A 201,234-nucleotide genomic window follows, 5' to 3' on the forward strand; every position below is an offset into this window, starting at 1 on the left:
GCGGTACGAAATCCAGATCGCAACCTTCATCCGGATTATCCAGGTTGATGGTTGGCGGAACAGCCTGATCGCGCAGTGCCAGGATGGAGTAGATAGACTCTACTGCACCCGCCGCACCTAACAGGTGACCGGTCATAGATTTCGTGGAGCTCACCAACACACGGCTGGCAGCTTCACCGAAGATGCTTTTAACAGCCTGCGCTTCAGCTTTATCGCCAGCCGGTGTAGAAGTACCGTGCGCGTTAACGTAGCCAATCTGACTCGCTTCAATGCCTGCATCACGCAGAGCATTTGCCATTGCCAGAGCTGCGCCTGCGCCGTTTTCTGGCGGTGACGTCATATGGTAAGCATCGCTGCTCATACCAAAGCCAACGAGTTCAGCGTAAATTTTCGCCCCGCGTTTTTTCGCGTGTTCGTACTCTTCCAGTACCAGCATACCGGCACCATCGCCCAGTACGAAACCATCGCGCTCTTTATCCCACGGGCGGCTCGCCGCTTGCGGGTTATCATTGCGGGTAGATAATGCACGTGCCGCGCCAAAACCACCAACGCCCAGCGGCGTACTGGCTTTCTCTGCGCCACCTGCAACCATCACGTCAGCATCGCCATACGCGATAATACGCGCAGCATGACCGATGTTGTGCACGCCAGAAGTACAGGCAGTCGCGATAGAGATGCTTGGGCCACGCAGGCCATACATGATAGTCAGATGACCTGCCACCATGTTCACAATCGTTGACGGAACGAAGAATGGGCTGATCTTACGTGGGCCACCATTCATCAGAGATGTGTGGTTTTCTTCGATCAGTCCGAGGCCGCCAATCCCGGAGCCAATTGCGGCACCAATACGGGTTGCGTTCTCTTCCGTTATTTCAAGGCCAGAATCCTGCATGGCCTGAACGCCAGCGACAATTCCATATTGAATGAAGGCATCCATCTTGCGCTGTTCTTTGCGCGAGATAATGTCCTCACAGTTAAAATCCTTTACTAAGCCAGCAAATTTCGTTGCATAGGCGCTAGTATCGAAATGGTCGATTAGGCTGATGCCACTCTGACCGGCAAGCAGAGCTTTCCAGGTAGACTCTACGGTATTGCCGACAGGAGACAACATGCCCAGTCCGGTCACAACTACACGACGCTTAGACACGTTTGTCCTCCAGGGAGGGAAAAAATGATTCTAGTGGGACAAAAAGATAAAACTCAGGCGGTCGAACGACCGCCTGGAGATGTTCACTTACGCCTGGTGGCCGTTGATGTAATCAATGGCAGCCTGAACGGTGGTGATTTTCTCAGCTTCTTCGTCCGGAATCTCAGTATCAAACTCTTCTTCCAGAGCCATTACCAGCTCAACGGTGTCAAGAGAATCCGCGCCCAGGTCTTCAACGAAAGAAGCATTGTTGGTAACTTCTTCCTGCTTAACGCCCAGCTGTTCGCCGATAATTTTCTTAACGCGTTCTTCGATAGTGCTCATACTCTTAAATTTCCTATCAAAACTCGCTTTCGCGATGGTTTTCGTAGTGTATAAAATGTTGAAAAATTTGCAACTAAATCCCGGCAGGTCTTACCACGATTTTACGTTATTTTGAGGCCTTACCCCCCAATAACGCAAATCATTTTGCACTAATTATTACTCATAACCACGCAGACTGCGCGCAACATGAGCATTTTGTGCAAATCGCGGTCAGACCATGTACATCCCGCCGTTCACATGCAAAGTTTCACCCGTGATGTAAGCTGCTTCGTCGGATGCCAGGAATGCAACCGCGTTGGCGATTTCCTGTGCACCGCCGAGGCGACCCGCAGGAACCTGCGCCAGGATACCCGCACGCTGGTCATCGCTCAGCGCACGTGTCATGTCCGTTTCAATAAAGCCCGGAGCAACAACGTTTACAGTAATACCGCGTGACGCAACTTCGCGCGCCAGTGATTTACTGAAGCCGATCAAGCCCGCTTTCGCCGCAGCGTAGTTGGCCTGACCGCCATTTCCCATGGTACCAACCACAGAACCGATAGTGATAATGCGACCATGACGCTTTTTCATCATAGCGCGCATTACCGCTTTTGACAGACGGAAAACAGATGAAAGGTTGGTTTCGATAATATCGTTCCACTCTTCATCTTTCATTCGCATTAACAGGTTATCACGAGTGATACCGGCATTATTGACCAGGATATCCACTTCACCAAATTCTGCGCGAATTTTTTCCAGAACAGATTCGATAGATGCTGGATCGGTCACATTCAACATCAGACCTTTGCCGTTGGCACCTAAATAATCACTGATCGCCTGAGCGCCATTTTCACTGGTCGCAGTGCCGATAACTTTCGCGCCACGGGCTGCGAGCGTTTCAGCAATTGCGCGGCCAATTCCGCGGCTTGCACCGGTTACCAGTGCGATTTTTCCTTCAAAATTCATGATTTTCCTCTTTTAAAGCTCGAGCGCCGCTGCCATCGCTGAAGGTTCGTTCAGCGCCGAGGCGGTCAGGGTGTCGACAATGCGTTTCGTCAGGCCAGTAAGCACTTTGCCCGGGCCGACTTCATAGAGATGTTCTACGCCTTGCGCTGCCATGTATTCAACAGACTTCGTCCACTGAACCGGGTTATACAACTGACGTACCAGTGCGTCACGGATGGCATCACCATTGGTTTCGCATTTCACATCAACGTTATTCACAACAGGAACTGTTGGTGCGTTAAAGGTGATTTTCGCTAATTCTACTGCCAGTTTGTCGGCTGCCGGTTTCATCAGCGCACAGTGAGACGGTACGCTCACTGGCAACGGCAGCGCGCGTTTTGCGCCTGCAGCTTTACAGGCAGCTCCAGCACGCTCAACGGCTTCTTTATGTCCCGCAATTACCACCTGGCCTGGAGAGTTGAAGTTTACCGGAGAAACCACCTGACCTTCTGCAGCTTCTTCACACGCTTTCGCAATAGACGCATCATCCAGACCGATGATTGCCGCCATAGCGCCCGTTCCTTCCGGTACGGCTTCTTGCATGAACTTGCCGCGCATCTCAACCAGACGCACCGCATCAGCGAAATCAATCACACCAGCGCAAACCAGCGCAGAGTATTCCCCGAGGCTGTGACCGGCCATCATCGCTGGTGCTTTACCGCCCTGCTGCTGCCATACGCGGTACAGCGCAACTGATGCAGTCAACAGCGCTGGCTGAGTTTGCCAGGTTTTATTAAGTTCTTCGGCTGGCCCCTGCTGAGTCAGCGCCCACAGGTCATAACCCAGCGCCGCAGAAGCTTCAGCAAACGTTTCTTCGACAATGGGATAGCTCGCCGCCATATCAGCCAGCATTCCAACGGTTTGAGAACCCTGTCCAGGGAACACAAATGCAAATTGCGTCATGTTTTAATCCTTATCCTAGAAACGAACCAGCGCGGAGCCCCAGGTGAATCCACCGCCAAAGGCTTCAAGCAGAACCAACTGCCCCGGCTTAATGCGCCCGTCACGTACAGCTTCATCCAGCGCGCACGGGACAGAGGCCGCAGAGGTATTACCGTGGCGATCCAGCGTCACCACGACATTGTCCATCGACATGCCGAGTTTTTTCGCCGTTGCACTGATAATACGCAGGTTAGCCTGATGCGGAACCAGCCAGTCCAGTTGAGAACGGTCAAGATTATTTGCCGCCAGCGTCTCATCAACGATGTGAGCCAGTTCCGTTACCGCAACCTTGAAGACTTCGTTGCCCGCCATCGTCAGATGAATTGAATTCTCTGGATTCACACGGTCAGCATTAGGCAGCGTCAGCAATTCACCATAGCTACCATCGGCGTGCAGATGGGTAGAGATGATTCCCGGCTCTTCAGAGGCAGCCAACACCGCAGCGCCCGCGCCATCGCCAAAAATAATAATAGTCCCGCGATCTGTTGGATCACAGGTGCGCGCCAGTACATCGGAACCGACGACCAGAGCATACTTCACCGCCCCAGATTTCACGTATTGATCGGCTACGCTTAACGCGTAGGTGAAACCTGCGCAAGCTGCTGCAACGTCAAATGCCGGGCAACCTTTAATACCCAACATGCTTTGAATCTGACATGCTGCGCTCGGGAAAGCGTGCGTAGCAGAAGTCGTTGCCACAACGATCAGGCCAATCTGGTCTTTATCAATGCCCGCCATCTCAATTGCGCGTGTCGCCGCTTCAAAGCCCATGGTTGAAACGGTTTCGTTTGGTGCAGCAATGTGGCGTTCGCGGATGCCGGTACGAGTGACAATCCACTCGTCAGAGGTATCCACCATTTTTTCCAAATCGGCGTTTGTCCGCACTTGTTCGGGCAGATAGCTGCCAGTACCAATAATCTTCGTATACATGTACGCTCAGTCACTTTTCGGTTATATACCGTCACTTGCAAACTGCGAGTTCGCTGGCAGCGTCCTGCTACCGCAGAGTTCCGCTTTTGCCACCGTCCAGCAGCTCAAAACCAGCTGGGTATACAGATTCCAGGCGAGCGGCAATTCGCTGAGGAACTTGTCGCTGCACCGCCTGCACTGCCTGTTCAATCGCGACCGCAAAAGCTCGCTGATTGGCCGCACCATGACTTTTTATCACCGTGCCGCGCAATCCTAACAGACAGGCGCCGTTATACTGGTCGGGGTTGAGGTGACTGAATCGCCTCGTCAGGCTCTTTTGTAGCCAACGCTTTAATAACAGTAGCCACCACGACCGTTTTTTCCCTTCACCCTGAGATTTCAGCAGAGAAAGGAACATCCTGACAACACCTTCCATCGTCTTTAATGTGACATTTCCTGTAAAGCCGTCACAAACCAGCACATCTGTCTTGCCAGTTAACAACTCATTGGCTTCAAGATAGCCGATATAATTGATAGAAGGGATTGTTTTAAGCACCGCTGAGGCATCCCGAATACTGTCGAGACCCTTTACTTCTTCTTCACCAATATTGAGCAACGCCACGCGAGGATTGGGAATTTCCACCACCTCTTCAGCCAGAACTGAGCCCATAATGGCAAATTGCACCAACATTGTACTGTCACTATCGACGTTGGCCCCTAAATCGAGGACCACCGTTTTGCCCTTTTGCTGATGCGGTAATACCGTCACCAGCGCCGGACGCTCAATCCCCTCCAGGGGCTTGAGTAATAATTTTGCCAGCCCCATCAGCGCCCCGGTATTACCGGCACTGACACAGGCTTGCGCTCGACCTTCTTTCACCAGCTCCAGGGCCACGCGCATTGAACTCCCACGACTGGCGCGGATAGCTTGCGAAGGCCGGGCATCACTGGCGATAACTGACTGCGCAGGAATAATCTGCAGACGCGAACGTTGTTCAAAGTCAGCTTTAGCAAGTAATGGCGTGATGGCGTCGGGATTGCCGACTAAAAGAAGAGTGAGTTGCGAATTAGAATTCAGTGCCTGCAATGCTGCAGGCACTGTCACGGAAGGGCCAAAATCCCCTCCCATGACATCTAACGCCAGGGTTAGACGTGTCAAGGTATCGTCGCCGCCCGGTTTGGTCTTTCCCCAGTTGCCTGGGGAAAATCCTCACTAAGCTTCATCACGCAGACGCGTGATTACTTAGCGATGACCTTGCGGCCGCGGTAGTAACCGTCGGCAGTGATGTGGTGACGCAGGTGTTTTTCACCAGAAGTTTTGTCTACAGACAGGCTGGTGACTGCGGTCAGCGCGTCATGGGAACGACGCATGCCACGTTTGGAACGGGTTGGTTTATTCTGTTGTACGGCCATGGACCTTACTCCTCAATTACGGTTTATCCCCGATCCAACGGGGAGCACCAATTACTTACGCTTTAAGCTGGCTAATACGGCAAATGGGTTTGGCTTTTGCGCTTCTTCAGGCAGTTCACCAAAGACCATGTCCGCTTCGGACACTTCACAGTGTTCAGAATCATGCACCGGAACTACCGGCAAGGCGAGGATGATTTCATCTTCAACCATTGCAAGCAGATCGATTTCACCGAATTCGTTAACCTCAATCGGTTCATACGCTTCCGGCAGTGCTTCAGCCTGTTCGTCTGAACGCACAGGACTAAAACAATACGTTGTGTAGACCTGATGAGTAAACGGCTTCCCGCAACGCTGACACTCGAGCGTTACCGTCACCTTCGCATCGCCGTTTAACACTGCGAGACGTTGGTTATCGATAGCGAACGACATGGAGCATTCCACATCACTGTCCACACTGACTACGGATTCGGCGACGCGCTCAACCTGATCAGGGGTATAGATACCCTGGTAATCAAGGCGTTTTTGAGCCGTACGAACCGGATCGAGAGTCAGGGGTAATTTTACCTTTTGCATAGGGCGCGCATATTAACTTTGTAACGTCATAGAGTCAAAGAAAAAGGCAGCCTGTGGTTGCCTTTTGCCAATAATTCGCACACATTGCGGGTTACTGCTTTATTTTCGTTCAGTGCTGATAACGAACATCAACCTGCAAAACGAAGCGCATAGTTTAAAATGGCTATCATCAATACGCTATATCTGATGGAAAAAAATATGCCTAAACTTATTTTAGCCTCCACCTCGCCCTGGCGTCGCGCTCTTCTGGAAAAACTGCAAATCTCTTTTGAATGTGCAGCACCCGAGGTCGACGAAACCCCACGCAGCGACGAATCACCGCGACAGTTGGTGCTTCGACTGGCACAAGAAAAAGCGCAATCTCTGGCGTCACGTTATCCGGATCATTTAATTATTGGTTCAGACCAGGTATGTGTTCTTGATGGCGAAATCACCGGTAAACCGTTAACGGAAGAAAATGCCCGTCTGCAATTACGCAAAGCCAGCGGCAATATCGTCACCTTCTATACTGGACTGGCGTTGTTTAATTCGGCGAATGGGCATCTGCAAACAGAAGTGGAGCCTTTTGACGTCCATTTCCGTCACCTGAGCGAGGCGGAGATTGATAATTACGTGCGTAAGGAGCATCCCCTGCACTGCGCGGGTAGCTTTAAGAGTGAAGGATTTGGCATTACGCTGTTTGAGCGTTTAGAAGGGCGTGACCCTAACACGCTGGTTGGTTTACCGCTAATCGCGCTGTGTCAGATGTTACGTCGGGAAGGGAAAAACCCGCTAATGGGATAGTTTTTTACGCCGGATGCAGGTATGTCGCATCCGGCAATCGGTGCTGGCGGCCTGATGCGGCGTAAACGCCTTATCAGGCCAACCGCCCATTATCAGGTTTATATGCTTGTATTAGCGCGCGTTACGCAGCTTTTGCAAACAACGCTTCAAACCTTCATCCATCGGCGCTTCGATACGCATCACCTCACCGGTTCCCGGATGGGTAAACTTCAACGCTGCGGCGTGCAGGAACAGACGATTTAATCCCGTGCCTGCTTCAGTGAGCTGTCTATCAAATTCACGGTCACCGTAGCGATCGTCAAAGGCAATCGGATGACCCGCATACTGTGTATGCACACGGATCTGATGAGTACGCCCAGTTACCGGGCTACAACGCACCAGGGTGGCAAATGCATAGCGTTCTTCCACTTTAAAGCGTGTTTCCGACGGTTTACCTTCCTGACTCACACGCACGATACGTTCGCCGCTTTGCAGAATATTTTTCAGCAACGGCGCTTGTACGCTCTTCACATGCGACTGCCACTGACCGCGCACCAGCGCCAGGTAATCTTTTTGCATCCCTTTTTCACGTAATTGCTCATGCAGAGAACGCAACGCCGAGCGTTTTTTCGCTACCAGCAACACACCGGAAGTGTCCCGGTCGAGACGATGAACCAGTTCAAGGAACCGCGCTTCCGGGCGCAACGCCCGCAAACCTTCGATAACGCCGAAGCTTAAACCACTGCCGCCATGTACCGCCGTACCGGAAGGTTTATTCAGCACCAGGATATGCTCATCTTCATATAAGATGACGTCCGCCAGCGCTGCCACCTTTTGCAGATGTGGCGAAACCGCCTCTTCTTCCCGCTCAGCAACGCGAACCGGTGGGATACGCACCTCATCACCCGCTTCGAGTTTATATTCAGGCTTAATACGTTTTTTGTTCACCCGCACTTCGCCTTTACGCAAAATACGGTAAATCATACTTTTTGGTACGCCTTTCAATTGGGTACGCAAAAAGTTATCGATACGTTGCCCCGCTTCGTCAGCGGTGATAGCAACAATTTTTACGGATGGAGTCTCTGTTTTCATGGTGGGCGATTCTAATTAGCCAACAGGATTCGCGCCACTCATTTTTCTATGCTTATATTTAGTTTTGCACCTTATTACTTCACTACGTGATCACTTTATTGATGGTTATTAAACCAATCACCATTAAGAAGTGAAAAAACTGTGAGTAAGCGGGTGATAAATGGTAAAAGTCATCTTGCTATAACAAGGCTTGCAGTGGAATAATGAGAACGTTTCCGTGTCCATCCTTGTTAAAACAAGAAATTTTACGGAATAACCCATTTTGCCCGACCGATCATCCACGCAGCAATGGCGTAAGACGTATTGATCTTTCAGGCAGTTAGCGGGCTGCGGGTTGCAGTCCTTACCGGTAGATGGAAATATTTCTGGAGAGTAATACCCAGTCTGTTTCTTTGATAATTGCGCTGTTTTTCCGCATGAAAAACGGGCAACCGACACTCTGCGCCTCTTTGAGCTGACGATAACCGTGAGGTTGGCGACGCGACTAGACACGAGGCCATCGGTTCACACCCGGAAAGGCGTTACTTTGCCCGCAGCTTAGTCGTCAATGTAAGAATAATGAGTAAGTTACGATGAAAAGAATGTTAATCAACGCAACTCAGCAGGAAGAGTTGCGCGTTGCCCTTGTAGATGGGCAGCGTCTGTATGACCTGGATATCGAAAGTCCAGGGCACGAACAGAAAAAGGCAAACATCTACAAAGGTAAAATCACCCGCATTGAACCGAGTCTGGAAGCTGCTTTTGTTGATTACGGCGCTGAACGTCACGGTTTCCTCCCACTTAAAGAAATTGCCCGCGAATATTTCCCTGCTAACTACAGTGCTCATGGCCGTCCCAACATTAAAGATGTGTTGCGTGAAGGTCAGGAAGTTATTGTTCAGATCGATAAAGAAGAGCGCGGTAACAAAGGCGCAGCACTGACCACCTTTATCAGCCTGGCAGGTAGCTATCTGGTTCTGATGCCGAACAACCCGCGCGCGGGTGGTATTTCTCGCCGTATCGAAGGCGACGACCGTACCGAATTAAAAGAAGCACTGGCAAGCCTTGAACTGCCGGAAGGCATGGGGCTTATCGTGCGCACCGCTGGCGTCGGCAAATCTGCTGAGGCGCTGCAATGGGATTTAAGCTTCCGTCTGAAACACTGGGAAGCTATCAAAAAAGCCGCTGAAAGCCGCCCTGCCCCGTTCCTGATCCATCAGGAGAGCAACGTAATCGTTCGCGCATTCCGCGATTACTTACGTCAGGACATCGGCGAAATCCTTATCGATAACCCGAAAGTGCTCGAACTGGCGCGTCAGCATATCGCTGCATTAGGTCGCCCGGATTTCAGCAGCAAAATCAAGCTGTACACTGGTGAAATTCCGCTGTTCAGCCACTACCAGATCGAGTCGCAGATCGAGTCCGCCTTCCAGCGTGAAGTCCGTCTGCCGTCTGGTGGTTCTATTGTTATCGACAGCACTGAAGCGTTAACTGCCATCGATATCAACTCCGCACGCGCAACCCGCGGCGGCGATATCGAAGAAACCGCGTTTAACACCAACCTCGAAGCTGCCGATGAGATTGCTCGTCAGCTGCGCCTGCGTGACCTCGGCGGCCTGATTGTTATCGACTTCATTGACATGACGCCAGTCCGCCACCAGCGTGCGGTAGAAAACCGTCTGCGTGAAGCGGTGCGTCAGGACCGTGCACGTATTCAAATCAGCCATATTTCTCGCTTTGGTCTGCTGGAAATGTCCCGTCAGCGCCTGAGCCCATCATTGGGTGAATCCAGCCATCACGTCTGCCCGCGCTGCTCCGGTACCGGTACCGTGCGTGACAACGAATCGCTGTCGCTCTCTATTCTGCGTCTGATCGAAGAAGAAGCGCTGAAAGAGAACACCCAGGAAGTTCACGCCATTGTTCCTGTGCCAATAGCTTCTTACCTGCTGAATGAAAAACGTTCTGCAGTGAATGCGATTGAAACTCGTCAGGACGGCGTGCGCTGTGTGATTGTGCCAAACGATCAGATGGAAACCCCGCACTACCATGTGCTGCGCGTGCGCAAAGGGGAAGAAACCCCAACCTTAAGCTACATGCTGCCGAAGCTGCATGAAGAAGCGATGGCGCTGCCGTCTGAAGAAGAGTTCGCTGAACGTAAGCGTCCTGAACAACCTGCGCTGGCTACCTTTGCCATGCCGGATGTGCCGCCAGCGCCAACGCCAGCTGAACCTGCCGCGCCTGTCGTAGCCCCAGCACCTAAAGCTGCAACGGCAACACCAGCATCTCCTGCACAACCAGGGTTGTTGAGCCGCTTCTTCGGCGCACTGAAAGCGCTGTTCAGCGGTGGTGAAGAAACCAAACCGGCCGAGCAACCAGCACCGAAAGCAGAAGCGAAACCGGAACGTCAACAGGATCGTCGCAAGCCTCGTCAGAACAACCGCCGTGACCGTAATGAGCGCCGCGACACCCGTAGTGAACGTACTGAAGGCAGCGATAATCGCGAAGAAAACCGTCGTAATCGTCGCCAGGCACAGCAGCAGACTGCCGAGACGCGTGAGAGCCGTCAGCAGGCTGAGGTAACGGAAAAAGCGCGTACCACCGACGAGCAGCAAGCGCCGCGTCGTGAACGTAGCCGCCGCCGTAATGATGATAAACGTCAGGCGCAACAAGAAGCGAAAGCGCTGAATGTTGAAGAGCAATCTGTTCAGGAAACCGAACAGGAAGAACGTGTACGTCCGGTTCAGCCGCGTCGTAAACAGCGCCAGCTGAATCAGAAAGTGCGTTACGAGCAAAGCGTAGCCGAAGAAACGGTAGCCGCACCAGTGGTTGAAGAAACTGCCGCTGCCGAAACCATCGTTCAGGAAGTGCCTGCTCCGCGTACAGAACTGGCGAAAGTCCCGCTGCCAGTCGTAGCGCAAACTGCGCCGGAACAGCAGGAAGAGAACAATGCTGATAACCGTGATAACGGTGGCATGCCGCGTCGCTCTCGCCGCTCGCCTCGTCACCTGCGCGTGAGTGGTCAGCGTCGTCGTCGCTATCGTGACGAGCGTTATCCGACCCAGTCGCCAATGCCGTTAACCGTAGCGTGCGCGTCTCCGGAACTGGCCTCTGGCAAAGTCTGGATCCGCTATCCGATTGTACGTCCGCAAGATGTACAGGTTGAAGAGCAGCGCGAACAGGAAGAAGTACAAGTGCAACCGATGGTGACTGAGGTCCCTGTCGCCGCCGCTGTCGAACCGGTTGTTAGCGCACCGATTGTTGAAGAAGTGGCTGAAGTCGTAGAAGCCCCCGTTCAGGTTGCCGAACCGCAACCGGAAGTGGTTGAAACGACGCATCCTGAAGTGATTGCCGCCGCGGTAACTGAACAGCCGCAGGTGATTACCGAGTCTGATGTTGCCGTAGCCCAGGAAGTTGCAGAACACGCAGAACCGGTGGTTGAACCGCAGGAAGAGACGGCTGATATTGAAGAAGTTGCCGAAACTGCTGAGGTTGTGGTTGCTGAGCCTGAAGTTGTTGCTCAACCTGCCGCGCCAGTCGTCGCTGAAGTCGCAGCAGAAGTTGAAACGGTAGCTGCGGTTGAACCTGAGGTCACCGTTGAGCATAACCACGCTACCGCGCCAATGACGCGTGCTCCGGCACCGGAATATGTTCCGGAGGCACCGCGTCACAGTGATTGGCAGCGCCCTGCTTTTACCTTCGAAGGTAAAGGTGCCGCAGGTGGTCATACGGCAACGCATCATGCATCTGCCGCTCCTGCGCGTCCGCAACCTGTTGAGTAATAATTAGCTCAAGTAATCAAGCCCTGGTAACTGCCAGGGCTTTTTTATTTCATCTTTAAATCAACATATTAAAATTCATCGAATGGCATCCTTGCTAACCAACAATACAAAATAGGCAAAAAAATGCCCGCCCCGGCGATCCCAGAGCGGGCAGACAAAACATACCCAGTTTCATGATATGTTTTAAAGCGAGCTTATTTGTTGAGCTGGAACAGCGACAATCCCTGCATATCGGTAAATGCTTTATACGATGCCTGCAATGCCGTTTGCTGCATGATGTAAGATGAAATAGTTGCATTCCAGTCCACATCAACCAGATCGCTCATCTGCTGCGTTTGCCCTAAAGCGCGATCGCTACCTAATGAATCCAGCGATTCCAGCTCGTTCAACTGCGTGCCTAATTCCGCGCGAACGGTCAGCACATTATTCAGCGAATTTTTCAGTCCGCGGTTGGTTTTATCCAATGCCGCAGCGGCGGTTTCTTTATCCGCTTCGCTATCCGCGACCGGCATTTTCAGGGCTGCGATGGCGCTATCCAGCATAGCAAACAGATTAGTTTCAGAAGCGCTACCGTCTGGTTCCGCTACCGCGTTGCTGGTAATACTGTCGAAAATTTTGTCACCCGTGTGCCCTATCACCATCGAACGCGAAGCATCGACCTGTTGTTTAATACTTTCTGCTCCGCCAACATATTCGCCGTCTGCCTCACTAAACGGCGCAGTTTCTGTTTTATAACCGGCAAAAATGTAGCGCCCGTTACCATCCGTAGTGTTCGCCAGATTCAGCAACTGGTCACGAATACCCTGGATATCGGTTGCCAACGACGCCCGGTCATCGTCACTCAAGGTGCCATTGCTGGCGTAGACAATTTTTTCCTGAGCATTCTGGATAGCAGTGGTGACCTGGCTAAGCACACTCTCTTCCAGTGACACTTTTTGAGTGGCGAAAGTACGCGCCAGCGTGTACTGGCTGTTTTGCGCCTGTGCCTGGGAGAGAACAACAGCTTGTGATGCAGCAATGGGATCATCTGAAGGGTTAACGACTCGCTTACCCGTCGACATCTGTTCGCCGTACTTCATCCATTCGGCCTGAGAATTGGTGATGCCACGCATGTTTTGCTGGTACATCATCTGGGTACTGAAACGCATTTTATCTCCCCTTAACGAATGTTAATCAGCGCATCAAAAATCGCGTTTGCCGTCTGCAGAACCTGCGCATTCGCCAGGTAATACTGCTGAAAACGTTGCAGATTTCCATACTCCTCATCGAGATTGACACCAGAAATCGACTGCTGCTGATTGGAAAGCTGCGTCACCACATTACCTTGCGTGGTGCTACTGGTTTTCAACGTCGCGGTTTTATTACCGATATCACTCACTAACGAGGCATAAGCGTCGTTAAAGGATTTAGCACCGCCCACCGTTTTACTGTTACTTTGCAGATCCAGCAGGGCCTGACCGTTGCGGTTGTCGCTATCACCCGCATCTTCTGCGCTCGCCATGGCGATTTTCGCTTCGTCGGTGATTAATACATCCATGTTGACGATGGCGTCACTTACCGGTTTCAGTGTGAAGCTGTCGTTAACGGCAGGCGTTCCTGTAAACGTCAACTCCAGACCATCAAATGCCACTTTACCGTTAGCATCCGGCGTCACCGTAAAAGTGGTATTGCTGGCAAGGCGGGTGACCTGCCACTGATTATTATCGAACGAGATTTTGTAATCTGTCGCCAGTACCGCGGAGGCATCGGTTACCGTGGCACCGATCGCAACGCCACTATTGTTGTTAGTATTTTGCAGAACCGCGGGCTTACCGATAGCAAAGAAATCCTCCCCTTCTTTACCATTGGCATCATACCCCTTGTTATGTTGGGCATTGAAAGCCTCGGCAAATGCCAGCGCCAGTTGTCCGAGCGTATTACGCGTCTGGTCGAGATCCTGAGAACGAAATGTCAGAATACCGCCCAGTGACCCGGTATTCAGCAATTTCTCCGGGATCTCAAGATTGCCCGCAGTCCCATCAACATAAGCGACAGTCGTACGAGAAGGGTCGGCGCTGGAAGGAATTGCCGCAAGTTGCCGCGCCGTACTTCCCTGAACCAGTGAGTAGCCATTGGCCATCGTGATGTTATAAGTGCCACCATCCTGAACGCTGACTTCTACGCCAACAATCTGGTTTAATTCGCTCACCAGTTGATCGCGTTGATCCAGCAGATTGTTAGGTGACGCCCCTGCCCCCACGCCTGTCAGGCGGGAGATCTGATCGTTCAGGCTGGCGATTTGTTTAGCGTAATTGTTGATCTGATCAACGCTGGCACCTATCGCGATATTGACCTGTTTGTCCTGGTCGCGCAGATATTGATCGGTGGTTTTAAACTGATTCACCAACCCTTCTGATTTCCCAATCAGCGCCTGGCGCGCTGCCGGATCTTCCGCGTTACTCACCAGCGTTTGCAGGCTGGTGAAGAAATCCTGCATCTGTGTTGCCAGCGAAGAGGTACTGGTGGAGAGCATATTGTCGATTTTCGACATCTGCTCATAGCGGGCAGTCAGGCCGCTACTTTGCGTCTGAGCCGCACGTAACTGGTTGGTAATAAAAGCATCATACTCACGCTGCACACCGGAAACGTAGACACCATTGCCAACCCAGCCACCCGCGCCCAACGTGCTGTTGGCCTGCGCCATAATAGTGGTTTGGCGGGTATATCCGGCAACGTTATAGCTGGAGATATTATTACTTGCCGTATTTAACGCCGCCTGGGCCGCGTTCAGTCCGCTCATGGCGTTATTGATCAAGCTGGACATGGAGGTTCCTTATAAGCCTTCAATTACAGAGTATTATCGGCAGCGACCCGCCGGACTTGAGTTATTCAGAACAGATTATCAATGTTCATGCTGTAGGTTTTGCTCACCTTGTCGCTTATCGATTTCATCTGCTGAATCATGCTGGTGAGTTTGCGGGCATAGTGAGGATCGGTGGCATAGCCCGCGTCCTGTAGGGCCTGCGCCCCCTGCTCCGCACTCGCGGCGGTCGTCACGGCAGCGTAGCGCGGGTTACGTGTTAATAGCCCAACGTAATCCGACAATGCTTCCAGATACGAGCTGTAGACCCGAAACTTCGCTTTTACTTTCTTCGCTTCGCCATTTTCATATTCAGTCGTGGTGATTTCAGTGACTGGCCCTTTCCAGTTGCCAGAGGCTTTGACGCCAAACAGGTTATAGCTCGGCTCGCCGTTTTCACGGCGGATTTGCCGTTGTCCCCAGCCAGATTCCAGCGCCGCCTGAGCGAGGATCAAATGATGTGGCACACCGCTTTGCTGGCTTGCCAGTTGGGCGGGCAACGAGAGTTGCGCGAGGAATGCTTTACTGTCACCCGGCAGCGAATCATCGTAGTTACGTGGTACGGCCTTTTGCACCAGCTGCGAAAGCGTCTGATTTTGATAACGCACCACGGTTTCGAGCGGGAATTTCATCGGTGCTGCTGGCGTGGACTCATCTGGCAATGGTTGTTCTGGCGTCATCTGTTTAACCATCATCTCTGCCAGCCCCAGACCTTTGCCCGCCGTCATCTGTTGGGCAATCTGCTGGTCATACATACTGGTATACAGGCGAGTGTGCTCGCTGCTGAACAGGCCATCTTTTGGTAAAGCGTCGCGCATGCTTTTCAACATCATCTGCACGAACATCCCTTCCACCTGGCGGGCCACCGGACGGATATTTGCCGCCGGATCTTCGCCCGCTTTCGCCTTAAGTTCGTTGAGCGATTGTGCATCCCAGGCCGCACTTGCCAGTAGTTTGCTGTCGCTGATCATCAGATGATTTCCAGTTTTGCCCGCAGACATCCCGCACTTTGCATTGATTGCAGTATGGACATCAGATCCATCGGCGTAGCGCCCAGCGCATTGAGCGCACGCACCACGTTATTGAGGCTGGCGCTGGAACGTACGCTTTGCAGCGAACCGCCGCTCTGGCGTAAATCGATCTGCGTTTGTGGAGTAACCACAGTCTGCCCGCCACCAAACGGTGTATCTGGCTGGCTGACATTGGCCTGCCGATTTACCGTAACCGAGAGATTCCCCTGCGCTACCGCGCAGCTGTCGAGGGTCACTTCGCGATTCATCACCACCGAACCAGTGCGCGAGTTAATCACTACTTTAGCGTCCTGCGGGGTGACATTAACCTGCATATTCTGGATATCGGCAAGGAAACGGACCTGGGAACTGTTGCCACTCGGTACGCGCACCTGAATAGTCCGCGCATCTAACGCGGTGGCGCTGCCATATCCACGCACGCGGTTGATGGTGTCAGCGATTTGCTGCGCCATACTGAAATCTTCGTCGTTAAGTTGCAAATTAAGGGTATTCCCGACGCCAAACTGGCTGGGCAATTCACGTTCAATAACCGCACCATTGGTGATCCGTCCACCGTTCAGTTGGTTCACCTGAACACTGCTACCGCCAGCGGAGGCCCCTGCGCCGCCAACCAGAATATTGCCCTGTGCCAGCGCATACACCTGACTGTCAACGCCCTTAAGCGGTGTCATCAATAACGTACCGCCACGCAGACTTTTGGCATTTCCCATGGAAGAAACCACCACGTCAATGGTTTGCCCCTGACGTCCAAACGGTGGAAGTGACGCCGTCACCATTACCGCAGCGACGTTTTTTAGCTGCATATTAGTGCCCGTCGGAACGGTAATTCCCAGCTGTGAGAGCATGTTATTAAGCGTTTGTGTGGTAAACGGCGTCTGAGTTGTCTGGTCACCGGTGCCATCCAGCCCCACCACCAGGCCATAGCCAATCAGTGAGTTTTGCCTTACCCCCTGAACACTGGTGAGATCGCGAATACGCTCAGCCTGAGCTGCCGTGATAACCAGTAGAAGAATTAATGCAGAGAGAAATTTAATCACCACAGCCTCACTTACATTGGCGACAGGTTAAGGAAGAAACGCTGCAACCAGCCCATATTTTGCGCTTCGTTAATGTAGCCATTGCCTACGTATTCAATGCGCGCATCCGCCACCTGAGTAGACGGTACGGTATTACTGCCGCTGATGGTGCGAGGATTAACTACACCAGAGAAGCGAATAAATTCGGTACCCTGATTAATGGCGATCTGTTTTTCACCCACCACATGCAGGTTGCCGTTGACCAGTACCTGGTCAACCGTCACCGTCAACGTGCCGCTAAAGGTATTGCTGGCATTGGCCCCACCTTTTCCGTTGAACGTGTTGCCACCAGAGGCTTCGACATCGGCACGAGCGTTACCAAACAGCCCCTGCAAATAGCGCGGCACAGTATCAAAGCCAAAATTAGTTTTACCGTCACGGCTGGCATTCGCAGAGGAGCTTTTGCTGGCGCTGACGTTCTCCTGCAACACGATGGTCAGCGTATCGCCAATATTGCGTGGTCGACGATCTTCAAACAGCGGTTGATAGCCATAGTTAATCGGCTGAGCAGACTGGAAAATAGAACCGTTGGCGACGGGCGTCGGACCGGGAACCGGTTGTGCACTGGTCGCCCCCTGTACCAGCGGCGTGGAGGGTATCCAGGCGCAGCCGGTTAGTGAAAGCACCAACAAGCTGGAAATGGCATAAGTATGCGCAGCGTTTTTTTGCATGGCTATCATCTTCAAAAATCAGTAAACCGGTGAATCTGCCACCGGTTATGCCTTAGAGTTGCGTCAGTTTTTGCAGCATCTGATCGGTGGTGGATACCGCTTTACTGTTGATTTCGTAGGCGCGTTGCACCTGAATCATATTGACCAGTTCTTCCGCCACGTTGACGTTAGACGTTTCAACATACCCTTGATAAAGCAGTCCCGCGCCGTTCAGGCCCGGCGTGCTTTCGTTCGGTGCACCGGAGGATTGCGTTTCGGTGTAGAGGTTTTCGCCAATGCTCTCCAGTCCGGTATCATTCATAAAGGTGGTGAGATTGAGCTGCCCAACTTGAACCGGAGCTGCCTGGCCTTGTTGGGTTACGCTGACCACGCCATCACGACCGATGGTGATACTTAACGCATTCGCCGGAATGGTGATCGCTGGCTGCACCTGAAAACCACCAGCCGTCACCAGCTGCCCGTTCTGATCCACCTGGAAAGAGCCGTCACGGGTATAGGCTGATGACCCATCTGGCAACATCACCTGGAAAAAGCCCTGCCCTTTAATCGCGACGTCTTTACTGTTGTTGGTCTGCGACAGGTTGCCCTGGCTGTGTAAGCGTTCAGTGGCGACCGGACGTACCCCCGTGCCGATTTGCAACCCGGATGGCAAGGTGGTTTGTTCGGAAGACTGTGCCCCCGGCTGGCGGATGGTTTGGTAAAGCAGATCTTCAAAAACGGCCCGCTGGCGCTTAAAACCGTTGGTACTGACGTTTGCCAGGTTGTTGGCAATGACGTCCATATTGGTTTGCTGGGCGTCAAGGCCCGTTTTGGCGATCCATAATGAACTGATCATAAAATGTCCTGTGGTGGATTATTGACAAAATGCATATGTCTTCATGCCGGATGCGGCGTAAACGCCTTATCCGGCCTACAAGGTATAGAAAAATCAATAAATTGCGATGTACCCCGTAGACCGATAAGTTTGCACACCGGGCAACTTACGTTTGTCATGTATCCGTTCAATTAACTCATCGACAGCAGTTGGTTGGCACGGCCTGCGTTATCATCGACGCTGCTGATCACCTTCATCTGCATTTCAAAACGCCGCGCGCTGGCAATCATGTCGCTCATTGCCGCAACGGCATTGACGTTACTGCCTTCCAGAACCCCCGACATCACACGTAAGGTTGGATCTGCCTGCAGTACCGGCCCACGCGTAGCCTGGCTTTCTGCGCTTAAACGAAAAATGCCGTCGTCACCGCGCTGCACTTCGCTGCCCGTGGCTTTCACCAGCTTCAGACGCCCCACTGGCGCGACAGTATTTGCCGGATCGCCAGAATTCAGCGCCGAGATTGTGCCATCGGCAGCAACAGTGATTTCCGCCCCTTCCGGCACAGCAATTGGCCCCGCCTCGCCGATCACCGGATGTCCCTGAATTGTCAGTTGCCCGGTGGGATCAACCTGAATGCTGCCATTACGCGTATATCCTTCGCTGCCGTCAGCGGTCTGCACGGCCAGCCAGCCGTCCTGCTGCAACGCGACGTCCAGCGGGCGCGAGGTGTAATCCATCTTACCGGGCGTCATGTCAGCACCCGGTGTTGACGCCGTAACCAGCGTGCGCGTGGGTAGTGAAAGCCCTTCCACCGGAACTGCACGCAAGGCGTTTAACTGTGCGCGAAAACCGGGCGTAGAGGCATTGGCCAGATTACTGGCGGTCACCGCCTGTTGATTCAGCGTCTGGCTGGCTGCCCCCATCGCGGTATAAATTGCGTGATCCATTGAGCTATCCCGTCAGCGATTAGCGTAAGTTAACCAGCGTGTTGAGGATCTGGTCCTGGGTTTTGATGGTCTGGGCGTTAGACTGATAGTTACGCTGGGCAACGATCATATTGACCAGTTCTTTACTGAGATCGACGTTGGACGCTTCCAGCGCACCGTTGGTCAGGGTGCCAAAGTTGCCCGTCCCGGCTGTCCCCAACAGCGCCACGCCAGAAGATTGCGTCGCAGACCAGACGTTGTCGCCTTCGGATGCCAGACCTTCGTTGTTGGCAAAGTTCGCCAGTACAATCTGCCCCAGCAGTTGGGTTTGTTCGTTGGAATAGTTGCCGACAACCGTACCGTCATCATTGATTTGATAACTCACCAGATCGCCCGGTTTATAGCCGTTCTGGGTGGTTGCCACAATGTTGTTAGCACCGGTATTTTGCTGCATGGAGTTGAGGAAGCTCAGGCTAAACGTGGCGGGATCTGCGCCGTTAATTGCGCCGGTTGCGATATTATTCGCCATCGCACCATCCACTAATGTGCCATTAGCATTAAATTCCAGTGTTGTCGCTGTCTTCGCAATGCTGTTTGGATCACTGCTATCCTGGGTGTAAACATCCCAGTTATTATCCCCGGTCTTCACAAAATAAACGCTCATATCATGAGCATTACCCTGACTATCGAAAACAGTCACCGAACCTTTTTTGTTATAGCTATCCGCATTGCTGGCATCGAATCCTTTAACAGAGGGAAGCGGATCACTGGAATTCAGGTTGATCTGCATCGACGCCGTGGTGGTAGTTTTCGCTGCCATCAGGGTATTCGGGATCGAAATATTGGTCGGATTCGCCCCTTGTTGAATAGTCGGCGGCGTACCGGTTGCCGGATACCCCGTCAGCTGTAATCCTTGCATATTCACCAGGTTACGATTTTCATCGAGCTTAAATTGTCCATTACGGCTGTAAAAAACCGAACCATTGCTGTCTACCAGACGGAAAAAACCATTCTGGCTGATAGCAACGTCCAGACCTCGCCCGGTGTTGGTGGTCGTGCCATCGGTAAAGTCCTGAGTGATACCGGCAACTTTTACCCCCAGTCCCACTTTCGAACCGGCAAACATATCGGCAAAAGAGGCCGTGCCTGATTTAAAGCCGTAGGTGGCGGAGTTGGCGATATTGTTGCCAATAACATCGAGGTTGGTGGCGGCAGCGTTTAATCCGCTAACCGCTTGAGAAAAGGCCATGACTGACTCCTGAAATTTGAGGGCTTTAAATTATCTGCCGTACTTCGTCGAGGGTGGTGGTGCCGTAAGTGCCGAGATCCAGCGTATTACCGTTGTTGCCGCGGATCACCCCCTGCACCAGAGCAAACTGCAGCGGCTGGGCAACCAGTTGTGTACCACCGTTACTGGCGCTAATCGCTACATTGTAAGAACCGTTCGGCGCAGTGCTGCCGTCAGTCAACGTACCGTCCCAGGTGAAACTGTGGACTCCGGCAGTCAGTTCACCGATATCAATGGTACGGACAACCGCGCCGTTTTTATCGGTGATGGTGGCCGTAACTTTGTCTGCCGCCTGCTGCAACTCAACACCAAACGGTGTGGTCGTGGTCACAGCCCCTTCTTCACTGCCGGTTCCCGCAAGAACAGTGGTGCCTGGGATCATCACGCCGTGACCGATCAGGTTACTGGCCTGTAACGACTGGCTGTTATCAATCTGTCCGGAAATAGATCCGAGCGTGGTATTGAGTTTTTCAATCCCGCTGACCGTGCTGATTTGAGCCAATTGCGACGTCAGCTCGTTGTTTTCCATTGGATTGGTCGGGTCCTGGTTTTTCAGCTGCGCCACCAACAAAGTCAGAAAACTGCTTTGTAAATCTGCGGCGTTGCTGCCCGTGAGCGAACTACTACTGGTGGTGCTGACGCCGGTATTTGTCGGATCGGTGGTGGTTACCGCAATGGACATAGCTTTCTCCTTTATTGACCGAGCGTAAGGGTTTTCAGCATCATGCTTTTCACCGTGTTGAGCACTTCAACATTGGCCTGATAGCTGCGTGACGCCGACATGGTGTTAACCATCTCCCCGACGACATCAACGTTTGGCATTTTCACGTAGCCCTTTGCATCCGCCAGCGGATTACCCGGTTCATAAACCAGTTTGTCCGGGGCCTGACTTTCTATAACATCAGCCACCTTTACGCCGCCTGTCGCAGCACCTGGAGCAGCGTTAACCTGAAATACCACCTGTTTTGCCCGATATGGCTGTCCATCGGGACCGGTCACGCTATCAGCATTCGCCAGATTACTGGCCGCCACGTTCAGGCGCTGGGACTGAGCAGTTAACGCCGACCCGGCGATATCAAAAATATTCAGCAATGCCATCCGTTAATTTCCGCTCTGTAAAACGTTCATCATGCCTTTGATTTGCCCGCTCAACGCGCTAAGGCTCATCTGGTATTGCAGGCTGTTATCGGCAAACTGGGTGCGTTCGCGATCCATATCGACGGTATTACCATCCAGCGAGGGCTGGTCCGGAATACGGTATTGCAGTTCTGCGGTAGGAGGCGTCAGCGCCTGCGCCGGAATGTGTTGCGTTGAGGTCATCGTCAGTGCAACCACGCTTGTTGCATCCCGTCCACGTTGCATGACTTTTTTAAGTTCACTGGCAAAATCGATATCGCGAGCCTGATAACCAGGGGTATCGGCATTGGCGATGTTTGCTGCCAGCACTTCCTGACGCTGGGCGCGCAGATTGAGCGCCTCTTGTTGAAAACGTAAGGCGGCGTCGAGCTTATCGAGCATATCTCCTCCGCAGGTATCAAAATTCTGCCATCAGCTTAAATGCCTTTACGCGCGCGTTATCGGCGGAATAAACGCAAAATGGGTCGCTATTTATGCCGTTGATGGTCATTGCGGACAGGTACAATTCACGTTGTAGAAATGGCTGGGGGCGAAAATGCTGGCAATAAAACGTAGCGTGGCGATCATCGCGATACTATTCAGTCCGTTAAGTGCGGCGAGCAATCTCACATCGCAATTGCAAACCTTTTTTAGCGCCCAGCTCGCGGGGGTAAGTGATGAGGTTCGTGTTTCTATTCGTACAGCGCCCAATCTACTGCCGCCGTGCGAGCAGCCATTGCTTTCGATGAGCAATAATTCCCGCCTGTGGGGCAATGTGAATGTGCTGGCACGCTGCGGTAACGACAAACGATATTTGCAAGTCAATGTACAGGCCACAGGAAATTATGTGGTTGCCGCGATGCCCATTGTGCGGGGAGGAAAGCTGGAAGCTGGCAATGTAAAACTGAAACGCGGACGACTGGACACCTTGCCGCCGCGTACTGTGTTGGATATCAATCAACTTATTGATGCCGTTAGCCTGCGCGATCTATCACCCGAACAACCTATCCAATTAACCCAGTTGCGCCAGGCCTGGCGTGTAAAAGCGGGACAACGCGTCAACGTGATCGCCAGTGGTGATGGGTTTAGCGCCAACGCTGAAGGTCAGGCGCTGAACAATGCTGCCGTCGCACAGAATGCGCGGGTGCGCATGGTATCGGGACAGGTGGTCAGCGGCGTTGTCGATGCAGATGGGAATATTCTTATAAACCTGTAACCTGTTAAAGATTACCCGACCCATGCCGATAAATAAGCAACACATGATAAAAGCGCCCTCAATGAGGAATAAACCATGAGTATTGACCGCACTTCACCTCTGAAGCCCGTAAGCACCGTTCAACCGCGTGAAACCACTGACGCGCCGGTAACGAATACCCGGGCGGCAAAAACAACCGCCGCCACCAGCACCAGTGTGACGTTAAGCGACGCGCAAGCAAAACTAATGCAACCCGGCAGCAGTGATATCAATCTTGAACGTGTCGAAGCGTTAAAACTGGCGATTCGTAACGGTGAACTAAAAATGGACACCGGCAAAATTGCCGATGCGCTAATCAACGAAGCGCAGCAAGACTTGCAGAGTAACTGATCGTATGACGCGTCTTGCAGAGATCCTCGACCAGATGTCCGCAGTGCTTAACGATCTCAAAACGGTAATGGATCAAGAGCAGCAACATCTCTCAATGGGGCAGATCAACGGCAGCCAGTTGCAATGGATTACAGAACAAAAAAGCTCACTGCTGGCGACGTTGGATTACCTCGAACAGTTACGCAGAAAAGAACCCAATGCAGAAAATAGCGTTGATATTAGTCAACGTTGGCAGGAAATTACGGTGCAAACTCAGCAACTACGTCAAATGAATCAACATAATGGCTGGTTACTGGAAGGACAGATTGAGCGCAATCAACAGGCGCTGGAAATGTTAAAACCGCATCAGGAACCGACGCTGTACGGGGCGAACGGTCAGACATCAATACCCCATCGCGGCAGTAAAAAGATTTCGATCTGAAGATTATCTCCGGCCTGCAGTGCAGGCCGGAATGCATTGTTATACCGTCCGACGGGCAAACTCTTTAACTTTGAAGCCCAACACCGCCAGTGCAGCGAAGTACGCGGCAATTCCCGCCAGCACGACCGCCATTAAACGCAGTAAACGCCAGGGCATAGTACCCAGTGACCACTCAGGCATGATATGTAACATACCTAAAAGCACGCCAGACATCACCAGTACCGCCACCACCAGACGCAACAGAAACGGCATCCAGCCGGGTTGCGGGGTAAAGATTTTCTGCTTACGCAACTGCCAGTAAAGCAGAGAAGCATTCAGACACGCCGCCAGACCAATAGAAAGGGACAGCCCGGCATGTTTCAACGGGCCGATAAACGCCAGGTTCATCAATTGCGTTAAAATCAGCGTAACGATGGCAATTTTCACTGGCGTTTTAATGTCCTGGCGGGAATAAAAGCCAGGAGCCAACACTTTCACGACAATCAGGCCAATCAAACCCACCGAGTAGGCAATTAACGCCCGCTGGGTCATCAGCGCATCAAAGGCGGTAAATTTACCGTACTGGAACAGCGAAACGGTTAACGGACCTGAAAGAATGCCCAACGCAACCGCACTCGGCAGCGCCAACAGGAAACAAAGACGCAGCCCCCAGTCCATCAAACGGTTGTATTCATCATGATTGCCACTGGCAAAACTTTTCGACAGCGACGGCAGCAAAATAGTACCAAGCGCCACGCCCAGAACACCGGAGGGGAACTCCATTAAGCGGTCGGCGTAATACATCCACGACACCGAACCGGAAGCAAGAAATGAGGCAAAAATGGTGTTGATGATTAAGGAGATCTGGCTCACAGAGACGCCAAGGATCGCTGGTCCCATCTGTTTCACCACGCGCATTGCCCCGGCATCGTGGAAGTTAATGCGTGGCAAAACCAGCATGCCGATCTTCTTCAAATGCGGTAGCTGATACACCAGCTGTAGGATGCCGCCGACCGTAACAGCCCATGCCAGCGCCAGCACCGGAGGATTAAAGTACGGTGCGGCAAACAGCGCGAAGCCAATCATGCTGATGTTAAGCAGCGTTGGAGCAAATGCCGGAATCGAGAAGCGGTTCCAGGTATTCAGAATCGCACCCACCAGCGACGCCAGGGAAATCAGCAAGATATAAGGAAAGGTAATCTGTAATAACTGGGTAGTCAGGGCAAATTTGTCGGCCGTGTCAGCAAAACCCGGCGCGGTCACCATGATCACCCACGGCGCGGCGAGCATCCCGGCGACCGTCACAACCGCCAGCGCGAGTGTCAGCAGGCCAGAAACATACGAGACAAAGACCCGCGTGGCGTCTTCACCCTGCTTGCTTTTATATTCCGCCAGAATCGGTACAAATGCCTGGGAAAATGCCCCTTCGGCAAAGATACGGCGCAACAAGTTAGGAAGTTTAAAAGCGACGAAAAAGGCGTCGGTTGCCATCCCTGCGCCAAAGATTCTGGCGACAATTGCGTCACGTGCGAAGCCAAGCACACGCGAAAACATGGTCATCGAGCTGACGGCGGCCAGCGATTTTAATAAATTCATCGGTGTTCTAATCCAGACCCACGGGCAAAACGCCTGCAAAGCAGGCGCTGAAAGAGGCGAATAGTCTACCTGGATTATGGTGAATTGCTACCGCCAGATGTTACAGGGTTTATTCACTCATCGCATCGCGCCAGATCTTGTCAACGATACGTTGCGCCAGTATTGCCTGTTCTCCGGCAGTTTGTGGAACTGTCTGATTTTGCACGCAATCAATGAAGTGACGCGCACAGCCAACAAATCCACGTTGCTCAAGAGTACTCTGCCAACCTGGAATAGGTTTATGCACCACGCCCTGCCCGCGCTCCTCACGCCATTCGCGCATATCCGTAATGTCGATGAGCGCACCGTCAGTCACGGCCTGCACGGTTTCACGCTGACTTCCGGCACGGCGATGCATACAGGTGGTGATCTGCAAAGGACCGGCCGAAAAATGGTGCTCGGCAAACAGCATTTCGCCAGCGTCATTAGTCAGTAGCGTACCGCCATCCAGAGAGGCTTTACCGCCCGACAACCACAGCGCGGTATCCACCACATGCAGATAATCATCCAGCAACGTGAAATAAAGGTCGTGTGGCCCGACGCTATTACTACGATGTTTATCCATTCTTAGCGAGGCGGCGGTGGCGAGTTGTGTTTTTAACTCAACGTAGAGTGGTGCGAAGCGACGGTTAAAACCGACCATCAACGTCAGTTTTTTCCGCGCCGCCAGTTCAACCAGCCGTTCAGCATCGCGCAGATTTTCTGCCAGCGGTTTATCGACACAGACATGTACTCCCGCATTGAGTAACGCACTGACCACGTCAAAGTGGCTGGCGGTGCTGGAATGCACAAAAACAGCGTCACAACAGGCAGCAAGGCTGGATAACGAATCGGCATAAGGAATGCGCCAGCTTTCACAAATTGGCAGGGCTTTCGCGCGCGTTGGCGACCACGCACCTTGTAACGTCCAGTCAGACGCTGCCGCCAGCACCGGTAACCACGCCTTTTGCGCGATGCCGCCTAACCCCACTACGCCGATACGTAATTTTTTCACTTTAATCTCCCAGATGGGCCAGCAACGAATCAAGACGCTGTTTCAGTTCTGCCACTTCGATTTCCAGAGCTTCGACGCGGGCCTGTAAATCACCGTCAACAGCGTTCGACGTATCCGTTACCGCCGGCTGATCTTCAACCTCACCACTGAAAAGATGCATGTAGCGGCTTTCGCGTTTACCCGGTTCGCGGGCCAGACGCACCACAAAAGGACCATCTTCGCGATTCGCCAGTTGTTCCAGCGTCGACTCCACTTCCGCCATATCGCTGAATTCATACATTCGCGCGGCGCGGCTGCGCAGTTCACCCGGCGTCTGGGCACCACGCAATAACAACGTGGTGATTAACGCCACTTCTGCGGCGCTCAGTTTCAGATCGCCAAATTCAGAATTACAAAAACGTTGCTCATATTTGGTGACCCGATTACCAAAACCGCTCACCGTGCGTAGATAATGACGTTTGACCAGATTATCCAGCTGTTCCTGCACTTCAGATTCACTCAGATTCATGACCGGTTCACGGTTCGTTTTCTGATTACAGGCCGTTACTACACCATTTACTGATAGCGGGTATTGCTCCGGCGTAGTCACCTGTTTTTCCAGCAAGCAGCCAATCACGCGGGCTTCCAGAGCAGTAAGTTGATATTTCATCAGATTCTCCTTAGCGGCCAGGCGTCCAGTCTGGGGTGGTTAATGCCGTCAGAACATGATCGCGCCATTGTCCATCAATCAACAGATAGTTTTTCGCATAGCCTTCTTTTTCAAAACCCAATCGCGCCAGTAAATCACCGCTGCGTTTATTGTGCGGCATATAGTTGGCCATAATGCGATGAATATGTTGGGTGCGCTGCATATAACGAATGGCTGCGGTCAGGGCTTCAAACATGAGTCCTTTGCCCTGCCATTTTTGCCCAATCGAATAACCGAGATAGCAGGCATGAAAAGAGCCGCGAACAACATTGGAAAAATTGGCAACGCCAATAATCTCTTTTTCGTCCGGGTCGAATAAGCCAAAGTAGAAAGCTGAACCTTGTTTATGAAATTCGTTAATCATCCCTAGCCTGGCCTGCCAGCCTGATGGATAACAGTGGCTTTCGTCGCGCACTGGCTCCCAGGGCTTGAGGAAATGGCGATTCTCTGCGTAATAATCCGCAAGACGCCAGGCATCACGATCATGCACCAGACGCACGACCAGTCGGTCAGTGGTTAAGCGCACTTTTGGCACGTTACTGCGATAGCCAAACATTCTATACCTACTCCTTCCCGTAACGTCTTTAATACGCTGTAAGTATTACTATACCTGCGCAACCAGACCCTGTGAAAAGTCCAGAATGCCATTTTCTGCATTATTCACATATTTGATAAAAACTCTCTATCAAAGCGACGTTTTGATAAAAAAATATTGTCCCCGAAGTGATGGGAAAAGTCTTAGCGGCAATGCAGAATAGAAAGTGCTCATCTTTTATTTCCCGGGAGGGGAAATGTCCCGCGTGTCGCAGGCGAGGAACCTGGGTAAATATTTCCTGCTCATCGATAATATGCTGGTCGTGCTGGGGTTCTTTGTTGTCTTCCCGCTGATCTCTATCCGCTTCGTTGATCAAATGGGCTGGGCCGCCGTCATGGTCGGTATTGCCCTCGGCCTACGCCAGTTTATTCAGCAAGGTCTGGGGATTTTCGGCGGCGCAATTGCCGACCGCTTTGGTGCCAAACCGATGATTGTCACCGGTATGCTGATGCGTGCCGCCGGATTCGCCACAATGGGTATCGCCCACGAACCGTGGCTACTGTGGTTTTCATGCCTGCTTTCGGGACTCGGCGGCACGTTGTTTGATCCTCCGCGTTCGGCGCTGGTGGTGAAACTAATCCGCCCGCAGCAGCGTGGCCGTTTTTTCTCACTATTAATGATGCAAGACAGCGCTGGTGCTGTTATTGGCGCATTGTTGGGAAGCTGGCTGTTGCAATACGACTTTCGCCTGGTCTGCGCCACAGGAGCCGTTTTGTTTGTGCTGTGTGCTGCGTTTAATGCCTGGTTGTTACCGGCATGGAAACTCTCCACCGTACGCACGCCCGTTCGCGAAGGCATGACCCGCGTGATGCGCGACAAGCGTTTTGTCACCTATGTACTGACGCTGGCGGGTTACTACATGCTGGCTGTACAAGTGATGCTGATGCTGCCGATCATGGTCAACGACGTCGCGGGCGCGCCGTCTGCCGTTAAATGGATGTATGCCATTGAGGCGTGTCTGTCGTTAACATTGCTCTACCCTATCGCCCGCTGGAGTGAAAAACATTTTCGTCTGGAACACCGATTGATGGCTGGACTATTAATAATGTCATTAAGCATGATGCCAGTGGGTATGGTCAGCGGGCTACAACAACTTTTCACTCTGATTTGTCTGTTTTATATCGGGTCGATCATTGCTGAGCCTGCGCGCGAAACCTTAAGTGCTTCGCTGGCAGATGCAAGAGCACGCGGCAGCTATATGGGGTTTAGCCGTCTGGGTCTGGCGATTGGCGGCGCGATTGGTTATATCGGTGGTGGCTGGCTATTTGACTTGGGTAAATCAGCGCACCAACCAGAGCTTCCGTGGATGATGCTGGGCATTATTGGCATCTTCACTTTCCTTGCGCTGGGTTGGCAGTTTAGCCAGAAACGCACCGCCCGTCGTTTGCTGGAACGCGACGCCTGATTTGATACTCCCCCCTGACTCCTCCATACTGAAAGTGAACTGACAGCCAAATGGAGGAGTCACGTGAAGCTATACATTTACGATCACTGCCCTTACTGCCTCAAAGCCCGCATGATTTTCGGCCTGAAAAATATCCCCGTCGAATTACATGTTCTGCTCAATGACGACGCAGAAACACCCACCCGGATGGTCGGTCAAAAACAGGTTCCCATTCTGCAAAAAGATGACAGCCGCTATATGCCAGAAAGCATGGACATCGTTCACTATGTCGATAAACTCGACGGCAAACCGTTACTGACCGGCAAACGTTCACCTGCCATTGAAGAATGGCTGCGCAAGGTCAACGGCTACGCCAACAAACTGCTGTTACCGCGTTTTGCCAAATCGGCATTTGATGAGTTTTCTACTCCCGCCGCGCGCAAATATTTTGTCGACAAGAAAGAAGCCAGCGCGGGTAATTTTGCCGACCTGCTGGCCCACTCTGACGGTCTGATTAAGAATATCAGCGATGATTTACGTGCGCTGGACAAACTTATCGTCAAACCGAACGCCGTGAATGGCGAACTTTCGGAAGACGATATTCAGCTATTTCCGCTCCTGCGTAATCTGACGCTGATAGCCGGAATCAACTGGCCAAGCCGCGTTGCTGATTACCGCGATAATATGGCGAAACAGACACAAATCAATTTGTTATCATCAATGGCGATTTAATCCTGACCCGCCGCGGCAGCCTGTATTCGCGGGTTGCCGCCGTTTTCAGTTTTTTCTGCTGGCGAGTTTATCGCTGGTGACACATGCTGCGTTGTGTCAGGATATTGACGCAGATTTCATGTCGAGGACTACCATGAACAAGTTTTTATTTGCCGCTGTATTGTTCGTCAGTGGCCTGCTCGTTGGCTGTAATCAACTCACCCAATACACCATCACCGAACAAGAAATTAACCAGTCGCTTGCGAAACATAATAATTTCTCAAAAGATATCGGTTTACCCGGCGTGGCTGACGCCCATATTGTTCTGACAAACCTGACCAGCCAAATTGGTCGCGAAGAGCCGAATAAGGTTACCCTAACCGGAGACGCCAATCTGGACATGAACTCCCTGTTCGGTAGCCAGAAAGCGACCATGAAACTGAAGCTGAAAGCGCTGCCTGTGTTTGATAAAGAAAAAGGCGCGATCTTCCTGAAAGAGATGGAAGTAGTCGATGCGACGGTACAACCGGAAAAAATGCAAACGGTGATGCAAACGTTGCTTCCCTATTTGAACCAGGCATTACGCAATTACTTTAACCAGCAACCTGCTTATGTCCTGCGCGAAGATGGCAGTAAGGGCGAAGCAATGGCGAAGAAACTGGCGAAAGGTATTGAAGTGAAGCCTGGTGAAATTGTCATTCCGTTTACTGATTAATCACGAGGGCGCATTTGCGCCCTTTATTTTTCGTGCAAAGGAAAACGTTTCCGCTTATCCTTTGTGTCCGGCAAAAACATCCCTTCAGCCGGAGCATAGAGATTAATGACTGCACCATCCCAGGTATTAAAGATCCGCCGCCCAGACGACTGGCACCTTCACCTCCGCGATGGCGACATGTTAAAAACTGTCGTGCCTTATACCAGCGAAATATATGGACGGGCTATCGTAATGCCCAATCTGGCTCCGCCCGTGACAACCGTTGAGGCTGCCGTGGCATATCGCCAGCGTATTCTCGACGCCGTACCTGCCGGGCACGATTTCACCCCGCTGATGACCTGTTATTTAACAGATTCGCTGGACCCTAATGAGCTGGAACGTGGATTTAACGAAGGCGTGTTCACCGCTGCAAAACTTTACCCCGCAAACGCAACCACTAACTCCAGCCACGGCGTGACGTCGGTTGATGCAATCATGCCGGTACTTGAGCGCATGGAAAAAATCGGTATGCCGCTACTGGTGCATGGCGAAGTGACACATGCAGATATCGACATTTTTGATCGTGAGGCGCGCTTTATAGAAAGCGTAATGGAACCGCTTCGCCAGCGCCTGACCGCGCTGAAAGTCGTTTTTGAGCACATCACCACCAAAGATGCTGCCGACTATGTCCGTAACGGAAATGAACGTCTGGCGGCCACCATCACGCCGCAGCATCTGATGTTTAACCGCAACCATATGCTGGTTGGTGGCGTGCGTCCACACCTGTATTGTCTACCCATCCTCAAACGCAATATTCACCAACAGGCACTGCGTGAACTGGTCGCCAGCGGTTTTAATCGCGTATTCCTCGGTACGGATTCTGCGCCGCATGCACGTCATCGCAAAGAGAGCAGCTGCGGCTGCGCGGGCTGCTTCAACGCCCCAACCGCGCTGGGCAGTTACGCTACCGTCTTTGAAGAGATGAATGCTCTGCAGCACTTTGAAGCATTCTGTTCTGTAAACGGCCCACAGTTCTATGGCTTGCCGGTCAACGACACATTCATCGAACTGGTCCGCGAAGAGCAACAGGTTGCTGAAAGCATCGCATTGACTGATGACACACTGGTGCCATTCCTCGCCGGGGAAACGGTACGCTGGTCCGTTAAACAATAAAAATCGTAGCTTCCTGTTGTCATTAGGTTATTTTAACTGTATAAATAACCAGTATATTCAACAGGGGGCTATTATGCGAATTGAAGTCACCATAGCGAAAACTTCTCCATTGCCAGCTGGGGCTATTGACGCCCTGGCTGGCGAACTTTCCCGCCGTATTCAGTATGCGTTTCCTGATAATGAAGGCCACGTATCGGTACGTTATGCCGCAGCGAATAATTTATCGGTTATTGGCGCAACAAAAGAAGATAAACAGCGCATTAGCGAAATTCTCCAGGAAACGTGGGAAAGCGCCGATGACTGGTTTGTCAGCGAATAATATGCAGTGATTTTTGTTTTTGCCGGGTCGCCCCGGCTTTTTTATTTTACTTACGAATTTCGAGTACAAAATTTCTACACTTCCTCAAAATAATTGCACAATATGCTAAAAAAATATGAATGACATGCTGTTTTATTGTTCATATAAATCTTAAAAGCAAAAATTTATCTGTTCCCCCCTTTAAAAATTCGGTGAATACCCTTACTTATTGGTATACTGAAGTTGCTTCAGATAAAAACGCATTGAACCTCGAATAACGTTGTCTAGTAACACGAATTAGGGGGCCATGATGGAAAAAAATAATGAAGTCATTCAGACTCATCCGCTCGTAGGGTGGGACATCAGCACCGTTGATAGCTATGATGCGCTGATGTTGCGTTTGCATTACCAGACCCCAAATAAGTCCGAGCAGGAAGGGACTGAAGTTGGTCAGACGCTCTGGTTAACCACTGATGTTGCCAGACAATTTATTTCGATATTAGAAGCAGGAATCGCCAAAATTGAATCCGGTGATTTCCCGGTAAACGAGTATCGGCGTCATTAACATGACATGACCATCCACCCAAAAGGCACCTCACCGGTGCCTTTACCATTTCTGGGTTGTATATCTGCATTCAGTTAATTACTCTGCTTAAACCATGAGAGCAGAGAGAAAAAAATGAAATACGATCTCATCATTATTGGCAGCGGCTCCGTAGGTGCTGCCGCCGGGTATTATGCAACCCGTGCCGGTTTAAACGTGCTAATGACCGACGCCCATATGCCACCGCATCAACACGGCAGCCACCACGGCGATACGCGATTAATTCGCCATGCTTATGGTGAAGGCGAAAAGTATGTCCCGCTGGTCCTCCGCGCGCAAACGCTGTGGGATGAACTCTCCCGCCACAACGAAGAAGATCCCATTTTTGTACGCTCGGGTGTCATTAACCTTGGCCCGGCTGATTCCGCATTTCTCGCCAACGTCGCCCACAGCGCTGAACAGTGGCAACTCAACGTTGAAAAGCTCGATGCGCAAGGGATTATGGCACGCTGGCCAGAAATACGCGTCCCGGACAACTACATCGGCTTATTTGAGACTGATTCCGGCTTTTTACGCAGCGAACTGGCGATTAAAACCTGGATCCAACTGGCGAAGGAAGCGGGTTGTGCGCAGTTGTTCAACTGCCCGGTCACCGCAATTCGTCATGACGATGATGGCGTAACTATTGAAACCGCTGACGGTGAGTATCAGGCGAAAAAAGCGATCGTCTGCGCGGGAACATGGGTAAAAGATCTGCTCCCGGAACTGCCTGTCCAGCCCGTACGCAAAGTATTTGCCTGGTATCAGGCCGATGGTCGCTATAGCGTGAAGAATAAATTCCCGGCGTTTACCGGTGAACTGCCCAATGGCGATCAATATTATGGTTTTCCGGCAGAAAACGACGCGTTGAAGATTGGCAAACATAACGGAGGCCAGCTTATCCATTCAGCGGATGAACGTGTTCCGTTTGCGGAAGTCATCAGCGATGGCTCGGAAGCCTTCCCGTTCTTGCGCAATGTGTTGCCGGGTATCGGTTGCTGTCTGTACGGAGCAGCCTGCACTTATGATAATTCGCCTGACGAAGATTTTATTATCGATACTCTACCCGGCCACGATAATACACTGCTCATTACCGGCCTGAGCGGGCACGGTTTTAAATTTGCGTCAGTTTTAGGAGAAATAGCTGCCGATTTTGCGCAAGACAAAAAAAGCGATTTTGATTTGACACCATTCAGGCTTTCCCGCTTCCAATAATCATCATTACGGCCTCCAGAATGAGGCCGTTTTTACAGGAGTATTTAATGCGTCGGCTGTTGCACTATCTCATCAATAATATTCGCGAGCATCTGATGCTTTATCTTTTTCTCTGGGGACTGTTGGCAATTATGGACCTGATCTACGTGTTTTATTTTTAGTTTTTCCGCACTGACATAAACTGACAAATATTTAATCTCCCTTTCATTTAGCGTGAAAAATTGAATGAGATTCTTCCTGCCTCTACAGCACTCACCAGACCTTCCAGATGCTGAACCCACTAAACTTATGAAGATTCTTTCATTATTAATTCAAAATTATTGAAATAAAAATAAATATCATTCAATTTGTTATTTTTGTGTTGCAATTCATTCTCCGACACGCCATTTTCTTTCTCTCGCAAATTCGTTTTGGATGCACTTATGTCATTCACAAATACCCCTGAACGCTATGGTGTTATATCTGCGGCCTTACATTGGCTAAGCGCAATTATTGTCTATGGCATGTTTGCTTTAGGTCTGTGGATGGTCACGCTCAGTTATTACGATGGCTGGTATCACCAGGCACCGGAACTGCATAAAAGCATCGGCATTTTGTTAATGATGGGGCTGGTTATTCGCGTTCTGTGGCGTGTCATATCTCCACCGCCGGGTCCGCTGCCGAGTTATTCGCCCATGACTCGTCTTGCAGCAAAAGCTGGACATCTCGCATTGTACCTATTGCTGTTCGCCATCGGCATCAGCGGCTATCTGATCTCAACTGCCGATGGTAAACCGATCAGCGTTTTTGGCTGGTTTGACGTCCCCGCGACCCTCGCCGACGCTGGCGCACAGGCTGACTTTGCCGGTGCCCTGCATTTTTGGCTCGCGTGGAGCGTCGTAGTACTGTCCGTTATGCACGGATTTATGGCCCTGAAGCATCATTTCATCGATAAAGACGACACTCTGAAGCGCATGCTGGGAAAGTCGTCATCTGACTATGGAGTATAAAAAATGAAAAAAAGCCTGCTTGGTTTAACCTTCGCTTCCTTGATGTTCTCTGCGGGTTCAGCGGTTGCCGCCGATTACAAAATTGACAAAGAAGGTCAGCACGCCTTTGTTAACTTCCGCATCCAGCATCTTGGCTATAGCTGGTTATATGGCACCTTTAAAGATTTCGACGGTACTTTTACCTTTGATGAAAAAAATCCAGCTGCCGATAAAGTGAATGTGACAATTAACACCACCAGCGTCGATACTAATCACGCCGAACGCGATAAACATCTTCGCAGTGCAGATTTCCTCAATACCGCAAAATATCCACAGGCAACATTCACCTCCACTAGCGTAAAGAAAGACGGTGATGAGCTGGATATTACCGGCGATCTGACGCTGAACGGGGTCACCAAACCCGTCACGCTGGAAGCGAAATTAATTGGTCAGGGCGACGACCCGTGGGGCGGTAAACGTGCAGGCTTTGAGGCCGAAGGCAAAATTAAGCTCAAAGACTTCAATATCAAGACAGATTTAGGTCCCGCTTCTCAGGAAGTGGATCTGATTATTTCAGTGGAAGGCGTACAGCAGAAGTAAGCGTGAAATGTTGCCGGATGGCTCGCATCCGGCAATGATATTTATTCTGTTGGATCAGGAATGCCCAGTGTTGTATTCAGACGTCCACGAGACTTATTAAAGATCTTATTGCCATTTTCACGTCCTGCCCGACGGCGTCGCTGTTCTTCTGGCGGTAACGCGCTTTCTTCGCAGCAAATCTCACTGCAACAACCTTTGTATTTTTCTGCACATACTGGACACTGAATAAACAGCAGGTGGCAGCCATCATTTTTACAGTTGGTATGGCTATCGCACGGCGCACCGCACTGGTGGCAATGCGCGATAATCTCATCAGATATACGTTCGCCCATCCGCTCGTCAAACACAAAATTTTTGCCAATAAAACGCACCGGTAAGCCCTGCTCGCGCGCCTTACGGGCGTATTCAATAATTCCGCCTTCGATATGCCAGACTTTATTGAATCCGTTATGTTTCATCCAGGCACTGGCCTTTTCACAACGAATGCCGCCGGTGCAGTACATAACGATTTTTTTATCTTTATGTTCCTGCATCATCTCGACTGCTTTTGGCAGCTGCTCACGGAAGGTATCTGCCGGAATTTCCAGCGCGTTTTCAAAGTGCCCCACTTCATACTCATAGTGGTTACGCATGTCGATAAACAATGCATCGGGATCGTCAAGCATGGCGTTCACTTCTGCCGCTTGCAGATACTCACCAACATTGCTGGCATCAAAGTGAGGATCGTCAATACCGTCGGCTACGATGCGATCGCGCACCTTCATGCGCAGTACCCAGAAGGATTTCCCGTCATCATCCAACGCGATGTTCAGACGTAAGCCATCTAAAGCCGGGTCGAAGCCGTATAGCTGTGCGCGAAATGTTTCAACATTGCTCGCAGGTACACTGATTTGCGCGTTAATCCCCTCATGCGCCAGATACACTCGCCCAAAAATATTCAGCGCAGTAAACAGCTGATATAAAGCGTCACGGGTCGCTTTCGGATCGGCGATGTGGAAATACTTATAAAACGAAATGGTGGTGCGCGGTTCGCGCTCAGCCAACATTTTGGCTTTCAGCGCGTCGTTGGAAATGCGGTTGTGTAACACTGGCATGGTGTACGGTTCCTGCGAGATGGGAAAGTAAAAATCCGCGGCATGATATAGCAATTATCGATAATTAACATCCACACATTTTACGCTACATTTGCACATTAAAAATTATTTATTATTTACAAGCGCGGTAATTTCGCCCAGTCTTCACCCACAAATTTTGGTTGCGGGCGAAAAAATGCGACAATACATACAATTGCCCGAATAGGTTGAAAAACAGGATTGATATGACGAATCTACCCAAGTTCTCCACCGCACTGCTTCATCCGCGTTATTGGTTAACCTGGTTGGGTATTGGCGTACTTTGGTTAGTCGTGCAATTGCCCTACCCGGTTATCTACCGCCTCGGTTGTGGATTAGGAAAACTGGCGTTACGTTTTATGAAACGACGCTCAAAAATTGTGCATCGCAACCTGGAACTGTGCTTCCCGGAAATGAGCGAACAAGAACGCCGTGAAATGGTGGTGAAGAATTTCGAATCTGTTGGTATGGGGCTGATGGAAACCGGCATGGCGTGGTTCTGGCCAGACCGCAGGATCGCCCGCTGGACGGAAGTGATCGGCATGGAACACATTCGTGACGTGCAGGCGCAACAACGCGGCATCCTGTTAGTTGGCATCCATTTTCTGACTCTGGAGCTGGGTGCGCGGCAATTTGGTATGCAGGAACCCGGGATTGGCGTTTACCGCCCGAACGATAACCCACTGATTGACTGGCTACAAACCTGGGGCCGTTTGCGCTCAAATAAATCAATGCTCGATCGCAAAGATTTAAAAGGCATGATTAAAGCCCTGAAAAAAGGCGAAGTGGTCTGGTACGCACCGGATCATGATTACGGCCCGCGCTCAAGCGTTTTCGTCCCGTTGTTTGCCGTTGAGCAGGCTGCGACCACAACCGGAACCTGGATGCTGGCACGGATGTCCGGCGCATGTCTGGTGCCCTTCGTTCCACGCCGTAAGCCAGATGGCAAAGGGTATCAGTTGATTATGCTACCGCCAGAGTGTTCTCCGCCGCTGGATGATGCCGAAACCACCGCCGCATGGATGAACAAAGTGGTCGAAAAATGCATCATGATGGCACCAGAGCAGTATATGTGGTTACACCGTCGCTTTAAAACACGTCCGGAAGGCGTTCCTTCACGCTATTAAATCTCCCAAGCCGGATGCTTCAAAATGGCATCCGGCATTACCACAGCAAATCCCCCTGATTTAGCGATAAAAGCTCTCTGGATTGCGCCCCCTGGAAGTCGGGCGCATAATTAGTGTGCTTATCTTTTCTTCTTATGTTCACCGCGCCTGGCGCACCAACAGCGGATTGCTATGTCACCCTGTGAAAATGACACCCCTATAAACTGGAAACGAAACCTGATCGTCGCCTGGCTAGGCTGTTTTCTTACCGGTGCCGCCTTCAGCCTGGTAATGCCCTTCTTACCCCTCTACGTTGAGCAGCTTGGCGTTACCGGCCACTCCGCCTTGAATATGTGGTCCGGTATTGTCTTCAGCATTACATTTTTATTTTCTGCCATCGCCTCACCGTTTTGGGGTGGACTCGCCGACCGTAAAGGACGAAAACTCATGCTATTACGCTCTGCCCTTGGGATGGGCATCGTGATGGTGTTAATGGGGATGGCACAAAATATCTGGCAGTTTTTGATCCTGCGGGCGCTGCTTGGTTTGCTTGGCGGATTTGTTCCCAACGCTAATGCTCTTATCGCCACACAAGTACCGCGTAATAAAAGCGGCTGGGCGCTGGGTACGCTCTCCACAGGCGGCGTTAGCGGCGCGTTGCTCGGCCCAATGGCTGGTGGTTTGCTTGCCGATAGCTACGGCTTACGTCCGGTATTCTTTATTACCGCCAGTGTGCTGATACTATGCTTTTTCGTCACCCTGTTTTGCATCCGAGAAAAATTCCAGCCAGTCAGCAAAAAAGAGATGCTGCATATGCGGGAAGTGGTGACATCACTTAAAAACCCGAAACTGGTACTCAGCCTGTTTGTCACCACGTTAATCATCCAGGTGGCGACGGGTTCAATTGCCCCTATTCTGACGCTGTATGTCCGCGAACTGGCGGGTAACGTCAGTAATGTCGCCTTTATCAGCGGCATGATCGCCTCGGTGCCAGGCGTGGCTGCTCTGCTGAGTGCACCACGACTCGGCAAACTTGGCGATCGAATCGGCCCCGAAAAGATCCTGATTACGGCGCTGATCTTTTCTGTACTGCTGTTGATCCCAATGTCTTATGTTCAGACGCCATTGCAACTTGGGATTTTACGTTTTTTGCTCGGTGCCGCGGATGGTGCACTACTCCCCGCCGTACAGACACTCTTAGTTTACAACTCGAGCAACCAAATCGCCGGGCGTATCTTCAGCTATAACCAATCGTTTCGTGATATTGGCAACGTTACCGGACCATTGATGGGAGCAGCGATTTCAGCGAACTACGGTTTCAGAGCGGTATTCCTCGTCACCGCTGGCGTAGTGTTATTCAACGCAGTCTATTCATGGAACAGTCTGCGCCGTCGTCGGATACCCCAGGTATCAAACTGATTTTTCGCCTTTCATACTTGCAATAGCGGAGAATCAGCTATCCTTTTCCCTGAAACCTCATCAACTCAAAGGGAGAATCGTGATGACCATGTACGCAACGCTTGAAGAAGCCATTGACGCTGCACGCGAAGAATTTCTTGCAGACAACCCCGGCATCGACGCCGAAAATGCGAATGTGCAACAGTTCAATGCCCAAAAATACGTTTTGCAGGACGGCGACATCATGTGGCAAGTTGAGTTTTTTGCCGACGAAGGGGAAGAAGGTGAATGTTTACCTATGCTTAGCGGTGAAGCCGCGCAAAGTGTTTTTGATGGCGACTATGATGAGATAGAGATCCGCCAGGAGTGGCAGGAAGAGAATACATTACATGAATGGGACGAGGGGGAATTTCAGCTTGAGCCACCGCTGGATACCGAGGAAGGACGGGCAGCGGCTGATGAGTGGGATGAACGTTAATTACTCATACGAGCCATGATGAATGTCGATCGGCAGCAGTAAAGTATCAAAAACCAGGGAGAATGGCAGATCAAGGATCGTGACGTAACGCCAGGCGGAGTCACGCACATCCCATTGCACACCGGGATAATATTGGTTGCCATGCCCCTGCCCCGGTATAGTGCGACTAATGATGCTGCCACAGCCACACAGCAAGGTCACCATGATGCTCACCATAATTAAACGCATTTGATACCCCTTCCGTAAAAAAATACCGGCATAACGCCGGTATTTTTATTGGCTCGTTGTTTTTGCCTAATGCGGCGTGAACGCCTTATCCGACCTACAAAATCTTGTAAAATCAACACATTGCAGGAGCAATGTAGGCCTGATAAGCGTAGCGCATCAGGCAACTACGTTTTTATTGCGAAGCCGTATCCGGTTTACGCAATGCCTGTGGATTGAGCTTTATCCCTTCGTAATAACTCACCCATGAAGAATATCTCTCAGGGGAATTCCAGACGCGGAAATGCAGACGGGCCATCGTCACCGGATCGCTTAGCAGCACCAGGCGACGATCGCGATTCAGCTTCTCTGGCGTCTCGTTCAGCGCCTGTTCAACGTGGCGGTCACGGGCGATTTCCAGCACCTTACTGGCGCGGTGACGCGCCGTCGCCATGGCGGTTGCCAGAGCGTTAAATGACGGGTTAAACACCGCATGCATAAAGCCATCGTCGAGGGAGCGTTGACGATTCATCTCGAGGAAACGATCGGTATCAAGCAGTACCTGCGGCGGTGAATACTCTTCCGGGATCAGGAACAGTTTCCATCGTTTGGTACGCAGACCCACTGTAGTACGGCTGGAGATCACCGAAACAAACGGTGACAGGATCAACGAGAAAACAATCGGTGCCAGCCAGAACAGGAAACGCAGATCCAGCCACGCCATACCAACCGCCCACACTAACCCCAGCAGCAGCTGAGAGCCGTGGCGTTTGAATGCTTCGCCCCAGGAAGTGGAGTCATCATCACGCTGCGGTGAATTCCACACCACTTCCCAGCCAAGGAACGCGCTGACGACGAAGACCGTATGGAACAGCATGCGTACCGGAGCCAACAGCACGGAAAACAGCACTTCCAGCAGCAACGATAATGTAACGCGCCAGAAGCCGCCGTATTCTTTCGTTCCTTTGCACCAGATAAGCAAAATGCTCAATAACTTCGGCAGGAACAACAGCACCATGGTCGAAGCAAAAAGTGCAATCGCCAGCTCAGGACGCCACTGCGGCCACACCGGGAATAACTGCCGTGGTTGCAGGAAGTATTGCGGTTCGGTCAACGCATGCACTACCTGCAATGCAGTAGAGAGCGCGAGGAACATAAACCACAGCGGCGCGGAGAGATAAGACATCACGCCCGTCAGGAATACCGCACGGTGAACCGGGTGCATACCCTTAACCAGGAACAGGCGGAAGTTCATCAGGTTACCGTGGCACCAGCGGCGGTCACGTTTTAGCTCATCAAGCAAGTTAGGCGGCAATTCTTCATAAGAACCCGGGAGATCGTAAGCAATCCACACCCCCCAACCTGCACGGCGCATCAACGCCGCTTCCACGAAGTCATGTGACAGGATTGAACCGGCAAAGGAACCTTCGCCCGGCAGCGGAGCCAGTGCGCAGTGCTCGATAAACGGTTTCACGCGGATAATCGCGTTATGTCCCCAGTAGTGCGACTCGCCAAGTTGCCAGAAGTGCAAACCGGCTGTAAACAGTGGCCCATACACGCGGGTCGCGAACTGCTGACAGCGCGCATACAGCGTATCCATACCGGACGCTTTCGGCGACGACTGAATGATCCCGGCGTTCGGGTTGGCTTCCATCAGGCGCACCAGGCCGCACAAACAATCACCGGTCATTACCGAGTCAGCATCCAGCACCACCATGTAGCTGTACTGGCTGCCCCAGCGACGGCAGAAGTCATCGATATTACCGCTTTTACGCTTCACGCGACGACGGCGGCGGCGATAGAAAATCTGACCTTCGCCACCGACTTCAGCGATCAGCTCCATCCACGCTTTTTGCTCTGCGACGCAGATATCCGGGTTGTAACTATCACTCAAAATGTAGACATCAAAGTGTTTGGCATTCCCGGTGGCTTTTACTGATTCCCACGTTGCACGCAGGCCAGCAAAAACACGGTTCACGTCTTCGTTACAGATAGGCATGATCAACGCCGTGCGATGCTCCGGGTTTAATGGTTCATCGCCAACTGTCGACGCAGATATACTGTATTTATCGCGACCAATAAGCAGTTGCAGGAAGCCCATCAACGCCGTCCAGAATCCGGCGGACACCCAACAGAACAGCACCGCAAAGAGGATCAGGATACCGGTTTGCAGCATATAAGGCAGAAGCTGCATAAAGGAAACCCACAGATCCTGACCAACCATATCCATAGGATTAATCAGCGCCCACCCCTGATATGGAAGAATGGTCTTCATATACCAGGTCGCGACAACAGTTTGCGCGAGCGTCAGGATTAACAGAATGTAACGGCGGATGGTGCCGACGGTACGCCACTTTTGCTCGCTCTCCTGCTCTTCTTTGGTCAAACGAGCCAGATAGCGCGGCGTTACATCGCGTCCACGCAGGCGATCCCAGAAACGGCCTACCGGGTTGGTACGCCACGGGTCGGGAAACATCGAGGAGCGTTTTGCTTCTGGCATCGCCTTAAGCTGATCGCGCCCTTCATCGTCTTTAATTAACTGTCCATCAGCAAGTGAATCTGGCCAGGCTTGTTCCAGACGCGCCTTTACCGAGCCTTGCGGGGAGTCATCCTCCCGCGCCCAGGTGCGGTGTTCGGCATCCAGCGCCTGATGAACGGCGCGGATATCAGTCTTCGGCAATGCCGCTTTCTCGCTTGCGGCGATGGGCATTGCGTCAATGTACTCAGTTGTCTTATTCATTGGCAGGTAACTGGTAGCTCCAGGTTTCACTCAACGTCTGATCGGCATTCACCAGCGCAGCACGCATTTCAGTGGTTTTCTTGGCATCTTTCACTTTCACACGCATCACCAGACGCCAGCCTTTGGTAACCGGGTTATAGCGCACCGTGCTTTCAACTATCTCACCATTATCACCAATGCTGGTTTGCGCTGTGACCGGGGTATCCTCTGGCAGTTTTTTCATCTCTGCGCCGGTAAAATCGACCACAAAGGCGATAGTACCGTCAGGCTGGCGAATCAGGTTCGACTGCTTCACATCCCCCGTTGAACGACGCGTTTGTTGCACCCATGCGTTATCTGGTGCATGCAGTTTGTCTTCATCACGGCTAAAGGTGATGGTGTATTTAAAGTTCATCTCTTTACCCGGCTCCGGCAGCTGATCCGGCGTCCAGTAAGCGACGATGTTATCGTTGGTTTCATCGTTGGTTGGAATTTCCACCAGCTCAACGCTGCCTTTGCCCCAGTCCCCTTTCGGAGTCACCCATGCGCTTGGACGGAGGTCGTAACGATCATCGAGATCTTCGAAGCGGGAGAAATCACGACCGCGCTGCAACAGACCGAAGCCTTGCGGATTTTCCATCGAGAAGCTGCTGACCGCTAAATGTTTCGGGTTATTCAACGGACGCCAGATCCACTCACCATTACCGGCATGGATAGAGAGACCGTTAGAGTCGTGCAATTCCGGGCGATAGTTATTTGCAGGCGACGGTTGGTTCGGCCCAAACAGGAACATACTGGTTAACGGTGCAACCCCCAGTTTGCCGACTTTATCGCGCAGATAGATTTTCGACTGCACATCCACAACCGTGTCACGCCCTGGCATAACCACGAATTTGTAAGCACCTGTCGCACGCGGCGAGTCAAGCAATGCATAAATGGTTAAACGTTTATCAGTCGGTTTTGGACGCTCGATCCAGAACTCTTTGAAACGTGGAAATTCTTCACCCGATGGCAAGGCGGTATCAATTGCCAGGCCGCGGGCAGAAAGGCCATAAACCTGACCTGCGCCAATCACGCGGAAATAGCTGGCCCCGAGCATGCTGACGATTTCATCGTTTTTATCTTTGCTGTTGATCGGGTAAAGCACTTTAAAACCGGCAAAACCAAGGTCTTTTACCGTGTCTTTATCATGCTGAACATCGCCGAAAGTGAAATAATCCGGGCTGTATTTGATTCGTTTGACTGCGGTGGCAGTCACTTCATTTATTTTGACCGGGGTATCGAAGTACATACCCTGATGGTAGAACTCGAGTTTGAATGGGGTCTTCAGATTGTTCCAGTACGCTTTGTCATGATTAAACTGGATCTGCTGATAGTCCGCGTATTTCATGTCGCGGAAAACGGAGGGCAAGTTGCTTTTAGGCGCCTCATAGCCTTTCCCGGCTAAGGATTGAGCTTGCTTTGCGACATCATCAATACTGAAAGCCCAGCTTGAAGATGTATACAGGGTTAACATTACTGCAGCACTCAACCAACGCATTTTCATCATTTGTAGTTTATGTTTCATAATTAGTAAGCACTTCCCCCTTTGTGTGCTTATATCGATCCGATCTATTTTAATGGATAACCAGCCATTCCGACAACAGAATCCCGGTATCGTTCAGCACGCTGGCTCATGGATTAAGCACCTGATTGCAACCGTTTTCACTTTCCGTGCTTCTCCTAAAGACAGAAGCATCGACTTCGTGTAGGGTTTGCCAGCAAATTTATTTATCAACCGTCTTACAGACGCTTCCATTCTGGTTAGTGGTAGCGATGATGCTATGCATAAAAACCTTGAAGCCTGCGTCTGGCGCGGTCAGGTCGGTGTCGCTATGGCAACAAGCCTAAAGGCATAACCCGACAGGGATAAGACGAAAAATCCGAGATTAGTTAACCATATATGAACCCAGTACCCGCGCAACGTGAATATTTCCTCGACTCCATCCGCGCCTGGCTGATGTTGTTAGGGATCCCTTTTCATATTTCTTTAATCTATTCGAGCCATACATGGCATGTGAATAGCGCCGAACCGTCATTATGGCTGACCCTTTTTAATGACTTCATCCACTCGTTCCGCATGCAGGTATTTTTCGTTATATCCGGGTACTTTTCTTACATGCTTTTTTTACGCTATCCCTTGAAAAAATGGTGGAAAGTACGTGTCGAACGTGTAGGGATCCCGATGTTAACAGCCATCCCCCTACTGACATTGCCGCAATTTATTATGCTGCAATACGTCAAAGGGAAAGCGGAAAGTTGGCCTGGGCTGTCATTGTATGACAAATATAATACGTTGGCCTGGGAATTAATATCACACCTGTGGTTTTTACTGGTGTTAGTGGTCATGACGACGCTGTGCGTATGGATATTTAAACGCATCAGAAATAATTTAGAAAATTCTGATAAAACGAATAAAAAATTCTCGATGGTAAAATTATCGGTGATTTTTTTGTGCCTCGGCATCGGTTATGCGGTAATAAGAAGAACGATTTTTATTGTGTATCCACCCATTCTGAGTAACGGCATGTTCAATTTTATTGTCATGCAAACGTTATTTTATTTGCCGTTCTTTATCTTCGGCGCACTGGCTTTCATTTTCCCTCATCTTAAAGCCTTGTTTACCACGCCGTCTCGTGGCTGTACCCTTGCAGCAGCATTGGCATTTGTCGCTTACTTACTCAACCAGCGCTATGGCAGTGGCGATGCCTGGATGTACGAAACCGAGTCGGTGATCACGATGGTCCTCGGTCTGTGGATGGTGAATGTGGTCTTCTCCTTCGGCCACCGTTTGCTTAACTTCCAGTCAGCGCGGGTGACTTACTTTGTTAACGCATCGCTATTTATCTATCTGGTTCACCACCCGTTAACGCTGTTTTTCGGCGCGTACATTACACCGCACATCACCTCCAACTGGCTTGGTTTTCTCTGTGGCCTGATATTCGTAGTAGGGATTGCGATAATTCTGTATGAAATTCATTTACGCATCCCGTTACTGAAGTTTTTGTTCTCTGGTAAACCGGTTGTTAAGCGTGAGAACGATAAAGCACCAGCCCGTTAAGCCGCGTTTACAATAACCATTCCACAGGCAATATCGACGCCAGTCTGACCATAACCCGCTTCCAGAAACTGGTAGCGGGTTCTTTTTTGAGAACAATTTCTTTCTTTGCATGACGATCAACCCAGTTGATCCGCCCCCACCTGTCCAGACGGAGCTGCCAGGCCGCATCATACTGGCTCTGAATAAAGCGTTTATCAATTAACTGTGCCAGCGTTTCGCTCTCTATCACGAACCCCATTTCAGTATTGAGCAATGTCGAACGTGGATCGAAATTGAAAGAGCCAATAAACACCGTTTTACCATCGATGCTAAAGGTTTTAGCATGCAGGCTGGCACCGGAATTACCGGTTATGCCGCGATCGTGTAACGTACTACTTTGTTCACGCGTCGGCTTGAGTTCATATAATTCCACGCCGTAGCGGAGCAATTTTTTGCGCCAGCGCGCGTATCCGGCATGGACGACAGCAACATCGTTAGCGGCAAGAGAATTGGTTAGGATCGCAATCTTTACCCCTTTTCTCACCATCCGTAAGAGTTGCGCCACACCTGCGCGTGTCGGTACAAAATAGGAAGAGATAATATCGATGCGTTCACTGGGTGAGCCCATGATATCGAACAGGCGCTGCGGTAACAGTGAATGCCGTTTTGCCTTGCCTTCCCCTTTCGCCGGATCATCACTTAATAAACGTGTTTTCGCCCAGATAAGCGGCAACGTTCCATCAACCAGATGATTTATAAACGGGCTGGATTCCATTTTGCGTAAATAACGATGCGTCATGGCATCGTCATGCCAGGAGGCGGGTAACTCGATGCGATCCGCCATTTCACCTTCCGGGACATCCAGCACCTGCTGTAAGGGTGAAACCGATTTACAATACCAGTAGCGGGCGAAATCATCGGCAACGTCCTCTACAACTGGTCCTATTGCCATGACATCTAAATCCGAAAAAAGTGGCTCTTCCCCTGCACCAAAATAGGCATCACCAATATTTCGTCCCCCCACCAGAGTCACCACACCATCGACGGTGAAACTTTTATTGTGCATACGGCGATTGAGACGGGAAAAGTCGGTGATATAACCAAGCGGACGTAGCAGTCGAAACGAAAAAGGATTAAAAAGTCGGACTTCAATGCGGGGATGACTGTCAAGCAAGCGTAAAATGTCGTCAAGTCCGGGTGTATTGTTGTCGTCCAGCAACAAACGGACGCGAACGCCACGCTTTGCTGCGGCTAACAGGGCGGAAAACAGTAACCGACCCGACATATCGTCCTGCCAGATGTAATACTGAACATCCAGCGTATGCTCTGCCATTTCGGCCAGACGATACCGGGCGGCAAACGCATCCAGACTTTTCTCCAGAGGAAAAAGGCCACACTGACCGGGATGTTGCGAACACAGTGGCAGCACCGCGCTCGCCAGCCGGGGCAAATCATTCATCTCCTTGTTGGGTAAGGAGTCTTTCGTAGAGGTGGGCGTTTTCTTCATCATAACAGACAAAGTATACCTGTTCGGGTAAAGCGTGACGGGTAATAAATTCTGAAACGGTTTTTACTGCGATTTCAGCCGCTGCCGCGCGAGGGTAACCATAAACCCCAGTACTAATTGCAGGAAAAGCCACTGACGTATAGCTGTTTGCCGCCACCAGTCGTAGGCTATTGAGATAGGCATCCTGCAAAAGCTGGTCTTCGTTTTGTTCACCACCACGCCAGACTGGGCCGACGGTGTGCACTACGGCTTTCGCGGGAAGATCGCCTGCAAGCGTAATAACGGCATGCCCCGTAGGGCAATCGCCCTGCTGTTGCCTGACTTTTAAACAGGCATCCAGAAGGGCCGGACCCGCTGCGCGATGAATGGCTCCATCGACGCCGCCGCCTCCCATTAATGACGGATTAGCCGCATTCACAATCACATCAACGGCCAGTTTGGTAATATCACCCTGCACAACATGAATACGCGTTTTCATAACGCCTCCTTACACCTTCTTGTTTCTTAAGTGTACAGCAGGCTTTTTGGTTAAATCGCATTTTTCTGCTCAGCAAGGTGAGTTGTTCAGAAACTTAGTTATATTCGATGTTCATTACAGCCAGCTTTTTCTGTTTATCAAGATACTGCACTTTTACTGAGGCTATTTGCGCGTTTTTGACATTGCCGCTCATTAACGCTTTGCTGGAATAGGTTCTGCCCGGAACAGAGCCATTCTGTGGGCAGTTCATTTCTACGGGTGATGACTGGGTGCTGACGTCACATGCCGGTTCCACAATTTGGCCATAAAAATGGATCACGCCCCCTTGCGCGGTGCTTCCTGCGATGGCAATAAAAGGAAAAAACAAACTGCCGAGCATAAGAGAGTTTAAAAAAGGTCTGAACATTTATTCTATTTCCTCAATGATTAGTCATCCTTGAGGGTTGTGTTATCCATACTTTCAGGTTGGCTGATCCGCAGCAGACCATTCTCTCCAGATTCATCTTATGCTCGATATTTCAACAAATTAAGACTTTTCTGAAGAGGGCGGCCATTGTTGTGATAAATGAAGTGACTGTCCATCAGAAACAGTAACAACTATTTTCACCCGATCGTCCGGGGAAATATTTAAACTCAACTTCGTCAAAGCAATGGGTTGATTAGCAGGCAATGAGAGGGTCTTTTCTTGCTTCGTCTGACTTTGCCCTGAACTGCCTTCGCGCAGGGACAATATTTGTACTCTGCACAGACAAGATTGAGTAAGAGTGACTTCAGGAATAATGGTGTACATATCCCCTTGCTGGGTCGTATTAAAGGTTATCTGACTGGAAAGTGCCGCAAGGAGTAATAACGCATTCATATTCTTCTCCCGAAAAAAAACAGGGCTTGCGCCCTGTTTCTTTAATACAGTGGATGTATTAGTACTGATGAGCGGTCGCGTTGTTACCAAAGCCAACCTGAGTGACGTTAACGCTGGAGTTAGATGCAGTCTGGTCAACAGCAGCACCGTTACCGCCACCGAACTGTTTAACAGTCATAGTAGAATCTTTACCATTCCACTGATCAAGAGTGGCGCTGTTACCGAAGCCACGCTGAGTCAGATCGATTGAGCTGTCATCTGAGCCCTGACCAACATCTGCACCGTTACCACCACCGTGCTGGGTAATAGTCAAGTCAGAGTTACGGGCATCAGTTTGCAGAGCAAGTGCAGAGTTACCGCCACCGTACTGGTAAATGTTCAGCTCTGAATTTGGGCCGCTATTATTACCGCCACCGCCATGGTGACCGCCGCCGCCGTACTGAGGAACAACACCTGCCAGAGCGCTACCAGAGAATACGATTGCTGCAATTGCTGCTACTTTTAAAAGTTTCATGTAAAACCCCCATCGGATTGATTTAAAAGTCGAATGGAAATTAACGTTGTGTCACGCGAATAGCCATTTGCGACTGTCTCTGCACTACAATTGCCGTTTTTTGAGTACCATACTGTGTAATATTTGCTTTATTACCAGAACCTTTCTGGATAATCATCGCAGTATTACCATAAGCACCTTGCGAAATACTGGCATCGTTGGCATTGCCCGCCTGATCAATATATGCAAGGTTATAATCTCCTGTCTGGTCAATCTTTGCCCGGTTGCTACTACCTTCTTGCGCAACAACCGCCAAAAGTTTTGAGCCTCCCTGCCGTAACTGAGCACTATTATTAGTCCCAGCTTGACCAATTATGGCTGCCTGATTAAATGAAGACTTACTCAATTCATTTACCGCGAAGTTATATTCTGAATTAGCTAAATCATAACCTGCTGCGGCTGCAATCCCAGGCGCACCCAGTATTGTTAACATCATAAATAACAATTTGTTTTTCATGTTGTCACCCTGGACCTGGTCGTACATTTAAGAAATTAAATCATTTCAACTTGGTTGTTAACGCAACCTGTATTTTGTTAACGCTGCGTTACGATGGAAAGTATGTCTGCGGAAATATTTTTAATAACTCACCCGCGCGTTGTATTTTTCTTTTTTTGTTCATACCAAAGTATTAAAACCCACGTAAATACGCTGTTATCTACGCAAAAAAATATTTTGTTTTCTTTTAAATTTCGGTTTTCCGCAATCAAAAATCACCAGACAGTCATTCTTCTTGCCCGTCGCTGATTGCTGCGATATGTCTTGCGCACAAGCCGTGACAAACCTCGTCTTTTTGCAGTAAAAAATTGTCCACGGAGGTGTGGAGAAAAAACAAGAACGTTTTACATGACGAAAGGACTACACCGAAATATTTTTTATATGCATTATTAGCAAGTTAGCACCATTTGTATGATTTTTTAAAATTGTGCAAGAAAAACCAAATGTACAACTTTTCTATCATTTCTAAACTTAATAAAACCTTAAGATTAACATTTTAATATAACGAGTTACATTTAGTTACATGTTTAACACTTGATTTAAGATTTGTAATGGCTAGATTGAAATCAGATGTAATCCATTAGTTTTATATTTTACCCATTTAGGGCTGATTTATTACTACACACAGCAGTGCAACATCTGTCAGTACTTCTGGTGCTTCTATTTTAGAGGCAGCTGTCAGGTGTGCGATCAATAAAAAAAGCGGGGTTTCATCATGTTTAATGAAGTCCATAGTATCCATGGTCATACATTATTGTTGATCACTAAACCTTCTTTGCAGGCGACAGCTCTCTTGCAGCACCTTAAACAATCGCTGGCAATTACAGGAAAATTACATAATATTCAACGTTCTCTGGACGATATATCTTCAGGCTCTATTATTCTTCTGGATATGATGGAAGCGGATAAAAAGCTTATCCATTATTGGCAGGATACTTTGAGCAGGAAAAACAACAATATCAAAATATTGTTGCTAAATACGCCTGAAGATTACCCGTACCGCGACATTGAAAACTGGCCTCATATCAACGGCGTTTTTTATGCCATGGAGGATCAAGAACGTGTTGTCAATGGGTTGCAAGGCGTCCTGCGCGGCGAATGCTACTTTACGCAAAAGCTTGCCAGTTACCTGATTACGCATTCAGGTAACTATCGTTATAACAGCACGGAATCAGCCCTCCTTACTCATCGGGAAAAAGAGATCCTGAATAAGCTGCGTATCGGCGCGTCTAATAACGAGATCGCTCGTTCGTTGTTCATCAGCGAAAATACGGTTAAAACGCATCTTTATAATCTTTTCAAGAAGATAGCCGTAAAAAACCGGACTCAAGCGGTTTCCTGGGCAAACGATAACCTCAGGCGATAAAACCATGAAACGTTATTTACGCTGGATTGTGGCGGCAGAATTCCTGTTCGCCGCAGGGAATCTTCACGCCGTTGAGGTAGAAGTCCCGGGCTTGTTAACTGACCATACTGTTTCATCTATTGGCCATGATTTTTACCGAGCCTTTAGTGATAAATGGGAAAGTGACTATACGGGTAACTTAACGATTAATGAAAGGCCCAGTGCACGATGGGGAAGTTGGATCACAATAACGGTCAATCAGGACGTTATTTTCCAGACTTTTTTATTCCCGTTGAAAAGAGACTTCGAAAAAACTGTCGTCTTTGCACTGATTCAAACTGAAGAAGCACTAAATCGTCGCCAGATAAATCAGGCGTTATTGAGTACGGGCGATTTGGCGCATGATGAATTCTAAATAAAAAATTGTTCGGAGGCTGCAATGCGTGTCAAACATGCAGTAGTTCTACTCATGCTTATTTCGCCTTTAAGTTGGGCTGGAACCATGACTTTCCAGTTCCGTAATCCAAACTTTGGTGGTAACCCAAATAACGGTGCTTTTTTATTAAATAGCGCCCAGGCACAAAACTCTTATAAAGATCCGAGCTATAACGATGACTTTGGTATTGAAACGCCCTCAGCGTTAGATAACTTTACCCAGGCCATCCAGTCACAAATTTTAGGTGGGCTACTGTCGAATATTAATACCGGCAAACCGGGCCGCATGGTGACCAACGATTATATTGTCGATATCGCTAACCGCGATGGTCAATTGCAGTTGAATGTGACGGATCGCAAAACCGGACAAACCTCGACCATCCAGGTTTCGGGTTTACAAAATAACTCAACCGATTTTTAAGCCCCAGCTTCATAAGGAAAATAATCATGCAGCGCTTATTTCTTTTGGTTGCCGTCATGTTACTGAGCGGATGCTTAACCGCCCCGCCTAAAGAAGCCGCCAGACCGACATTAATGCCTCGTGCTCAGAGCTACAAAGATTTGACCCATCTGCCAGCGCCGACGGGTAAGATCTTTGTTTCGGTATACAACATTCAGGACGAAACCGGGCAATTTAAACCCTACCCGGCAAGTAACTTCTCCACTGCTGTTCCGCAAAGCGCCACGGCAATGCTGGTCACGGCATTGAAAGATTCTCGCTGGTTTATACCGCTGGAGCGCCAGGGCTTACAAAACCTGCTTAACGAGCGCAAGATTATTCGTGCAGCACAAGAAAACGGCACGGTTGCCATTAATAACCGAATCCCGCTGCAATCTTTAACGGCGGCAAATATCATGGTTGAAGGTTCGATTATCGGTTATGAAAGCAACGTTAAATCGGGCGGTGTTGGGGCAAGATATTTTGGGATCGGTGCAGACACGCAATACCAGCTCGATCAGATTGCCGTGAACCTGCGTGTCGTCAATGTGAGTACCGGTGAGATCCTCTCCTCGGTGAACACCAGTAAGACGATACTTTCCTATGAAGTTCAGGCGGGGGTCTTCCGCTTTATTGACTACCAGCGCTTGCTGGAAGGGGAAGTAGGTTACACCTCGAACGAACCCGTTATGCTGTGCCTGATGTCGGCTATCGAAACAGGCGTCATTTTCCTGATTAATGATGGTATCGACCGCGGTCTTTGGGATTTGCAGAACAAAGCAGAACGGCAGAATGACATTCTGGTGAAATACCGCCATATGTCGGTTCCACCGGAATCCTGATAGATAAAAATGCCGGAATTATCATCCGGCATTTTACTGTTCAAGCGAAAGCGTGAGTGCCCCTCACGCTTTATTTTTGATTTGCTGCTCACGGTGAGCGGTCTTCGTACTACGCGCCGCCAGCCACAAGCCGCTGTTTTTCATTGCGTAACCAAATACCAGTCCAAGCGCCAGCGAAGGTAACACCAGTTTCCAGTCACCCTGCCCGGCAAACGTCGCGCATGCGCCTATAAACGTCCCCGGAACAAATGAAAGCAGCAGCTGTTTCGCCTGAATACACATCAGAAACGCGACAATACCAGTTATGACATAACCGAGAATTTCCAGATGTGGTGCCAGTGCACTACCGTAAATAATGACCATCGCCCACACCACGCCACTAAGCAGGGTTGCAGCGGAGATCGCCAGCCCTTTCAGCCCACCTTGCGGGCAGGCAAAGTAGGCCGTACAGCCCAGGAAGCCCGCCCAGCTTAGTAAGCCCAGGGAAACAGCCACCCATCCCCAGATACCGGAGAGAATGCCTGTTGTGATTGCAATAGAGAGAAGTATGTTCATGCCGCGCATGATAGCAGAAAACGCGGCCATGAATGAGATCGAGCACACATTTTATGCAACAACAAATTATCTGTTGCAGTTATGAGTGATGGAGATCACATTTACTCTTCAGAATCTTCTTCCAGCTCGTCCCACATTGCACTAATAGCATCGCGGGTTAGCGGTGCCATGGTGCGCCAGAAAGGCGTAGTTGCATGGGCCTCCACTTTGCCAAGGAACGCACCACACCAGGGTAACAGATACTCACTGAACAGTGTTTCCAGTGTTTCGCTCTCATCTTCCGTTGACTGATCTTCCAGCCAGGAAGCCGCGAGCAGCAATGTACCGATGTGATCGGCTGGCGTATCCGCTAATGGCATCCCTCGTTCGGAAAGAAAAGCGCGCACTTCCGCTTCCGTCGCGCCCTCAACCCATGCGCTACGATATGGCGGCACAGCACATTCATCGCCGATAAACAACGCATTGTAATCGGCAGAGACTTGCGCCATATCACAGCTTTTCTGTAAACGCGTCAGTAACTCATCCTGCTCCAGTGGCCAGTTCGCAGCCAGTTTCCCCTCACGAATCAGGGTAAACAGCGGCACCAGTAAAGGATCTTGCGGTTGGCGGTAATAGAGCGAACCCAGCACACGACAGAGGATAGAAAACTCATTCATTAATATATTTCCATGACTAGTAATTAAAGGTCTGCAAATTCCGCAATCGGTGCCATACCGCGAGATTCAAGGAAGTTCAGTAAGCGGCGCGGAGAAACATTCAAAATGCGCTCTGGCGGAAAATCTACCGCGTCGAGGATTTTAAGACACTCTTCAAATTCCCCCATGGTAAACGCAGTGTGAGAATCCGAGCCTAATGCCACCCAACCTCCAGCGTCACGTACCGCTGCGGCTACCGCACGACAGTTGTCTTCACTGCCCTTACGTGAGTGTAAAAATGAGGAATTATTGATTTCCAGCGCCACCTGATGTTTCGCCGCAGCTTCAGAAACAGCTTTAAAATCAATTGGATATCGTGGATTTCCGGGATGACTTATTATATGCACATTGCCGCTGGCGATAGTGGCGATCATCGCTTGCGTATTGGTCGCTTTATCATGTGGTGCAAAAACCGGTTCATGAAAGCCGGCAATAATTAGATCCAGCGAATCAAACATTTTGCCACTGCAGTCAATTTCACCATCAACATTTTTAATGTTAGCTTCGATACCACGCAGGATCCCTACCCCATCAACCATTCGCGGCCAGATACGCATGTTAATGAAGTGCCAGTGATGCGGCGCATCTTCCATGTCCGGGCCATGATCGGTGATCGCAAAAAGTTTAATGCCCTTTTGTTTGGCCTGGGCAATATAATCACTTAATGTGCTATATGCATGCGTGCTGGCAACGGTATGCATATGAAGGTCGACGGGATACATAACTCTCTCCTGTATTCAATTCCCGCCAAGGATAGCAGGAAACCTGATGCTTTATTAGTAGCCGCGTGCGCGGTCGACTTGCCCGCAGACCCTCTCCCCTTTTTCGAGCTGGGCAATGGTGCGAGAAATGTACTCCACAGCTTCAGCGGGACGGGTAATCGCGGCGACATGTGGTGTTATCGCCACGCGTGGATGTTGCCAGAGCGGACTTTCCGGCGGTAAAGGTTCGCGATTAAAAACATCCAGCATTGCACCTTTAACTTTGCCGCTATCCAGCACCGCGAGCAGGTCATCTACCACGACATGAACACCACGCGCCAGGTTGAGGAGATACGCGCCATCCGGTAATTTTTCGAGTAATTGTTGATTAATAATGCCGACGGTTTCAGGGGTATCCGGTAACAAATTAATCAATACCCGGCATTGGCTCAGAAATGCAGAGAGTTCTTCCCGTCCGGCAAAACTTTGCACGCCAGGCCACGATTTACGGGTTCGACTCCAGCAACGCAGCGGGAAGCGCCAGGTTTGCAGACTCTGTGCAACTTTACTGCCCAGTACGCCTGCGCCCAAAATGCCGATGGTAAAATCTTCCCGATGATATTCAGGCAGCGGTTGCCAATGCGAACTATTTTGCTGGATGCGGTAATCGTCAAAACGTCGAAACCAATGCAGCACCTGACTGACAGCATATTCCTGCATTTGCTCGCCCATACCGGTATCTTCCAGGCGAAAAAGTGGAACAGAAGGCTTCAGCATTTCAGGGTGTGCCTGTAGCTTGCTCAAAATAGAATCAACACCGGCCCCGAGTGCGAACACCGCTTTAAGATCGCGCCCTGCCAGCATTTCAACTGGAGGATGCCAGACTAAAGCATAATCAGCAGAGTCATTATCTCCGCTTTTCCATGCTCTGACTCTTGCCTGAGGAATAGCTTTGCGCAGTGCCTCAATCCACCATTGGGTATCGAACGTTGGGTGATAAAAGATGATGTCCATACTGACTCCCGAAAAGCGTTGCGCGAAATTTATTCGCACTTATCGTTATGATCTACAAAGGCCACCAGCATAACAAATCCGTGGTCGGTGGCAAAAAAAGCAGATTTCGCTTATTAAAACTGCATATTGATTGAAGTTTGAATAAACGCGCGATTTTTTAAAAAAGTTTGTTGACCTCAGGTCATGATTTCCCTAAATTAGCGCCCGTTCCAGCACGACAGGAACGACAATTTGGTGAGGTGTCCGAGTGGCTGAAGGAGCACGCCTGGAAAGTGTGTATACGGCAACGTATCGGGGGTTCGAATCCCCCCCTCACCGCCATCTTTAAAGAAGAGCTCGTACGAAAGTACGGGCTTTTTTTTCGTATATTGCACACACCGGGGGGATGAGAAGCCCCGACAGGGGTTCGACAACTGGCGACAGCCAGTTGGACAGACCGTGAACGCAGTGAGCGGGCTGCCCGCAGGGCGAGCGAAGCGAGTCAATCCCCCCTCACCGCCATCTTTAAAGAAGAGCTCGTACGAAGGTACGGGCTTTTTTTTCGTATATTGCACACACCGGGGGATGAAAAGCCCCGACCGGGGTTCGACAACTGGCGACAAACTCAATCATCATCCTTGCAGTTGATAAGAATTTCTGCCTCTTTTACAACTATCTTATTACGTCCGGTTTCTTTCGCTTCATATAGTGCATTATCAGCCATTCGATAGATTTCATTCGGATTTAACGCACTTCCCTGAGTCACCACAGCGCCAATGCTAATCGTCACTTTTTGCGGTATGGCGTATTCAGGATTATCGCCTGTCAAACGCTCTACATTTGCCCTTATCCTTTCGGCTAAAACTTTCGCGCTTTCAGTATCGGTCTCCGTCAGCAAGACGCCAAACTCTTCGCCGCCAACGCGTGCTAAAAGGTCATTTGGTCGTATGCTTTTCCCAATGATGCTCACCACTGTTTTTATCACCTGATCGCCAACCGGATGCCCCCACGTATCGTTAACTTTTTTAAAGTGATCGATATCCATAATCATGACACAATAAGACGTTTTTTGGGCTGATGCTGATTGAGCCTTCAGTTCATTGAAAAAATAATTCCTGTTAAATATATTAGTTAATGGATCGCGATGGGCAATGTTCTTTGTTACTCGTAGCGCACTGAAAATATGGCACATAAATATTACCATAACGGTTAATTTACTGACTACTTCAATAGTGCGGCTAATATACCAAGTGGACACACTATACCTGCTCATAAATAACAGAGAGATATTATACAGCACGGCACAGAAAGCAATCACTGATACTCCATTCCAGATATCACAGCGTAAACCATTAAAGTATAGATTAACCAAAAGCAAGATTAACCACATGAAAATCATTATGGTAACATATGAGGTTTTCCAGACTACCTGACCATTTTCATTTGTTAACTCGGCAATATGTAAACTGTAGTCATCATAATGACTACTTAGCATGTGAGCAACTGCCGCCCCCCCAAAAATAAAAAATAGGCTTATACACAATGTCATTTTTTTGGAAAAAAAACAGCGTTTCTTATTGTTTTCACTAACTTTATTCACCAGCGCTAGCAATATTAACATGCACAAACTCATCTGACGAAACAAATAATAAATTGCAATATCATTTTGTACAACGCTGCTTATCAAATGCCCCTCAATAAATTGCTGAATGATAATGACAGTTTTAACAAAGTAAATCAAACAACTCAGAAACGCTAAACTAAGTATGCAGTTTGAAAATTGCACACGATCATAAATGAAATACAATTGCATGAAAATAAATGCAACGGTATCGATAAAAAATAAAGCAATCATAACCATTAGATAGGTTGATCGTGGAACAACCTCCTCAACGGTTGGCTGATTAAACCAACTATTTACCAAAACGAATGCAAGCCCAAACAATAAGCTCACCAATACAGTACTACTAATTCCCAAATAGTCTTTTTCCATAAAGCTACACCAATCTGTAGGTTGTAGATCCCTTTCTGTCACTAATAGATATAAGAACTGTACTGTTGTCAATATAAAAATCCACCACAAACAATACCAATGATGATAGTTGCAGACCGCAATTATTATTACCTTAGTGCTTTATACATTCTTCGCGACAAGACAGGCTTGCAAATACATATAAATGGTTATAAGGAAATCCTTATAAAACATTAATTCATAGATATATTAGGAATAACAATTGAATCCGTGAGTACAGTAACGCTGCATTTCATCAGGACTTTCGAAAAATCCGATATCATGCATCGGAATTTACTGATTTAATTATTTTAATCCTAATTTATTTTGAAAAAGGCATTGGGATTTATGCCGTATTCCTGAAGTTCCTCATCATTGGAATGGATTTTCGGGCGAGAAAAGGATTTTATATGGATACTCTACTCATCATTTCTTCTTCTCATCATCAACAATTCACGTCTCTCTTCCGCGTTTAATAACGGATTATGATGTGCAAAAAAATATCTTTCGTTTCAGTTACCTGTAATTAGATACAGAGAGAGATTTTGGCAATACATGGAGTAATACAGGATGTATTCAAGTAGCAGAAAAAGGTGCCCGAAAACCAAATGGGCTTTGAAAATTCTTACTGCCGCATTTTTAGCAGCGAGTCCCGCGGCGAAGAGTGCTGTTAATAATGCCTATGATGCATTGATTATCGAAGCTCGCAAGGGAAATACTCAGCCAGCTTTGTTATGGTTTGCACAAAAATCAGCACTCAGTAATAACCAAATTGCTGACTGGTTACAGATTGCCTTATGGGCCGGGCAAGATAAACAGGTTATTACCGTTTACAACCGCTACCGTCATCAGCAATTACCAGCGCGTGGTTATGCAGCTGTCGCCGTCGCTTATCGTAACCTGCAACAATGGCAAAACTCGCTTACACTGTGGCAAAAGGCACTCTCTCTGGAGTCGCAAAATAAGGATTATCAACGGGGACAAATTTTAACCCTGGCAGATGCGGGTCACTATGATTCTGCGCTGGTTAAACTTAAGCAGCTTAACTCTGGAGCACCGGACAAAGCTAATTTACTCGCAGAAGCCTATATCTATAAACTGGCGGGGCGGCATGAGGATGAATTACGGGCGATGACAGGGTCATTACCTGAAAATGCCTTAACGCAACAATATCCCACAGAATACGTGCAGGCATTACGGAATAATCAACTTGCTGCCGCGATTGACGATGCCAATTTAACGCCAGATATTCGCGCTGATATTCATGCCGAACTGGTCAGACTGTCGTTTATGCCTACGCGCAGTGAAAGTGAACGTTATGCCATTGCCGATCGCGCCCTCGCCCAATACGCTGCATTAGAAATTCTGTGGCATGATAACCCTGACCGCACTGCCCAGTACCAGCGTATTCAGGTTGATCATCTTGGCGCGTTATTAACTCGCGATCGTTATAAAGACGTTATTTCTCACTATCAGCGTTTAAAAAAGACGGGGCAAATTATTCCGCCCTGGGCGCAATATTGGGTTGCGTCGGCTTATCTCAAAGAACATCAGCCAAAAAAAGCACAGTCAATAATGACAGAGCTCTTTTATCACAAGGAGACCATTGCCCCGGATTTATCCGATGAAGAACTTGCGGATCTCTTTTACAGCCACCTGGAGAGTGAAAATTATCCCGGCGCGCTAACTGTCACCCAACATACCATTAATACTTCGCCGCCTTTCCTTCGGTTAATGGGCACGCCTACGAGCATCCCGAATGATACCTGGTTACAGGGGCATTCGTTTCTCTCAACCGTAGCAAAATATAGTAATGATCTTCCTCAGGCTGAAATGACAGCCAGAGAGCTTGCTTATAACGCACCAGGAAATCAGGGACTGCGCATTGATTACGCGAGTGTGTTACAAGCCCGCGGTTGGCCTCGTGCGGCAGAAAATGAATTAAAAAAAGCAGAAGTGATCGAGCCACGTAATATTAATCTGGAGGTTGAACAAGCCTGGACAGCATTAACGTTACAAGAATGGCAGCAGGCAGCGGTCTTAACGCACGATGTTGTCGAACGTGAACCGCAAGATCCCGGCGTTGTACGTTTAAAACGTGCGGTTGATGTACATAATCTTGCAGAGCTTCGTATCGCTGGTTCAACAGGAATTGATGCCGAAGGTCCGGATAGTGGCAAACATGATGTCGACTTAACCACCATCGTTTATTCACCACCGCTGAATGATAACTGGCGCGGTTTTGCTGGATTCGGTTATGCCGATGGACAATTTAGCGAAGGAAAAGGGATTATTCGCGACTGGCTTGCGGGTGTTGAGTGGCGGTCACGTAATATCTGGCTTGAGGCGGAGTACACCGAACGCTTTTTCAATCATGAGCATAAACCCGGCGCGCGCCTGTCTGGCTGGTATGATTTTAATGATAACTGGCGTATTGGTTCGCAACTGGAACGCCTCTCTCACCGCGTTCCATTACGGGCAATGAAAAATGGTGTTACAGGCAACAGTGCACAGGCTTATGTTCGCTGGTATCAAAATGAGCGGCGTAAGTACGGTGTCTCTTGGGCTTTCACTGATTTTTCTGACAGTAATCAGCGTCATGAAATCTCACTTGAGGGTCAGGAACGCATCTGGTCTTCACCATATTTGATTGTCGATTTCCTCCCCAATCTGTATTACGAACAAAATACAGAACACGACACCCCATACTACAACCCTATAAAAATGTTCGATATTGTTCCGGCATTTGAGGCAAGTCATTTGTTATGGCGAAGCTATGAAAATAGCTGGGAGCAAATCTTCAGCGCAGGTGTTGGTGCCTCCTGGCAAAAACATTATGGCACGGATGTCGTCACCCAACTCGGCTACGGGCAACGCATTAGCTGGAATGACGTGATTGATGCTGGCGCAACGCTACGCTGGGAAAAACGACCTTATGACGGTGACAGAGAACACAACTTATACGTTGAATTCGATATGACATTCAGATTTTAAGGATAAATATGTTACGTAATGGAAATAAATATCTCCTGATGCTGGTGAGTATAATTATGCTCACTGCGTGCATTAGCCAGTCAAGAACATCATTTATACCGCCACAGGATCGCGAATCTTTACTCGCCGAGCAACCGTGGCCGCATAATGGTTTTGTGGCGATTTCATGGCATAACGTTGAAGACGAAGCTGCCGACCAGCGTTTTATGTCAGTGCGGACATCAGCACTGCGTGAACAATTTGCCTGGCTGCGCGAGAACGGTTATCAACCGGTCAGTATTGCTCAAATTCGTGAAGCACATCGAGGAGGAAAACCGCTACCGGAAAAAGCAGTAGTGCTGACTTTTGATGACGGCTACCAGAGTTTTTATACCCGCGTCTTCCCAATTCTTCAGGCCTTCCAGTGGCCTGCTGTATGGGCCCCCGTCGGCAGTTGGGTCGATACGCCAGCGGATGAACAAGTAAAATTTGGCGATGAGATGGTCGATCGAGAATATTTTGCCACGTGGCAACAAGTGCGAGAAGTTGCGCGTTCCCGGCTCGTTGAGGTCGCTTCTCATACATGGAATTCTCACTACGGTATTCAGGCTAATGCCACCGGCAGCTTATTGCCTGTATATGTAAATCGTGCATATTTTACTGACCACGCACGGTATGAAACCGCAGCAGAATACCGGGAAAGAATTCGTCTGGATGCTGTAAAAATGACGGAATACCTGCGTACAAAGGCTAAGGTAAATCCACACGTTTTTGTTTGGCCTTATGGTGAAGCGAATGGCATAGCGATAGAGGAATTAAAAAAACTCGGTTATGACATGTTCTTCACCCTTGAATCAGGTTTGGCAAATGCGTCACAATTGGATTCCATTCCGCGAGTATTAATCGCCAATAATCCCTCATTAAAAGAGTTTGCCCAGCAAATTATTACCGTACAGGAAAAATCATCACAACGGGTAATGCATATCGATCTTGATTACGTTTATGACGAAAACCGCCAGCAAATGGATCGCAATATTGATGTGCTAATTCAGCGGGTGAAAGATATGCAAATATCAACCGTGTATTTGCAGGCATTTGCTGATCCCGATGGTGATGGGCTGGTCAAAGAGGTCTGGTTTCCAAATCGTTTGCTACCAATGAAATCAGATATTTTTAGTCGGGTTGCCTGGCAATTACGTACCCGCTCAGGTGTAAACATCTATGCGTGGATGCCGGTATTAAGCTGGGATTTAGATCCCACATTAACGCGAGTAAAATATTTACCAACAGGGGAGAAAAAAGCACAAATTCATCCTGAACAATATCGCCGTCTATCTCCTTTTGATGACAGGGTCAGAGCACAAGTTGGCATGTTATATGAAGATCTTGCCGGACATGCTGCTTTTGATGGCATATTGTTCCACGATGATGCTTTGCTTTCAGATTATGAAGATGCCAGTGCACCGGCTATCACGGCTTATCAGCAAGCAGGCTTTAGCGGGAGTCTGAGCGAAATTCGACAAAACCCGGAGCAATTTAAACAGTGGACCCGCTTTAAAAGTCGTGCGTTAACTGACTTCACTTTAGAACTTAGTGCGCGCGTAAAAGCCATTCGCGGTCCACATGTTAAAACTGCACGAAATATTTTTGCACTTCCGGTAATACAACCTGAAAGTGAAGCCTGGTTTGCACAGAATTATGCTGATTTCCTAAAAAGCTATGACTGGACCGCTATTATGGCTATGCCTTATATGGAAGGTGTCGCAGAAAAATCGGCTGACCAATGGTTAATACAATTGACCAATCAAATTAAAAACATCCCTCAGGCTAAAGACAAATCTATTTTAGAATTACAGGCACAAAACTGGCAGAAAAATGGTCAGCATCAGGCTATTTCTTCGCAACAACTCGCTCACTGGATGAGCCTATTACAACTGAATGGAATGAAAAACTATGGTTATTATCCCGACAATTTTCTGCATAACCAACCTGAAATAGACGTTATTCGTCCTGAGTTTTCAACAGCCTGGTATCCGAAAAATGATTAATCGCATCGTATCGTTTTTTATATTATGTCTGGTGTTATGCATACCCCTATGCGTAGCGTACTTTCACTCTGGTGAACTGATGATGAGGTTCGTTTTCTTCTGGCCGTTTTTTATGTCCATTATGTGGATTGTTGGCGGCGTCTATTTCTGGGTCTATCGTGAACGCCACTGGCCGTGGGGAGAAAACGCACCAGCTCCCCAGTTGAAAGATAATCCGTCTATCTCCATTATCATTCCCTGTTTTAATGAGGAGAAAAACGTTGAGGAAACCATACACGCCGCTTTAGCACAGCGTTATGAGAACATTGAAGTTATTGCCGTAAATGACGGTTCAACAGACAAAACCCGTGCCATCCTGGATCGCATGGCTGCACAAATTCCCCACCTGCGGGTCATTCATCTGGCGCAAAACCAGGGGAAAGCCATTGCGCTTAAAACCGGAGCTGCCGCGGCGAAAAGTGAATATCTGGTGTGCATTGATGGCGATGCGTTATTAGACCGCGATGCGGCGGCATATATTGTGGAACCGATGTTGTATAACCCGCGTGTGGGTGCCGTAACCGGTAATCCTCGTATTCGAACACGTTCTACCCTGGTGGGTAAAATTCAGGTTGGCGAGTATTCCTCAATTATTGGTTTGATCAAGCGAACCCAGCGTATCTATGGAAACGTATTTACCGTTTCTGGTGTTATTGCCGCATTTCGTCGCAGCGCCCTGGCAGAAGTGGGTTACTGGAGTGACGATATGATCACCGAAGATATTGATATTAGCTGGAAGCTGCAGTTGAATCAGTGGACGATTTTTTACGAGCCACGGGCGCTGTGCTGGATATTAATGCCTGAAACGTTAAAAGGGCTGTGGAAACAGCGCCTGCGCTGGGCTCAGGGCGGTGCAGAAGTATTCCTCAAAAATATGACAAGGCTATGGCGCAAAGAAAACTTTCGAATGTGGCCACTGTTTTTTGAATACTGTCTGACGACAATATGGGCCTTTACCTGCCTGGTCGGTTTCATTATTTACGCAGTCCAACTTGCAGGTGTACCGTTAAATATTGAATTGACACATATCGCTGCGACACATACTGCCGGAATATTATTGTGTACGTTATGTTTACTGCAATTTATTGTCAGCCTGATGATCGAGAATCGCTATGAGCATAATCTGACTTCATCGCTTTTCTGGATTATTTGGTTCCCGGTTATTTTCTGGATGCTGAGCCTGGCAACGACATTGGTATCATTTACACGAGTCATGTTGATGCCTAAAAAGCAACGCGCCCGTTGGGTAAGTCCCGATCGAGGGATTCTGAGAGGTTAATATGAACAATTTAATTATTACGACCCGACAATCGCCAGTACGTTTAATGGTTGATTATGTTGCCACAACCATCTTATGGACATTATTTGCTTTGTTCATATTCTTATTCACCATGGATCTGCTGACGGGTTATTACTGGCAAAGTGAGGCCAGAAGCCGACTTCAGTTCTATTTTTTGCTGGCAGTGGCGAATGCCGTCGTGTTAATTGTCTGGGCGCTGTACAATAAGCTGCGTTTTCAAAAACAGCAGCATCATGCAGCCTACCAATATACGCCGCAAGAATATGCAGAGAGCTTAGCAATACCTGATGAGCTCTATCAGCAACTACAAAAAAGCCACAGGATGAGCGTACACTTCACCAGCCAGGGGCAAATAAAAATGGTTGTTTCAGAAAAAGCGCTAGTCCGGGCATAAACACCCAAAACAAAGCCCGGTTCGCCCGGGCTCTGCGCCGATAATACACTTAACTGTATGCATGTAGCGTACGTTGGCAAAGTGCCGAACGTACGCAATCCTCTTTACCGAATCGGACGATCCCGACCATTTCATCTTCTTCGAAACGTTCCAGCGCGTCACTTAATCCGGAGCGCACGCCGCGAGGCAAATCGCATTGCGTGATATCACCGTTGACGATAACCGTCACGTTCTCCCCGAGGCGGGTTAAAAACATTTTCATTTGCGCGGCAGTCACATTCTGCGCCTCGTCAAGAATGACGACTGCATTTTCAAAGGTACGTCCACGCATATAGGCGAACGGCGCAATTTCCACCTTCCCTATTTCCGGTCGCAGGCAGTACTGCATAAAGGAAGCCCCTAAGCGACGGACCAGCACGTCGTAGACCGGGCGAAAATAGGGAGCAAACTTTTCTGCGATATCACCAGGTAAGAAACCAAGATCTTCATCGGCTTGCAGAACTGGACGGGTGACGATAATCCTGTCGACATCCTTATGTATCAGGGCCTCTGCCGCTTTTGCTGCACTGATCCAGGTTTTTCCGCACCCGGCTTCGCCGGTGGCGAATATCAGCTGCTTACTCTCAATAGCCTTCAGATAGTGCAATTGCGCTTCATTTCGCGCGAGGATGGGCGAGGTATCGCGACTGTCGCGGGCCATACCAATGGCTTCTACGCCGCTCATCTGCACAAGCGAGGTGACCGATTCTTCTTCACGCTGCTTATGGCTGCGCGAATCCCGTCTCAGCACACGTTTTGCCTCGCGACGAGCTTTGATCACTGCTTTTTGTCTTCCCATGGAGAGCACCTTGAGTTGTTTGTATTCATCACACGCGCCGTTGGCAGCGCGATTATGCGCACGAACATCAGAGGGTTGGCTTCCTTGTAAGCCATAGTTTGCTGTTGGATAAAATGCCGAAAAACGGCTACGCACACCGTTTGCGGCGTCGGTAACACGAGTAAAGAGAGGAAGTGAGAAAAATACAGAGTGACGAAGTTGCTACCGGAGGAGAAATCTCCGCGAGTGGTGGAGCTTTGCTTAACAAAACATTGTCCAGAACAGGACGTTACCATCCGCGATCTCCATAGTGACTGACTATCACTGCCGGGAACTTCCGCTGCTACTTAATAATTACAACAGATCTCGCATTCATTGCAACAATATATTCACCTATATTTAACGATAAACACCCATTTCAGTGACATTAGTTTCTACTGGAAAGATGACAGAGTGATGACAGTGATGAAAAAAGCTGTGTGCTTTCAGCAGGATTCGCGTCAGGCATCAACGCACGAACGCCGGATGCGGCGTGACCGCCTGATCCAGCCTACCGAACCCGCACCGATTGTAGGCATGATAAGACGCGCAAGCGTCGCATCAGGCATCAACGCACGAACGCCGGATGCGGCGTGAACGCCTTATCCTGCCTACCGAACCCGCACCGATTGTAGGCATGATAAGACGCGCAAACGTCGCATCAGGCATCAGCGCACGAACGCACGAACGCACGAACGCCTGGTACGGCGTAAACGCCTTATACGCCTAAAAACATTAAACCCGCAATAATGCGCTTCCGAGATAATCGTTCGCGTCCTTCACACCCGGCAGCGCAAAGAAATAGCCTCCACCGATAGGTTTGACATATTCCTCCAGCGCTTCGCCATTGAGCCTTTTTTGTACTGTCAGGAAGCCCTTTTCCAGATCGTGTTGGTAGCAGACAAACAGCAACCCTATATCCAGTTGCCCGGAGTTGGTAACACCCAACGAATAACTGTAGCCACGACGCAGCATCAGACTAGACTCGCTCTCCGCCGTGCGGGGATTCGCCAGCCGGATATGGCTGTCCAGCGCAATCACCTTCCCTTCCGGGTCGCTGGCGTAATTGGGAACATCATGCTCATGCTGCATTCCCAGCGGCGCACCGGTTTGCTTATCACGGCCAAAAATCGTCTGCTGTTCTTTCAGTGGCGTTCTGTCCCAAAATTCCACCCGAAACTGAATCAAGCGTACTGCCTGATAGCTGCCACCGATTGTCCACGCAGGCTCCTGCTGATCTGCCGTTACCCACACCACTTTTTGCATCAACTTATCATTCTGGCTATCGGGATTGGCAGTGCCGTCTTTGAAACCCAGCAAATTAATCGGCGTCTCTTTGCCTTTACTACGCGCTGCGTGATCGGAAATAAACCCTTCCCGCTTCCAGCGCACACTGAGCAAATCCGGCGTATGTTTGATGATATCGCGCAGCGCATGGATCACCGTGTCCTGGGTGTTGGCGCAAATTTGTAGCAACACATCACCATGACATAACGCCGCATCCAGCGAGTCGTTGGGGAAACGCGTCATCTTCTGCAACTTTTTCGGCATCTGTGGCGCAAGACCAAACCGTTCATCAAACAACGAGTGACCAACTGACAACGTGATGGTGAGATTGTCGGGCGCAATGTAGCCGCCAAGAATGCCGGAATCGAGTGGTGGCAGGCGCGGATTTGGCGTTTCTGGTGCAGCTCCGCCCTGAGTCAGAAAAGCAAAACGCTGAGTCAACAAGCGAAACAATCGCTCAAGATCAGCTTTATCGCTGGCAAGCACATCAAACGCCACCAGCATCATTGCCGCCTGCTGCGGCGTCAGAATACCCGCCTGATGTTCGCCATAAAACGGCTGCGCTTCACTGCGCGCATCCGGTGAAAGCGTCCCCGGCGCACTTTGCGTTTTTTGAGCATGCGCTACCGGACAACTTCCTGCCAGTGCCAGCGCGCCAATCCCTTTCAGTAAACGTCGGCGTGACGGTTCATTCACGCCGTTTTCATCTTCATACTGCATAACGCTTAATCCAGTCCCAGCACACCACGAAGTTGCGCCAGATCTTCCGCCAGCGCAGTAATCGGCCCTTTCAGCGCATTACGATCGGCATCGGTCAATTTGTCGTAGGTTTCAAAACCGTCTTTAGTACGGTATTTCGCCAGAATGGTATCGACCTTTTTGAAGTTAGCATCGACTTTTGCCAGCAGTTCCGGGTTGGCTTTTTGCAGTTGCGGACGCAGCAGATCGACAATTTTCTGCGAGCCTTCAACGTTAGCCTGGAAATCCCACAGATCGGTGTGGCTGTAGCGATCTTCTTCACCGCTGATTTTGCTGGCCGCCACTTCCTCAATCAGTCCGGCTGCGCCGCCGACCACTTTTGAAGGTGGGAAAGCCAGTTCACTGATGCGTTTTTGCAAATCGACCACATCGGTATAAAGCTGGTCAGCGTACTGATCCATCCCTTTGGTGGTGTTATCGCCAAACAATGCTTTTTCCAGACGGTGGAAACCGGTGAATTTCGGATCGGCGGCTTTTTGCTCGTAATCATCTTCACGGGCGTCAATGCTACCATCCAGATCAGAGAACAGCTCAGCAATCGGTTCGATGCGCTCATAGTGCTGGCGCGTCGGCGCATACAGTGCTTTCGCTTTTTCGATATCGCCTGCTTTGATGGCGTCGGTAAAGGCTTTGGTGTCGGTCACCAGCTGTGTGGTTTCCGCCATGACATACGCTTTATATGCAGTAATTGCACCACCAAGACTTAACAGCGCATCGCTCTGCGCCGCATCCGCCGTTGCCTCACCTTTGACGATCAACTTCCCTTTCGGGTTAGTCAGCAGACCGCAGGTCATATCGTATTCGCCAGGCTGTAAATTCGCCGTCATTTTCTGGCTAAAACCAGGGGCGATATTTTCCCGCTCTTCCACCACCATCACGCCTTTGAGGATCTCCCACTCCAGCGCCTTCTGGCTATGGTTCTGAATAATGAACTGTGTTTTCCCGGCGTTAACCGTAATGGTCATCGGTTCGCACTGCTTATCTGTCACAGTGACTTTGACCTGCGGAATATCAGCGGCGTTAGCCATAAAAGCAGAAGAGAACAGCGCAGCCACGCTCAACTGCAATGCGTTACGGCGGAAGTTAATGGTCATGACGAGACTATCCCTTTAAAGTATGTTGTAACTAAGCAAGAGTTTGCGTCATTTTCGTTACGCGGAGCGAGACGCTGTCGCCCCTGCGCGCGGCGGCAGAGCAAATGCCACCAGCGCCGGGATGAGATAAATAAACCAGACGGCGACTTCGCTGACGCTCGGCGCTTCCTGATAACCAAAGATACCTTCCATCAGCGTACCGAACAGCGAGTGAGTTGAGAGCACCGCGCTCATATCGAAGGCGATTTCCTGAAAGTGGTTCCACAGCCCGGCTTCATGAAACGCGCGAATAGCACCTGCCGCCAGCCCTGCGGCGACGAAGAGAATAAACAGGCTGGTCCATTTAAAAAACGCGCCAAGATTGAGGCGAATACCGCCCCAGTAAAGCAGGAAGCCGAGCACCACGGCTGTAGCAAGACCGAGCATTGCACCCAGCGGAGGCCAGATCCCGACATCTTGTTGAAACGCCGCCAGCAGGAAAAAGACCGACTCCAGTCCTTCCCTTGCAACGGCAAAAAAGACCATCATCACCAGCGCCCAGCCATGATGATTCCCACGCTGCAATGCGCTATCGACTGCCTGTTCCAGTTGCACTTTGACGTTGCGCGACACTTTACGCATCCAGAAAACCATCCAGGTGAGGATCACCACGGCAATCACCGCCACGATACCTTCGAACAATTCCTGCTCTTTTTGCGGAAATTCGCCGGTAGTTTCATTAATGAATATACCCAGCCCCAGGCACAACGCAGCGGCTAGCAACACGCCAATCCACATGACACCAATCCATCGACCTCGCTGGGTACGCTTAAGATAGCTGGCAATCAGGCTGACAATCAGCGCGGCTTCAAGTCCTTCGCGCAACATAATGAGAAACGGAACAAACATGCCACCCACCCTTAAACGTTTTTCTGAGTCAATCTATGCAAAGAAAAGTAAATCGCAGTGATAGCGATTATCATTACGGTGAAGAAAAACACAAGCGGAATGTAGTGATAATGATGAGGAAATGTAAATTTTTTTTGAGAGAAAATGCAGAGGGCAATCACTGATTGCCCTCTGCCTGCTTCTGATTATGACGTGGGATTTTCGGTAAAACGCCTTCCCTTACCCTTCCTGCAACCGTGACGGCGGCGCTGAATGATAGTGCGCGTCGGCGTCAGCAAAGCGTTTTTGCATCGCCGCTGACGGTGCTTTACCCAGTAAACTAAACACCACAATCCCAATGCTACCGAAGATAAAGCCCGGAATAATTTCGTACAGACCCAGCCAGCCGAACTGTTTCCAGACAATAACCGTCAGCGCGCCAATGATCATCCCCGCCAGTGCACCGTTACGCGTCATGCGTGACCACATCACCGAGAACAGCACCACCGGACCAAACGCCGCACCGAAGCCTGCCCACGCGTAGCTTACTAAGCCCAGCACGCGGTTTTCCGGATTCGCCGCCAGCGCAATTGCCACCAGCGCCACCACCAACACCATCACACGCCCTACCCACACCAGTTCTTTCTGGCTGGCATGTTTACGCAGAAATGCTTTGTACAGATCTTCGGTAATCGCACTGGAGCACACCAGCAGCTGGCAACTTAACGTCGACATCACCGCCGCCAGAATCGCCGACAACAGAATCCCGGCAATCCACGGGTTAAACAATATTTGTGCCAGTTCGATAAACACGCGCTCAGAGTTCTGGTTTACCGCACCGGCAACCGCTGGATTATTGTTAAAGTATGCAATGCCGAAGAAACCGACCGCCACCGCGCCTGCCAGACAGAGGATCATCCAGGTCATGCTGATACGACGCGCATGGACAATACTATAGTGAGAATCCGCCGCCATAAAACGCGCCAGAATATGCGGCTGACCGAAGTAACCCAGCCCCCAGCCCATCAGCGAGATAATGGCGACAAAATTCAATCCTTTGAGCATATCCACGTTTTCAATGCTCTTTTGTTTGATCACTTCCAGCGAGTCGCCAAACCCACCAACGCTAATGATCACGATAACCGGCGTCAGGATCAGGGCAAAAATCATCAGGCTGGCCTGTACAGTGTCAGTCCAGCTCACCGCAAGGAAGCCGCCAATAAAGGTGTAAAGGATCGTCGCCGCAGCTCCCGCCCACAGAGCCGTTTCGTAGCTCATGCCGAAGGTGCTTTCAAACAGACGCGCGCCAGCCACAATGCCCGAAGCACAATAAATGGTGAAGAACAGCAAAATTACCAGCGCGGAGATAATGCGCAAAATACGGCTTTTATCTTCAAAACGCCCGGTAAAATAATCCGGCAATGTTAAGGCGTTATTATTGTATTCGGTATGCACACGCAAGCGCCCGGCCACCAGCTTCCAGTTAATCCACGCGCCTAATGTCAGGCCAATGGCGATCCAGCTTTCGGAAATCCCGGAAAGAAAAACCGCGCCCGGCAACCCCATTAACAGCCAGCCGCTCATATCCGACGCACCTGCCGATAATGCCGTCACGAATGGCCCAAGGCTGCGACCGCCAAGAATATAGTCGTCGAAGTTTTTGGTTGATCGCCAGGCGATGAACCCAATCAATATCATGCCAAAAATATAGACACAGAATGTCACCAACATCGGTGTGCTAATAGCCATCTAAAGTCTCCAAAAAATTATTATCGGCAATGTCGAAACTTGCCGTTATATCTGCCACCGGAACGGGGTAACAGAGTTTATGTTTTCCCAGGGCGACCGTATCCTGCCGGAAGCGCTGGTTATTCACAATCGATTTAACACACCATTTACATTAAATTTTAGTGCTCAGCGATACTATTTTTCATCAGGTTGCACTCCCTCACATTTTTTGCGGTTGCACCTTTCAAAAATGTTAACTGCCGCAGAGAAAAAGTCTGAGTTATTTTTTTAATCCCTGTCATATCGATTTCTTTTATTAACATTTCATTCATTTTTAAGCTTGCTACGCAGGTCACATTTAACATGGTTGCACAAAGTTGCAACATCATGGATATTTCACGATAACGTTAAGTTGCACCTTTCAGAACAACAGGAGTAATGGCATGGGAACCACCACCATGGGGGTTAAGCTGGACGACGCGACGCGTGAACGCATTAAGTCTGCCGCGACACGTATCGATCGCACACCGCACTGGTTAATTAAGCAGGCGATTTTTTCTTATCTTGAACAACTGGAAAACAGCGATACTCTGCCAGAGCTACCTGCGCTGCTTTCTGGCGCGGCCAATGAGAGCGATGAAGTACCGAATCCGGCAGAGGAACCACACCAGCCATTCCTCGACTTTGCCGAGCAAATTTTGCCACAGTCGGTTTCCCGTGCGGCTATCACCGCCGCCTATCGCCGCCCGGAAACCGAAGCGGTTTCTATGCTGCTGGAACAAGCTCGCCTGCCGCAGCCGGTTGCTGAACAGGCTCATAAACTGGCGTATCAACTGGCCGATAAACTGCGTAATCAAAAAAATGCCAGTGGTCGCGCAGGCATGGTTCAGGGATTATTGCAGGAGTTTTCGCTGTCATCGCAGGAAGGCGTGGCGCTGATGTGTCTGGCGGAAGCGCTATTGCGTATTCCCGACAAAGCCACCCGTGATGCGTTAATACGCGACAAAATCAGCAACGGTAACTGGCAGTCACATATTGGTCGTAGCCCGTCGCTGTTTGTTAATGCCGCCACCTGGGGGCTTCTCTTTACCGGCAAACTGGTTTCTACCCATAACGAAGCCAGCCTCTCCCGTTCGCTGAATCGCATTATCGGTAAGAGTGGCGAACCGCTAATCCGCAAAGGTGTGGATATGGCGATGCGCCTGATGGGTGAGCAGTTCGTCACTGGTGAAACCATCGCGGAAGCGTTAGCCAATGCCCGCAAGCTGGAAGAGAAAGGTTTCCGTTACTCATACGATATGCTGGGCGAAGCCGCACTGACCGCAGCGGACGCGCAGGCATATATGGTTTCCTATCAGCAGGCGATTCACGCCATTGGTAAAGCCTCCAATGGTCGCGGCATTTATGAAGGTCCGGGCATTTCAATCAAGCTGTCGGCGCTGCATCCGCGCTACAGCCGCGCCCAGTATGACCGGGTAATGGAAGAGCTTTACCCACGTCTGAAATCACTAACCTTGCTGGCGCGTCAGTACGATATTGGTATTAACATTGATGCCGAAGAGGCCGATCGTCTGGAGATCTCCCTCGATCTGTTGGAAAAGCTTTGTTTCGAGCCTGAACTGGCAGGCTGGAACGGCATCGGTTTTGTTATTCAGGCTTATCAAAAACGCTGCCCGCTGGTGATCGATTACCTGATTGATCTCGCCACCCGCAGCCGTCGTCGTCTGATGATTCGCCTGGTGAAAGGCGCGTACTGGGATAGTGAAATCAAACGTGCGCAAATGGACGGCCTTGAAGGTTATCCGGTTTATACCCGCAAGGTGTATACCGATGTTTCTTATCTCGCTTGTGCGAAAAAGCTGCTGGCGGTGCCAAATCTCATTTACCCGCAGTTTGCAACGCACAACGCCCACACGCTGGCGGCAATTTATCAACTGGCGGGTCAAAACTACTATCCGGGTCAGTACGAGTTCCAGTGCCTGCATGGTATGGGCGAGCCACTGTATGAGCAGGTCACCGGGAAAGTTGCCGACGGTAAACTTAACCGACCGTGTCGTATTTATGCTCCGGTCGGTACCCATGAAACACTGCTGGCATATCTGGTGCGTCGCCTGCTGGAAAACGGTGCTAACACCTCGTTTGTTAACCGTATTGCTGATACCTCTTTACCACTGGATGAACTGGTTGCAGATCCAGTCACTGCAGTAGAAAAACTGGCGCAGCAGGAAGGGCAAACTGGATTACCCCATCCGAAAATTCCCCTGCCGCGCGATCTTTACGGTCACGGGCGCGACAACTCGGCAGGGCTGGATCTCGCCAATGAACACCGGCTGGCATCACTCTCCTCTGCCCTGCTCAACAGTGCACTGCAAAAATGGCAGGCCTTGCCAATGCTGGAACAACCGGTCGCGGCTGGTGAAATGTCACCCGTTATCAACCCGGCGGAACCGAAAGATATTGTGGGCTATGTGCGTGAAGCCACGCCGCGTGAAGTAGAACAGGCGCTGGAAAGTGCAGTTAATAACGCGCCAATCTGGTTTGCCACGCCTCCGGCCGAACGCGCGGCGATTTTGCATCGCGCTGCCGTACTGATGGAAAGTCAGATGCAACAACTGATTGGTATTCTGGTGCGTGAGGCCGGAAAAACCTTCAGTAACGCCATTGCCGAAGTGCGTGAAGCCGTCGATTTTCTCCACTACTACGCGGGACAGGTGCGGGATGATTTCGCTAACGAAACCCACCGTCCATTAGGGCCAGTGGTATGTATCAGCCCGTGGAACTTCCCGCTGGCGATTTTCACCGGGCAAATCGCTGCCGCACTGGCGGCAGGTAACAGCGTACTGGCAAAACCGGCAGAACAAACGCCGCTGATTGCCGCACAAGGGATTGCCATTTTGCTGGAAGCGGGTGTACCGCCAGGCGTGGTGCAGTTGTTGCCCGGTCAGGGTGAAACCGTAGGCGCGCAACTGACGGGTGATGATCGCGTGCGCGGGGTGATGTTTACCGGTTCAACCGAAGTCGCTACGTTACTGCAACGCAATATCGCCAGCCGCCTGGACGCTCAGGGCCGCCCAATTCCACTCATTGCGGAAACCGGCGGCATGAACGCGATGATTGTCGATTCCTCCGCCCTGACCGAACAGGTCGTCGTGGATGTACTGGCCTCGGCCTTCGACAGTGCAGGTCAGCGTTGTTCGGCGCTGCGCGTGCTGTGTCTGCAAGATGAAATTGCCGACCACACGTTAAAAATGCTGCGCGGTGCAATGGCCGAATGCCGGATGGGTAATCCGGGTCGCCTGACCACCGATATCGGTCCGGTGATTGATGGCGAAGCGAAGACCAATATTGAGCGCCATATTCAGACCATGCGTAGCAAAGGCCGTCCGGTGTTCCAGGCGGTGCGGGAAAACAGTGAAGATGCCCGTGAATGGCAAAGCGGCACCTTTGTCGCTCCGACGCTGATCGAACTGGATGACTTTGCCGAATTACAAAAAGAGGTCTTTGGTCCGGTGCTGCATGTGGTGCGTTACAACCGTAACCAGTTGCCGGAACTGATCGAACAGATTAACGCTTCCGGTTATGGTCTGACGCTCGGCGTCCATACGCGCATTGATGAAACTATTGCCCAGGTCACTGGCTCGGCCCATGTCGGTAATCTGTATGTTAACCGTAATATGGTGGGCGCAGTGGTTGGGGTGCAACCATTCGGCGGCGAAGGGTTGTCCGGCACCGGGCCGAAAGCAGGTGGTCCGCTCTATCTCTACCGTCTGCTGGCGAATCGCCCGGAAAGTGCGCTGGCGGTGACACTCGCGCGTCAGGATGCGGAGTATCCGGTCGATGCGCAGTTGAAAGCCGCATTGACTCAGCCGCTAAATGCACTGCGGGAATGGGCGGCAAACCGTCCAGAATTGCAGGCGTTATGTACGCAATATGGCGAGTTGGCGCAGGCAGGAACACAACGATTGTTGCCAGGGCCGACGGGTGAACGCAACACCTGGACGCTGCTGCCGCGTGAGCGCGTGTTGTGTATTGCGGATGATGAACAGGATGCGCTGACTCAGCTCGCCGCCGTGCTGGCGGTGGGCAGCCAGGTGCTGTGGCCGGATGATGCGCTGCATCGTCAGTTAGTGAAAGCATTACCATCGGCAGTCAGCGAACGTATTCAACTGGCGAAAGCGGAGAATATAACCGCTCAACCATTTGATGCGGTGATCTTCCACGGTGATTCGGATCAGCTTCGCGCATTGTGTGAAGCCGTTGCCGCGCGGGATGGTGCAATTGTTTCAGTGCAGGGTTTTGCCCGTGGCGAAAGCAATATCCTGCTGGAACGGTTGTATATCGAGCGTTCGCTGAGCGTGAATACCGCTGCCGCTGGCGGTAACGCCAGTTTAATGACGATCGGTTAAGCAGGTTGCCGGAGGATGCTATAATCTCCTCCGGCATCATTAACGTGGTCGAATCCCCTCAAGAATAATCCGCTGCACGTTTTCAACCGTTTGATTGAAAAACACTTCATCGCGCAACGTGGCACCTGTCACCGCCTCCACCTGAGGGGCGAAATCGGCGTAATGTTGAGTGGAAGCCCAGATCATAAAAATCAAATGCTGCGGATCAATCGGCGCGAGTTTGCCGCTTTTAACCCAACCGGCAATCAGCGCCGATTTCTCATCAATTAACGTTTTCAAATCGCCCGTTAGCTCATCCATTAATAACGGTGCGCCTGCCAGCATCTCCATACAGAACAGGCGCGAAGCCTGCGGATAATCGCGGGAGACTTCCAGCTTCAGACGGATGTACTCTTTAATCGCTGCCAGTGGGGCGAAATCTTCTCGAAACGCTTTTAACGGTGCCAGCCAGATATCGAGAATCTGCCGCAGTACGGCTATATACAGCGCCTCTTTTGACGGAAAGTAATACAGCAGATTGGTTTTTGAAACGCCCGCCAACTCTGCGATCTGCTCCAGCCTTGTGCCATGAAAACCGAATTGTGAAAAAGTGTCCAGTGCTGCGCTAAGAATCGCTTTTTTCTTCGCGCTCACTGCGCGCGAACGTTTACCCGTTGTTTTCACTGCGCCTTGCGTCATGCGCTCTCCCCTCTTGTAGATTGGCAACAGGATAGCAAAACCCCTGCCCGGCCTCGACCTTCTGCACTCTCATCGCGCACGGATGCATGTTTTATGTGCAACTGTTTTGACCGTTTAGTCCACTTTTTTCCAGACATTTTAGACAACTTAACATTAACACATTAATAACATTCACTTTTTAAAAACTGGCATCCGCTTTGCAAACAAACCATTACGCGGCTGAAAAGGATATGCAGGATGCAGCGCCCCGTCTGACTTTCACTTGACGAGACGAAGAGAGGTTGATGATGAAAATTGGCGTATTCGTACCTATTGGCAACAACGGTTGGCTCATTTCGACCCACGCGCCGCAGTACATGCCGACCTTTGAACTGAATAAAGCCATCGTGCAAAAAGCGGAGCACTACCATTTCGATTTCGCCCTGTCGATGATCAAACTGCGTGGTTTTGGCGGCAAAACTGAGTTCTGGGATCACAACCTGGAGTCGTTCACTTTGATGGCGGGGCTGGCAGCCGTGACCTCACGCATTCAGATTTACGCCACTGCCGCCACCTTAACGTTACCTCCGGCAATCGTCGCCCGTATGGCCGCAACCATTGACTCCATCTCTGGCGGGCGTTTTGGCGTAAACCTGGTGACTGGCTGGCAAAAACCCGAGTATGAGCAGATGGGCATCTGGCCTGGCGATGACTATTTTTCCCGTCGTTATGACTATCTCACCGAATATGTCCAGGTGCTGCGCGACCTGTGGGGAACGGGGAAAAGCGATTTTAAAGGCGATTTTTTCACCATGAACGATTGCCGCGTCAGTCCACAACCGAGCGTACCCATGAAAGTGATCTGTGCCGGGCAAAGCGACGCTGGCATGGCGTTCTCCGCCCAGTATGCCGATTTCAACTTCTGTTTCGGCAAAGGCGTAAATACACCCACGGCTTTCGCCCCGACCGCTGCGCGGATGAAACAGGCCGCAGCGCAAACCGGGCGCGACGTTGGCTCTTATGTGTTGTTTATGGTGATTGCCGACGAAACCGACGATGCCGCTCGTGCCAAATGGGAACACTATAAAGCGGGTGCCGATGAAGAGGCGTTAAGCTGGCTAACCGAACAAAGTCAGAAAGATACCCGCTCCGGTACTGACACCAACGTCCGTCAGATGGCCGATCCCACTTCGGCGGTAAACATCAATATGGGGACGTTAGTCGGTTCTTACGCCAGTGTCGCGCGCATGTTAGATGAAGTCGCAAGCGTACCTGGTGCCGAAGGCGTGCTGTTGACCTTCGATGATTTTCTGTCGGGAATCGAAACCTTCGGCGAGCGTATTCAACCACTGATGCAGTGCCGCGCCCATCTCCCTGCGCTAACTCAGGAGGTGGCATGATGACGACCTTAACCTCTCGACCAGAAGCCATTACCTTCGATCCGCAGCAAAGTGCGCTGATCGTGGTGGATATGCAAAACGCTTATGCCACGCCAGGTGGCTATTTAGATCTCGCCGGGTTTGATGTCTCAACCACTCGCCCGGTCATTGCCAATATTCAAACCGCCGTGACCGCGGCACGAGCGGCAGGGATGTTGATCATCTGGTTTCAAAATGGCTGGGATGAACAGTATGTCGAGGCTGGCGGTCCCGGCTCACCGAATTTTCATAAATCGAACGCCCTGAAGACCATGCGTAAGCAGCCGCAGTTGCAGGGAAAATTACTGGCGAAAGGCTCATGGGACTATCAACTGGTGGATGAGCTGGTGCCGCAGCCTGGCGATATTGTGCTGCCGAAGCCGCGCTATAGCGGTTTCTTCAATACGCCGCTGGACAGCATTTTGCGCAGCCGCGGAATTCGCCACCTGATTTTCACCGGTATCGCTACCAACGTCTGCGTCGAATCGACGCTGCGCGACGGCTTTTTTCTGGAGTATTTCGGCGTGGTGCTGGAAGACGCAACCCACCAGGCGGGGCCGGAGTTTGCGCAGAAAGCCGCGTTGTTCAATATCGAAACCTTTTTTGGCTGGGTGAGCGACGTCGAAACGTTCTGCGACGCGCTTTCTCCCACGTCCTTTGCCCGTATCGCTTAAGGAGTTTAATGATGCCGAAATCCGTAATTATTCCTGCTGGCAGCAGCGCACCGCTGGCCCCCTTCGTTCCCGGCACGCTGGCTGATGGCGTGGTGTATGTCTCCGGCACGCTGGCTTTTGATCAACATAATAACGTGCTGTTTGCCGATGACCCAAAGGCGCAAACCCGCCACGTTCTGGAGACCATCCGCAAGGTTATCGAGACGGCGGGTGGCACGATGGCGGACGTGACCTTCAACAGCATCTTTATTACCGACTGGAAAAATTACGCCGCGATTAACGAAATCTACGCCGAGTTTTTCCCGGGTGACAAACCGGCGCGATTCTGCATTCAGTGCGGACTGGTAAAGCCTGACGCGCTGGTGGAAATCGCCACGATTGCGCATATCGCTAAGTGAGGTGGCGATGAAACTTTCACTCTCACCTCCCCCTTATGCTGATGCGCCCGTAGTGGTATTGATTTCGGGTCTTGGCGGCAGCGGCAATTACTGGTTGCCGCAACTGGCGGTGCTGGAGCAGGAGTATCAGGTAGTCTGTTACGACCAGCGCGGTACCGGAAATAATCCAGATACGCTGGCGGAAGACTACAGTTTGGCGCAGATGGCAGAGGAACTGCATCAGGCGCTGATGAGTGTGGGGATTGAGCGTTATGCGGTGATCGGCCATGCGCTCGGGGCGCTGGTGGGAATGCAGCTGGCGCTAGATTATCCCGCATCGGTCACTGCACTGGTCAGCGTTAACGGCTGGCTACGAATAAACGCCCGTACCCGCCGCTGTTTTCAGGTTCGCGAACGATTACTGCATAGCGGCGGCGCGCAGGCATGGGTGGAAGCGCAGCCGTTGTTCCTCTACCCCGCCGACTGGATGGCGGCCCGCGCCCCTCGCCTTGAAGCGGAGGACGCGCTGGCACTGGCGCATTTTCAGGGCAAAAACAATTTACTGCGTCGACTTAACGCCCTCAAACGTGCTGACTTTAGTCGCCATACGGATCGCATCCGCTGCCCGGTGCAAATCATCTGCGCCAGTGATGATCTGCTCGTGCCATCAGCATGTTCCAGTGAACTTCATGCCGCCCTGCCCGATAGCCAGAAAATGGTGATGCGCTATGGCGGACACGCCTGCAACGTGACTGATCCCGAAACGTTTAATGCTCTGTTACTCAACGGGCTTGCCAGCCTGTTACATCATCGTGAAGCCGCCTGTAAGGAATTGCTATGAACGAAGCCGTTAGCCCTGGTGCGCTTAGCACCCTGTTTACCGACGCCCGAACTCACAACGGCTGGCGGGAGACACCCGTCAGCGATGAGACGTTACGGGAGATTTATGCCCTGATGAAATGGGGGCCAACGTCAGCCAACTGTTCTCCGGCGCGCATCGTATTTATCCGCACTGCAGAAGCAAAAGAACGTCTGCGCCCGGCGCTTTCCAGCGGCAATCTGCAAAAAACCCTGACCGCGCCCGTCACTGCTATCGTCGCCTGGGATAGCGAATTTTATGAACGGTTACCGCAACTGTTTCCCCACGGCGATGCCCGCAGTTGGTTTACCTCCAGCCCAAAACTTGCTGAAGAAACGGCGTTTCGCAACAGTTCCATGCAGGCGGCCTATCTGATCGTCGCCTGCCGGGCGCTGGGGCTGGATACCGGCCCGATGTCCGGCTTTGACCGTCAACACGTGGACGACGCCTTTTTTACGGGCAGCACGCTGAAGAGCAATCTGCTGATTAATATCGGCTATGGCGATAGCAGCAAGCTTCATGCGCGCCTGCCACGTCTGTCCTTTGAAGAAGCCTGCGGGCTGTTGTAAGGAGCAAACTATGAACATTGTCGATCAACAAACTTTTCGCGATGCGATGTCCTGCATGGGCGCGGCGGTCAATATCATCACCACGGACGGTCCAGCCGGGCGCGCCGGGTTCACCGCCAGCGCCGTCTGCAGCGTGACCGATACGCCGCCCACATTACTGGTGTGCCTGAATCGTGGGGCGTCCGTCTGGCCGGTATTCAATGAAAATCGAACGCTGTGTGTAAATACACTTAGCGCCGGGCAGGAGCCGCTTTCAAACCTTTTTGGCGGCAAAACGCCCATGGAACACCGCTTTGCCGCCGCCCGCTGGCAGACTGGTGTGACCGGATGCCCGCAACTGGAAGAAGCACTGGTTTCGTTTGACTGCCGTATCAGCCAGGTGGTGAGCGTCGGCACCCACGACATTCTGTTTTGCGCCATCGAAGCGATTCATCGTCACGCCACCCCCTACGGGCTGGTGTGGTTTGATCGCAGTTATCACGCGCTGATGCGCCCTGCTTGTTAACCTCCTTAAGGAGACAGCTGATGGCAATGTTCGGTTTTCCTCACTGGCAGTTAAAATCGACCTCTACAGAGAGCGGCGTGGTCGCGCCGGATGAACGATTGCCGTTTGCTCAGACGGCAATAATGGGCGTTCAACACGCGGTGGCGATGTTTGGCGCGACGGTGTTAATGCCGATTCTGATGGGGCTGGATCCCAACCTTTCCATTTTAATGTCGGGGATCGGCACGTTACTGTTTTTCTTTATTACCGGCGGGCGCGTCCCCAGTTATCTCGGTTCCAGCGCGGCTTTTGTCGGCGTGGTGATCGCCGCGACGGGCTTTAATGGTCAGGGAATTAATCCGAATATCAGCATCGCGCTGGGCGGGATTATCGCCTGTGGGCTGGTTTATACCGTCATTGGCCTGGTGGTGATGAAAATCGGTACGCGCTGGATTGAACGACTAATGCCGCCGGTTGTGACGGGTGCGGTGGTGATGGCGATTGGCCTGAACTTAGCGCCTATCGCAGTGAAAAATGTATCGGCTTCGGCCTTTGATAGCTGGATGGCGGTAATGACGGTGCTGTGTATTGGGCTGGTGGCGGTGTTTACCCGTGGCATGATCCAGCGGTTATTGATTCTCGTAGGCTTAATTGTCGCTTGTCTGATTTATGGTGTGATGACCAACGTTTTAGGGCTGGGAAAAGCCGTCGATTTTACACTCGTTAGCCATGCTGCCTGGTTCGGTCTGCCACATATCTCCACTCCTGGTTTTAATGGTCAGGCAATGATGCTGATTGCGCCCGTGGCGGTTATTCTGGTGGCGGAAAACTTAGGTCATCTCAAGGCGGTCGCCGGGATGACCGGACGCAATATGGATCCATATATGGGGCGGGCATTCGTAGGCGATGGGCTGGCAACAATGCTTTCGGGTTCTGTCGGCGGTAGCGGCGTAACCACCTATGCTGAAAATATCGGTGTAATGGCCGTGACCAAAGTCTACTCGACGCTGGTGTTTGTTGCTGCTGCCGTCATCGCCTTGCTGTTGGGCTTTTCGCCGAAATTTGGCGCGCTGATCCATACCATTCCTGCACCGGTGATTGGTGGTGCTTCAATTGTTGTGTTCGGGCTGATTGCCGTCGCAGGCGCACGGATCTGGGTACAAAACCGTGTGGATTTAAGCCAGAACGGTAATTTGATTATGGTCGCAGTAACCTTAGTGCTGGGTGCGGGTGATTTTGCTCTCACACTGGGCGGTTTTACGTTGGGAGGGATCGGTACAGCAACCTTTGGCGCGATTTTACTCAATGCTTTGTTAAGCAGAAGGTTGGTTGACGTTCCTCCGCCAGAAGTTGTTCATCAGGAACCATAAACAGAAAACCGCCGGGATTACCGGCGGTGCAGATTGTTGACAACGTGCGCATTGTTCATGCCGGATGCGGCGTAAACGCCTTATCCGGCCTACAAAACAGTGCAAATTCAATATATTGCAATCTTCTGGTAGGCCTGATAAGCATCGCGCATCAGGCAAGCTTACATTTGTCATCAGTATCAACCGCCGGGGTAACCGGCGGTGATGGCTTTTTGACGAGCGACAGACAAAAATGCATTCGTCATTGATTAGCCCGGCTAGTTGTCGCTTTTACCGTGACTGCTCTTGCCACCTTTTTTACCTGCTTCAGATGCGCGCTGCGGGTCATTTTTGAAATTACCCCCGCTGTGCTGTCCACCTTTTTTACCTGCTTCTGATGCTCTTTCGCGGTCTTCTGCAAAATTGCCGGAACCGCCTCGATGGTTTGCCATTACTGACCTCCGTCTGGGTATAGACATCATATTGCATAGAATTAACGCGGCGTATGGCGGCTGCCATATTTTCGCTACGTGGGACTAAGCTTAGTGAACTGACGCGGGCAGACCCGCGTTTGGTAATATCCTGCAACAGCTTCTTAGCGAGAATAGATATCATCTCCAATAATTATCTATAAGCCGCTCTTATGATTAAAAAAACGCGATGAGATAAAAATGTGTCATTTTGCGACAAAATTGCGTGCTTGTGAAAGTTGTTATAAATCAAATAAGTGGTTGTGAAATTTGCACTCTGAAAAGGACGTCTTATCTTTAAATAAGTGGTAGCGAATCGCTACGGAATAGAGATAACACGAGGAGTGGTTAGAAATGGCTAAAGTTCTGGTGCTTTATTATTCCATGTACGGACATATTGAAACGATGGCACGCGCAGTTGCTGAAGGTGCAAGCAAAGTGGATGGCGCAGAAGTTGTCGTTAAGCGTGTACCGGAAACCATGCCGCCGCAATTATTTGAAAAAGCAGGCGGTAAAACGCAAACTGCACCGGTTGCAACCCCGCAAGAACTGGCCGATTACGACGCCATTATTTTTGGTACACCTACCCGCTTTGGTAACATGTCCGGTCAAATGCGTACCTTCCTCGACCAGACGGGCGGCCTGTGGGCTTCCGGCGCACTATACGGAAAACTGGCGAGCGTCTTTAGTTCCACCGGTACTGGCGGCGGTCAGGAACAAACCATCACATCCACCTGGACGACCCTTGCGCATCACGGCATGGTGATTGTCCCCATTGGCTACGCAGCGCAGGAATTATTTGACGTTTCACAGGTTCGCGGCGGTACGCCGTACGGCGCAACCACCATCGCAGGCGGTGACGGTTCACGCCAGCCCAGCCAGGAAGAACTGTCTATTGCTCGTTATCAAGGGGAATATGTCGCAGGTCTGGCAGTTAAACTTAACGGCTAATCTTCAACAGGAGGATACGCATGCCAACTCAAGAAGCGAAAGCTCATCACGTCGGTGAATGGGCATCTCTGCGCAATACGTCGCCGGAAATAGCCGAGGCCATTTTCGAAGTCGCCGGGTACGACGAAAAAATGGCGGAAAAGATTTGGGAAGAAGGTAGCGATGAAGTGTTAGTCAAAGCCTTTGCTAAGACCGATAAAGATTCGCTTTTTTGGGGCGAACAGACCATCGAACGTAAAAACGTTTAACCAGCGACTCCCCCGCTTCACGCGGGGGAGTTTTCTGTTATTTCACCGCTTCATTCAATACGCTATCAAACTTATCCATTGGGCAGAAACCATCAGCGTCTATCGGGCAGCCGGTTAATTCCAGCGTCACGCGCTGAGCCGGAGCCTGCAACGTTAACGCATCAGCATTACGCAACTGTTCCGCACTCTGGTACACATATTCAATTTTCATCAAATCGCGATTAGCTTTGTTGTCATGCCAACGCTGGAAAACGATTTTGCCGCCGATGGGCGTGCGTTCGTTCTGGTCATGCAACTGATACGGTTTGAAATCCAGTGCCGTTAACAGAGAGGCAATGTTTGAGTCGTGCCCAACCAGCACCGTGATTTTCGGTGCACTGGCGCGATCTGTCACCAGCGCTTTGTCGATATAACTGACCAGTGGTTTCGCAACATTGCGCGCCACTTCCGGTGAGGTAAACAGGCTATCCTGGTAACCGTTTTTCAGCTTCGACAACACTTTCCACTGTTGGTCAGATTTGATTTCTCCCCACGCCACCTGATCCATCGGGAAACCTTCGTAGTATTGCAAAGTAAACGCATCTACCAGCGAGTTGCCGACTTTCAGCGGCCCGGAAACGCCCGGTTCTTGTTGATACTTCGCGCTAAAGGTGTTTTTTCCATCTACAAGCGAACACTGTTGCTTCTCTTTACAGGCAGGAGAATCTTTATAGTTAACGATTTTTTCCAGTAGCTTGTAGCTGTCGGTAAGCTGGAGTTTGCCGAGCTCTTTCTCCATTGCCGCCACCGCCTGTTCACTGAATGCGGCGGAATCATCGGTGATCACTGGGTTAAAGGTTGGGTCCATGGTGCCCATTTTTTCCTGGTGGTGGACTGGAATGTCACACCCAGGGAATGCGCCAGTAATAAAGAACTGCGCGGTTGCGACGGTACGTTGCAGGCTGTTGGCATAGGCATAAACGGTGTCCGGCGGCGGGCATTCCCCCGAATTCACCATCCCCTGCTCTGCCAGCCACTCACGCATATAGTGGCCCATATACACTTCCAGCACACCGCCTTTGGTGGTGAGCTGCCCACCGGGGACGTCCCATTCTGGCCATTTATTCGGTGTGGATTGTTCCAGCACACTGCCATTGTTCGCCAGCGGCGCACGTAAGTTATGGCGGCTCATCATGAGCACTTGCTGCAACTGATAGCCTTCCGGTACGGTTTGTGCCTGAGCATTTGAAGCGAGTAAAACTATCCCTGCCACAGCTGCGGCGATTAGCGTTTTGTTCATTCCTGGCACCTCTTTTGTTATCAATCACCAAAGAGTGTGACAGAAATATGACATTTTTCCGGGAACAGGTTCGCAAAATGGCTTGTTGAGTGCCTGTTATCTATATTTGTCATTAAAAAAAGGCAAGATTTGACGCAACCTATGCATGATTGGCCCCTGCCTCGTGTACGCCGTTGATGATTTCACCATGGGCTAGACAGAATATCACCGACGTTATCGATACAGGGGCAATATTTACTAGTAAAAAGAGAATGTGAGACTAATAAAAACTATTTTAGCACATGTCTTTATCATTAGATGGCATAACGATTTAAATAGTCCAGTTGCGCTTTCATTTCCTTATGGTTTAACTGGTATGACTGAGCAAAAAGTTCAGTAGGGAGGTAAACGTCATAATGATTGCCAGTATTCATTAAATAACCATACTCAAGATCTTCATCCGTTGAAAAGGATTCACTTCCCAAGGAGATTGATCCCACATTACAGGCAACAATAAACAATGAACAAATGCTATCTGAAAGCACAGCAAGGAAATTCTTCACCGCTTTAACCTTTTCCGGAGAGTCGGTATTTAAAACAAGCGAACCCTTGTTATCATTAAATATAAACTCGGGTAAATGCAATATGCATCTTTCGTCATTCAAGCAACTACCAATGAATTCTTTTTTAAACTTAATAAAATTCGACGCTAAAGAATTACCCATATCCTGAATTTGGTTGTCAGAATGCAGATCAACGCCAAATAATGTCTTAATATCTTCCCTGAGATTAAAGAATGCTGCATCAACAAAAGACTCAATCACTTGTTTATCAACAATTTTAATAAATTCGTCGTATACTTCTTTTTGCGTCTTTTGACTGCCAAGCGCCCATGAATAATCAACGTGTTTTATAACCAGTATGGCTCTTAACAGACAATATCCATCGCCATCTACAGGCGCGTATTTTAATTTATGTGCTTGATTAATTTCACTCTGAATAAAAGATATACCAGACAAATCAATACCAGTAACTGAATCATATATTCCCGGCGTATTTATCCGTTTTGGCTGGACACTCGTAATTTCATCATCATCAAAGCAATACTCAGAAAAAACATCATTACACTCATTTAAGATATCAACATATGCTATAAATTTATACCAACAGCTACTTTTAAAGCCTGCAATAGCCTGTGAAAACATACCCGGCAAGGATATATTAACAAGCTCTCTTTCTTGAAAATATTGTATAGTATAGGTAATGCCTCCTGAATCCCCTGAATAAGTGTTTGTATCATGAGTACGTAATGTTTTCATAAATGAAGATAAATCATTATCATTTTGCATTTCCTCTAATTCTGTTTCTAGTGATTCACACACCAGGCATGAAATATTTTCTTCTTTCCGCATGATTTCATTGTACAACCGCATAAAACACTCTAGTTTTTGTTCAAAAAGCGTGATTGAACATTTTTGATTTTCTTCGCGCCTGGTTTTTATATCGGCCCAGGCTGTTTTCAAATAATTATTAGCACTGCAACTTACTCCATGTATATTACTACCCATATATAGCGCCTATAAAATTTAATAAATAATGACGTCCTAGTTAAGCTTAAAGTGCCTGATTTAACTATCAAAAATCGCTCACTCTTTTACCTGTTTAAACTATGCTCAGCAATCCATCTTGACGCCACCTCCTCTCCACGATGATTTCAATAACATATTCTGTGTTGGCATATGAAATTTTGAGGATTACCCTACACTTATAGGAGTTACCTTACAGGGGTTCCTTCAATTTGTGTTGATTTACGCGAGATAACGCTATGGAACTAAAGGATTATTACGCCATCATGGGCGTGAAACCGACGGACGATCTCAAGACAATCAAGACCGCCTATCGTCGACTGGCCCGCAAATACCATCCTGATGTCAGCAAAGAACCGGATGCCGAAGCCCGCTTCAAAGAGGTCGCTGAAGCCTGGGAAGTGTTGAGTGATGAACAACGTCGCGCTGAGTATGATCAGATGTGGCAACATCGCAACGATCCGCAATTTAGCCGTCAGTTCCAGCATGGAGACGGTCAGAGTTTTAACGCCGAAGATTTTGACGATATCTTCTCGTCAATTTTCGGTCAGCATGCCCGCCAGAGCCGTCAACGTCCCGCCACCCGCGGCCACGATATTGAAATCGAAGTGGCGGTATTCCTGGAAGAAACGCTTACTGAGCACAAGCGTACCATCAGCTATAACCTGCCGGTTTATAACGCCTTTGGCATGATCGAACAGGAAATCCCGAAAACGCTGAATGTGAAGATCCCGGCGGGCGTCGGCAATGGTCAACGCATCCGCCTGAAAGGCCAGGGAACGCCGGGCGAAAATGGCGGCCCAAATGGCGATTTGTGGCTGGTGATTCATATTGCGCCGCATCCATTGTTTGATATTGTCGGCCAGGATCTGGAAATTGTGGTGCCGGTTAGCCCGTGGGAAGCGGCGCTGGGTGCTAAAGTCACCGTTCCAACACTGAAAGAAAGCATTTTGCTAACTATCCCGCCGGGCAGTCAGGCCGGACAACGATTACGCGTTAAAGGCAAAGGCCTGGTGAGCAAAAAACAGACCGGCGATCTGTATGCGGTACTGAAAATCGTGATGCCGCCGAAACCGGATGAAAATACGGCCGCGCTGTGGCAGCAACTGGCAGACGCCCAGTCGTCTTTTGATCCACGTAAAGATTGGGGGAAAGCATGATGGCTAATGTTACGGTGACTTTTACTATTACCGAATTTTGCCTACATACCGGCATCTCTGAAGAGGAATTGAATGAAATTGTCGGTTTGGGGGTGGTTGAACCGCGGGAGCGCCTGGAAACAACCTGGGTATTTGACGACCATGCCGCCATTGTGGTGCAACGTGCGGTACGCCTGCGTCATGAACTGGCTCTGGACTGGCCGGGGATCGCGGTGGCGCTGACGTTAATGGATGATATTGCGCACCTGAAGCAGGAAAACCGCTTGCTGCGCCAGCGGCTTTCCCGGTTTGTAGCTCATCCGTGAGTTTGTTGCCTGATGCGACGCTTAACGCGTCTTATCAGGCCTACAAAGCGCACTGTCCCCGTAGGCCGGATAAGGTTCATGCCGCATCCGACGGATCTGCCTTAATGTCTAATGCGACGCTCAACGCGTCTTATCTGGCCTACAAACGGCATTATCTGTTTTGGTTGTCGCACTCCACTAACGCCAGCAATAACTGGCTTAGTGCCGCGTAAAAACCAAAGCTATCATACTGATGGCAACGCGCCGCAAACTCCGGTAACCATTGCCGCAGCGCCGTCAGTGTTTTTTGCCGCAAACTGTCGATTCTTCGCGCAGGGATAGTTTCCTCACCCAGCGAAAAATACAGATGACTGAGCAATTCGAGATAGATCGCCAGATGATCTGCCGGTTCGTTGAAATTGCCGCTGGTTTCCATCCCTGCCTCAACTAACAAGCGTTTAATCTCTTGCTCGTCCTGTTTGTAGGCCGATGCATACGGCAACGCCGCTTGTTTGTCGGTCATCAGAAATAGGCCGCAAAAGTCAGCGGCCAGTTCCAGACGGGCGGCGTCACGCACTGTCAGAGCGGCAATTTTAGTTTCCAGCTCGTTTACCGCCGCTGTGAGCGGCGGTTCACTTTTCAGCAAAGAAAACCATTCAGCCATCTGCGCACTGGCGATTTGCGTCAGTTGTTCATCGTCCAGTTCACGGGAGAACAACTGCGCCAGCCAGGCGTAGACACAGGCAATCTGTTGTGCTGTCAGCATGGTCATGATTTCACCTGCGACGCGGGAACATATTCGCACTGCGCCACCATCTCAACGGGGCCATTAAACGCCGTCACTTGTTCCACTGTTCCGTTGTACTTCTCAATTTCCACCAGCGTGGTATGCGCACTGGTCGCCTGCGCCAGCTGCGAAGTACCGATGTCAATGGTCAACACGTTGGGGTTACCGTATTTGCACAGCGCACCAGGCTCACCGCCTTTATCTGGATCGTACCATGCCCCTTCGTGAATTCGTGCCACGCCGGGTGCATAGCGGTCAGAAACCACTGCTCCAGCCAACACCTGACCACGAGCGTTAAAGACGCGCACCACATCACCGTTACGAATACCGCGCGCACTGGCATCCTGCGGGCTAATAAATACTGGCTCTTTGCCCGCTACCGTATATTGCTGACGCAACGTTTCTGATTCACATAACTGCGAGTGAAGTCGGAAATCCGGATGCACAGATTGCAGATGCAACGGATACTTCTGCGAGCCGGGCCCGCCGTGGGAGCGTTCGATTTTCTCAAACCACATCGGATGCCCCTGACAATCGTCGTAGTTCATATCAGCGATGGTTTTCGAGTAGATCTCAATCAGGCCACTCGGCGTGCCCAGCGGTTCGAGATCCGGATCTTCGCGGAATGCCTGGTGGCGAACAAACATCTGCGGATGGTCAAACTCGACGTACTCTTTGTTATTCCAGAAGTCATCAAACGCTGGCAGATGAACGCCGCGTCCTTTGCCCTGTTGTACACCTTCCTGCCAGATGCGTTTCAGCCAGCCCATTTCGTCCAGCCCTTCGGTAAAGGCTTCTTCGCGATTAAAGCGGCGGCACAGCTCGCGGAAAATATCAAAGTCGTTGCGCGCCTCGAACTGCGGCGGCACGACCTGTTTCATGGCGATAATGCCACGGTTGGAGTGGTTGCCATACTGGTCGAGATCGTTACGCTCAAACTGCGTGGTCGCAGGCAGTACGATATCGGCAAAGCGGCAGGTTGAGGTCCACTGATTATCTATAGCGATAACCGTTTCCAGCTTGCGCCAGCCTTCGATAATGCGGTTAATCTGCTGATGACGATGTAACGGGTTAGTTCCGGCAAAAATACACATTTTCAGCGGCGGCAGTTTTACCGATTTACCATTCCAGTTGATCACTTTTCCCGGTTCGAGGATCGCATCGACAAAACGGGCAATCGGAATAGTGCTGCTATAGCCTTGGTAGTCGCTGTTGTCGTGAACAGGAGGAATCGACGTAGAGCCGGAGAAACCACTCAGAATAACGCCTTTACGCCCCGGCGTGCCTGCGCCGTTATAGTGCCAGCCAAAACCAAAGCCACCACCCGGCAGGCCAATTTGCCCCAGCATCGCCGCCAGAACCACAATCATCCACGCCCACTGTTCACCGTGCTGCATACGCTGTACGCACCAGCCAGCAATAATCTGCGTTCTGTTCGCCGCCATCTGCCGTGCCAGAGCACGAATGGTTTCGGCATCAATGCCGGTCAGTTTTTCAGCCCATGCGGCATCTTTCGGCTGACCGTCTTTCTCGCCCAGCAGATAGGGCAGAAACTGCTCAAAGCCCACGCAGTAGTTAGCGAGGAAGTTTTTGTCGTACAGGTTTTCGCTGTACAACGTATGCGCCAGCGCCAGTTGCAGCGGCACGTCAGTTTGCGGGTTAACCGCAATGTGTTTCACATGCTCGCGCCCCAGATACTCATGAGTGGATGTAACAACCGGATCGATGCTGATGACCTGAATTTCACCGGCGGCGACTTTCGCTTTCAACTGCGCGTAATATTCATAAACATCGTGATCCGGGCACCACCAGTTCGCTTGCTGGTTTTTCAGCAAATCGGAGCCCCACAGCACAATGGTTTTGCTGTTCTGCAATACCAGCGGCCAGGAGGTTTGCTGTTCATACACTTCCATTGAGCCAACTACACGCGGCAGGATCACCTGCGCAGCCCCGGTAGAGTAATCTCCGCCCGTACCCACGCTATTACCATGTAAGGCAATCGCTTTCGCCAGCATCCCCGAAGCGTTATGGAACATCCCCGTCGATTGCCAACCACTGGCGGTCAACAAGGCACTCGGCCCGTGAGTTTTCTGTACGCGTTCCAGTTCTTCATAGAACATGTCGAGGGCTTCATCCCAGCTCACGCGCACAAAACGGTTATCACCGCGCTGGGAGGTGTCGCTGAGATGGCGCTTACGTAGCCAGTCCACGCGTACCATCGGATAACGAATACGCGCCGCGTTGTGTACGTGGTCCGGCAATCCGGCGATCATTTTCGACGGATATTTATCCAGTTCGAACGGTTTTGCCGCCACAAAGCGACCATCCTTCACCGTCGCGCGGATAGCCCCCCAGTGCGACCCGGTCAGAATGCCCTCTTTCGAGGTGACAGCCTCAGTCGCCGCTTGCGCCGCTGTCGCACGGCGCGGCGTTAACAGTGACGGTCCCAGCATCCCGGCGACAGTTAAGCCGCCGAGTTGTGCCAGAAAACGTCGACGTGATGCCTGAAAGAGATCGTTATTGTTCATTATTTTTCTTCCTTCTTATCGCCGTGAGCCTTACCTGCGGTATCAGACGCATTCATTTGCAGATATTTCAGCAAGGTGCGTTCTTCACGTTTATCGAGGCTGGTAAAGCCAATCATGCCGTTGAGCGTGCCAATCCAACCATTAGCGTCAAAGTGGGCGATTTCCGGTGCGCCGTGGCATTGATTACAGGTGCCGTTGTACAGCGAATCCGCATAAGCCCAGATCGGTTTGATATCGTTCACCATGTCGCCTTTCTTCATCCACGCGGTGGCCTGCAATTTGCTCCACTCGGTATTGGTGTCGGCAACGGTGGTTTTCTCCAGCGTTTTCACCTGCTGCTGAACATCGCCACGAATCGAGGCAACAAAGATGCGTTTGCCAGGGAACTGGGTGAGTACACGCTGACGTCCTGCGCTTTCCGTCCAGCCAGTGATTTCAATTTGCAGCCAGTCGCCGTCACGTTTAAGGACTTTCACTTCCGAAGCAGGCAGCAGAGAACCAGACGCTTCTTTATCGCCTTTCGCCGCATAAATTGGCTTAATATCAATGGAGTACAGCGTATCACCACTATCATTTGCACTGCCGCGCAGCTCATCGAATTGCTTACGGAAGCCGCTACTCATATCCGGCAACTGGTGGGCAATACCTTTATGACAGTCGATGCAGGATTGATTATCTTTCGCTGCCACCTTCATCTGACGTGCCGCTTCAGGATGCTGCTTCGCATGATCCATCGCGTCGTAGTTATGGCAGGAGCGACAGGTTGCCGAGTTGTTTTCTTTCATTCGCGCCCATTCACGCTCGGCAAGTTCCGCGCGTTTGGCTTCGAATTTCTCAGGTGTATCAATGGAGTGGGCAATAAAGGTCTGGTAGATGTCGTTGCTCGCTTCCAGTTTACGCTTCACCATGCCTGGAATATCCGGCGGGATATGGCAGTCATGGCATTCAGCTCGCACGCCGGAGGCGTTCTGGAAATGCACCGACTGTTTATATTCTTCATACACCGGTTGCATACTGTGGCAACTGACACAAAATTCGGTTGTGCTGGTGACTTTGATCCCCACGTGAGGTAACACAATCAGCGCAATGCCAATCACAATCCCAATAGCGACCAGCGCCAGTACCGACCAACGAGCACTGGGTCGGCGTAACGCGTTCCAGAGTTTCCGCATAATAGCCCCTGTAAAATTATGGTTTAGTGAAGCGATCTTAATGAGCAAATATGAACAGCGGCACTGGTCAGGATGAACGGCTTACGGCAGAATATGAACAGATATGAACAGAATGAGTAAAACTCTCTGATGCCACATCACATTGTTATTGTTGAAGATGAGCCGGTTACCCAAGCGCGATTACAAACCTACTTCACTCAGGAGGGGTATACGGTTTCCGTTACGGCGAGCGGTGCCGGGCTGCGTGAAATTATGCAAAACCAGCCAGTGGATTTAATTCTGCTGGATATCAATTTGCCCGATGAAAATGGCCTGATGTTAACCCGCGCCCTGCGGGAACGTTCGACGGTGGGTATTATTCTGGTTACCGGACGCAGCGATCGGATTGACCGTATTGTTGGGCTGGAAATGGGCGCAGACGATTACGTCACCAAACCGCTGGAACTGCGCGAACTGGTGGTACGGGTGAAAAATCTGCTCTGGCGAATCGACCTCGCGCGACAAGCTCAACCGCTCACTCAGGACAACTGCTATCGCTTTGCCGGTTATTGCCTGAATGTGTCGCGCCATACGCTGGAGATTGATGGCGAACCGATTAAACTAACCCGCGCAGAGTATGAAATGTTGGTGGCATTTGTGACCAATCCGGGCGAAATTCTCAGCCGTGAACGTCTGCTGCGTATGCTTTCTGCGCGCCGGGTGGAAAATCCCGACCTGCGCACCGTCGATGTGTTAATTCGTCGTTTACGTCATAAACTCAGCGCGGATTTACTGGTGACACAACATGGCGAAGGTTATTTCTTAGCCGCTGATGTGTGCTGATAAAAATAGACCGGACGAAATCCCCCTGGTGACAGCGAGCGGCGGATATGTTCGCGGTCGGCATTTTTCGGCGTCAGGACTAAAATCGGTGGGCTGACATTATCAGACACCGATTGCCCCTGTAATTGCCTGATGGCCTGTTCGACGGCCAGTTCCCCCTGCCAGACCATTTGATCGCTGGCAGCCATAATCACTCTTCCCCGCTTCAACCCGCGATACACCTGATGTGAAAGATAAAACGACACCACGGTAAGCGGCGTTTTCAGGTTACGCCCTTCACCCATTGCCGCCTCTGCCGCAATCGCCGTTCCGGCCACAACGTCGATTTCTGGATGGCGCTCCAACATCTCCTGCAACAGGTTACGCTGGATTTCAATATCGTTGTCGCCGAGCGCAATATCGACAATACGCACCGGGCTTCCGGCAATGGCGGCGCGGAAACCCTCTACCATCTCCTTACTGCCCCCGGCGTTATCGGGGCCGGGCATCAACAGCACGTTAAGTGGTTTTCCGTGGCTCCATTGCACCAGATATCGCCCTGGTTGATAGCCCATCTGAAACCACGGCACACCAACGCGGCTTTTCACTTGGGGAGCATCAATAGCATTTACCAGTTCGATCACCGGAAGACTTGCTACCTGCTTTTGCAGGTCGGGAAATGACGTCGTGCTACTTCCGAGCAAGATGGCCTCTGCGCCCCACTGTTTACACTGGTCGATTTGTGCTTGCTGGGTAGCCAACTGGCTGTAGCCGCCTGCCTCCAGCACTTTTAAATCCACACCGTAGCGGCGAGCAGCCTCCTGCATACCATAGTTCAACGATAACCAGTATGAATCTTTCAGGCTGGGATAAAGCGCGCACAGTTTCCATGAACGTTTGGCTTTAAGCGGTGTAGAGGGTTGCACCGAGAAATGCTGCGCATCATGCCAGCGCAACAAGTTATCAGCCGAAAATCCAGGCAACATGAAAAGGGAAAGAAGTAACAATAGCAGTACGCGCATGATAGCCTCATCAATAATAAGGCTTTATGCTAGATGCATTCCGCTTTGCGACTCAACCTTTTTCACCTTAAGTACACTGACCGTGAATTTAACCCTGACCCGAAGACTCTGGATGGGCTTTGCCCTGATGGCGCTGTTAACCCTGACCAGTACCCTGGTGGGATGGTACAACCTGCGCTTTATCAGCCAGGTGGAAAAAGACAATACTCAGGCATTGATTCCTACCATGAATATGGCGCGCCAGTTGAGCGAAGCCAGCGCCTGGGAACTTTTCGCCGCGCAGAACCTGACCAGTGCCGATAACGAAAAGATGTGGCAGGCGCAGGGGCGAATGCTCACCGCACAAAGCCTGAAGATTAACGCGTTGCTGCAAGCGTTACGGGAACAAGGTTTTGATACCACCGCTATTGAACAACAGGAGCAGGAGATCTCCCGTTCGTTACGTCAACAAGGGGAACTGGTGGGGCAGCGTTTGCAACTGCGCCAGCAACAACAGCAACTCAGCCAGCAGATAGTCGCTGCTGCCGATGAGATCGCACGCCTGGCACAAGGTCAGGCGAATAATGCGGCAACCTCCGCCGGAGCGACCCAGGCTGGGATTTACGATTTGATCGAACAACATCAGCGTCAGGCTGCTGAAAGTGCACTCGATCGGCTGATTGATATCGATCTTGAGTATGTTAACCAGATGAATGAACTGCGCCTTAGCGCCCTGCGGGTGCAGCAAATGGTGATGAATCTGGGGCTGGAACAGATCCAGAAAAATGCGCCAACGCTGGAAAAGCAGCTCAATAATGCGGTGAAAATTCTGCAACGTCGGCAAATACGCATTGAAGATCCGGGAGTTCGTGCTCAGGTCGCAACAACGTTAACTTCCGTTAGCCAATATAGCGATTTGCTGGCGCTGTATCAGCAGGACAGTGAAATCAGCAATCACCTGCAAACTCTCGCCCAAAATAACATCGCCCAGTTCGCACAGTTTAGTAGCGAAGTCAGTCAACTGGTCGACACCATTGAGCTGCGTAATCAGCATGGCCTGGCGCATCTGGAAAAAGCCAGTGCACGCGGGCAATACAGCCTGTTATTGCTGGGGATAGTTTCTCTTTGCGCACTGATTCTGATCCTCTGGCGCGTGGTTTATCGCTCAGTCACGCGTCCCCTTGCCGAACAAACGCAGGCGCTGCAACGACTGCTGGACGGTGATATCAACTCCCCTTTCCCGGAAACCGCTGGCGTGCGGGAGCTGGACACCATCGGGCGGCTGATGGATGCGTTTCGCAGCAGTGTTCATGCACTGAATCGCCACCGCGAACAGCTGGCGGCGCAGGTCAAAGCGCGTACAGCTGAATTGCAGGAGCTGGTGATAGAACACCGACAGGCACGGGCGGAAGCAGAAAAAGCCAGCCAGGCAAAATCGGCGTTTCTGGCGGCGATGAGCCATGAGATCCGCACACCGCTGTACGGTATTCTCGGCACCGCGCAACTGCTGGCAGATAACCCCGCACTTAATGCCCAGCGTGATGATTTGCGGGCAATTACTGACTCTGGTGAATCGTTGCTGACCATCCTCAACGATATTCTCGATTATTCGGCTATCGAAGCAGGCGGCAAGAATGTTTCGGTCAGCGATGAGCCCTTTGAACCGCGCCCGCTGCTGGAAAGTACCCTGCAATTAATGAGCGGACGGGTGAAAGGTCGTCCGATTCGCCTGGTAACTGAAATTGCCGACGATGTACCGACTGCGTTAATGGGCGATCCGCGGCGTATTCGTCAGGTTATAACCAACCTGTTGAGCAACGCCCTGCGTTTCACCGACGAAGGGCACATTATCCTGCGTAGTCGCACTGATGGCGAACAATGGCTGGTCGAAGTGGAAGACAGCGGCTGCGGTATTGATCCCTCGAAACTGGCTGAAATCTTCCAGCCATTTGTTCAGGTTAGCGGCAAACGCGGCGGCACCGGGCTGGGGCTGACTATCAGTAGCCGTCTGGCCCAGGCGATGGGCGGCGAACTCAGCGCCACCAGCACGCCGGAGGTTGGAAGCTGTTTTTGTTTACGCTTGCCGTTACGTATTGCCACGGCACCCGTGCCAAAAACAGTCAATCAGGCGGTGCATCTGGACGGTTTACGTTTGCTGTTAATTGAAGATAACCCGCTAACCCAGCGAATTACCGTTGAGATGCTGAACAACAGTGGTGCGCAGGTCGTTGCTGTTGGCAATGCCGCGCACGCGATAGAGACGTTGCAAAATAGCGAACCGTTTGCTGCCGCACTGGTGGATTTTGATCTGCCGGATATCGACGGTATTACCCTTGCCCGACAACTGGTACAGCAATATCCGTCGCTGGTTTTGATTGGCTTTAGCGCCCATGTCATCGACGAAACGTTGCGCCAGCGTACCAGTTCGCTATTTCACGGGATTATCCCTAAACCGGTGCCGCGTGAAGTACTCGGTCAGTTACTGGCGCACTATCTTCAACTGCAAACCAGTAACGATCAACCGCTGGATGTATCGCAACTCAATGAAGATGCTCAGTTGATGGGGACGGAGAAGATCCACGAATGGCTGACATTATTTAAACAACATGCCCTGCCGCTTCTCGATGACATCGACATTGCCCGCACCAGTCAGGAAAGCGAGAAAATAAAGCGTGCCGCACATCAGCTAAAAAGCAGTTGCTCGAGTCTGGGAATGCGTAGCGCCAGCCAGCTATGCGCACAACTGGAGCAGCAGCCATTATCTGCCCCCCTTCCACACGAAGAAATTACACGCAGTGTTGCCGCTCTGGAAGCATGGTTGAATAAGAAAGACCTGAACGCGATTTGAATCAATATCAGCCAGTTAAGAACAACTAGAATAGTGGCATTTGGTATGCAACTTAACGGACTGGCAAAATCATGGCAGAGAAAAGAAGAACCCGCTGGCAGCGGCGGCCAGGCACGACGGGCGGCAAATTACCGTGGAATGACTGGCGCAATGCCACGACCTGGCGTAAAGCGACGCAATTATTACTGTTGGCAATTAATATTTATATTGCCATCACGTTCTGGTATTGGGTGCGCTATTACGAAACGGCAGGTAGTACGACATTTGTCGCCAGGCCAGGAGGCATCGAAGGCTGGCTACCGATTGCCGGTCTGATGAATCTGAAATATAGCCTTGCAACAGGCCAGTTACCGTCCGTCCACGCCGCCGCGATGCTGTTATTGGTCGCTTTTATCGTCATCAGTCTATTACTAAAAAAGGCCTTTTGTTCATGGTTATGCCCGGTTGGTACGCTTTCTGAATTAATCGGCGATCTCGGTAACAAACTGTTTGGTCGGCAATTTGTCCTTCCCCGCTGTCTGGATATTCCTCTGCGCGGCGTGAAGTATTTGCTGTTGAGTTTTTTTCTCTATATCGCGTTATTGATGCCCGCTCAGGCTATTCACTATTTTATGTTGTCGCCCTACAGCGTGGTGATGGACGTTAAAATGCTCGATTTCTTTCGTCATATGGGGACCGCGACATTAATCAGCGTGACCGTTTTGCTGATTGTCAGTCTGTTTATTCGCCATGCCTGGTGTCGTTATCTTTGCCCCTATGGCGCGCTGATGGGCGTGGTTTCGCTATTGTCGCCGTTTAAGATTCGTCGCAATGCCGAAAGTTGTATCGACTGTGGCAAATGCGCAAAAAATTGCCCATCGCGGATCCCAGTCGATAAATTAATTCAGGTACGAACCGTGGAATGTACCGGTTGTATGACTTGCGTAGAGTCATGTCCGGTAGCCTCAACATTGACCTTTTCACTGCAAAAACCTGCGGCAAATAAAAAAGCCTTTGCGTTGTCTGGCTGGTTAATGACGCTACTGGTTCTGGGGATTATGTTTGCGGTGATTGGTTACGCAATGTATGCGGGAGTATGGCAAAGCCCGGTGCCGGAGGAATTGTACCGACGCTTAATTCCGCAAGCGCCAATGATTGGTCACTAAATTAGCAACAAGCGGAACATCACCTCGCACGGGGTGATGTTCACAAAATCACATTATTTTGATTTTGACATCATAGCTTTCAAGCCCGGTCATTTTTTCTCGTGCGGTGAAGCGAATTTCAGAGACTTCTTTCCCTGTATTCTTGTTCAGCTCGGCGATTTTTTGCGCGATAAAGTCAGCGATTTCCGTTTCGGCTTGTTTTTTTAACTCTTCAATATTCACTGTTAACCTCTTCTGGTCTTAAAAGACAGCAACACGCCAGTAAGGTGTTGGTTCCCGGTACCCTGGTCAGGTAAGAAATGTTATAAGCCATCTCCCCTAAAGATTCAATAATCAACAGGTTATCGCTTACTATACATACAGTGCTGAAGAAAAATAAGGCAGATATAAAAAAGGCTCCACGAGGGAGCCTGATCTTATTTTGTGAAATCCAGCGGCGCATGGTCAGTGCGTATTTGCAGCGCGACGTTATCAAAGGTGATCATCGTCGATTTACAAAAAATACACTTTGCCCCTAAAGGATTTCGCTCCGTCACATCGAATGCCGATGTGCGGTACTGTGAACCATGACAACATGGACAGCGGAAATGGAGATGTTGAGTAATAACGGCAACCTTAGAGCGTAACAACGTTCGCTGCCGCGGGACCACGTTGCCCCTGCTCAATAGAAAATTCAACTTTCTGATTTTCGTTCAGCGTGCGGAATTCATTGCTCTGGATGGCGGTGAAATGGACGAAAACGTCTTTGCTGCCATCATCAGGAGTGATAAAGCCAAAACCTTTATCTGCGTTAAACCATTTTACTAAACCAGTCATTTTATTAGACATATTTTACTTCCTTCATTTTGGGCCTTTCGGCAAACAGGGCTTTAATACAGAAACTACTTAGTGTTCAGGAGAGAGACTCAAAAGAAGGGGATAATGCCTGATAATGAGAACTGCTTTAGTAAACTACTTTGTATGCTGTCTGTCTTTCAAACCGACGCAGCTATTAACGCATGATAATTGAGATTAAGCAATTTTTATTTTAGCCGTCCGGCGGTCTTAAATATCGCTGGCTTTATTTTATTAACCCCGTATAGTGCAGCGCAGTATTTTCAGTAAGGAATTTGTTTGTCCCGTAAAATGACAGGAATTGTCAAAACCTTTGATCGCAAAAGCGGCAAAGGATTCATTATCCCCTCCGACGGTCGTAAAGAAGTCCAGGTCCATATTTCCGCATTCACTCCCCGCGACGCAGAAGTGCTTATACCAGGATTACGCGTGGAATTTTGCCGCGTAAATGGCCTACGCGGACCAACAGCGGCAAATGTTTATCTCTCTTAAGATGACGCAGCTTGTTTAAAGCTGGCTGTTTTTATTAAAAAAGCTCAATAGTCAACATCGCACATTATAACAAAAGTTACTTTCACCCCAGAAAACAAATCCATTTGGCCGAATATCTCTGCACCTAATAGTTATAAATGCCACTTAACAGTCAATCATAGTACCGTTTGAAACTATATCACCAACAATAGTTAATAGCTTTCTTAACAATTTTCTTATCTTTAATTTGTATTTTTCTAAGATTTATCTTATGCTCACAAGTCGTATTTCCAGAGGGAAATCGTTAACAATCTTATATTTCTCTCTGCGCGCCTTTCCCACTCGCGGTATATAGTACCGACGGTATGCGGAAAGGGAGATTTCACAAGGATGTTATACTCAAAGTAGACAATCCTGATCTCAAGCGTACGTATTGTCCATGCGATGAATAAAGGAAAAGTTATGAAACACAAGCTTTCTGCAATCCTTATGGCCTTCATGTTGACGACGCCAGCTGCGTTTGCTGCACCAGAAGCAGCAAACGGGACCGAGGCAACGACGGGTACTACTGGCACCACAACGACCACTACTGGTGCCACTACGACTGCTGCTACCACCGGTGGCGTAGCTGCTGGCGCGGTCGGCACGGCGACGGTTGTCGGTGTGGCAACGGCTGTTGGTGCAGCGACTTTGGCAGTAGTTGCAGCAAATGACAGTGGCGATGGCGGTTCTCATAACACCTCAACCACCACGTCCACTACGCGCTAATACTGCTTTAGCGCGTCAAAATTAAAGTTAAATGATACCCGGTTGCGATATTCGTACCGGGCTTTAGAGATTTGCATTTTTTTAATTAACCTTTCAAGGATTAAAGGTGCGCCCTCTTATTTTATCGATTTTCGCACTATTTCTTGCGGGATGTACACACAGCCAGCAAAGTATGGTCGATACATTTCGCGCCAGCCTTTTCGATAATCAGGATATCACCGTAGCGGATCAGCAGATCCAGGCGTTGCCTTATTCCACGATGTATTTACGCCTTAATGAAGGGCAACGAATCTTTGTGGTACTGGGATATATAGAACAAGAACAAAGCAAATGGTTATCCCAGGATAACGCCATGCTGGTTACCCACAATGGACGTCTTTTAAAAACCGTCAAACTTAATAATAATCTGCTGGAAGTGACAAATTCCGGGCAGGACCCTCTGCGTAACGCGCTGGCAATAAAAGACGGCAGCCGCTGGACGCGCGATATTCTCTGGAGTGAAGACAATCATTTTCGCTCTGCGACCCTGAGTTCCACTTTTTCCTTTGCTGGATTAGAGACGCTGAATATTGCGGGTCGCGATGTGCTGTGTAATGTCTGGCAGGAAGAGGTGACTTCCACGCTGCCAGAAAAACAGTGGCAAAACACATTCTGGGTCGATTCGGCTACTGGCCAGGTTCGTCAAAGTCGGCAAATGTTAGGCGCAGGGGTTATTCCCGTAGAAATGACGTTTCTTAAACCCGCACCATGAATAAATTACAGTCGTATTTCATTGCCAGCGTACTTTACGTAATGACACCCCATGCCTTTGCGCAAGGAACGGTGACTATTTATCTGCCTGGCGAACAACAGCCCCTTTCCGTTGGCCCCGTGGAGAATGTTGTCCAGTTGGTGACACAACCGCAACTGCGCGATCGCCTCTGGTGGCCTGGAGTCTTGCTGACCGACTCCGCGGCGAAAGCTAAAGCGCTTAAAGACTACCAACATGTCATGGCACAGCTTGCTTCCTGGGAAGCAGAAGCTGACGACGATGTGGCGGCAACGATTAAATCCGTGCGCCAGCAGTTACTCAATCTCAATATCACTGGTCGCTTACCGGTCAAACTGGACCCTGATTTTGTACGAGTGGATGAGAACAGCAATCCCCCGCTGGTCGGGGACTATACGCTCTATACCGTACAGCGTCCGGTGACTATTACTCTGCTGGGTGCGGTTTCTGGGGCTGGGCAATTGCCCTGGCAGGCAGGCCGTAGCGTTACCGATTATCTGCAAGATCACCCCCGCCTTGCAGGCGCGGACAAGAATAACGTTATGGTGATTACGCCTGAGGGTGAGACTGTCGTCGCCCCTGTTGCCCTGTGGAATAAAAGACATGTGGAACCACCGCCTGGCAGCCAGCTTTGGTTGGGCTTTTCTGCGCATGTACTGCCCGAAAAATATGCTGATTTAAATGACCAGATTGTGTCTGTTTTAACGCAACGTGTTCCTGACTGATGAAGAAGAACTCTTATCTTTTAAGCTGCCTGGCCATTGCCGTCTCCAGTGCCTGTCATGCTGAAGTATTAACCTACCCGGATCCGCTGGGGTCGTCGCAATCAGACTTTGGCGGCACAGGATTGTTGCAGATGCCAAATGCGCGCATCGCACCGGAAGGTGAATTCAGCGTCAACTACCGGGATAACGATCAATACCGTTTCTACTCCACGTCCGTGGCGCTGTTCCCATGGCTGGAAGGCACCATTCGTTATACGGATGTGCGCACACGCAAATATAGCCAGTGGGAAGATTTCAGCGGCGATCAGTCATACAAAGACAAATCTTTCGATTTTAAACTTCGCCTGTGGGAAGAAGGTTACTGGCTACCGCAAGTGGCGTTTGGTAAACGTGATATTGCTGGTACGGGTCTGTTTGACGGTGAATATTTGGTGGCCAGCAAGCAAGCGGGGCCATTTGATTTCACCCTCGGGATGGCATGGGGCTACGCCGGTAATGCGGGCAATATTACCAACCCGTTTTGCCGGGTGAGCGATAAATATTGTCATCGTGCAGAGTCTCACGATGCGGGCGATATCAGCTTTAGCGATATCTTTCGTGGCCCGGCGTCCATCTTTGGCGGCATTGAGTATCAAACGCCGTGGAATCCCCTGCGTCTGAAACTCGAATACGACGGCAACAATTACCAGAATGATTTCGCTGGCAAACTGCCTCAGGCAAGCCATTTCAATTTCGGTGCTGTGTATCGTGCTGCCAGCTGGGCAGATCTCAACCTGAGTTATGAACGCGGTAACACGTTGATGTTTGGCTTCACGTTACGGACCAATTTCAACGATCTGCGCCCTGCCCTGCGCGATACGCCAAAACTGGCATATCAACCTGCGCCGGAATCTGAAGGATTGCAGTACACCACAGTAGCGAACCAACTTACCGCGTTGAAGTATAACGCGGGCTTTGACGCGCCAGAAATTCAGCTGCGCGATAAGACGCTATATATGTCTGGTCAGCAATACAAATACCGTGACTCTCGTGAAGCGGTCGATCGTGCCAACCGGATTCTGGTGAATAACCTGCCGCAAGGCGTTGAGAAGATTAGCGTGACGCAAAAGCGCGAGCATATGGCGATGGTGACGACCGAAACCGACGTAGCCAGCCTGCGCAAACAGCTGGCCGGTACAGCGCCTGGTCAATCAGAGCCACTGCAACAACAACGTGTTGAAGCTGAAGATCTTTCTGCCTTTGGTCGGGGCTACCGTATTCGTGAAGATCGCTTTAGCTACTCTTTCAACCCAACACTTTCACAGTCGCTGGGCGGCCCGGAAGATTTCTATATGTTCCAGCTAGGGCTGATGTCCAGCGCCCGCTACTGGTTTACCGACCACCTGCTGCTTGATGGCGGTATTTTCACCAATATTTACAATAACTACGACAAGTTTAAGTCTTCGCTGTTACCCGCGGACTCTACCCTCCCCCGCGTGCGCACGCATATCCGTGATTACGTTCGCAATGACGTTTATCTCAACAACTTACAGGCGAACTATTTTGCCGACTTAGGCAACGGTTTCTATGGCCAGGTGTACGGCGGTTATCTGGAAACGATGTATGCCGGTGTTGGTTCCGAGCTGCTTTATCGCCCGCTCGATGCCAGCTGGGCGCTGGGGGTGGACGTTAACTACGTGAAGCAGCGTGACTGGGACAACATGATGCGCTTCACCGATTATTCCACGCCAACAGGTTTCGTGACGGCTTACTGGAACCCGCCGACGCTCAACGGCGTACTGATGAAACTCAGCGTTGGTCAATATCTGGCAAAAGATAAAGGGGCAACCATCGACGTCGCCAAACGCTTTGACAGCGGTGTGGCAGTAGGAGTATGGGCGGCAATCAGTAACGTATCTAAAGATGACTACGGCGAAGGCGGCTTTAGTAAAGGTTTTTATATCTCGATTCCGTTCGACTTGATGACCATTGGACCTAACCGCAACCGCGCGGTGGTTTCGTGGACACCATTGACGCGTGATGGTGGACAAATGCTGTCACGCAAATACCAGCTCTATCCAATGACGGCAGAGCGAGAAGTACCGGTTGGACAATAACCTGACGTAATTCATAACATTACAATGACTGATAAATATAAACCAATGAAAAAGAACATTTTTAAGTTTTCGGTACTGACATTGGCTGTTCTGTCTTTGACAGCATGTACCCTTGTTCCTGGTCAGAGTTTATCGACCAGTAACAAGGATGTCATTGAACTACCTGACAATCAGTATGACCTGGACAAAATGGTCAATATCTATCCCGTCACGCCAGGATTGATTGATCAGCTGCGCGCCAAACCGATTATGTCGCAGGCTAACCCGGAGCTGGAGCAGCAAATCGCGAACTATGAATATCGTATCGGCATTGGTGATGTGTTGATGGTGACGGTCTGGGATCACCCGGAACTAACCACACCCGCAGGGCAATATCGTAGCGCCAGTGATACTGGCAACTGGGTTAACGCTGATGGTGCAATTTTCTACCCTTATATTGGTCGCCTGAAAGTGGCCGGGAAAACGCTTACCCAAGTACGCAACGAGATTACAGCGCGTCTGGACTCAGTCATTGAAAGCCCGCAGGTCGATGTCAGCGTCGCGGCGTTCCGATCGCAAAAAGCGTACGTCACCGGCGAAGTCAGCAAATCGGGTCAGCAGCCGATTACCAATATTCCTCTGACCATCATGGATGCGATTAACGCCGCGGGCGGTCTGACCGCAGATGCAGACTGGCGCAACGTGGTGCTCACCCAGAATGGCGTAAAGACCAAAGTGAACCTCTATGCGCTGATGCAGCGTGGCGACTTGCGCCAGAACAAACTGCTGCACCCGGGCGATATTTTATTTATTCCGCGCAACGATGATCTGAAAGTCTTCGTGATGGGTGAAGTGGGTAAACAGAGCACGCTGAAAATGGACCGCAGCGGTATGACCCTGGCGGAAGCGCTGGGTAACGCTGAGGGTATGAATCAGGATGTCGCCGACGCGACGGGGATTTTTGTTATTCGTGCAACGCAAAACAAGCAGAATGGCAAAATCGCCAATATTTATCAGCTGAATGCGAAGGACGCATCGGCAATGATACTCGGAACGGAATTCCAGCTTGAACCTTACGACATTGTTTATGTCACTACCGCGCCGCTGGCTCGTTGGAACCGTGTGATTTCTCTGCTGGTACCGACGATTTCCGGGGTGCATGACCTGACAGAGACTTCACGGTGGATTCAAACATGGCCCAACTAAAATTTAACTCAATCCTGGTGGTTTGTACCGGCAACATTTGCCGTTCGCCCATTGGCGAGCGCTTGCTGCGTAAACGTCTGCCAGGCGTAAAAGTCAAATCGGCAGGTGTTCATGGTCTGGTAAAGCACCCTGCAGATGCAACAGCGGCAGATGTTGCCGCTAATCATGGCGTATCTCTTGAAGGACATGCCGGACGTAAGCTCACTGCTGAGATGGCACGAAATTACGATCTGATTCTGGCAATGGAGTCGGAACATATTGCTCAGGTTACGGCAATCGCTCCCGAGGTCCGCGGGAAGACAATGCTGTTTGGGCAATGGCTGGAACAGAAAGAGATCCCGGATCCCTATCGTAAAAGTCAGGACGCATTTGAGCATGTCTACGGTATGTTGGAGCGCGCCAGTCAGGAATGGGCGAAGCGCCTCAGCCGGTAATTTGAGTTTATAAAATACGATGACAACTAAAAATATGAATACGCCACCAGGCAGCACTCAGGAAAATGAGATCGATCTGCTTCGTCTGGTCGGCGAGTTATGGGATCACCGTAAGTTTATTATCAGCGTGACTGCGTTATTCACGCTGATCGCTGTCGCTTACTCGCTGTTAAGCACGCCAATTTATCAGGCAGATACGCTGGTCCAGGTTGAGCAGAAACAGGGCAACGCCATTCTCAGCGGCCTGAGCGATATGATCCCTAACTCATCGCCCGAGTCAGCACCGGAGATCCAACTACTGCAATCACGCATGATTCTCGGTAAAACCATTGCTGAACTGAATCTGCGCGACATAGTTGAGCAAAAGTATTTTCCGATTGTGGGTCGCGGCTGGGCGAGATTAACCAAAGAGAAACCAGGTGAGCTGGCGATCAGCTGGATGCACATCCCACAACTGAATGGTCAGGATCAGCAACTTACACTCACAGTTGGGGAAAATGGCCACTATACGCTGGAAGGTGAAGGGTTCACCGTCAATGGTATGGTCGGCCAGCGTCTGGAAAAAGACGGCGTTGCGCTGACTATCGCGGACATTAAGGCCAAACCAGGAACGCAGTTTGTCCTGAGCCAGCGTACCGAACTGGAAGCGATTAACGCGTTGCAGGAAACCTTTACCGTTAGCGAACGCAGTAAAGAAAGCGGGATGCTGGAACTTACCATGACCGGTGATGATCCCCAGTTGATTACTCGTATTCTGAACAGCATCGCTAACAACTATTTGCAACAGAATATCGCTCGCCAGGCGGCGCAGGATTCACAAAGCCTTGAATTCTTACAGCGCCAGTTGCCAGAAGTGCGCAGCGAGCTGGACCAGGCGGAAGAAAAACTCAACGTTTATCGCCAGCAGCGCGATTCGGTTGACCTTAACCTGGAAGCCAAAGCCGTTCTTGAGCAGATTGTTAACGTTGATAATCAACTCAATGAGCTGACCTTCCGCGAGGCAGAGATCTCCCAGCTGTATAAGAAAGATCACCCAACTTATCGTGCGCTGCTGGAAAAACGCCAGACGCTGGAGCAAGAACGCAAACGCCTGAATAAGCGGGTATCGGCAATGCCTTCCACTCAACAGGAAGTATTGCGTTTAAGCCGTGACGTAGAAGCGGGCCGTGCGGTATATCTGCAATTACTTAACCGCCAGCAGGAGTTGAGTATTTCGAAATCCAGTGCGATTGGTAACGTGCGGATTATCGACCCGGCAGTCACTCAGCCGCAGCCAGTGAAACCGAAAAAAGCGTTGAATGTGGTGCTTGGTTTTATTCTTGGCCTGTTTATTTCGGTGGGTGCCGTGCTGGCGCGTGCGATGTTGCGTCGTGGTGTAGAAGCACCGGAACAACTGGAAGAGCACGGCATCAGCGTTTATGCCACTATCCCGATGTCCGAGTGGCTGGATAAGCGTACCCGTCTACGTAAGAAAAATTTATTTTCTAATCAGCAGCGCCATCGTACTAAAAATATCCCCTTCCTGGCGGTGGATAACCCGGCGGATTCTGCTGTGGAAGCCGTACGTGCGCTACGAACCAGTCTGCACTTCGCTATGATGGAGACAGAGAATAACATTCTGATGATCACCGGTGCGACGCCAGACAGTGGTAAAACGTTCGTCAGTTCAACTCTGGCGGCGGTGATCGCCCAGTCCGATCAAAAAGTGTTATTTATTGATGCCGACTTACGTCGTGGTTATTCGCATAACCTGTTTACCGTGAGTAATGAACATGGCTTGTCGGAATATCTGGCAGGGAAAGATGAGCTCAACAAAGTGATCCAGCATTTTGGCAAAGGAGGCTTTGATGTGATTACTCGCGGTCAGGTGCCACCTAACCCGTCTGAACTGCTGATGCGCGATCGGATGCGTCAATTACTGGAATGGGCGAACGACCATTACGATCTGGTGATTGTCGATACGCCGCCGATGCTGGCGGTGAGCGATGCTGCGGTCGTGGGGCGCTCTGTCGGCACCAGCCTGCTGGTTGCGCGTTTTGGCTTGAACACCGCCAAAGAGGTGAGCTTGTCAATGCAGCGTCTGGAACAGGCTGGCGTTAATATTAAAGGCGCAATCCTCAATGGTGTGATTAAACGCGCCAGCACCGCTTACAGTTATGGCTATAACTATTACGGTTATAGTTACTCCGAGAAAGAGTAAAACTGAAGGTAAGGTGGCCGGATGCGGCGTGAACGCCTTTTCCGGCCTACGCATCAGACAGTTCTTCGTTTGTCATCAGCTTCAGAGCATTCAGGTAACTGAATGCTCTTTTTTTATGCATTACAAACTGCACGCCGGTATGCGTGCTTCATTCACGATTTGCGTAAAACCGGCCAACGAACACATGCCCTGCGCGTTTCGCTCTTCACATCCTGCCAGGGTCAGTTTCACCTCTCCGGGCGGCGTATTTAATGATAGCGGCGTTTTATCACGCATCTGCTGTAAAGTCTGGAAGACCAGCGAAACCTGAATCCAATGGCTGTTATCACTTAGCCTACGCCAGCGTTCAAACACCAGTTCACCACCTGGCGGTGTGTTATCCGGCTGACCTGGAAGCGTCCAGTTGAGCTCCAGTGCGCCGCCGAGATTTGCCAGATTAGTATCGTGTCCGGCGATAAACAGCACTGAAGTGGGTAATGTCACACCATACACCTGTTTTTGCGGTGGATGGGGCATCAACGCTGTCATGATCAAATCCAACAACGGGGTGGCACGACTGCGGGCAACCTCTGGCGTGCGTTGTAGCAAATAAAACTGCGCGTTATGCAGGCTTAGCAAGGTGTTCCACTGGTGTGAATCGGTGATCCTTCCCCACCCCGGCTCCGGCATTCCCTGTGCTTGTTGCAGGAGAAATATCTCCGTCAGCATTGACGCCAGGCTTACCGCACCGGTTAATGAGACATTGTCGGCGCTCACCTTGAGTTCCGATGGTAATACCTGCGTTAATGAACAGCTTTCGTCCTGTTTCTCACGGTTAAGGCACAAGTTTGATTGTGGGAAATTAAGCACCTGTTCCAGTTCGCGAAACGCCGTTTGCCGATGCCCGGTAAAGTCAGCAATTGACCCTCCTGCCCTGCTGAGGATCGCGTCAGTCACGTTCGCGTTATCCAGTTGGCAAATGCCAGTTTTTAGAGGATTAAATAACGGATCGGGACTGGACGTATCTGCCTGGGTATGTACGGTTATTGCACAGTCAGGTGCCAGCCCGGCGGCGAAGGCTTCGCCTGTTTTACGGGTACGCTCGTCGACATCAGCAATAATCGCGACCTGACCAGGCTGCGGGCACCCCTTTTTCGCCAGCAATCCGTCAGCCACCAGACGCTGGCGTTGGTAATGTCCGAGATAAGCGATTAGCTCACCACCGCGCGGTGTCAGCCACCCCAGTTTTACCGGCCATGTTGGCCATGCGTCTGGGGTGACATCCTGCATCAGTTGCGTGGCCTTGGTTGGGGCACGCACACCATGACGACTGACAATCACCACACTTTCCAGCTTCAGCTCCGGCTCACTCTGAGCGAATGCAGATTGCGGGGTGAACGGAATCAGAAGAGATAAGAATGGGATCAAGATCGCTTTCATCGATATGTTTCCGCTTTTCATATCCGACATTATTGATTGCCTGATGCGACGCTAATACGCCTCATCAGGCTTACGTTCGTTAACTTTTCAGACGCGGGTCCAGCCATACCAACACAAGGGTGGAGAGCGAACACATCAACAAAATGCCGACGAACCAAAGTAAATACCACATTGTTCCTGCTCCTTAGTACAGCTCGTTTTCGTTACGGCGGAGAGTTTCTGTTGTCATGCGCCCCCACATTTTGTAGTAGCTCCAGAGAGTGTAGAGCAACACAATGGGCAAAAATATCAGCACGATTACCAACATAATGCTCAGCGTCAACTGACTGGAAGTGCTGTCCCACAACGTCAGGCTGGAGATTGGACTCACGCTTGACGGCATGACAAAAGGAAACAGCGTAATACCTGCCGTGAAAATCACGCCAAATTGCATCAATGATGCCATCAAAAATCCCCAACCCGAGCGACCACGATAAATCGCCATCACCGTCAGCAATGGGCAGAAGAACCCCAGCAGCGGGAAGATCCACAGAACGGGCGATTCGACGAAATTATTCATCCAGGCACCAGGTAGCACTGCCACCAGTTTCATTAACGGATTGGAAGGACCGTTAGCATCCTGGGCGAGCAGTACAAAGCCATCAATACCGACCCACAGCCAGTAACCCGCCAGCAAAAAGCACAGCATCACCAACAGTGCAGCCCGTTTAGTCGCCAGCTGTGAACGCAGATGAATCACACCAACAGTTTTCAGTTGTAACCAGACGCCACCTTGCAAAATCACCATCCCAAGGCTGAGCAATCCGCACAATAAAGGGAATGGCGTCAGCAGTTGCCAGAAGCTGCCGAGATACTCCACGCGTAATTGCGGTGTAAAGGCAAACGGCACGCCGAGCAACAAGTTGCCGAAGGCGATACCGAAGACTACCGGCGGCACCAGACTGCCGATGACCAGTCCGGCATCCCACATTTTACGCCAGCGTGCATCGGCGATTTTTCCGCGATAATCAAAGGCCAGCGGGCGGAAGAACAGCGAGCACAGCACCAGAATCATCGCCACATAAAAGCCGGAAAACGCCGCTGCATACACTCTGGGCCAGGCGGCAAATAATGCCCCACCTGCGAGGATTAACCAGACCTGATTGCCTTCCCAGTGCGCGCCAACGCTGTTTATCACTATCCGGCGTTCATCATCATTACGCGCCACCAGCGGCAGCAGACAGCCGATCCCCATGTCAAATCCATCGGAGATCATAAAGACCACCAGGATCACGCCAATCAGCAGCCACCAGATGAAGCGCAATGTTTCATAATCAAACATGATTTTCTCCTTTACCCCTGTTGCTGCGTCGGTTGTTCACTCTGCATCGCGCTCGGCCCCAGACGGGCATATTTCTGCATCAGGTAGACTTCGGCGATTAAGAACAGGGTGTAAAGCCCTACGATCATGATCAGTGAGAAAGCCAGTTGTCCTGTGGTTAAAGCGGAGTGCGCGGAGTATGTCGGTAAGATGTCCTGTATCGCCCACGGCTGCCGACCAAACTCGGTCATAAACCACCCGGCTTCAATCGCAATCCACGGCAGCGGCAAACTCCAGAGCGCCATTTTCAGTACCCAGCGATGCTGGTCGATTTTGCCACGCAGCGTCTGGACAAGCGCAATCAGCATCACCAGTAGCAGCAGAGAACCACAGCCCACCATGATGCGGAAACTCCAGAATACCGGCGCAACCTGAGGTATCGCGCCACGCATCGCCGCCTGGTACTGTGCAGCTGTGACATGGTTCATATCCGGCGCATAGCGGGAGAGCAACATGCCGTAACCAAGGTCGCCTTCCAGCTCCCGGAATGCCTGCAACACATGCGGCTCACGATTGCCTTGCGATATTTCCTGCATTAACAGCCAGGCCATACGTCCGCGTTGCAAGCGTGGGTAGGTTTCAGCCATCAAATTCTTCAGACCCGGCACGGGTTTATCTAATGAGTGAGTGGCGAGGATCCCTAGCAGCGCAGGAATTTTGATGGCAAAGGCGTTACGCTCTTGATCCTGTTCCGGCCAGGCAACTACATGGAACGGTGCAGGTGCAGGTTCCGTTTGCCACTCCCCTTCCATTGCCGCCAGTTTTACCGGTTGTACTTGCGCGACTTCATACGCAGAACTGTCTCCGAGTTGCAGCGTACCGATAATCGCCAGAGTACCGAAGACGGAACCGATGGCAAACGAGCGTAATGCAACATCGCGCTCCCGTCCGCGCAGTAAATACCAGGCGCTGATCGCCATAATAAACATGGCCCCGGTCACGTAGCCCGCCATTACGGTGTGCACAAATTTCACCTGGCTGACCGGGTTAAAGACCAGCTCGCTGAAGCTGGTCATTTCCATACGAAGGGTGTCGATATCAAAATGCGCACCGGTCGGGTATTGCATCCAACCGTTGGCATTCAATATCCACAACGCAGAGAGATTTGAACCGAACGCCACCAGCCACGTCACCAGCAGGTGCTGGTATTTATTCAGCCGTTGCCAGCCGAAGAAGAACAGCCCGACAAAGGTGGATTCGAGGAAGAAGGCCATTAATGCTTCCATCGCCAGCGGTGCGCCAAAAATATCGCCCACATAGTTGGAATAGAATGACCAGTTAGTACCAAACTGAAACTCCATCGTCAGGCCGGTAGCCACGCCAAGAGCAAAGTTGATACCGAAGAGCTTACCCCAGAAGCGCGTCATATCGCGGTAGATTGTTTTGCCGGTGACCACGTAAATGGTTTCCATGATAGCCAGCAAAAAAATCAGCCCCAGGGTAAGGGGTACAAATAAAAAGTGATACAGCGCGGTCAGAGCAAACTGCCAGCGCGATAAATCAATGACATCCCACATGCGCACTCCTGTAGGCGAAGAGAGAAAAATAACCCGTTAATGGTAGATCTCCCTCTTTATCCTGAAACTCTACGACCAGAGGTATTCGCCGATTGCGATATTCATAAGCCTGAAAGCGATACTTACCGTCTTTTTACGTCGGTGCACCTTCCGCCAGCCACTGACATACCTCGCTAAGCCGCTGCGCAGAGTCGACCAAATCTTCTGGCGCTGCCAGCACCACTTCCGGTATTGGGCAGATTTCATAACTCTCAAGTAACGGGCCTTTTAAGGTGTCCGTACAGCGTAAATGCCAGACATGCCGCAGGCCGGTCGCGTTGATATAGCTCTCGCCGTAGCCAATGGTGCGAATCTGAATATTTCCCGGCCCACAGAGACGTGAGAGAAAAAGCCGATCAGCCTCGCTGATAGGTAATTGCGTCAGATTAATGCTGTGCGGCTGCGCGTCAGGATTACGTACATGTGCCAGTAATTCATGAGCCAGCGGTAGGCCATTCATCAGGCCATCAATGGGCGGCGGTAACAGAGAATCTGTCGGCAAGACGTTTTGCGTTGCCGCCTGCCACAATGCCAGCGGCGCGCAGCCAGCCTCCAGTTTGTCCTCCAGCAACTGTTCGCCGCAACGTCTGCGCACCCGCCATAATCCGCAGAAGATCGCCTCCTGTATTTCACTTTCACTGTCGTCAGCCTGCTGAATGCGCACTGACACTTCCCCTTCCCCGAGAAGCGTATTGATAAAGTGACGATCGTCGGCGTTGAGATTGAACAGATCGACTGCCAGCACCTCGCCCAGCGGCGGCTGGCGCTCGCTTAGTTGATGTTGCAACTCGTTTAATAGCGCAATCACCTGCGGGCTATGCACACACTGTTCCAGGGCAGCCATGCTCGGTTCATCATTCACCTGACAGGTAATCGGCAGTGGATTCATGCTAAAACTATCATCATCAGGCTGCGTTCCTGGCCCCAGCAGATGGAAAAAAGTTTCGCTCATGAGGCACGCTCCTGTTGCGGTTCGACAAGCCCGCGCATCAGGTTTATCAGTTCCGCCCACGGGTGAATACCATTCAGCACGCCGCGATAGCTACCACCGGTAAACACCAGTGTGGCGGGAAAACGAAATACGCCAAAACGATCACCGATGGCTTCGCTTTGCTCAAGGTCGGCAATCGCTACCTGCCATGTATAATCAGGAAACTCGCGCAGTAATTCGCCAATCATTACCGGATTATCGCTGACCTCTGGCGTGCGTTTCAGGTCACTGCTTAATAACACCACACCGTCTGGCGCTTGCGTAAGCCAGTCGTCAAGACGGGATTCACTGATCGGCGTCCAGCCGCGCGCCAGCATACGTTGCCACAACGCATCAAATGGCGTGTCGTTGCTCATTCCTGCTCCTCCAGCGTCATCCGGTACTGGCGCAAGCGAACGCCTTCGTAGTTTTCCATCGACAGACAGTCATAATTGAGACAGCGCGATTCATTAGCCGGTTGCGGCTCAATTCCCCACGCAGCCAGTTGCGCCAGCGCCCCCTGTTCCGCGGCGGGCAGTTGCTCCCGAGCCAGTTCGCTCAGGCTACCGCCGTAGTCGTCGAGCATCGCGGGTTGCAGGCCGACGAGGGCAATATGTGCTGGCAGATTTCCGCGGATATCTGCCAGCGCCAGTACTTCGGAGAAACTGTTCTGGTGCAGGCTCATTTTCTTCGCGCTGAGATAGGCCGGAATGCGTTCTCCGGCATACGTTCGTAGCGTTCCGGGTTCCAGCCCGTAATCAATGGCGTCGAGAATCAGCAAGTGGCTGGCGCTTTCGACATACCCCAGCAAGTTCAGTCCCTGAGTGCCGCCATCAACAATCTCGACTTCATCGGGCCAGTGGTAATGGGCATACAACCGTTCCGCCACCCGCACGCCGAAGCCTTCATCGGCCCACAGCAGATTGCCCAGCCCCATTACCACCACGCGTTGCTCGCTCATGAACGCTCCTTGTTACTTATTTTGCCAAATTTGTGGCTACGGTAGCCGTTGACCATGGTGGAGATCACTGTGTCGTCGGACATGATGTCTTCACGCAGCGCCATGTAGACATGACCGATAACAAACGCGCCAATCAGCCACATCCCCAGCCGATGCCAGCTGTGAATGTCCATTGAGTTGCCGCCCGTCCAGTAGAAAAATTCCACCACATAACGGAACGGCGCAAAAATAGCGTACTGACTATGTTCGCTGTACAGCGCAAAGCCGGTGACGATCATAAATACCGACATCAGGAAATAGCCGAACATCGCCGCCTGGGCGATGGGGTTATGACCTATATCGGCACTCGGACGTTTTGCCAGAAACAGATACCAACGGATTTCATACCACACGCCCTGCCACCAGCTTTTACGCCATACCGGCACGATAAACAGCTCGCGTGAGTAGCGATTGCCGACAAAAGCCCAGTAGATCCGCATCAGCAAGACCACGGTAAAAACCATCCCGGCGCTGAAGTGAATTAACCTGATGTAGCCCATATAAAACAGATACGTCGCCTCACCGCTGACCGAAGGCAGCGGCTTGCCGATAAAGTAACCGGTGACCATCAACACCGCCATGCATAACACCGTCAGCCAGTGCCATATCCGCACGGGTGCTTCAAAGACATAGTGACTGACAACGTTGTCGCTTTTCTGTTGCATGATGATTCTCCTTCGCTGTTAACGCACCTGCACGGAGATCAGCTCGCTACCGTCGTCGCCCAGCACGTGTGTTGAACAGGCGAGGCACGGGTCAAAGCTGTGCAGAGTACGCAGGATCTCCAGCGGTTGCTCGGGGATCGCCATTTTGGTGTTCATCAGCGCGGCTTCATAAGCGCCAATTTGCCCTTTGGGGTCGCGCGGGCTGGCGTTCCAGGTGGTCGGCACCACGCACTGGTAGAGATCTATCTTGCCATCGCGAATGGCAGCCCAGTGGCCTAACGCCCCGCGCGGCGCTTCGGTAAAACCGACACCACGGCACTCTGTCGGCCAGGTTGCAGGTTCCCATTTTTCAGTGGAGGCGGTGGCAAGATTGCCGTTTTTCAGGTTGGTCATCAGCTTGTCGAAGAAGTATTGCAACTTACCTGCGGCCCACTGCGCTTCGTGCGCGCGGCACAAAATGCGGCCCAACGTTGACTGGATGCCGGAAAGCGGCAGGTTCAACGCCGACATCATGCGATCGACCGACTCAACGGTCGCAGCATCGCCTTTGTGATAAGCGATCAATGTGCGTGCCAGCGGCCCCACTTCCATCGCGTTACCGCGCCAGCGTGGCGCTTTGATCCACGAGTAGCGTTCCTGTTCATTCAGCTGCTGAATGTTGGTATCGCTGCCTTTGACATCGCCGGGGTTGTACCACGGGTCGGTAATACCATCGAACGGATGACGCCCGACCTGATCGTTGGGATAACAATACCAGGCGTGATCGACAAATTCCTGCACTTGTTGCGGATCGACTAAATCCACTGGCAGCACATTTTTGAAGTCGCCGTTGATCACCGCGCCGCCAGGCATTAGCAGACTTTTCTCGCCAAAGTCGTTGGCAATATCCGGGAACGCCCCGTAACTGAGGACACATTTATCAGAAAGACCAGTGCCGATTTCGCTCCACGGTTTGTTGAATTGACCGATGGCTAAAGCGTCGGGGATCATCACGTTATTAATGAAATCCGCCGTGCGGGTAATGATCGACTGCACCAGATTCAGGCGCTCCATATTGACCGCCCCGACCGCGCCACTTTCGTCAATGTTGATAGCGCACGGCATCCCGCCAACAATCCAGTTTGGATGTGGGTTTTTACCACCAAAGACCGCGTGGATTTTGACAATTTCACGCTGGAAATCGAGAGCTTCAAGATAGTGAGCAAAGCCCATCAAGTTGGCTTCTGGCGGCAGTTTGTACTGCGGGTGCCCCCAGTAACCGTTACGGAAGATCCCCAACTGGCCGCCTTCAACGAATTTCTTCAGGCGGTTTTGTACGTCGAAGAAATAGCCAGGTGATGATTTCGGCCATGAGGAGAGACTTTGCGCCAGTTCGGAGGTTTTCCGCGGATCGGCTTTCAGCGCATCTAACACATCGATCCAGTCCATCCCGGCAAGCTGATAAAAGTGCACCAGATGATCGTGGCACCAGAGCGTCGCCAGCATAATGTTGCGGATGATATTAGCGTTGTCCGGCACTTTAATGCCGATAGCATCTTCGATGGCATAGACCGAAGCCAGAGCGTGTACGCCGGTACAGACGCCGCAGATACGTTCAACGAACGCCCACGCATCGCGTGGATCACGGCCTTGCAGGATGATCTCCAGCCCGCGAAACATTGTGCCGCAGGAGACGGCATTGGTGATCACATTCTGATCGTTAATATTCACTTCACAGCGCATGTGGCCTTCAATGCGCGTAATCGGGTCGACCACCAGGCGGCGTCCGGCATTATTGATGGTGTATCCTTGAGTTTCGTACTGAGTGCTCATGCCTGTTTATCCTCATTGCCTGGCTGTTGTTCGGTTTCTGTAGGTTGCTGGTTATGACGTCTGCGCTGGTCAACGGCGCTGGCGACTGCGTGCACACCAACAGCCGCTGCCACCACGCCAAGCGCGGTTAAACCGACGGTGTCGGCGGTGGAATGAGTTCCCATTTGCGGAATATCGACCACGCGACTGTAGAACGAACCGCGATCCCAGAAACCATTTTCCGCACAGCCCAGGCAGCCGTGACCAGACTGGATTGGGAAAGAAACGCCATCGTTCCAGCGTGTGGAGGAACAGGCGTTATAGGTGGTAGGCCCTTTGCAGCCCATTTTGTACAGACAGTAACCTTTACGGGCAGCGTCATCATCCCAGCTCTGCACGAACTCTCCGGCGTCGAAGTGGGCGCGGCGATAGCATTTATCGTGGATACGTTGACCATAGAACATCAGTGGACGGCCCATTCTGTCGACATCCGGCAAGCGATCAAAGGTCACCATGTAGGTAATGATGGCGCTCATCACATCCGGGATCGGCGGGCAGCCCGGCACTTTAATGATCGGTTTGTCGGTGATCACTTTGTCGATTGGTGTGGCCTGCGTTGGATTGGGCCGCGCGGCCTGCACGCAGCCCCAGGACGCGCAGGTTCCCCAGGCGATAATCGCACTGGCTCCGGCGGCGGCGCGTTTGAGTTTTTCAATAAACGGTCGACCACTGCTGATACAGAACATCCCCTGCTCGCCCAGCGGTGGATTACCTTCTACTGCGAGGATATATTTGCCATTGTATTGCGTGATGATGTCTTCAAAGACTTCTTCCGCCTGGGTTCCGGCAGCAGCCATCAAGGTATCGTCGTAATCGAGGGAAATCAGGGAAAGGATGACGTCCTTCGCCAGTGGGTGAGCGGAGCGGATAAAAGATTCGGTACAGCAGGTGCATTCAAGACCGTGGATCCACACCACAGGAATGCGCGGTTTATTCTCCAGCGCCCAGGCAATCTTCGGAGCCATTCCCGCGCCTAATCCCAGCGAGGTGGCAGCCAGACTGCAATATTTGAGAAAGCTGCGCCGGGTAACGCCCTGACGCCGCATGGCCTGGTAAAATGTTTCCTCATTATTCATATCGCACGTCTCTTCTCCTTGCGACACCGGCAGGACACCGGGCGCTTATGGTCGGCAAGCGACGTCCCTGTAGCAAGGCAAACCATCGCTTCACGTGAGATGCTGAAAACGAAAGCTCATCCTTCTGCACTGGCGCACGTCGCCAGAAAGTATTGTTAATAAAGCGTAGTGAAACTTTTGCACGAAACAATACAAACTGTGTGGATTTATCTTTTAGCGATAAAAATGGACCTATTTTTCTTTTTGCCGGGCAGTGGGGATGTTTAGCCGGTTGCTAAACGAGTAAAAGAGAAGGAATTCATGGTGATGAAATGATCAAACTGCTGTTATTTCACGCTATCAATGCGGTTTTGGCTGTTTTTCAGGCAAACGAACAAATTAGGGGTTTACACGCCGCATCGGGATGTTTATAGTGCGCGTCATTCCGGAAGTGTGGCCGAGCGGTTGAAGGCACCGGTCTTGAAAACCGGCGACCCGAAAGGGTTCCAGAGTTCGAATCTCTGCGCTTCCGCCAAATAAGATAAGGGGTTAGCTAAATGCTAACCCCTTTTTCTTTTGCCTGTCGAAATTCTCAGGGCGTTATATTTGCTTAATGACCTGATAATCCACTGTTAAACCTGTTCCAGATCAAATGCGTAAAGATGGGTAAAACTTCTGGGTGCCCTTACGCATTATCATTATGCTGCTTAATTAATTACATCTGTCATAGAGAGTGACTCAATGGATCGTATTGTTAGTTCTTCACATGACCGTACATCGCTGCTTAGCACCCATAAGGTGCTGCGTAATACCTATTTTCTGCTGAGCCTGACGCTGGCCTTTTCGGCGATTACCGCAACTGCCAGTACGGTGCTGATGCTGCCATCTCCGGGTCTGATTCTGACGCTGGTGGGTATGTATGGTTTGATGTTCCTGACCTATAAAACGGCGAATAAGCCGACCGGAATTATCTCCGCATTCGCCTTTACCGGTTTTCTGGGTTATATCCTCGGACCAATTCTGAATACCTATCTGTCTGCCGGAATGGGTGACGTAATCGCTATGGCACTGGGCGGAACGGCGTTAGTGTTCTTCTGCTGCTCTGCGTATGTGCTGACCACCCGCAAAGATATGTCGTTCCTTGGCGGTATGCTGATGGCGGGTATTGTGGTGGTGCTGATTGGTATGGTTGCTAATATCTTCCTGCAGCTGCCTGCCCTGCATCTGGCGATCAGCGCGGTCTTCATTCTGATCTCCTCTGGCGCTATCTTGTTTGAAACCAGCAACATCATTCATGGCGGTGAAACGAACTATATTCGTGCCACGGTTAGCCTGTATGTTTCGCTGTACAACATCTTCGTCAGCCTGCTGAGCATTCTGGGCTTCGCCAGCCGCGATTAATCTCACCCGCTAACACTTTCATAGCCTCGCTTTATGCGGGGCTTTGTTTTTTGTTACACTGCCGCCAGTCTGATTAAGGTAGTAATAATTATGCTGATCTTCGAAGGTAAAGAGATAGAAACGGATACCGAAGGCTATCTCAAAGAAAGCAGTCAGTGGAGTGAGCCGCTGGCAGTGGTGATTGCAGAGAACGAAGGGATTACGCTGTCACCAGAACACTGGGAAGTGGTGCGTTTTGTGCGTGATTTCTATCTGGAATTCAATACTTCTCCGGCGATTCGTATGCTGGTAAAAGCGATGGCGAATAAATTTGGCGAAGAAAAAGGTAACAGCCGCTATTTATACCGACTGTTTCCGAAAGGTCCGGCTAAGCAAGCCACCAAAATTGCTGGCCTGCCAAAACCGGTAAAATGTATCTAACGAATACGAAAATCGGTTAATTCCCCCGAGGGATTATGCGGCTCGCTGAGCACCCGTTCCACACGTGCAGAACGCGGGCCGCCACTCTTTAACCACTGCATTAATTTTTCCACCTGCCCTTCTTCACCGCAGGCAACCACTTCCACGCTGCCATCGTCAAGATTTTTGGCGTAGCCGCTTAACCCGAGTTTTTTCGCTTCGTACTGCGTGGTATAGCGAAATCCTACGCCCTGAACTCGCCCGTAAACCCAGGCAATTATGCAGACTTTCGACATTGCTGCTCTCCTTATCCTTAATGGACGCGTTGCAAATCCATGGAAAACTCCGGACAATGACGCCCATTTCTTTGCATCGACAGAAAAGTAAATTATGAGTGTACGTTTAGTGTTAGCCAAAGGGCGCGAAAAATCATTACTTCGTCGCCATCCGTGGGTCTTTTCCGGGGCCGTTGCCCGCATGGAAGGTAAAGCCAGCCTCGGTGAAACCATCGATATTGTTGATCATCAGGGAAAATGGTTAGCACGCGGCGCTTATTCGCCAGCTTCGCAAATCCGGGCGCGCGTCTGGACGTTTGACCCCTCTGAATCCATTGACATTGCTTTTTTTACCCGCCGTTTGCAACAAGCGCAAAAATGGCGTGACTGGCTGGCGCAAAAAGATGGCCTCGACAGCTATCGTTTAATCGCCGGAGAATCTGATGGCCTGCCGGGTATTACTATCGATCGTTTCGGTAATTTTCTGGTACTGCAACTGCTAAGCGCAGGCGCGGAATACCAGCGTGCGGCATTAATTAGCGCCCTGCAAACGCTCTACCCGGAATGTGCAATTTACGATCGCAGCGACGTTGCGGTACGTAAAAAAGAAGGGATGGAACTGACCCAGGGCCCCGTTACCGGAGAGCTACCGCCTGCCCTGCTGCCGATTGAAGAACACGGCATGAAGCTGCTGGTGGACATTCAGCACGGGCACAAAACGGGCTACTACCTGGACCAGCGTGACAGCCGCCTGGCTACCCGCCGCTACGTTGAAAATAAACGCGTACTGAACTGTTTTTCCTATACCGGTGGTTTCGCCGTATCGGCATTGATGGGCGGTTGCAGCCAGGTTGTCAGCGTTGATACCTCCCAGGAAGCGCTGGATATTGCACGGCAGAATGTTGAGCTGAACAAACTGGATCTGAGCAAGGCTGAGTTTGTCCGTGATGATGTCTTTAAATTGCTGCGTACTTATCGCGATCGCGGTGAAAAATTTGACGTTATCGTGATGGACCCGCCGAAGTTTGTTGAGAATAAAAGCCAGTTGATGGGTGCGTGTCGTGGCTATAAAGACATCAACATGCTGGCGATTCAGTTGCTGAATGAAGGCGGAGTTCTCCTGACTTTCTCCTGTTCCGGTCTGATGACCAGCGATTTATTTCAGAAAATCATCGCGGATGCCGCAATTGATGCCGGTCGTGATGTACAATTTATAGAGCAGTTCCGTCAGGCAGCCGATCATCCGGTGATCGCTACCTACCCGGAAGGGCTATATCTGAAAGGGTTTGCCTGTCGCGTCATGTAACTTGAAATGTGGAATTTTACCCTTATATCAAAGGTAAAGATTTCCCGGGAGGTGACTATGATTGCCAGCAAATTCGGTATCGGCCAGCAGGTCCGCCATTCCCTGTTAGGTTATCTCGGAGTGGTCGTGGATATCGACCCGGTTTATTCGCTCTCTGAACCGTCGCCTGATGAGCTGGCGGTGAATGACGAGCTTCGCGCCGCTCCGTGGTATCACGTGGTGATGGAGGACGATAACGGCCTACCGGTTCATACCTACCTGGCTGAAGCCCAGCTAAGTAGCGAATTGCAGGATGAACATCCTGAACAGCCATCCATGGATGAGCTGGCGCAGACCATCCGCAAACAACTTCAGGCCCCGCGTCTGCGTAACTAATCCCTGAACAAATCCCCGGAAGGTTTTGGCCTTCCGGGGATTTTTTATTTGGCCAGGCCCAGGCGAGGGATCTCAATAGCCGGGCAGCGATCCATCACCACATTTAACCCGGCATCCCGTGCCAGTACTGCCGCTTGCTCATTAATCACCCCCAGTTGCATCCAGAGGGTTTTCGCGCCAATGGCGATCGCTTCCTGCGCCACGCCCCACGCCGCTTCTGAATTACGGAAAACATCGACCATATCGACTTTTTCCGGAACTTCTGCCAGCGTGCCATATCCCTGCTGGCCCAGCAGCGTTTTGCCGGCAACTTTTGGTGAAACCGGAATGACGTGATACCCCTGGTCGAGTAGATATTTCATCACGCGATAGCTGGGACGATCGGGTTTGTCGCTTGCCCCCACCAGCGCAATGGTGTGAGTGGACGTTAAAATGCCTGCAATATCGGTTTCTTTCATTATTTCCTCCAGACTGTTTAACAAAGTGTACGACAAAGCCGACATGCCAACCATGCAGCTAATACGAATGAATGAGAGCAAAAGCGGGAATTATGTCTATATGTTAGTAAGTATGATTAAAGAAAAATTTTGACACATTATTATTCGGGCGGTCTTTTGACAGGAGCTACCTATGAAAACCGGCATCGTGACCACCTTGATTGCATTATGTTTGCCGGTATCCGTTTTTGCCACCACGCTGCGGCTTTCAACCGATGTCGATCTTCTGGTACTCGACGGCAAGAAGGTTTCCAGCTCTCTGCTGCGCGGTGCGGACAGCATTGAACTGGATAATGGACCACATCAGTTAGTGTTTCGCGTTGAGAAGACGATTCATCTTTCCAATAGTGAAGAACGGCTGTATATCTCCCCACCACTAGTGGTCAGTTTTAATACCCAGCTCATCAACCAGGTCAATTTTCGCCTGCCTCGCCTGGAGAATGAGCGGGAAGCTAACCATTTTGATGCCGCGCCGCGCCTTGAATTGTTGGATGGCGATGCGACGCCGATTCCGGTAAAGCTGGATATTCTCGCCATTACCTCAACGGCAAAAACGATTGATTATGAGGTCGAGGTTGAACGTTATAACAAATCCGCGAAACGCGCTTCACTACCGCAATTTGCCACGATGATGGCAGATGACAGCACGCTGCTTTCGGGTGTTTCCGAGCTGGATGCTATTCCACCGCAGTCTCAGGTGCTCACAGAACAGCGGCTGAAGTATTGGTTTAAACTGGCTGACCCACAAACGCGAAATACTTTTCTGCAATGGGCGGAAAAACAACCATCTTCCTGAGATTTTTGTGCCTGTGCGCAGGCTTTTTCGGTCTTTCTCTTGCAGCGATAAGTGCTTACAGTAATCTGTAGGAAAGTTAACTACGGATGTACATTATGGAACTGACGACACGTACTTTACCTGCGCGGAAACATATTGCGCTGGTGGCACACGATCACTGCAAACAAATGCTGATGAGCTGGGTGGAACGGCATCAACCGTTACTGGAACAACACGTACTGTATGCAACAGGCACTACCGGTAACTTAATTTCCCGCGCGACCGGCATGAACGTCAACGCGATGTTGAGTGGCCCAATGGGGGGGGACCAGCAGGTTGGCGCATTGATCTCAGAAGGTAAAATTGATGTATTGATTTTCTTCTGGGACCCACTAAATGCCGTGCCGCACGATCCTGACGTGAAAGCCTTGCTGCGTCTGGCGACGGTATGGAACATTCCGGTTGCCACCAACGTGGCAACGGCAGACTTCATTATCCAGTCACCGCATTTCAACGACGCGGTCGATATTCTGATCCCCGATTATCAGCGTTATCTCGCGGACCGTCTGAAGTAATATTACACAGGTGGCAAACGCCACCTGTTTCCTACGGTTTTCTCGCCACCGGCACATCCAGATTTTTCAGTATTTCGACAAAGGGAGAGGGATTCTCTTTGTTAAACAATGCCCATACCCGATGGCGTGCCCGGGTCAGCGCCACGTACATTAACCGCCGTTCTTCAGCGTCCGGAAAATCCTCAACCGGTGGCAGTAGCGCCTCTTCCATAATCGACTCCCGCGCCGCAGCCGGAAAACCATCACTCCCCTCCTGCAAGCCAACGATGATGACGTAATCCGCCTGTTGCCCTTTGCTGGCATGAATGGTCATAAAGTCGATTTGCAACTTCGGCCAGCGTGTTGCCGCTTTTTCCAGGCTGGCAGGCCTCATGTGATGGTAACGCGCCAGCATCAGAATGCGCTCTTCCGGTTTGGCATAACCAGAGAGCTTATCCAGCAAAGCATCAAGCTGGTTCTCATCCAATAACGTGACGGCCTTTTTATCACCAAGACTTAAACTGTTTAGCGGCTTTTTCAGCTGATTCGGGTTCTGTTGAATAAACCGGTTTGCCACCTCACCGATACGACTGTTAAAACGATAAGTCGTATCTAAATCACAGCGATCGCCTTCACCAAAGTTTTCATGGAAAGCGGTGGTGAGCGACATTTGCGCACCGCTGAAACGGTAAATCGCCTGCCAGTCATCGCCAACAGCGAACAACGTCGTTTGACTGTTTTGCTTGCGTAATGCCGCTAACAACGCTGCACGCTGCGGCGAGATATCCTGAAATTCATCAACCAGAATATGCTTCCACGGGCTGATAAAGCGACCTTTCTCCAGAATCACAATCGCCTGGTGAATAAGGCCGGAAAAATCGACAGCGTTTTCTGCCTTCAGCGCACCTTTCCAGGCTTTTAATAACGGGGCCATCAACTTGATACGTTTACTGAACAGATCGCGAATCTCTTCGGGCGCACTGGCAATCATTTCTGCCTGTGCACCGCCGTGCATTCGCATCAGACTTACCCAGCGATCGAGGCGAGAAGCAAGACGACGCTGTAATTGCTCATCATCCCAGAAGTTACCTTCTGGCACTGACCACTGCATTTCTTCCGTCAGCCATTGCCGCCAGCCCTTCGCCTGCGCTTTCTTTTCGCTACATTGCTTACGCCACTCAGCAATAAAGAGTTCATGACGGGCAGCGGTATCATTTTCTAGTTTGCTGACTGTCGGCACTTTTTTGCTGCCCTGCTGAATAATATACAGTGCCAACGAGTGAAACGTGCGCGCGGTAATGTCTTCGGTATGTAGCCGTTCGCGAATACGCTCATCCATTTCTTCAGCGGCTTTGCGACCAAAAGCCAGCAATAAAATTTGTTCAGGAGCAGCGTCACCTCGCGCCAGAAACCAGCCTGCACGGGCCACCAGCACCGACGTTTTTCCGCTTCCTGCACCTGCCAGCACTAACAGAGAATGCTCGCCGTTAACGACTGCCCGGGCCTGCGCCGGATTCAGCGGTGAAGATTCGACCTGGCGGAAAAAATCCACATACTCGGTAAGCATGGCTTCTGTATACGCCTGATTATGCTGCAACCGTGCGCCTTCAATATCTTTCAACCAGGCCTGACATTTACGCCACGCCTCACGGCAGTTATCGAATTCTTCCAGTCGGTTAACCGGCAACGGCAACGCCGACAAAGCCTGGCGGATTTGTTGCTGCACGCCAGAGGTTTGCTCACGCGTCAGCCATTTATTTTCTCCGGTACGCGTGGCAATCAAATCCAGTTGCTGGCGTAAAACACCAGCCGCAATTTCGCTCATCTCCCCACTCCACCGCCGCCAGTGAGCATCAAGATGATGGTAAAAACGCTGCGTCTCGCCCCATTCGGTGCCGTGCAGACGCACCACTTTTTCGTCCGGCAGCACAAATTCCAGCTCGCCCCATACCAGACCGCGCTTACAGTGAATTGCCAGTAATTGATTGAAAGGAATAAGGTATTCGTGGCGATCGCCGGAGACTTTAATCCCGGCATTGAGGATCACCGCCCGATCGTAAGGGTGCTGTGCCAGACGTTTTCCAAGCGTTGTCGCTTTCAGTTCCATGACTCTGTAGATCCACACGAAATGATTTCTTATCAGTGTAACCGTCAGAGAAAACGTGCTCCAGCCCAAAAAAACGTTACAATTGCCGCCCATTACTGAAAACCACAGTAAAGCGAGGTTTTATGCGTACCGTTTTGAACATTCTGAACTTTGTGCTTGGCGGATTTGCCACCACTCTGGGCTGGCTGTTGGCGACTCTGGTCAGTATTGTGCTAATTTTTACCTTACCGCTGACACGATCCTGCTGGGAGATCACTAAACTGTCTCTGGTGCCTTATGGCAATGAAGCTATTCATGTCGATGAACTGAACCCGGCTGGCAAAAATGTGCTGCTGAATACTGGCGGTACGGTATTGAATATTTTCTGGCTGATTTTCTTTGGCTGGTGGTTATGCCTGATGCACATTGCAACGGGCATCGCACAATGTATTTCCATCATTGGCATTCCTGTCGGCATTGCGAACTTTAAAATTGCCGCTATTGCACTATGGCCGGTCGGTCGTCGCGTGGTATCGGTAGAAACAGCGCAAGCTGCGCGTGAAGCCAATGCACGTCGTCGTTTTGAATAATCCACTAATATGGCCTTTATGCTAAGTCCTTTGCTCAAACGCTATACCTGGAACAGCGCCTGGCTGTATTACGCGCGTATTTTTATTGCGCTTTGTGGAACCACAGCGTTTCCGTGGTGGCTGGGTGATGTAAAACTGACGATTCCGCTGACGCTGGGGATGGTGGCAGCGGCGCTGACCGATCTCGATGACCGGCTGGCGGGACGTTTGCGTAACCTCATCATTACGCTGTTCTGCTTTTTTATCGCCTCGGCCTCAGTAGAATTGCTGTTTCCCTGGCCCTGGCTATTTGCAATTGGTTTAACGCTCTCTACCAGCGGCTTCATTTTGCTCGGCGGTCTGGGTCAACGCTATGCAACAATTGCCTTCGGTGCGTTACTGATCGCCATTTACACTATGTTGGGGACGTCACTGTATGAGCACTGGTATCAGCAGCCGATGTATCTGCTGGCCGGTGCCGTCTGGTACAACGTCCTGACACTTATTGGTCATCTACTGTTCCCGGTCCGCCCGCTGCAGGACAACCTGGCGCGTTGCTATGAACAACTGGCGCGTTACCTTGAGCTCAAGTCACGCATGTTTGATCCTGATATTGAAGATGAAAGCCAGGCACCGCTGTACGATTTGGCTCTCGCCAACGGTCAGCTGATGGCGACATTGAATCAGACGAAACTCTCGCTGCTGACCCGTTTACGTGGCGATCGTGGTCAACGGGGAACGCGTCGCACGCTGCATTATTACTTTGTCGCGCAGGATATTCACGAGCGTGCCAGCTCTTCTCATATTCAGTATCAAACATTGCGTGAACATTTTCGCCACAGCGACGTGCTGTTCCGTTTTCAGCGACTGATGTCGATGCAGGGCCAGGCGTGCCAGCAACTGTCACGCTGTATTTTGCTGCGTCAGCCTTATCAACATGATCCGCATTTTGAGCGCGCTTTTACGCATATTGATGCTGCGCTGGAGCGGATGCGCGATAACGGCGCGCCTGCCGATTTACTCAAAACACTGGGATTTTTGCTGAACAATTTACGCGCTATTGATGCCCAACTGGCAACAATTGAATCAGAACAGGCCCAGGCACTGCCCCATAATAATGACGAAAATGAGCTCGCTGATGACAGCCCGCACGGATTGAGTGATATCTGGCTGCGTCTTAGCCGTCACTTCACACCGGAATCCGCCCTCTTCCGTCATGCGGTAAGAATGTCGCTGGTGTTGTGCTTCGGCTACGCCATCATTCAGATAACCGGAATGCATCACGGGTATTGGATCTTGCTGACAAGTTTGTTTGTCTGCCAGCCAAACTATAACGCCACGCGCCACCGCCTGAAGTTAAGGATTATTGGTACGCTGGTAGGTATCGCCATTGGCATTCCTGTGCTGTGGTTTGTGCCGTCACTGGAAGGGCAGCTGGTGCTGCTGGTTATTACCGGCGTGCTCTTTTTTGCCTTCCGTAACGTGCAATATGCCCATGCAACGATGTTCATCACACTTTTAGTGCTACTGTGTTTTAACTTGCTGGGTGAAGGTTTTGAAGTGGCGTTACCTCGCGTAATCGATACGCTGATTGGTTGTGCCATTGCGTGGGCGGCGGTGAGCTACATCTGGCCTGACTGGAAGTTTCGCAATCTGCCGCGCATGCTCGAACGTGCCACCGAGGCCAACTGTCGCTATCTCGATGCCATACTGGAGCAATACCATCAGGGGCGTGATAACCGTCTGGCGTATCGTATTGCCCGCCGCGATGCACACAACCGTGATGCTGAACTGGCGTCGGTGGTATCAAATATGTCCAGCGAGCCGAACGTTACCCCGCAAATTCGCGAGGCCGCGTTTCGGTTGCTGTGCCTTAACCATACGTTTACCAGCTATATCTCAGCCCTCGGTGCTCACCGGGAGCAGTTAACTAATCCTGAAATTCTGGCGTTTCTTGATGACGCAGTTTGCTATGTTGATGACGCGCTACATCATCAACCTGCTGATGAAGAACGCGTCAATCAGGCATTAGCTGACCTGAAACAGCGGATGCAGCAACTTGAACCACGGGCAGACAGCAAAGAACCTCTGGTCGTACAACAAGTCGGGTTATTGATTGCATTACTGCCAGAGATTGGTCGTCTGCAACGCCAGATTACTCAAGTTCCGCAGGAAACTCCTGTTTCGGCGTAAGAGAGTCAGCCCATTCTGCAAGCTCCTGGCGGCGTGCCACCGGGAGCGCAGCTTCATGAATGCCGATAATGGCCCCTTCAAGCATAAACAGAATCTTTTCTGTCACCAGACTGTTTTGCTGCCGCAGTCGCAACCAACACATTTTTGCCCCAAGTATACGTAACGCCCGTACATCCTTAATCCCCACCTCCCCGAGTATCGCTTCCAGATGAAAAGACATATTGGGCAAATCTTTCAGTCTTTCCCGGGTATTGCGCGTGCTTTTCTCTTTCAGCGCTGCATCGAGAGAATATTTCGACAGACGCACCAGCTTCAGTTGATTTCGCCACAGACTTTCATCAACCCGATAGTAATTGAGGGTAACGGATCGGCCACACTTTTTATATGTCAGCCAGACAGGCGGATGTTTTACACAGTACTGTGCACTTTGCTCACAAGCCCGAAGATACAACTCACCATCAGAAACCATCGCAAACACCGTGTCGTCAACGGTCAGGCTGTAACTACCAAACAATGATCGGTATTCAATTGTGCCCAACGTTGCCAGGTATTCTTGTGATTTATAGATCCGCTTATAGGAGAGGCTTTTCATAAAATTCCTTTTAAAATCATAACATAAAAGAATGATTCACATTAACGGATCCGTTAACTACGAAAATAGGCAACTTATTCTTAAGGGGCAAGATTAATTTATGTTTTCCCGTCACTAACGACAAAATTTGCGAGGCTCTTTCCGAAAATAGGGTTGATCTTTGTCGTCACTGGATGTACTGTACATACATACAGTGACTCACAGGGGCTGGATTGATTATGTACACTTCAGGCTATGCACATCGTTCTTCGTCGTTCTCATCCGCAGCAAGTAAAATTGCGCGTGTCTCTACGGATAACACTACAGCCGGGCTTATCAGTGAAGTTGTCTATCGCGAAGATCAGCCCATGATGACGCAACTTCTACTGTTGCCATTGTTACAGCAACTCGGTCAGCAATCGCGCTGGCAACTCTGGTTAACACCGCAACAAAAACTGAGTCGGGAATGGGTTCAGGCATCTGGGCTACCCTTAACGAAAGTGATGCAGATTAGCCAGCTCTCCCCTTGCCACACTGTGGAGTCAATGGTTCGCGCTTTACGCACGGGCAATTACAGTGTGGTGATCGGTTGGTTGGCAGATGATTTGACTGAAGAAGAGCATGCTGAACTTGTTGATGCGGCAAATGAAGGTAACGCTATGGGGTTTATTATGCGTCCGGTAAGCGCATCCTCTCACGCAACGAGACAACTTTCCGGGCTAAAAATTCACTCTAATTTGTATCATTAAGTAAATTTAGGATTAATCCTGGAACTTTTTTTGTCGCCCAGCCAATGCTTTCAGTCGTGACTAATTTTCCTTGCAGAGGCTTGTCTGAAGCGGTTTCCGCGATTTTCTTCTGTAAATTGTCGCTGACAAAAAAGATTAAACGTACCTTATACAAGACTTTTTTTTCATATGCCTGACGGAGTTCACACTTGTAAGTTTTCAACTACGTTGTAGACTTTACATCGCCAGGGGTGCTCGGCATAAGCCGAAGATATCGGTAGAGTTAATATTGAGCAGATCCCCCGGTGAAGGATTTAACCGTGTTATCTCGTTGGAGATATTCATGGCGTATTTTGGATGATAACGAGGCGCAAAAAATGAAAAAGACAGCTATCGCGATTGCAGTGGCACTGGCTGGTTTCGCTACCGTAGCGCAGGCCGCTCCGAAAGATAACACCTGGTACACTGGTGCTAAACTGGGCTGGTCCCAGTACCATGACACTGGTTTCATCAACAACAATGGTCCGACCCACGAAAACCAACTGGGTGCAGGTGCTTTTGGTGGTTACCAGGTTAACCCGTATGTTGGCTTTGAAATGGGTTACGACTGGTTAGGTCGTATGCCGTACAAAGGCGACAACATCAATGGCGCATATAAAGCTCAGGGCGTTCAACTGACCGCCAAACTGGGTTACCCAATCACTGACGATCTGGACATCTACACTCGTCTGGGTGGTATGGTATGGCGTGCAGACACCAAGGCTAACGTACCTGGTGGCGCATCCTTTAAAGACCACGATACCGGTGTTTCTCCGGTCTTCGCTGGCGGTGTTGAGTACGCGATCACTCCTGAAATCGCTACCCGTCTGGAATACCAGTGGACCAACAACATCGGTGACGCACACACCATCGGTACTCGTCCGGACAACGGCCTGCTGAGCCTGGGTGTTTCCTACCGTTTCGGTCAGGGCGAAGCAGCTCCAGTAGTTGCTCCGGCACCAGCTCCGGCACCGGAAGTACAGACCAAGCACTTCACTCTGAAGTCTGACGTTCTGTTCAACTTCAACAAAGCAACCCTGAAACCGGAAGGTCAGGCTGCTCTGGATCAGCTGTACAGCCAGCTGAGCAACCTGGATCCGAAAGATGGTTCCGTAGTTGTTCTGGGTTACACTGACCGCATCGGTTCTGACGCTTACAACCAGGGTCTGTCCGAGCGTCGTGCTCAGTCCGTTGTTGATTACCTGATCTCCAAAGGTATCCCGGCAGACAAAATCTCTGCACGTGGTATGGGTGAATCCAACCCGGTTACTGGCAACACCTGTGACAACGTGAAACAGCGTGCTGCGCTGATCGACTGCCTGGCTCCGGATCGTCGCGTAGAGATCGAAGTTAAAGGCATCAAAGACGTTGTAACTCAGCCGCAGGCTTAAGTTATCGTCTGATAGAAAAACCCCGCAGCTGCGGGGTTTTTTTTCGCCTTGCGTAAATTGAACTGACTTTCGACAGTTATTCCTTACCCAGCAATGCCTGCAGATCCTGCTTTAGAGAAGACATTTTATTCGCGTATTTCTCTTTGTTTTCCGCATCTTCAATCAGCTGAACAATCGTTTCAGAAAGCGTTTTACCGCGACGCTGCGCAAGACCAGCCAGACGTTGCCAGACAATAAATTCCAGATCGATCGATTTTTTGCGCGTATGCTGGTGTTCCGCATTAAAATGGCGCTTCCGTCTGGCCCGAATGGTTTGCTTCATGCGATTGACCAGTTCCGGATTCATATGCTTGTCAATCCAGCCATTTACCAGCACGGGTTCATTTTCCAGCGAGAGCAACACATCGACGGCTTCCTGGGCGGCACTGGCTTCTATGTAACGGGTGATTAACTCCCCTTCGCGGTGCTTCTTCACCAGATACTTCCATTTCCAACCGCTTTCAAGATTTTCAAGTTGTTGATATTTCATAGCGATCTCAATGTTACCGTGTAACTCTTTACAGAATATCAGCTTTTTAGGCCAGTGAAGAAAAGAATCTCCATCCTGTGAGCTTTAACGCCCATGCCAGGAGTATTGTCGGTGCTTTCTACGTGTGCTGCAGTGCCGGTTACGGTATAATCGCGGCTTTGACAACAGACTAAAAAACATCAACTTTGACCATTACGAAACTTGCATGGCGTGACCTGGTTCCTGATACCGATAGCTATCAGGAAATATATGCTCAGCCACATTTGATTGACGAAAACGATCCTTTATTCAGTGATACTCAACCGCGACTGCAATTTGCGCTGGAGCAGTTGCTGCATACGCGAGCATCCTCCTCTTTTATGCTGGCGAAGGCCCCGGAAGAGTCTGAGTATCTGAATCTTATTGCCGATGCCGCGCGTGCGCTACAAAGCGATGCAGGCCAACTGGTGGGCGGTCACTATGAGGTTTCCGGCCACACCATCCGCTTACGTAACGCAGTGAGTGCAGATGATAATTTTGCGACTTTAACGCAGGTTGTCGCTGCCGACTGGGTAGAAGCGGAACAACTCTTTGGCTGCCTGCGCCAGTTTAATGGTGACATTACCCTGCAGCCAGGTCTGGTGCATCAGGCAAATGGCGGTATTCTCATCATCTCTTTGCGTACACTGCTGGCGCAACCTCTGCTGTGGATGCGGCTGAAAAATATCGTTAACCGCGAGCGTTTTGACTGGGTTGCGTTTGATGAGTCGCGCCCTCTCCCCGTCTCTGTGCCTTCGATGCCATTGAAGCTGAAAGTCATTCTGGTAGGCGAACGCGAATCATTAGCTGATTTCCAGGAGATGGAGCCAGAGCTTGCTGAGCAGGCTATTTATAGCGAATTTGAAGATACTCTGCAGATTGTCGATGCGGAGTCAGTAAACCAGTGGTGTCGTTGGGTGACATTTACCGCCAGACATAACCACTTACCTGCACCGGGAGCGGATGCCTGGCCGGTACTTATTCGCGAAGCCGCACGCTACACCGGTGAACAAGAAACACTGCCGCTTAGCCCGCAGTGGATCCTCCGCCAGTGTAAAGAGGTCGCCTCACTGTGTGATGGCGACACCTTCTCCGGCGAGCAGCTAAACTTAATGTTACAGCAGCGTGAATGGCGTGAAGGTTTCCTCGCTGTACGCATGCAGGATGAGATCCTTCAGGAGCAAATCCTGATTGAAACCGAAGGCGAACGCATCGGGCAAATTAACGCCCTTTCGGTCATTGAATTTCCGGGTCATCCACGCGCTTTTGGCGAACCTTCTCGCATTAGCTGCGTTGTGCATATTGGCGATGGTGAATTCACCGACATCGAACGCAAAGCGGAGCTTGGCGGCAATATCCATGCGAAAGGGATGATGATCATGCAGGCGTTCCTGATGTCGGAACTACAGCTTGAGCAACAGATCCCCTTCTCAGCATCGCTGACATTTGAGCAGTCATACAGTGAAGTGGATGGCGATAGTGCCTCGATGGCTGAACTCTGCGCCCTGATAAGCGCCCTCGCCGATGTGCCTGTGAATCAGAGTATCGCTATCACAGGTTCAGTCGATCAGTTCGGTCGCGCCCAGCCGGTCGGTGGTTTAAATGAGAAAATCGAAGGCTTCTTTGCTATTTGCCAGCAACGTGAGTTAACGGGGAAACAAGGTGTCATTATCCCCACTGCTAACGTTCGCCATTTAAGTCTTCACAGTGAACTGGTGAAAGCGGTAGAAGAAGGCAAATTCACCATCTGGGCAGTAGACGATGTGACTGAAGCACTGCCGTTATTATTAAATCTGGTGTGGGATGGCGAAGGCCAAACGACGCTGATGCAAACCATCCAGGAACGTATCGCGCAAGCATCGCAACAGGAAGGACGTCACCGTTTTCCATGGCCATTACGTTGGCTGAACTGGTTTATTCCGAACTGATCGGACTTGTTCAGCGTACACGTGTTAGCTATCCTGCGTGCTTCAATAGAATAAGGCTTACAGAGAACATGGTAGATAAACGCGAATCCTATACAAAAGAAGACCTTCTTGCCTCTGGTCGCGGTGAACTGTTTGGCGCTAAAGGCCCGCAATTGCCAGCACCGAACATGCTGATGATGGACCGTGTGGTCAAAATGACCGAAACGGGTGGTAACTTCGACAAAGGGTATGTTGAAGCAGAACTGGATATCAATCCGGATCTGTGGTTCTTCGGATGCCACTTCATTGGCGATCCGGTTATGCCGGGATGCCTGGGCCTGGACGCAATGTGGCAGCTGGTAGGGTTCTACCTCGGCTGGCTGGGCGGCGAAGGTAAAGGCCGCGCACTGGGTGTTGGCGAAGTGAAATTCACTGGTCAGGTTCTGCCGACAGCAAAAAAAGTGACCTACCGTATTCACTTTAAACGCATTGTTAATCGTCGTCTGATTATGGGTCTGGCAGATGGCGAAGTGCTGGTTGATGGTCGTCTGATTTACACCGCCAGCGACCTGAAAGTCGGTCTGTTCCAGGATACGTCTGCCTTCTGATTGAAATCAGACAGAGTATAAAAAGGCGAAACCTCCGCATTGCGGAGGTTTCTTTTTAAAGAGACAGAATCAGGCCATTACTACCCTGTCCGCCATGGCTTCTCGCCAGCCTCCCAGCCATTGTGACCTTTGATTCAGCGTCTGATAGGGACACATTTCTTTTGAGCGTCCGGCGATGCCGGCCTGATAACCACGTTGATGTGCCCGTTCCAGGCGATCTCGTTTTTGTCTCTTCATGCCTCGTTTCCCTCATACTGGTTTCTGGTGGAAAAGAAAACAGTGATTACTAAATGTGCAATCACAGTTAAGCAATACCGCGAATCATAACTGCCGTCAATGCGCAAAATTCACGCCACTGTCATATTTGTGAGCTACACGGGCATGTCGGTTGTACAAAAAATGTGAAGAGGAACAACTTTTTCCGCACCTTAGAAACAAAAAAACCGCCTCAGGCTACATACCGGAGACGGTCATATTTACAAATCTTTATAATTAAGGTAGACGCTTTATCTCTTGCGCAATAGAAGCGGCTTCCTGACTCCAGACACTGGCCAGCACCTTAACCATCTCATCGTAACCATCCTGAGTTTGCACTCCTTCCAGACGGAACGGACGTTTGATCAGTTGTCCCTGGTGGTTCAACAGCCACTCACCACTGACAATGACCTTGCCATCATAGCGACCGTTAAACTCTGTTACGGTAACATTGAGCGTGTCCTGGGCGCTTCCCAGAGGCTGGGAGGCAACCACCCAGCCGGGCAGTTGCGTGCTCAGGTTGGCAACCAGGGTGTTGCGCAACTGTTGATCCAGCGGGCTGGCCCACAAGTTGTTGTTGGCAATCACATACTTCACATCACTGGTTTGATAAACCACACCATTCCCCGCCAGATAATCGGGAACAGCGACCTGCTCTACCCATAACAGGCGATTACCCTGGCTGGCGGTACTTTGTGTACCGCTCTGCACCACAGGTAACTGGTAATAGTTTTTATTGATCTCGCCGGAGCTGCATCCGGCCAGCCACAGTGCCGCAATCGTCACTAGCCACTTTTTCATTGTTTCGCCCTCTTCGGCTCTGGATCTTTTTTGTCCTTCGCTTCAAATACCAGCGCGTTACTCTTCTCGTTGAGCGTTTTCAGCACCGGCTGCAGTTCACGCAACACCTGATCAAGGCGCTGCATATCCGCCACCATCTTGTTGTAGGCTGCGGAGCCAGGCTGGAAGCCCTGCATACTGCGATTCAACTCACGTAATGTAGACTGCATATCGGTCGGCAACTGCTGCATCGACTGGCTGGCGAGGATCTTGTTCATGCTATCCAGCGTCGTTTGCAGGTTTTTCATGGTGCGCTGACTTTCAGAAAGCGTACTGGTCGCCTGCTCAATCATCGGATTCAATGGCAGTTTGTTGATTTTATCCAACGCTTCCATCAGACGCTGCTGGATTTGCGCCAGGCCGCCGCTAACGGTCGGGATAATCTGATAACCATTAAACTCACGAATACCGGTAATAGCAGGGCTATTTGGATAGAAATCGAGATCAACATACAGTGCGCCAGTGACCAGATTTCCGGTCTTCAGCGATCCGCGTAAACCACGTTTCAACAATTCGCCAAGGTGCTCAACAACATCCGCATTTTCACCAAGCTGCATTTTCAGCCGCTCTGGTTCGATACGAATCAGTACCGGAATACGGTAATCATCGTTAAATGTCTGCCGCATATTCGGCGCAAAGAACGGTACTTTGCTTACGGTACCCAGGCGAATACCCCGGAATTCTACCGGAGCTCCCGGTTGCAGACCGCGTACCGAATCTTTAAAGAACATCAGATAATCAATGTGATCGGTGTACAACGAATCCTGAATGCTCTTCTGATCATCATACAAAACGAAAGCTGTTTTCGGTGCCACTGGCTGCCCTAAATCCAGACCTTCCGGCACATCAAAGCTGACACCGCCACTAAGCAGCGTTGTCAATGAGCCCATCTCCACACGCATTCCCGCTGACGTCAAATCAACCGCAATGCCACTATCTTTCCAGAAGCGAACATTGCTGGTCACCAGTCGGTCATAAGGTGCATTGATGAACAGTTGATAGCTGATATTGCGTTTTTGCGTATCGAAGGTGCTGGTTTCAACCGAACCTACCCGATAGCCACGGAACAGCACCGGATCTCCTGGCGAGAGCTGCCCGGCTTTTTTACTATCGAGAATCACACGGATACCTTTTGCATCAGGCGGGGCCAACGGTGGAGAATCCAGCAAATCGTATTTATCCATTTTGCTGCCTTTCGCACCTGGTTGCAGTTCGATATATACCCCAGACAGCAGCGTACCCAGACCGCTAATCCCTTCTCGACCAATCTGCGGTTTTACCACCCAAAAGACGGTATCTTTATGCAGCAATTTTTCCATACCGGAATTCAGCCGCGCTTTGATTTCAACGTGCGTCAAATCATCAGCCAGTGTGGCGCTTTCAACCACGCCGACGTCAACGCTACGGCTTTTAATGGTGGTTTTACCACCTTCTATTCCTTCCGCATTCGCGGTGATCAGGGTCACTTCCGGCCCCTGATGGCTGTAATGATAAAAAAGAACCCAGGCCCCAATGAGCGCCGTGACGATAGGAAATATCCACACGGGAGACCAGTTCTTCACTTTCTGGATTTTGGCTTCCCCATTATTAGATTCCATACTGTCAGGACTCCTCATGCTCTGATTCAGGTTGACGATCCCACGACAAACGCGGGTCAAACGTCATAGCAGAAAACATTGTCATTATGACGACTAAAGCAAACATTAATGCACCCATTGCCGGATAAATACTCATTAAACCTCCCATACGCACCAGCGCCGAGAGCACCGCGATGACGAAAACGTCAATCATCGACCAGCGGCCTACAAACTCAACAACTTCATAAATCAAATGCATTCTTTCACTGTCGCGCTTGCCATGTCCTTTAGCATCCCAACACAGCCACGCGATGGCGATCATCTTTAACGTTGGCACCATAATACTGGCCAGAAAGATAACCGCAGCGACGGGATAAGAGCCTTCGCTCCATAACAGAATAACCCCGGCGAGAATCGTCGACGGCATCTTCGAGCCTAATAAATCCGTCACCATGATGGGCAAAATATTCGCCGGCAGATACAACATGATGGACGTAACAAGCAGTGCGAGTGTCCACTGCAGGCTGTTTCTACGACGAACATACCCTTTGGTACTACAGCGCGGGCACACAGGTTCATCAGCAGGAAGGATTGCCGTGCAACAGGAGCACGAACGCAGCCCCTGGCGTATCCCCGTGACGCCCGGTTTTAGCGGCTGGCGCAGTTCTGGCATTGGGGCGATATCATCCCATAACCAGCGACGATCAACGCACTGAAAGGCGCGCAGTTGCAGGACACAAAATAAACACCAGGGGAGAAAGCTACTGCCGACACCAATGCTGCCGTAAGCCATCAGTTTAACGAAACTCACCAGCACACCCGCGAGGAAAATCTCCGCCATTCCCCAGGTTTTGAGTTGAAAAAGCACCCGTGCCAGTTGCTCTTTTAAACGGACCGGTAATTCCGCGCGATTCACCAGTAACAGAATGGTTATCAGACAAAACGCGGGAACCAGTTGCACAAACAACAGGAAAAAGGTGCCGAGGCTGGCGTAGTCCTCAGAAAAAAGCACGCCGGGAATTTCCAGTAATGTAATTTCACTGGTGACTCCCGCAACGTTCATATTCACAAAAGGAAACAAGTTGGACAGCAACAGCATGAACAGTGCAGCCAACGCATAGGCGGTAGGACGCTGCCGAGGGGCATCCCACGCCACGGTTAACGTTGTGCCACACCGGGGACATGCCGCTTTCTGACCATGCTCAAGGCGCGGTAACGCCACCAGCATGTCACACTGCGAGCACAGGATGTGCTTCGCGGCATGATGATGTTCGCACATTGGTACTCCTTAATGATGCGCTATTTTACAGATGACTAACAAAGTGTTGGTTTTCATGCCTGATAAACCCAGTGCATCAGGCAATTTTACCGTTGTCAGCTGTCTCTGTTTAAATCGACTATTTTGCGATCAGCCACCATTTTTTAACGCTTCAAGATACTCCCAGCGTTCAAAGGCTTGCTCCAGCTCCTGCTCTGCAGCAGCCATATCGGCGAGCACTTTTTGTGTCTGCTCATGCGGCTGACTGAAGAAGGAAGCATCCGCCACCTGCGTCTGTAGGGCTTCCAGCTTCGCCTCCAGATCTTCGAGCAATTGCGGTAGCTGCTCCAGTTCGCGCTGCAATTTATAGCTTAGTTTGCTACTGCTGCGTTTTACAGTTTCTGCTTTTGGCACGGCGGTTTCTTCGGTTTTTTTCACCGCAGGCTGTTTGAGCGCCACATACTGTTCTTGCTGACCACGGGCATCATGATAACCGCCGACATAACGACCAATTTTACCGCCGCCTTCGAAGATCCAGCATTCTGTAACCGTGTTATCGACAAACTGACGATCGTGGCTCACCAGCAATACCGTGCCCTGGTAGCTGTCGATCAGTTCTTCCAGCAATTCCAGCGTTTCGACATCAAGGTCGTTGGTCGGTTCGTCAAGAATCAATAAGTTGCTTGGTTTGAGGAACAAACGCGCCAGCAGCAAGCGGTTACGCTCACCGCCAGATAGCGCACGTACCGGCGTCATCGCCCGTTTCGGATGGAAAAGGAAGTCCTGCAAATAACCCAGTACATGGCGTGGTTTGCCGTTAACCATCACTTCTTGTTTGCCTTCGGCCAGGTTATCCATCACCGTTTTATCGGGATCCAGTTCCGCGCGGTGCTGATCGAAATAAGCCACTTCCAGTTTGGTGCCAACGTGAATACGCCCGCTGTCCGCCTGAAGCTGACCGAGCATCAGTTTCAGCAGCGTGGTTTTGCCGCACCCATTCGGACCAATCAGGGCAATTTTGTCGCCACGTAGAACCTGGGCAGAAAAATCTTTCACCAGTTGCTTATCGTCGACCTGGTAGCAAACGTCTTCCATTTCGAAAACGATCTTACCGGAGCGGCTGGCCTCTTCCACCTGCATCTTCGCCGTCCCCATGACCTCACGACGCTGGCTACGTTCACGGCGCATTGCTTTCAGGGCGCGTACGCGGCCTTCATTACGGGTACGGCGCGCTTTGATCCCCTGGCGGATCCACACCTCTTCCTGCGCCAGTTTGCGATCGAACTCGGCATTTTGTAGTTCTTCCACACGCAGGGCTTCTTCCTTTTCAAGCAGATACTGGTCGTAATTCCCTGGATAGGTCACCAGCTTGCCGCGATCGAGATCAACAATGCGCGTCGCCATATTGCGGATAAACGAACGGTCGTGGGAGATGAAAATAATCGTCCCATTGAAGGTTTTGAGAAACCCTTCCAGCCAGTCGATGGTTTCAATATCCAGGTGGTTAGTCGGTTCGTCGAGCAACAACACGCGCGGATTGCTCACCAGCGCGCGTCCTAATGCCGCTTTACGCAACCAGCCGCCGGAAAGCGACGACAGCGCAACGTTAGGATCTAACCCCAGCTGTGCCAGCACTTCGTTGATGCGGTTTTCCAACTGCCACAGGTTGTGGTGATCCAGCTGTTCCTGAACCTTCGCCAGTTCGTTGAGATTTTTCTCGCTCGGGTCGTTCATCACCAGGCGCGAAATATCGTGATAGCGTTTCAGGTATTCCGCTTGTTCTTCAATGCCTTCGGCAACGAAATCATAAACGCTACCCTCAACGTTACGCGGCGGATCCTGTTGCAGACGAGCGACAATCAAATCTTGCTCGTAAATAATGCGACCGTCATCCAGCCCTTGTTCACGGTTGAGGATTTTCATTAACGTCGATTTGCCTGCGCCGTTACGGCCTACCAGACAAACACGTTCGTTATCTTCGATATGCAGTTCTGCGTTATCGAGAAGCGGCGCGTCGCTGAACGACAGCCATGCGCCATGCATACTGATTAATGACATTACTATTCCTTTCAGGCTGCGGTAATCAGCCAGCAGTTGTGGATCTGGCGGTTACGGGCAAAATCCTGGGAGAGCGTTTTTTGCGTAATTTCTTGTGCTTTCAGCCCCAGTTTTGCCAGTCCGTCAAGATCCATACGGAAGCCACGTTTGTTGTTCGAGAACATGATCGTCCCACCAGCACGCAGCAGACGTTTCAAATCTTTCATCAGCGCCAGATGATCGCGCTGAACATCAAACACATCTTCCATTCGTTTTGAGTTAGAGAAGGTTGGCGGATCAATAAAGATCAGATCGAACTGTTCATTTGCCTCACGCAGCCATGCCAGGCAATCGGCCTGAATCAGGCGATGCGCTCGGCCAGTTAAGCCATTCAGACGCAGGTTGCGTTCTGCCCACTCCAGATAAGTACGCGACATATCCACGGTGGTGGTGCTGCGTGCACCGCCTAATCCCGCATGCACGGTGGCGCTACCGGTATAGGAGAACAGGTTGAGGAAATCTTTGCCTTTGCTCATCTGACCGAGCATCCGACGGGCGATACGGTGATCGAGGAACAGACCGGTATCGAGGTAATCCGTCAGGTTCACCCACAAGTGAGCGTTATATTCGGTAACTTCAAGAAACTCGCCCTTCTCGCCCAGTTTCTGGTACTGATTTTTGCCCTTCTGGCGTTCACGGGTTTTCAGCACCAGTTTGTTTGGCGCAATCCCCAGTACAGAAATGGTTGCAGCGATAATATCGAACAGACGCTGACGCGCTTTGTGCGCATCAATAGTTTTTGGCGGCGCATACTCCTGCACTACCACCCAGTCGGCATAACGGTCAACGGCAACGTTATACTCCGGCAGATCGGCATCATACAGGCGATAACATTCAATCCCTTCCTGACGTGCCCACTTCTCGAATTTTTTGAGGTTCTTACGCAGGCGGTTGGCGTAGTCTTCCGCTACCATTGCCGGTTTGCTGTCTGGTGTACTTTCGGCAACGTGATAATTTTTCTGTACGCAGTCCAGCGGGCCGTTTTTCGCCTTGTACTGTTTGTCTGCACGCAGCTGCAGGCAGCTTAGCAGATCCGGCGAGGCACTAAACAAAGAGAGATTCCAGCCACCGAACTGGTTTTTCATAATTCGGCCCAGCAGGCTATGCAGCGCAATCAGCGCCGGTTCGCTGTCCAGACGTTCACCGTATGGCGGGTTGCTCAACACTGTACCGTACGGCCCTTTCGGCAGCGGATTGGTCAGTTGCGCAACATCTTTCACCTCAAAGGTGATCAGTTCACCAATCCCCGCAAGACGGGCGTTAGTGCGCGCACGTTGAATCACCCGTGCGTCGCTGTCCGAACCGTAAAAATGAGAGCTATACTCAGCCAGGCCTTTACGGGCGCGAGTTTGCGCTTCCGCTTTCACTTCCTGCCAGATAGCTTCATCATGCTGCGCCCAGCCGCTAAAGCCCCAACGCCCACGGTGCAAACCTGGTGCGCGATCGGTCGCCAGCATCGCAGCTTCAATCAGCAACGTACCAGAACCACACATTGGATCGAGCAGCGGTGTTCCCGGCTGCCAGCCGGATCGCATCACAATCGCGGCTGCCAGGGTTTCTTTGATCGGCGCAATACCAGCACGATCGCGATAGCCACGCAGATGTAAACCATCACCACTGAGATCAAGGGCGATACTGGCAGTTTCTTTATGCAGCCAGACGTTAACGCGGATATCCGGCGCATCGCGATCAACATTTGGACGCGGCAAATTTTTCCGCGTGAAAGCATCGACGATCGCGTCTTTCACTTTCATCGCGCCGTACTGGCTGTTGCGAATGGTGTCATTTAAACCACTGAAATGGACAGCGAAGGTCGCGCCAGGATTAAACATCTCTGTCCAGTTGATCGCCTGAACGCCGAGATAGAGGTCTAAATCACTGTAAACCTTACACTCGCCCAGCGGCAACATAATACGCGAGGCCAGGCGGCTCCACATCAGGCTCTGGTAAACAAGCCGTGTGTCGCCCTTAAAATGGACCCCACCCTGAACCACCTGGCATTCAACGGCCCCCAGGTTTTCCAGTTCAGTTTTTAACAGCTCTTCCAGCCCACGGGCCGTACTGGCAAACAGAGAATTCATATCGTCACTTTTACTCTAAGAAAATTGTTGCGCATTATAGCTAATAAGCGCGTCATGTCATAAAGTTGAGGGCTTATTTTCATTTGAGGACCGCACCGTGGCGACATTAACCCGGCTTTTTATTCATCCTGTTAAATCGATGCGCGGCATTGGTCTTACACATGCTCTGGCAGATGTCAGTGGTCTGGCCTTCGATCGCATCTTTATGATCACGGAACCTGACGGTACGTTTATTACCGCTCGCCAGTTTCCCCAGATGGTACGGTTTACTCCTTCACCTGTGCATGATGGCTTGCATCTCACCGCACCAGATGGCAGTAGCGCATATGTTCGTTTTGCTGATTTCGCCACACAAGACGCACCAACCGAAGTTTGGGGCACACATTTTACCGCGCGAATTGCGCCAGACGCGATCAACAAATGGTTAAGTGGATTTTTCTCCCGCGAAGTGCAATTGCGCTGGGTGGGGCCACAAATGACCCGGCGCGTGAAACGCCACAACACTGTACCTCTGTCATTTGCTGATGGCTATCCTTACCTTCTTGCTAACGAAGCCTCGTTACGTGATCTCCAACAACGTTGTCCGGCCAGTGTAAAAATGGAGCAATTCCGCCCCAATCTGGTGGTTTCCGGCGCGTCAGCCTGGGAAGAAGATAGCTGGAAAGTGATTCGTATTGGTGATGTGGTGTTTGATGTGGTTAAGCCTTGCAGCCGCTGTATTTTCACCACCGTCAGTCCGGAAAAAGGACAAAAGCATCCGGCAGGTGAACCATTAAAAACATTGCAATCTTTCCGAACAGCCCAGGATAACGGCGATGTCGATTTTGGTCAGAATTTAATTGCCCGTAATAGTGGCGTGATTCGCGTTGGCGACGAGGTGGAAATTCTTGCAACGGCTCCGGCGAAAGTTTACGGCGCAGCTGCCGTGGACGATACCGTCGACGCCGCACAGCAACCGGACGCAAATGTAGATATTGACTGGCAAGGGCAGGCATTTCGTGGAAATAACCAACAGGTTCTGCTGGAGCAATTAGAAAATCGGGGAATTCGTATCCCTTATTCTTGCCGCGCGGGCATTTGTGGAAGCTGCCGTGTTCAGCTTTTAGAAGGCGAAGTCACACCGCTCAAAAAATCGGCAATCAGCAATGATGGTACCATTCTTTGCTGTAGTTGTGTGCCGAAGACTGCGCTTAAACTAGCGCGTTAAACTGCCTGTTCGAGGCTGAAACTGTCAACATTAACCTGCGGTTTCAGCCTGTCATTCATGATTTTGATGGCGTCCCCCAACTGCATCGCGCGACCCGCAATAACAACGCAGGGTTGCGCCAACAGGCACAGTGCAGCATTTTCGCCAGATTCAACGACCAGCAAATTGACTTGCTCGTGAGTGTCGCTCAACCAAACGCAGGCCGCATCGCCCGGCATGGGCACCCACATTTCACCATGGGAAACAAAATGCCAGCTTTTCGGCATTTGCGGTTTGAGATAACGAATTGCTACCAGCGCATTAAGCACCAGTTCGGCTTTTTGTTCTTTAGATAAATTAAAATCGCGGCATTTTTCTTCAAATGAGAAATAGAGCGCGGCGTCGTCAACGCAAAAGTCTGCGGGAGAAAAGGCATCTGGAGTCAACATTTTGCGCGCAAAACGTGAGCGAAATAGCATACCATTGGCTAAATCGAGCATCATTCGATCGTGCTCTTCATCGTAATACCAACGCCAGTTATCGTCTGGTTTAATTCGCATTTGCCTCTCCCCTACCCTATAAAACCGCAGCAACACAATCCATTGTCGCTTCGCTTAATAACCTCAACAATAAAAGTACAAAATGTCTAAATAAGCAACAGCGATGAATATAAAACAACCAGGGCTTAAAATAAAGCCCTGATTATCTTATAAAGAGGAATTCGAAGAAATAATTAGATATGGGTAACGATTTCTTTAATCAGCGGCGGACCTTTAAAAATAAAACCAGAATAAATTTGCACCAGTGAGGCCCCCGCAGCAATCTTTTCACGCGCAGCGATAACCGAGTCAATGCCGCCAACACCGATGATCGGTAAGCGACCGTTTAATTCCTGTGACAAGCGGCGAATAATTTCTGTGCTTTTTAACTGAAGCGGACGACCACTTAAGCCACCGGTTTGATCACAATTTTTCATTCCCTGAACCAGAGAACGATCGAGCGTGGTATTGGTTGCAATAACGCCATCAATATTATGGCGAACTAAACTATCGGCAACCTGGATCAATTCTTCTTCAGAAAGATCCGGCGCGATCTTCACTGCGATCGGCACATATTTATGGTGCATCGCTTGCAAATCATTTTGCTTATTTTTAATCGCGGTTAAGAGATCATCCAGCGCTTCGCCATATTGCATTGTGCGTAATCCTGGGGTATTCGGCGATGAAATATTGATGGCGATATATCCCGCATAAGCATAGATTTTTTCCATACAAATCAGATAGTCATCTTTACCCTGCTCCACCGGCGTATCTTTATTTTTGCCGATGTTAATACCCAGGACGCCATCATAATGGGCTTTTTTTACGTTCTCTACGAGGTTATCAACGCCAAGATTATTAAAGCCCATACGGTTGATCAAACCTTCGGCATCTACCAGACGAAAGAGACGCGGCTTGTCATTACCTGGCTGTGGACGTGGCGTGACGGTACCGATCTCGATAGATCCAAACCCCATCGCGCCTAACGCGTCAATGCACTCCCCGTCTTTATCAAGACCGGCTGCCAGACCAAGCGGATTTTTAAACGTCAGGCCCATGCAGTTAACAGGTTTCGCAGGCACTTTCTGCCGCACCAGTGCTTCAAACGGCGTTCCTGTAATACGGCGTAATTGCTGAAAAGTAAACTCATGAGCGCGCTCTGGATCGAGCTGGAAAAGGGCTTTACGAACGAAGGGGTAGTACATGAACTCTCCTGGATTCCCGGTGTGCAAACCGGGGGCGTATTATGTGCGAGTTCGGACTAAAAGGGAATTGACCTGTGGCAAAAAATAGCAAACGTTTTCTTATTGCGCTTTTTTTATGCTTTTTTTGGCTTTTCTTCCTCAGATAAATCATTTCGACTCGCGGGCCACCTCTGTCAGACTGACCGAATTGTTATCAATGTTAACAAAACAAGAACAATTGGTTATAAGGAGAGAGTATGCGTGTCATCACCCTGGCGGGTAGTCCTCGCTTTCCTTCTCGCTCCAGCTCCTTGCTGGAATATGCGCGGGAAAAACTGAATGGCCTGGATGTAGAGGTTTATCACTGGAATCTGCAAAACTTCGCCCCGGAAGATCTGCTCTATGCCCGTTTCGATAGTCCGGCGCTAAAAACCTTCACCGAACAATTGCAACAGGCCGATGGGTTGATTGTCGCCACGCCAGTGTATAAAGCCGCCTATTCCGGAGCGCTGAAAACCCTGCTCGACCTGCTGCCTGAACGCGCTTTGCAAGGCAAAGTGGTGCTGCCGCTGGCAACGGGCGGCACGGTGGCCCATCTGCTGGCAGTCGATTACGCCCTTAAACCGGTTTTAAGCGCACTGAAAGCCCAGGAGATCCTGCACGGCGTGTTTGCCGATGACTCACAAGTAATTGATTACCACCACAAACCCCAGTTCACGCCAAATCTGCAAACCCGTCTTGATACCGCGCTAGAAACTTTCTGGCAGGCACTTCACCGCCGTGATGTTCAGGTTCCTGACCTTCTTTCTCTGCGAGGTAATGCCCATGCGTAACATCATTAAACTGGCGCTTGCGGGATTGCTTAGCGTCTCGACACTCGCAGTTGCCGCGGAATCTTCGCCAGAAGCGTTAAGGATTGGCTATCAGAAAAGCAATATCAGTTCGGTACTGGCGAAAAATTACCAAATGCTGGAAAAACGCTATCCGCAAACAAAAATCTCGTGGGTGGAGTTTCCCGCGGGTCCGCAAATGTTGGAGGCGTTGAACGTTGGCAGTATTGATCTCGGCAGTACCGGGGATATTCCACCAATCTTTGCTCAGGCCGCCGGGGCTGATTTGGTGTACGTGGGCGTCGAGCCGCCGAAGCCCAAAGCCGAAGTGATTCTGGTGGCAGATAACAGCCCGATCAAAACCGTAGCCGATCTTAAAGGTCACAAAGTTGCTTTTCAGAAAGGTTCCAGTTCACACAACCTTTTACTGCGAGCCCTTCGCCAGGCCGGGCTTAAATTCACGGATATCCAGCCCACTTACCTGACGCCCGCCGATGCCCGCGCCGCGTTCCAGCAAGGTAACGTCGACGCCTGGGCTATCTGGGATCCCTACTATTCCGCCGCGTTATTACAGGGCGGCGTGCGGGTGCTAAAAGACGGCACCGATCTCAATCAAACTGGATCGTTTTATCTGGCTGCCCGTCCGTATGCAGAAAAAAACGGCGCATTTATTCAGGGTGTACTGGCAACCTTTAGTGAGGCCGATGCGTTAACCCGCAGCCAGCGCGAGCAAAGCATCGCTTTACTGGCAAAAACGATGGGCTTACCAACGCCGGTGATTGCCTCTTATTTAGATCATCGCCCCCCTACCACCATCAAACCGGTTAACGCCGAGGTTGCCGTCTTACAGCAGCAAACGGCAGATCTGTTTTATGAAAACCGTCTGGTGCCGAAAAAAGTCGATATTCGCCAGCGCATCTGGCAGCCCACTCAACTGGAAGGAAAACAATTATGAGTCTGAATATGTTCTGGTTTTTACCGACCCACGGTGACGGGCATTATCTGGGAACGGAAGAAGGTTCACGTCCGGTTGATCACGGTTATCTGCAACAAATTGCGCAAGCGGCGGATCGTCTGGGCTATACCGGTGTGCTGATCCCGACGGGGCGATCGTGTGAAGATGCGTGGCTGGTGGCAGCGTCGATGATCCCTGTGACGCAACGGTTGAAGTTTCTTGTTGCCCTGCGCCCCAGTGTGACATCGCCTACCGTTGCCGCCCGCCAGGCCGCCACGCTGGATCGTCTCTCTAACGGACGCGCGTTGTTTAATCTGGTCACAGGCAGCGATCCGCAAGAGCTGGCAGGCGACGGCGTATTCCTTGATCATAGCGAGCGTTACGAAGCCTCGTCTGAATTTACACAGGTCTGGCGGCGCTTATTGCAGGGCGAAACCGTCGATTTTAACGGTAAACATATTCATGTACGTGGAGCAAAACTGCTCTTCCCGCCGATTCAACAGCCTTATCCTCCGCTTTACTTTGGCGGATCGTCAGATGCTGCCCAGGATCTGGCCGCTGAACAGGTTGATCTTTATCTCACCTGGGGCGAACCGCCTGAACTGGTAAAAGAGAAGATCGCGCAAGTGCGGGCGAAAGCTGCCGCACATGGACGCAAAATTCGTTTCGGTATTCGCCTGCATGTGATTGTCCGCGAAACTAACGACGAAGCGTGGCAGGCCGCTGAGCGCTTAATCTCCCATCTTGATGATGAGACCATCGCTAAAGCACAAGCCGCGTTTGCCCGCACGGATTCCGTGGGGCAACAGCGAATGGCGGCGCTACATAACGGCAAGCGCGACAATCTGGAGATCAGCCCCAATTTATGGGCGGGCGTTGGCTTAGTGCGCGGCGGTGCCGGGACGGCGTTGGTGGGCGATGGTCCGACGGTCGCCGCGCGAATCAACGAATACGCTGCGCTTGGCATCGACAGCTTTGTGCTTTCTGGTTATCCGCATCTGGAAGAAGCGTATCGGGTCGGCGAGTTGTTGTTCCCACATCTGGATATTGCCATTCCGGAAATTCCCCAGCCACAACCGCTGAATCCGCAAGGCGAAGCGGTGGCGAATGATTTTATCCCCCGTAACGTCGCGCAAAGCTAAGGAACAAAATGATGGCAACGCCAGTGAAAAAGTGGTTATTGCGCGTTGCCCCCTGGTTTTTACCGGTGGGCATCGTGGCGGTGTGGCAACTGGCCTCCTCGGTTGGCTGGTTGTCGACGCGTATTTTGCCCTCACCGGAAGGGGTGGTGACGGCGTTCTGGTCGCTCTCAGCCAGCGGCGAATTGTGGCAACATCTGGCGATCAGCTCCTGGCGGGCGCTGATTGGTTTTTCAATTGGCGGATCGCTGGGCTTGATTCTGGGACTGATTAGCGGGCTGTCGCGCTGGGGAGAACGGCTGCTGGATACCTCAATTCAAATGTTGCGCAACGTGCCGCATCTGGCGCTGATCCCACTGGTGATTTTGTGGTTTGGCATTGATGAATCCGCGAAAATCTTTCTGGTGGCGCTCGGCACACTATTCCCCATTTATATCAACACCTGGCACGGCATCCGTAATATCGATCGCGGTCTGGTGGAAATGGCGCGTAGCTATGGATTATCCGGCATACCGCTGTTTATCCATGTGATCCTGCCTGGTGCCCTGCCCTCAATTATGGTCGGCGTACGTTTTGCGTTGGGCCTGATGTGGCTGACGCTGATTGTTGCCGAAACCATTTCTGCCAATTCCGGCATTGGTTATCTGGCGATGAATGCGCGGGAGTTTTTGCAAACGGATGTGGTGGTAGTCGCCATTATTCTCTACGCCCTGCTCGGCAAACTTGCTGACGTCAGCGCGCAGCTGTTAGAGCGCCTCTGGCTGCGCTGGAATCCGGCTTATCATTTGAAGGAGGCCACGGTATGAATACTGCTCGTCTGAACCAGGGCACACCCTTGTTACTCAATGCAGTAAGCAAACATTACGCGGAAAATATCGTCCTGAACCAACTGGATTTACATATTCCGGCAGGTCAGTTTGTGGCGGTGGTGGGCCGCAGCGGTGGTGGCAAAAGTACCCTGCTGCGCCTGCTGGCAGGTCTGGAAACGCCAACCGCAGGCGATGTGTTAGCGGGTACCACACCGCTGGCTGAGATTCAGGAAGACACGCGAATGATGTTTCAGGATGCGCGTCTGCTACCGTGGAAATCGGTGATTGATAACGTTGGGTTAGGCCTTAAAGGTCAGTGGCGCGATGCCGCGCGTCGGGCGCTGGCAGCGGTAGGGCTGGAGAATCGCGCGCGGGAATGGCCTGCCGCACTTTCTGGCGGGCAGAAACAGCGTGTGGCGCTGGCAAGAGCGTTGATTCATCGACCGGGTTTATTATTGCTTGATGAACCGCTCGGGGCGCTGGACGCCCTGACTCGGCTCGAGATGCAGGATTTGATTGTGTCACTTTGGCAGGAGCACGGCTTTACCGTACTGTTGGTGACGCATGATGTGAGCGAAGCGGTGGCGATGGCTGACCGGGTGCTGTTAATTGAAGAGGGAAAAATTGGTCTGGATTTGACGGTGGATATCCCCCGTCCGCGCCGGTTAGGGTCGGTGAGATTAGCGGAGCTGGAAGCGGAAGTGTTGCAACGGGTGATGCAGCGTGGGCACTCTGAACAACCGATTCGGCGTCATGGTTAATATGCCGGATGTGGCGCACAAAACCAGCGGTTTCAACGGATTGTAGGCCTGATAAGACGCGTCAAGCGTCGCATCAGGCATTTGGGCACGGCTGCCGGATGCGGCGTGAACGCCTTATCCAGCCTACAAAACCAGCATTTTCAACGGACTTGTAGGCCTGATAAGACGCGTCAAGCGTCGCATCCGGCATTTGGGCTCAAAAGTATCAAGCCAGTGCTTTAGTTATCTTCTCGTACAGATCGCCTGAGAGATTTTCCAGCCCTTTCAACTGCTCCAGCGCCGCGCGCATTTTCTCCTGACGTTTGGCATCGTAACGTTTCAGGCGAATCAGCGGCTCAATCAGGCGCGATGCCACCTGCGGGTTACGGCTGTTGAGGTCGGTAAGCATTTCCACCAGGAACTGATAACCGCTGCCATCTTCGGCATGGAACGCTGCCGGGTTGCTGCCCGCAAACGCGCCAATCAACGAACGAATGCGGTTCGGGTTGCTCATGGTAAATGAGCGATGCTGCAACAGACCACGCACCGTCTCCAGCACATTCGCCGCCGGGCTGGTGGCTTGCAGGATAAACCATTTATCCATCACCAGACCATCCTGATGCCACTTGTCGTCGTACTCCTGCATCAGCGCGTCACGGCATGGCAGCTGTGCAGCAACCGCCGCAGAAAGCGCGGCCAGCGCATCGGTCATATTGTTTGCTTCATGGAACTGCTTGCTTACCAGCACGTCAGCCAGATGCGTTTCACCAAAAGCGAGGAAGCGCAGGCAGGCATTTCGCAGAGTACGTTTTGCAATATCTTCATGCTCAACGCGATACTCGCTCTGGTAATTCGCGTTGTAAATAGCCAGCAGCTCATCCGCCAGTTCAGTCGCCAGAGTACGGGTGAGTGCTTCACGCACTTCGGCAATAGCAATCGGATCGATGATATCGAACAGTTCTGCCATTTCATTGACGGAAGGCAGCGTCAGAATTTCTGCCGCCAGCGCCGGGTCAATCTTCTCATCCAGCAGCACCGCGCGGAAAGCGTCAGCCACATGCACCGGCAGAGACAGCGGCTGCCCTTGCTGATGACGGGCGACGTTGAGCTTGATGTAGGTTGCCAGCAGGCTTTGCGCCGCATCCCAGCGGGAGAAATCATTACGCGCATGACGCATCAGGAAGGTCAGTTGCTGATCGCTCCACTTATATTCCAGTTTCACTGGCGCAGAGAATTCGCACAGCAGTGCGGGCACCGGCTGGAAGTAGACATTATCAAAGACAAAGGTCTGTTCCGCCTGGGTGACGTTCAGCACCGAATTCACCGGGTGACCGCCTTTCTGCAACGGGATCACTTTGCCTTCGTTGTCATACAGTTCGATGGCAAACGGAATATGCAGCGGCTGTTTTTCTGCCTGATCCGGCGTAGCAGGCGTGCGCTGGCTGATGGTCAGGGTGTACTGCTCGGTTTCCGGATTATAGTCGTCTTTGACGGTCACAACCGGCGTACCAGACTGGCTGTACCAACGGCGGAAATGGGAGAGATCGACATTCGACGCATCTTCCATCGCCTGAACAAAGTCGTCGCAGGTTGCCGCGCTGCCATCATGGCGCTCAAAATAGAGCTGCATCCCTTTCTGGAAGTTTTCTTCGCCCAGCAGAGTGTGGATCATGCGAATCACTTCCGCGCCCTTCTCATAAACGGTCAGGGTGTAGAAGTTGTTCATTTCAATAACCATATCCGGGCGGATCGGGTGCGCCATCGGGCTGGCGTCTTCCGCAAACTGCAATCCGCGCATGGTGCGCACGTTGTTGATACGGTTTACTGCGCGGGAACCAAGATCAGAGCTGAACTCCTGATCGCGGAAGACGGTTAAACCTTCTTTCAGGCTGAGCTGGAACCAGTCGCGGCAGGTCACACGGTTACCGGTCCAGTTGTGGAAATATTCGTGACCAATAACGCGCTCAATATCGAGATAATCTTTATCGGTCGCGGTATCGGTGCGCGCCAGTACATACTTAGAGTTAAAGATGTTAAGACCTTTATTCTCCATTGCGCCCATATTGAAGAAATCCACCGCGACGATCATATAGATGTCGAGGTCATACTCCAGACCGAAGCGTTCTTCATCCCACTTCATGGAATTTTTCAGCGAGGTCATCGCCCACGGTGCACGGTCGAGATTACCACGATCAACATACAGCTCCAGCGCTACTTCGCGACCAGAACGCGTGGTGAAGGTGTCGCGCAGTACATCAAAGTCACCTGCCACCAGCGCAAACAGGTAGCACGGTTTCGGGAACGGGTCCTGCCATTGTACCCAGTGGCGTCCATTTTCCAGTTCGCCTTGCGCAACGCGGTTACCGTTGGAAAGCAGGAACGGGTATTTGGTTTTATCGGCAATAATTTTGGTGGTAAAACGCGCCAGCACGTCCGGGCGGTCGAGATAATACGTAATATGGCGGAAACCTTCGGCTTCACACTGGGTGCAAAGCGCATCGCCTGACTGATAAAGCCCTTCCAGCGCAGTATTCGCCGCCGGGCTTATTTCATTAACAATCTTGAGCGTAAAACGCTCCGGCAAATTACTGATGACCAGTGCGCCCTCTTCTTCTTTCCAGGCGGTCCACGGCTCATCATTAATATGAACAGAAACCAGTTTAAGATCTTCGCCATCAAGACGAAGCGGAGCATCTGATGCACCATGACGGACAGCCTGGCTGACCGCGGTAACGACCGTCTTTTGCGCGTCCAGGTCAAAGGTCAAGTCAATATCAGTAATCTGGTAATCCGGCGCACGATAATCGTGACGGTATTTGGCTTGTGGCTGTTGAGTCATAAATAACCTTTAGCATCTTTTATAGAGTCTGGTGTTCAGTCTATTCCTGTTGCGTAAATCGCGCTATGCAGAATCTTCATCTTTTCAGGTACAAACGCCTTTATTGCTACATTTTTATAACATACGCAGCGCAATACCATCGACCAGAAAGGTGACATATGGTGTGATCGGGGTTCAATAAATTACGAAACAAGGTATACTCCAGCAGTTCCTGAAGATGTTTATTGTACTAAACGCTCCTGTACGAGGACGCTACTGCGCACCTATGACACAATTCGCTTCTCCTGTTCTGCACTCGTTGCTGGATACAGATGCTTATAAGTTGCATATGCAGCAAGCCGTGTTTCATCACTATTACGATGTGCATGTCGCGGCGGAGTTTCGTTGCCGAGGTGACGATCTGCTGGGTATTTATGCCGATGCTATTCGTGAACAGGTTCAGGCGATGCAGCACCTGCGCCTGCAGGATGATGAATATCAATGGCTCTCAGCCCTGCCTTTCTTTAAAGCCGACTATCTTAACTGGCTACGCGAGTTCCGCTTTAACCCGGAACAAGTCACCGTGTCCAACGATAATGGCAAGCTGGATATTCGTTTAAGCGGCCCGTGGCGTGAAGTCATCCTCTGGGAAGTTCCTTTGCTGGCGGTTATCAGTGAAATGGTACATCGCTATCGCTCACCGCAGGCCGACGTTGCGCAAGCCCTCGACACGCTGGAAAGCAAATTAGCCGACTTCTCGGCATTAACCGCCGGTCTTGATATGTCGCGCTTCCATCTGATGGATTTTGGCACCCGCCGACGTTTTTCTCGTGAAGTACAAGAAACCATCGTGAAACGCCTGCAACAGGAATCCTGGTTCGTAGGCACCAGCAACTACGATCTGGCGCGTCGGCTTTCCCTCACGCCAATGGGAACACAAGCACACGAATGGTTCCAGGCGCATCAGCAAATCAGTCCGGATCTTGCCAACAGCCAGCGAGCTGCACTTGCAGCCTGGCTGGAAGAATATCCCGACCAACTTGGCATTGCGTTAACCGACTGTATTACCATGGATGCTTTCCTGCGAGATTTCGGCGTAGAATTTGCCAGCCGCTATCAGGGCTTGCGTCATGACTCCGGCGACCCGGTTGAATGGGGCGAAAAAGCCATTGCACATTATGAGAAGCTGGGAATTGATCCACAGAGTAAAACGCTGGTTTTCTCTGACAATCTAGATTTACGCAAAGCGGTTGAGCTATACCGCCATTTCTCTTCCCGCGTGCAATTAAGTTTTGGTATTGGGACTCGCCTGACCTGCGATATCCCCCAGGTAAAACCCCTGAATATTGTCATTAAGTTGGTTGAGTGTAACGGTAAACCGGTGGCGAAACTTTCTGACAGCCCTGGCAAAACTATCTGCCACGATAAAGCGTTTGTTCGGGCGCTGCGCAAAGCGTTCGACCTTCCGCATATTAAAAAAGCCAGTTAATATCATCAGGGAGCTAATCGGCTCCCTTTTTTTACCTTTAATTCCGAAATCTTTCGCTGCATTTGCGAATTCTGCTTGTCTGATTGCAGATGCCAGGTAACATAGGTATCCCCCCATTGAAGGGTGGACAAGTGTTTATTTTTTCCGACTATTAACAGAGAGAATATTATGAGCGTTGTGCCTGTAGCCGACGTACTCCAGGGCCGCGTAGCCGTTGACAGCGAAGTCACCGTGCGCGGATGGGTACGTACCCGCCGAGATTCAAAAGCTGGCATCTCCTTCCTCGCCGTTTATGACGGTTCCTGCTTTGATCCTGTACAGGCTGTCATCAATAATTCTCTGCCCAATTACAATGAAGACGTTCTGCGTCTGACCACCGGTTGCTCGGTCATTGTGACGGGTAAAGTCGTGGCGTCGCCAGGCCAGGGGCAACAATTTGAAATTCAGGCCAGCAAGGTTGAAGTTGCTGGTTGGGTTGAAGATCCAGACACTTACCCGATGGCGGCAAAACGCCACAGCATTGAGTATCTGCGTGAAGTCGCTCACCTGCGTCCGCGCACAAACCTGATTGGTGCCGTCGCGCGCGTTCGCCATACGCTGGCGCAGGCGCTGCATCGCTTCTTTAACGAGCAGGGATTCTTCTGGGTTTCAACGCCACTGATTACTGCGTCTGATACCGAAGGGGCTGGCGAAATGTTCCGCGTTTCTACGCTGGATCTGGAAAACCTGCCGCGTAACGATCAGGGCAAAGTGGATTTCGACAAAGACTTCTTTGGTAAAGAGTCTTTCCTGACCGTATCTGGCCAGTTGAATGGCGAAACCTACGCTTGCGCATTGTCCAAAATTTATACCTTCGGCCCGACTTTCCGTGCTGAAAACTCCAACACCAGCCGTCACCTGGCGGAATTCTGGATGCTGGAGCCGGAAGTGGCGTTTGCTAACCTGAACGATATCGCGGGTCTGGCTGAAGCCATGCTGAAATATGTCTTCAAAGCGGTTCTCGAAGAACGCGCTGACGACATGAAATTCTTCGCTGAACGCGTAGATAAAGATGCCGTTTCACGTCTGGAACGCTTTATTGAGGCCGATTTCGCGCAGGTGGATTACACCGACGCAGTGACCATTCTCGAAAACTGCGGCAGGAAGTTTGAAAACCCGGTTTACTGGGGCGTCGATCTCTCTTCTGAGCATGAGCGTTATCTGGCAGAAGAACACTTTAAAGCACCGGTAGTGGTTAAAAACTATCCGAAAGATATTAAAGCGTTCTATATGCGCCTTAACGAAGACGGTAAAACCGTTGCGGCTATGGATGTTCTGGCTCCGGGCATCGGTGAAATCATTGGTGGTTCTCAGCGTGAAGAGCGTCTGGACGTGCTGGACGAGCGTATGCTGGAAATGGGCCTGAATAAAGAAGATTACTGGTGGTATCGCGATCTGCGTCGCTACGGTACTGTTCCGCATTCCGGTTTCGGTCTTGGTTTTGAACGCCTGATTGCTTACGTAACTGGCGTGCAAAACGTGCGTGATGTGATTCCGTTCCCACGTACTCCGCGTAACGCCAGCTTCTAATTTAGCGTCTTCAAGAGCCAGCGCCCGCTGGCTCTTTTTTTATCCTTTCTGTCAAGTTATCTGTTTGTTAAGTCAAGCAATCTATTTGCAACCCCGCCATAACGATCATCCTGTTACGGAATATTACACTGCAACATTTGCGCACAAAAAATAATCCGCATTCTTATTGCGGATTAGTTTTTTCTTAGCTGATAGCACAATTTTCATACTATTTTTTGGCGTTCTGGATGTCTGAACGAGGATTTATTGCCAGGTCGATAAAGTTTCCATCAGAAACAAAATTTCCTTTTAGTTAATTTAAATATAAGGAAATCATATAAATAGATAAAAATTGCTGTAAATATCATCATGATTCAATGGAAATATGACGGCGTTCACAAAGTTCCTTAAATTTTACTTTTAGTTACATATTTTTTCTTTTTGAAACTATATCTTTATATTTGTAGCACTTTCACGGTAGCGAAACGTTAGTTTGAATGGAAAGATGCCTGCAGACACATAAAGACACCAAACTCTCATCAATAGTTCCGTAAATTTTTATTGACAGAACTTATTGACGGCAGTGGCAGGTGTCATAAAAAAACCATGAGGGTAATAAATAATGATGAAGCGCAATATTCTGGCAGTGATCGTCCCTGCTCTGTTAGTAGCAGGTACTGCAAACGCTGCAGAAATTTATAACAAAGATGGCAACAAAGTAGATCTGTACGGTAAAGCTGTCGGTCTGCATTATTTCTCCAAGGGTAACGGTGAAAACAGTTACGGTGGCAATGGCGACATGACCTATGCCCGTCTTGGTTTTAAAGGGGAAACTCAAATCAATTCCGATCTGACCGGTTATGGTCAGTGGGAATATAACTTCCAGGGTAACAACTCTGAAGGCGCTGACGCTCAAACTGGTAACAAAACGCGTCTGGCATTCGCGGGTCTTAAATACGCTGACGTTGGTTCTTTCGATTACGGCCGTAACTACGGTGTGGTTTATGATGCACTGGGTTACACCGATATGCTGCCAGAATTTGGTGGTGATACTGCATACAGCGATGACTTCTTCGTTGGTCGTGTTGGCGGCGTTGCTACCTATCGTAACTCCAACTTCTTTGGTCTGGTTGATGGCCTGAACTTCGCTGTTCAGTACCTGGGTAAAAACGAGCGTGACACTGCACGCCGCTCTAACGGCGACGGTGTTGGCGGTTCTATCAGCTACGAATACGAAGGCTTTGGTATCGTTGGTGCATATGGCGCCGCTGACCGTACCAACCTGCAAGAAGCTCAACCTCTTGGCAACGGTAAAAAAGCTGAACAGTGGGCTACTGGTCTGAAGTATGACGCGAACAACATCTACCTGGCAGCGAACTACGGTGAAACCCGTAACGCTACGCCGATCACTAATAAATTTACAAACATCAGCGGCTTCGCCAACAAAACGCAAGATGTTCTGTTAGTTGCGCAATACCAGTTCGATTTCGGTCTGCGTCCGTCCATCGCTTACACCAAATCTAAAGCGAAAGACGTAGAGGGTATCGGTGATGTTGATCTGGTGAACTACTTTGAAGTGGGCGCAACCTACTACTTCAACAAAAACATGTCCACCTATGTTGACTACATCATCAACCAGATCGATTCTGACAACAAACTGGGCGTAGGTTCAGACGACACCGTTGCTGTGGGTATCGTTTACCAGTTCTAATAGCACACCTCTTTGTTAAATGCCGAAAAAACAGGACTTTGGTCCTGTTTTTTTTATGCCTTCCAGAGCAATCTCACGTCTTGCAAAAACAGCCTGCGTTTTCATCAGTAATAGTTGGAATTTTGTAAATCTCCCGTTACCCTGATAGCGGACTTCCCTTCTGTAACCATAATGGAACCTCGTCATGTTTGAGAACATTACCGCCGCTCCTGCCGACCCGATTCTGGGCCTGGCCGATCTGTTTCGTGCCGATGAACGTCCCGGCAAAATTAACCTCGGGATTGGTGTCTATAAAGATGAGACGGGCAAAACCCCGGTACTGACCAGCGTGAAAAAGGCTGAACAGTATCTGCTCGAAAATGAAACCACCAAAAATTACCTCGGCATTGACGGCATCCCTGAATTTGGTCGCTGCACTCAGGAACTGCTGTTTGGTAAAGGTAGCGCCCTGATCAATGACAAACGTGCTCGCACGGCACAGACTCCGGGTGGCACTGGCGCACTACGCGTGGCTGCCGATTTCCTGGCAAAAAATACCAGCGTTAAGCGTGTGTGGGTGAGCAACCCAAGCTGGCCGAACCATAAGAGCGTCTTTAACTCTGCAGGTCTGGAAGTTCGTGAATACGCTTATTATGATGCGGAAAATCACACCCTTGACTTCGATGCACTGATTAATAGCCTGAACGAAGCTCAGGCTGGCGACGTAGTGCTGTTCCATGGCTGCTGCCATAACCCAACCGGTATCGACCCTACGCTGGAACAATGGCAGACACTGGCACAACTTTCCGTTGAGAAAGGCTGGTTACCGCTGTTTGACTTCGCTTACCAGGGGTTTGCCCGTGGTCTGGAAGAAGATGCTGAAGGACTGCGCGCTTTCGCGGCTATGCATAAAGAGCTGATTGTTGCCAGTTCCTACTCTAAAAACTTTGGCCTGTACAACGAGCGTGTTGGCGCTTGTACTCTGGTTGCTGCTGACAGTGAGACCGTTGATCGCGCATTCAGCCAAATGAAAGCGGCGATTCGCGCTAACTACTCTAACCCACCAGCACACGGCGCTTCTGTTGTTGCCACCATCCTGAGCAACGATGCGTTACGTGCGATTTGGGAACAAGAGCTGACTGATATGCGCCAGCGTATTCAGCGTATGCGTCAGTTGTTCGTCAATACGCTGCAGGAAAAAGGCGCAAACCGCGACTTCAGCTTTATCATCAAACAGAACGGCATGTTCTCCTTCAGTGGCCTGACAAAAGAACAAGTGCTGCGTCTGCGCGAAGAGTTTGGCGTGTATGCTGTTGCTTCTGGTCGCGTAAACGTGGCCGGGATGACACCAGATAATATGGCTCCGCTGTGCGAAGCGATTGTGGCAGTGCTGTAAGCGTTAAAAACAATGAAGCCCGCTGAAAAGCGGGCTTTTTTATGCGCCTTTACCAGACGGGCATTTCGTCTTGCAGGAAGGGATTATGCAGGCGCTCATAACCAAGTGTGGATAATGGTCCGTGACCCGGAATAAATGTCACATCATCCCCCAGTGGCAGCAATTTATCTTTGATTGAAGAAATCAGTTGATTATGATCGCCACGCGGGAAATCACTGCGCCCTACTCCGCCTTTGAAAATAACATCGCCAGAAATCAGCAGCCTTGCCCGCTCATCAAAAAACACGACATGACCCGGCGTATGCCCAGGGCAATGTAACACCTGTAAAGTCACATTCCCTATGCTGATGGTATCGCCTTCGTTCAGCCAACGATCTGGCGTCAGCGGCTGGCACTCTTCCAGACCAAACATACGACTTTGCGCAGGCAAGCCTTGCAGCCAGAACTCATCTTCTTTTTCCGGGCCAAAAACCGGCACGCCGTAATGTTGCGCCAGTTCCGCCGCTGCGCCAACGTGGTCCAGATGGCCATGAGTCAGCAGGATCTGCATCAGTGTCAGGCCGCTGGCATCAACTTCCTGTTTGATTTTTTCCGCATCGCCGCCAGGATCGACCAGTGCGGCCAGACGGGTTTGTTCACACCAGATCAATGAACAGTTCTGGGAGAATGCGGTGACCGGAATAATACGATAGTTCATACTGCCCCTGTTTCGTTAAGCGATTACTACCAGTGCCGTGCTGGCCCGGTATCAATATGCACAAAGTTACTACGTGGGTAATATCCTACACCACCTGCACGCATAGATAACGCGGCTTTGCGAATATTGCTTAACGCGATACCTTCAATGTGGAAATCCATCGCCTGGCCTTTAGTGTGATAGCTTTTCTTCGCTACTCCACGGCTGCGGGCGCGTAGTTCATTGTTGGTATCAATGGAACGATAACCGGAAATGAGTTGCACCGGTTTGCGGGTGCCTAACAACCCTTGCAGGCGATACAACTGGTCGAATAATCCTGGGTCGATGGACTTTATTTTGTTCGCGCGGTAATCGCGGAAAAAATGGTTAAGTTTTGCCAATTCTTCCTGAATATAGCCTCTGCCATCGAAAAACTCCGCTTTGATTGACTCTCCGGTATGGAGATTATTGAGTGTCAAAATACGCGGGCGTGGGGTAGAGAGTGTTGCAAACGCCGGGGTCGGCAGGATGGCGGCACCGAGTGCAACGCCACCAAGCGCCAGCAGTTTGCGGCGATTAGCGTCGAATTTGTCCATGATAATCAAGTCTACAGGTCAATGTTATCGTTTATATGCACTTCTGGCGCACAAGAGGCACCTTAACCGCCCGTAAAGCAGACGTCAAGATGACTCAACCCCAGCAGTGATGGGGGCTGCAGAGAAGCGCCCCCGATCATGCTAATTATTACGACAACTGATTTCCCCGAACTGCTTCATTTACCTGATTAATTGTTCCGCTTTCGATACGATTTGCGAGCTGGATCGCGCAGGCAGATCATAATTGTAAATATCTGTACGATACTGGGTACGACCATCTGCACCAACAAATGCCGTCAGATAGTAGAGATTCACCGGAATCGACTGCCGAATATTGACGTAACGCGTATCGCCCTGCTTCAGCGCATCAGAAATACGTTTGTCATTCCAGCCTGCATCCTGCAACAGCATATTTGCCAGATCGGAAGCTTTATTCACTCGTACACAGCCTGAGCTCAATGCGCGTGTATCACGCTTGAACAGATTGTGGTTCGGCGTGTCATGCAAATAAATGGCCTCTGAACTCGGCATATTGAATTTATAGCGCCCCAGCGAGTTCCGTGGGCCTGGAGCCTGCTGGAAGCGGAACGGTAAATTCGAGGCCGTGATTGTAGACCAGTCAACCTGCCACGGATCAATCGCCTCCCTGCTGTTCCAACCGCGCATCACCGTATAGCCATGGCTTTCGAGATATCCCGGATCGTTGCGCACTTTCGGCAGAATATCTTTGCGTGCCAGAGTTGGTGGTACATTCCACGGCGGGTTTACCACCACGTTGTTAAGGGCACTGCTCATCATCGGCGTTTTGCGATCGGGGCGACCGACAATGACTCTCGAATCCAGCACCTGATTGCCGTTCTGATAATAGACCAGCGAATAGGCCGGAATATTAACCATGATCCCGGTTGAAAGCTCAGTTGGCAGCAAGCGTAATCGCTGGATATTGAGTGCCAACACGCCAGCTCGCTGGGCGGGCGTTACGTTTAACCAGTCACGCGTTGCCGGGCCAATAGCACCATCTGCTCCCAATCCTTGCCATGCCTGAAAACGTTTAACGGCTTCCACCAGTTCATTATCGTAGGCGGCACGAATGGCAGGCGCAGGTTTACTACGAGACGTCGTTTGCTTGTCCATCGGCTTAGTTTCTGCTGTTTCAACAGTAACAGCGGATGGGCTGACTACTGCGTCAGTTGGCGTGTCATCGCCAGGGAGAGTAATTTTTGGCCCCCCGTCCAACATGCCTGTGCGTTGCAATATTTCGCGCAACGCCGGTACGTCGTTACTCCACTGCCCTGGGCGCAACGTTGCTTTACCGGTCAGTTGAGGCCACGGTTTGGTGTCACTGAGTAAGGCCAGTAACGATTCATGCATCGCCGCATATTGCGGATGCTGCGGTGCCAGTCCTGCAACAAACGTCGGCAATTGACCTTTATCCAGCGCCAGCTGCCATTGGTTAATCACCGAAAGCGGCGGCGTTGCAAGCGCATAAGGTTTACTGCTATATAGCCAGCGAGTGCCTTTGACCGGAATATTTGCAATGAAATGGAGATAGCCCATCATCGCATCAGAGAGCACGACGTCGCGTGCCATCCCGTTAACACCAGGATCGGTCAGTAACTCTACCCATTTATTAAACTGCGGCTGGAAACCGGCAATCGCCACCTCTGCCAGCTGTTGCTGGAAGGCTTTAACAGCATCACGGTTTTCCCACATGGGTTGCATATCGCGTGCGGCATACAACAGTTGAAGCTGGTTAAGATAAACCGGCTTATAACCTGCGGGTAATTGAGATTCGATTTGCGTGCGGGCTTTTTCTGCCGCACCTTCAGGCAATGGCTGGATCCCCGCCATAATTGCCGTGGCTTGCGCCTGCGGCAGTGCCTCGCCCTGTTCACTGACAGCCACCGGGCTGTCGCCAGGGATTACTTCAGGCTCATCGGCCTGCGCATTGAACAGTGGAGCGAATGTTACGGCCAAGCACAAACTGATTGCCGACAGCCGACGACCACACATCATATTAAGCAACATCCCTTGCCCCCTGTTTTTATCATACTCTGAATAGCCAGGCTGTTATTTTACGACTTGCCTGTACAACGCCAATACTCACGAAAGTATGACGAGCAAGCCTGTTACTCATCAGGCTTATCTTCAGTATATAAACGCCGATACGTTTTTACATAACCTAATGTAAAGAAGTTTAAAGAAAAGCGCGCCAGAATGTGGCACTTTTTTAGTGCAGAAACGGAGTTTTCAGAAACAGGAAAGGCGGCATCGCTGCCGCCTCAATCTTAACTCGCCTGGGAAGGCGCTTCGTCAGTTCCAGGAAGCGTTTCAGGGAGTTGCGGTGCAAAACCACGCAGACCGACTACGTGAACGTGTTCGGTATTCTGGAAGACTTTACGCACCAGTTTATAGGTGGTGCCTTTTTCCGGGCTGATATTTTCCGGCGCTGCGATGATGAGCTGCATTTGCAAACGCTCACACAATTCAAACAGCGTGGCGATGGAACGGGCATCCAGTCGCGCTGCTTCATCAAGGAACAGCAGACGGCAAGGAGAGATATCTTTACCGCGCAAGCGGCGAGATTCATCTTCCCAACTCTGTACCACCATCACCAGAATCGACATACCGGTACCAATAGCCTCACCGGTCGACAATGCACCAGATTCCGCGCGCAACCAGCCATCGGAACCACGGTTAACCTCAACTTCCATTTCAAGATAGTTACGGTAATCCAGCAGTTCTTCACCGATGGTCTGCGGCGTGCGCTGCCCCATATCAATCTGCGGATTAAGGCGCTGATACAGTTTCGCCAGCGCTTCCGAGAAGGTCAGACGGTTGCTGTTAAACAGATCCTGATGTTGTTCGTGCTGTTCAGAGAGCACATCCAGCAGCATGGCGTGCGTTTCACGCACGTTCACGTTGAGGCGCACGCTGTTCACCTGACCGAACGATACGTTCTGCAAGCCCTGGTTGAGCATACGGATGCGGTTCTGCTCGCGCTGAATGGTTTTACGGATGATGTTCGCCACGCTGCGGGAACTGATCGCCAGTTTCTGTTCGCGGGACGTTAACTCTTCAGTCAGACGGCTAAGTTCGATCTCCATCTGCTCGATAGCTTCAACCGGATCATCGGTACGAATAATATCCTGACGAATACGCTCGCGCAGATGCTGATAAACCGCCACGAAGAACTGAATTTTACGTTCCGGACGTTTTGGATCTTCCGACATACGCAGCACGTCGCGCAGATGTTCGTTATCCGCTACCGCGAGACGCAACGCACCCAACGCCTTATCCGACATGGAACGCAAATCATCCGCGGAGAGATAAGCCAGCTCACGGCGGTGTAAGCGGCGCTCAACACCGTTATCTTTCACCATGCGCATCACTGCACACCAGCCCGCTTTCGCGGTCACTACCTGCTCGCGCATCTCAAAGTAATCACGCTCCAGCTTGCGCAGTTTGCGGGTCAGGTTGTCCATCTCCGCTTCGCAGAAGGTAAGCGCTTTTTCCAGTTGGTTGCGACGTGAACGGTTATTGCTCAGCTGCGCATGTAACTCATCACGGCGAATACGCGCCCGCTCTTCTGCCCCGCTATCAGCACGCACGCCGATATCCTGCAATTCACGTTGCAGATCGTTGAGTAGCTCTTTTTTGGTGTCATACGAACTTTTCAGCGAAGCCAGTACCTGGTTGTACTGACTCAACTGCGCTGCGTGTCCGCGCAACGCTTCACGAGCGCGGGTACGCTCCGCTTCCGCCTGTTCCAGACGTTCACGCAGTTTTTCGTTGAGATCGCTGTTACCGCTAAGCATTTCTGCCGAGTCAGAGTAGCTAAAGTGCGCACGACGCTGCACCACTTCCGTCAGGGCAAACGCCTGCTGACGGGCATCGCGCTGCATCTGCTGAGAGTACGCGTAATCTTCTTTTAACTGTTCGAACTGTTCCGGGTCACTCTGCAATACCGAAACGATCGGTTCCAGTTTCGCCAGTTGATTACCGAACTGCTGAACAAAACGCGCGGCTTCCTGGGCTTCATCCAGACGTTCGCGGATTTCATCGACGCGATCCGCGAGGCTGTCATCAGCCAACAAGTTGAGACGCGGCAGAATGCGGTTCAGCGCCGTAACACCCTCTTTCGCCTGCTCAAACTGAATACGCTGCTGCTGGTTATCATTTTCATGATTACTCAACGCCCGCTCCAGTTCGACGCGACGGCTGTTCAGTTGACGGATTTCGGCTTCCGGATCAGACTCAAACGCCACCGCCAGATGGCTGCCGATAAAGCGGCTGAACGCCTGATGCAGACGCTGGGTTTTCTGTACATCAAAGGAGAGCGTGGCGAAGCGTTCGGAAAGCACTTCACGCTCGGCATGGAGGCTTTCAATACGGCTTTCACGCGCAGCACGACCAAACAGCGGCACTTCCGGGAAACGTGAATAACGCCACTGACGATCGGCGATTTTCACCACTACCGCTTTTTCCAGCTCATCAACGCTGAACACGCTGTCATCGAATGACTGCGGATCCCCTTCGATCAGATAGAGATCTTCCGGGCAATCGGTCAAGCCTTCCAGGTGTTCGGTTACCTGTGACAGATCTGGCACCACGATGGCGTGGCGTGACGGGCCATACAGCGCTGAGAAGTACGGCGCATCTTCCAGGCTAACGTCGTCATAAATTTCTGACAGCAGCACGCCGCCAAAACGCTCCGCCAGCGCATTCAGACGCTGATCTTCAGAGCCGCCAGGCTGGCTTAAACGTTCGATCTCTTCATCGACGGCGTTTTTGCGCGCGCCTACTTCATCGCGTTCAACAATCGCCTCGCGCTCACGCTCCAGCAACTGTTGCAGATATTCGGTGACGTCCTGGCTGGAGGAGAACTCTTCGCCGCACTGTTCGCTCAACTGGTTGAGACTGTTTTGCGCTGCCAGCCAAACCGGTGCACGCTGCATCAAACTCTGAATGCGAGACTGCAGCTGTTCCTGCTCCTGACGCAGTGCCATACGCTCTTCGCGGGCGTTAGACACGCTATCGGAAAGAGAGGCAATGCGCGCTTCCAGCTCCTGATGCAGAGCTTCCAGTTCATCAATATCAAAATTCTTGCCCTGACGTTTGCAGAAATCTGCCAGCAGGCGTTCGGCTTCTTGCTGTTCACGCAGACGCTGTTCCAGTTCGCTTAAGCGCATCCGCAACGGCTGAACCTGCTCAGCCAGGTGACGCTGATCGACCCCTTCGCGCAATAGTTCGCGAGCGACATCCCACGCCTCGTTACGCGCCAGCGGGCCGTTGATTGCCACCACCAGCTGATAAGCCTGCTCAAACTGGCTGTGCGCGGTTTGCGCCATGCTCATTTTCTGCTCAAGAGAGAGCATTTTTTCGGTCGCTTCCAGCTCTTTCGCCTGGAAGGTTTCCAGCCAATCGGCGGCGCTGTCGGCGGTTAATTCCGGCAGATGACACAGTTCTTTGGCACGATTAAGCGCAGCAATCGCCTGGTTGTACTGGATAGCGCGCGTTTGTTGGACGTCCAGCGCCTGCTGGTAGTCAGCAAGCTGGCTTTTCAGCTCGTCCACTTCCAGCTCGGCAGCTTCCGCACGAGCCTCATTCTCTTCCTGGCGTTCGATGGCTTCTGCCACCACTTCGTTTTGCTCTTCCAGACGGATCTGCAGCTCATCGAGATCCGCTTCGTAGCGTTCGATCTTCTCCTGCTGACGCAGTGCGGTTTGCACCAGGTTCAGGTGATCGCTGGCCGCCTGATAATCCGCTTCCAGATCGCCTTCGGCACCGTTGTGCTCTGCCAGCTCACGCGCCATATCGACGTGTTTGTACTGCTCAGCCGCCAGTTGCTGACGCGAAGTATGTAGCTCGCGACGAAACTCCAGGGCCTTATCGAGATGAACACGGCGCTCGTTGGCGTGACGCATGTAGTCCGCCGCCACGTAGTTAGTCGCTTCGCTGATCAGATGCTTGAACAAGTCACGGTCAGACTGGGTAACACGAATCGCTTCCAGCGTCATACGGTTTTCACGCAGCGCCGCTTCCATGTCCTGAAACGCTTTACGCACGCCGCTATTTTCTGGCAACAGGTAGTCGCGCAGAGAACGGGTGATGGCGCTGGAAATCCCGCCGTACAGCGAAGCTTCAATCAGACGATAGAATTTACTACGATCAGACGCTGAGCGCAGACGACGTGCGATGATGCCCAGATCGAACATCAGCGAGTGGTAATCGGTAATGGAGTTGAACTGCTTAAACTGCACGCCTTCCATCGCCTCGAGCTTGTCTTTCAGCTCGTTAAGCGGCAGCACGCGCGCCTGGCGTTCGTTCAGAGTTTCGGTCACCAGTTGTGTCGGCTGCACCGACATCGGCAAGCCCTGAATGGCAAACGGTTTGATATCCACTTTACGATCGCGTCCGGCAACCTGTTGCAGACGCACACCGACCACTACGCGCTGGTGGCGCGAGTTAATGGTGTCGAGCATCGAATAACAGACACCCGCTTTCAGCTTACCGTGCAGACCTTTATCGCGCGAACCGCTGGTGGCCCCGGCTTCCGTGGTATTACGGAAATGCAGCAGGGTCAGGTCGGGGATAAGCGCCGTAACGAACGCCGCCATGGTGGTGGATTTACCCGCCCCGTTACCGCCAGAAAGCGTCGTGACCAGCTCGTCAAGGTCAAAAGTTCGGGCAAAAAAGCCGTTCCAGTTAATCAGCGTCAGTGAGCGAAATTTACCGCGTTCAATCATTATTCTTCCTCTCCGCTATCTGGCTGACTCTCTTCGGTTTCATCGTTGAGTTGCAGATGATTTTCAATCGGCATTGCTTCACCATCACGAATCAGGCGACGCTGTGCTTCACGGGGATCGTCGCCAGCACGCACATCGGCGCCGAAGCGGAACACCGATTCGGTAATGCGGAACTTGCTGCTGTCGTGGCCCATAAACCACACCATGCCTAAACGACGCAGACGGTTGAGCGAAGAACGTACTTTTTCCTGCAACTTCTGCCGGTCAACGTCTGAACCGGTTGAACGGTTGTTCACCAGTTTCAGCAGTTTCGCTTCATCGGCCAGGGTGAGCAGTTCGTCGTACAGTTCCTGTTGAGTAAAAATCCCCTCATTCGCCAGCCGTTCCGGGCTGAGATAGAGATAACAGAGGATTTTCCCGACCATCATATCCAGTTCCGACAAGACGGAACGAGGGATCAGCGTGGTGGAACGTGGGCGTAGATAGAAGAACCCTTCCGGTGCACGAATAAGCTCAACGTTATAACGCGCGTAAAACTCTTCCAGATATTCCTGAAAATCCATCAGGAATGCATGATTATCCAGTTCGTCGAGGCCAATATGGCGGCCTGAACGTAAGGCGCTATCCAGCGCCGGAAATAACGGATTCGCCAGCGCCTGCGCCAGCTTAACCGGCATCACTTGTTCAATATTTGTCGATGACATGCGCCTGTACCTTGGCTCCGTAATCATTAATCGGCTGCCATTTCGCTGGCAGTCCGGTGAAATCTGCTTGCGCTACGCCAAGACGTACCGCCTGATCGATAACAATACGCGCAACGTCAAAGTGACGCGCACGCGGATACTGTGACAGATATTCGCGTACCACCAGACCAAGATCCAACGGCACTTGTCTGGTTTTGTACACGGCAAGTTGTTCTTCGATGATCGCCGCCAGCTGTTCGCGGATCTCGTTAAACTCTTCGTACTCCAGATCCTCAGGAAGTTCCCCAGTCACTTCTTCATCGCGCAGTACCATCTCTTCGTCACGCATATCCAGCAGACGATCGGCATTGGCATAAGTTAGCGCCCACGGCTCATCAAAATAGGTTTGTACCGACTGACGTAACCGCTGAGCAAAGACGCGGTTTTTATCCATATCGATCGCAGTACGAATAAATTTGTGTACGTGGCGGTCGTAGCCAATCCACAAGTCGATGGATTGCTGGCCCCAACTGATAATACGGTCGAGTTTGCTCTGCAGATCGAACACCAGACGATCGACAAAATGCAGGTCGTCATGGGTCATCGTCGCATCCTGAATGCGTAACAGGTTGGCCTGCAATTTATCGCCTGCCGCTTCCAGCGTATCCTGCAATTCACGCAGCGTTCCGGAAGTTTCTGAAAGCAACAATTCACAGCTGGAAATCGCCGCCCGCCAGTCTTTGTTCAACAACTGGGCGATATCGTCCTTCACCTGCTGCTGCTGTTCATCCATCAGACGTTGCGTCAGGTCGATGCTGTCGAAAATTTCTGCTACCGAATATTTCAGTGGCGCATAAACATTACGGTGCCAGTGAAATTCATCACCGCCCTCTTCGGCGGCATCTGCTGCGCGTTTGAGCTCACCCGCCACAATCGACAACTGCATAGAAAGGCGCAGCGTCGAAAACTCGCGCTGACGGATGTAGTAATCGGTAATACCGATGCCAAGCGGCGTCAGACGGTAAATTGCGTTCCCTTCAGCCTGCTCGCTGGTAAAGCGGTTCAGCAGACGTTGACGAACCATGTCGTTGATCGCGTTGTTGGCGCGCACGCCGATGGTTTCGCTGGTTTGCTCAAACGCATCACTCACATGGCGGAATGCATCCACCAGCTCGCCTTCACTCATCTCACCATCCAGACGCTCGCCGTTCAGCGTGGCAACCGCCAGCAGAAAAGAGAGTCGGTCTACCGGCAGCGAGATGGAGAAGTCATTTTTTCTGGCCCAGGCAACCAGTTCGGGGACTGTCTGGGAAAATTCACTCATACTTTATCCTTGCTCTGCGGTTTGCGCGCGGTGACATGAATATAACGCCCCAGGGTAATATACGGTTCCTGACGGCAATAACGCGTTTCTAATTCAAGTAATGCTTCATAGCAGTCGCGCTGCTGGTGCTTCTCGCGCAGATAATCATGAAACACGCGAACGCCTGTCTTACCCAGAATTTGCCAACCAGCTTCTTCCAGCCACAGATAAACCTGCGCCGGGTCGCGTGGATAATCTGGCGAAAGCGTCCGTTTTTTCTTTTTCGGCATTCCCGCCTGCACGTAATCAAAATTCCCGGCGACCATGTTATGCATCAACAAACCATGCGCATTGTAGAACATTAACGACAACACGCCGCCTGGACGCAACACTGACCACAGGGTCTGTAATACGCTGCGGGGATCGGCCACCCACTCGAGCACCGCATGGAACAATATCAGATCAACGGGCGTTTCCAAATGCGAAGCAACATCCTGAGCGGCGCAATGTATAAATTGCATGTTGTCGCTCACACCTTTTGCTTCTGCCGCCTGTTTTGCGCGGTCGATCATCTGCGCTGAGAGATCGCATAAAATGACCTGATGCCCACGCTCGGCCATTTTGATTGCGGTCTGCCCTTCTCCACCGCCAGCATCCAGCACACGCAGTTTTTGCGAGCCCATTTCCGCCAGCACGCGATCGAGATCCTGCCACAAAATAGCCTGTCGAAGCTGCCCTTTGGTGGTGCCGTAAATGTTACGGGAAAACTTTTCCGCAATATCATCAAAATTGCGATCCTGCATTGCTTTCTCCACCGGTTGGCTAAGACGTTTTCTGATAAAGACGCTATTTTGTCACAGCCACGGCGAGAATGAACCCGTCTGGTGTAATATCGCTGGCGATCCCTTGCTATATGGTCAAAAAAGGAACCAGAAAGGATGCTTTTTACACTGAAAAAAGTGATTGGCGGTATGCTGCTGCCACTTCCGCTGATGTTGTTGATTATTGGCGCTGGCCTGGCGCTGCTGTGGTTTAGCCGTTTTCAAAAAACCGGGAAGATTTTTATTAGCCTTGGGTGGCTGGCGCTCTTGTTATTGAGTTTGCAACCGGTAGCCGATCGCCTGCTGCGTCCCATCGAAAGCACCTATCCGACATGGAATAATTCGCATAAAGTGGACTATATCGTGGTGCTCGGAGGTGGTTATACCTGGAACCCACAATGGGCACCGAGCTCGAATTTAATCAATAACAGTCTGCCACGTCTGAATGAGGGTATTCGCTTATGGCGCGAAAATCCGGGATCAAAGCTGATCTTCACGGGAGGCGTAGCAAAAACCAATACGGTGAGTACAGCCGAAGTAGGTGCAAGAGTTGCGCAATCGCTGGGCGTGCCGCGCGAGCAAATTATCACTCTGGATTTGCCAAAAGATACCGAAGAAGAAGCTGCGGCAGTGAAACAGGCAATTGGTGACGCACCTTTCCTGCTGGTGACCTCCGCATCACATCTGCCGCGGGCGATGATCTTTTTTCAGCAGGAAGGGTTAAATCCGCTACCAGCCCCGGCGAATCAGTTGGCCATCGACTCGCCGCTTAATCCGTGGGAACGGGCAATCCCTTCTCCGGTTTGGTTGATGCATAGCGACCGCGTTGGCTATGAAACGCTTGGCCGGATCTGGCAGTGGCTGAAAGGTTCGTCAGGCGAGCCACGGCAAGAGTGATTTTGATGCCAGATCGAAGTTACGCCGACTAAATCGTCCGGTATTAACCAGTTGCGCAACTTCATCCCATAACACATACAACCAACGCCGCCAGATGAACGACTCCGCCACTGGCGCGCGTTGCAGATAACTCCAGAGCAAATCTTCCGCCAGAGAATTATCCATTAGTCGGAACAGTTCGTATTCTCGCGGTGCCCAAAGCATTAGTCCCGGTCCGACCATCGCCAGTAACTGATCGCTGCGCGAATCTTTCAGCATGCTGCGTAAACAGAAGTTACCGTGAATCAGTACACAATTGTCGTTAAAGCCTTCAAATAATGCCGGGAGACATTCGCGAGTGCGAAACAGGATCCGCTTATCCTGCATCGTTAGACCGGTGTTATTGAACTGATTGAGCGTAGTCCATAGCACTTCAACATGTTGCCGGTACCATGAGGGCCAGAAATTTTCCTGAGTATTGTCGACCGCGCCGACGCAACCACGACTGTCCTGACGGTGCCAGGCCAGTAAGGCTTCAACGATTTGGTCTTTGAGTTGTTCCCAGCGTTCTGGTGTTCGGGCTGGTGCCTCCACCGAAACACCACGCATCCGCTCCAGTAGCAGGACATCGGGGCCGGGGTGTTCTTCATGCGTCATCACACCATAAATAGTCGGCATACGGACAGTCCCACTTCTTGCCAGCATGGTGGTTTTCCATGCCAGCTGTCGGGCTTTTCCGGGCGTACTAAAGCTTCTTGCCATTAACGGCATTGGGTTTCCCTGGCTGTCATACAAAGCCCACAACGCCGTATCCGCTTTTTCATTGACGCACTCAATACGACTGAGTTTTTCGCCCAGTAAATGGCTTAATTCGGCACGCAGCTGTTCCATTCAGATTACCCTCATAAAAGCTACTGCTTTCATAATGAGCGCCAATATAAAAGATGTCACCTGAATGAGATCAATTGTTGAAAAGAAAAATTGAGGAAAATCGTAACGGTACGACACTCCTCCCAAAATTGGCTGGAGTGTCGTGAAGTGAAATTAGCGCATTTCAGCGCGAACGCGCTCGAGATCTTCAGGGGTATCCACTCCTGTACCAGGAACTTCCTGAGCAACAGCAACGTGGATTTTTTCGCCGTACCACAGAACACGAAGCTGCTCTAACATTTCGATATGTTCTAACGGACTTGGCTGCCAGGTAACATAACGACGGATAAAGCCTGCTCGGTAGCCATAAATACCAAGATGACGCAGGAAGTTATCGCCTACGGTTTCAAGGTCTTTTGCAAAACGATCACGATCCCACGGAATGGTGGCGCGAGAGAAGTACAGTGCGTACCCTTCGGCGTCGAGAACCACTTTCACCGCATTCGGGTTAAACGCTTCTTCCGCATTGTGGATTGGCACCGCCAGAGTAGCCATACCCACCTGACGCTGAGCGAGGTTATCAGCAACCTGACGAATGATTGTCGCAGGGATCATCGGTTCATCACCCTGCACATTAACGATCACCGTGTCGTCGCTGAATGCGCATTTTTCGACAACTTCCGCCAAACGTTCTGTACCTGACTGATGATCGGCGCGCGTCATACATACTTCGCCGCCAGCGGCTTCAACAGCGCGGGCAACATCCTCATGATCGGTTGCCACGATGATGCGCTCGGCACCTGATTCGCGCGCGCGTTCAAGAACATGAACAATCATGGGTTTGCCGTTAATATCAACCAATGGTTTACCGGGCAGACGCGTGGACGCGTAGCGCGCGGGAATAATGACCACAAAACTCATGATTTACTCTCATCAGCAGTCAGCACGCGGGCTTCCGTTTCCAGCAACACTGGAATGCCATCGCGCAGCGGGAAAGCCAGGTTGTCCAGTTTGCAAATAAGCTCTTGTTTTTCCTGGTTATACCAAAGTTTTCCGTTGCAAACCGGGCAGGCAATGATTTCAAGCAGACGATGATCCATAGTTCCTCCAGATGGATCGGGTTATGAATGCATAAATCTTATCATAATCATTTATGCGACGGGGTCTATTTCCCAGCCAGTGCGGCAATCAGTAAAGAGACCTTGCGGGCAGCGTCCTAATGTCACCCGCGTTGCCTGCTGCCAGCTCGCGAAATCAGTAATTGCCTGACGTAACCCTTTTTGCAGCGTTGTCGTTGGTTTAATGCCTTCCTGTAACCACAGAGAGATAACTTCAAGGATGCCTGTCTGGCGATGCATTTTGGCATCCATTCGCCCAACTAATTGCCCACGATGTAATAACGGCAGAACAAAATAGCCATACTGGCGTTTCGGCGCTGGGGTATAGCACTCCAGCCGGTAGCTAAAATCAAAAAGCTGCTCCGCGCGTTTGCGATCCCAGACAACAGGATCAAAAGGCGAAAGTACCGCGCTGTGCGTTGCAGTGAGCTTTCCGGCGAGCGCGCGTTCGAGTAGCGGCAGCAAATCAGCATGCAGCCAAAGATTGCCCAATTTTTCAACATGCACAGCAATGATTTGCTGCTGTTCAGCCCTCGCTTCGCGCCAAGCCGCCAGTGCCGGACGTTTCAGCCGATAGTAATCTGCCAGCCACTGTTCGCGGAATATGCCCAGGCTACGCGCACTGTTATCCAGCATGATGATTTCTGCTTCTGTTTGCGAAACGAGATCGCGCTCATCATCCCAGTCAGGCATGACACGGTGGGTTAAATCATAAACGCGCTGGAAGTTGCGCCGTTCAATCACCATCACCTTTCCGGCAGTAAATAAACCTTCCAGATGCCGTTTATGCGGCTTCCATTCCCACCAGCCGCTTGCACCTTTACGAGAATGCTCGAAATCGGCTGAACGTACCGGCCCCTTATCATGAATATGTTGAATTAACTGTGCAATTTCTGCCGCATGTTCCTGCATCCAGGCGTCTTTGTATTTCCAGCCCATTTTTTCAGGTGCCAGCATGCGGTGGCGAATAAGACGAAAATCGCTACGTGGCATAAAGCAGGCTTCATGCGCCCAGTATTCCATTAATTCGCCACGCGCCAGAGACTCATCCAACCACTGCGCAGGATAATTTCCCAGACGACTGAAAAGCACCAGATATGGGCTACGGGCAACAATATTGATGGTATCAATTTGCAGCAAGGACATGCGGGAAATCGTTGCCAGAATATCTTCCAACGACGCTCGACGGCGGGGTTTGTTTAACAGGCCTTGCGCAGCAAGGTGAAGATTACGCGCATCAGCAAGGGAGAGGTGCGGCAGCGACATTCATGACTCCATCAATCGAACGCTGCCGCGGCGTAACTAGTTGCCAGAAGCCAGCGAGGTTAGTTGCGCAAGCAGTTTCGCTGGTTCATCGCCTGAAAGCTGTGCGTCAACAGGCAAATACCACCAATTTTCATCTGCAAAGGCCCGGCATTTCACCGCATCTTTTTCAGTCATTACTAGCGTTTGCCCGTCGCTTACCAACGCGCTGACATCCTTATAATTCAAAGACTGATGATCGGCCAGTGGTACACATTTTTCCGGTTGTACGCCGCACATCTTCAGCGTGGCAAAAAAGCGCGGCGGATGCCCAATCCCCGCCATCGCCACCACATGTTCAAGTTGAGCAACGTCACAACGCGTACCGGTACGTAAATTCACCGCCTGCCCCGGCAGCAGATGCATGGGGATTTCACCGCTGCGGGGGACACCGCCGTTGACGATTACCGCATCAACCGACTTTAAGCGCCCCGCTCGCTCACGCATTGGCCCCGCCGGCAACCACCAGCCATTGCCAAAGCGACGCACGCCATCAATAACGACGATTTCCACATCACGCGCCAGACGATAATGCTGTAAACCGTCGTCGGTTACGATGATCTGCACATCAGGGTGTTGCGCCAGAATGGCTTTTACCGCATCAGAACGCACGGGAGAAACCGCAACAGGCGCGCCAGTGCGTTGATAAATCAACACAGGTTCATCACCCGCCTGTGCTGTGGTGGTATCTGCCGACAATAACAGCGGATAAGATTCAGCCTTACCACCATATCCCCGCGATACGACCCCCACGCGAATACCGCGCTGTTGCAACTGTTCCACCAGCCAGACAACGACCGGAGTTTTTCCGTTGCCGCCTGCGGTGAGATTACCAACCACGACAACCGGTACGGGGGCACGCCAGGCGCGCTTCAGTTTTAGTTTATAGCAAAGACGGATCGCGCCACTCACCAGACCATACAACCAGGAGAGTGGCAGCAATAGCCGCCACAAAGGGGATTCACCAGACCAGATTTTTTCGATCATTGGCCAAACTGCATTTTGTGAAGTTGCGCGTAAACGCCACGGTGCTCAAGCAAATCGTTATGCGTACCGCGTTCCACAATGACACCATCCTCGACGACCACGATTTCGTCTGCCTTTTCAATGGTAGACAAGCGGTGGGCAATCACCAGAGAGGTACGGTTTTTCTGCAACTCATCCAGTGCCGCCTGAATCGCACGTTCAGATTCGGTATCCAGCGCCGAGGTAGCTTCGTCCAGAATCAGTATCGGGCTATCACGCAACAAGGCTCGAGCGATGGCAATACGCTGACGCTGACCGCCAGAGAGCAGCACGCCGTTTTCACCAATCACTGTATCGAGACCGTTATCCATCTTATTGATGAAGTCCATGGCGTAGGCCATACGCGCCGCTTCTTCAATTTGCTCACGGCTGTACTGTTCTGTCCGTGCGTAAGCAATGTTGTTGGCAACCGTATCGTTAAACAGATGGACATTCTGCGACACCAGAGCAACCTGGTTACGTAAAGACGCCAGGGTATACTCGCGCAGATCGTGACCATCCATCAGGATTTCGCCTTCATCAATATCGTAAAAACGTGTGATTAGGCTGGCGATGGTTGATTTACCTGAACCAGAGCGTCCAACCAGAGCGACCGTTTTTCCTGCCGGAATTTTCAGGTTGATGTTACGCAATGCGGGTACATCACGTCCCGGATAAGTAAAGGTGACATTGCGGAATTCTACGTCACCAGTCGCACGTTCGAGCACACGCTTACCTTCGTCTTTCTCCTGCTCACTGTCCAGAATGGTAAACAGCGTCTGACAAGCCGCCATACCGCGCTGGAACTGGGCGTTAACGTTGGTCAGCGATTTCAGCGGACGCATCAGCGCAATCATTGAAGAGAAAACAACGGTAATCGTACCGGCAGTCAGGCTATCCATGACGCTAGGGAAGCTCGCCGCATACAGAACAAACGCCAGCGCTAAAGAGGCGATCAGCTGAATGATCGGATCAGAGATAGAAGAGGCTGAAACCATTTTCATCCCCTGAAGACGCATTCGGTTACTGACTTTATCGAAGCGTTTCGTTTCCACTTCCTGACCACCGAAAATCAATACTTCTTTGTGGCCCTTCAGCATTTGTTCTGCGCTGGTGGTCACCTGCCCCATGGTGTTCTGCATGTTTTTACTGATGTTGCGAAAACGCTTCGATACGACACGAATCGCAATCGAAACAATCGGTGCCAGCACAATTAAAATGATCGACAGTTGCCAGCTGTAATAGAACATCATGATGAACAGGCCGATGATCGACGCACCTTCACGCACAACAGTAATCAATGCGCCGGAAGAAGAAGAAGCAACCTGTTCGGAATCGTAGGTGATACGCGACAACAGCGTACCCGTTGACTGTTTGTCAAAGAATGAAACTGGCATTCCCATCATGTGACCAAACAGGCGGCGACGCATAGTCATTACCACCTTTCCTGATACCCAGGAGATACAGTAGCTGGAAACATAGCTGGTGATACCACGTAAAATCATCAGCCCGATCACCACCAGCGGCATCCACACCAGCACGGAGCGATCTGTTTTACCAAAGCCATCATCAAGAAGTGGCTTAAGGAGCGATAACATGAAGGTATCGCTGGCTGCGTTGAGGATTAACGCTACGCCCGCCACGATCAGACCCGCTTTAAAAGGCGCAATGGTTGGCCACAGTCGGCGGAATGTCTGCCACGTAGAGAGATCTTTGTCGTTATGCATTCAAAAAACCAGCATTTGTTGAAATAGCCGCATATTCTACCCGTTATCCACTGGCACGCCAAACCACTGATGATACCAACGAGGTAAAATTTGCTCCCTGAGGCTGCTAATCCGCCAGCCTTGTGCTGAAAAATCGACCGTTATTTGCCCCTGATGCGGGGTATCAAGCCACTTATAACCCTGTTGTTGATAGCGATGCTTAACTTTGTTTGAAGGCAGTCGCCATGCGTTATAGCGCGATGCCGATGCAAGTGCCAATGTTCCATTCACTCGCTGAATTAATGGCAACGATGATGAGGTATTACTGCCATGGTGAGGTACCTGAAGTAATGTTGCTTGTACTTGCTGCCAGTAACGGCTTAGCATCTTTTGTTCAGCGGGGGCTTCAATATCACCGGTTAGGAGAATGCTATTCGTCCCGTCATCAACCTTAACCACACAGGAATGGTTATTTCCTTTATCGATGCTACCTTGTAAAGGCCAGTGCACGCTGAAACGCAATCCTTGCCATTGCCACGCTTCGCCACGCACACAGGGCTGATGATGCTCCCAGCTTAAAGGGCTTCTGACCCATAACGTCGGCCAGGCACGTAATATCGAGTCCAGCCCTCCCCGATGATCCAGATGTTCATGACTAAGAATGACGCCTTCTGGTTCAAGATTATGCCAGCGTAGCCAGGGGATAATCAGTTGTTGCCCACTATCCCCCTCCGGCCAGGCCAGTCCGGTGTCATAGAGAATCGCTTTACCGTTTCTGGCTATCACCATTGCCAGCCCTTGCCCGACATCAAGCATGTACACCTGCCACGCGTCAGGTCGAGGTTTTTGCCACAGCGGCCAGCACATCAGCAAGCCTCCAGCCACACACATTGCCGGCAACGCTCGCCAGGCGTTTAATCGCCATACCACCAGTAAGAACCATGGGGAAAATGTTAGCCATTGCCAACGTTCAGCAATGTTGATCCACCCTTCTGGCAAACTCTTTAACCCCCAGAAAAGCAAAGCCAAAGACCGGTCGGCAAGAAACCATACTCCTTGCTCCACGATTAACGGCCCGCTTAAATGCATAACCATCGCTGCGAGGATCAACGGAACCGTGATAAATGTCACCAGGGGAATTGCAAATAGGTTTGCAATAAACGAGGTCAGACTAATGCCATGAAATATGACGATTTGCACAGGCATTAGCAGGAGGGTGATTCCAAGTTGTAGATGGATGAGGGAAACAACCGCGCGCAATACTGGCGGCAGTTGCCACTCCGGACAGGGAAACCACTGACACCAAAAAATCAGCGCCGCTACCGCAGCGGCAGAGAGCCATAAACTTTGCGAAAGAATGGCAACAGGATCCATCAGCAAAATTGCCGCCAGACAACATATCCATACATCCCAGCCAGTCCACTGTCGCCCACTTAACTTAAGCATTCCCCACATAGCAAGCGCCACCATGGTACGCAATGCAGGAGGTTGCATTCCCGTCAACCAGGCATAAAAAGCAGCACAGCAGATTCCACCAATTAATGGCATTTGCCAGTGGATCCAGCACCCAGGCAGAAAAACTTGCCCACCGCGAATGAGTCCTGCAGCCAGCAACGCCGCAAAAGCGATGTGCAATCCTGATATCGCCATTAAATGCGCCGTTCCAGTATCACGCATGATATTTTTGATTTCTTTGGGGACGGATAACCGTTCCCCCATACCTAATCCAAGAATAACCGCGTTCCACATATAGGGTTGCAGCGTTGTTTGTAGTGACGCCAGATACTGTGCACGCAGGCTACAATTCGGTTCAATGACACTTGCCTGCAGAAAACGGCCGGTGAGCGGTTGATGCTGGGCAATGGCATAACGCTGGCTATCAAAGCCGCCATCATTAAGTTGGCCATGAACTGCACGAACTTTGAGTTTCATTGACCATACTTGTCCGGCACAAACCGCTTGCGGAAGATATTCGCCATACAGTACGAGGCCTGGCGCAGGGAATATACGTCGACCTTGTAGATGAGTAATTTGACCGTAATGAGTGGTCATGCCGTCAGTAGCAGTGATCTCAACTATTGCATCCTGCGTCGCGCCAGTTAAGGTTTCTCCTGCCCACAAAATTTGCTTTGCTGCTAATATGCCCCAAACGAAAAACAGCAACGTCAGCGCGATATAACGGACGGTTTTAACAGGGATAAATGCCAGTACACAGGCGAAGATAGTCAGAAGCGCAAGGGTTACTGTCCCTGGCAATTGGGGCAAAATCAGCAACGGAAAAATTCCGCAAATTATGCATACTCCGACTGTCGTTATTTTCATGCACCCTCCCTGTTTATAGAAAGTGTGCAACTTTGTTGAATGGTTGTCTGGTGGGAGTTTTGCGTTCCCCGAGGCACGTTCAGAAGAATTTAACGACAGGGTGAAAACTGCTCAAAACTCTGCGAGGCAGCTTCCAGTTCCAGATTAGAGAAATGAAAAAAGCACCCGACAGGTGCTTTTCTCGCGTTCAAGTTTGAGTAAAAACTTAACCGTAAATATTGGCGCGATCGCGCAGTTCTTTACCTGGTTTAAAGTGAGGAACGTATTTTCCTTCCAGTTCTACTTTATCGCCAGTCTTCGGATTACGTCCGGTACGTGGTGCGCGGTAGTGCAAAGAGAAACTGCCGAAACCGCGGATTTCAATACGCTCGCCCTGCGCAAGAGTCGAGGCCATATGCTCCAGCATCTCTTTTACTGCATCTTCAACCGTCTTGGCGGGAATGTGCGATTGCTGGGTGGCAAGTCTTTCTATCAATTCTGACTTGGTCATGATTCCTCCGGTTCCTTAAAGGCAAATTTAGCGGCTGCTGTTGCTGCATTGATTAAGGGCGGCCGTAGCCGCCCTTAGTGCTTGATTACAGGACGAAACCTGCAATCTGTCAAGTAAACTCAACAAACTTCGGAATAAAAATCCCGAAGAGTCAGAGAATTACTCGCCTTTAGCTGCTTTGAAAGCTTCAGCCATTGCGTTGTTGGAGAAGTTTGCATCTTCCTGTTTGTTAACAGTTGCGATTGCATCTTTCTCGTCAGCTTCGTCTTTCGCACGAACAGACAGGCTGATTGCGCGGTTTTTACGATCAACACCGGTGAATTTAGCTTCAACTTCGTCGCCAACGCTCAGAACCAGGGTAGCGTCTTCAACGCGGTCACGGGATGCTTCAGAAGCACGCAGGTAACCTTCAACGCCGTCAGCCAGTTCTACGGTTGCGCCTTTAGCGTCAACTGCAGTTACTTTACCGGTTACGATAGCGCCTTTCTTGTTCAGAGCAACCCAGTTGTTGAACGGATCTTCTGCGAGCTGTTTAACGCCCAGGGAGATACGTTCACGTTCTGCGTCAACCTGCAGAACAACTGCAGCGATTTCGTCGCCTTTTTTGTATTCACGAACTGCTTCTTCGCCTGCAACGTTCCAGGAGATGTCAGACAGGTGAACCAGGCCGTCGATGCCGCCGTCCAGGCCGATGAAGATACCGAAGTCAGTGATAGACTTGATTTTACCTTCAACACGGTCACCCTTGTTGTGGGTTTCCGCGAACTGCTGCCACGGGTTAGCTTTGCACTGTTTCAGACCCAGGGAGATACGACGACGTTCTTCGTCGATATCCAGAACCATAACTTCCACGACATCGCCAACGTTAACAACTTTGGACGGGTGGATGTTTTTGTTGGTCCAATCCATTTCGGAAACGTGTACCAGGCCTTCAACGCCTTCTTCGATTTCAACGAAGCAGCCGTAGTCGGTCAGGTTGGTCACGCGACCAGTCAGTTTGGTACCTTCCGGATAACGTTTAGCGATAGCTACCCACGGATCTTCGCCCAGCTGTTTCAGGCCCAGGGATACACGGGTACGTTCGCGGTCGAACTTCAGCACTTTAACAGTGATTTCGTCGCCCACGTTGACGATTTCGCTCGGATGCTTAACGCGTTTCCAGGCCATATCAGTGATGTGCAGCAGGCCGTCAACGCCGCCCAGATCAACGAATGCACCGTAGTCAGTGAGGTTCTTAACGATACCTTTAACTTCCATGCCTTCCTGCAGGTTTTCCAGCAGCTGATCGCGCTCTGCGCTGTTTTCGGATTCGATAACGGCACGACGAGAAACAACAACGTTGTTGCGCTTCTGATCCAGCTTGATTACTTTGAATTCAAGCTCTTTGCCTTCCAGGTGCAGAGTGTCACGCACCGGACGAACGTCTACCAGAGAACCTGGCAGGAACGCACGAATACCGTTCAGCTCAACAGTGAAGCCGCCCTTAACTTTGCCGTTGATAACACCGGTAACAGTTTCAGCATCTTCGTAAGCTTTTTCCAGCGTGATCCAGGCTTCGTGACGTTTAGCTTTCTCACGGGACAGCAGAGTTTCACCGAAGCCGTCTTCTACTGCGTCCAGAGCAACGTCAACTTCGTCACCTACCTGGATTTCCAGCTCGCCCTGGGCGTTTTTGAACTGCTCAGCCGGGATGGCGGACTCAGATTTCAGACCAGCGTCAACCAGTACTACGTCTTTGTCGATAGCAACAACAACGCCACGAACGATAGAACCCGGGCGGGTTTCGATTTCTTTTAAGGACTCTTCAAAGAGTTGAGCAAAAGATTCAGTCATGTTTAATCTTCAGGTTTATATTTAACGTCCACCTGGCTCCATGCCGGATGGGGTTGTTTAACATACCCGCTGTCATTCCATTGCAACGGGGGTACTGCAAATTCGGTCGCTTATGCGAGAGCCAATTTCTGGCGCGCGTATTGTAGCGCTTTTTCAATCACTTGCTCAATGCTTAAGGTGGTGGAATCCAACACTAAAGCATCGGCTGCCGGAACCAGTGGCGCTACCGCTCGGTTACGATCGCGGTCGTCGCGTTCTTTGATCTCGGCCAAAAGGCGCTCAAAGTTAACACTAAAGCCCTTCTCCTGCAACTGTAGCATGCGGCGATGCGCACGTTCTTCCGAGGAGGCGTCAAGGAAAATTTTCACTGGCGCATCAGGGAATACCACCGTTCCCATATCGCGGCCATCGGCAATCAAGCCTGGTAATTCGCGAAACGCGCGTTGGCGACGCAATAATGCTTCACGAACGCGTGGGAATGCCGCGACTTGTGAAGCAGCATTCGCCACTTCCTGAGTACGAATTTCGCCGCTGACATCTTCCCCTTCGAGGATCACTTCCAGATTACCATTGGTCGACACAAAACGTACATCCAGATGGGATGCCAGCGGCACGAGCGCATCTTCCGATGCAACATCAACATGGTGATGTAATGCCGCCAGTGCCAGTACGCGATAAATTGCACCCGAGTCCAGCAGATGCCATTGCAACGCTTCCGCCATAGCCTTACACAAGGTGCCTTTCCCTGCACCGCTTGGGCCATCAATGGTAATAACCGGGGCAATTGCCGTCATCTTTATCTCCTTAAAACAGGCGTACCGTTAACATAACCGCGCGCATTATACGCGCCGACGCCACAAATCGTTAACGTTGTGTGCAAAAACCAGTTTTGTCTGTATTCAGATGGGGATTTATTGCGCAATTATAGCGGGCTGGCAGAAGACCAGCCCGAAAGATGACAATGATTTACTTACCAGAGGCGATACGATCACGGATGTGTTGCGCACGCTCTGTTGATGGTGGGTGAGAGTCAAACATGGACTGGGTACGGCCGCCATCCAGGCTGGCCAATTTTTCAAAGCTGCCAACCAGCCCCTGGGTGCTGATGCCACGTTTCTTCAACAGATCAAAGGAGAAATCATCTGCTTCGGACTCTTTATCGCGGGAGTATTTAGCATTGATCGCGCCTTCTGCGATATCACCTAATTGTGAGCGAGAAAGCTGGGAAGCCACACCGCTGGTAGCGGAAATCGCATCACGTGCGGCAACGATCGCATAAGAAGCTTTCATTTCAGCCAGCGAGTGACCCAACGCGACGTGGCCCAGTTCATGACCCAGAACACCTTCAATTTCGTTGTCGTTCATCATGTCCATCAGGCCACTGTAGACACGAACACAGCCGTTCGCCATCGCCCATGCGTTGACGTCGCTGGTCATATAAACCTTATAGTTGACCGGCGTGCCATTAATATTGTTACCCAATGCTTTGGCGATTTTTGCCAGACGTTTACCGTACTTGCTGGATTTACTTGCGACTTGATTGCCGCTGTCCATTTCGGCACAGCCCTGATTGGCAATCGCTTTTGCATCAGCATCGCTTAACGTTGCTGCTTTATAGGCATTTAAACCTGAGCTGATAGCCATATTGGTATCAATACCGTGGGTATTCTGACACCCTGTCAGTAAAGCTGCAGAGGCCGCAATCGCAAGCAGTAATTTAGTATTTTTCATGTGAATCATCCGTTGATTAATCATATATAAATATTATGTATCAATAACTTACATCGACAAACGACGCTACCATTAATCAAAATGACTCACAAGGTCCGAAAAAAAACGCCGGCAATGTGCCGACGTTTTGATAAAGAAAGATTTGGCTATTTATTGCACGTTGTTCATTCAGGCTGCCTGGCTAATCCGCGCCAGCTGCTCGAAATAATCCGGAAATGTTTTGGCCGTGCATTTGGGATCAAGAATCGTCACTGGTGTATCTGACAACGCCACCAGCGAGAAACACATCGCCATCCGGTGATCATTGTATGTTGCGATCTCGGCAAAGTTCAGTTTTTCCGGTGGAGTGATACGAATGTAATCGTGCCCCTCTTCTACTTCCGCACCAACTTTACGCAGTTCTGTTGCCATCGCAAACAGGCGATCGGTCTCTTTAACACGCCAGTTATAGATATTGCGCAGCGTGGTGGTGCCTTTTGCAAATAACGCCGCCGTGGCAATGGTCATCGCCGCATCAGGAATATGGTTCATATCCATATCAATAGCGTTCAGTTCACCCCGCGTGCAGGAAATATAATCATCGCCCCAGCAAATGGTCGCGCCCATTTTTTCCAGCACATCAGCAAAGCGAATATCACCCTGCATACTGTTGCGTCCAATGCCGGTCACTTTTACAGTGCCGCCTTTGATTGCTGCTGCTGCCAGGAAGTAAGAAGCCGAAGATGCATCGCCTTCGACTAAATAAGTACCCGGAGACTGATAAGACTGCCCGCCTTTTACGACAAATTGTTGATAGTGCTGATTTTCAATTTCAACACCAAACGTCTTCATCAGATTGAGTGTGATGTCGATATAAGGTTTAGAGACCAGATCGCCTTTAATACGAATCACCGTATCTTCCGGTGCAAGAGGCGCAGTCATTAACAGTGCGGTGAGGAACTGGCTGGAAACGGAGCCATCAACGTCAACGTTGCCGCCAGTAAAGCCGCCCTGTAAACGCAATGGTGGATAATTTTCTTGTTCCAGGTAAGTGATCTTCGCCCCGCCCAGGCGCAGCGCATCCACCAGATGACCAATGGGGCGTTCTTTCATACGCGGTTCACCGGTCAGCACAATATCATTGCTACCCAGACAAAGAGCTGCCGCCAGCGGACGCATTGCCGTTCCGGCGTTACCGAGGAACAACTCCAGAGCACTTTCTGCGTGTAATGGACCGCCATTACCGATGATTTCGCAACGCGTACGATCGGCTGAAAGCGTGTAACTTACCCCTAACGCGGTTAATGCATTCAGCATATGGCGCACGTCATCGCTATCCAGCAGATTGGTTAATACTGTTTTGCCGTGTGCTAATGCCGCCAGCAATAAAGCGCGGTTAGAAACGCTCTTGGAACCGGGCAGATTAATGGTGCCATCGACACGAGCGATGGGTTGTAACGTCAGGGATTCCATGAACTCAACTCTCTACAACAGAAATAAAAACCCCACAGGCTGGCTGTGGGGATTAAGCAAAATTTCGGCATTAGCCGTGACGGCGTTCGAACTCAATCATGAAGTCTGTCAGCGCTTTAACGCCTTCCAGAGGCATTGCGTTATAAATTGACGCACGCATACCGCCGACCACACGATGCCCTTTCAGGGCATGCAGCCCCGCAGCAAAAGACTCTTCAAGGAACAATTTGTCAAGCGCACTGTCCGCCAACTGGAACGGCACGTTCATCCGCGAACGGTTAGCTTTCGCCACGTCATTGCGGTAGAAATCGCTGTTATCAATCACCCCATACAGCAGTTCTGCTTTTTGCTGATTGATTTTATCCATTGCAGCCACGCCGCCGTTCGCTTTCAGCCATTTGAATACCAGACCGGACAGGTACCAGGCAAATGTCGGCGGCGTGTTAAACATTGAGTCGTTATCGTTAAGGATGGAATAATCCAGAATCGACGGACAAGCGATATTCGCTTTACCCAGTAAGTCTTCACGAACGATGACGATTGTCAGGCCCGCCGGGCCGATATTTTTCTGTGCGCCAGCATAAATCACACCGTAACGACTGACGTCAATTGGACGGGAAAGAATCGTTGAAGAGAAGTCGGCTGCAACCACCACTTCTTTACCAAAGTCTGGCGTTTCGTCGATGGCGATACCATCGATGGTCTCATTTGGGCAGTAATGCATATAAGCGGCATTATCAGAGAGCTGCCATTCACGCATTGGCTTAACCGCACGAAGACCATCAACAGTCACTTTGGCGTCAAAGACATTTGGCTTGCAGTATTTTTTCGCTTCTTTAATGGCACTTGCCGCCCAGTAACCGGCATCAACATAATCTGCAGTGGTTTTATCACCAAGAATATTCAACGGTACTGCAGCAAATTGACCGCGACCACCGCCGTGGCAGAACAATACTTTATAGTTGGAGGGGATATTAAGAAGATCGCGAAAATCCTTCTCGGCTTCCTCTGCAACCTGAATGAACTCTTTACCACGGTGGCTCACTTCCATCACCGACGTACCAAGACCGTTCCAGTCGCGCAGTTCCTGTTGAGCCTGTTTAAGCACCTCTGCCGGTAGCATTGCCGGACCAGAACTAAAATTGAAGATTTGAGCCATTTCCCCTCACCACGTTGCGTTGCCATTAACCCACGGACAATCGATTGCGACCGCGGGTAATACATTATTCCTGTGGCTATCGGTTTTATCATTCAGTGGCGCGCATCGCAATGGGTAAAACAGTCGAGGGCAAAAATGCGGCACGCGTCACACAATAGAATCTCTCGGATTATTGTCCAAAAACCGATTTTTTTGCTGTCAGGTCACCCGTTTAGCCCGACTTGCCTTCGTCCATTCTGGATTTGCACAGCGCGGACATAATTGTTTTTCCCCTGCGTTCATATGAATGATCTCACTGCAACGGATGCAAGCATAGTCCGCCGACTCAGGCACCACTTTGTAACGCTGAGTACAGTCACTGGGTAAAATAAGCAAGCCCGGTTTGACCTTGTCATCTTCAAAGAAATAGACACTGATTTGCCCGTTGGTTTCGAGAATCGCCAGACGTACCTGCCCCAACTGCTCCACTCCACGCAGTCGCAGCTCCATAAAGAACTCAAATTCCGTCATGTTGGAGTTATTAAGTTTCGACCAGGCCAGCTCACCATCCTCAATAATGACAACCGGCTTGCCTTCCAGAAGATCTTCCAGTTTTTCACTGTGCGCCATCAACCACATTACCAGACGGTATAACAACGCCAGAGTAATAAAGACGATAAGCACCGGAACCATCGGCACATCATCATAAAACGCCACATCCCCCGCCGCTGACCCCAGCGTCAGAATGATTAACACTTCAAACAGCGACATCTGCCGCACACCGCGTCTGCCGGTCATTTTGAGGAATAAAAAGACCAGTACAAAGGTATAAAGACTACGTAGTGCAACTTCGCCAAGGAAATCAAAAGGCACTTTATCAAATGCCATACGGTGGAGATCGAATGCCTTCATTTTTATGCTCTTATCGTGGTTTATCCGCTAAAAGCATAGTCAACAGTTCATCTGCCTGGCGGCGGTGATAGCGCCTTTGAGATAAAACCCGTATTATTGCGCGCTTTCCGTACGACTAAAGTGATTTTCATGACGCAAACATTTATCCCCGGCAAAGATGCCGCCCTGGAAGATTCCATCGCTCGCTTCCAGCAAAAACTTTCAGACCTTGGTTTTCAGATTGAAGAGGCCTCCTGGCTGAATCCCGTGCCTAACGTCTGGTCAGTGCACATTCGCGACAAAGAGTGCGCACTGTGTTTTACCAACGGTAAAGGCGCAACCAAAAAAGCGGCGCTGGCATCTGCCCTCGGTGAATATTTCGAGCGTCTCTCAACCAACTACTTTTTTGCTGATTTCTGGCTGGGCGAAACCATCGCCAACGGTCCATTCGTGCATTATCCCAACGAAAAATGGTTCCCACTGACCGAAAACGACGATGTACCAGAAGGGCTGCTCGATGACCGTCTGCGCGCATTTTACGATCCGGAGAATGAACTGACCGGCAGCATGCTGATTGACCTACAATCTGGTAACGAAGATCGTGGTATTTGCGGTCTGCCGTTTACGCGCCAGTCCGACAATCAGATCGTTTATATTCCGATGAATATCATTGGTAACCTGTACGTTTCTAACGGTATGTCCGCTGGCAATACCCGAAACGAAGCACGCGTTCAGGGGTTGTCCGAAGTTTTCGAACGCTACGTGAAAAACCGCATTATTGCTGAAAGCATCAGTCTTCCAGAGATCCCGGCAGAGGTGCTTGCGCGTTATCCAGCGGTGGTTGAAGCGATCGAAACACTGGAAGCAGAAGGTTTCCCAATCTTTGCTTATGATGGTTCGCTTGGCGGCCAGTATCCGGTGATTTGCGTGGTACTGTTTAATCCTGCTAACGGTACCTGCTTTGCCTCTTTCGGTGCGCATCCTGATTTTGGCGTAGCACTGGAACGTACCGTGACCGAGCTGCTGCAAGGTCGTGGCCTGAAAGATTTGGATGTGTTTACTCCGCCAACCTTCGATGATGAAGAAGTTGCTGAACATACCAACCTCGAAACGCACTTTATCGATTCCAGCGGTTTAATCTCCTGGGACCTGTTCAAGCAGGATGCCGATTATCCGTTTGTGGACTGGAATTTCTCCGGCACTACGGAAGAAGAGTTTGCTACGCTGATGGCTATCTTCAACAAAGAAGATAAAGAAGTTTATATTGCCGATTACGAGCATCTGGGCGTTTATGCTTGCCGTATTATCGTGCCTGGCATGTCCGATATTTATCCGGCTGAAGATCTGTGGCTGGCGAATAACAGTATGGGCAGCCATTTACGTGAAACGATTCTTTCGTTACCAGGCAGCGAGTGGGAAAAAGAAGATTACCTGAACCTCATCGAGCAACTGGATGAAGAAGGTTTTGATGACTTTACTCGCGTGCGTGAGCTGTTGGGTCTGGCGACCGGGTCGGATAACGGTTGGTACACCCTGCGTATCGGAGAATTAAAAGCCATGCTGGCGCTGGCTGGTGGCGATCTGGAACAGGCTCTGGTCTGGACCGAATGGACGATGGAATTTAACTCATCAGTGTTCAGTCCGGAACGCGCCAACTATTATCGCTGTCTGCAAACGTTGTTATTACTGGCACAGGAAGAAGACCGCCAACCACTGCAATATCTGAATGCCTTCGTTCGTATGTATGGCGCAGATGCCGTAGAAGCCGCCAGTGCGGCAATGAGCGGTGAATCGGCGTTTTATGGCTTGCAACCCGTAGATAGCGATCTGCACGCGTTTGCTGCACATCAGTCGTTGTTGAAGGCCTACGAAAAGCTGCAGCGCGCCAAAGCAGCATTCTGGGCAAAATAAAATCAAATAGCCTACGCAATGTAGGCTTAATGATTCGTCTGAGTTATATTACGGGGCGTTTTTTTAATGCCCCGCTTTACATATATTTGCATTAATAAAATAATTGTAATTATAAAGTTAAATATCGGTAATTTGTATTTAATAAATACGATCGATATTGTTACTTTATTCGCCTGGTGCTCCCTTTTAATTAACTGTTTTAGCGGAGGATGCGGAAAAAATTCAACTCATTTGTTAATTTTTAAAATTTATTTTTATTTGGATAATCAAATATTTACTCCGTATTTGCATAAAAACCATGCGAGTTACGGGCCTATAAGCCAGGCGAGATATGATCTATATCAATTTCTCATCTATAATGCTTTGTTAGTATCTCGTCGCCGACTTAATAAAGAGAGAGTTAGTGTGAAAGCTGACAACCCTTTTGATCTTTTACTTCCTGCAGCAATGGCCAAAGTGGCCGAAGAGGCAGGTGTCTATAAAGCAACGAAACATCCGCTTAAGACTTTCTATCTGGCGATTACCGCCGGTGTTTTCATCTCAATCGCATTCGTCTTCTATATCACAGCAACCACTGGCACAGGCACAATGCCCTTCGGTATGGCAAAACTGGTTGGCGGCATTTGCTTCTCTCTGGGGCTGATTCTTTGTGTTGTCTGCGGAGCCGATCTCTTTACTTCCACAGTGTTGATTGTTGTTGCCAAGGCGAGTGGACGCATCACCTGGGGTCAGTTGGCAAAAAACTGGCTAAATGTCTATTTTGGCAACCTGGTTGGCGCACTGCTCTTTGTACTTTTAATGTGGCTTTCCGGCGAGTATATGACCGCGAATGGTCAATGGGGACTAAACGTCCTACAAACCGCCGACCACAAAGTGCACCATACTTTTATTGAGGCCGTCTGTCTTGGTATCCTGGCAAACCTGATGGTATGTCTGGCAGTATGGATGAGTTATTCTGGCCGCAGCCTGATGGACAAAGCGTTCATTATGGTGCTGCCGGTCGCGATGTTTGTTGCCAGCGGTTTTGAGCACAGTATCGCAAACATGTTTATGATCCCGATGGGTATTGTAATCCGCGACTTCGCATCTCCGGAATTCTGGACCGCTGTCGGTTCTGCACCGGAAAATTTTTCTCACCTGACCGTGATGAACTTCATCACTGATAACCTGATTCCGGTTACGATCGGTAATATTATCGGCGGTGGTTTGTTGGTTGGGTTGACATACTGGGTCATTTACCTGCGTGAAAACGATCACCATTAATGGTTGTCGAAGTACGCAGTAAATAAAAAATCCACTTAAGAAGGTAGGTGTTACATGTCCGAGCTTAATGAAAAGTTAGCCACAGCCTGGGAAGGTTTTACCAAAGGTGACTGGCAGAATGAAGTAAACGTCCGTGACTTCATTCAGAAAAACTACACTCCGTACGAGGGTGACGAGTCCTTCCTGGCTGGCGCTACTGAAGCGACCACCACCCTGTGGGACCAAGTAATGGAAGGCGTTAAACTGGAAAACCGCACTCACGCGCCAGTTGACTTTGACACCGCTGTTGCTTCCACCATCACCTCTCACGACGCTGGCTACATCAACAAAGCGTTGGAAAAAGTTGTTGGTCTGCAGACTGAAGCTCCGCTGAAACGTGCTCTTATCCCGTTCGGTGGTATCAAAATGATCGAAGGTTCCTGCAAAGCGTACAACCGCGAACTGGACCCGATGATCAAAAAAATCTTCACTGAATACCGTAAAACTCACAACCAGGGCGTGTTCGACGTTTACACTCCGGACATCCTGCGTTGCCGTAAATCCGGTGTTCTGACCGGTCTGCCAGATGCTTATGGCCGTGGTCGTATCATCGGTGACTACCGTCGCGTTGCGCTGTACGGTATCGACTACCTGATGAAAGACAAACACGCTCAGTTCACCTCTCTGCAGGCTGATCTGGAAAACGGCGTAAACCTGGAACAGACTATCCGTCTGCGCGAAGAAATCGCTGAACAGCACCGCGCTCTGGGTCAGATGAAAGAAATGGCTGCGAAATACGGCTACGACATCTCTGGTCCGGCTACCAACGCTCAGGAAGCAATCCAGTGGACTTACTTCGGCTACCTGGCTGCTGTTAAGTCTCAGAACGGTGCTGCAATGTCCTTCGGTCGTACCTCCACCTTCCTGGATGTGTACATCGAACGTGACCTGAAAGCTGGCAAGATCACCGAACAAGAAGCGCAGGAAATGGTTGACCACCTGGTCATGAAACTGCGTATGGTTCGCTTCCTGCGTACTCCGGAATACGATGAACTGTTCTCTGGCGACCCGATCTGGGCAACCGAATCTATCGGTGGTATGGGCCTCGACGGTCGTACCCTGGTTACCAAAAACAGCTTCCGTTTCCTGAACACCCTGTACACCATGGGTCCGTCTCCGGAACCGAACATGACCATTCTGTGGTCTGAAAAACTGCCGCTGAACTTCAAGAAATTCGCCGCTAAAGTGTCCATTGACACCTCTTCTCTGCAGTATGAGAACGATGACCTGATGCGTCCGGACTTCAACAACGATGACTACGCTATCGCTTGCTGCGTAAGCCCGATGATCGTTGGTAAACAAATGCAGTTCTTCGGTGCGCGTGCAAACCTGGCGAAAACCATGCTGTACGCAATCAACGGCGGTGTTGACGAAAAACTGAAAATGCAGGTTGGTCCGAAATCTGAACCGATCAAAGGCGACGTCCTGAACTACGATGAAGTGATGGAGCGCATGGATCACTTCATGGACTGGCTGGCTAAACAGTACATCACTGCACTGAACATCATCCACTACATGCACGACAAGTACAGCTACGAAGCCTCTCTGATGGCGCTGCACGACCGTGACGTTATCCGCACCATGGCGTGTGGTATCGCTGGTCTGTCCGTTGCTGCTGACTCCCTGTCTGCAATCAAATATGCGAAAGTTAAACCGATTCGTGACGAAGACGGTCTGGCTATCGACTTCGAAATCGAAGGCGAATACCCGCAGTTTGGTAACAACGATCCACGTGTAGATGACCTGGCTGTTGACCTGGTAGAACGTTTCATGAAGAAAATTCAGAAACTGCACACCTACCGTGACGCAATCCCGACTCAGTCTGTTCTGACCATCACTTCTAACGTTGTGTATGGTAAGAAAACTGGTAACACCCCAGACGGTCGTCGTGCTGGCGCGCCGTTCGGACCGGGTGCTAACCCGATGCACGGTCGTGACCAGAAAGGTGCTGTAGCATCTCTGACTTCCGTTGCTAAACTGCCGTTTGCTTACGCTAAAGATGGTATCTCCTACACCTTCTCTATCGTTCCGAACGCACTGGGTAAAGACGACGAAGTTCGTAAGACCAACCTGGCTGGTCTGATGGATGGTTACTTCCACCACGAAGCATCCATCGAAGGTGGTCAGCACCTGAACGTTAACGTGATGAACCGTGAAATGCTGCTCGACGCGATGGAAAACCCGGAAAAATATCCGCAGCTGACCATCCGTGTATCTGGCTACGCAGTACGTTTCAACTCGCTGACTAAAGAACAGCAGCAGGACGTTATTACTCGTACCTTCACTCAATCTATGTAATTAGTTTTGACTGAAATCGTACAGTAAAAAGCGTACAATAAAGGCTCCACGAAAGTGGGGCCTTTTTTAGCACGAGAGCCTTTTTTGTCAGCTATCTATACTTTAAGGTGACTGCCAAAACAGACTCGACGTAGCCTTCGAGCTGCGCACCAACACGGCCTCAGATGGGCCACATCTGGAGAAACACCGCAATGTCAGTTATTGGTCGCATTCACTCCTTTGAATCCTGTGGAACCGTAGACGGCCCGGGTATTCGCTTTATCACCTTTTTCCAGGGCTGCCTGATGCGCTGCCTGTATTGTCATAACCGCGACACCTGGGACACGCATGGCGGTAAAGAAGTTACCGTTGAAGATTTGATGAAGGAAGTGGTGACCTATCGCCACTTTATGAACGCTTCCGGCGGCGGCGTTACCGCATCCGGCGGTGAAGCAATCCTGCAAGCTGAGTTTGTTCGTGACTGGTTCCGCGCCTGCAAAAAAGAAGGCATTCATACCTGTCTGGATACCAACGGTTTTGTTCGTCGTTACGATCCGGTGATTGATGAACTGCTGGAAGTAACCGACCTGGTAATGCTCGATCTCAAACAGATGAACGACGAGATCCACCAAAATCTGGTTGGAGTTTCCAACCACCGCACGCTGGAATTTGCTAAATATCTGGCGAATAAAAATGTGAAGGTGTGGATCCGCTACGTTGTTGTCCCAGGCTGGTCTGACGATGACGATTCAGCGCATCGCCTCGGTGAATTTACCCGTGATATGGGCAACGTTGAGAAAATCGAGCTTCTCCCCTACCACGAGCTGGGCAAACACAAATGGGTGGCGATGGGTGAAGAATACAAACTTGATGGTGTTAAACCACCGAAGAAAGAGACCATGGAACGCGTGAAAGGCATTCTTGAGCAGTACGGTCACAAGGTAATGTTCTAATTTCCCCGTAAAGCGGCAACTTTATTGAGTTGCCGCTTTGTTATTCCGCGCTTCATTCTGCTACAGCGTTTTTAACACATCTTATAGTGCATCTACCATATCCCGTACCTGAGATAATAACGACTGATAATAGCTCGCGTGAAGTTCTTCCCCATCGAATACCACTGTATTACACAAGAAAGTGACATCGGCATCTTCAATACCAAGATAACTGCACATATTTATCAAATATTCGCTTATATTTTTTTCCCAGCCCATCTGGACAAATGATTCTTTGTCTCCTCCAACCAGCGCCACCCAACGAACTTTATTGAATGGTAATTTGTGCCCATCTCCATAAGCCAGCCCATTATTCCATACTCTGTCAATATATCCTTTTAGCATTGCTGGGAAGCTGTACCACCAGAGAGGAAAAACCACCACTAACGTGTCATGTTCAAGCAGCTCTGAATAAAGCTGATGAACCTCTGGAGAATAACGTTTATCCATATTCTTCCAGTCTGGTTCATCTTCCGGCGTCATCGCCGGGTTGAAATTACGCCGATATAAATCGAGTTCCGTCACCTGTATTTTCCGCTCCATTGCCCGCTGATGGATCGCATCAGCAATATGTGCGGTCAATGAATCATGACGAGGATGGCCCATACTAAATAAATACGTTCAGACTGCATAATTTTACCTCCACGTTAAGTTCTGGAGCGCACTTTACGCAGGCGGCATCATCCTGTAAACGTGATGATTCAGGATGAGTTAATGAAGGATTTTCACTAATGCGGATGAATATGTCTGACTTTGCCACTTTCTTTGCCGTGGCCCGTAATCAAAGCTTTCGTGCAGCAGGCGATGAGTTAGGCTTATCTTCGTCCGCCATTAGCCATAGTATTAAAACACTGGAACAACGTCTTAAAATTCGCTTATTCAATCGGACAACCCGAAGCGTATCGTTAACGGAAGCGGGTTCTAATCTCTATGAACGATTGCGCCCAGCTTTCGACGAAATTCAGATCATGTTAGATGAGATGAATGATTTTCGTCTGACACCGACAGGTACGCTCAAAATCAATGCCGCCCGGGTAGCTGCACGTATATTTTTAATACCTTTACTGGTTGGTTTCACACGTGAATATCCTGATATTAAAGTCGAGCTCACAACTGACGACTCTCTTGTTGATATCGTCCAGCAGGGCTTTGACGCTGGCGTTCGACTTAATGGCATCGTCGAAAAAGATATGATCAGCGTGGCGATCGGCCCGCCAGTGAAATTATGTGTAGCAGCAACGCCAGAGTACTTTGCAAGATATGGCAAACCCCGCCATCCTCATGATCTGCTTAATCATCAATGTGTTGTTTTTCGTTATCCCAGCGGCAAACCTTTCCACTGGCAATTTGCAAAGGAGCTGGAAATTGCTGTCGCAGGAAATATCATTCTGGATGATGTTGATGCTGAACTGGATGCCGTTTTGATGGGTGCTGGTATCGGGTATCTGCTCTATGAACAGATCAAGGAGTACCTTGATACCGGTCGTTTAGAATGTGTACTGGAAGACTGGATCACAGAGCGTCCAGGCTTCCAGATCTATTACCCAAACCGCCAGTATATGTCCTGCGGCTTGCGCGCATTTCTCGATTATGTAAAAACGGGTCAGATCTGCCAGAGTCAGCGTCACCGACCACAATAATTATTTGCTATTCGCTTTACGCGCCAGCAGCGGGAATATCAGCCCTAATCCCACCAGCACAAACGGCGTTGCAACATTCAGCGCCAACTGGAATGTCCACTCTGCGGTGAAGGCTTCCATTTTCGGGAAAATACCAGTCAGGCAGGCAAAAGCGGTAAAGGCAAAACACCAAATTCCGACGGTCATTGCCAGCGGCTTATTACGAATAAAGACATATTCCGGCTTATATTTCTGCGCCAGGCGAACAACTGCAATAAATGCAACAAATACCCATAAATAACGCAGCGGCATCACTACCGAGTTAAGGTTCAACAGCCATTTATAGAGATTGTTCATATCACCGATGCCGAGAGTCGGCAGCATAATCAGGATCGCCACCAGCACCAGGGTCAGAAAATAGCCATTAACGGGCGTACCAGATGCGTTGGTACGACATAAACTGGCAGGAATATATTTGCTGTCAGCATCGCCTAATAATACTTTAAGCGGCGCATCAATCGAGAATACCAGCGCAGCTACTTGACCCAGAGTATTCGCAATGGCGTAAATCACCATTAAAGTATTACCCATGCTGTAATACTCGCCCAGCTTCTGGAAGGCGTAATACTGGCCGTTGGTCATTAAGTCATCGGGAATATTGCGGGAGTCAAACATCATCCCCATTGCAAGCGATCCAAGGATCGCGCACACCGCAACCATCACCGCCAGGCATAATATCCCTTTTGGAAATTCTTTTCCTGGGTTGCGCGTTTGATTAACGTAGGGAGAAATCTTCTCTGCTCCACCAACCGCAAAGACCAGCATTGAAATAGTGGTAATGTAGGTAAAGTCGATATGAGGAATAAACGTTTCCCAGGTAATGTTTGTGGTTGCAATATGCACTTCAGTAATCGCAGGCGCTGTTACCGCCATCGCCACATACAGGAGCGACATGACGAACATCGCAATCCCTGCCACAGAACCGACGATTTTCAGCGATTTCATACCGCGTGAAGCAACCCACATAAAGAAGACAAACAGCACCAGCGTTAACCCCTGTAACGCTACGACTGAATATTCTTTGATTAGCGAACCGTCGCCTTTCATCGCCCAACCGAGCGCAATCAGTATTGCCTGGGGTTTTTGTGCCAGATAGGGAATATGCACTACCCAGTAGGTCCACGCGGCGAGGTAAGCCAGTCCGGGTCCCATCGTGTGTTTAATCCAGGTACTGACCCCGCCCTTCCCATCTTTGAAGGTCGAGCCTAACTGACCAACAATTAGCGCATAAGGTGTGAAATAGAGCGCAAAGATAAACACCCATGAAAAAACAACCACCAGCCCCTGGTTGGCGTAGTTATTAACAACGTTGCCAAAACCCCAGACAGTGATAAAAGACATCAGCGCAATGTTGTACCATCGCAGCTGTTTTTCCTGAACATTCCCAGCCATAGACAAATCCTTCGCCAAAATTAAAGGGGCATCTGTAAAACGAGGGATTATGCGCGGCAAATAAGAAGTGCGGAAATAGCGAAATGCAAAATTATAACCTGCTGCACATTTTATTTTGAAACGAATAAAATTTTGAAAAAAGCAAGTCAGAGAGAAGAAACAAAAAAGCAGAGTGTGAAACAGTAAGTTCACACTCTGCGTTAATTCATTTACACGTGAGCAACGGGTTTCGGCGTATGACCGGCGTTGCGAAGCAGCATCAGCAAATAGATAAACGATACGCTGGCGATCATGATAAACAATAAATTATCGGAGAAATTCTGCATTAGCATGGCAGTAAATGACGGACCAAGCAGACTTCCCACAGTATAGCTCAACAGTAAGGCCTGGTTCATCGCCACCAGTTGATGATGTTCAACTTTCTCGCAAGCCCATGCCATCGCCACCGGATATAGCGTAAAGCCAGCGGCACCGAGGATGAATAACGCTGGGGCCATCGCCGCCTGGCTAAGCATCGCGATACTGCCGAGAATGACGACAAAGACCTGAACACGCAACACCAGCAGTCGACCAAACTTATCCGCCAGACGTCCAATCGGCCATTGTCCAAGGATACCCGCACTGACCAGTACCGCCATCCAGAAACCAATGCTGGCATTGCTCACCCCTTTGTGATTGAGGTACAGCGGCATCAGGCCATATAGAGATCCCAGAACGATTCCTGAGATAATGCAGCCATTCACGCCAAGCCGCGCCTGACGGAGTTTTAGCATTGACGTAATTGACGTCGAATCATGGTTTTCAGCCTGCTGATTCAGCACACGCGTAAACAACAGCGGTAAGATCCCTGCCAACGTCAAACCTGTAACCCACGGCAATACGGACATCAGCTCGGTTGAAACTTTGCTGACCAGTAACTGGCCTAAAAACGTTCCCACGTAATAAACCATCATATACGCAGCAAGCAAACGACCACGGTTACGTGACGTCCCACTGCACATCAGCGCGCTCTCAACGACCACCCAAATCATGGCACAGCCGACACCCGCTACAAAACGCCACACCAACCAGCTCCAGAAACCAATCATCAGGCCAAGACCTGCACAGCCAGCGGCAAAAATGAAGGAGGCCAGATAATAGCTGCGGTTAAAGCCAATGCGCTTAATGACATACCCTGTCAGCAATGTACCGACCAGGTTGCCGGTAAAATAGGATGAGCTGACAACGCCTACCTGCCATGTGGACATATGTTCCTGGGCGAGCCAAAGCGGCACGAGTGTATTTAACACTGCGATCGCCAAAGTCAACAAAAGCAGGCCAGACAGCAAAAGCATGACAGGCCGGGTATACGTGGACATGAATTAAAACCGTGAGGAAGTTCAAATTTCATGCGCATCATGCCACCGCCAAAAACATTGTCAATGGGTGAAAATACGCGCATATCGCAGCTGAGGTATTATCGATTTATATTACTCATTCATAACGCTAATGCTGGAGAGACGATTAATCTCATCTGATTGTTTTTATTGATCTAACACAAATTTCATACGCTTCGTTCAGTCGAAAAATTTCATGGTCACAGCAAACTCATATTTCCCGTCTATGCTTTCAGAGCAATGCATCGCGTCTGACCGATTTCAGACGTACCGCTGACTCTCGAAAGGAGAAGAGGATGACCAAACCGTATGTTCGTCTCGATAAAAATGATGCTGCCGTTTTGCTTGTTGATCACCAGGCTGGTTTACTTTCCCTTGTAGGGATATTGAACCCGATAAGTTTAAAAATAACGTGCTGGCGCTGGGTGATCTGGCTAAGTATTTCAACTTACCTACTATTCTTACCACCAGTTTTGAAACCGGTCCTAACGGCCCATTAGTTCCAGAACTGAAAGCACAGTTCCCCGATGCACCTTACATTGCTCGCCCGGGAAATATTAACGCCTGGGATAACGAAGATTTTGTAAAAGCTGTCAAAGCGACAGGTAAAAAACAGTTAATTATTGCCGGTGTGGTAACCGAAGTTTGCGTTGCGTTCCCGGCACTTTCGGCAATTGAAGAAGGGTTTGATGTCTTTGTCGTGACTGACGCGTCAGGGACCTTTAATGAAATTACCCGGCATTCGGCATGGGATCGCATGTCGCAAGCTGGTGCGCAATTGATGACATGGTTCGGCGTGGCGTGCGAGCTGCATCGCGACTGGCGTAATGATATTGAAGGACTGGCGACATTGTTCTCTAACCATATTCCTGATTATCGTAATTTGATGACCAGTTATGACACGTTAACGAAGCAGAAATAAAAGAGAACCGGGGCCGAAACCCCGGTTGTTATGATTAGCTTGCGACGGCCATCCCCACGGTCATATGCAAACCATAGAATACGCCACGACCGATTAATTCCCCTGCCAGAAGCAGAATGAATGATACGGAAAGTAGCGGAACCGCAGGCTGATAACCTTTTAGCTGTGGGGCAATCCACAAGCACAGGGCAACAGCCAAAAGTACGATACGCCAGGACATCAGCGCACCATAGTCCGGCACCAGCGCTGCAGCCTGCTGCACAGAACTATGAATAGTCGCCAACTCTGCGCCCTGCATCACAGACATCACGCCACTCACTACCAGTGCCAGCACAGAAATTGCAGGTAGCAGACGCATCGCCCAGCCATCGACGCCAGCCAGACTCAACAACAGGTAACCCAGTAACGGGCCGCCCATGAACATTGTCAAGAAGAAGCCCATCGGTGTCCAGATGCTGTACCAGGTCGGGACAGTATCGATGCTGTTATAAACGCGCACCATCATCCAGACAAAGACTACGCCGAGAACCATCGTCACCACCAGCCACAGCGTACGCAGTGCTGGCGACAGCTTTTTCAGTATTGCCAGCACCCAACCGATGCCACCAACGGCAAAAAAGATCGAACCGCTGGCGATTTCGTTACTGAGTGCTGAAGCCCCTACCCGGTTGAGCGAGTTAAAAGCGCGCATCGGCGAACCAAGATGGAGCATAGAGGCGATAAAGCCAATACCCATCAGCACCCATAAGCCAAACATGCAGGCGATAACACGCTGCTGGGCTTCTGCTCGCAGGTCGCCTTTGAGCAGCGCCAAAGCCAGAACGATAAAACCACCTGCTACACATTGCCCGAAGACCGTGAAGATCATCAGCGGCCATTCATGCCATCCACTTCCCATCTCACACCTCCTTCGGGTTTGCCAGATAGCCAGTGGTATCCCCGGTTGGGCGGCTGTTGGCATTGGGTTTGATCACAATATTCGGTTTGGTAAAGTGAGCTCGCGGCAACGGCGCAACAGCCGCCAAATCGCCATGTTTTTTACGTAGCTCGTCGATAGGGCCGAAATCCAGCGCCCGCAGCGGGCAAGATTCAACACAGATCGGCTTCTTCCCCTCCGCAACACGGTCATAACAACCATCGCATTTGGTCATATGGCCTTTCGTTTCGTTATATTGCGGTGCGCCATACGGGCAAGCCATATGGCAGTAGCGGCAGCCAATGCACACATCTTCATCGACCACAACAAAACCATCTTCACGTTTATGCATCGCACCGCTCGGGCAGACTTTAGTACAAGCCGGATCTTCGCAGTGGTTACATGAAATCGACAGATAGTAGGCAAACACGTTCTGATGCCAGACACCGTTATCTTCCTGCCAGTCACCGCCAGCATATTCATAAATGCGGCGGAAGCTGACTTCCGGCGTCAGATCTTTATAGTCTTTACAGGCCAGCTCGCAGGTTTTGCAACCGGTGCAACGGCTGGAATCAATAAAAAATCCATACTGGGTTGTCATCGGTTACTCCTTACACCTTTTCAACCTGAACCAGGTTTGTATGTGACGGATTCCCCTTAGCGAGAGGAGACGGACGTTGAGTGGTCAGTACGTTAATACAACCGCCCTTATCGACACGTTTTGCATCCGGGTCATACCAGGCACCTTCACCCAGTGCGACCACACCCGGCATCATTCGTGGCGTCACTTTTGCCTCAATGTGAACCTCACCACGGTCGTTAAAGATCCTGACCTTATCGCCGTTGTTGATACCGCGTTTTTGTGCATCAAGCGGGTTGATCCACATTTCCTGGCGGCAAGCTGCTTTCAGCACATCAACGTTGCCGTAAGTTGAGTGAACGCGAGATTTGTAGTGGAAGCCAGTAAGCTGCAGCGGATATTGTTTGTTCAGCGGATCCTGATAACTTTCAAAGCCCGGCGTGTAGATCGGCAGTGGATCGATCACGTCGCCTTCTGGCAATTCCCAGGTCGCGGCAATGTCAGCCAGCGCCTGCGAATAAATCTCAATTTTACCCGATGGCGTGGTCAGCGGATTTGCCTGCGGATCTTCACGGAAAGCTTTATAAGCAACGTGATGCCCTTGTGGGTCGCGCTTTTTAAAGATCCCCTGCTTGCGGAACTCTTCAAACGTTGGCAGTTCAGGAATCGCTTCCCGCGACTGGGCATACAGATGCCGCATCCACTCTTCCTGTGTACGGCCTTCAGTAAACTGTTGCTCAACGCCAAGACGTTTTGCCAGTTCGCTGGTCATTTCATAGATGGTCTTACATTCAAAGCGCGGTTTAATCACCTGATCGTTGAAAATCACGTAAGACATATTCCCGCAGGATGCATCCAGTGCAAAGTCCATCTGTTCGGAAGCGGTGCAGTCAGGCAGCAGGATGTCAGCATATTTCGCCGATGAAGTCATGTGGCAGTCGATAACCACAATCAGCTCGCACTTCTTATCATCCTGAAGGATTTCATGGGTACGGTTGATTTCAGAATGCTGGTTAATCAGGCAGTTACCGGCATAGTTCCAGATCATTTTGATCGGCACATCCAGCTTATCTTTCCCGCGCACACCATCACGCAGCGCTGTCATTTCCGGGCCACGTTCAATGGCATCGGTCCACATAAACATCGAAATGCTGGTCTGGATCGGGTTTTCGAGGGTCGGCATACGGACAAAAGGTAAGCTGTATGAACCTTCACGCGCGCCGCTGTTGCCCCCGTTAATACCAACGTTACCGGTCAGAATCGCCAGCATCGAGATAGCACGGGTTGCGATTTCACCGTTAGCGTGACGCTGCGGGCCCCATCCCTGGCTGATAAACGCCGGTTTGGTACTACCGATTTCACGAGCCAATTTGATGATTTTGTCTGCCGGAACACCGGTGATTTGCGAGGCCCATTCCGGCGTTTTAGCCACGCCATCTGGCCCTTCACCCAGAATATAAGCTTTATAGTGACCATTTTTCGGCGCACTGGCTGGCAGTGTTTTCTCGTCGTAGCCAACGCAATATTTATCGAGGAATGCCTGATCCACCAGGTTTTCGCTGATCATGACATACGCCAGACCGTTAACCAGTGCGGCATCTGTTCCCGGACGAATAGGGATCCACTCATCTTCGCGCCCGGCACCGGTGTCGGTATAGCGCGGATCGATAATGATCATACGAGCATTGGATTTCTGGCGCGCCTGTTCAAGATAGTAAGTCACCCCACCGCCACTCATTCGCGTTTCGCCAGGGTTATTACCAAACAGCACTACCAGTTTACTGTTTTCAATATCTGACGGGCTGTTACCATCCGCCCAGCCGCCATAGGTATAGTTCAAGCCTTCTGCAATTTGCGCGGAGGAGTAATCTCCATAATGGTTCAGATAACCGCCACAGCAGTTCATTAGCCGCGCGACCAGGGTATTTCCTGGTGGCCAGGAACGGGTCATCGTACCACCCAACGTACCGGTACCGTAATTCAGGTATATGGACTCGTTACCGTACTCTTTAATCAGACGCTGCATGTTCGTGGCGATAATATCGTAGGCCTCTTCCCAGCTAATGCGCTCGAATTTGCCTTCACCGCGCGCCCCGACTCGTTTCATCGGATATTTCAGGCGGTCCGGATTGTAGACACGGCGACGCATGGAACGCCCACGCAGACAGGCGCGCACCTGGTGCAGGCCGTCATAGTTGTCATCGCCGGTATTATCCGTTTCAACATATTTAATTTCACCGTCCACAACGTGCATACGTAGCGGGCAGCGGCTACCACAGTTAACTGTACAGGCGCTCCAGATAACCTTTTCGTCTGACTTTGCCGGAAGGGCACTATCAACAGCGTGCGCAATCCGACTAAAAGGTAAGGTTAATGCGCTGCTGGCCATTGCCAGGCCGCCGATCGCTGTCGTTTTTACCAAACCACGGCGACTCACCTCAGCAGCCAATACCGCATCAGGGATTTTCGTTTTCATAATGGCTCACTCAAGCTTGCTCACGATTGATTCCAGTAACAAACCGTATTGTGTAATTATTTCTATAGCAGTTCGCTATATAGGCTTGTATACATCGAATGATTTGAAAATCAAAGAGATAGGCAGATTTTCACTCGAAAGTAGTATTACGTGTAAGTGAGGAGTAATTATTGTTCGGTATCAAAGGGAGACAATAAATATCCTCCGGCATAGCCGGAGGTTTTTCAAATGCGCCTGTAAGGCTCTGTTACCAGCCGCGCCCTAACAGG

General features: G+C 50.7%; 186 protein-coding genes, 2 tRNA genes, 1 other RNA gene and 2 pseudogenes (1 of these 191 cut by a window edge). 83 read left to right on the forward strand and 108 right to left on the reverse strand.

Features of this window, described 5'->3' with window-relative positions; all coding sequences use genetic code 11:
- From fabF to yceD, 8 genes are all read right to left on the reverse strand, one after another.
- On the reverse strand, positions 1-1,147 hold the 5' portion of the coding sequence (fabF, locus tag FQ015_RS14280) for a beta-ketoacyl-ACP synthase II (RefSeq protein WP_000044678.1). The gene continues 95 nt to the left of window position 1, outside the view; 1,147 of the gene's 1,242 nt are visible here — the first part of the coding sequence; it begins with the start codon at positions 1,145-1,147; its stop codon lies beyond the left edge, outside the window.
- Positions 1,148-1,234: 87 nt separating this feature from the next.
- Positions 1,235-1,471, reverse strand: a complete 237-nt coding sequence (gene acpP / locus FQ015_RS14285; protein ID WP_000103754.1) for an acyl carrier protein — start codon at positions 1,469-1,471, stop codon at positions 1,235-1,237.
- Between the two features lie 210 nt (positions 1,472-1,681).
- The gene (gene fabG / locus FQ015_RS14290) at positions 1,682-2,416 is read right to left on the reverse strand and encodes a 3-oxoacyl-ACP reductase FabG (protein ID WP_001008535.1); all 735 of its coding nucleotides are present in this window, start codon (positions 2,414-2,416) and stop codon (positions 1,682-1,684) included.
- Positions 2,417-2,428: 12 nt separating this feature from the next.
- Positions 2,429-3,358 (reverse strand): ACP S-malonyltransferase, encoded by a 930-nt coding sequence (fabD, locus tag FQ015_RS14295; protein ID WP_000191372.1) that lies wholly within the window; start codon positions 3,356-3,358, stop codon positions 2,429-2,431.
- Positions 3,359-3,373: 15 nt separating this feature from the next.
- The gene (fabH, locus tag FQ015_RS14300; RefSeq protein WP_000288127.1) at positions 3,374-4,327 is read right to left on the reverse strand and encodes a beta-ketoacyl-ACP synthase III; all 954 of its coding nucleotides are present in this window, start codon (positions 4,325-4,327) and stop codon (positions 3,374-3,376) included.
- Positions 4,328-4,394: 67 nt separating this feature from the next.
- Positions 4,395-5,465, reverse strand: coding sequence for a phosphate acyltransferase PlsX (plsX, locus tag FQ015_RS14305; protein WP_072039644.1), 1,071 nt, complete (start codon positions 5,463-5,465; stop codon positions 4,395-4,397).
- 80 nt (positions 5,466-5,545) lie between these two features.
- Entirely contained in the window at positions 5,546-5,719 is a 174-nt protein-coding gene (rpmF, locus tag FQ015_RS14310; protein ID WP_000290727.1) for a 50S ribosomal protein L32, read from the reverse strand.
- A 51-nt stretch (positions 5,720-5,770) separates the two neighbouring features.
- Positions 5,771-6,292: a 23S rRNA accumulation protein YceD gene (gene yceD / locus FQ015_RS14315; RefSeq protein WP_001174481.1), complete on the reverse strand. Its 522-nt coding sequence runs from the start codon at positions 6,290-6,292 to the stop codon at positions 5,771-5,773.
- A gap of 198 nt (positions 6,293-6,490) precedes the next feature.
- Here yceD and yceF point away from each other — a divergent pair, with 198 nt between their 5' ends.
- Positions 6,491-7,075, forward strand: a complete 585-nt coding sequence (gene yceF, locus FQ015_RS14320; protein WP_001125202.1) for a 7-methyl-GTP pyrophosphatase — start codon at positions 6,491-6,493, stop codon at positions 7,073-7,075.
- Between the two features lie 111 nt (positions 7,076-7,186).
- Here yceF and rluC read toward each other — a convergent pair whose 3' ends face one another.
- Positions 7,187-8,146, reverse strand: coding sequence for a 23S rRNA pseudouridine(955/2504/2580) synthase RluC (rluC, locus tag FQ015_RS14325; protein ID WP_000846356.1), 960 nt, complete (start codon positions 8,144-8,146; stop codon positions 7,187-7,189).
- A 572-nt stretch (positions 8,147-8,718) separates the two neighbouring features.
- Here rluC and rne point away from each other — a divergent pair.
- Complete coding sequence (gene rne, locus FQ015_RS14330; RefSeq protein ID WP_160524202.1) at positions 8,719-11,904, forward strand: ribonuclease E; 3,186 nt, start codon at positions 8,719-8,721, stop codon at positions 11,902-11,904.
- Between the two features lie 194 nt (positions 11,905-12,098).
- On the opposite strand, the gene flgL is transcribed toward rne, so the two are convergent.
- From flgL to flgB, 11 genes are all read right to left on the reverse strand, one after another.
- Positions 12,099-13,052 (reverse strand): flagellar hook-associated protein FlgL, encoded by a 954-nt coding sequence (flgL, locus tag FQ015_RS14335; RefSeq protein ID WP_088541684.1) that lies wholly within the window; start codon positions 13,050-13,052, stop codon positions 12,099-12,101.
- 11 nt (positions 13,053-13,063) lie between these two features.
- Positions 13,064-14,707, reverse strand: a complete 1,644-nt coding sequence (gene flgK / locus FQ015_RS14340; protein WP_160524203.1) for a flagellar hook-associated protein FlgK — start codon at positions 14,705-14,707, stop codon at positions 13,064-13,066.
- A 65-nt stretch (positions 14,708-14,772) separates the two neighbouring features.
- Positions 14,773-15,714, reverse strand: coding sequence for a flagellar assembly peptidoglycan hydrolase FlgJ (gene flgJ, locus FQ015_RS14345; RefSeq protein ID WP_039021663.1), 942 nt, complete (start codon positions 15,712-15,714; stop codon positions 14,773-14,775).
- Entirely contained in the window at positions 15,714-16,811 is a 1,098-nt protein-coding gene (gene flgI / locus FQ015_RS14350; protein ID WP_000589300.1) for a flagellar basal body P-ring protein FlgI, read from the reverse strand. The genes flgJ and flgI overlap by 1 nt, the downstream gene beginning before the upstream one ends.
- A gap of 11 nt (positions 16,812-16,822) precedes the next feature.
- Positions 16,823-17,521 (reverse strand): flagellar basal body L-ring protein FlgH, encoded by a 699-nt coding sequence (gene flgH, locus FQ015_RS14355; protein WP_001295442.1) that lies wholly within the window; start codon positions 17,519-17,521, stop codon positions 16,823-16,825.
- A gap of 52 nt (positions 17,522-17,573) precedes the next feature.
- Positions 17,574-18,356 carry a flagellar basal-body rod protein FlgG gene (gene flgG, locus FQ015_RS14360; protein ID WP_000625837.1) on the reverse strand — a complete coding sequence of 261 codons (783 nt, stop codon included), beginning with the start codon at positions 18,354-18,356 and terminating at the stop codon, positions 17,574-17,576.
- Positions 18,357-18,526: 170 nt separating this feature from the next.
- Positions 18,527-19,282: a flagellar basal-body rod protein FlgF gene (gene flgF, locus FQ015_RS14365; RefSeq protein WP_032183933.1), complete on the reverse strand. Its 756-nt coding sequence runs from the start codon at positions 19,280-19,282 to the stop codon at positions 18,527-18,529.
- 19 nt (positions 19,283-19,301) lie between these two features.
- Entirely contained in the window at positions 19,302-20,510 is a 1,209-nt protein-coding gene (gene flgE / locus FQ015_RS14370; RefSeq protein WP_160524204.1) for a flagellar hook protein FlgE, read from the reverse strand.
- A gap of 25 nt (positions 20,511-20,535) precedes the next feature.
- Entirely contained in the window at positions 20,536-21,231 is a 696-nt protein-coding gene (gene flgD / locus FQ015_RS14375; RefSeq protein WP_000020484.1) for a flagellar hook assembly protein FlgD, read from the reverse strand.
- Between the two features lie 11 nt (positions 21,232-21,242).
- Positions 21,243-21,647 (reverse strand): flagellar basal body rod protein FlgC, encoded by a 405-nt coding sequence (flgC, locus tag FQ015_RS14380; RefSeq protein ID WP_001196460.1) that lies wholly within the window; start codon positions 21,645-21,647, stop codon positions 21,243-21,245.
- 3 nt (positions 21,648-21,650) lie between these two features.
- A complete protein-coding gene (gene flgB, locus FQ015_RS14385; protein WP_000884702.1) occupies positions 21,651-22,067 on the reverse strand; it encodes a flagellar basal body rod protein FlgB in 417 nt (138 codons plus the stop codon).
- Between the two features lie 154 nt (positions 22,068-22,221).
- On the opposite strand from flgB, the gene flgA reads away from it, so the two are divergent.
- From flgA to flgN, 3 genes are all read left to right on the forward strand, one after another.
- Entirely contained in the window at positions 22,222-22,881 is a 660-nt protein-coding gene (gene flgA / locus FQ015_RS14390) for a flagellar basal body P-ring formation chaperone FlgA (RefSeq protein ID WP_039021660.1), read from the forward strand.
- Between the two features lie 75 nt (positions 22,882-22,956).
- Positions 22,957-23,250, forward strand: a complete 294-nt coding sequence (gene flgM / locus FQ015_RS14395) for a flagellar biosynthesis anti-sigma factor FlgM (RefSeq protein ID WP_000020882.1) — start codon at positions 22,957-22,959, stop codon at positions 23,248-23,250.
- A 4-nt stretch (positions 23,251-23,254) separates the two neighbouring features.
- Positions 23,255-23,671 carry a flagella biosynthesis chaperone FlgN gene (flgN, locus tag FQ015_RS14400; RefSeq protein WP_000197347.1) on the forward strand — a complete coding sequence of 139 codons (417 nt, stop codon included), beginning with the start codon at positions 23,255-23,257 and terminating at the stop codon, positions 23,669-23,671.
- A 39-nt stretch (positions 23,672-23,710) separates the two neighbouring features.
- Here flgN and murJ read toward each other — a convergent pair whose 3' ends face one another.
- The 4 genes from murJ to rimJ all read right to left on the reverse strand — a co-directional run bounded on the left by murJ (position 23,711) and on the right by rimJ (position 27,523).
- Positions 23,711-25,246, reverse strand: a complete 1,536-nt coding sequence (gene murJ, locus FQ015_RS14405; RefSeq protein WP_001050688.1) for a murein biosynthesis integral membrane protein MurJ — start codon at positions 25,244-25,246, stop codon at positions 23,711-23,713.
- A gap of 109 nt (positions 25,247-25,355) precedes the next feature.
- On the reverse strand, positions 25,356-26,279 hold the full coding sequence (locus tag FQ015_RS14410; protein WP_039021659.1) for a Gfo/Idh/MocA family protein: 924 nt from the start codon (positions 26,277-26,279) through the stop codon (positions 25,356-25,358).
- Between the two features lies 1 nt (position 26,280).
- The gene (locus FQ015_RS14415; protein ID WP_000877119.1) at positions 26,281-26,928 is read right to left on the reverse strand and encodes a YceH family protein; all 648 of its coding nucleotides are present in this window, start codon (positions 26,926-26,928) and stop codon (positions 26,281-26,283) included.
- 10 nt (positions 26,929-26,938) lie between these two features.
- Positions 26,939-27,523 (reverse strand): ribosomal protein S5-alanine N-acetyltransferase, encoded by a 585-nt coding sequence (gene rimJ / locus FQ015_RS14420; protein WP_000468190.1) that lies wholly within the window; start codon positions 27,521-27,523, stop codon positions 26,939-26,941.
- Positions 27,524-27,758: 235 nt separating this feature from the next.
- On the opposite strand from rimJ, the gene mdtH reads away from it, so the two are divergent.
- The 10 genes from mdtH (at position 27,759) to FQ015_RS14470 (ending at position 35,188) form a co-directional block, all read left to right on the forward strand.
- Positions 27,759-28,967: a multidrug efflux MFS transporter MdtH gene (gene mdtH / locus FQ015_RS14425; RefSeq protein ID WP_000092207.1), complete on the forward strand. Its 1,209-nt coding sequence runs from the start codon at positions 27,759-27,761 to the stop codon at positions 28,965-28,967.
- 63 nt (positions 28,968-29,030) lie between these two features.
- On the forward strand, positions 29,031-29,678 hold the full coding sequence (gene grxB, locus FQ015_RS14430; RefSeq protein WP_039021658.1) for a glutaredoxin 2: 648 nt from the start codon (positions 29,031-29,033) through the stop codon (positions 29,676-29,678).
- Positions 29,679-29,811: 133 nt separating this feature from the next.
- Positions 29,812-30,372, forward strand: coding sequence for a lipoprotein (locus FQ015_RS14435; protein ID WP_001353288.1), 561 nt, complete (start codon positions 29,812-29,814; stop codon positions 30,370-30,372).
- A gap of 105 nt (positions 30,373-30,477) precedes the next feature.
- Positions 30,478-31,524 carry a dihydroorotase gene (gene pyrC, locus FQ015_RS14440; RefSeq protein WP_000126547.1) on the forward strand — a complete coding sequence of 349 codons (1,047 nt, stop codon included), beginning with the start codon at positions 30,478-30,480 and terminating at the stop codon, positions 31,522-31,524.
- Positions 31,525-31,597: 73 nt separating this feature from the next.
- Positions 31,598-31,843 (forward strand): DNA damage-inducible protein I, encoded by a 246-nt coding sequence (gene dinI / locus FQ015_RS14445; protein WP_001217754.1) that lies wholly within the window; start codon positions 31,598-31,600, stop codon positions 31,841-31,843.
- A gap of 289 nt (positions 31,844-32,132) precedes the next feature.
- Positions 32,133-32,387 carry a biofilm formation regulator BssS gene (bssS, locus tag FQ015_RS14450; protein WP_000414437.1) on the forward strand — a complete coding sequence of 85 codons (255 nt, stop codon included), beginning with the start codon at positions 32,133-32,135 and terminating at the stop codon, positions 32,385-32,387.
- Positions 32,388-32,501: 114 nt separating this feature from the next.
- On the forward strand, positions 32,502-33,620 hold the full coding sequence (solA, locus tag FQ015_RS14455; protein WP_039021657.1) for an N-methyl-L-tryptophan oxidase: 1,119 nt from the start codon (positions 32,502-32,504) through the stop codon (positions 33,618-33,620).
- 47 nt (positions 33,621-33,667) lie between these two features.
- Positions 33,668-33,781, forward strand: a complete 114-nt coding sequence (locus FQ015_RS14460; RefSeq protein ID WP_001253418.1) for a YceO family protein — start codon at positions 33,668-33,670, stop codon at positions 33,779-33,781.
- 261 nt (positions 33,782-34,042) lie between these two features.
- Positions 34,043-34,609 (forward strand): cytochrome b, encoded by a 567-nt coding sequence (locus tag FQ015_RS14465; protein WP_039021656.1) that lies wholly within the window; start codon positions 34,043-34,045, stop codon positions 34,607-34,609.
- 3 nt (positions 34,610-34,612) lie between these two features.
- Positions 34,613-35,188, forward strand: coding sequence for a YceI family protein (locus FQ015_RS14470; protein WP_000749261.1), 576 nt, complete (start codon positions 34,613-34,615; stop codon positions 35,186-35,188).
- Between the two features lie 41 nt (positions 35,189-35,229).
- On the opposite strand, the gene trhO is transcribed toward FQ015_RS14470, so the two are convergent.
- A complete protein-coding gene (gene trhO, locus FQ015_RS14475) occupies positions 35,230-36,282 on the reverse strand; it encodes an oxygen-dependent tRNA uridine(34) hydroxylase TrhO (protein WP_001353290.1) in 1,053 nt (350 codons plus the stop codon).
- Positions 36,283-36,506: 224 nt separating this feature from the next.
- On the opposite strand from trhO, the gene lpxL reads away from it, so the two are divergent.
- The 3 genes from lpxL to FQ015_RS14490 all read left to right on the forward strand — a co-directional run bounded on the left by lpxL (position 36,507) and on the right by FQ015_RS14490 (position 39,282).
- On the forward strand, positions 36,507-37,427 hold the full coding sequence (lpxL, locus tag FQ015_RS14480) for a kdo(2)-lipid IV(A) lauroyltransferase (RefSeq protein ID WP_039021655.1): 921 nt from the start codon (positions 36,507-36,509) through the stop codon (positions 37,425-37,427).
- Between the two features lie 171 nt (positions 37,428-37,598).
- Positions 37,599-38,825: a multidrug efflux MFS transporter MdtG gene (gene mdtG, locus FQ015_RS14485; RefSeq protein WP_032183921.1), complete on the forward strand. Its 1,227-nt coding sequence runs from the start codon at positions 37,599-37,601 to the stop codon at positions 38,823-38,825.
- A gap of 82 nt (positions 38,826-38,907) precedes the next feature.
- On the forward strand, positions 38,908-39,282 hold the full coding sequence (locus FQ015_RS14490) for a MysB family protein (protein ID WP_000180063.1): 375 nt from the start codon (positions 38,908-38,910) through the stop codon (positions 39,280-39,282).
- On the opposite strand, the gene FQ015_RS14495 is transcribed toward FQ015_RS14490, so the two are convergent.
- From FQ015_RS14495 to mdoG, 3 genes are all read right to left on the reverse strand, one after another.
- A complete protein-coding gene (locus FQ015_RS14495; RefSeq protein ID WP_039021654.1) occupies positions 39,283-39,510 on the reverse strand; it encodes a YceK/YidQ family lipoprotein in 228 nt (75 codons plus the stop codon).
- Between the two features lie 172 nt (positions 39,511-39,682).
- Positions 39,683-42,226: a glucans biosynthesis glucosyltransferase MdoH gene (gene mdoH / locus FQ015_RS14500; protein WP_072039643.1), complete on the reverse strand. Its 2,544-nt coding sequence runs from the start codon at positions 42,224-42,226 to the stop codon at positions 39,683-39,685.
- Positions 42,219-43,754, reverse strand: a complete 1,536-nt coding sequence (mdoG, locus tag FQ015_RS14505) for a glucans biosynthesis protein MdoG (RefSeq protein ID WP_077782421.1) — start codon at positions 43,752-43,754, stop codon at positions 42,219-42,221. The genes mdoH and mdoG overlap by 8 nt, the downstream gene beginning before the upstream one ends.
- A 393-nt stretch (positions 43,755-44,147) precedes the next feature.
- Between mdoG and mdoC the strand changes: the two genes are divergently transcribed.
- Complete coding sequence (gene mdoC, locus FQ015_RS14510; protein WP_160524205.1) at positions 44,148-45,305, forward strand: glucans biosynthesis protein MdoC; 1,158 nt, start codon at positions 44,148-44,150, stop codon at positions 45,303-45,305.
- Positions 45,306-45,312: 7 nt separating this feature from the next.
- Here mdoC and clsC read toward each other — a convergent pair whose 3' ends face one another.
- The 6 genes from clsC to csgB all read right to left on the reverse strand — a co-directional run bounded on the left by clsC (position 45,313) and on the right by csgB (position 49,138).
- On the reverse strand, positions 45,313-46,794 hold the full coding sequence (clsC, locus tag FQ015_RS14515) for a cardiolipin synthase ClsC (protein ID WP_001353293.1): 1,482 nt from the start codon (positions 46,792-46,794) through the stop codon (positions 45,313-45,315).
- Entirely contained in the window at positions 46,736-47,269 is a 534-nt protein-coding gene (gene ymdB / locus FQ015_RS14520; RefSeq protein WP_000857405.1) for an O-acetyl-ADP-ribose deacetylase, read from the reverse strand. The genes clsC and ymdB overlap by 59 nt, the downstream gene beginning before the upstream one ends.
- A gap of 94 nt (positions 47,270-47,363) precedes the next feature.
- Entirely contained in the window at positions 47,364-47,675 is a 312-nt protein-coding gene (ymdA, locus tag FQ015_RS14525) for a protein YmdA (RefSeq protein WP_000489582.1), read from the reverse strand.
- Positions 47,676-47,795: 120 nt separating this feature from the next.
- A complete protein-coding gene (gene csgC / locus FQ015_RS14530) occupies positions 47,796-48,128 on the reverse strand; it encodes a curli assembly chaperone CsgC (RefSeq protein WP_000992818.1) in 333 nt (110 codons plus the stop codon).
- A 58-nt stretch (positions 48,129-48,186) separates the two neighbouring features.
- Positions 48,187-48,642, reverse strand: coding sequence for a curli major subunit CsgA (gene csgA / locus FQ015_RS14535; protein WP_039021652.1), 456 nt, complete (start codon positions 48,640-48,642; stop codon positions 48,187-48,189).
- A 40-nt stretch (positions 48,643-48,682) separates the two neighbouring features.
- Positions 48,683-49,138: a curli minor subunit CsgB gene (csgB, locus tag FQ015_RS14540; RefSeq protein ID WP_001360656.1), complete on the reverse strand. Its 456-nt coding sequence runs from the start codon at positions 49,136-49,138 to the stop codon at positions 48,683-48,685.
- Positions 49,139-49,892: 754 nt separating this feature from the next.
- On the opposite strand from csgB, the gene csgD reads away from it, so the two are divergent.
- The 4 genes from csgD to csgG are packed head-to-tail and all read left to right on the forward strand — an operon-like array spanning position 49,893 to position 52,238.
- The gene (csgD, locus tag FQ015_RS14545) at positions 49,893-50,543 is read left to right on the forward strand and encodes a biofilm master transcriptional regulator CsgD (RefSeq protein ID WP_000481500.1); all 651 of its coding nucleotides are present in this window, start codon (positions 49,893-49,895) and stop codon (positions 50,541-50,543) included.
- Positions 50,544-50,547: 4 nt separating this feature from the next.
- Positions 50,548-50,937: a curli production assembly/transport protein CsgE gene (gene csgE, locus FQ015_RS14550; RefSeq protein WP_000833288.1), complete on the forward strand. Its 390-nt coding sequence runs from the start codon at positions 50,548-50,550 to the stop codon at positions 50,935-50,937.
- A 24-nt stretch (positions 50,938-50,961) separates the two neighbouring features.
- Positions 50,962-51,378: a curli production assembly/transport protein CsgF gene (csgF, locus tag FQ015_RS14555; protein ID WP_001264088.1), complete on the forward strand. Its 417-nt coding sequence runs from the start codon at positions 50,962-50,964 to the stop codon at positions 51,376-51,378.
- A gap of 26 nt (positions 51,379-51,404) precedes the next feature.
- Positions 51,405-52,238, forward strand: a complete 834-nt coding sequence (csgG, locus tag FQ015_RS14560; protein WP_001189321.1) for a curli production assembly/transport protein CsgG — start codon at positions 51,405-51,407, stop codon at positions 52,236-52,238.
- Positions 52,239-52,301: 63 nt separating this feature from the next.
- Here the strand turns inward: csgG and FQ015_RS14565 are convergent, their stop codons facing one another.
- The 4 genes from FQ015_RS14565 to ghrA form a co-directional block, all read right to left on the reverse strand.
- On the reverse strand, positions 52,302-52,793 hold the full coding sequence (locus tag FQ015_RS14565; protein ID WP_001309402.1) for a DUF1097 domain-containing protein: 492 nt from the start codon (positions 52,791-52,793) through the stop codon (positions 52,302-52,304).
- 101 nt (positions 52,794-52,894) lie between these two features.
- The gene (gene ycdY, locus FQ015_RS14570; RefSeq protein ID WP_039021651.1) at positions 52,895-53,449 is read right to left on the reverse strand and encodes a molecular chaperone YcdY; all 555 of its coding nucleotides are present in this window, start codon (positions 53,447-53,449) and stop codon (positions 52,895-52,897) included.
- A gap of 23 nt (positions 53,450-53,472) precedes the next feature.
- Entirely contained in the window at positions 53,473-54,210 is a 738-nt protein-coding gene (gene ycdX, locus FQ015_RS14575; protein WP_000283651.1) for a zinc-binding phosphatase, read from the reverse strand.
- A 54-nt stretch (positions 54,211-54,264) separates the two neighbouring features.
- On the reverse strand, positions 54,265-55,203 hold the full coding sequence (gene ghrA, locus FQ015_RS14580) for a glyoxylate/hydroxypyruvate reductase GhrA (protein ID WP_160524206.1): 939 nt from the start codon (positions 55,201-55,203) through the stop codon (positions 54,265-54,267).
- A 233-nt stretch (positions 55,204-55,436) separates the two neighbouring features.
- Between ghrA and FQ015_RS14585 the strand changes: the two genes are divergently transcribed.
- Positions 55,437-55,524, forward strand: a tRNA-Ser gene (locus tag FQ015_RS14585).
- A gap of 44 nt (positions 55,525-55,568) precedes the next feature.
- A non-coding RNA gene (locus FQ015_RS14590) (RtT sRNA) lies at positions 55,569-55,704 on the forward strand.
- Positions 55,705-55,807: 103 nt separating this feature from the next.
- Here the strand turns inward: FQ015_RS14590 and FQ015_RS14595 are convergent.
- Positions 55,808-57,175: a GGDEF domain-containing protein gene (locus tag FQ015_RS14595; RefSeq protein WP_000409829.1), complete on the reverse strand. Its 1,368-nt coding sequence runs from the start codon at positions 57,173-57,175 to the stop codon at positions 55,808-55,810.
- Between the two features lie 588 nt (positions 57,176-57,763).
- On the opposite strand from FQ015_RS14595, the gene pgaA reads away from it, so the two are divergent.
- Genes pgaA through pgaD form a run of 4 tightly spaced genes read left to right on the forward strand, consistent with a single transcriptional unit; the run spans position 57,764 to position 63,947 of the window.
- On the forward strand, positions 57,764-60,187 hold the full coding sequence (pgaA, locus tag FQ015_RS14600; RefSeq protein ID WP_160524207.1) for a poly-beta-1,6 N-acetyl-D-glucosamine export porin PgaA: 2,424 nt from the start codon (positions 57,764-57,766) through the stop codon (positions 60,185-60,187).
- Between the two features lie 8 nt (positions 60,188-60,195).
- Positions 60,196-62,214 carry a poly-beta-1,6-N-acetyl-D-glucosamine N-deacetylase PgaB gene (gene pgaB, locus FQ015_RS14605; RefSeq protein WP_160524208.1) on the forward strand — a complete coding sequence of 673 codons (2,019 nt, stop codon included), beginning with the start codon at positions 60,196-60,198 and terminating at the stop codon, positions 62,212-62,214.
- Positions 62,207-63,532 carry a poly-beta-1,6-N-acetyl-D-glucosamine synthase gene (gene pgaC / locus FQ015_RS14610; RefSeq protein WP_000610451.1) on the forward strand — a complete coding sequence of 442 codons (1,326 nt, stop codon included), beginning with the start codon at positions 62,207-62,209 and terminating at the stop codon, positions 63,530-63,532. Before pgaB ends, pgaC begins: the two co-directional genes overlap by 8 nt.
- A 1-nt stretch (position 63,533) precedes the next feature.
- The gene (gene pgaD / locus FQ015_RS14615) at positions 63,534-63,947 is read left to right on the forward strand and encodes a poly-beta-1,6-N-acetyl-D-glucosamine biosynthesis protein PgaD (RefSeq protein WP_001061101.1); all 414 of its coding nucleotides are present in this window, start codon (positions 63,534-63,536) and stop codon (positions 63,945-63,947) included.
- 49 nt (positions 63,948-63,996) lie between these two features.
- Here pgaD and phoH read toward each other — a convergent pair whose 3' ends face one another.
- Positions 63,997-64,785, reverse strand: coding sequence for a phosphate starvation-inducible protein PhoH (gene phoH, locus FQ015_RS14620; RefSeq protein WP_000533536.1), 789 nt, complete (start codon positions 64,783-64,785; stop codon positions 63,997-63,999).
- A 444-nt stretch (positions 64,786-65,229) separates the two neighbouring features.
- Here phoH and FQ015_RS14625 point away from each other — a divergent pair, with 444 nt between their 5' ends.
- The gene (locus FQ015_RS14625) at positions 65,230-65,400 is read left to right on the forward strand and encodes a hypothetical protein (RefSeq protein ID WP_157945109.1); all 171 of its coding nucleotides are present in this window, start codon (positions 65,230-65,232) and stop codon (positions 65,398-65,400) included.
- A gap of 138 nt (positions 65,401-65,538) precedes the next feature.
- Here FQ015_RS14625 and efeB read toward each other — a convergent pair whose 3' ends face one another.
- The 5 genes from efeB to FQ015_RS14650 form a co-directional block, all read right to left on the reverse strand.
- Positions 65,539-66,810 carry an iron uptake transporter deferrochelatase/peroxidase subunit gene (efeB, locus tag FQ015_RS14630; protein WP_160524209.1) on the reverse strand — a complete coding sequence of 424 codons (1,272 nt, stop codon included), beginning with the start codon at positions 66,808-66,810 and terminating at the stop codon, positions 65,539-65,541.
- A gap of 5 nt (positions 66,811-66,815) precedes the next feature.
- Positions 66,816-67,943 carry an iron uptake system protein EfeO gene (gene efeO / locus FQ015_RS14635; protein ID WP_000154382.1) on the reverse strand — a complete coding sequence of 376 codons (1,128 nt, stop codon included), beginning with the start codon at positions 67,941-67,943 and terminating at the stop codon, positions 66,816-66,818.
- A 57-nt stretch (positions 67,944-68,000) separates the two neighbouring features.
- Positions 68,001-68,831, reverse strand: a complete 831-nt coding sequence (efeU, locus tag FQ015_RS14640) for an iron uptake transporter permease EfeU (RefSeq protein ID WP_000497942.1) — start codon at positions 68,829-68,831, stop codon at positions 68,001-68,003.
- A 219-nt stretch (positions 68,832-69,050) separates the two neighbouring features.
- Positions 69,051-70,559: a sodium/proline symporter PutP gene (putP, locus tag FQ015_RS14645; RefSeq protein ID WP_001018507.1), complete on the reverse strand. Its 1,509-nt coding sequence runs from the start codon at positions 70,557-70,559 to the stop codon at positions 69,051-69,053.
- 158 nt (positions 70,560-70,717) lie between these two features.
- Positions 70,718-70,927 carry a hypothetical protein gene (locus FQ015_RS14650; RefSeq protein WP_000979515.1) on the reverse strand — a complete coding sequence of 70 codons (210 nt, stop codon included), beginning with the start codon at positions 70,925-70,927 and terminating at the stop codon, positions 70,718-70,720.
- A 54-nt stretch (positions 70,928-70,981) separates the two neighbouring features.
- On the opposite strand from FQ015_RS14650, the gene putA reads away from it, so the two are divergent.
- Positions 70,982-74,944, forward strand: a complete 3,963-nt coding sequence (gene putA, locus FQ015_RS14655) for a trifunctional transcriptional regulator/proline dehydrogenase/L-glutamate gamma-semialdehyde dehydrogenase (RefSeq protein ID WP_039021526.1) — start codon at positions 70,982-70,984, stop codon at positions 74,942-74,944.
- Positions 74,945-74,983: 39 nt separating this feature from the next.
- Here the strand turns inward: putA and rutR are convergent, their stop codons facing one another.
- A complete protein-coding gene (rutR, locus tag FQ015_RS14660) occupies positions 74,984-75,622 on the reverse strand; it encodes an HTH-type transcriptional regulator RutR (RefSeq protein WP_001354904.1) in 639 nt (212 codons plus the stop codon).
- Between the two features lie 287 nt (positions 75,623-75,909).
- Here rutR and rutA point away from each other — a divergent pair, with 287 nt between their 5' ends.
- Genes rutA through rutG form a run of 7 tightly spaced genes read left to right on the forward strand, consistent with a single transcriptional unit; the run spans position 75,910 to position 81,352 of the window.
- Complete coding sequence (gene rutA, locus FQ015_RS14665) at positions 75,910-77,001, forward strand: pyrimidine utilization protein A (protein ID WP_001353302.1); 1,092 nt, start codon at positions 75,910-75,912, stop codon at positions 76,999-77,001.
- Positions 77,001-77,693, forward strand: coding sequence for a peroxyureidoacrylate/ureidoacrylate amidohydrolase RutB (rutB, locus tag FQ015_RS14670; RefSeq protein WP_160524233.1), 693 nt, complete (start codon positions 77,001-77,003; stop codon positions 77,691-77,693). Before rutA ends, rutB begins: the two co-directional genes overlap by 1 nt.
- 11 nt (positions 77,694-77,704) lie before the next feature.
- Positions 77,705-78,091, forward strand: coding sequence for a 3-aminoacrylate deaminase (gene rutC / locus FQ015_RS14675; RefSeq protein ID WP_001126780.1), 387 nt, complete (start codon positions 77,705-77,707; stop codon positions 78,089-78,091).
- 7 nt (positions 78,092-78,098) lie between these two features.
- On the forward strand, positions 78,099-78,911 hold the full coding sequence (gene rutD, locus FQ015_RS14680; protein WP_039021527.1) for a pyrimidine utilization protein D: 813 nt from the start codon (positions 78,099-78,101) through the stop codon (positions 78,909-78,911).
- The gene (locus FQ015_RS14685; RefSeq protein ID WP_039021528.1) at positions 78,908-79,498 is read left to right on the forward strand and encodes a malonic semialdehyde reductase; all 591 of its coding nucleotides are present in this window, start codon (positions 78,908-78,910) and stop codon (positions 79,496-79,498) included. Before rutD ends, FQ015_RS14685 begins: the two co-directional genes overlap by 4 nt.
- Positions 79,499-79,508: 10 nt before the next feature.
- Entirely contained in the window at positions 79,509-80,003 is a 495-nt protein-coding gene (gene rutF / locus FQ015_RS14690; protein ID WP_001028095.1) for an NADH-dependent FMN reductase RutF, read from the forward strand.
- 20 nt (positions 80,004-80,023) lie between these two features.
- Positions 80,024-81,352, forward strand: a complete 1,329-nt coding sequence (gene rutG / locus FQ015_RS14695) for a pyrimidine utilization transport protein G (protein ID WP_039021529.1) — start codon at positions 80,024-80,026, stop codon at positions 81,350-81,352.
- A 257-nt stretch (positions 81,353-81,609) separates the two neighbouring features.
- Here the strand turns inward: rutG and FQ015_RS14700 are convergent, their stop codons facing one another.
- Positions 81,610-81,783: a general stress protein gene (locus FQ015_RS14700; protein WP_001273658.1), complete on the reverse strand. Its 174-nt coding sequence runs from the start codon at positions 81,781-81,783 to the stop codon at positions 81,610-81,612.
- A 372-nt stretch (positions 81,784-82,155) separates the two neighbouring features.
- On the opposite strand from FQ015_RS14700, the gene wrbA reads away from it, so the two are divergent.
- Positions 82,156-82,752 (forward strand): NAD(P)H:quinone oxidoreductase, encoded by a 597-nt coding sequence (gene wrbA, locus FQ015_RS14705; RefSeq protein ID WP_001151437.1) that lies wholly within the window; start codon positions 82,156-82,158, stop codon positions 82,750-82,752.
- A 20-nt stretch (positions 82,753-82,772) separates the two neighbouring features.
- Positions 82,773-83,000 (forward strand): YccJ family protein, encoded by a 228-nt coding sequence (locus tag FQ015_RS14710; protein WP_001143120.1) that lies wholly within the window; start codon positions 82,773-82,775, stop codon positions 82,998-83,000.
- 37 nt (positions 83,001-83,037) lie between these two features.
- On the opposite strand, the gene agp is transcribed toward FQ015_RS14710, so the two are convergent.
- Positions 83,038-84,279 (reverse strand): bifunctional glucose-1-phosphatase/inositol phosphatase, encoded by a 1,242-nt coding sequence (gene agp, locus FQ015_RS14715; RefSeq protein ID WP_160524210.1) that lies wholly within the window; start codon positions 84,277-84,279, stop codon positions 83,038-83,040.
- Between the two features lie 293 nt (positions 84,280-84,572).
- The gene (locus tag FQ015_RS14720) at positions 84,573-85,826 is read right to left on the reverse strand and encodes a hypothetical protein (protein ID WP_000535375.1); all 1,254 of its coding nucleotides are present in this window, start codon (positions 85,824-85,826) and stop codon (positions 84,573-84,575) included.
- A gap of 257 nt (positions 85,827-86,083) precedes the next feature.
- On the opposite strand from FQ015_RS14720, the gene cbpA reads away from it, so the two are divergent.
- Positions 86,084-87,004: a curved DNA-binding protein gene (gene cbpA / locus FQ015_RS14725; RefSeq protein WP_000420641.1), complete on the forward strand. Its 921-nt coding sequence runs from the start codon at positions 86,084-86,086 to the stop codon at positions 87,002-87,004.
- Positions 87,004-87,309: a chaperone modulator CbpM gene (gene cbpM / locus FQ015_RS14730; protein ID WP_000024566.1), complete on the forward strand. Its 306-nt coding sequence runs from the start codon at positions 87,004-87,006 to the stop codon at positions 87,307-87,309. Before cbpA ends, cbpM begins: the two co-directional genes overlap by 1 nt.
- Positions 87,310-87,460: 151 nt before the next feature.
- Here cbpM and torD read toward each other — a convergent pair whose 3' ends face one another.
- Genes torD through torC form a run of 3 tightly spaced genes read right to left on the reverse strand, consistent with a single transcriptional unit; the run spans position 87,461 to position 91,775 of the window.
- Entirely contained in the window at positions 87,461-88,060 is a 600-nt protein-coding gene (torD, locus tag FQ015_RS14735) for a molecular chaperone TorD (RefSeq protein WP_039021531.1), read from the reverse strand.
- Positions 88,057-90,603: a trimethylamine-N-oxide reductase TorA gene (torA, locus tag FQ015_RS14740; RefSeq protein ID WP_039021532.1), complete on the reverse strand. Its 2,547-nt coding sequence runs from the start codon at positions 90,601-90,603 to the stop codon at positions 88,057-88,059. Before torA ends, torD begins: the two co-directional genes overlap by 4 nt.
- On the reverse strand, positions 90,603-91,775 hold the full coding sequence (gene torC / locus FQ015_RS14745; protein ID WP_039021533.1) for a pentaheme c-type cytochrome TorC: 1,173 nt from the start codon (positions 91,773-91,775) through the stop codon (positions 90,603-90,605). The genes torA and torC overlap by 1 nt, the downstream gene beginning before the upstream one ends.
- Before the next feature lie 129 nt (positions 91,776-91,904).
- On the opposite strand from torC, the gene torR reads away from it, so the two are divergent.
- Complete coding sequence (gene torR / locus FQ015_RS14750; protein WP_001120130.1) at positions 91,905-92,597, forward strand: two-component system response regulator TorR; 693 nt, start codon at positions 91,905-91,907, stop codon at positions 92,595-92,597.
- Here torR and torT read toward each other — a convergent pair.
- A complete protein-coding gene (gene torT / locus FQ015_RS14755; RefSeq protein WP_001265010.1) occupies positions 92,570-93,598 on the reverse strand; it encodes a TMAO reductase system periplasmic protein TorT in 1,029 nt (342 codons plus the stop codon). The genes torR and torT overlap by 28 nt on opposite strands.
- Positions 93,599-93,680: 82 nt before the next feature.
- Between torT and torS the strand changes: the two genes are divergently transcribed.
- Both torS and FQ015_RS14765 read left to right on the forward strand, forming a co-directional pair.
- Complete coding sequence (gene torS / locus FQ015_RS14760) at positions 93,681-96,425, forward strand: TMAO reductase system sensor histidine kinase/response regulator TorS (protein ID WP_160524211.1); 2,745 nt, start codon at positions 93,681-93,683, stop codon at positions 96,423-96,425.
- Positions 96,426-96,496: 71 nt separating this feature from the next.
- Complete coding sequence (locus FQ015_RS14765; protein WP_000818625.1) at positions 96,497-97,570, forward strand: 4Fe-4S binding protein; 1,074 nt, start codon at positions 96,497-96,499, stop codon at positions 97,568-97,570.
- A gap of 48 nt (positions 97,571-97,618) precedes the next feature.
- Here the strand turns inward: FQ015_RS14765 and FQ015_RS14770 are convergent, their stop codons facing one another.
- Genes FQ015_RS14770 through cspG form a run of 4 tightly spaced genes read right to left on the reverse strand, consistent with a single transcriptional unit; the run spans position 97,619 to position 98,398 of the window.
- Positions 97,619-97,792 (reverse strand): GnsA/GnsB family addiction module toxin, encoded by a 174-nt coding sequence (locus tag FQ015_RS14770; protein WP_001019197.1) that lies wholly within the window; start codon positions 97,790-97,792, stop codon positions 97,619-97,621.
- On the reverse strand, positions 97,782-98,012 hold the full coding sequence (gene ymcE, locus FQ015_RS14775; RefSeq protein ID WP_039020493.1) for a protein YmcE: 231 nt from the start codon (positions 98,010-98,012) through the stop codon (positions 97,782-97,784). Before ymcE ends, FQ015_RS14770 begins: the two co-directional genes overlap by 11 nt.
- Positions 97,987-98,175 carry a cold shock small protein YmcF gene (gene ymcF, locus FQ015_RS14780; RefSeq protein ID WP_071524879.1) on the reverse strand — a complete coding sequence of 63 codons (189 nt, stop codon included), beginning with the start codon at positions 98,173-98,175 and terminating at the stop codon, positions 97,987-97,989. The genes ymcE and ymcF overlap by 26 nt, the downstream gene beginning before the upstream one ends.
- Before the next feature lie 10 nt (positions 98,176-98,185).
- On the reverse strand, positions 98,186-98,398 hold the full coding sequence (gene cspG / locus FQ015_RS14785) for a cold shock protein CspG (RefSeq protein WP_000066490.1): 213 nt from the start codon (positions 98,396-98,398) through the stop codon (positions 98,186-98,188).
- 285 nt (positions 98,399-98,683) lie between these two features.
- Here cspG and cspH point away from each other — a divergent pair, with 285 nt between their 5' ends.
- The 8 genes from cspH (at position 98,684) to etk (ending at position 107,052) form a co-directional block, all read left to right on the forward strand.
- Complete coding sequence (cspH, locus tag FQ015_RS14790) at positions 98,684-98,896, forward strand: cold shock-like protein CspH (protein ID WP_000087763.1); 213 nt, start codon at positions 98,684-98,686, stop codon at positions 98,894-98,896.
- A gap of 441 nt (positions 98,897-99,337) precedes the next feature.
- Positions 99,338-99,643 carry a hypothetical protein gene (locus tag FQ015_RS14795; protein ID WP_032302822.1) on the forward strand — a complete coding sequence of 102 codons (306 nt, stop codon included), beginning with the start codon at positions 99,338-99,340 and terminating at the stop codon, positions 99,641-99,643.
- A gap of 106 nt (positions 99,644-99,749) precedes the next feature.
- Positions 99,750-100,394, forward strand: coding sequence for a lipoprotein GfcB (gene gfcB / locus FQ015_RS14800; protein WP_001316256.1), 645 nt, complete (start codon positions 99,750-99,752; stop codon positions 100,392-100,394).
- The gene (locus FQ015_RS14805; RefSeq protein ID WP_105271018.1) at positions 100,391-101,137 is read left to right on the forward strand and encodes a capsule biosynthesis GfcC family protein; all 747 of its coding nucleotides are present in this window, start codon (positions 100,391-100,393) and stop codon (positions 101,135-101,137) included. Before gfcB ends, FQ015_RS14805 begins: the two co-directional genes overlap by 4 nt.
- Entirely contained in the window at positions 101,137-103,233 is a 2,097-nt protein-coding gene (locus FQ015_RS14810) for a YjbH domain-containing protein (RefSeq protein WP_105278076.1), read from the forward strand. Before FQ015_RS14805 ends, FQ015_RS14810 begins: the two co-directional genes overlap by 1 nt.
- Before the next feature lie 45 nt (positions 103,234-103,278).
- Positions 103,279-104,418, forward strand: coding sequence for a polysaccharide export protein (locus tag FQ015_RS14815; RefSeq protein ID WP_039020505.1), 1,140 nt, complete (start codon positions 103,279-103,281; stop codon positions 104,416-104,418).
- Positions 104,406-104,852, forward strand: a complete 447-nt coding sequence (gene etp / locus FQ015_RS14820; protein ID WP_000057871.1) for a protein-tyrosine-phosphatase Etp — start codon at positions 104,406-104,408, stop codon at positions 104,850-104,852. The genes FQ015_RS14815 and etp overlap by 13 nt, the downstream gene beginning before the upstream one ends.
- A 19-nt stretch (positions 104,853-104,871) precedes the next feature.
- Complete coding sequence (etk, locus tag FQ015_RS14825) at positions 104,872-107,052, forward strand: tyrosine-protein kinase (RefSeq protein ID WP_000208659.1); 2,181 nt, start codon at positions 104,872-104,874, stop codon at positions 107,050-107,052.
- A 120-nt stretch (positions 107,053-107,172) separates the two neighbouring features.
- Here etk and appA read toward each other — a convergent pair whose 3' ends face one another.
- From appA to hyaA, 10 genes are all read right to left on the reverse strand, one after another.
- Positions 107,173-108,471 carry a bifunctional acid phosphatase/4-phytase gene (appA, locus tag FQ015_RS14830; protein WP_039020504.1) on the reverse strand — a complete coding sequence of 433 codons (1,299 nt, stop codon included), beginning with the start codon at positions 108,469-108,471 and terminating at the stop codon, positions 107,173-107,175.
- A 79-nt stretch (positions 108,472-108,550) separates the two neighbouring features.
- Positions 108,551-108,643 carry a cytochrome bd-II oxidase subunit CbdX gene (gene cbdX / locus FQ015_RS14835; protein WP_000270305.1) on the reverse strand — a complete coding sequence of 31 codons (93 nt, stop codon included), beginning with the start codon at positions 108,641-108,643 and terminating at the stop codon, positions 108,551-108,553.
- Between the two features lie 12 nt (positions 108,644-108,655).
- Positions 108,656-109,792, reverse strand: a complete 1,137-nt coding sequence (appB, locus tag FQ015_RS14840; protein WP_039020492.1) for a cytochrome d ubiquinol oxidase subunit II — start codon at positions 109,790-109,792, stop codon at positions 108,656-108,658.
- An 11-nt stretch (positions 109,793-109,803) separates the two neighbouring features.
- A complete protein-coding gene (gene appC, locus FQ015_RS14845) occupies positions 109,804-111,348 on the reverse strand; it encodes a cytochrome bd-II oxidase subunit 1 (RefSeq protein ID WP_000263563.1) in 1,545 nt (514 codons plus the stop codon).
- A 133-nt stretch (positions 111,349-111,481) separates the two neighbouring features.
- Positions 111,482-112,339 (reverse strand): hydrogenase expression/formation protein, encoded by an 858-nt coding sequence (locus tag FQ015_RS14850; RefSeq protein ID WP_039020491.1) that lies wholly within the window; start codon positions 112,337-112,339, stop codon positions 111,482-111,484.
- Positions 112,336-112,734, reverse strand: coding sequence for a hydrogenase-1 operon protein HyaE (gene hyaE / locus FQ015_RS14855; protein WP_039020490.1), 399 nt, complete (start codon positions 112,732-112,734; stop codon positions 112,336-112,338). Before hyaE ends, FQ015_RS14850 begins: the two co-directional genes overlap by 4 nt.
- Positions 112,731-113,318: a hydrogenase 1 maturation protease gene (gene hyaD / locus FQ015_RS14860; protein ID WP_000003634.1), complete on the reverse strand. Its 588-nt coding sequence runs from the start codon at positions 113,316-113,318 to the stop codon at positions 112,731-112,733. Before hyaD ends, hyaE begins: the two co-directional genes overlap by 4 nt.
- A complete protein-coding gene (gene hyaC / locus FQ015_RS14865; protein WP_001186429.1) occupies positions 113,315-114,022 on the reverse strand; it encodes a Ni/Fe-hydrogenase b-type cytochrome subunit in 708 nt (235 codons plus the stop codon). The genes hyaD and hyaC overlap by 4 nt, the downstream gene beginning before the upstream one ends.
- Positions 114,023-114,040: 18 nt before the next feature.
- Positions 114,041-115,834 (reverse strand): Ni/Fe-hydrogenase large subunit, encoded by a 1,794-nt coding sequence (gene hyaB, locus FQ015_RS14870; protein WP_160524212.1) that lies wholly within the window; start codon positions 115,832-115,834, stop codon positions 114,041-114,043.
- A complete protein-coding gene (gene hyaA, locus FQ015_RS14875; protein ID WP_001353311.1) occupies positions 115,831-116,949 on the reverse strand; it encodes a hydrogenase 1 small subunit in 1,119 nt (372 codons plus the stop codon). The genes hyaB and hyaA overlap by 4 nt, the downstream gene beginning before the upstream one ends.
- A gap of 426 nt (positions 116,950-117,375) precedes the next feature.
- Between hyaA and FQ015_RS14880 the strand changes: the two genes are divergently transcribed.
- The 3 genes from FQ015_RS14880 (at position 117,376) to tusE (ending at position 118,749) form a co-directional block, all read left to right on the forward strand.
- Positions 117,376-117,463 (forward strand) — tRNA-Ser (locus FQ015_RS14880).
- 206 nt (positions 117,464-117,669) lie between these two features.
- On the forward strand, positions 117,670-118,329 hold the full coding sequence (gene yccA / locus FQ015_RS14885) for an FtsH protease modulator YccA (RefSeq protein ID WP_000375136.1): 660 nt from the start codon (positions 117,670-117,672) through the stop codon (positions 118,327-118,329).
- A 90-nt stretch (positions 118,330-118,419) separates the two neighbouring features.
- Complete coding sequence (gene tusE / locus FQ015_RS14890) at positions 118,420-118,749, forward strand: sulfurtransferase TusE (RefSeq protein ID WP_000904443.1); 330 nt, start codon at positions 118,420-118,422, stop codon at positions 118,747-118,749.
- On the opposite strand, the gene yccX is transcribed toward tusE, so the two are convergent.
- Positions 118,746-119,024 carry an acylphosphatase gene (gene yccX, locus FQ015_RS14895; protein WP_039020489.1) on the reverse strand — a complete coding sequence of 93 codons (279 nt, stop codon included), beginning with the start codon at positions 119,022-119,024 and terminating at the stop codon, positions 118,746-118,748. The two genes, tusE and yccX, sit on opposite strands and share 4 nt — an antisense overlap.
- 94 nt (positions 119,025-119,118) lie before the next feature.
- Here yccX and rlmI point away from each other — a divergent pair, with 94 nt between their 5' ends.
- Together rlmI and hspQ are read left to right on the forward strand one after the other, a co-directional pair.
- Complete coding sequence (gene rlmI, locus FQ015_RS14900; protein WP_039020488.1) at positions 119,119-120,309, forward strand: 23S rRNA (cytosine(1962)-C(5))-methyltransferase RlmI; 1,191 nt, start codon at positions 119,119-119,121, stop codon at positions 120,307-120,309.
- Positions 120,310-120,366: 57 nt separating this feature from the next.
- On the forward strand, positions 120,367-120,684 hold the full coding sequence (gene hspQ / locus FQ015_RS14905) for a heat shock protein HspQ (protein ID WP_001295356.1): 318 nt from the start codon (positions 120,367-120,369) through the stop codon (positions 120,682-120,684).
- A gap of 44 nt (positions 120,685-120,728) precedes the next feature.
- Here the strand turns inward: hspQ and FQ015_RS14910 are convergent, their stop codons facing one another.
- Positions 120,729-121,142: a CoA-binding protein gene (locus tag FQ015_RS14910; RefSeq protein ID WP_000665218.1), complete on the reverse strand. Its 414-nt coding sequence runs from the start codon at positions 121,140-121,142 to the stop codon at positions 120,729-120,731.
- A gap of 172 nt (positions 121,143-121,314) precedes the next feature.
- Between FQ015_RS14910 and FQ015_RS14915 the strand changes: the two genes are divergently transcribed.
- Together FQ015_RS14915 and mgsA are read left to right on the forward strand one after the other, a co-directional pair.
- Positions 121,315-121,977: a DUF2057 family protein gene (locus FQ015_RS14915; protein WP_000847791.1), complete on the forward strand. Its 663-nt coding sequence runs from the start codon at positions 121,315-121,317 to the stop codon at positions 121,975-121,977.
- 95 nt (positions 121,978-122,072) lie between these two features.
- Positions 122,073-122,531, forward strand: coding sequence for a methylglyoxal synthase (gene mgsA, locus FQ015_RS14920; RefSeq protein WP_000424181.1), 459 nt, complete (start codon positions 122,073-122,075; stop codon positions 122,529-122,531).
- Between the two features lie 31 nt (positions 122,532-122,562).
- Here the strand turns inward: mgsA and helD are convergent, their stop codons facing one another.
- Positions 122,563-124,617: a DNA helicase IV gene (gene helD, locus FQ015_RS14925; RefSeq protein WP_160524234.1), complete on the reverse strand. Its 2,055-nt coding sequence runs from the start codon at positions 124,615-124,617 to the stop codon at positions 122,563-122,565.
- Positions 124,618-124,739: 122 nt separating this feature from the next.
- Here helD and FQ015_RS14930 point away from each other — a divergent pair, with 122 nt between their 5' ends.
- Together FQ015_RS14930 and yccS are read left to right on the forward strand one after the other, a co-directional pair.
- Positions 124,740-125,186 (forward strand): YccF domain-containing protein, encoded by a 447-nt coding sequence (locus FQ015_RS14930; protein ID WP_001261235.1) that lies wholly within the window; start codon positions 124,740-124,742, stop codon positions 125,184-125,186.
- Between the two features lie 9 nt (positions 125,187-125,195).
- Complete coding sequence (gene yccS / locus FQ015_RS14935) at positions 125,196-127,358, forward strand: YccS family putative transporter (RefSeq protein ID WP_000875038.1); 2,163 nt, start codon at positions 125,196-125,198, stop codon at positions 127,356-127,358.
- Here yccS and sxy read toward each other — a convergent pair.
- Entirely contained in the window at positions 127,321-127,950 is a 630-nt protein-coding gene (sxy, locus tag FQ015_RS14940; RefSeq protein ID WP_000839153.1) for a CRP-S regulon transcriptional coactivator Sxy, read from the reverse strand. The two genes, yccS and sxy, sit on opposite strands and share 38 nt — an antisense overlap.
- Before the next feature lie 218 nt (positions 127,951-128,168).
- Between sxy and sulA the strand changes: the two genes are divergently transcribed.
- Both sulA and ompA read left to right on the forward strand, forming a co-directional pair.
- Positions 128,169-128,678 carry an SOS-induced cell division inhibitor SulA gene (gene sulA / locus FQ015_RS14945; protein WP_160524213.1) on the forward strand — a complete coding sequence of 170 codons (510 nt, stop codon included), beginning with the start codon at positions 128,169-128,171 and terminating at the stop codon, positions 128,676-128,678.
- Positions 128,679-129,034: 356 nt separating this feature from the next.
- The gene (gene ompA, locus FQ015_RS14950; protein WP_000750415.1) at positions 129,035-130,087 is read left to right on the forward strand and encodes a porin OmpA; all 1,053 of its coding nucleotides are present in this window, start codon (positions 129,035-129,037) and stop codon (positions 130,085-130,087) included.
- Between the two features lie 76 nt (positions 130,088-130,163).
- Here the strand turns inward: ompA and matP are convergent, their stop codons facing one another.
- Complete coding sequence (gene matP, locus FQ015_RS14955) at positions 130,164-130,616, reverse strand: macrodomain Ter protein MatP (RefSeq protein ID WP_000877161.1); 453 nt, start codon at positions 130,614-130,616, stop codon at positions 130,164-130,166.
- Between the two features lie 185 nt (positions 130,617-130,801).
- Here matP and FQ015_RS14960 point away from each other — a divergent pair, with 185 nt between their 5' ends.
- Together FQ015_RS14960 and fabA are read left to right on the forward strand one after the other, a co-directional pair.
- Positions 130,802-132,562: an AAA family ATPase gene (locus FQ015_RS14960; protein ID WP_160524214.1), complete on the forward strand. Its 1,761-nt coding sequence runs from the start codon at positions 130,802-130,804 to the stop codon at positions 132,560-132,562.
- Between the two features lie 68 nt (positions 132,563-132,630).
- Positions 132,631-133,149, forward strand: coding sequence for a bifunctional 3-hydroxydecanoyl-ACP dehydratase/trans-2-decenoyl-ACP isomerase (fabA, locus tag FQ015_RS14965; RefSeq protein ID WP_000227927.1), 519 nt, complete (start codon positions 132,631-132,633; stop codon positions 133,147-133,149).
- 69 nt (positions 133,150-133,218) lie between these two features.
- Here the strand turns inward: fabA and rmf are convergent, their stop codons facing one another.
- The 6 genes from rmf to rlmKL all read right to left on the reverse strand — a co-directional run bounded on the left by rmf (position 133,219) and on the right by rlmKL (position 141,257).
- Entirely contained in the window at positions 133,219-133,386 is a 168-nt protein-coding gene (gene rmf / locus FQ015_RS14970) for a ribosome modulation factor (protein ID WP_000828648.1), read from the reverse strand.
- A 255-nt stretch (positions 133,387-133,641) separates the two neighbouring features.
- Positions 133,642-134,205 (reverse strand): membrane integrity-associated transporter subunit PqiC, encoded by a 564-nt coding sequence (gene pqiC, locus FQ015_RS14975; protein ID WP_000759110.1) that lies wholly within the window; start codon positions 134,203-134,205, stop codon positions 133,642-133,644.
- Complete coding sequence (pqiB, locus tag FQ015_RS14980) at positions 134,202-135,842, reverse strand: intermembrane transport protein PqiB (RefSeq protein ID WP_000445539.1); 1,641 nt, start codon at positions 135,840-135,842, stop codon at positions 134,202-134,204. The genes pqiC and pqiB overlap by 4 nt, the downstream gene beginning before the upstream one ends.
- Positions 135,843-135,846: 4 nt before the next feature.
- A complete protein-coding gene (pqiA, locus tag FQ015_RS14985) occupies positions 135,847-137,100 on the reverse strand; it encodes a membrane integrity-associated transporter subunit PqiA (protein WP_000333176.1) in 1,254 nt (417 codons plus the stop codon).
- A 129-nt stretch (positions 137,101-137,229) separates the two neighbouring features.
- Positions 137,230-139,137 carry an ABC transporter ATP-binding protein gene (locus FQ015_RS14990; RefSeq protein ID WP_160524215.1) on the reverse strand — a complete coding sequence of 636 codons (1,908 nt, stop codon included), beginning with the start codon at positions 139,135-139,137 and terminating at the stop codon, positions 137,230-137,232.
- Positions 139,138-139,148: 11 nt separating this feature from the next.
- Positions 139,149-141,257: a bifunctional 23S rRNA (guanine(2069)-N(7))-methyltransferase RlmK/23S rRNA (guanine(2445)-N(2))-methyltransferase RlmL gene (rlmKL, locus tag FQ015_RS14995; protein WP_160524216.1), complete on the reverse strand. Its 2,109-nt coding sequence runs from the start codon at positions 141,255-141,257 to the stop codon at positions 139,149-139,151.
- A gap of 97 nt (positions 141,258-141,354) precedes the next feature.
- On the opposite strand from rlmKL, the gene ycbX reads away from it, so the two are divergent.
- Positions 141,355-142,464: a 6-N-hydroxylaminopurine resistance protein YcbX gene (gene ycbX, locus FQ015_RS15000; RefSeq protein WP_000224279.1), complete on the forward strand. Its 1,110-nt coding sequence runs from the start codon at positions 141,355-141,357 to the stop codon at positions 142,462-142,464.
- On the opposite strand, the gene zapC is transcribed toward ycbX, so the two are convergent.
- On the reverse strand, positions 142,461-143,003 hold the full coding sequence (zapC, locus tag FQ015_RS15005; protein ID WP_160524217.1) for a cell division protein ZapC: 543 nt from the start codon (positions 143,001-143,003) through the stop codon (positions 142,461-142,463). The genes ycbX and zapC overlap by 4 nt on opposite strands.
- 173 nt (positions 143,004-143,176) lie before the next feature.
- On the reverse strand, positions 143,177-144,187 hold the full coding sequence (gene pyrD / locus FQ015_RS15010) for a quinone-dependent dihydroorotate dehydrogenase (protein ID WP_160524218.1): 1,011 nt from the start codon (positions 144,185-144,187) through the stop codon (positions 143,177-143,179).
- Positions 144,188-144,423: 236 nt separating this feature from the next.
- Between pyrD and ssuE the strand changes: the two genes are divergently transcribed.
- The 5 genes from ssuE to ssuB are packed head-to-tail and all read left to right on the forward strand — an operon-like array spanning position 144,424 to position 148,660.
- Positions 144,424-144,999 carry an NADPH-dependent FMN reductase gene (ssuE, locus tag FQ015_RS15015; RefSeq protein WP_001263932.1) on the forward strand — a complete coding sequence of 192 codons (576 nt, stop codon included), beginning with the start codon at positions 144,424-144,426 and terminating at the stop codon, positions 144,997-144,999.
- A complete protein-coding gene (ssuA, locus tag FQ015_RS15020; protein WP_039020481.1) occupies positions 144,992-145,951 on the forward strand; it encodes an aliphatic sulfonate ABC transporter substrate-binding protein SsuA in 960 nt (319 codons plus the stop codon). The genes ssuE and ssuA overlap by 8 nt, the downstream gene beginning before the upstream one ends.
- A complete protein-coding gene (ssuD, locus tag FQ015_RS15025) occupies positions 145,948-147,093 on the forward strand; it encodes an FMNH2-dependent alkanesulfonate monooxygenase (RefSeq protein ID WP_160524219.1) in 1,146 nt (381 codons plus the stop codon). Before ssuA ends, ssuD begins: the two co-directional genes overlap by 4 nt.
- A gap of 11 nt (positions 147,094-147,104) precedes the next feature.
- Positions 147,105-147,896, forward strand: coding sequence for an aliphatic sulfonate ABC transporter permease SsuC (gene ssuC, locus FQ015_RS15030; protein WP_032183869.1), 792 nt, complete (start codon positions 147,105-147,107; stop codon positions 147,894-147,896).
- Positions 147,893-148,660 (forward strand): aliphatic sulfonates ABC transporter ATP-binding protein, encoded by a 768-nt coding sequence (gene ssuB, locus FQ015_RS15035; RefSeq protein WP_032302800.1) that lies wholly within the window; start codon positions 147,893-147,895, stop codon positions 148,658-148,660. The genes ssuC and ssuB overlap by 4 nt, the downstream gene beginning before the upstream one ends.
- Before the next feature lie 205 nt (positions 148,661-148,865).
- On the opposite strand, the gene pepN is transcribed toward ssuB, so the two are convergent.
- Positions 148,866-151,478, reverse strand: coding sequence for an aminopeptidase N (gene pepN / locus FQ015_RS15040; protein WP_000193809.1), 2,613 nt, complete (start codon positions 151,476-151,478; stop codon positions 148,866-148,868).
- 265 nt (positions 151,479-151,743) lie between these two features.
- Between pepN and pncB the strand changes: the two genes are divergently transcribed.
- From pncB to aspC, 4 genes are all read left to right on the forward strand, one after another.
- Entirely contained in the window at positions 151,744-152,946 is a 1,203-nt protein-coding gene (pncB, locus tag FQ015_RS15045; RefSeq protein WP_001305916.1) for a nicotinate phosphoribosyltransferase, read from the forward strand.
- A 168-nt stretch (positions 152,947-153,114) separates the two neighbouring features.
- Positions 153,115-154,515 carry an asparagine--tRNA ligase gene (gene asnS / locus FQ015_RS15050; protein ID WP_000117881.1) on the forward strand — a complete coding sequence of 467 codons (1,401 nt, stop codon included), beginning with the start codon at positions 153,115-153,117 and terminating at the stop codon, positions 154,513-154,515.
- Between the two features lie 601 nt (positions 154,516-155,116).
- Positions 155,117-156,205, forward strand: coding sequence for a porin OmpF (ompF, locus tag FQ015_RS15055; RefSeq protein WP_000977917.1), 1,089 nt, complete (start codon positions 155,117-155,119; stop codon positions 156,203-156,205).
- 184 nt (positions 156,206-156,389) lie between these two features.
- Entirely contained in the window at positions 156,390-157,580 is a 1,191-nt protein-coding gene (gene aspC / locus FQ015_RS15060) for an aspartate transaminase (protein WP_000462687.1), read from the forward strand.
- Between the two features lie 49 nt (positions 157,581-157,629).
- Here aspC and gloC read toward each other — a convergent pair whose 3' ends face one another.
- From gloC to cmoM, 7 genes are all read right to left on the reverse strand, one after another.
- Positions 157,630-158,277 (reverse strand): hydroxyacylglutathione hydrolase GloC, encoded by a 648-nt coding sequence (gene gloC, locus FQ015_RS15065; protein WP_001109455.1) that lies wholly within the window; start codon positions 158,275-158,277, stop codon positions 157,630-157,632.
- Positions 158,278-158,303: 26 nt separating this feature from the next.
- Positions 158,304-158,852 (reverse strand): YcbK family protein, encoded by a 549-nt coding sequence (locus tag FQ015_RS15070; RefSeq protein WP_001295932.1) that lies wholly within the window; start codon positions 158,850-158,852, stop codon positions 158,304-158,306.
- Between the two features lie 180 nt (positions 158,853-159,032).
- Complete coding sequence (gene ldtD / locus FQ015_RS15075; protein WP_160524220.1) at positions 159,033-160,880, reverse strand: L,D-transpeptidase; 1,848 nt, start codon at positions 160,878-160,880, stop codon at positions 159,033-159,035.
- A 260-nt stretch (positions 160,881-161,140) separates the two neighbouring features.
- Positions 161,141-165,601 (reverse strand): chromosome partition protein MukB, encoded by a 4,461-nt coding sequence (gene mukB, locus FQ015_RS15080; RefSeq protein WP_160524221.1) that lies wholly within the window; start codon positions 165,599-165,601, stop codon positions 161,141-161,143.
- Positions 165,601-166,305 carry a chromosome partition protein MukE gene (mukE, locus tag FQ015_RS15085; RefSeq protein WP_001295931.1) on the reverse strand — a complete coding sequence of 235 codons (705 nt, stop codon included), beginning with the start codon at positions 166,303-166,305 and terminating at the stop codon, positions 165,601-165,603. The genes mukB and mukE overlap by 1 nt, the downstream gene beginning before the upstream one ends.
- Complete coding sequence (gene mukF / locus FQ015_RS15090) at positions 166,286-167,608, reverse strand: chromosome partition protein MukF (RefSeq protein WP_001288856.1); 1,323 nt, start codon at positions 167,606-167,608, stop codon at positions 166,286-166,288. The genes mukE and mukF overlap by 20 nt, the downstream gene beginning before the upstream one ends.
- Positions 167,605-168,390 carry a tRNA uridine 5-oxyacetic acid(34) methyltransferase CmoM gene (gene cmoM, locus FQ015_RS15095; RefSeq protein ID WP_088541646.1) on the reverse strand — a complete coding sequence of 262 codons (786 nt, stop codon included), beginning with the start codon at positions 168,388-168,390 and terminating at the stop codon, positions 167,605-167,607. The genes mukF and cmoM overlap by 4 nt, the downstream gene beginning before the upstream one ends.
- Positions 168,391-168,525: 135 nt before the next feature.
- Between cmoM and elyC the strand changes: the two genes are divergently transcribed.
- Positions 168,526-169,305 carry an envelope biogenesis factor ElyC gene (gene elyC / locus FQ015_RS15100; RefSeq protein ID WP_160524222.1) on the forward strand — a complete coding sequence of 260 codons (780 nt, stop codon included), beginning with the start codon at positions 168,526-168,528 and terminating at the stop codon, positions 169,303-169,305.
- On the opposite strand, the gene FQ015_RS15105 is transcribed toward elyC, so the two are convergent.
- The 14 genes from FQ015_RS15105 to FQ015_RS15170 form a co-directional block, all read right to left on the reverse strand.
- On the reverse strand, positions 169,282-170,175 hold the full coding sequence (locus FQ015_RS15105; RefSeq protein WP_000436922.1) for a YcbJ family phosphotransferase: 894 nt from the start codon (positions 170,173-170,175) through the stop codon (positions 169,282-169,284). The two genes, elyC and FQ015_RS15105, sit on opposite strands and share 24 nt — an antisense overlap.
- Before the next feature lie 153 nt (positions 170,176-170,328).
- Positions 170,329-171,075 carry a 3-deoxy-manno-octulosonate cytidylyltransferase gene (kdsB, locus tag FQ015_RS15110; RefSeq protein ID WP_000011610.1) on the reverse strand — a complete coding sequence of 249 codons (747 nt, stop codon included), beginning with the start codon at positions 171,073-171,075 and terminating at the stop codon, positions 170,329-170,331.
- A complete protein-coding gene (gene ycaR / locus FQ015_RS15115; RefSeq protein ID WP_000350058.1) occupies positions 171,072-171,254 on the reverse strand; it encodes a protein YcaR in 183 nt (60 codons plus the stop codon). Before ycaR ends, kdsB begins: the two co-directional genes overlap by 4 nt.
- Positions 171,255-171,305: 51 nt before the next feature.
- Positions 171,306-172,538 carry a crosslink repair DNA glycosylase YcaQ gene (gene ycaQ / locus FQ015_RS15120; RefSeq protein WP_160524223.1) on the reverse strand — a complete coding sequence of 411 codons (1,233 nt, stop codon included), beginning with the start codon at positions 172,536-172,538 and terminating at the stop codon, positions 171,306-171,308.
- Between the two features lie 36 nt (positions 172,539-172,574).
- Entirely contained in the window at positions 172,575-173,561 is a 987-nt protein-coding gene (lpxK, locus tag FQ015_RS15125) for a tetraacyldisaccharide 4'-kinase (protein WP_039020473.1), read from the reverse strand.
- Positions 173,558-175,306 (reverse strand): lipid A ABC transporter ATP-binding protein/permease MsbA, encoded by a 1,749-nt coding sequence (gene msbA, locus FQ015_RS15130; protein WP_000551273.1) that lies wholly within the window; start codon positions 175,304-175,306, stop codon positions 173,558-173,560. Before msbA ends, lpxK begins: the two co-directional genes overlap by 4 nt.
- 36 nt (positions 175,307-175,342) lie before the next feature.
- Complete coding sequence (locus FQ015_RS15135) at positions 175,343-177,607, reverse strand: ComEC family protein (RefSeq protein ID WP_039020472.1); 2,265 nt, start codon at positions 177,605-177,607, stop codon at positions 175,343-175,345.
- Positions 177,608-177,812: 205 nt separating this feature from the next.
- The gene (ihfB, locus tag FQ015_RS15140) at positions 177,813-178,097 is read right to left on the reverse strand and encodes an integration host factor subunit beta (protein WP_000167336.1); all 285 of its coding nucleotides are present in this window, start codon (positions 178,095-178,097) and stop codon (positions 177,813-177,815) included.
- Between the two features lie 159 nt (positions 178,098-178,256).
- Positions 178,257-179,930: a 30S ribosomal protein S1 gene (gene rpsA / locus FQ015_RS15145; RefSeq protein WP_000140327.1), complete on the reverse strand. Its 1,674-nt coding sequence runs from the start codon at positions 179,928-179,930 to the stop codon at positions 178,257-178,259.
- A 110-nt stretch (positions 179,931-180,040) separates the two neighbouring features.
- On the reverse strand, positions 180,041-180,724 hold the full coding sequence (cmk, locus tag FQ015_RS15150) for a (d)CMP kinase (protein WP_000125016.1): 684 nt from the start codon (positions 180,722-180,724) through the stop codon (positions 180,041-180,043).
- Positions 180,725-180,896: 172 nt separating this feature from the next.
- Positions 180,897-181,661 (reverse strand): metallopeptidase YcaL, encoded by a 765-nt coding sequence (gene ycaL / locus FQ015_RS15155; protein WP_001353317.1) that lies wholly within the window; start codon positions 181,659-181,661, stop codon positions 180,897-180,899.
- A 168-nt stretch (positions 181,662-181,829) separates the two neighbouring features.
- The gene (gene aroA / locus FQ015_RS15160; protein ID WP_160524224.1) at positions 181,830-183,113 is read right to left on the reverse strand and encodes a 3-phosphoshikimate 1-carboxyvinyltransferase; all 1,284 of its coding nucleotides are present in this window, start codon (positions 183,111-183,113) and stop codon (positions 181,830-181,832) included.
- A 70-nt stretch (positions 183,114-183,183) separates the two neighbouring features.
- Positions 183,184-184,272 (reverse strand): 3-phosphoserine/phosphohydroxythreonine transaminase, encoded by a 1,089-nt coding sequence (gene serC / locus FQ015_RS15165; protein WP_000057129.1) that lies wholly within the window; start codon positions 184,270-184,272, stop codon positions 183,184-183,186.
- A 198-nt stretch (positions 184,273-184,470) separates the two neighbouring features.
- Positions 184,471-185,163 (reverse strand): DUF421 domain-containing protein, encoded by a 693-nt coding sequence (locus FQ015_RS15170; RefSeq protein ID WP_000642852.1) that lies wholly within the window; start codon positions 185,161-185,163, stop codon positions 184,471-184,473.
- A gap of 129 nt (positions 185,164-185,292) precedes the next feature.
- Between FQ015_RS15170 and ycaO the strand changes: the two genes are divergently transcribed.
- The 4 genes from ycaO to pflA all read left to right on the forward strand — a co-directional run bounded on the left by ycaO (position 185,293) and on the right by pflA (position 191,585).
- Positions 185,293-187,053, forward strand: coding sequence for a 30S ribosomal protein S12 methylthiotransferase accessory factor YcaO (ycaO, locus tag FQ015_RS15175; RefSeq protein ID WP_160524225.1), 1,761 nt, complete (start codon positions 185,293-185,295; stop codon positions 187,051-187,053).
- A gap of 405 nt (positions 187,054-187,458) precedes the next feature.
- Positions 187,459-188,316, forward strand: coding sequence for a formate transporter FocA (focA, locus tag FQ015_RS15180; RefSeq protein WP_000642546.1), 858 nt, complete (start codon positions 187,459-187,461; stop codon positions 188,314-188,316).
- Positions 188,317-188,370: 54 nt separating this feature from the next.
- A complete protein-coding gene (gene pflB / locus FQ015_RS15185) occupies positions 188,371-190,653 on the forward strand; it encodes a formate C-acetyltransferase (RefSeq protein ID WP_160524226.1) in 2,283 nt (760 codons plus the stop codon).
- 191 nt (positions 190,654-190,844) lie between these two features.
- A complete protein-coding gene (gene pflA, locus FQ015_RS15190) occupies positions 190,845-191,585 on the forward strand; it encodes a pyruvate formate lyase 1-activating protein (RefSeq protein ID WP_000111043.1) in 741 nt (246 codons plus the stop codon).
- 81 nt (positions 191,586-191,666) lie between these two features.
- On the opposite strand, the pseudogene FQ015_RS15195 reads toward pflA, so the two are convergent.
- Positions 191,667-192,256 (reverse strand): annotated as a pseudogene (locus FQ015_RS15195) (NAD(P)H oxidoreductase).
- A 99-nt stretch (positions 192,257-192,355) separates the two neighbouring features.
- Here FQ015_RS15195 and FQ015_RS15200 point away from each other — a divergent pair.
- A complete protein-coding gene (locus FQ015_RS15200; RefSeq protein ID WP_160524228.1) occupies positions 192,356-193,264 on the forward strand; it encodes a LysR family transcriptional regulator in 909 nt (302 codons plus the stop codon).
- Here FQ015_RS15200 and FQ015_RS15205 read toward each other — a convergent pair whose 3' ends face one another.
- On the reverse strand, positions 193,265-194,695 hold the full coding sequence (locus FQ015_RS15205) for an APC family permease (RefSeq protein ID WP_160524229.1): 1,431 nt from the start codon (positions 194,693-194,695) through the stop codon (positions 193,265-193,267).
- 209 nt (positions 194,696-194,904) lie between these two features.
- Positions 194,905-196,053 carry an MFS transporter gene (locus FQ015_RS15210; RefSeq protein ID WP_160524230.1) on the reverse strand — a complete coding sequence of 383 codons (1,149 nt, stop codon included), beginning with the start codon at positions 196,051-196,053 and terminating at the stop codon, positions 194,905-194,907.
- A gap of 314 nt (positions 196,054-196,367) precedes the next feature.
- Between FQ015_RS15210 and ycaC the strand changes: the two are divergent.
- Positions 196,368-196,993: pseudogene (gene ycaC / locus FQ015_RS15215) on the forward strand (isochorismate family cysteine hydrolase YcaC).
- Positions 196,994-197,027: 34 nt separating this feature from the next.
- On the opposite strand, the gene dmsC reads toward ycaC, so the two are convergent.
- From dmsC to dmsA, 3 genes are read right to left on the reverse strand one after another with little or no spacing between them, the layout of a single operon-like run.
- Positions 197,028-197,891: a dimethyl sulfoxide reductase anchor subunit DmsC gene (gene dmsC, locus FQ015_RS15220; RefSeq protein ID WP_160524231.1), complete on the reverse strand. Its 864-nt coding sequence runs from the start codon at positions 197,889-197,891 to the stop codon at positions 197,028-197,030.
- A 1-nt stretch (position 197,892) separates the two neighbouring features.
- The gene (gene dmsB / locus FQ015_RS15225; protein ID WP_000213098.1) at positions 197,893-198,510 is read right to left on the reverse strand and encodes a dimethylsulfoxide reductase iron-sulfur subunit DmsB; all 618 of its coding nucleotides are present in this window, start codon (positions 198,508-198,510) and stop codon (positions 197,893-197,895) included.
- Positions 198,511-198,520: 10 nt separating this feature from the next.
- Entirely contained in the window at positions 198,521-200,965 is a 2,445-nt protein-coding gene (gene dmsA / locus FQ015_RS15230; protein WP_088541638.1) for a dimethylsulfoxide reductase subunit A, read from the reverse strand.
- Positions 200,966-201,234: the final 269 nt, after the last annotated feature.

The organism is Escherichia sp. HH26CH, from assembly GCF_009820205.1.
GTDB lineage: Bacteria > Pseudomonadota > Gammaproteobacteria > Enterobacterales > Enterobacteriaceae > Escherichia > Escherichia coli_F.

Bases quoted from the DNA above. Each gene is read 5' to 3' on its own strand.
- FQ015_RS14910 (WP_000665218.1), bottom strand. From the start codon at position 121,142: ATGAAAGAAACCGATATTGCAGGCATTTTAACGTCCACTCACACCATT.
- mukF (WP_001288856.1), bottom strand. From the start codon at position 167,608: ATGAGTGAATTTTCCCAGACAGTCCCCGAACTGGTTGCCTGGGCCAGA.
- flgA (WP_039021660.1), top strand. From the start codon at position 22,222: ATGCTGGCAATAAAACGTAGCGTGGCGATCATCGCGATACTATTCAGT.
- mdtH (WP_000092207.1), top strand. From the start codon at position 27,759: ATGTCCCGCGTGTCGCAGGCGAGGAACCTGGGTAAATATTTCCTGCTC.
- acpP (WP_000103754.1), bottom strand. From the start codon at position 1,471: ATGAGCACTATCGAAGAACGCGTTAAGAAAATTATCGGCGAACAGCTG.
- matP (WP_000877161.1), bottom strand. From the start codon at position 130,616: ATGAAATATCAACAACTTGAAAATCTTGAAAGCGGTTGGAAATGGAAG.
- cmk (WP_000125016.1), bottom strand. From the start codon at position 180,724: ATGACGGCAATTGCCCCGGTTATTACCATTGATGGCCCAAGCGGTGCA.
- efeU (WP_000497942.1), bottom strand. From the start codon at position 68,831: ATGTTTGTTCCGTTTCTCATTATGTTGCGCGAAGGACTTGAAGCCGCG.
- mdoC (WP_160524205.1), top strand. From the start codon at position 44,148: ATGAACCCAGTACCCGCGCAACGTGAATATTTCCTCGACTCCATCCGC.
- dinI (WP_001217754.1), top strand. From the start codon at position 31,598: ATGCGAATTGAAGTCACCATAGCGAAAACTTCTCCATTGCCAGCTGGG.
- pyrD (WP_160524218.1), bottom strand. From the start codon at position 144,187: ATGTACTACCCCTTCGTTCGTAAAGCCCTTTTCCAGCTCGATCCAGAG.
- pncB (WP_001305916.1), top strand. From the start codon at position 151,744: ATGACACAATTCGCTTCTCCTGTTCTGCACTCGTTGCTGGATACAGAT.
- gloC (WP_001109455.1), bottom strand. From the start codon at position 158,277: ATGAACTATCGTATTATTCCGGTCACCGCATTCTCCCAGAACTGTTCA.
- phoH (WP_000533536.1), bottom strand. From the start codon at position 64,785: ATGGGAAGACAAAAAGCAGTGATCAAAGCTCGTCGCGAGGCAAAACGT.
- yccS (WP_000875038.1), top strand. From the start codon at position 125,196: ATGGCCTTTATGCTAAGTCCTTTGCTCAAACGCTATACCTGGAACAGC.
- ssuC (WP_032183869.1), top strand. From the start codon at position 147,105: ATGGCAACGCCAGTGAAAAAGTGGTTATTGCGCGTTGCCCCCTGGTTT.
- FQ015_RS14465 (WP_039021656.1), top strand. From the start codon at position 34,043: ATGTCATTCACAAATACCCCTGAACGCTATGGTGTTATATCTGCGGCC.
- lpxL (WP_039021655.1), top strand. From the start codon at position 36,507: ATGACGAATCTACCCAAGTTCTCCACCGCACTGCTTCATCCGCGTTAT.
- torA (WP_039021532.1), bottom strand. From the start codon at position 90,603: ATGAACAATAACGATCTCTTTCAGGCATCACGTCGACGTTTTCTGGCA.
- putA (WP_039021526.1), top strand. From the start codon at position 70,982: ATGGGAACCACCACCATGGGGGTTAAGCTGGACGACGCGACGCGTGAA.
- rlmKL (WP_160524216.1), bottom strand. From the start codon at position 141,257: ATGAATTCTCTGTTTGCCAGTACGGCCCGTGGGCTGGAAGAGCTGTTA.
- hspQ (WP_001295356.1), top strand. From the start codon at position 120,367: ATGATTGCCAGCAAATTCGGTATCGGCCAGCAGGTCCGCCATTCCCTG.
- rimJ (WP_000468190.1), bottom strand. From the start codon at position 27,523: ATGTTTGGCTATCGCAGTAACGTGCCAAAAGTGCGCTTAACCACTGAC.
- appA (WP_039020504.1), bottom strand. From the start codon at position 108,471: ATGAAAGCGATCTTGATCCCATTCTTATCTCTTCTGATTCCGTTCACC.
- yccX (WP_039020489.1), bottom strand. From the start codon at position 119,024: ATGTCGAAAGTCTGCATAATTGCCTGGGTTTACGGGCGAGTTCAGGGC.
- ghrA (WP_160524206.1), bottom strand. From the start codon at position 55,203: ATGGACATCATCTTTTATCACCCAACGTTCGATACCCAATGGTGGATT.
- FQ015_RS14990 (WP_160524215.1), bottom strand. From the start codon at position 139,137: ATGTCATTAATCAGTATGCATGGCGCATGGCTGTCGTTCAGCGACGCG.
- sulA (WP_160524213.1), top strand. From the start codon at position 128,169: ATGTACACTTCAGGCTATGCACATCGTTCTTCGTCGTTCTCATCCGCA.
- ompA (WP_000750415.1), top strand. From the start codon at position 129,035: ATGAAAAAGACAGCTATCGCGATTGCAGTGGCACTGGCTGGTTTCGCT.
- ldtD (WP_160524220.1), bottom strand. From the start codon at position 160,880: ATGTTGCTTAATATGATGTGTGGTCGTCGGCTGTCGGCAATCAGTTTG.
- cspG (WP_000066490.1), bottom strand. From the start codon at position 98,398: ATGTCTAATAAAATGACTGGTTTAGTAAAATGGTTTAACGCAGATAAA.
- FQ015_RS14915 (WP_000847791.1), top strand. From the start codon at position 121,315: ATGAAAACCGGCATCGTGACCACCTTGATTGCATTATGTTTGCCGGTA.
- flgL (WP_088541684.1), bottom strand. From the start codon at position 13,052: ATGCGTTTCAGTACCCAGATGATGTACCAGCAAAACATGCGTGGCATC.
- rutD (WP_039021527.1), top strand. From the start codon at position 78,099: ATGAAACTTTCACTCTCACCTCCCCCTTATGCTGATGCGCCCGTAGTG.
- csgE (WP_000833288.1), top strand. From the start codon at position 50,548: ATGAAACGTTATTTACGCTGGATTGTGGCGGCAGAATTCCTGTTCGCC.
- trhO (WP_001353290.1), bottom strand. From the start codon at position 36,282: ATGCCAGTGTTACACAACCGCATTTCCAACGACGCGCTGAAAGCCAAA.
- elyC (WP_160524222.1), top strand. From the start codon at position 168,526: ATGCTTTTTACACTGAAAAAAGTGATTGGCGGTATGCTGCTGCCACTT.
- FQ015_RS14795 (WP_032302822.1), top strand. From the start codon at position 99,338: ATGAAACACAAGCTTTCTGCAATCCTTATGGCCTTCATGTTGACGACG.
- FQ015_RS14765 (WP_000818625.1), top strand. From the start codon at position 96,497: ATGGCAGAGAAAAGAAGAACCCGCTGGCAGCGGCGGCCAGGCACGACG.
- FQ015_RS15200 (WP_160524228.1), top strand. From the start codon at position 192,356: ATGCGGATGAATATGTCTGACTTTGCCACTTTCTTTGCCGTGGCCCGT.
- tusE (WP_000904443.1), top strand. From the start codon at position 118,420: ATGCTGATCTTCGAAGGTAAAGAGATAGAAACGGATACCGAAGGCTAT.
- ycaQ (WP_160524223.1), bottom strand. From the start codon at position 172,538: ATGTCGCTGCCGCACCTCTCCCTTGCTGATGCGCGTAATCTTCACCTT.
- fabH (WP_000288127.1), bottom strand. From the start codon at position 4,327: ATGTATACGAAGATTATTGGTACTGGCAGCTATCTGCCCGAACAAGTG.
- efeO (WP_000154382.1), bottom strand. From the start codon at position 67,943: ATGACCATTAACTTCCGCCGTAACGCATTGCAGTTGAGCGTGGCTGCG.
- flgN (WP_000197347.1), top strand. From the start codon at position 23,255: ATGACGCGTCTTGCAGAGATCCTCGACCAGATGTCCGCAGTGCTTAAC.
- pgaB (WP_160524208.1), top strand. From the start codon at position 60,196: ATGTTACGTAATGGAAATAAATATCTCCTGATGCTGGTGAGTATAATT.
- mukE (WP_001295931.1), bottom strand. From the start codon at position 166,305: ATGTCATCGACAAATATTGAACAAGTGATGCCGGTTAAGCTGGCGCAG.
- csgG (WP_001189321.1), top strand. From the start codon at position 51,405: ATGCAGCGCTTATTTCTTTTGGTTGCCGTCATGTTACTGAGCGGATGC.
- dmsB (WP_000213098.1), bottom strand. From the start codon at position 198,510: ATGACAACCCAGTATGGATTTTTTATTGATTCCAGCCGTTGCACCGGT.
- FQ015_RS14595 (WP_000409829.1), bottom strand. From the start codon at position 57,175: ATGGAAAAAGACTATTTGGGAATTAGTAGTACTGTATTGGTGAGCTTA.
- fabD (WP_000191372.1), bottom strand. From the start codon at position 3,358: ATGACGCAATTTGCATTTGTGTTCCCTGGACAGGGTTCTCAAACCGTT.
- pgaD (WP_001061101.1), top strand. From the start codon at position 63,534: ATGAACAATTTAATTATTACGACCCGACAATCGCCAGTACGTTTAATG.
- FQ015_RS14650 (WP_000979515.1), bottom strand. From the start codon at position 70,927: ATGATGTTGCAACTTTGTGCAACCATGTTAAATGTGACCTGCGTAGCA.
- murJ (WP_001050688.1), bottom strand. From the start codon at position 25,246: ATGAATTTATTAAAATCGCTGGCCGCCGTCAGCTCGATGACCATGTTT.
- rmf (WP_000828648.1), bottom strand. From the start codon at position 133,386: ATGAAGAGACAAAAACGAGATCGCCTGGAACGGGCACATCAACGTGGT.
- hyaA (WP_001353311.1), bottom strand. From the start codon at position 116,949: ATGAATAATGAGGAAACATTTTACCAGGCCATGCGGCGTCAGGGCGTT.
- FQ015_RS14685 (WP_039021528.1), top strand. From the start codon at position 78,908: ATGAACGAAGCCGTTAGCCCTGGTGCGCTTAGCACCCTGTTTACCGAC.
- torD (WP_039021531.1), bottom strand. From the start codon at position 88,060: ATGACCATGCTGACAGCACAACAGATTGCCTGTGTCTACGCCTGGCTG.
- pyrC (WP_000126547.1), top strand. From the start codon at position 30,478: ATGACTGCACCATCCCAGGTATTAAAGATCCGCCGCCCAGACGACTGG.
- mdoH (WP_072039643.1), bottom strand. From the start codon at position 42,226: ATGAATAAGACAACTGAGTACATTGACGCAATGCCCATCGCCGCAAGC.
- rutB (WP_160524233.1), top strand. From the start codon at position 77,001: ATGACGACCTTAACCTCTCGACCAGAAGCCATTACCTTCGATCCGCAG.
- csgC (WP_000992818.1), bottom strand. From the start codon at position 48,128: ATGAATGCGTTATTACTCCTTGCGGCACTTTCCAGTCAGATAACCTTT.
- rne (WP_160524202.1), top strand. From the start codon at position 8,719: ATGAAAAGAATGTTAATCAACGCAACTCAGCAGGAAGAGTTGCGCGTT.
- torC (WP_039021533.1), bottom strand. From the start codon at position 91,775: ATGCGGAAACTCTGGAACGCGTTACGCCGACCCAGTGCTCGTTGGTCG.
- clsC (WP_001353293.1), bottom strand. From the start codon at position 46,794: ATGATGAAGAAAACGCCCACCTCTACGAAAGACTCCTTACCCAACAAG.
- asnS (WP_000117881.1), top strand. From the start codon at position 153,115: ATGAGCGTTGTGCCTGTAGCCGACGTACTCCAGGGCCGCGTAGCCGTT.
- dmsC (WP_160524231.1), bottom strand. From the start codon at position 197,891: ATGGGAAGTGGATGGCATGAATGGCCGCTGATGATCTTCACGGTCTTC.
- flgB (WP_000884702.1), bottom strand. From the start codon at position 22,067: ATGCTCGATAAGCTCGACGCCGCCTTACGTTTTCAACAAGAGGCGCTC.
- cbpM (WP_000024566.1), top strand. From the start codon at position 87,004: ATGGCTAATGTTACGGTGACTTTTACTATTACCGAATTTTGCCTACAT.
- mdtG (WP_032183921.1), top strand. From the start codon at position 37,599: ATGTCACCCTGTGAAAATGACACCCCTATAAACTGGAAACGAAACCTG.
- efeB (WP_160524209.1), bottom strand. From the start codon at position 66,810: ATGCAGTATGAAGATGAAAACGGCGTGAATGAACCGTCACGCCGACGT.
- wrbA (WP_001151437.1), top strand. From the start codon at position 82,156: ATGGCTAAAGTTCTGGTGCTTTATTATTCCATGTACGGACATATTGAA.
- rpmF (WP_000290727.1), bottom strand. From the start codon at position 5,719: ATGGCCGTACAACAGAATAAACCAACCCGTTCCAAACGTGGCATGCGT.
- appC (WP_000263563.1), bottom strand. From the start codon at position 111,348: ATGTGGGATGTCATTGATTTATCGCGCTGGCAGTTTGCTCTGACCGCG.
- ssuA (WP_039020481.1), top strand. From the start codon at position 144,992: ATGCGTAACATCATTAAACTGGCGCTTGCGGGATTGCTTAGCGTCTCG.
- FQ015_RS15205 (WP_160524229.1), bottom strand. From the start codon at position 194,695: ATGGCTGGGAATGTTCAGGAAAAACAGCTGCGATGGTACAACATTGCG.
- fabA (WP_000227927.1), top strand. From the start codon at position 132,631: ATGGTAGATAAACGCGAATCCTATACAAAAGAAGACCTTCTTGCCTCT.
- ycaL (WP_001353317.1), bottom strand. From the start codon at position 181,661: ATGAAAAATACTAAATTACTGCTTGCGATTGCGGCCTCTGCAGCTTTA.
- flgM (WP_000020882.1), top strand. From the start codon at position 22,957: ATGAGTATTGACCGCACTTCACCTCTGAAGCCCGTAAGCACCGTTCAA.
- rutF (WP_001028095.1), top strand. From the start codon at position 79,509: ATGAACATTGTCGATCAACAAACTTTTCGCGATGCGATGTCCTGCATG.
- mgsA (WP_000424181.1), top strand. From the start codon at position 122,073: ATGGAACTGACGACACGTACTTTACCTGCGCGGAAACATATTGCGCTG.
- mdoG (WP_077782421.1), bottom strand. From the start codon at position 43,754: ATGATGAAAATGCGTTGGTTGAGTGCTGCAGTAATGTTAACCCTGTAT.
- agp (WP_160524210.1), bottom strand. From the start codon at position 84,279: ATGAACAAAACGCTAATCGCCGCAGCTGTGGCAGGGATAGTTTTACTC.
- yceD (WP_001174481.1), bottom strand. From the start codon at position 6,292: ATGCAAAAGGTAAAATTACCCCTGACTCTCGATCCGGTTCGTACGGCT.
- flgE (WP_160524204.1), bottom strand. From the start codon at position 20,510: ATGGCCTTTTCTCAAGCGGTTAGCGGATTAAACGCTGCCGCCACCAAC.
- pepN (WP_000193809.1), bottom strand. From the start codon at position 151,478: ATGACTCAACAGCCACAAGCCAAATACCGTCACGATTATCGTGCGCCG.
- pgaC (WP_000610451.1), top strand. From the start codon at position 62,207: ATGATTAATCGCATCGTATCGTTTTTTATATTATGTCTGGTGTTATGC.
- FQ015_RS14490 (WP_000180063.1), top strand. From the start codon at position 38,908: ATGACCATGTACGCAACGCTTGAAGAAGCCATTGACGCTGCACGCGAA.
- hyaC (WP_001186429.1), bottom strand. From the start codon at position 114,022: ATGCAACAGAAAAGCGACAACGTTGTCAGTCACTATGTCTTTGAAGCA.
- FQ015_RS15210 (WP_160524230.1), bottom strand. From the start codon at position 196,053: ATGTCCACGTATACCCGGCCTGTCATGCTTTTGCTGTCTGGCCTGCTT.
- etp (WP_000057871.1), top strand. From the start codon at position 104,406: ATGGCCCAACTAAAATTTAACTCAATCCTGGTGGTTTGTACCGGCAAC.
- pgaA (WP_160524207.1), top strand. From the start codon at position 57,764: ATGTATTCAAGTAGCAGAAAAAGGTGCCCGAAAACCAAATGGGCTTTG.
- rluC (WP_000846356.1), bottom strand. From the start codon at position 8,146: ATGAAAACAGAGACTCCATCCGTAAAAATTGTTGCTATCACCGCTGAC.
- yccA (WP_000375136.1), top strand. From the start codon at position 117,670: ATGGATCGTATTGTTAGTTCTTCACATGACCGTACATCGCTGCTTAGC.
- torT (WP_001265010.1), bottom strand. From the start codon at position 93,598: ATGCGCGTACTGCTATTGTTACTTCTTTCCCTTTTCATGTTGCCTGGA.
- putP (WP_001018507.1), bottom strand. From the start codon at position 70,559: ATGGCTATTAGCACACCGATGTTGGTGACATTCTGTGTCTATATTTTT.
- pqiB (WP_000445539.1), bottom strand. From the start codon at position 135,842: ATGGAATCTAATAATGGGGAAGCCAAAATCCAGAAAGTGAAGAACTGG.
- flgG (WP_000625837.1), bottom strand. From the start codon at position 18,356: ATGATCAGTTCATTATGGATCGCCAAAACGGGCCTTGACGCCCAGCAA.
- ycdX (WP_000283651.1), bottom strand. From the start codon at position 54,210: ATGTATCCCGTCGACCTTCATATGCATACCGTTGCCAGCACGCATGCA.
- FQ015_RS14565 (WP_001309402.1), bottom strand. From the start codon at position 52,793: ATGAACATACTTCTCTCTATTGCAATCACAACAGGCATTCTCTCCGGT.
- rutA (WP_001353302.1), top strand. From the start codon at position 75,910: ATGAAAATTGGCGTATTCGTACCTATTGGCAACAACGGTTGGCTCATT.
- helD (WP_160524234.1), bottom strand. From the start codon at position 124,617: ATGGAACTGAAAGCGACAACGCTTGGAAAACGTCTGGCACAGCACCCT.
- etk (WP_000208659.1), top strand. From the start codon at position 104,872: ATGACAACTAAAAATATGAATACGCCACCAGGCAGCACTCAGGAAAAT.
- cbdX (WP_000270305.1), bottom strand. From the start codon at position 108,643: ATGTGGTATTTACTTTGGTTCGTCGGCATTTTGTTGATGTGTTCGCTC.
- cbpA (WP_000420641.1), top strand. From the start codon at position 86,084: ATGGAACTAAAGGATTATTACGCCATCATGGGCGTGAAACCGACGGAC.
- serC (WP_000057129.1), bottom strand. From the start codon at position 184,272: ATGGCTCAAATCTTCAATTTTAGTTCTGGTCCGGCAATGCTACCGGCA.
- mukB (WP_160524221.1), bottom strand. From the start codon at position 165,601: ATGATTGAACGCGGTAAATTTCGCTCACTGACGCTGATTAACTGGAAC.
- solA (WP_039021657.1), top strand. From the start codon at position 32,502: ATGAAATACGATCTCATCATTATTGGCAGCGGCTCCGTAGGTGCTGCC.
- FQ015_RS14415 (WP_000877119.1), bottom strand. From the start codon at position 26,928: ATGAAATATCAACTTACTGCTCTGGAAGCCCGCGTGATTGGCTGCTTG.
- cmoM (WP_088541646.1), bottom strand. From the start codon at position 168,390: ATGCAGGATCGCAATTTTGATGATATTGCGGAAAAGTTTTCCCGTAAC.
- FQ015_RS14930 (WP_001261235.1), top strand. From the start codon at position 124,740: ATGCGTACCGTTTTGAACATTCTGAACTTTGTGCTTGGCGGATTTGCC.
- rutR (WP_001354904.1), bottom strand. From the start codon at position 75,622: ATGACGCAAGGCGCAGTGAAAACAACGGGTAAACGTTCGCGCGCAGTG.
- csgB (WP_001360656.1), bottom strand. From the start codon at position 49,138: ATGAAAAACAAATTGTTATTTATGATGTTAACAATACTGGGTGCGCCT.
- hyaE (WP_039020490.1), bottom strand. From the start codon at position 112,734: ATGAGCAACGACACGCCATTTGATGCGTTGTGGCAACGTATGCTGGCG.
- rutC (WP_001126780.1), top strand. From the start codon at position 77,705: ATGCCGAAATCCGTAATTATTCCTGCTGGCAGCAGCGCACCGCTGGCC.
- yceF (WP_001125202.1), top strand. From the start codon at position 6,491: ATGCCTAAACTTATTTTAGCCTCCACCTCGCCCTGGCGTCGCGCTCTT.
- csgF (WP_001264088.1), top strand. From the start codon at position 50,962: ATGCGTGTCAAACATGCAGTAGTTCTACTCATGCTTATTTCGCCTTTA.
- ssuD (WP_160524219.1), top strand. From the start codon at position 145,948: ATGAGTCTGAATATGTTCTGGTTTTTACCGACCCACGGTGACGGGCAT.
- FQ015_RS14810 (WP_105278076.1), top strand. From the start codon at position 101,137: ATGAAGAAGAACTCTTATCTTTTAAGCTGCCTGGCCATTGCCGTCTCC.
- aroA (WP_160524224.1), bottom strand. From the start codon at position 183,113: ATGGAATCCCTGACGTTACAACCCATCGCTCGTGTCGATGGCACCATT.
- ymcE (WP_039020493.1), bottom strand. From the start codon at position 98,012: ATGCGCCGCTGGATTTCACAAAATAAGATCAGGCTCCCTCGTGGAGCC.
- kdsB (WP_000011610.1), bottom strand. From the start codon at position 171,075: ATGAGTTTTGTGGTCATTATTCCCGCGCGCTACGCGTCCACGCGTCTG.
- ycaR (WP_000350058.1), bottom strand. From the start codon at position 171,254: ATGGATCATCGTCTGCTTGAAATCATTGCCTGCCCGGTTTGCAACGGA.
- pqiC (WP_000759110.1), bottom strand. From the start codon at position 134,205: ATGAAAAAGTGGCTAGTGACGATTGCGGCACTGTGGCTGGCCGGATGC.
- torR (WP_001120130.1), top strand. From the start codon at position 91,905: ATGCCACATCACATTGTTATTGTTGAAGATGAGCCGGTTACCCAAGCG.
- flgD (WP_000020484.1), bottom strand. From the start codon at position 21,231: ATGTCCATTGCGGTAACCACCACCGATCCGACAAATACCGGCGTCAGC.
- lpxK (WP_039020473.1), bottom strand. From the start codon at position 173,561: ATGATCGAAAAAATCTGGTCTGGTGAATCCCCTTTGTGGCGGCTATTG.
- pflB (WP_160524226.1), top strand. From the start codon at position 188,371: ATGTCCGAGCTTAATGAAAAGTTAGCCACAGCCTGGGAAGGTTTTACC.
- ssuE (WP_001263932.1), top strand. From the start codon at position 144,424: ATGCGTGTCATCACCCTGGCGGGTAGTCCTCGCTTTCCTTCTCGCTCC.
- dmsA (WP_088541638.1), bottom strand. From the start codon at position 200,965: ATGAAAACGAAAATCCCTGATGCGGTATTGGCTGCTGAGGTGAGTCGC.
- flgC (WP_001196460.1), bottom strand. From the start codon at position 21,647: ATGGCATTGCTGAATATTTTTGATATCGCCGGGTCGGCGTTAACTGCT.
- FQ015_RS15105 (WP_000436922.1), bottom strand. From the start codon at position 170,175: ATGGAACAGCTGCGTGCCGAATTAAGCCATTTACTGGGCGAAAAACTC.
- pflA (WP_000111043.1), top strand. From the start codon at position 190,845: ATGTCAGTTATTGGTCGCATTCACTCCTTTGAATCCTGTGGAACCGTA.
- rlmI (WP_039020488.1), top strand. From the start codon at position 119,119: ATGAGTGTACGTTTAGTGTTAGCCAAAGGGCGCGAAAAATCATTACTT.
- FQ015_RS14720 (WP_000535375.1), bottom strand. From the start codon at position 85,826: ATGGGTAGTAATATACATGGAGTAAGTTGCAGTGCTAATAATTATTTG.
- ymdB (WP_000857405.1), bottom strand. From the start codon at position 47,269: ATGAAAACGCGTATTCATGTTGTGCAGGGTGATATTACCAAACTGGCC.
- msbA (WP_000551273.1), bottom strand. From the start codon at position 175,306: ATGCATAACGACAAAGATCTCTCTACGTGGCAGACATTCCGCCGACTG.
- fabG (WP_001008535.1), bottom strand. From the start codon at position 2,416: ATGAATTTTGAAGGAAAAATCGCACTGGTAACCGGTGCAAGCCGCGGA.
- FQ015_RS14850 (WP_039020491.1), bottom strand. From the start codon at position 112,339: ATGAGCGAAACTTTTTTCCATCTGCTGGGGCCAGGAACGCAGCCTGAT.
- FQ015_RS14815 (WP_039020505.1), top strand. From the start codon at position 103,279: ATGAAAAAGAACATTTTTAAGTTTTCGGTACTGACATTGGCTGTTCTG.
- FQ015_RS14805 (WP_105271018.1), top strand. From the start codon at position 100,391: ATGAATAAATTACAGTCGTATTTCATTGCCAGCGTACTTTACGTAATG.
- appB (WP_039020492.1), bottom strand. From the start codon at position 109,792: ATGTTTGATTATGAAACATTGCGCTTCATCTGGTGGCTGCTGATTGGC.
- ycdY (WP_039021651.1), bottom strand. From the start codon at position 53,449: ATGAATGAGTTTTCTATCCTCTGTCGTGTGCTGGGTTCGCTCTATTAC.
- FQ015_RS14625 (WP_157945109.1), top strand. From the start codon at position 65,230: ATGAAAAAAGCTGTGTGCTTTCAGCAGGATTCGCGTCAGGCATCAACG.
- aspC (WP_000462687.1), top strand. From the start codon at position 156,390: ATGTTTGAGAACATTACCGCCGCTCCTGCCGACCCGATTCTGGGCCTG.
- FQ015_RS14460 (WP_001253418.1), top strand. From the start codon at position 33,668: ATGCGTCGGCTGTTGCACTATCTCATCAATAATATTCGCGAGCATCTG.
- ssuB (WP_032302800.1), top strand. From the start codon at position 147,893: ATGAATACTGCTCGTCTGAACCAGGGCACACCCTTGTTACTCAATGCA.
- flgK (WP_160524203.1), bottom strand. From the start codon at position 14,707: ATGTCCAGCTTGATCAATAACGCCATGAGCGGACTGAACGCGGCCCAG.
- FQ015_RS14435 (WP_001353288.1), top strand. From the start codon at position 29,812: ATGAACAAGTTTTTATTTGCCGCTGTATTGTTCGTCAGTGGCCTGCTC.
- hyaD (WP_000003634.1), bottom strand. From the start codon at position 113,318: ATGAGCGAGCAACGCGTGGTGGTAATGGGGCTGGGCAATCTGCTGTGG.
- ymdA (WP_000489582.1), bottom strand. From the start codon at position 47,675: ATGTTCAGACCTTTTTTAAACTCTCTTATGCTCGGCAGTTTGTTTTTT.
- ihfB (WP_000167336.1), bottom strand. From the start codon at position 178,097: ATGACCAAGTCAGAATTGATAGAAAGACTTGCCACCCAGCAATCGCAC.
- ycaO (WP_160524225.1), top strand. From the start codon at position 185,293: ATGACGCAAACATTTATCCCCGGCAAAGATGCCGCCCTGGAAGATTCC.
- bssS (WP_000414437.1), top strand. From the start codon at position 32,133: ATGGAAAAAAATAATGAAGTCATTCAGACTCATCCGCTCGTAGGGTGG.
- FQ015_RS14470 (WP_000749261.1), top strand. From the start codon at position 34,613: ATGAAAAAAAGCCTGCTTGGTTTAACCTTCGCTTCCTTGATGTTCTCT.
- hyaB (WP_160524212.1), bottom strand. From the start codon at position 115,834: ATGAGCACTCAGTACGAAACTCAAGGATACACCATCAATAATGCCGGA.
- FQ015_RS14710 (WP_001143120.1), top strand. From the start codon at position 82,773: ATGCCAACTCAAGAAGCGAAAGCTCATCACGTCGGTGAATGGGCATCT.
- rpsA (WP_000140327.1), bottom strand. From the start codon at position 179,930: ATGACTGAATCTTTTGCTCAACTCTTTGAAGAGTCCTTAAAAGAAATC.
- zapC (WP_160524217.1), bottom strand. From the start codon at position 143,003: ATGCGAATTAAACCAGACGATAACTGGCGTTGGTATTACGATGAAGAG.
- FQ015_RS14700 (WP_001273658.1), bottom strand. From the start codon at position 81,783: ATGGCAAACCATCGAGGCGGTTCCGGCAATTTTGCAGAAGACCGCGAA.
- flgF (WP_032183933.1), bottom strand. From the start codon at position 19,282: ATGGATCACGCAATTTATACCGCGATGGGGGCAGCCAGCCAGACGCTG.
- FQ015_RS14495 (WP_039021654.1), bottom strand. From the start codon at position 39,510: ATGCGTTTAATTATGGTGAGCATCATGGTGACCTTGCTGTGTGGCTGT.
- FQ015_RS15070 (WP_001295932.1), bottom strand. From the start codon at position 158,852: ATGGACAAATTCGACGCTAATCGCCGCAAACTGCTGGCGCTTGGTGGC.
- ompF (WP_000977917.1), top strand. From the start codon at position 155,117: ATGATGAAGCGCAATATTCTGGCAGTGATCGTCCCTGCTCTGTTAGTA.
- pqiA (WP_000333176.1), bottom strand. From the start codon at position 137,100: ATGTGCGAACATCATCATGCCGCGAAGCACATCCTGTGCTCGCAGTGT.
- csgD (WP_000481500.1), top strand. From the start codon at position 49,893: ATGTTTAATGAAGTCCATAGTATCCATGGTCATACATTATTGTTGATC.
- flgJ (WP_039021663.1), bottom strand. From the start codon at position 15,714: ATGATCAGCGACAGCAAACTACTGGCAAGTGCGGCCTGGGATGCACAA.
- rutG (WP_039021529.1), top strand. From the start codon at position 80,024: ATGGCAATGTTCGGTTTTCCTCACTGGCAGTTAAAATCGACCTCTACA.
- FQ015_RS15135 (WP_039020472.1), bottom strand. From the start codon at position 177,607: ATGAAAATAACGACAGTCGGAGTATGCATAATTTGCGGAATTTTTCCG.
- FQ015_RS15170 (WP_000642852.1), bottom strand. From the start codon at position 185,163: ATGAAGGCATTCGATCTCCACCGTATGGCATTTGATAAAGTGCCTTTT.
- flgH (WP_001295442.1), bottom strand. From the start codon at position 17,521: ATGCAAAAAAACGCTGCGCATACTTATGCCATTTCCAGCTTGTTGGTG.
- csgA (WP_039021652.1), bottom strand. From the start codon at position 48,642: ATGAAACTTTTAAAAGTAGCAGCAATTGCAGCAATCGTATTCTCTGGT.
- sxy (WP_000839153.1), bottom strand. From the start codon at position 127,950: ATGAAAAGCCTCTCCTATAAGCGGATCTATAAATCACAAGAATACCTG.